The sequence below is a fragment of the Bradyrhizobium algeriense genome (assembly GCF_003062295.1).
GTDB classification, from domain to species: Bacteria; Pseudomonadota; Alphaproteobacteria; order Rhizobiales; family Xanthobacteraceae; genus Bradyrhizobium; species Bradyrhizobium algeriense.
In genome coordinates this window covers 1-228,899 of record NZ_PYCN01000008.1, presented here as the reverse complement: position 1 = coordinate 228,899, position 228,899 = coordinate 1, and the positions used below count along the sequence as shown (strand labels likewise).

Here is a 228,899-nt window from a genome sequence, read left to right as displayed (position 1 = left end):
TATCCATATCGGCACGGCAGCCAAGCCCGCGGAGGACCGTCCGCGCCCGGCGCTGTCGGATATCGTGACGCGGTTTTGAAGCCGACGCGCCGTTGCCGGACATGACGATGCCGCGCGGCGGCGCGTGACGGCGGACCATCTCGTGCCCGGACGCAAGCGGTGCGCGTGCTCAGAGCCGGCACATTCTACTTTGCATGGGGTTGTTTTCGCAATTTTTGTGTCCGGCTCCTGCGGCGTACCCGCTGCGTCCGGGAGCCGCGGCTAGCGTGCGACGACCTCGACCTCGGCGTCGACGCCGTTGACGACGTTGAAGGGACGCTCGAACACCTTGCCTTCGTTCTTGGCGATCGCCCGGTATTCGCCCTCGGACAACACGACGCGCGGAAATGCGCCGATCGATTCCTTGATGACGTCGCCGCCCGGCGTGATCACCGACCACGCGGTGTTGGCGAGCGCCTCGCCGCCCCGGTCGCTGACGAGCTTAAGCGTGATCACCGCCGCGCGGTGGCTGACCGTCACGTCCGTCAGCTTGCCGGCCTGGACGCGGATGTCGGAGCGCACGACGGAGTTGGCGTCGCCATAGTTGGAGATGATGTAGTAGGTCCCCTCCGGCAGCAGCGCGACGTCGCCTGCGGCCACGTTGGGCACCAGCGACTGGCGTTCGGCGCCGGCGCCACCTTCGAACTGGCTGCCCTTGTAGAGCGCGAACGAAATCTGGTTCGGCGGAATCTTGCTAGAGCCGACGCGGCCTTCGATGCGCAGTCCGCCGGCCGGAAGCACGAAGGCCACGCGATCGGTCTCCGCCTTCAGGCTCACCGCCCGCACCGCGCTGACCAGGCCGAGCGCGACGTGGACGACGTAACTGCCGGGCGGCAGCACGATGTTCGGCGTCGCGCCGCGCTCCTCGCGGATCAGCTTGAACGTGCCGGTGTCGTCGGGCTTGTCGGCGAACACCCGCCACACCAGCCCGCCGTTGATGACCGGCAGATCCTTGCCGTAGCGCGCCGTCAGCGACAGCACCCCCTGATTTGGAGCTGCGGGCCCCGGTGAAGGCGCCGCCGGCGAGATCGTCGCGATCGACGGGGGCACAATGGTGGGCTGGTTCAGCGGCGCCGGAAGCGGCGGGATCGTTCCCGTCCCCGACGGTGGGGCCAGATTCATGGCGGGCGCGGTCTGGACATCCGGAACGGCGGCTGGCGGCACCGGTGGCGGGCGGTCCGAGAACATCTGAGCCGAGGCCGGGGCCGGAAGCAGTGCAGCCAGCACCAAGGCAATCGTCAAGGCAATCGTCGAGGCACGCATCAAGGCAAGCGCCAGCGCCGGAAAAGGCCATCCGCCCCGCCCGTTTCCAACGATACCGTGACCGTCCGAAATCATGGCCATGCTTTTCACTGAAAACGCGGCAAATTCAAGCCTCCGTCGCGCAAGTTCGGCCGGCGGCGCTGGCGGAACCGGCTCCGGCACCCAATGTTAATGCTGCGGTCGCGGTCCAGTCACATTCCCCGCCTAGGCCCGCTTTGCAGGACATAAACCATGCAGGCGGATCGGAATGGACTGTTCTGGCGCGGCCGCGCCGCGGCGAATATCGTTGAAGCCGCAGGAGAGTTTACGTGTTGGATAGCTGGATGGGCCGCGGCCAAAAGGGCTCCGATGCCCAAGAAAAGGCCCAGGACAAGGTAGGGCTCGGCAGTATCCGCCGGCCGGTAATCGGGCTCGCGCTGGGCGGCGGCGCCGCTCGCGGCTTTGCCCATATCGGCATCGTCCGGACGCTGGTGGCCCACGGAATCATTCCCAACGTCGTGGTCGGAACGTCAATCGGCGCCGTGGTCGGCGGCGCCTATGCCGCCGGACATCTCGACACGCTGGAAGAATGGGCGCGCAGCTTGCAGCCGCGAAGCGTCCTCTCCTATCTCGACATCCGCCTGAACGGTTCGGGCCTGATCGGCGGCGCCAAGCTTGCGGCCGAACTCGAGGCCGCGGTCGGCCAAAGCCTGATCGAGGACCTGCCGGTGAAATTCGCCACCGTTGCGACCGAAGTCCGCACCGGCCACGAGATCTGGCTGACCCATGGCCCGATGGTGGACGCGATGCGCGCCTCCTATGCCCTGCCCGGAATATTCTCGCCGGTGCTGATCGGCGACCGCTGGCTGGTCGACGGCGCCATGGTCAATCCGGTGCCGGTGTCGGCGGCGCGCGCGCTCGGCGCGGAGATCGTCATAGCCGCCAATCTCTCCAGCGACGTATTCTCGCATTCCACGACGATCTATTCCCACGGCCCCACGGCCGGCGTTTCGGTTTCGGTGATGCCGGAAGCGCTGCCCGAACCCGAGCCGCGCAAACGCGGTATCGGAAAATTCTTCTCCGCCGAGCGCACCATGAAGCGTGAGTTCTTCGGCGGCGGCGGGCGGCCCGGCATCTCCTCGGTCATGGTCGATGCCTTCAACATCATGCAGGACCGCATCACCCGCGCACGGCTGGCCGGCGATCCGCCCGATCTCCTGATCTCGCCCCGCGTCGGCAAGATCGGCTGGTTCGATTTTCACCGCGCCGACGACCTGATCGCGCACGGCGTGCGCGCCGCCGAGCGCGCGATCGAATCGATCCAGGAGGCGATCCACATTCTGGCGCCGCCGCAGGCAGGCGACGCCGCGCCGGCGGTGGAAAAGGCCGAAAAGGAATAGGGAGACGGAGTTTACTGCGGGTTTGCACCTGGCTTCCGGCCGGGGGATCGGCGCTCGGTTGGACAAACCTGAGTGGCGCCTTCGTAGGTGCAGTTGGTGGTCAAGGGCTCTCCACAGACCTTCTTCAATTGGCTATGCGAGACACAATGATTATCCCTGTCGCGCCAACCTGGACCGCCTTTGCAGCCGCATCCTTGGCACACGCAGGCAAGCGCCGGCTGGCTAGCCTGAACGAGAGTCAGAATTGAAAACAAGGCGGCGCCGGAAATGAAGGCCTCGGTCCTCATTTCAACGAACGCATCGTCAGGCCGTCTTGATATAGTCGCGTAGCGCTTCCTGCTCGGTCTCGAATTCATGGACCCGTCGCTTGACGATGTCGCCGATCGAAATCAGGCCCACCACCTTGCCGTCCTCGATCACGGGCAAATGGCGGAACTTGCCGAGCGTCATCATTTCCATGATGCCGGCAACGGTGTCGGACTCGCGGCAGCTCACGACCTTGCGCGTCATGACCGCGCTGACCGGTTCCTCGAGCACCCTGGCGCCGCGCTCGCCCAGCACCCGGACGATATCGCGCTCCGAAAGGATGCCCTCAAGGTGCCCCTGGTTCATCACCAGCACGGCGCCAATCTTGCGTTCGCCAAGGACCTTGATCGCAGCCGAAAGCTTGACGTCCGGCTCGACGCTCTGGATCTGATGGCCCTTGGTATCGAGAATTGAACGTACCGTCATTGTCGCCTCCCTGAATCCGTTCGCGCCCTCTGGGGCCCGACTTGTTCGCGAGTCTTCAATCAACAGTTCCGCGCCGGTTTCATTCGGGGCACGGTTTACAAGCGCGGCTGTCGTGCACGGCAGCGGCATAGGCTTGCGTTACAACTTTATGTGGATGATGAATGAAATCGTCCTTCGCCGCAAGCGACGATCAGACGCGGCCGGGCTCATCCGGCGATGAGGCCTCGGCGGCATGATGCATCGCACGCGGCACCGGGTCGAACAGCGAAAACAACATCAGGCCGGCGAGAAATCCGCCGATATGCGCCTGCCAGGCGACACTGGCGCCCTCGGAGCCGATCGAAATCGACCCGAGGCCGAAGATGATGTTGACGCCGAACCACACCGCCAGAAATCCGAGCACGCGCGGGTTGCGCAACGCCCGGGCAAGCGACAGCGCTGGAACCTTCGCCGCGGCATCCGCATCCCCCCGGTGGAACGAAAGAAAACTTCCCCGCACGAAGGCGAAGCGGATGGCGGCGGCCATGGCGCCGGACACCGAGGCCGAGGCGCCGATCATCGGCGCGATCGCGTGCTCATGGGTGACGAGATGCGCCAGTGCGCCCGCCGCGGCCGTCACCGCCATGAAAACGAAGAACCTGACAGGACCGAACCGGCGGGCCAGCGCGCTGCCGAACGGCAACAGCCAAAGCACGTTGAAGCCGATATGGCTGAGATTGGCATGCAGCAGGGAATAAGTGACGAAGGTCCAGACCTTGGCGCCGGCCCCGCCGGGGAAAGTGATGTTGAGCAGCGTGGAATCGTAGCGCTTCGGAATGAAGCCGAACACGTCGATGGTCCAGTTCTCCAGTTCCACCGGCAGCAGCACGCGCAAATGAATCGCTGCGATCAGCGCGACATAGGCCGTCAGCGCGCCCGGCAGCGTCAGGATCGGCTCGTGCGGGGCGTCCGGCGGCTCGAGCTGGGATGAGTAAGACTGGGAATCCAAAGGCCAGGACCTTGCAAGGCGGCTTCGAGGGGTATTGGTCCAGATAGGCGGCTTTGCCCGCCCTGTGCAAGTGCACAATCGACAATTCGGGGCCAGGGCGGATTTCTGCAGGTACATGGACCCCGGCGCTGCGCCGGCGTCCGGGACATGATGTCGCTGCCAAAAGAACAAAAAGAAAAAGGGAGGATGCTGAGAACATCCTCCCTTGTCTTGCTGATCTTCTCGCGCCCCTGGAGCCGGGATTACATCCCCACCCCTCCCCGCGCGATGACCAAACTGTTTGACGCTGCCTGTGTACCAACTGCGCCGAGAACCCAGAGATAAGCCGGCGCCGTCTGATGTGTTCCACACTACGCACGCCGCCCCGCCTTCGCCAACCTCATAGTTAATTTAACGTTAACAACGCAAAGCCGTGACTCGCGCGGCCAAATCGCCTTCCCGGCATGGACGCTGCAAAGCCTGTCCTGCACAACACAGAAGGGAAGGCGTGTTGCGCAAAAGCGGGACAGAAGTGTCTCGCTCAAGGCAACCCGGGGCGAGGATTAGTTATGAAACACCCATCGAGCCGTAAGTTCTTCGCCTATTGGGATGCGAAGCGCGGCGATGCGCGGGCGCCGGACCGCAGCGAGATCGAACCCGGCGCGGTACGCGAACTGCTCGGCGACATCTTCGTGCTGAACTACGACAACGATGCCGGCTACCCGTTTCGCGTCGCCGGAACCCGGGTCTGCGCCCTGCTCGGTCGCGATCTGAAGGACACCAGCTTCTCCGCGCTGTTCACGGCGGACAGCCGCCGCGAGATCGAGGACATCGTCAGCTACGTCGCGGAAGAAATGCTGGCGGCGATTGCCGGCATCACCGCGACTTCGGACGACGGCACGACGGCGCATCTGGAGTTGCTGCTGCTGCCGTTCAACAACCGCGCGCATGCGCCGATCAGCCTGACCGGAGTGCTGGCGCCGTTCGAAGGCGACCTCGGCACGATCAGGGATTTCAAGGTGACATCGTGGCGCTATCTGCACCGGCCGCAAAAGCTCGTTCCGCGCGCCTTGCGCAAGCTCGCCATCGCGCGCGGCTTCATGGTGTATGAAGGCCTGCGGTAATCACGAACCGACGGGTTCAACGAACGCCGCAGCACAACGCATGGTCGCGTCACCATGCTCGAAAACGACCCACAAAAAGCCTCCAAAAAATGCAACGCGAAGCATTGCCTAAATGCGAGGCGTCAGGCAGGGTCGAATCGCGACGTGGAGCCGGGCCACATCAGCCGAAATACGCACCGAGAGGAATCTCGGAGGCGGTGAATTGGCGTAACCTCGGAGATATTAGAATGCCCTTCAAGAAACTGTTGCTTGCCGCTGCACTTGTCACTGCCGCGGTGGCGACGCAGGCCCATGCCGACGCGCTCGACTCCATCATGAAGTCGAAGGTGATCAAGATCGCGGTGCCGCAGGATTTTGCGCCGTTCGGCTCAGCCGGCCTCGATCTCAAGCCGCAGGGCTACGACATCGACATGGCCAATCTGATCGGCAAGGAACTCGGGGTGAAGACCGAGATCATCCCGGTGACCAGCGCCAACCGCATTCCCTATTTGCAGACCAACAAGGCCGACCTCGTGATCTCAAGCCTCGGCAAGAACGAGGAGCGCGAAAAGGTCATCGACTTCTCGATCGCCTATGCGCCGTTCTTCTCCGGCGTGTTCGGCACCAAGGCGATTACGGTTGCGAGCGCAGCCGATCTCAAGGGCAAGACCATCGGCGCCACGCGCGGTGCGATCGAAGAACAGGCGTTGACCGCCTCGGCGCCACCGGACGCGACCGTCAAGCGTTTCGAGGACAACAACGCCACCATCGCCGCCTTTGTGTCCGGCCAGGTCGACTTGATCGCTACCGGCAACACGGTGGCGGCCGCGATCGCCGAAAAGGTCCCGGCGCGCGCGCCGGCGCTGAAATTCGTGATCAAGGACAGCCCCTGCTATGTCGGGCTCAACAAGAACGAGCCCGCGCTGCTCGCCAAGGTCAACGAGATCATCACCAAGGCAAAGGCTTCGGGTGATATCGCAAAACTTTCGGAGAAGTGGCTGAAAGCGCCCTTGCCGCCCGGCTTCTAAACGCCAACGCCGGGGCACCCGCGTGTCTTACAAACTGCAATTCGCCGAACTGCTGCCCTATTGGAGCGTGCTGCTGCAGGGGCTGATCTTCACGATCGTGCTGACGGTCGTGTCGACAGTGGCCGGCATCGCGGTCGGCACCGCCGGCGCCTCGGCGCGCACCTTCGGACCCGTTTGGCTCGGCCGCGTCGTTGCGGTCTATGTCGAACTGATCCGCAACACGCCGTTCATCGTGCAGCTGTTCTTCATCTTCTTCGGCCTGCCGGCGATGGGGCTGAAGCTCAGCGAGACCACGGCCGCCTTCCTCGCCATGGTGATCAATCTCGGCGCCTACTCGACCGAGATCATCCGCGCCGGCATCGAGGCCGTGCCCAAAGGCCATATCGAAGCCGGCCTCAGCCTCGCCATGACCAAATGGGAGGTGCTGCGCCGTATCGTGTTCAACCAGGCATTCCGCAAGATCTATCCGGCGCTGTCGTCGCAGATCATCATCGTGATGCTGGGTTCGGCGGTGGTATCGCAGATCTCGGCGGAAGACCTCACCTATGCCGCGAACTTCGTGGCGTCGAGGAACTTCCGAAACTTCGAAGTCTATTTGCTGGCGGCGCTGGCCTATCTCGTGCTGGCGATGCTGACGCGTTCGCTGCTGCGGGCGCTCGGCCGCGTCATCTTCAAGGCGAGGTGAACCATGCTGCAGTTCAGCTTCTGGGACATCCTCTCCAACCTGCTGATCGCCACGCAATGGACGATCGTGCTGTCGCTGATCGCGTTTGTCTGCGGCGGCATCGTAGGCCTGGTCCTGTTGTTCATGCGCACCTCAGGGATCGCGCCGCTGGAATGGTTCACCAAGACCTACATCGAGTTCTTCCAGGGCACGCCGCTCCTGATGCAGCTCTTTCTGTTTTTCTTCGGCATCGCGCTGTTCGGCGTCGAGGTGTCGCCATGGACAGCGGCGACGCTGGCGCTGACGTTCTGGACCAGCGCGTTCCTGACCGAGATCTGGCGCGGCTGCGTCGAATCGATACCGAAGGGCCAGTGGGAGGCGTCATCCAGCCTCGCGCTGAGCTACATCGAGCAGATGCGCTACGTCATCCTGCCGCAGGCCTCGCGCATCGCGGTCGCGCCGACCGTCGGCTTCTCCGTGCAGGTCATCAAGGGCACCGCGCTCGCTTCCATTATCGGCTTCGTCGAACTGACCAAGGCCGGCACCATGCTCAACAATGCGACCTTCCGGCCGTTCCTGGTCTACTCGCTGGTCGCGTTGATCTATTTCTGCCTGTGTTTCCCGCTGTCCTGGTGGGCGAAAAAAATCGAGGGCCGCCTCAATGTCGCTCGTTAGCATTCGTGACGTCAGGAAGAGCTTTGGTGCGAACGAGGTGCTGAAAGGCGTCTCGCTCGACATCGCCAAGGGCGACGTGGTCGCTATCATCGGCCGCTCCGGCTCGGGCAAGAGCACCCTGCTGCGTTGTATCAACGGCTTGGAGACCTATCAGTCCGGCACCATCACCGCCGACGGCATCGAGGTCGGCGGTCTGGCCACCAATCTGCGCGAGTTGCGCCGCCATGTCGGCATGGTGTTCCAGCAGTTCAACCTGTTTCCGCATCTGACGGCGGCCGAGAACGTCATGCTGGCGCCCACCGTCGTCAACAAGGTGTCGAAGGCGGAAGCGCGCGCCACCGCCGCCGAGGTGCTGGCCAAGGTGGGATTGTCGGAAAAGATGGACGCCTATCCGAGCGAACTCTCCGGCGGCCAGCAGCAGCGCGTCGCCATTGCCCGGTCGCTGGCGATGCGGCCGAAGGTATTGCTATGCGACGAAATCACCTCGGCGCTCGACCCGGAACTGGTGAATGAAGTGCTGCGCGTGGTCGAGCAGTTGGCGCGCGAGGGCATGACGCTCATTCTGGTAACGCACGAAATGCGCTTCGCGCGCGACGTCGGCACCAAGCTCGTCTTCATGCACCACGGCAAAGTGCATGAGGAAGGTGTTCCGAAGGAGGTGTTCGCCGCGCCGCGAACGCCGGAATTGCAGCAGTTCGTGGGCCAGGTCGGCTGACCCAGGCCTTGAACCCATAAATCTACCGAGCGGACGGCTTGCCAGGTCCGCTATGCGACGATACTGGACGAAATTCCTCATCCATCGCACCGACCCGTGCACCGCAGCAAATAGCACAATTATTCGCTTAGTCCGTTGGCGCGTCGATCCGTGTTACGGATCGATGAGCACTCCCGGGTTGAGCATGCCTTGTGGATCGAGTTCTCTTTTTGCCGCCCGAAGCGCGGTCGCGAAAAGACCCGGGCGTTGGCGATCGTACCAAGGCCGATGATCACGGCCAACAGCGTGATGATGCGTAATCGTACCACCCGCCTCAATCAGCGCGTCGCTGGCCGAATTCTTGATCGCCTGCCACTGCTCCAGAAGCGCACCGTGGCGACCGAGTGCGTGGAAAGAAAAATAGGGCGCGGGCCCGTCCGGATAGACATGGGTGAAGCGGCATGTGACCTCGCCTTTCAGGCCAGTCGCTTCGAGGATCGCACGCTCCGTCGCCGCCTTCACTTTGTCGTGGAAACTTTCGAACCGATCCCAGGTGATGGCGGTCTCAAACGTGTCGTTGATGAGACCGGCGGGTGTCAAAAACTCGCGCGCATAAGGCATGCGAATAAAAGCGTTCCGCCAGATTCCTGCTGCGCCTTCGAGATGTGCGTCGCTGCCTTTTGCGGCTTCCGGCGTCCCGCCATGGTCGGCGCAGCATTCGAGCGCTCGTGCCATCCAGGCATCCGGCGAATGGTCGCCGGATTCAAAGCCGAGCACCATGATCGCGGCACTGCCGTCGGCCGCACCGGTGTTGAACGCCTCTTGCGCGTCAAGGATGCGACAGTTCGATGGATAGAGGCCGGCCTGTGCGATGGCGCGCAATGCGCGTGCCGCACCGAAGAACGAATGAAAACGAACCGATGTGCCGGCGCGGAATTTCGGACGTGGCTGCAATCGCATCCAGGCGCGCGAAATCACGCCGAGCGTGCCTTCCGAGCCTATGAACATGCGGTCGGGGCTCGGTCCAGCACCCGATCCCGGCAATCGACGCGTTTCGAGTATGCCGCGCGGCGTCACGACGCGCAGGCTTTCGACGAAATCATCTATATGCGTGTAGAGACTGGCGAAATGACCACCCGATCGCGTCGCGATCCAGCCGCCAAGGGTTGAATATTCGAAACTCTGCGGAAAATGCCGCAACGTCACGCCGTGCGGTTTAAGCTGGTTCTCCAGTGATGGACCAAAGGCACCGCCTTCGATCAGTGCGGCGCGCGATATCTGATCTACCTCGACAACCTTGCCAAGATTGCGCAGGTCAAGTGTGACGGCCGCCTTGTAGCGAAGCCCATCTATTCGCGGCTCGACGCCACCGCAGACGCTCGACCCGCCCCCGAACGGCGTCAGCGAGGCGCTGACACCACCGGCCCAGTCCATCACAGCGGAAATTTCTGCTTCGTTTCGCGGATATGCGACCACATCGGGCGCGCTATCGTAGTCGCCGAGCATGGCTCGCACGTAGTCTGGATAGGATTTTCCGTAGGTATGCGCGACCCGGTCGTAGCGTTCGCTCGTACAGAAAGCTGCAAGTGAGCTCGGCAATGCAACGCGCGGCGCGCGCAGTGCCAGGTCCTCGACACGCGGCACGGCTTTTGTCTCAAACGCATCGCGCGCGAATTTCGCGTGGTAACGGCCGAGCACGAAAGCCTGCTCCTCGGCGGTCATGCCTTCGTCTTCGCGGCCCCAGCCGTAATGTTTTAGCCTTGCACCGCTCATGGCATCCTCCCTGCTTTTTTTCAGTTTGTGATTTCCGAGATCGCCGCGGTATCCAGCGCGCCGCTGCAGTTCTGAGCGTTACCTCAACACGCGTTGAAGGTGAGGCCGGCGCGCTCCTTCAGACGCTTGCGCAACGCCGGACCCATCAGCGCGCCCGGCGTCCAGATGCCGCCATCGCCCTGCACGTCGCGCGCAAGGCAGAGAGCGCTCTCGGCGATCATCTTGCTGGCCGAGCCGTAGCCCGGATCGCGGTCGCCCGTGACTACCGCCTCGACCCGTCCGCCATCCGGCAGCTCGCCCAGGAAGAGGATGTCGTAGAAGCCCTTCTCGCGCTCTTCCCTGGAAGGGCCTGCGCCGCGCTTGAGACCGCCGGTCCCGAGCAAGGAAACCATCGTGGCGAACGTCTCCGTCGCCACACCAGCGATTTCCCCAAATCCCGGCGCGACCATCATCTCGTCGTAAACGAAGTCCGTGCCGTAGGGATGACCCAACAGGAAATTCGTGCGGTGCACATTCTTGGTGTTGATAGGCGCCATTGGGAACGGGACAAGCAACACGTTCAGGCTCGGGTCGTATTCGGGAATAAGGCCCGACGGCTGAGACGGTCCGGTGAACCCCGGCGTCAACGCGAAGGGATCGGTCAGCAGCCGGATCAGGGCCGGGTCGCGTGCGGCGGCGGCCAATGTCGCCTGAGCACTCGCCGCGGTGCCGCCAGACATGCCGCCTTTCACCTTGCGCAGGCGGGCCTTGACCCGTCGCGCCGGGCGTCCGAATTTCTCGCGCGCCTTCTCCTGCAACGTAAGTACGCCGAGATCGAACGGGATGGAATCGAAGCCGCAGGAGAAGACGATGCGCGCGCCGGTCCGTTTCGCCTCTTCGTGATGGGCGTCGATCATGCGCCGCATCCAGGCCGGTTCGCCGCACAGATCAACATAGGCCGTACCCGTGGCCGCGCAGGCCGCCAAAAGCTCGGGGCCGTGGAGCTGATAAGGCCCGACCGCCGTGATGATCACGGCCGCACGCTCGCACATCGAACGCAGGCTGGCCGGTTCGGCGGCATCCGCGATAACCAAAGGCAAATCGTCTGGTGCGCCGATGTCGGCACGCACCTTCTGGAGCTTGTCGGTCGAGCGCCCCGCGATCGCCCAGGACGGAGCATCGTCGCCGCGACAGGACGTCGCCAGATACTCGGCGATGAGACGACCAGTGTAACCCGTTGCGCCATAGACGATGAGGTCGAAGTCCGGCTTCACGACTTGGTCCTCCTCTATATCCGGGAGAGTTAGCTTCAGATCCGTGTGCAATCGCAGGACACGAGGACGCTCAGCACGAGCAGCAAGAACCATTTGAGGGGCCGCCGCTTCACTGAACCGTCCCATCGCGTTTGACGGAGGATACCACAGTTCCTGCGTTGGGCGCGGACTCATTACGCAGGCAGCACGGCGGCCCAAGTTTGGTTGAACCAGTGCGGAAACTCAGGACAGCGTCACGTTATCGAGGAACGGCTTCCAGGAGAGCGCCTCACTGTTGGCCCTGTCAAATTGTCCCTCCTCTAAAAGCTTACCGACACAGCTGAAGTATTCACAAAGGAATGACGCATCCGGCAATCGATACACGTGCTCATCCGGGACCCACAGATGAAATTTCCTGGCGGAGCCAAATGCAGACATCATTGCTGGTTTGAGATCGCGCACATTGTCCGGCCATCCTGACGACGTGCTCCGAATTTTGATGCTATCTGAAAGACTGCGAAATTTAGAGCCGAGGCTGCGGAGCTCGGAAGCCTTCTTCTCATCCGTCTTCCGGTTCAACCATTCCAATGAGACGCCAAGTACGACCCCGGTCAAAAAGACCAACGCAAATTTAAACCAGCGCTGTTGGCCCAGTGCGAGAAGGTTATCAAAAGCAGGCGTAGCCACAGCGTTACGAAAAACCGTCGTAGCCACATCGTTAGGATCGGAGAAGACGTTTTCCTCCAACCATTTTTTCAGGATAGGCGTGATCAGCGGGATCAGCAGAAGACCCCAAATTCCAAACAGAAACTGTTTAAGCCATATGGACATGGAGCCTTATTGTCTATCACACTGAACAGCCGTCCAGCCGAAGCAAAGGTTGCACCCGATCACACCGCCTAGCGCGACAGCAAATTGGTCTTGGCCACGTCGATCACCTCGTCGCCGCGGCCGCTTATCACGGCGCGAAGCACCCAGAGGCTGAAACCCTTGATCTGCTCTGCCGTGATCGTCGGCGGCATCGACAATTCCTGCGTCGCGGTGACGACATCGAGGACGGCCGGACCGTCATAGGCCAGCACGTCGCGGATCGCGTTTGAGAGTTCGCCCGGGTCCTCCACCCGCACCGCGTGAATGCCCATGGCGCGGGCCATCGCCGCGAAATCGGGATTCTTGAGATCGACGCCGGTCTCGATGAAGCCGGAGGCCTTCATCTCCATCGCCACGAAACCCAGCACGCCATTGTTGAAGATCACGACCTTCACCGGCAGCTTCATCTGCGTCAGCGTGATCAGGTCGCCCATCAACATGGCAAACCCGCCATCGCCCGACATCGAGATCACCTGCCGCCCCTTCTGCGAAGCCTGGGCGCCGATGGCGTGCGCCATGGCGTTGGCCATCGAGCCGTGAACCCAGGAACCGATGAGGCGCCGGCGGCCGTTCATGGCGAGATAGCGCGCCGCCCAGATTGTCGGCGTGCCGACATCGGCGGTGAACACCGCGTCCCCTGACGCCTGCTCGCTGAGGAGGCGCGCCAGAAATTGCGGGTGGATCGGCTTTTGCCCCGGCGTACCCTGCGCGAGTTCGTCGAGCCCGGCGCGTGCCTTCTTGTAGTGGGCCAGGCTGTCGTCGAGATGCCTGCGATCGGTCTTCGCCTTCAGTTTCGGCAAGAGCGCACCGATCGTGGCGCCGACGTCGCCGACAATGCCGAGGTCGAGCTTGCAGCGGCGGCCGAGATTCTCGGGGCGGATATCGACCTGGGCGATCTTCGCGTCCGTCGGCAGGAACTGCTTGTAGGGGAAATCAGTGCCGAGCATCAACAGCACGTCGCACGCATGCATCGCCGCATAGCCGGACGAGAAGCCGATGAAGCCGGTCATGCCGACGTCGTAGGGATTATCGTATTCGACATGCTCCTTGCCACCGAGCGCATGCACGATCGGGCTCTTGAGCGTCTCGGCAAGCCGCATCAGAGCGTCGTGCGCGCCGGCACAACCGCGGCCACAGAACAGCGTGACGCGCCTGGCGCCGTTGAGAAGTTTGGCGAGCGCCTCCAGTTCGGGTTCGGCAGGCTGGACGATTGGCGCTGCCGGCAGCAGCCCCGCATTCGGCGAGATGCCGCGCTTTGGCGCCGATCGCAACGCGACGTCGCCGGGAATGACGATGACGGCAACGCCGCGTTTCCCCACGGCCGCGCGAATGGCGTTTTCCAGGACGTAAGGCAATTGCGCCGGATCGGAAACCAGTTCGCAGTAGTGACTGCATTCCCGGAACAGGTCCTGCGGGTGTGTCTCCTGAAAATAGCCGCCGCCGATTTCGGCCGACGGAATCTGCGCGGCGATGGCGAGCACCGGCGTTCGGCTGCGGTGCGCATCGAACAGGCCATTGATGAGATGCAGATTGCCCGGCCCGCACGAACCGGCGCAGACGGCAAGCTCACCCGTGATCTGCGCTTCGCCCGCGGCGGCAAAGGCTGCGACCTCTTCATGCCGGACGTGAATCCAGTCGACCGCCTTTCGTTTACGCAGCGCGTCGGTGAGGCCGTTCAGGCTGTCGCCGACTACGCCGAAGATACGCTTGACGCCTGCCTGGGCCAGGGTCTCTGCGATGAGGTCGGCAACATTCTCGCTTCCCATGATGGCATGATCCTTTCTCAGCGTCCGGTGAACACCGCCGCACGTTTCTCGAGGAACGCGTTGCGCCCTTCCACCGCATCGGCACTCAGGCGGATCTGCGCCTGCGTTTCGATCTCGCGGCGGAACTGGTCGGCATAGCTGGCGTGCTCGCTTTCGTCGATCAGGCGGCGCGTCGCGACGAGAGCGCGCGTCGGCCCGCTTGCCAGTTTGCGCGCCAGCGAAAGCGCGCCGTTGCGAAGCGCGGCATCGTCAAAGACTTCGCGGACCAATCCCCACTCCCTGGCCTGATCGGCCATGAGCGGCTCGTTGGTCATCATCAGCTCGAGCGCGCGCTGCCGGCCGACAAGGCGCGGCAATAGCCAGGTCGAACCGAGATCGGGGACCAGCGCGATGCGGCTGAACACCTGAATGAAGCGTGCCGAACGCGCGGCAACGATCATGTCGCCCGCCATCGCAAGGCTGAACCCGCCGCCGGCCGCCACGCCGTTGACCGCCACCACGACCGGCACGCGGCACTCGCGCAACGCCTTGAACGCTGGCCAGTAATACTTCATCACGCCGGCGGCGATGTCGTCGCCCAGGATCTGCGCGGCCTTGAGGTTCTGGCCCGAGCAAAAACCACGGCCGGCGCCGGTCAGCACCAGCGCCCTCACCTGCGGATCGTCGGTCATCTCGGCAATGGCGATCGCGAGATCGCCCAACAGATCGGGCGTCATCGCGTTCAGGGTCTCAGGCTCGTCCAGTGTCAGCACGCCGACGCTGTCGTCGCGTTCCCGCTTAACTCCCGGCATTCGGTTCCTCCGTCCGCTGGTATTTTCGGCCGGGCCCGGCCGGACGCGAGAGTAACCTAATGCCACCGTGCGCAACAATCGCCTCTCGCGGACTTGACCAAAATCGCCGTTCCCAGAGATACTTGGCCGATTGGACGCGGGTCTACCCGGCGAGGAACGAGCATTGAGCAATCGCTGGGGCATTCTGGCCGCTCTGTTCACCGTGCGGCTCACCATGGCGTTCCAGTTTCAGAGCGTCGCTGCGGTCGCGCCGCTACTCGGGGCCAAATTCGATGCCAGCCTTGCCGATATCGGACTCCTGATCGGCCTCTATTTCACGCCGGGCGTCGCGTTGTCGTTGCCCGGTGGTGCGATCGGAAAAAGGTTTGGCGACAAGCCCACCGTGTCAGGTGCGCTGCTGCTGATGTTGATCGGCCAACTCGTCATGGTGGCCTCGGATTCCTGGGGCTGGCAAATTGCAGGACGGCTAATCGCGGGCGGTGGCGGCGTCTTGCTCAATGTCCTGATGTCGAAAATGGTCACCGACTGGTTTGCCGGCAGGGAAATCGCGACCGCGATGGCGATCTTCATCAATTCGTGGCCGGCCGGCGTCGCCATCTCGCTGTTGACCTTACCGGCGATCGGCACCGCCTATGGCGTCAGCGTGGTCTATCTTTCGATTGCCGCGCTGGTCGGCCTCGCCATCCTGCTTCTTGTTGTGGCCTATCGATCGCCGTCAACTGCAATAGCCACGCCTTCAACCGCCTCACGGCTCGACCGCAACACCTTGTTCGCCGTGATCATCGCGGGCCTGATCTGGGGCCTCTTCAACATCGGCTTCGCGATGATTTTCAGTTTTGGCCCCACGCTGCTGGTCGAACGTGGCTGGTCGAACGTGGCTGGTCGATCACGGCGGCGGGCTCGGCCATCAGCATCGTACTGTGGCTCGCGGCGCTCGGCGGAACGTCCGGCGGATTTCTGGCCGATTGGACCAGGCGGCCGCAGTCGGTCCTTGTCGTTGGATGCATCATGTTCGCGCTATTGATGATGGCGCTACCTCGCAGCACGGCGGTGATCCCCCTCGTCATCACGATTGGCTTGATCAGCGCCCTTCCCTCGGGGCCGATCATGAGCCTCCCAGCGCGCGTATTGCAGCCCGAGACGCGCGCCATCGGGATGGGCATCTTCTACACCGTCTACTACGCCGCGATGATGCTAGGTCCGGCGGTTGCGGGCGCCATTGCGAAATCGACAGGCAGTGCGGCGGCCGCCTTCGATTTCGGGACGGCGGCCCTGCTTGCCTGTCCAGTATTGTTATGGGGATACAACCGGATTGTTGCGCCGCGACCGCAGGCCGCGTGAAGGCTTGCACTTCACGCAACCGCCGCTAACACATCGTTAACCCTGTCGGCCTTAGGGTCTTTCTGACGCCGAAGGACCGGCTGTCGGGTAGCGAAATGTCGTTTGCGCAAAAGAAAACAACCACCGTACCGTCTGCCGAGGAGCGACGGCGCTTTCAGCGCGTCAAAGTCCACCTGCTTGGCCGCTACATGCTGCCGGACCGCCGCGAATTTCCTTGCCAGATTATTAACATGTCGCCGGGCGGACTGGCCCTGCTGGCGCCCGGCATCGGCAATGTCGGCGACCGCGTGATCGCCTATCTCGACCATATCGGCCGGGTCGAGGGCAAAATCACCCGCATCATCGACAACGGCTTTGCCATGACGGTCGGCGCCACCGCGCGCAAGCGCGACAAGCTCGCCGCCCAGCTCACCTGGCTTGCCAACCGTGACATCCTCAATCTGCCGGAAGACCGCCGCCACGACCGTATCATTCCGCGCAACCCGATCGCGCTGCTCACGCTCGAGGACGGCAGCAAGATGACCTGCCGCATCATCGACCTGTCGCTGTCGGGCGCCGCCATCGCCGCAGAGAACCGCCCGCCGCTGAAATCGCTGGTCATGCTGGGCAAGGTGCAGTCCCGCGTGGTGCGAAATCTCGAGGAAGGCTTCGCGCTCGAGTTCGTCCACGAGCAAGTCGGCGAGGCGCTCGAAGAAGCGGTTACCGCGCGGTAAAGCGCCGGCCGACAAAAATCCCTGATTTTTCAGTCTCAAAGGCGGTATCCGCGTTGCCGGATGCCGCCTTTTCCTGTCCGGGCACCGGCCGAAGTCGGTTAACGGAGGGCGCTTTTGAGGGCCCATCTGCTGCTATCGCAGCGTAGAGCCCTTAATGCATCCAATTTGAGTCAATTGCAGTTGTTTCAAATTTTAGTCGAATTCGATTCAAGTATAGATCGAATTAGCCGCAGCTTTTACTTGTATTCACGTCAAATGTACTTGCCTGACTTAGCAGCGGCGCAAATCCTTTGTGCGAAACATGGTCCCAACAAGAAACGGGGGCCACAATGTTGTTCAGGGGACAGGGGAAGGGACTGGCGGTCATCGCCGTCCTGTTGGGGTTAAACGCTTCAATGGGCGTCTCGGCGAAAGCCGGCGAGGCTCTCTATGCCAGCCTTGGCGAGACCGCGCGTTCGCCGATCGGCTGGGTCGAATTCTGCGCCGAGAACGCGAGCGATTGCCGTGGCGGCGCATCACAGCCGCGCGACATCGTGATGTCGCAGACGGCGTGGCGGGATTTGCTGCGGGTCAACAAGTGGGTCAACGAGACCGTCAAGCCGATCACCGACATGGATCATTGGGGTGTGATCGAGAAATGGTCGTTGCCGACGGACGGTTACGGTGACTGCGAGGACTATGTGCTTCTGAAGCGCAAGATGCTGATCGACGCCGGATGGCCGCGCGAAGCGCTGCTGATCACGGTGGTGCGCGACAAGAAGGGCGAAGGCCACGCGGTGCTGACCGTGAAGACCGACAAGGGCGAGTTCGTTCTCGACAACCAGAACGAAACCGTCCTGGCCTGGACCGATACCGGCTACCGCTTCGTCAAGCGTCAGTCGCAGAGCGATCCCAATGTGTGGGTCTCGCTCGGTGACAGCCGCCCGGCGGTCGCCACCGCCTCGTCACGCGATCGATAACGACAGAAGGATTTTACGAACCCGCGACCCGGTCACATCCCCACCCCTCCCCGTCCCAGACCGGTTCGCGCGCGGCCACCCTTCCCCCAAAGGGTGGCCGCACCTTTTTTGGATACCGGCAGCGCGGAGCCTAAGCCGCCAGCGCCACGCGCGACGTGGATTTTTGCCGCATCGGCTTGCCGCCGGGCGGTCCCGACGGTTTGTGGTCGAGCATCGAAAGCGCCTCGAGAACCTCATCGATCGTCACGATGCGTCTTGTGCCCGCCAACTCGCGCAGCGCGGGATTCGAAGTCACCGCCGCCGCATCCGAGGCCCATGACGCCAGGATCGCACGCTTTTCGGCGAGCGAAAGCGTAGCGTCCGCGACCACGTCGCGCGGGTGATCGAACACGGTCGCCGGATGCAGCACGGCATTCAGATCAAACACGTTGTCGGTCCGGTCGATCATCGGTTTGTCCTCCCCAAAGGTGGAAAACGCTTCCTGCCCGCAATGTTCGGGCGGGAGCCTTTCGGTTCCTTCGCAAGGCGTGACGGGCTTAAGCCGCCTTCGCCTCGATCTGCTTGACGTTGCCAGGCGCCGCGCCGTTGATCGCGATGCGGCGCGGCTTCATCGCCTCCGGGACTTCCCGGAATAGTTCGATCCGCAGCAGGCCATCCTCGAACGAGGCGCTCTTCACCTGCACATGGTCGGCAAGGCTGAACTGGCGCTTGAAGGGGCGCGCAGAGATACCCTGATAGAGATATTCGCGCTGGCCCTTCTCGGCCTTGCGGCCTTCGATCGTCACCGTGTTTTGCTCGGCGGTAACGGCAATCTCGTCGGCCGAGAAGCCGGCAACGGCAAGCGAAATCTGATAGCGGTCTTCGTCCAGCCGCTCGATATTGTAGGGAGGGTAGTTACCCTCGCCGACGCGTTGCGCGGTTTCGACGAAGTCGAAAAGGCGGTCGAAGCCGATGGACGAGCGCCAGAGGGGTGTGAAGTCGTATGTGCGCATAGCCAAATCCTCCAAAAGAGCAAGTTGGTTACGAGCGGCACCGGACACGACCGGTGCCCGTCTCCCGACCAGGCCCATCAGGCGCCCGGACCGCCCAGCGGCGGCAGCAAAAAAATTAGAAAACCGCCATTTGGTTTCAAGAGCACCGTAAAAATTTTTGGCTCCCTCCCGGCTCGTCTCCGTTACGATTTTTGCGCTGCATGAACGATGTGCCATGATGGACGACCTCATCGGGAGAAGCTGCCGTGGCGCACAGCGAGATCGATGCCATCCGCACATTGCTGGGCTCGAAGCCGCGGCCGGTCGGCTGGTCGGAGCGACGGCAACGCATCAATGAGGTCGGATCGACCTGGCCGGTGGCGTCCGATGTGACATGCGAGGCCGTCGATTGCGACGGCGTCGCCGGCGAGTGGTCGATCGTCCCGGGCAGCGAGCCTTCGCGTGTACTGCTGTATTTCCACGGCGGCGGATACTGCTCCGGTTCGATTGTCAGTCACCGCCGCCTGGTCACGGAAGCCGGGCGCGCGGCAGGCACACGCACGCTTGCGATCGACTATCGGCTGGCCCCCGAACATCCCTACCCCGCCGCCCATGAGGATGCGCTCACCGCGTGGCACTTTCTGCGCCGGCAAGGCATTGCGGCCAAGAATATCGCCGTCGGCGGCGACAGCGCCGGCGGCAACCTGACGCTCGGGCTGATCAGCCGTTTGCGCGCGGCGGGGGAGCCGCTGCCCGCCTGCGCCTGGCTGGTCTCGCCCTGGACCGACCTCACGATGTCAGGCAGCACGCTCGCGACCAAGGACGCCGTCGATCCGCTGATTCACAAGGCCTATCTCGACGAACTCGCGGATGCTTACACACCGCCCTCCATCGATTGGAGGGATCCGCTGATCTCGCCGCTGTTCGCCGACCTCAAGGCCTTTCCGCCGATCCTGATTCAGGTCGGATCGGCCGAGACCTTGCTCGCGGACGCGGCGCGGCTTGCCGAGGCCGCAGGCGCAGCCGATGTCGATGTGACGCTGCAAATCTGGCCGCACATGATCCATGCATGGCCGGTCTGGAATGCGAAGCTCCAGGACGGCCGGCGCGCGCTGGCGTACGCCGGCCAGTTCATCCAGGCGCATCTCCGTTAGCCCCAAGGGCCATTCCTGCCGCCCGAAACCCTGATCTTGCGGGATTTTGCCCGATATTCCCCGGCCTCCCGTCAAATCCCGGGTTTTAGCGTCGTCCGGCCTGTGCTATTTTGGAACTTTAGAATCACGTCCGGATTTGGAGTCGCATGATCGAACTCGCGCCCCGGAGTGCCAGCCCCATCGCGCGTTTCGGTGGACAGCCGATTGCGATCGCCGCTGCGGCCCTCGTCATTGTTGTGGTTGGCGCAACCTCTATCACCCTCTGGCGTGCCTATACCGGCAGCGCCCCCGAGACCGAACGCGTGGCCGCGACCCGGCAGTTGCAGGCGCGCACCGCACAGGCGTCCGAACAACTGGTCGAGAAGACCAAGGGTCTGGAAGCGACGCAGCAGGAATCGATCGATCAGTTGCAGGTGGTGCAGGATCAACTGCAGACCGTGCGCCGCCTGCTCGCCGCGCAGCAGACCGACACCAGGAAGCTTTCCGAGCAGGTCGGAACGCTCACCGAAGCAATCGATGGCCTGCGGCAATCCTTTGCCAGCGCACAAGCAGCCGAACCCGCCGCGGCTCCCTCGCCGCGCACGCGGTCGGCCAAGGCAAAGCCCCGCTCAAACCGGAGCGCGAACCGGAGCCGCGCCAAGGCGCGCGGCTGACCCTATAGCCGCCTCACAACAACCGTCATTGCAGCTACCTTGGGAGGCGGTCCGATTCGGGCCACTGCACCAGGCTGCGGACGGCGGGATATTTTCCACCGCTACGGCACGCCTTGTCGGAACTTTTTTCCGCCTTTGTGAACTGGTTCACATATCCCCGTGAGAATCCCGGGCATCCTGAAATTCACCGGATGGCGTGAGCCGATTTCAATATCCGGGGCTGGCAAGGTCGTTGACGGTATACTGCGTCGACGGCCTTGTTTTTTGTACCCGATTTTTGGGCCGTTGCGCCGTGCGCCTCCCACTAACCGGCTGGTTGAGCTAGACCAGCGCAGTGCCTCTTCGGCGGCACGCAAAGCCCAGACACAAAATCGCGAAAACAACCCCATGCAAAGTAGAAGGGGCCGGCTCGCCGCACTCGTGCTGCTTGCGTCCGGGCAGGAGAAAGAAAAATGGTCCGTTGTCACGTTAGCGCTCAATAGCTTGCTGACGCCTGCAGCGACACGCGCCAGGAGCCGACCGGGGTGTGCAGCCCGTCGGTCATTGCCCTCGCCGCCAGCAGTTTGGAATTGAAGTTCGACCCGGCCGCAAAGTCTAGTCCGCCCCCGACCGACGACAGCGTCGAGTCGCGCCGGAAATACAGGTCCCGCCCCCACCCGACGTCGGCCAGCAGGAACGGCGCCAGCGTGCCCGTCATCCAGGCGGGCATGCTGGGCATCGCGACGTAGAGCGAGTTGCGCAGGATCAGGGCCTGGTCGACCGCACCGTCCTCGGTCACATAACCGCGCACGGCGTGGATCCCGCCGAGCCCGATGCGTTCGGTGTCCGGAAGCGGCTTGGAGGATGCCAGCGCGGATACTTCCGATTTCAGCGACAGGCCCTTCGGCAGCGGCGTCACGCGGCCAAACTCGAGGGTGACGAGATTGGTCTGCACGTCGGTGACACGTCCGTTGGTGAAGGCGCTCCAGGCACCCGAATTGTTGCCGGACAGGATGCCGCCGGGGTTGGACTTGAAACGGACGTCGAGGGTGCTGGCGCCCAGATTGTCCGACCAGCGCCCGTTCCATCCAACCACCAACTGGGCAACATCGGCGCTGCCCTCCGCGACAGGCGTACCATCGAAGATGGTCGTGCGTAGCTGGTGCTTGAGTTCGACGCCGCCAAGGAGATCGCCGGCCGCAGGCGGCAGCAGACCGGACAGCGCGGTCCGAACGATTGCCGATGCCTGGCTGGTTTGAGTCTTGATCCGGAACAGATCGTTGGGGCGCTCATTGGTCAGCACATGATCGCCCACGACTTCAAGACTCGTGCGTAATCCGAGCGGCGTGAGCAGCCGCCCCGCCTGACTGACATATTTGGCGTCGTCGGGCCGGCTGAACAGTCCGTCGTCCATCCAGAAATTGCTGCTGCCGGTGAGTTGATAGGACGCGAAGATATCGGCGGACGGCGCCCCGCTGGCGCCGACATAATAGCGATTGCGGTCGGTCAGGAGCGTGCCGCTGTTGGCATAGCCGGCGTACACCTGCCACGGCTTGCGGTCCGTCACCTGGATGTTGACGTCGGTCAGGCCGAGATCCTTGCCGGGGCCGAACACCGCTTCGACCTGCCGAAACGGATTGCGGTTGGCCCAATCGAGATCGGTCTCGAGTTTGCGGGCATCGATTTCCTGTCCAGGGACCAGGCGGATGCGGCTTTGCGGATAGCTCTCGGCTGCGGCTCCCGTCACCTTGACGCCGGCGACCTTGAAGACGATCACGCGTAACTGGAGCACGCCGGACGATACTTCCTGCGGCGGCAGCGTGACCGATACGAATGGTCGCCCGGCCTCGCGGTAAGCCGCGGCCACCGCCGCCTGCACTTCGGCAATCAGCTTGCGGCTGAGCGGCCGATCGACGAATGGCGTGAGTTGCTCGCGAAGCGCGGCGCCGTCGATTCCGCTGACCTGACTTACATCGACACCCTTCACGCCGCCGACCGACGTCGCGCCGGCGTTTGCTCCAATCAGAACGATGGCTTGAACATTTACGCCAAGCGGCGTTGCGTCATCGCTCTTGAGCAGATCGTTGGTATCGATCTTGATCGCCGACGCGCGACGCGGCGGCTCCGGCGGCAGATTGCGCTCCACCACTTGCGCCTGCGCAATGCCATCAGGCGCGATCGCAACCGTGCAGGCCATGATCAGCGCGCAACAGGTGCCGATTCCGCTTCCATGATGCGCGGATGTTCGCACCCGTTGCGTCATGCGCGATCCGAAATGTCCTGAAAGCGACGCCATCATGACAACCGGAGCCTGCCGGGGCTTCGGGATATCGACGCGTGAGTCTGCATGTGCTGCACGTTTCCGACGTTCTGTCGCGCACGGCGAACAATGAATAAGTCAACCAATATGGTTTATGGATTAAGAACGGTTTAAGGTTGAGTTCCACCTGTGACAAAATTGCTGCGCGAGTGGTTGAAATGCATCCGCTTACACCAACTTATGCGTGTATCGACAGATTCGAATGTGTGTGGCCGCTTGCGGTGGCCTCACGCACGCACTCAACATCAATTGTCGACAAAGGCTGGCAGCCGATTGCGATCGATCATCGTGTCGACGAATCTGGCGCGTTCGCCAATCCGCCGATTGTGCGGATGAGGAAGCTCAAGGCATTGCCTGGATTTGCAGATGATCACCGGAGACGATTGCTCGATGCTCACGGGCTCGCGCATCTGCTCGGGCGGCTGCGGCGCGGGCAAAGCCATCCGCGACTTCACGTAAGCTCCGAGTTCTGCGGTCGGTACGCGAGGGGCCGCCGCTGGCGTAACCGTGAGGTTCGCTCCAACGAAGGCGAAGGCGTAATTCAATGAGGCCCCGAGCGTTCCCTGCGTAATGCCGTAGACGCCGGCATCGCTGGAAATTGTCGCCGATGTCGCGAGCGCGCCTGACAGTGTGTCGCCATTGACCAGACCCGAGCCGCCGACTTGATAGGTCAGCGCAGGATTGGCTTCGCCATAGGCGCGGCTCTTCGCATCGGCAATCACCGTGATCGCGCGCGGCGTGATCGTCAGGCTGGCGCCGGTAAAAGACGACATCGTATAGTTCGGCGAGCCGAGCGTGCCCTGCGTAATGCCGTAGATGCCGACATTGCCGGTTGTCGTCGCTGACGTTGCCAGCGCGCCCGACAGCGTGTCAGCATTGACGAGGCCGGAGCCGCCGACCTGATAGGTGAACGCCGGATTGGTATCGCCATAGACGCGGCTCTGGGCGTCGGCCGTTACGGTGATCGAACGCGGCGTGACGGCCAATGTGCCGGGTGCATCGATGAAGCGATAGGCTTGGCCGGAGGCACTAACGGCACCGGCGGCCGTGGCGGTGATCGCGTAGCTGCCGACATTCGATACCGTCGTTGCCGCCGTAGATACCGAGACGCCGGTGATGATCCCGGCCGTATCGCCGGCATGGAGGCCGTAGATCGAATAGGTGAACGCGGGGTTGGCTTCACCATAGACACGCGATGCACTGTCCGGCGCGACCCGCAGCACGTAATTGACGCCGTAGAGCTGCGGATAGTAACCGATGCTCGGCGCCGACCAGACGGTGGAGAAATCCCAGCCCGCATAGGTCGACGCATAGTTTGCCGGATTCTGCATCTGGCTGGTGGTGAGACCCGCAATGCCGGTGCTGGCGCCGCTGCCGACGGCGTTTGTCCGCCCGGACGTATCGGTGTCCCAGTATGACGACGTGATGGTGCCGGTGGCCGATCCGATCAGGCCGCCGGCCACTGCGGTGCCGGAAGGCGAGGCACTCGTCGCAACACCGGTCGCGTAGGTCTGTGTGACCGTGCCCGTGCTGCTGTGGCTGCCGATCAGTCCGCCCGCCATTGCTGTCCCGGCCGCGGCGGTGGCGGTGGCCGCACCGGTCGAGTAGGACTGCATCACGCCGGCTCCGGTGACGTTCCTGCCGATCAATCCACCCGCAATTGACGTGCCGGAAACCGTGATCACGCTGACCACGGCACCGGTTGCGTAGGACTGTGTGACCGTGCCCGTGCCGGAGCTGGTGCCGATCAACCCGCCGGCCGCTACCGTTGTAGCCACGAGCGCGGACGTGGCGTTGACGGCCCCGGTCGCATAGGACTGAGTGACGGCTCCGGAGTTGCTGCCGATCAGTCCCCCGGCTGTCGATGCGGTGGCGGTCGCCGTGGCAGTGACCGCTCCAGTCGCATAGGACTTGCTGACGGAAGCTCCCACGGAATTGATGCCGACCAGTCCGCCCGCGAAAGCTGTGGCGGTCACTGCTCCGGTTGCATAGGAATCGACGATGGTTGCGGCCGGCGTGGTACTGCTGTTGTAGCCGACCAGGCCGCCGACTCCCTGGCTGCCACCGCTGACTGCCCCAGTGGCATAGCTCCTGAGGATGCTGCCGTTGTTGTTACCGGCGAGGCCGCCGGCGCGCGTATTCCCGGTGCCGGCCGTCACGTTGCCGGTCGCGTAGCTGTCCTGGATGGTGCCGCCGGTGTTGTTCCATCCGACGAGGCCGCCCATGGACGAACTGGTGGTGGTTGTTCCGGCGACCGTGACGGCCGCCCAGCTACTGGCAACGCTACCCAAGGATTCGCCTGCCAGTCCGCCGCCATAACTACCGGCCGTGACCGTGCCGGTCGCAGAGGCATTGCTGATGGTCGCCCTCGACAGGCCGACCAGGATGCCGACGCGCGCCGCCCCAGCAACAGTTGCGGCTTGCAAGCTGACATTGCTCAGCGCAGCTCCGGCTCCGGCATATCCGAAAAGTCCGACATGGTTAGTCGACGGCAGGTCGATCGCCAGGTTCGAGATCACACGGCCTTGGCCGTCGAAGCTTCCCGCGAAGTGGTTGGAATAATCGCCGATCGGCGAGAAGCCGCTCGCCGACCACATGCCGGGATACTTGCCTCCCACGGCAAGGCCGCTCGAAAAATCGATATTGGATGTGAGCGTGTAGCTCGCACCGAGGTCCATCGCCATAAGCTGAAGCTGATGTGCGTTCGCGATATTGGTCGAATATTCCCACTGGCCGAACGGGCGGGTCCGGCCATCGATCGAGAACCAGCCGGTGGAGGTATTGCCGGCGGTAAAATCGAAATCGCTATAGGCGAACTGCTTGAAGGCGTAGTTGGCCGCGGCTGATAGTGCCGGGTCACTGGTCACGGCCGTCACGCTGCCCGAACCGCTGCCGATGCCGGACGCCTGCCCGCTCGTGTAGCTGTCCCAGTAGGATTGCGTGATGGAGTTGCCGTTGAAGCCGACCAGCCCGCCGATAGCGCTCGGGCTGGCGCCCGTGCCGGTAACGGCGCCCGTCGCGTAGACCTGTGAGATCGAGCCTGCGGTGAAGATGCCGCCGCCGAGACTGGCGATATTGTTCAGCCCGACAGCGCCGCCAACGTAGAGCGGTCCGCTCACAGTGCTGTTCGAATAGGCATTCGACACGGTCTGAAAGTTGTAGCCGACGAGACCGCCGGCGCCGGCATTGGTGGCGGTGACCGATCCGCTCGAATAGACATTCGTGACCGCCCCGTAGTTCGAGCCGACGATCGCGCCGACAGCAGTCCCGCCGGTTACGGTCGCACCGATGACGCCGACGTTGCTCACCGCGGCGCCGGTGCCGAGGTGGCTGATCAGCCCGACATTTTGGCTACCCGGCCGATTGATGAAGAGGCCGGAGATCGTGTGGCCCTGGCCGTTCAAGTTTCCGGTGAAGCTGATCCCGGCGCCGATCGGCTCGAACCCGGCGCCGCTGTTCCAGCCGGACGTGATGCCGGCATCGATGTCGCGGCCGAGCGCATAGGTGCCGGCCAGGCTGTTCTTCATGTTCTGCAGGTCATAGACGGTGTTGACCAGCATGTGCGTCTTGAGCGTGGCGCCGCCCGTGACGTTGCCGCTGAAATTCGTCTGTGTCCCCGCCGAGTACTTGGTGGCATTGACGGTCGAACTGCTGCCGGTCGGGTTGTAGAAAATCGAGACCGTTCCCGCCGTCAAGATCTGCCCTCCGCCGAACGTCACGGTGCCTGTCCCCGTGCCGGCGTTGTCGGCGGCCAGCACGACACCGCCGCCGCCAGTGCTGGCGATGTTGGCGTTGACCGCGATGTTGCGATAGGCGCTGAGCGTCAGCGTCGCACTGGTCGACCAGTTGATGCCGCTTGCCACCGTGATGTCACCATTGCCGCCGCTGCCGGTCGCGGTCGTCTGCTGGGTGACATTGCTGCCCGCGTCGAGCGCGGTAGCGATGGTGCCGGCGAGCGTCGCATCGATTGTCAGATCCACGGGATCGAGCAGCCATGCGCCGCCTTTGCCGGCATTGACGCTGCCACCGGTGAAGTTGAACACATGCCCCGAGGTCTCGATGAAGCCGCCGCGCGCACCCTGCGTGCTGATGGCGCCGGCAAACGAGGTCGTGCCGTCGGACCACACCACCACATTGCCGCCGGCGCCCGACGTGCCGTCGGCCGTGATCGTCGCACCCGCCTCGATCGTCGTGGTCTGCGCATTGGCGATGGTCTGCGGCAGAAACTTGAGCGCGGCGTCCGATCCACCGGCCCGGTCGCCGCCAATCAGCACGGTGCCGCCCGATGTCCCGCTGGCATCGATCGTAGCGCCCGAAGTCAGGGTGATGTCCGTGCCCGTCACCACGACAGTGCCGCCGGCGCCGCCGTCGCCCTTCGCCTTGATCGTGCCGCCGACCACGACCTTGTTGCCGCTGACGACGACGTCGCCGCCGCTGAACGAGCCCCGCGCCGCGTTAGCTTGCACGCGCCGCGCCACGACTTTCTGCGTCACATTGACCGAACCGCCCTCGGCCGTGAGAAAAATTCGTCCGCCTCTGCTGGCGACGCCGGTTGCCGTGATGGCCCGCCCGGTGTTGCCGGCGAGCGCATAGATGTTGCCGCCATTGGCGCGCAGTTCCACTTCGGCGGCGCGGATGGCGCCGCTGTTGCGGATCGCGCCATCCTGCGCCGGACGCCGCACCAGCACCTTGCCATTGCCGAGCGAGCCGTCGCTCAGCACCACCTCGCTGCCGGAGGCCATCGCGGCGGTGCCGTTGCGCGCCGTCAGCGAGCCGTCGTTGCGGACCTGGCGCGCGATCAGGACGACGTCGCCGTTCGACGCGCCAATCTTGCCGAGATTCACCACCGAGGCGTTGCTGTTGCCGCTGAAGGTCAGCGATCCTCCGGTGCGGAACTCCGCATCCTTCACATCGAGCGTCGAGGCCACGAAGCTGCCGCCGGTATTGATCACGCCGCTCGGCCCCACGACCACTCCCGACGGATTGACGAGGTAGACCGAGCCGGTCGCCGACAGGACGCCGTTGATCGACGACGGCACATTGCCGGTCACGCGGTTGAGCGTCGCGCCGCTGCCGTTATTGAACTGAACCTGGTGGCCTTGCCCGATTGAAAAGCTCGACCAGTTGACGATGCCGGTGCGGCTCGATTGGCTGATCGTGAGGCTGGTCGGCGAAGTCGAACCGATCGCAACGTTTCCGCTCGCCACCGTTCCGCCGGTCGGCAGCGATTGCGCCATCGCTGGCTGCGCGCAACCCAGGCCCCACAACAGCGCGATCAAGCTGACGGAAGTTCGAAACTCTCGTGAGCACGATTTGAGGGCCGACGAGAGACCTGACGTGGATGAGACGATCAATCGAGCCACCATCCGCGACAGGTCGCGGCACTACAAGTTTCCCGCCTCCACAAATTCTTTGCCAGACATGCGAAGGTTCGATGCGCGGGCGGCAAAGTTCCATGCGATCATCTAAGGATGCATCAACTAATAGTCGCAATTTTTCGGAAAATTGCGAATGATGGCAGGTGACGGCAAACGCCAAGCATCGCGCGCAGTACGCGATAGCGCACGACGCTGTCGCGACCGCCTATCCGACGTGATCGCTCTTGCGGTATGGCTTGGGCACCCGATGCGGCCTGGACATTCTCTGCTCGATTTCCCAGAACATCCAGACGAAGGCCGCACCCAGACAAATCACGATAATCAGAAATAGCAACGTCATTGCCGGGGCTGTGAGCATGTTCAACATCCCTGATCAGATGCAAACGGCGCATCAGCAAACGGAATAAAAACCACGGCCTCGGTGATGAAAACACCGAGGTCGCGCTATTCATGCCGCTGTGATCTCGCCCTCGAAGTGCTCGACGCTTTCGGGCGTCGGATCCTCGCAGATCCCGGGTAAAGTCTAGAACGAGTTCTCGGAGTTGACTTTGCCTATTTTGCTCCCGTCATGCGACCGGACGTCCCAGGTCAGCCGCATACCTGAACGGGCCGAATGCGCCAGCCATATGGAGTAAGCACACTCCGGCGAACGATGTAGCAGCCGTTATCGCCGTAATAATAGGAATCGTCATAGTAGCCGTAATCATAGTCGTTGTAGTAGCCGTAGGGTCCGTAGAGCCCGTAGCCCAGGCCAAGGCCGACCGCTACCACCGGAAATCTGCGATGCCGGAATCCGGGATGGAAGCCGCCGCGGAAGCGGTTGACGGCGAAGTCGCCGCCGCGAAATCCGGCTGCTGGCAAAGCGGCCGAACGGAAACCGCCGCCAATCGCGGCAGCACGGAAGCCAGGTCCTCCGATCGCGGCAGTGCGGAAGCCAGCTCCGCCCACTCCAATCCCGCCACCGCGGAAGCCCGCGCCACCTATTCCGACCCCGCCACCGCGGAAGCCGCCGCCACCGATTCCGATCGCGCCGCCGCGGAAACCGCCGCCACCCATTCCCATCCCGCCGCCGCGGAAACCGCCGCCACCCATTCCCATCCCGCCGCCACGGAAACCGCCACCGCCACCGCCACCGCCACCAAAACGGGCCGAAGCTGTATCCGGGGCCAGCATGGCGACTGAGGCGGTCACGAAAAAGGCGACCATCATTTTGCGCAACATGACACATCCTCCGTGATCTTGAGTTCGAAGGCTCAACGCTCTCGGCGTCGGATCCTCACAGATCCCGCACCAACCTTAGGACGGGTTCTCTGAGACGGCTGGGCAATTTTGCTCACATCTGCGCGACCCGCGCTCCGGAAGATCAGCAGCCGCGACAAATGCTCTTCACCTTGCGATCGATCATCTTGTTCTCTTCGGAGATTGCGGTGTCGACGTCCTTTTCCGATCTTCCCGATCCCGTGGTTACGCCGCTGCCAGTGTTGGCGCCGCCGCCAGACGACTGCGCCGTGCCGGCGGTGTTGGTCCCAGGCGGAGGTGGAGACGCGCGCCTGGACGTGTTCGCCGCGCCGCTTGGATCTTCACCGGCATTGTTAAGGCCTCCGGGTGCGGCGGGCCCGGGAGGAACGCCGCTGATGCCTTGCGAACCGGCACCGGCAGAGCCCGCGCTCGGCGAGCCGGCGGCGCTACCGCTGCTGCTCCCGGCGGACGATCCGCCCGCGGATCCGCCTGTGCTCTGGGCAAACGAAGCCAGCGGGGATATCAGGATTGTGATTACCGCAACTGAGGCGGCTGCAGATACCAGCTTCATCGGAAATCTCCTTTTTCGGAGCAACGACGGCCCCCGGCCCTTGTTCCTGCCGGAACGATTCCGCCGCCCGATCATTCATTCACATCCGCTCGATGCCCGGAGTGGTCACGCTTGCGCAAATTGATCGCCTTCGACGACGACACGCTCGACAAGCTCACCCAGCTTGCACGCGATCGAATGGGGACGTTTCAGGAACTGGCCGACGAAGCCTTTGCCGACCTGCTCAAGAAGCACGGCATTCCCATCGATCTCAAGGATGCGCTACGAAAGAGTGCGAGGCTTTCCAAGGACGCGACGCCGAAGACGACAAGATCGAAAACCGGAAAGGCGCCATCATGAATTCCGACCCGGACCCTTTCGAGCAAGGCCAGAACGCCGCACGCCAGAAACTCCCGGCGGAAGCCAATCCGTATCAGGATGGCAGCGACGAGCATGCGCTCTGGGCCGCCGGCCATGAAAAAGTCGCCGGCGCCCGCGCGGCAAAGGAAGGCGAAGGCACCTGAACCGGAAAGCAGGCCGGCGTCGTCAGCCGATTTTCTTCAATCCGTTTTTGAAGCGCGGACCGTTGAGCGCGTAGAATTTCGCAGCACTTCCCATCGCCGTCACCTGCTCCGGCGTCAACGTGCGGACCACGCGCGCGGGCGAGCCGATGATCAGGGAATATTCGGGATATTCCTTGCCTTCGGTGATGACCGATCCCGCGCCGACAATGCTGCCGCGACGGATGCGAGCGCCGTTCATCACGATCGAGCCCATCCCGACCAGCGCGTCGTCCTCGAGCGTGCAGCCGTGCAGGATGACATTGTGGCCGACGGTGCAGTTCTTGCCGATCGTCAGTGGAAAGCCGCGGTCGGTGTGGCAGGTGGAATTGTCCTGCACGTTGGAGCCTTCGCCGATCTCGATCCACTCATTGTCGCCGCGCAGCACCGCGCCGAACCACACGCTGGCCGAATTCAGAAGGCGCACCTTGCCGATCACGACGGCGGTATCTGCGATGAAATAGTTTCCGTCTCCAGGGAGTTCAGGCCCCTGTCCGTCGAGTTCGTAGATCGCCATAGCAAAAAGGTCTCCGTCAGAGCGTTTTCGAGCGAAGTGGCTCCCGGTTCGCGTGAAGAAAACGCGTCAAAACAAAAGGCTAGAGCTCCGTTCTGATTCAATCAGAACGGAAATGGCTCTAGCGGAGACCTTGGCACAGCCGCTGGCGCGGGATCAAGCGAGCGGGCCTGAAGCCTCAGGCCAGCACGCCGGTGGCACGCAGCGTCATCAGGAAAAACGTGCCGGACATCAAGCTCCAGAAGCCTGAAAGCACGGTCGCCATCATCACGAATTCGAAGCGGCGGCGCTCGATCTTCGCACCGCGCAACGTGTTGCGCATGATGATGAAGGGTGCGGCGAAAACCAGAAACGGCACGGCCGCAAAGGTCTTCGGCGCCACGCCTTCGCCAAGCAGCCCGAATCCCGCCGGCCGCGCCGCCATCGCCTGATAGCCGCTGGTGAGCGCGCCCGCGAACGCGAAGCCGATGAAAAGGGAGAACAGGGAATTCAACGCATCGGGCGACATGGTGGCAACTTCCCCTACTCGAAAACCGCGCCCTGCTTTCGCAAAATTGGGCGGCGGCCGCCACAGCATCCTTAAGGAAAGGTTAACAACGAACCGCAGGGACCTCGTTTGCGCATGGCTGTCGGGGGCCGGACTCCCGCGAAATCATGAGGAAATCACTCGCTCCATGGCATATTCGCGGGATGATTCGCCTGGCTCTTCCTCGACCTATGCTTCGTTCATGACCTTGCTTTCGACGGCCCAGCACATTGCCCGCGACACCCGCAGGGACCCGCGCTCGCACATGATCCTGATCATGGTCGCGGTAACCATTGCTGCGAGCGCCGTTGCGCTGGTCGCCTATTTGCTGTGGCCGACCTGGGTGGCGCGCCCTGCCAGCGCCCCCGGTCGGTTGCCGGTCAGCGTCGGCGCCACGCTCTTCAACGTGCCGACAGCGGCGATCCGCCGGAAGATCCAGCGCCACTCCGGGCCGCAGGAGCGGGTCGATCTCAGTTTCGTCTTCCCGTCGCTGGAACCGCCGGATGCGCCGAAGCACGTCAGCGCCGATACGATCGAAGAAAAGGTACAGCCGATCGACCGGATCTTCCTGTCGATATCGGCCCACCACGATACGCTGGCGCCGGACGCGCGGGTCCGCACGATCTATCCGCGCTATCTCGAGCAGGCTTCCACGCTGGTGGAAGACGGATTGACGATGCGCACTTTTCGCGACGGCTCGCCTTACGCCAATGAGGACCTGTTCTCCGCCGCTACGCCGAGCCTCAATGCGCGCTGCTCGCGCGACGGCCAGACGCCCGGCATGTGCCTGAGCGAGCGCCGCGTCGACGGCGCCGATCTGACGTTCCGCTTTCCGCGCAGCTGGCTGCCGCAATGGCGCGACGTTGCAAATGCGATGGAGCGGCTGACGGCGCAGATGCAGGGACCGAAGGGCTAGCCGCGGACTCGTAGGGTGGGCAAAGGAGCGTTAGCGACGTGCCCACCATCTATCACCGATCGCGCTTCGAAATGGTGGGCACGCTACGCTTTGCCCACGTTGAGGCGCGAATGCGCGCTCTATCCGACGTCGGCCAGATCTTCCTCGAGGATCGCCATCTGAAACTGGAACGAGCGATCATCGTCCTCGTCATCGACGAACAGCACGCCGATGAACTCCTCGCCGATATAGACTTCGGCAGAGTCGTCCTTTTTCGGCCGCGGCACGACGCGGATCTTGGGATTGCCGAATACGCGCTTGAGATAGGCGTCGAGCTTCCTGACTTCCTGAACGTCCACGGCGGTCTCCAATCGGATTCTTTGAATTTCCGGGAGGTTTTTAGGACGAGACGGCGCAGACTACCAGCCGTAACTTCACAAATACGGCTGCGAGAAAGTGTGGAAAATCAAAGCCCGATCGCGCCGAGCATCTGATCCATGGTGCGCGACGGCTCCGCACAGCCGGCCTCGCCGACGATCTTGGCGGGGACACCGGCCACCGTGACGTTGTGTGGCACCGGCTTGACCACCACCGAGCCCGCGGCGATGCGCGCGCAATGACCGATCTCGATATTTCCGAGAATCTTCGCGCCCGCCCCGATCAGCACGCCGCGCCTGATCTTCGGATGACGGTCCTCGTTCTCCTTGCCGGTACCGCCGAGCGTGACGCCGTGCAGGATCGAAACGTCGTCGTCGATCACGGCAGTCTCGCCGCAGACGAAGCCGGTCGCGTGATCGAGGAAAATACCGCGGCCGATTCTTGCGGCGGGGTTGATGTCGGTCTGAAACACCGCCGACGAGCGGCTCTGCAGATAGTAGGCGAAATCCTTGCGGCCCTTTTGATAGAGCCAGTGCGCCAGCCTGTGTGTCTGCAGCGCGTGAAAACCCTTGAAGTAGAGCAACGGATCGATGAAGCGCGAGGTTGCGGGATCGCGGTCGTAGACTGCGACCAGGTCGGCGCGGAACGCGTTGCCGATATCGGGTTCGTCGCGCAGCGCCTCGTCAAAGGTCTGGCGGATCAAGTCGCCCGACAGCGCCGAATGATCGAGCCGCTCGGCGAGGCGATGCACCACCGAATCTTCCAGGCGCTCGTGATGCAGCACGGTCGAATAGATGAAGGACGCCAGTTCGGGCTCGCGGCGGACGATGTCCTCCGCCTCGCCCCGGACGCGATCCCAGATCGGATCGAGCGCGGCGAGCTTCGATGATTGCGGATTGACCTGATGCACTGCCATGATTGCTCTCGCAAATTCACTGGTTTGGTTGCTATTATAGCACGGCGGGCGGACTTCTGTCCCCGGCAGGCTTCGGCAAAGTAAACCCCCGCCGAATGCCCCCTGGGGTCAGTTCAAGGTGGTCAGCGATTTCGGGAAATCAAGCCGGCCGGCGTCCGACTATTGGTGAATTTCGGCGGACCCGTCATTCGGCAGATGCTGCCCTGATGGGGGAAAGCCACACCAGCACGCAGATATTGCGGGCGCGGACCGCTGCGGATTCGCGGTCGGCCTGGATCGCCGCCATCGCCATCCCGTTGATGTTGCTGGCCCCCGCCCTGTGGAATGGCTATCCCCTGCTCCAGTGGGATACCGGCGGCTACCTGGCGCGGTGGTATGAAGGCTATCTGGTGCCAAGCCGCTCCACGACGTTCGGCCTCTATCTCCATTTCGGCGAGGATTCGAGCTTCTGGATCAACCTCGGGTTCAACGCGCTGGCGACGTTGTGGATCCTGCAGTTGACGCTGCGCGTGCTCGGCCAGTCCCAGCCGTTGCGGCTGCTGGCCATGAGCCTCGTGCTGGTCCTGACCACCTCGCTGCCGTGGCTCGCCAGCACGCTGCTGACCGACATTTTCGCCGGCCTGTCGGTGCTGGCGCTCTTCATGCTGGTAGCGCATGGCGAGCGGACATCGATCCCGGAAAAATGCCTGCTGTTCGGTCTCACCGCTTTCGCCGCCGCGACGCACAGTGCAACGCTCGCGGTGCTGCTGGGCCTGTGCTGCCTCGGCTGGATCGCGCGTCCCTTTCTGCGCGGGCGGATTTCCGTTTCCGGATTGACGCAGGGCAGCCTCACCATCGTCGCTGGAGCTGCGTTATTACTGTCGACCAATTTCGCATTTTCCGGAAAGCTGGCGTGGACGCCCGGCGGTTACGGCGTCGCCTTCGGACGGATGCTGCAGGATGGGATCGTCGCTCAGTACTTGCGCGATCATTGTCCGAAGCAGAATTTCAAGCTCTGCCCCTATCGCGATCAACTGCCCGCCACCGCCGACCAGTTCCTATGGGGCAGCAGCATGTTCAACACGCTCGGCCGCTTTCAGGGACTGAACGACGAGATGAGCTTTATCGTGTTGCATTCGCTCGCGGAGTATCCAGCCTGGCAGGCCAAGGCGGCGCTGACGGCCACGGTGCAGCAACTGGTCCAGGCAGGAACCGGCGAAGGCACCAATGGCTGGCTCGGCCATACCTACGGCATCGTCGAGCGCTTTCTTCCCGCGCAGGTGAAGCCGATGCGCGCGGCGCAGCAGCAGCGCTGGCATTTCGATTTCACCGCAATCAACCGGATTCACGTTCCCGTCGCGCTGGCCTCGATGCTGCTGGCCGCGATCCTGTTCGGCCACGGCGTGCTGCGCCGGCCGCTCGACGATCTCACCTTGCTCGCCGGAACGGTCACGCTCGCCGTGCTCGGCAACGCGTTCATCTGTGCCGTGATATCAGGCCCGCACGATCGTTACGGCGTGCGCATGGCATGGCTTGCGACCACGGTGGTTCTGATCGCGGCGATCCGGCATTTCACCGGTGACGCGCGCGAGCGCTCATTGCCGCCGCGACAGGAAGTCGGTGACGCCGACCTTGTAGACCTTGTCGCCGACGGCGCGCATGTGATCGCGGTTCGGAATGTCGAGCACCTCGGCGCCCGGAATGATTTTCCTGAGCGCCGCGGCTGAGCCCGCGATCTCGTCCCTGGTGCCGACCGCGATCAGGACCGGCACGCCGATCCCGGCGGCCTCCTCCGATGTCATCAGCCGCCGCGAACCGCGCAGGCAGGCCGCAAGCGCGCGGCGGTCGGAGCGGGTCTGGTCGGCGAAAGCGCGAAACGTCCGCCCGACCGGGTCGGTGACGTCCTCCAGCGACGGCGCCTCCAGCGCTATGGCCACGTTCTCACCGGGGCCGCCGCCCTCGATCAGCCCGATCCCGATGCCGCCGAGGATCGCCGAGCGCAGCCGCTGCGGCTGCTCGCGCGCCAGGATCGCCGTCATTCGCGATCCCAGCGAATAGCCCATGATGTCGGCGCGTTCGATTCCCAGATGATCCAGCAGCGCGACGACGTCGCTTGCCATGATCGCAATTTCGTAATCAGCGGAATCGTACAGCTTTTCGGAATCGCCGTGGCCGCGATTGTCGAGCGCGATCACGCGGCGGCCGTCTTTCCTCAGATCGGAAACCCAGGTCGGATAGACCCAATTGACGTTCTTGCTGGAGGCGAAGCCATGCACGAGAACGATCGGATCGCCCTCGCCTTCGTCGAGATAGGCAATTTCGACAGCGCCGTTGTGAAAACTCGGCATCATCAGTTCCATGTTTTGGGGATCGGAATGGGCGATCTTGCAATGACTGCAAGTCTAGCCTTCGAAGTCTAGCCTTGCGCGACAGCGCCCGCCAGAGCCGGGCCGGACGGCGAGCATGCTGCCGCCGCCTGCCGTCTCAATCGCCGCGCCTTCTTGCGACGCAGCCACGCTTCGGTGGCCCGCTCGGTGGTCGCCTTGATCGACGACAGAAAACCGAACAGCGCCAACAGCGCACCGAACAGCCACATCGTCAGATTGAAGGCGCCGGTCGCCAGCAGCAGCGCGCCGCGGCCGAGCACTTTCAGAATCGCGCGGGTCTGGCCGCCCTTGGATTCGGCAAGCCGTGCGGCACGCGCGACGTCTTTCGGCCCTTGCGCGATGCGCAGCGTATCGAGCGCCCCGCGCGTGCCGATCTTTTCGCCGACGCGTCCGACGTCTTTCGCCAGCCGCACCAGCGCACCGGCCTTCTCGGCACGGAACGCCGCCTTGATCGCGGTAATGGTCTCGCCCGGCCGCAGCACCGAGCCCTTCGCGACCGCCTGTTGCAGGACGGGCGCATCGACGACCTCGCGCACCGAACGCCCGGCCCATTGCGTCAGCCCCTCGCCCAGCCGTCCGACCTTGCGGGCTCCCTTGACCATGCTGAGGCCGGCGCGCACCGGGCCGACGCCGCCGACAGACACGTAGGTCGCGGCGGTCACTGCGAGCCCTACCGTCGCCAGGCCCAGCACCAGCCGGTCCACGTCCTCGCCCGTCGCCAGATGCTTGCCCTCGCGCACGACGTCCCTGATATCGCCGTACACGAAGAGATCGCCGGCGACCGTGCCCGACAGGCTCGCGACGTCGTCGGTCCTACCGGTCACCAGACCGGTGGCAAAGCGCTTGGCAAAATGCGAAGCCGAACCCGCGTCGGTAACGGCGTCGCTGACGCGCTTCGACAGTTTGTCGCTGACGAGAATGCCCTTGTCGCGGGCGAGTTCGACGAAACTGTTGGCGAGATCGGAATCACCCTCCGCGAGCGCCGCCTCGATATGGTCGGCGACCAACGACTGATTGCTCCGCAGGGCCGAATTGATGTGGATATCGGACAGCACCGCAGGGTCGTCCTGCGCCGCCAGAATGGCTGTGGCCTCTCGGGCGTGCGGCCACAGCGCCGCGCACACCGCCACGCTGAGCGCCATGCGCCCTAACGCCCCTGCCAGCGTCGAACCGACCCGCAACCGCCTCATCCCAAAAAGCCCAATGTTTTCGTCTTTCTCAAGATGGTATGCCGTTTTTAAGACACAACTGCCCCGACGAAAGAAGGGCTTTTCTCCCACGACAAGATTGTGTCGAATTTGCATGAGCAGATGTGCGGCGGGACCTCCCGAATCGGCTCCAAGAATCGGCTCTAGGAATCATCGGCACCCGCCATTATGGATGGTGCGCGGCATTCGAAATTGCCGCGTCGCGTTGATTGCGTGCGCCCGTCGTTGCTATCCAAGGTGAAACTGATGTCCGACCATGTCGTTCCGCATTTCCATAACGACGCCGGAGTCTCGGTGATCGAAATCGGCTCGCAGGAATTCATGTGCGTGGGCGCCAACCCGCCGTTCGACCATCCGCACGTGTTCCTCGACCTCGGCAACGATAACGAGATCATCTGCCCCTATTGCTCGACGCTGTACCGCTTTGCCGCCGACCTCGCCGCGGGTGAGGCCCGCCCGCCGGAATGCGTCCTGAAGGACAAGGTCGCCTGACCTTTCGGTGGCTGCCGCGCGCACCATCATCGTTGCTGGTGCCGGGATCGGGGGACTGACGGCAGCGCTTTCGCTCGCCGCGAAAGGCTTCCGCGTCATCATTCTGGAGAAGGCCGAACGGCTGGAGGAAGCCGGTGCCGGGCTGCAGCTTTCGCCCAACGCCAGCCGCATCCTGGTCGACCTCGGCCTGCGGTCGCGGCTTGCGCCGCGTGCCGTGACGCCCGAGGCCATCAACATCATGAGTGCGCGGGCGGGTGGCGAGATCGCCCGCCTGCCGCTCGGCGAAGCCGCCAGCCTTCGCGCCGGCGCGCCCTATTGGGTGATGCACCGCGCCGATCTGCAAGGCGCCCTTCAGGCGGAGGTCAACGACCATCCGGACATCGATCTGCGGCTCGGCTGCCAGTTCGAGGACGTGACCTCGCACGCCAAGGGGCTGACCGTGGTCCAGCGCCGCGGCAATGCACGCCAACAGGAACTGGCCGTGGCGCTGATCGGCGCCGATGGCATCTGGTCGGCGGTACGGAACCATTTGTTCCCGGCGGTGCAACCGCAGTTTTCCGGCCTGATCGCCTGGCGCGGAACCCTCGATGCGACGACGCTGCCGCGCGAATATACCGCGCCGCGGGTGCAGCTCTGGATGGGGCCGGACGCGCATCTGGTTGCCTACCCGATCTCGGCGGCGCGGCAGATCAACGTGGTGGCGATCGTGCCGGGAACCTGGAACAGGCCGGGCTGGAGCGCACCCGGCGATGCCAACGAACTCAAGAGCGCGTTCGCCTCGCAGCGCTGGCCCGCGACCGCGCGGATGCTGATCGGCGCCGTCGACGGGTGGCGGCGATGGGCGCTGTTCACCCTGCCCGACATCGGCGAATGGACGGACGGTGCGATCGCGCTGCTCGGCGACGCCGCGCATGCAATGCTGCCGTTTGCCGCGCAGGGCGCGGGAATGGCGATCGAGGACGCCGCCGTGCTCGCCAAATCCTTAAGCGAAAGCCCGGGCGGCAATATCGCGGGCATCCCGGCGACTCTGAAGCATTATGCCCGGCTGCGGCGCGGCCGCGTGCTGCGCGTGCAGCGCGCCGCACGGCAACAGGGGCGCATCTATCATCTCACCGGACCGCTGGCGCTGGCGCGCGACGTCGCCATCAAGGCGATGGGCCCGCAGCGCATGCTGGCGCGGCAGGACTGGATCTATGACTGGCGGGTGTGAATCCGCGGGCTCTACGGCCTCCGGATTACGCTTCGCTCCATCCGGGCTACGATACCTTAATTCGCGCTACGGCTAGCCTTCGAACGGCTGCCCTTGGCAGCGGGAGCCGCGATCGATGGCGGCACCGGCGCTGGCCTGGCTTCCGGTTTCGGTTCCTGGCACCTGTTCTTCTGCCAGGCTTCATCGGCCAGCTTCGACTGTCCGCGCAGCGCAATGTAGTCATTGCGATAGGCCATCTCCGCCACCACGGAGCCGGCAACGCCGGTTTCGGCCTTTGTCATCAGCCCCTGCACCTCCGCGGTGCGGGCGGCAAGGCTCTTGCGCTCGGGCTCGAGCTGTTTGCAATCGTAGAGATCGTACTTGGCGGGGTCGGCGAAGGCCGGGGAAATGGTGTCGCTCATCCCGGCGCAGCCGGACAGGCCGGCCCCGAGCGCAACCAGCGCCAGCGCGGCAAGGCTGTGCGAGAATAACCGGCGATGGGACAGCGAGTTGGGCATCGGACCTTCGTTAAGTGGATTATGTTGAGATTGCCTAAAGCTCGCCGCAGGTAAACACCCCAAGTGTCCGCATTGAGGCTTTGCTTTGGCGGCGCGCTCACTTAAAGGTGGGGGGCGTTTTGGCCAGAGACCATCCCAATTCCACTTCTCCGGAAAACGCGCTAAGTATCTGATCTTCTGAGACTAAGCGGACGTGGCGGAACTGGTAGACGCAAGGGACTTAAAATCCCTCGATGGCAACGTCGTGTGGGTTCGAGTCCCACCGCCCGCACCAGCCTTCGCTCGCAAAGCGAGTGAAGGCTGCCGCGCCGAAGCCGACAGGCGAAGGCGGGCTTTGCCTCCGCGAGCTACGGCTTGGCAAGCCACGCCCTGACGGGCTACGCGTGGCGCAGCCACGCGACGACCGGAAGGTCGGATCCGGCATAGCCTGAGTGAAGCGAAGGCGACGACGGACTGGTGACGTACGGGGGCATATGCCGCAAATCGGTCTTTTCGAAATGCGCCGGCTGGAGATGCTGAGCAACACCATCTTTGGCGTTGCCATGACACTGCTCGCCTATGATTTGCCAAAGGCCTCCAGCTTCAAGCAGGCGCCCGACTGGCACGACCTGATGCGCGTTTATGCGCAACCGGTCATCGCACTGATGATCAGCTTCATCGTCGCCGGCATGTTCTGGTTCAGCCATCACCGCCGGCTCGCGGTTGCGCCGGAAGGCGGCCGAGGCGTGGTGTTTCTCAATCTGTTTTTTCTGCTCTCGATCATCATCCTGCCGGTGACGAACGGACTCTACGGCGCCTACCGGCTCGATGGCGTGCTGGCTGTTCTCTACGGGTTTCACCTGACCATCATCGCCGTGCTGAACGCGGTGCTATGGGTTCTTGCGCTCAGGGGCCGCAGCGATCCGCATTTGCTCACGACAGCGCTGTTTCCGGTGTTCGTGTTCGTCCTCGGGACCGCCGTGGCGTTGGTAGCTCCGCCAATTGCGCAGTTCGTCTGGTGCCTGGCTTTCCTGGCACCGCTGGCGGGCTGGATCGCCGGACGTCGTGCTGGCTAAGCGATGTGGTCTCATCGCGTCGGGGGCCGACGCGAAACCTTCGCCTCGCTGACCGTGAGCAGGCGGCTCGCCTCCTCGGCAATCATCCGCTCCATGTTTTCCTGAAATTCCTTGCGCGGCAAGCCCGGCGCGATCGGCGGCAGAAACGACAGTGTGATGATGCCTGAGTGCATCGTCAGCTTCTTCTTGTCCCAGAACAGGCCGGAATTGCACGCGGCTGGCACGACGGGGACGTCGAGATTGGTGTAGAGCGCAGAGATGCCGGCAGACTGGAACTTCACAGGCTCGTCGATCGCCTGACGCGTGCCTTGCGGAAACAACAGCACCTTGCGCCCCTCGCCGACCGCGCGCCTGGCTTCATCGACCATCTGGCGCAGCGCCTGGCGGCCAGCCGAGCGATCGACCAGGATCATCGGATAGCGCTCCAGAAACCAACCAACGAGCGGGAGCTTCCTCAACTCCTTCTTGGCGACGATGCTGGCGTCCGGAAAGATCACGCAGAGCGCGGCTGTTTCCCACAGCGATTGATGATTGCAGGCGATGATGCAGGGTCCATCGGGAACGTGCTCCCACCCTTCGATGCGATAATCCAGCCCCACCACGTACTTCATCAGAAACAGGATGCCGTTGGCCCATACCTGGGAGACCGCACGCACGGTCGCGCTGCTCGCGTTGAACAGCGACATCAACGGCACCGATAGCGAAACGACGACCGTCAGGATCACTACGGCGGCATCGAATAGTATAGACCTCAGATAATGCAAACGTCCGTCCCTCGGGCCTCTATGCGGCTTCCAATACAGCACTTTTCCCGGGTTGCACAATTCCGGCCACCCCACTGAAATATGTCTCACCACGGATCGGCCCGATTGCCCGTCCAGGATCGCCTCATGCCGGCATCAGAACAAATCGCCATCGCGCCGCATCTCGTCTTCGATGCCATCACCGCCGGCACATCAGGGGCGCCGCTGGTCCTGCTGCTGCACGGCTTTGCGGAATCGATGCATTGCTGGCGCGCCCAGGTCACGGCGCTCGGCGACATGGGCTATCGCGCCATTGCGCCGAGCCAGCGCGGCTATTCACCGGGCGCCCGGCCGGATCCGCGCGAGTTTTCGCGCTATTTGATCGACCGCCTGATGGACGACGCGATGGCGATCGTGGCGGCCGCGGGCTATGGCGAGGCCCGCTTTCATCTCGTGGGCCACGACTGGGGCGGCAGCATCGCCTGGGGCATCGCCGACCGCCACCACGCGCGGCTGGCCTCGCTTACCATTCTCTCGCGGCCGCATCCGAACGCATTCAATCGCGCGCTGACGGCTGACAGCGAGCAGGCCCAACGCTCAAAGCACCACAAGGCGTTTCTGGAACCGGACGCCGCCGATGTCGTGCTGGCCGACGACGCCAAATGGCTGCGCGATCGTCTGACCGCCAATGGCGTCCCTGCCGACGCGATCGAGATGCATCTCGCCGTGCTCGGCAACAAGGAGGCGATGGAAGCGGCGCTCGCGTGGTATCGCGCCCGCGGCGCGATACGCGGGCCACTCGGCCCGATTCGCGTGCCGACGCTTTATATCTGGGGCGACGCCGACGACACCGTCGGCCGCAACGCCGCCGAAGGCACGGTCGATTTCATCGCCGCCCCCTATCGTTTCGAGGTGCTTCCGGGCGTCGGGCATTTTGCGGCGGATCAGGCGCCGGAACGTGTATGCGAATTAATGCTGGAACATCTCGCCGCGCATCCGGCGTAAGCGGAACGCAACACCCGCAAAAATGTTGTCATGCACAAAAAGGAGTATGACGACATGGCCAGCGAACAACCCTCGGACAAGCCTGCCGCAACCGGGCGCAAATCGCCCCCGGATCGGCGGCCCTCCCAGCCACAGCAACCGCAAATCCCCCCGCCGCTGGCGAATGATGGCCCGGAACTGGTGCGGGATAGCCACTGCTGATGTCCACGTTATCACCAGCGTAAGCCGCGACTTGTCCGGCGCAGCCCAACCTGCGGCGGACAACGTCGCTTCGTTCGCATTGACGAGAGAGTGGGTTTGAGAAACCCATCACGCGCTGGCAGCGAATTCCTGATGCCTGCCGGGCGCGGCGTCGAACAATGCCTTGGTGTATTCGTGCTGGGGCGCGGCAAAAACGTCTGCCGTGGCGCCCTGCTCGACAATCACCCCGCGCTGCATGACCGCGATCCGGTCACAGACCTGGGCGGCCACCCTCAAATCATGGGTGATGAACAGCACCGCCAGATTGAACTTGCGGCGCACCTCGTCCAACAGTTTCAGCACCTGATCCTGCACCGAGACGTCGAGTGCTGACACAGGCTCGTCGCCGATCAGCAATTCAGGCTCCATCGCCAGCGCCCGCGCGATGCAGATCCGCTGACGCTGGCCGCCGGAGAACTGATGCGGGAAGCGATCGATCGCAGCCGGCGGCAGATGCACCACGGCCATCAGGTCGCGTGCGCGCTGCAGCGCCTCCTTGCGGCTGAGGCCAAAATTCATCGGCCCCTCGATGATCGCCTCGCCGACCGTCCGGCGCGGATTGAGCGATCGATACGGGTCCTGGAAGATGAACTGAATGCGCCGGCGCATCGGGCGGAATTTTGCTTCCCGCATCGCCGCGATATCGACGCCGTCGATCTTGATGCCGCCGGCTGACGTATCGACCAACCGCGCGACGCAGCGCGCCACCGTCGATTTGCCGGAGCCGGACTCGCCGACGATGCCCAGCGTTTCGCCGCGCCGGATCGTCAGCGAGACGTCCTTGACCGCGGCGACCACGCGCGCCTTCGGCTGGAACAGCGAGCGCTTGCCATAGGTCTTGAAAAGATTTTCGGTCTGCAGAACCACCGGTCCGGTCACCGGCGACCGCTTCGGCGGCGTCATGCTCGGGACCGCGGCCAGCAGCATTCTGGTATAGTCCTCGCGCGGATTCCGCAGCACCTCCTCGCAGGGGCCCTGCTCCACGATCCGGCCCATCTGCATCACCACGACGCGGTCGGCGATCTCGGAGACGACGCCGAAATCATGGGTGATGAACAGCACGCCGGTTTTGGTGCGGCCCTGCATTTCCCGCACGAGCTTGAGTATCTGCGCCTGCGTGGTGACGTCGAGCGCGGTGGTCGGCTCGTCGGCAATCAGCAGCGCGGGGTCGAGCACCAGCGCCGCCGCGATCATGATCCGCTGGCGCTGACCGCCGGAGAGTTGGTGCGGATAGGCATCGATCATCTGTTCGGGTTCGGGCAGATGCACCGCGCGCATGATCTCGAGCACGCGCGCGCGCTGCTCCTTCTGGTCGAGGCTGGTGTGGATCTCCAGCACTTCGCGGATCTGGTCGCCGACCCGCTCGACCGGATTGAGCGCCGTCATCGGCTCCTGGAACACCATGGCCATGCGGGTGCCGCGGATCGCGCGCAATTCGGCGTCGGATTTGGTGAGCAGTTGATCGCCCTGCAGCCGGATCGATCCGCTTTCGACCCGCATCGCCCCCTTCGGCAGCAGGCCCATGACGGCCTGTGCCGTCACCGACTTGCCGGAGCCGGATTCGCCCACCACGCAGACGATCTCGTCGGTACCGACGGTCAGGTTGATGCCCTGCACCGCATGCGTCCTGTCGCCTCCGTTGATGGCGACGGAAAGATTCGAGACTTCGAGGACAGTGTTGCTCACATCACACCCGCTTCGCCATTTTGGGATCGAGCGTATCGCGCAAGCCGTCGCCGAGAACGTTGACGGCAAGGATCGTGAACGCAAGGCACACGCCGGGATAGATGATGTTGTGCGGATACAGGCTGAAGACCTGCCGGCCCTCGGCCATGATGTTGCCCCAGGTCGGCACCTCCGGCGGCACGCCGATGCCGAGGAACGACAGGATGGCCTCGATGAGAATGGCCGAGGCGCAGATGAAGGTGCCCTGCACGATCATGGGCGCAATCGTGTTGGGCAAAACATGCCGCCACAACAATTTCGGAACCGAAGTCCCGAGCGTGACCGCGGCCTCGACATAGGGCTCCTCGCGCACGCTGAGCACGATCGAGCGCACCAGCCGCACGACGCCGGGAATCTGGGGAACGGTGATGGCGATGATGACGGTCAGCACGCTGGAGCGGAACAGCGACACCATGGCAATCGCCAGCAGGATCGCCGGGATCGCCATCAGCCCGTCCATGATCCGCATGATGACGGCGTCGAGAATGCGGAAGAAGCCGGCGAGCAGACCGATGAACAGGCCACAGGCGACGCTGATCAGCGCCACCGTGATGCCGACGAAGAGCGAGACGCGCGCGCCATAGACCACCCGGCTGTAGACGTCACGTCCCAGGCTGTCCGTGCCTAACTTGGCGATCATCTTGATGCGTTCGCCAGTATCCGTCCGCATCGTGATTTCCGCGCCGGGAACCTTGTTTCGTGCGATGGGGCTGATCGCCGTCGGATCGATGGTTCCGACCCAGGGCGCCAATAGTCCCATCAGCAATACGATCGCAAGGACGGCGGTGCCGAACATCACGCCCGGGTTACGCAGCAATTTGCGGTACGCAGCCGGCTTGCCCGGACTGGCCGGCAGTACGGGTTCGAGGATCGTCGTGTCGGCCATCAGTAGCGGATCCTCGGATCGAGCACGGTATAGATCATGTCAACCGCCAGGTTGATCATGACGTAGACGAATGAAAACAGCAGGATGACGGCCTGGATCGTCGGATAGTCGCGCGCCAGCACCGCGTCGACTGTCAGTCGGCCAAGGCCCGGAATCGTGAACACGCTCTCGGTCACGACGACGCCACCAATCAGAAGCGCCACGCCGAGGCCTATCACCGTGACGATCGGCACCGCCGCATTGCGCAGCGCATGACGGAACAACACCTTTTGCTCGGACTGTCCCTTGGCGCGCGCAGTGCGGATGTAATCCTCGGAGAGCACCTCAAGCACGCTGGTACGGGTCATGCGCGCAATCAGCGCGATATAAATCACCGACAAGGTTACGGACGGCAGGATCAGCCGCTGCACCCAGCCGCCAACCCCCTCCGAGATCCGCTGATAGCCCTGCACCGGCAGCCAGTTCAAATAGACCGCGAACAGGTAGATCAGGAGGTAGCCGATCACGAACACGGGCACGGAAAAGCCGAGCACCGAAAAGCCCATCACGATGCGGTCGATCCACGAACCATGCCGGTGCGCCGCCAGCACGCCGAGCGGAACAGCGACAAACACCGCAATCAGGATCGTGAACAGGGCGAGCGACAGGGTCGGCTCGATGCGTTCGCCGATCAGCGCGGCCACGGTCTTCTTGAAGAAGAAACTCTCGCCGAAATCGCCGGTCAGCACCCTGGCGGACCAGATGAAGAATTGCTCGATCATCGGCCGGTCGAGACCGAGTTGGCTGCGGATCTGCGCCACCTGTTCGGTGGTGGCATTGTCGCCAGCGATGACTGCCGCCGGGTCGGACGGGGTCAGCCGCAGCATAAGGAAGATGAAGACCGCGACCACCAGTATCACGGGGACCGTGCCGAGCAATCGCCGGAAGAAGTAGCCATACATAGGTCGATCCCCGAAACGAAACGGGCGGCTGGAAGCCGCCCGCTTCCTTCACATCACTTCGTGACTTCGATGTTCCAATGCACCGGGACCGGCGCCATCAAGAGCCCCTTGACGTTCTTGCGAACAGCAATCGGTGTAATGTACTCGCCGACCGGGATCATGGCCGTGATCTCGATATTGCGCTTCTGGACCGCTTCCGCGATCTCCTTTTGCTTCGCCAGATCGGTTGAGCGCGCAAATTCGTCGCGCAGCTTCTCCATCTCCGGGTCGCATGGCCATCCGAACGATGCCTTGTCGCACCCTGAATTCACATAGGCGGCGGAAACCGGGTTCATCACGTCGGCCGTGATCCAGGCCGTCAGGAAGGCATTCCAGCCACCGGCGCTCGGTGGATCCTTCTTGGCACGGCGCGCAACCAGGGTCTGCCAGTCCATCGACTGCATGTCGACCTTGAAGCCGGCCTTTTCCATCAGTGATTTCGCCACCGGCGCGAGGTTGGTCAGAACCTTCAGGTCGGTGGAGTGCATCAGCAGCACGGGCGTGCCGTCATAGCCCGCTTCCTTCAGGAGTTCCTGCGCCTTCTTGGCGTTCGAGGTGAGAATGGCATCCGTTCCCTTGGTCGTCCCGAACGGGGAGTCGCAGACGAACAGCGCCTTGCACGCCTTGATGTAATTCTCGTCACCGATGGTCGCCATCAGGAAGTCTTCCTGATTGAAGGCGTACCACAGCGCCTGGCGGACCTTCGGGTTGTCGAACGGCTTGTGCAGGTGGTTCGGACGGAAGACGTACTGCGCCTTGATTTGCGGCACCTCGACGATTGAGATGTTGGTATCCTTCTTCAAGGTGCCCAGGAGATCGTGGCTGGGCTGCTCGATGTAGTCGATCTCGCCCTTTTGCAGCGCGTTGACCGCTTGCTGCGCGTCGGAAATGGCGCGCCACTCGATGCGATCCACCTTAGCGACCTTGCCGCCGGCAAGACCCGAGGCCGGCTCGGCGCGCGGCTTGTACTTGTCGAACTTGACGTAGACGGTCTTGTCGCCCGGTTTCCACTCATCCTTGACGAAGACGAAGGGTCCCGATCCTGTAAAATCCTCGATCTGCTTGTTGGGATCGGTTTCCGCGACGCGCTTCGGCATCATGAAGGGCACGTTCGACGAGGGTTTCGACAGGCCGAGCAGTACGAGGCCTGTCGGCTCCTTGAGCTTGATGGTGAAAGTCTTGGCATCGACCGCATCGATGGAGTCAACGAAGCTCATCATCTTCTGACCGAGCGAGTCCTTGACCGCCCAACGCTTGATCGAGGCGATGCAGTCTTCCGACGTAACCGGCTTGCCGTCATGCCACAGCAGGCCGTCGCGGAGCGTGAAGGTGTAGCCCTTGCCGTCAGCCGCGGCTTCGTACTTCTCCACCATCTGCGGCTTGACCGCGCCCTTTTCATCCTGCGCGAGCAGCGTGTCGTAGATCATGTAGCCGTGGTTGCGGACGATGTAGGCCGTGGTCCAGATCGGATCCAGGATCTTCAGATCCGAGTGCATGACGGCGCGCAACGTGGTCTGTGCCAGCGCAGGCGCTGCCGCAACAACCATCAGGCTGCCGACGCACGTCGCAGCAAGAATTACTTTTCTGAACGCATTCATTCCTTCGTCTCCGTTGTCGTCTTAACGCCCGAACGCCTATTGTTCAGGCCCCTGCCCAATTTCTCACCGGACTATAGGGTCGATATTCAGCTTCACAACACCCTTTTGACCCCGACGACACTGGTGACGCCGGCGCTCAGGCAGAAATCAGGACAGCCCTCCGGACAGGTTCTTTCGCGGCCGGATTACGCCTGCCACCGGATAGATTGCAGTCCCGGTTCAGCTTCGCCAACGCGCCTCCCCAAAAGTCTACAATCAAGAATGATGCCAGAATTACCGTTGCCCCTGCCTCGCGCCGGGAAGGTCCGAACGTGCCATGTTTTCCCTTTACAAATCCGCCGCCGATCCTTCTCGTAAAGGGCCCACACCGAAACCAAACATTCCGGCCTAACCGGGAGGACCCATCATGAATCCTGCCAACCTTCCCTTCGATTCCGAGACCATGCTGCAGGGTTTGCGGGCCTGGGTAGAATGCGAAAGCCCCACCTGGGATTCGCGTGCGGTCGATCGCATGCTCGATCTTGCGGCGCGCGAAATGGCCATCATGGGTGCGACCATCGAACGCATCGCCGGACGGCAGGGTTTTGCCGGCTGCGTCCGCGCGCGCTTCCCTCACCCGAAGCAGGGCGAGCCCGGTATTCTGATCGCCGGCCATCTCGATACCGTCCATCCCGTCGGCACGCTGGAAAAGCTGGCGTGGCGGCGCGAAGGCAACAAATGCTACGGCCCGGGCATCTTCGACATGAAGGGCGGCAACTACCTCACCCTCGAAGCCATCCGGCAACTGGCCCGCGCCGCGTTCACGACGCCGCTGCCGATCACCGTGCTGTTCACGCCGGACGAAGAGGTCGGCACGCCGTCGACCCGTGACCTCATCGAGGCCGAAGCCGCCCGCAACAAATATGTGCTGGTGCCGGAGCCCGGCCGCACCAACAACGGCGTGGTGACCGGACGATACGCCATTGCCCGCTTCAATCTCGAAGCCGTCGGCAAGCCGAGCCATGCCGGCGCCACGCTCTCCGCCGGCCGTTCCGCGATCCGCGAAATGGCACGCCAGATTATCACTATCGACGGCATGACGACCGAAGATTGCACCTTCTCGGTCGGCATCGTGCACGGCGGCCAATGGGTCAATTGCGTTGCCACTACCTGCACCGGCGAGGCGCTCAGCATGGCCAAGCGACAGGCCGACCTCGATCGCGGCGTCGAACGGATGCTCGCGCTTTCCGGGAGCAGCAATGATGTCACGTTCAAGGTCACCCGTGGTGTGACCCGGCCGGTGTGGGAACCGGATGCCGGCACGATGGCGCTCTACGAGCAGGCCCGCAACGTGGCCCGGCAAATGGGCGTCGAACTCCCGCATGGCAGCGCCGGTGGCGGCTCCGACGGTAATTTTACGGGCGCGATGGGCATCCCCACCCTCGATGGCTTGGGTGTTCGCGGCGCCGACGCTCACACGCTTAACGAACATATCGAGGTCGACAGCCTCGCCGAGCGTGGCCGTTTGATGGCCGGATTGCTGGCGACGCTGACGTGATCTAACGCACCGCCGGTGTTGTCATTCCGGGGCGCGAAGCGAACCTCAGATGCGCAATTGCGCATCGGGGAATCTCGAGATTCTCAGGGGCGCAAGGGGCGCCCCTTAGTTCGATGCTTCGCATCGCCCCGGAATGACGGAGCAAGCTTCGTCGCCTCGCTCATCACAGCGACAGGGCCTAGACAATTACTAACGCCCACGCGGCATGCAAAACGGAATTGCTTCGCAGCTTGCGCTTGCCACGATGTCACGCTTAACGTCCTCCCAACGAAAAGCATTGACCGAGAGACTTAATGACCCGCATCGCCGTTGGCGCCTTTCTGCACGAGACCAACACCTTCGCGCCGACCAAGGCGACCTATGAGGATTTCGTCCATGGCGGGGGCTGGCCGTCGATGGCGCACGGCGTCGACGTGCTCAAGGTCATGCGCAACATCAATGTCGGCCTGGCCGGCTTCGTCGAGGCGGCCGAGGCCAATGGCTGGGAGCTGGTCCCGACGATCTCGGCGGCTGCGGTCCCATCGGCGCATGTCACCAACGATGCCTTCGAACGCATCATGAAGGAGATGGTCGACGGCATCGCTGCGGCAGGATCCATCGATGCCGTCTATCTCGATCTGCACGGCGCCATGGTAACCGAACATTACGACGACGGTGAAGGCGAAACGCTTGCCCGCGTGCGCAAGGTGATCGGCAAGGACCTGCCGCTGGTCGTGAGCCTCGACCTCCATGCCAACGTCTCGCCCGAGATGATGGAGCATGCCGATGCACTCATTGCCTACCGCACCTATCCCCACATCGACATGGCCGACACCGGCCGCGCCTGTGCAAGACACCTCGCGCTGATGCTGAAGACGAAAGCACGTTTTGCAAAAGCGTTCCGGCAATTGCCGTTCCTGATCCCGATCTCCTGGCAATGCACCAACGACCAGCCGACCAAGGGCATCTATCAGAATCTTGCGGCCCTGGAGAGTGACGCAGTGCCGACCCTGTCGTTCGCGCCGGGCTTCCCGGCGGCGGACTTCAGGGATTGCGGGCCGAGCGTGTTTGCCTACGGCCGGACGCAGGCCGATGCGGATGCCGCAGCCGACAAACTGGTGGCGCTGGTCGAGAGCCACGAGGACGATTTCGACGGCCGCATCTATTCACCCGACGATGGCGTGCGCCTCGCGATGGAACTGGCGAAATCGGCAAGCAAGCCGATCGTCATCGCCGACACCCAGGACAATCCCGGCGCCGGCGGTGATTCCGACACCACGGGCATGCTGCGCGCGCTGGTACGCAACAAGGCCTCCGGCGCCACCGGCGTAATCTACGATCCGGAGTCGGCTATCGCTGCGCATGCGGTCGGCGTCGGCGCCACGGTTACGCTGGATCTCGGCGGCAAGTCCGGCATTCCCGGCGACGCGCCGTACAGGGAAACTTTCGTCGTCGAAAAACTGTCCGACGGCAAATTCGTGGCGTCCGGCCCCTATTATCGCGGACGCGACATGGATATGGGACTGTCCGCCTGCCTGCGCATCGGTGACGTCCGCGTGGTCGTCGGCTCCCACAAGGCGCAGCTCGCGGACCAGTCGATGTACCGCTATGTCGGCATCGAGCCGACCGAACAGAAAATCCTGGTCAACAAGAGCTCGGTGCATTTCCGCGCCGATTTCGAACCGATCGCCGAAAAGCTTTTAATCTGCGCCGCGCCCGGCGCGATGCCGGCCGATACGGCGACATTACCCTGGACGCGGCTGCGTCCGGGCATCCGCATCAAGCCGAACGGCCCCGCCTTCACCCCATCCGTTCAATCTCGCTCAACATCTCCAGTCACGGGATAACAGACATGCCCACCATCGACCGCATCGACGGCTATGCCGAAGAACTCACCGCCATCAGACGCGATCTGCACGCCCATCCCGAGGTCGGCTTCGAGGAAGTGCGCACGTCCGGCATCGTCGCGGAGAAGCTGAAGGGATGGGGCATCGAGGTGCATCGCGGCCTCGGCGGCACCGGCGTGATCGGCGTGCTCAAGGGCAATGGCAATGGCGGCAAGCGCATCGGCTTGCGCGCCGACATGGACGCACTGCCGATGGAAGAGAATACCAACCTGAAATGGCGTTCGACGATTCCCGGCCGCTTCCACGGCTGCGGCCATGACGGCCACACCACGATGCTGCTCGGCACCGCGCGCTATTTGGCCGAGACCAAAAATTTCGACGGCACCGTGCACTTTATCTTCCAGCCCGCCGAGGAAGGCTTGGGCGGCGCGCGCGCCATGATCAAGGACGGGCTGTTCCAGAAATTTCCCTGCGACGAGGTCTACGGCCTGCACAACGCGCCGGACCTGAACCACGGCGAGATCGCGATCCTGCCGGGACCGGCGATGGCCGGCGCCGACTTCTTCGACATCAACATCCAGGGCTACGGCGCGCATGGCGCGATGCCGGAACGCTCCAAGGACGCGGTGGTGATCGCGACGACGCTGGCGCAGGCGCTGCAGACCATCGTCAGCCGCAACGTCGATCCCTTGAAGGCGGCGGTGCTGTCGATCACCCAGATTCACGCGGGTTCCGCCTATAACGTAATCCCCGGCGACGCCAAGCTGTGCGGCACGGTGCGTGCGTTCGACGACGGCGTGCGCGCGCTGATCCGTGAACGCATGCGCGCGATCAGCGCCGGCATTGCCGCGACCTTCCAGTGCGAAATATCCGTCGATATCCGCGATGGTTTCAGCGTCCTCGTCAACGAGGAAGAGCAGTCCAGGGTGGTCGAGGCCGTGGCGAAGACCGTGGTCGATCCGGCCAATGTGTTGACGCGCTCGACGCCGAAGATGGGAAGCGAGGATTTCGCCGACATGATGCAGCTGGTGCCCGGCGCCTATTTCTGGATCGGCCATGACGGCTCGGTGCCGGTGCACAATCCCGGCTACGTCCTCGACGACAAGATTCTGCCGATCGGCGCCAGCATGTTCGCCCGCATCATCGAAACCCGTCTCCCGGTAGGTTCGCATGCATAAAACCATCAATGAAGAACAAGAAGTCACCTCGCTGCATGATCTTTCCGCCACCGACCTGATCGCGGGCTATCGCGCCAAGCAGTTCACGCCATCGGAAGTGCTGGAAGAAGTGATTGAGCATGTCGCGGCGTGGGAGCCGCACATCAAGGCGCTCTATCTGTTCGATCCCGAGGGCGCGCGCGCTGCCGCGAAGGCCTCGACCGACCGCTGGCAGAGGGGCGAGCCCGCGGGCACGCTCGACGGCATTCCGGTCACCATCAAGGACAATATCGCTACCAAGGGCCAGCCGATCCCGCTGGGTGCTGCCAGTGTCAAGCTTATACCGGCAGAGAAAGATGCGCCGCCCGCCGCGCGGTTGCGTGAGTCCGGCGCCATCATCTTCGCCAAGACCACGATGCCTGATTATGGCATGCTGTCGTCGGGCCTTTCCAGTTTCCATCCCCTCACCCGCAATCCCTGGGACCTCAGCAAGAATCCCGGCGGCTCCTCCTCCGGCGCGGGCGCGGCGGGCGCGGCCGGTTACGGCCCGCTGCATCTGGGCACCGACATCGGCGGCTCGGTCCGGCTGCCGGCCTCGTGGTGCGGGCTGGTCGCGCTGAAGCCGAGTTTTGGGCGCGTTCCGTACGACCCGCCCTATGTCGGCCGCGTCGCCGGGCCGATGACCCGCACCGTCGACGATGCGGCGCTGATGATGTGCGTATTGTCGAAGCCGGACCGCCGCGACGGCATGAGCCTGCCGGCCGACAGCAGCATTCACTGGAAGACACTCGACAAGTCACCGCGCAAGCTGCGCATCGGCCTGATGCTCGATGCCGGCACCGGCCAGGCGCTGGAAGGCGACGTGCGAAGCGTTGCCGTCAAGGCGGCAAAAGCGTTCGAATCCGCCGGCGCCGTCGTCACCGAAGTCGACGGCATCCTGACGCGCGAGATGCTCGATGGAATCGACAATTTCTTTCGGGCGCGAATGTGGGACGATCTCTCAAAACTTTCGCCCGAGGAACGCCGCAAGGTGCTGCCTTACATCCACAAATGGGCGGAAGCCGGCGCAAGACTCTCCGGCGTCGACGTCGTCAGGGGCTTCAACGCCACGATGGCGATCCGCGCTGCGGCTGCAAAACTATTCTGCGATCTCGATTACGTGATTTCACCGGTGTCGCCGGTGGTGAACTTCCCGGCTGAGTTCGCCGCCCCGATCAACGATCCGGACAAGCCGTTCGAGCACATTGCCTTTACCGTGCCGTGGAATATGTCTGAAAATCCCGCAATCTCGCTCAATGGCGGTTACGACGCCAAGGGTTTTCCGATTGGCGTGCAGATCGTCGGCCGCCGCTTCGACGATCTCGGCGTGCTCGGCATGGCCAAGGCGTTCGAAGGCCTGCGCGGCCCGCAGCGGCCGTGGCCGTCGCCGCCGAAGAAGTAGATTCCGAGATACTTCCGTCATGGCCGGGCTTGTCCCGGCCATCCACGTCTTCTTTTCTTTCAGCTAGATTGTAGGATGGGTAGAGCGAAGCGAAACCCATCACGTAAAGCCCGTATCTGGTCGATGGGTTTCGCTTCGCTCTACCCATCCTACGAAACAAGAAAATAGAAGGAAACGCGCACCCATGGCGTATGAGACCATCAAGTATGAGGTCGACGATCAGATTCTCACCATCACGCTGAACCGGCCCGACAAGCTCAACGCCTTCAACGGCACGATGCAGCAGGAACTGATCGACGCGTTCGACGCGGCCGACAAGGACGACAATGTCCGCACCATCATCGTCACCGGCGCGGGGCGCGGCTTCTGCGCCGGCGCCGACCTCTCGTCCGGCGCCAACACTTTTGACCGCGACGCGCGGCGCGGGCCGGTGAAGCGGCTGGCCAGCGGCACGGTCGACTACAGCGATCCCATGGTGCGCGACGGCGGCGGCCAGGTGACGCTGCGCATCTTCAAATGCCTGAAGCCGGTGATCGCCGCGGTGAACGGCCCTGCCGTCGGTATCGGCGTCACCATGCAGCTCGCAATGGATATCCGCATCGCCTCGGAAGCCGCCCGCTTCGGCTTCGTGTTCTCCCAGCGCGGCATCGTGCCCGAGGCCGCTTCGAGCTGGTTCCTGCCGCGCATCGTCGGTATCTCGCAGGCGCTGGAATGGTGTTATTCGGGCCGTGTCTTCCCGGCGCAGGAGGCGCTGACCGGCCGCCTCGTCAGCAAGGTGGTGCCGCCAGACGATCTGCTGCCGACGGCGCGTGCGCTCGCCAAGGAATTCGCGGCCAAGACCGCGCCGGTATCGGTGGCGCTGATCCGGCAGATGATGTGGCGCATGATGGGCGCCGACGATCCGATGGAAGCCCACAAGGTCGACAGCCGCGGCATCTACGCCCGCGGACGTTCGGAGGATGTGAAAGAAGGCGTGGTATCGTTTTTGGAAAAGCGCCCGGCCGAATTCAAGAACAAGGTTTCCAGCGACATGCCCGACTATTTCCCGTGGTGGCAGGAGCGCGAGTATAAGTGAGCGGCCGGCCCGCATCGGCCAACGCGACGCAAGACGGCGTCGTCCTGCTGCATGGCATCAGCAGAACGGCGCGATCGTTTCGAAAGATGCAGACGGCGCTGGAAGGCTGTGGCTTCGCCACCCTCAACCAGGATTATGCGAGCCGCCGCAAGGCGCTCGAAGCGCTGGCGGAGGACATCCATCCCTCCATCCAGCGCTTTGCCGATGGCATCGATGGCTCCGTCCATTTTGTCGGCCATTCCATGGGCGGATTATTGGCGCGGGTCTACATTGCCAGATATCGGCCAAAGCGCCTGGGCCGCGTCGTCATGCTCGGCACGCCGAACAGTGGCAGCGAAATCGCCGACCGCCTGAAGAATGTTGGAACCTACCGCGCCTTCTTCGGACCGGCGGGACAGCAGCTCGGCACGCAGCGCGGTGCCGCGATCGAAGCGCTGCTTCCGCCGGTCGATTATTGCGTCGGCATCATCGCCGGAGACCGGTCGATCTATCCGATCACATCGGCATTCCTGCCGAAGCCGCATGATGGACGGGTGTCGGTGGCGAACACCAGGCTCGACGGGATGTCGGATCACATCGTGATCCGCACCTCGCACCCGTGGTTGGTGCGCAATAGCGCAGCGATCGTGCAGACGCTTGCGTTTTTGAAGGATGGGAAGTTTAGCACACAGCCCTAACCACCGTCATTGCGAGGAGCGAAGCGACGAAGCAATCCATACTCCCTTTGTGGCCCAATGGATTGCTTTGCTTCGCTTCGCTCGCAATGACGGCGGAGCGCCTACCCCATCGTCAGCGCCACCCGCCCGATCGCTTTGCGTTCGATCAACAGCCGCATCGCCTTGGCATAATCTTCCAGCGGCAGCCGGTGCGAGACATTGGGCCGGATCTTGCCGGCTTCCGCCAATTCCGTCAGCGCCTTGATCCGGACTTCGCCGAGCGCGGGATTTCTCCGCACCGCTTCGCCGGCGCGGACGCCGAGCACGCTGGCGCCCTTGATCATCAGCAGATTGGTCTTCGCAAGCCCGATGCCGCCGGTGAATCCGATGACCAGCAGCCGTGCGCCCCAGTTGATGCAGCGCATCGAGTTCTCGAACACCTCGCCGCCGACGGGATCGAACACCACGTCCGCGCCCTGCCCGTCGGTGATGCGCTTGACGGCATCACGGAACGGCTCCTGGTCGTAGCGAATGAGATGATCGGCGCCCCTCGCTTTCGCAATCGCAAGTTTTTCGTCGCTCGAAGCGGTCGCGATCACGGTGGCGCCTAGCATCTTGCCGATTTCGACGGCGGCGAGCCCGACACCGCCGCCCGCGCCATGCACCAGCAACACCTCGCCCGGCTGAAGCCGGCCGCGATCGATCAGCGCGTGATAGGCTGTGCCGTGGCCGGCCAGGAACGTCGCGCCCTCGGCATAATCGAAGTTCGACGGCAGGCGCACGAGCTGCGACGGCGTGGCGACGGCTTCATCGGAGTAGGCGCCGTGCCGCATCTTGACGATCACGCGATCACCCACGGCGACGCCTTCGGCCGCGTTGATCTCGACCACATCGCCGGCCGCTTCCATGCCCGGCGTAAACGGCAGCGGCGGCTTGAGCTGATACTGGCCGGCCGCCATCAGAACGTCCGGGAAATTCAACCCGGCGGCGCGGATAGCGACACGCACTTGCCCTGGCGCCAGCGGCACAGCGTCAAACGTTTCCAGGCGCAGGCTCTCGGGCGGACCAAGCTCGCGGCAGACGACAGCTTTCGGCATCAGGCGGCCCGCGCTTTCAGGCGCTGCAGCGCTTCGCGGATCAGCGGCATGCGGTCGTTGCCGAAATACATATCCGTCTTGTCGACAAAGATCGTCGGCGAACCAAAACCGCCGCGCGCCATCACCTCGTCGGTATTGGCCTTGAGCTGATCCTTGACCGCCTGCTGGCCGATGCCCTCGAAAAATTTGACGTGATCGACGCCGGCCTTCTTGCAGACCTCCGTCAGCACCGAGTCCTGCGAGATGTCCTTGTCGCCACCCCAATAGGTCTCGAACACCGCGGTGGCAAACGGCACCATGCGTTCGCCAAATTCTTGGCCCAGCCAGATGCAGCCGCGCATCGCCTTGACGCTGTTTACGGGAAACACCGTCGGCGGCATCTTGATCGCAAGGCCAGCGGAGCGCGCCCAGTCGGCGAGATCCTTCTTCATGTAGCGCGCCTTCAACGGCACCGGCGTCTCGCGCTGCGCATAGACGCTCGGGTTCACGGTATTGAAGATGCCGCCGACCAGGATCGGCCGCCAACTGATCTCGACGCCGAGTTCATTCGCCAGCGGCTGGATGTTGTGGAAGGCGAGATAGGTCCAGGGACTGGAGCAGTCGAAGAAGAATTCGAGCATGGGGTTTCCTTTGTGTTTGCTGTTGGCTCATCCTCGTCATTCCGGGATGCGCCGCAAGGCGCAGACCCGGAATCCATGTTTCCGCGCAGGCATGGATTCTCTGATGTGCAATTGCACATCAAAGCTCGCCGCTCCGCGGCGCCCCGGAATGACGGCTAGTCATCTTTTCCCCATATCCTTCGCGCGGGCACCGAACATGTTCCGCCGCGCCTCCTCGTCGAACGGCTCCTTCACGAACTTGCCGATCGCGAGCCCCGCCTGCACCTGCGGCCGCGCGCGCACGTCAGCGTACCAGCGCTTGACGTTCGGGTAATCGTCAAGCGTAAAGCCCTGCGCCTTGTGGGTCATGGTCCAGGGGAAGCATGCAATGTCGGCGATCGAGTAATCGCCGGCGACATAGGCGCCGGTCTTGCCCAGTTGAGTATCGAGCACGCAATAGAGCCGCGCCGCCTCGTCGCGGTAGCGCTCGATCGCGTAGGGAATCTTCTCCGCAGCATAGAGCGCGAAATGGCCGTGCTGGCCGAGCATGGGCCCCAGCCCACTCATCTGCCACATCAGCCATTCCATGACGCGGGAGCGCGCCCGCGTTTCCTTCGGAAGAAAGCGCCCGGTCTTGTCAGCCAGATAGATCAGGATCGCGCCGGTCTCGAACACCGGCACCGCCTCGCCACCATCGGCCGGCGCACGGTCGACGATGGCCGGAATGCGGTTATTCGGGCTGATCGCCAGAAATTCCGGCCTGAACTGCTCGCCGGCGCGGATGTTGACGGGAATGACCTGATAGGGAAGCCCGAGTTCCTCCAGCATGATCGAGATTTTCCAGCCGTTGGGCGTCGGCGCGAAGTGCAGGTCGATCATGGCTCCCCTTGCCTCGCCCCTTCCTTGCGCCCCTGTCTGGATTTTGCTTGAAGACGCGCTTGGCGCTTTTGGGCGACTTTCGTTGTTCTGTACCTCGATCATAAGACATGGCAGACAGGCGCTCAATCAGAACTGACCGGGAGGCTCCCATGCTGTTTCCAACCACGATCGCAGGCTCTTTGCCCAAGCCGGAATGGCTGGCCGAGCCGAACACGCTCTGGGCACCCTGGAAGTCGAAAGGTGATGAGCTCGCCCGCGCCAAGCGCGACGCCACCATGCTGGCGGTGAAGCTGCAGGAGGATGCCGGCGTCGATATCGTCACCGAGGGCGAGCAGGCCCGCCAGCATTTCGTCCACGGCTTTCTGGAGAAGGTCGAGGGCATCGATTTCGCCCACAAGGTCGAGATGGGCATCCGCAAAGACCGCTACAAGGCGATGGTGCCGCAGGTGATAGCACCCTTGACGCTGAAGGGCCGCGTCCATGCCGATGAAGCCCGCGTTGCCCGCACCCACACCACCCGCAAGCTGAAATTCACCCTGCCCGGCCCGATGACCATCGCCGACACCGTCGCGGACAAATATTACGGCGACAAGGTCAAGATGGCGTTCGCCTTTGCTGAGTTGCTCAACAACGAGGCCAAGGCACTGCAGGCCGACGGCGTCGACGTCATCCAGTTCGACGAACCTGCCTTCAACGTCTTCATGGATGAAGTCTCCGACTGGGGCATCAAGGCGCTGGAGCGCGCCGCCGAAGGCCTGACCTGCACCACCGCCGTCCACATCTGCTACGGTTACGGCATCAAGGCCAACACCGACTGGAAGCAGACGCTCGGCAGCGAGTGGCGGCAATACGAGGATATTTTTCCGGCGATCGCGAAAAGCCCGATCCAGCAGGTCGCGATCGAGTGCCGCAACTCGAAAGTGCCGCTGGATCTGCTGGCGCTGCTCCCGGGCAAGGTCGTCCAGGCCGGCGTGATCGACGTCGCGAGCGACACGGTGGAGACGGCGGAGGATGTCGTGAAGGTCATCGAGGCCGTGTCAAAATTCGTGCCGCTTGGCAACATCGTCGCGACCACCAATTGCGGCATGGCCCCGATGCGGCGCGATATCGCGGAAGCGAAGCTGGCGGCGCTGGGTGCGGGGGCGAAGCTGGCGCGACAGAAGTTGGGGTGATGTTCCGTTCCCTCTCCCGCTTGCGGGGGAGGGTCAGGGTGGGGGCTCTCTCCACGGGCGCGAATCGCGGAGAGACCCCCACTCCAGCTCTCCCCCGCAAGCGGGAGAGAGGGCAGACCGCGCAAGCGGCACTACCTTTGCCAACTACACGCACTCGGATGCAGCACAGGTCGATAACCTGCGCCCAGCGCGCGCAGCGTTGAGGGCGGCGTCAGCAGCATCGCGTCACCGATGCCGCTGTCTGCGTCGCAATAGCCGACCACCGACCATCGCAGCGCCCTCCCCTGCAGGATCAGAAAACTTGCCTCGCCCGCCTGCACCATCGCGCCATCGGGCAATTGCTTCACGGGCATCGGCAACGGATGCAATCGCTTCTTGCTGCGCTCCAGCCGCTCGCTGTGCAATACGGCGTCGATCTCGCGCGCCAGAATGCTTTTCACGCCATTGCCCGCTTCCCACGCCGCCCGAAACCGGTTGGCGTCGTCGCGGCGACAAAAGAAACAGGGACGATGGCCGGCCGCGAACGCGGTCGCCTCGTCGAGAAAGAACAGTTCGGTCCAGCTCCGCCCGCCCATCACCTTGCGCCGCCAGCCCCGGAATTCACAGACGCAGGTGATCCACGCCGGGCTCGACCAGCGCTTTTTCAGCAAGGTTTTTGTCGCGGGATCGTGGATGATGCCGCGATTGCCGGTGAACATCCCGCGATGCGGGGTGGCGATGATGTCGCCCGTGGGTGTGACGCGGTTTTGGAGGGGCATGGGGCTGGCTCGATCGCGCTAGCCGCTGCCGTCATTCCGGGATGGTGCGTTAGCACCAGACCCGGAATCCAGAAGTTGTTGCGCGAGATTCCGGGTTCGCGCTTTCGCGCGCCCCGGAATGACGGAGGATATCACCCCCGCCGTCACGGACGGATCGGCGGCTGGAACGACAGCGCAGTATCCCAGGGAAAGTGGATCCAGGTGTCCTGCGACACTTCGGTAATGAACGTATCGACCAGCGGCTTGCCCTGCGGCTTGGCATAGACGGCCGCGAAATGCGCGTCCGGCATCATCGAACGCACCAGCCGCCCGGTCTTGCCGGTGTCGACGAGATCGTCGACGATCAACAGCCCCTTGCCGGTGCCGCCGCCGAGTTTTGCCACCTCAGTCGAAACGCCCTTGAGCACGTTCAGGTCGCCCTGCCGGGTGTGGTCGTAGCTGGCAATGCAGACGGTATCGATGATGCGAATGCCGAGCTCGCGCGCCACGATGGCCGCCGGCACCAGCCCACCGCGGGTAATCGCGATGATGGCATGAAACGGCCCGACCTCGTTGAGCCGCCAGGTCAACGCCCGGCAATCCCGGTGAAACTGGTCCCAAGAGACCGGAAAGGCTTTCTCCGGCGGCGCTGTCATGAGCCCGCTCCAGAACGATCTGTCACTTTGTTCTCCGTATTGCGAAACTTCGAAATTGGAGCACCCGCCGCCGCTACCGGGCGGCGATGTTCAGGTTCGCCAGCATCTCCTTCACCGCGGCCATCGCAGCGCTGAGCTTTTCGGGATCGCGGGAGCGGACGACGAGGTTGGTGTTCGGCTTCTTGTCCTCATCCTGGAACGGATAGCTGCCGATGATGGTGTCGGGATGGGCGTTGGCGATCTCGCGCAGCGGCCCGCCGATGTCGCCTTCCCGGGCATTGGCGCGGACCGAGTCCGAGAGCATCCGCACGCCCGATTTCAGCTTGGGCGCGACGATATCCATCATCGCCTGCATGATCGAGGGGATGCCGGCCATCACGATGACATTGCCGAGCTTGAAGCCGGGCGCCAGGATGGTCGCGCTCTGGATCAGTTCGGCGCCGTCGGGAACGCGCGCCATGCGCAGCCGCGCCTCGTTCAAATCCTGCTCGCTCCAGCGCTCGCGGAACCGCGCGACGACCTCCGGGTGATGGTCGATGCCGACACCGAATGCCTTGGCGACGCTGTCGGCGGTAATGTCGTCATGGGTCGGTCCGATGCCGCCGGTGGTAAAGACGTAGGTATATCGATTCCGCAGTGCATTAAGGGCATCGACGATGTCGGTCTCCTCGTCGGCGACGACGCGGACCTCCTTGAGGTCGATCCCGATATTGGTCAGGTATTCGGCGATGAAGCCGATGTTCTTGTCCTTGGTCCGGCCGGACAGGATCTCGTCGCCAATGACCAGAATACCCGCCGTGACGATCTCGCTCATGACTTCTCCCCACCTGTCCCCGTACTTTTGCGCAAGCAACGCATTGAAGTCACGGGGGTTTGCTGCCGAAATAAGCACCCGGCAGCCTTTTTTTAGGGCAGCGCGGCTGGGCTACCCATACCAAATGCCGCAAGCCAATGCATATCGCGCTGGCCCGAGCCTTGCTACCATCCCTTCAGGTCATGCACTGTGTCGAATGACTTGGGGGATAGTCAGGATTTATGGCAGTAGCGTTCGATGAGATGAATGGCCCCGGCGGCGACCTCCGCCCGGCCTATCGGGAGCTCTCCCGCTGGCTGAAGGAGACGCCTCCCGACGCCCTCGAATATCGCCGCCAGGAAGCGGAACTGCTGTTCCGCCGGATCGGCATCACCTTCGCCGTCTATGGCGACGCCGAAGCCCAGGAACGGCTGATCCCCTTCGACGTGATCCCGCGGATCATATCGTCCAAGGAATGGACGCTGCTGGAAAAGGGCCTGAAGCAGCGGGTCCGCGCGCTCAACATGTTCCTGCGCGACATCTATCATGGCCGCGACATCCTGCGCGCCAACATCATTCCCGATGACCTGATCTTCCAGAACCCGGTGTTCCGACCCGAGATGAACGGCCAGAGCGTGCCGCACGACGTCTACGTGCACATCGCCGGAATCGACATCGTCCGGGTCGACGCCGACAATTTCATCGTGCTGGAAGACAACGCGCGGACGCCTTCGGGCGTGTCCTACATGCTGGAAAACCGCGAAATCATGATGCGGCTGTTTCCGGACCTGTTCGCCCGCCACCGCGTCGCACCGGTGGAACGATATCCCGACGAACTGCTGTCGGCGTTGCGCTCGGTGGCGCCGCTCTCGGCCTCGGCGGAGCCGACGGTCGCGCTGATGACACCCGGCGTCTACAATTCCGCCTATTACGAACACTCCTTCCTCGCCGACAAATTGGGGATCGAGCTGGTCGAGGGCCGCGACCTCGTCGTCAAGAACGATGAGGTGTTCATGCGCACCACCGAGGGGCTGAAGCGCGTCGACGTGATCTACCGCCGCGTCGACGACGATTTCCTCGACCCCCTCACCTTTCGCCCGGATTCGGCGCTCGGCGTGCCCGGCCTGATGTCGGCCTATGCCGCCGGCAACATCACGCTGGCCAACGCGGTCGGCACCGGCATCGCCGACGACAAGGCGATCTATTCCTACATGCCGGAGGTCGTAAAATTCTATCTCGGCGAAGAGCCGATCCTGAAGAATGTGCAGACCTGGCGCTGCCGCGAGCCGAAGGACCTGGCCTACGTGCTCGACAATCTCGGTGACCTCGTCGTGAAGGAAGTCCACGGCTCCGGCGGCTACGGCATGCTGATCGGCCCCGCCGCGACCAAAGCGACGATCGAGGCGTTCCGTGACAAGCTCAAGCGCGAGCCCGAAGGCTTTATCGCCCAGCCGACGCTGGCGCTGTCGACCTGCCCGACCTGCACGGCGTCGGGGCTCGCGCCGCGCCATGTCGATCTCAGGCCGTTCGTGCTGACGGGGAGCCAGCACGTCACCATCGTGCCGGGCGGCCTGACGCGGGTGGCGCTGAAGGAGGGCTCGCTGGTGGTCAATTCGAGCCAGGGCGGCGGCACCAAGGACACCTGGATACTGGACGAATAGAGAGCGAAATTTTCGTATGCTGTCGCGCACTGCCGAAAACCTGTACTGGCTGGCCCGCTACGTCGAGCGGGCGGAATATATCGCGCGCACCATCGATGCGACCTTGCGCGTCACAGCCCTGCCCGCCGCCTATATCGGCAAAACCAATGAGTGGGAATCGGCGCTGCTGACCGCCGGCGTCAGTGCGAGTTTCTACGAGACCTATCAGGAAGCCACCGAGCAGAACGTCGTCGAATATCTGGCGTTCTCGCCAGCCAATCCCTCCTCGATCAAGAACTGCATCGAGGCGGCGCGGCTGAATTCGCGCTCGGTGCGAACCGCGCTGACGTCGGAGATGTGGGACACCATCAACTCCGCCTGGATCGAATTGCAGGAGGTCTGGGGCAAAGGCACGTCGAGCCGTGAGGAGCTGGCGAGGTTCCTCCGTTTCGTGCAAGAGACTTCATTGCGGTTCGATGGTTCGGCCTACCGGACCATGCTGCGCAACGACGCCTACTGGTTCTCGCGCCTCGGCCTGCATCTGGAGCGCGCCGACAACACCGCCCGCATTCTCGACGTGAAGTATCACGTGCTGCTGCCGGAGGAGGAACATGTCGGCGGTCCTCTGGATTACTACCAGTGGACCTCGATCCTGCGCTCGGTGTCGGCACTGACAGCCTATCACTGGGTCTATCGCGAGACGCTGAAACCCTGGCTGATCGCCGACCTGCTGATCCTCAACGACACGCTGCCGCGCTCGCTCGCGAGCTGCTACAGCAATCTGGTGCGCAACCTCGACCAGATCGGCGTCGCCTATGGCCGCCAGGGCGCCTCCCAGCGCCACGCCCGCGGCGTCCGCAACCGGCTTGAACACAGCCATATGGACGATATCTTCCAGCACGGCGTCCATGAGTTCATCCAGGAATTCATTTCGGATAATGCGCGGCTCGGTGAAATCATCACCAGGCAGTATTTGATTTAGAGATTTTGGATGCGCGCAACAAAACACCGTCATGGCCGGGCTTGTCCCGGCCATCCACGTTTTGCTATGCCAACCGGAGGACGTGGATGGCCGGGACGAGCCCGGGCATGACGATCCGAACCTGGGTCCGCCATGCGCCTGCGAATTGCCCATTCCACCAGCTATCGCTACGAGCCGCCCGCTTCGGGCGTGATCCAGATCTTGCGCATGACGCCCGGCAGCCATGACGGGCAGTATGTCGCCGAATGGCAGATCGACGTCTCCACCGACTCCCGCCTCGACATGCATCAGGACGCGTTCGGCAACGTCACGCATGTCTTGACGCACGGGCCGATCGCCGACCTCACCATCCGTGTCGAGGGGCTGGTCGAGACCCACGACACCGGCGGCGTGCTGCGCGGCACCGACGAGCGTTTTCCCCCGGGCCTGTTCCTGCGCCAGACCTCGCTGACCGAAGTCAATCCGGCGATGGCGACGTTTGCCCGCGAGATGCGCTCGGAGTCCGATGGCGACGTGCTCGGCTTCCTGCATGCGCTGATGGTGCAGATCAACGAGCACATGACGTTCGACGAGGACCCGACCAATTCAGGCACCTCGGCGGCGGAAGCTTTCGCGCTCAAGCGCGGCGTCTGCCAGGACTACGCCCACATCTTCATCGCCTGCGCGCGCTCCGGCGGCGTTCCGGCGCGCTTCGTCTCCGGTCACTTCCTGCGCTCCGACGGAACGGTCAACCAGCAGGCTGGCCATGCCTGGGCAGAAGCCTACGTGCCTGACCTCGGCTGGATCGGCTTCGATGCCGCCAACGGCCTCTGCACCACCGACGCCCATGCCCGTGTCGCGATCGGGCTCGACTACCTCGGCGCCGCACCGGTGCGCGGCACCCGCTATGGCGGCGGCGCGGAAACGCTGACGGTCGCGGTCAAGGTCGAACAGGCCGGGCGGCCGGGCCAGTGGCAGAGCCAGTCGCAGTAGGATTTATTCACAGGCCTATCACCGTCATTGCCTGCGACAAACGCAAAGCGTTTGCGCAAGGGAGCGTAGCGACGAAGCGCGTGGCGCCATGGATTGCTTCGCTTCGCTCGCAATGACGGCGATAGAGCGCGCCTATATCGCCATCACCGATCCAACCACACATCCTCGAACCGCAGATTGTTGTACTGGCTGTTGTCGTGCGGCCGGAAGCTCTTCACATGGGGCTGCCAACAGTTGGCGGCCGAACTGTGCAGGATGATCGGCCGCGCGGCATCCTCGACCAGCAGCCGCTCGATGTCCCAGACCATTTTCCTGCGTTTTTCCCTGTCGAGCTCACTCGATTGCGCGGCCAGCAACCGGTCGACCTCGGCGTTGCAATACTGGGTGTAGTTGCGCTCCGACTTGCAGGAATAGTTCTCGACGATATTGCCGTCGGGGTCGTCGACGCTGACGCCGGTCACGTTCAGTCCGATCGTGTAATCCTTCTTTGCCAGCCGAGCGTACCAGCGGGGCGTGTCGAGAATGTCGAGTTCGCCGACAATGTAGATCTTCTTGAGCTGGTCGGTCAGGATCACGGCGGGATCGCGATAGGTCGGCAGGTTGCGGGTCTGGATCTTGATCTGCAGCGGTTTTGCATCGCTGTAGCCGAGCTTCTGCATGATCGCCTGCGCCTCGGCGATGTTCTTCTCGGTATCCGGACCGTAGCCGGTCAGCGAAGTCACCATTTCCGGCGGCATGCCCCACTCGCCTTCGGGCTTGGCCAGCATCGCCCCGCCCATCCGCGCCATCCCCTCCATCAGGATGGTGTTGAAGGGTTTGCGGTCCAGCGTCAGCGACATGGCTTTTCGAATGTCCGGGTTGTCGAACGGCGGATTGACGCGATTGACCATCAAATTGATCTGCGTTCCCGTGGCCGTCGTCTCGCAGATCGCGTTCGGCGCGCGTGCCTTGATGTCCTTCATCAAGGGAATGCTGACGTCGGAAGGAAAGGTGATGTCGTAGTCGCCGGTGGCGAACGCCAGCATGCGCGTGGCGCGGCTGTCGATCATCCGGAAGGTGATCTCGTCCAGATAAGGCCGATCCTTCTTCCAGTAATCGGGATTACGCACGAGGCGAACCTGTTCGCCGCGCTTGAATTCGACGAATTTGAACGGCCCCGTGCCAACAGGCTTGGTGCGCATCACCTGCTGCGGCACATGGCAGGGATAGACCGGCGAAAACGCGCTCGCGAGCAACACCGGCAGGCTCGGCTGCGGCTCGCTCAGCTCAAAAATCGCCTCGTAATCGCCGTTGACGCTGACGTCCTGCAGCTTCGTGTACCAGACTTTTCGCGGATTGCGCTTGAAGTCCTGGGTCTCGGTCTTGCCGATCAGCATCCGCCAGGTGCACTGCACGTCCTTGGCCGTGAGCGGCTGGCCGTCGTGCCATTTCACCCCCTGCCGAAGCTTGAAGGTCAATTTTGTATTGGTGGAATCCCACGACCAGCTTTCGGCCAGATCGGGGATGACGGTATCGATGCTTTCGTGGACCTTTGCGGGATCGAACACCACGAGATTGTTGAAGATCGCGGCAAACGGCGTCACCGAGGCAATCGTCGCTTCCTCGTGCAGCGACGTCGAAGGCGGATTGTCGTTGTGATAGAGCCGGAGCGTGCCGCCTTTTTTCTGCGCGGCAGCTGGGAACGCGGCCACCATTGCAACGCAAAGGAGCGCGATGGACGCGGCTGGTTTGAATGACGACCGCATGGCGCGCATGGTGGCCTCCCAATCTTTTTGTTCTTGTCGAACAGCCAGACTGCCGGAGGCCGCCAGCTTAATCAATACTCGCAGTATCGGTAGTTCGAAGCCTCGCAGGCCAGCGCCATCTGCGAGGCCTGCGACATTTCGGCGGGCGTCATTTTCCTGGAGACGTCACGGAGAACAGCCTTCGCCTTGGCATCTCCGCGCTTGGCGGCGACACTGAACCACATGAAGGCGCGGGTCGGGCTGGACGTCACGCCCTCGCCCCTGCGGTACATCGTTCCAATCTGGGTTTGCGCCTTCGGATTGCCCGCTTCCGCCAGCGGACGGAACAGCCGGATCGCTGGCACATAGTCGCCGCGGTTATAGGCCACCATGCCGTCTTCCCAGGGGCCTGCCATCGCATTGGCGCTGCCCAGGAACAACGCGGCCACGATCGTGCCGATCAGAGCGGACTTCTGCATGCCCTTCCCCCACCCTCCCTGCGGTTTTACCCGCCCGGCGCATGCCGCGTCACGGGAATTGGGGTTGGATGCCCCATCGAAATTGGCTACTAGAGCCTCGTCGGTTCTGATTGCGTCAGAACCGGGCTCTAGTGTCTTGTTTGACGCGTTTTCTTCATGCGAACCGGTGCCCACTTCGCTCGAAAACGCTATGGTTTGGGCCGAAAAATCAGTCGCGTTCGAGGACTTGGAATGACCTATTGTTGCGGAATTCTGGTGCGGGACGGTCTCGTGATGATCGCGGATACCCGAACCAATGCCGGCCTCGACAACGTCTCGACCTTCCGCAAGCTGCATATTTTCAGCACGCCCGGCGAGCGCATCATGGCGATTGCCAGCGCCGGCAATCTGGCGATCAGCCAGTCGGTGCTGTCGACATTGACGGAAGGGGTCGAAGACCCCGACACCGGTGAGGTCGAGACGCTGATGAACGCGCCGACCATGTTCCAGGCGGCGCAGCGCATCGGGCGGGCGATCCGCCTGGTCCACGCCACCGAAGGCCCGGCGCTGCGATCCGAAGACGTCTCCTTCGACGTTTCCTTCCTGTTCGGCGGACAGATCAAGGGCTCGCGGATGCGGCTGTTCATGGTCTACACCGCCGGCAATTTCATCGAATGCACCACCGACACGCCGTACTTGCAGATCGGCGAGCACAAATACGGCAAGCCGGTGCTGGACCGCGCGATGCATTATGACGTCGAACTGTATGAGGCGCTGAAGACCGGCCTGATCTCGATGGATTCGACCATGCGGTCCAATCTCGGCGTCGGCCTGCCGATCGACGTGCTGGTGGTGCGCACGGATGCCTGCGCGGCCGATCTCAACCACCGCATCGAGGCGGGCGAGCCCTATTTCCACGACCTGCGCTCGCGCTGGTCGGCGGCCCTGCGCGCGGCGCACCAGAATATTCCGAGACCACCCTACAAATCCGAAACAGAAAAAAACTGAAGGCGAGGAAACAATGGCCGACGCAACAAACAAAATCGCAATCGTCACCGGTGCCGGCACCGGCGTCGGGCGCGCCGCATCGCTGGCGCTGATGAATGCCGGCTTCACCGTGGTGCTCGCCGGACGCCGCATGGAGATGCTGGAAGAAACCAAAAAGCTCGGCGACAATGTCGGCAAGAGCCTGTGCGTGTCCGCCGACATGACCAACCCCGGCTCGATCGCAGCCCTGTTCGCCAAGGTGATGGATACTTATGGCCGGCTCGACGTTCTCTTCAACAATGCCGGCATGGGCGCGCCGCCGGTGAATTTCGAGGATCTCAGCCTCGAACAATGGCAGGCGGTGGTGAACACCAACCTCACCGGCCCCTTCCTGTGCACCCAGCACGCCTTCCGCATCATGAAGGACCAGAACCCGCGCGGCGGCCGCATCATCAACAACGGCTCGATCTCGGCGCACGCGCCGCGGCCGTTCTCTGCCGCCTACACCTCGACCAAGCACGCGATCACCGGTCTCACCAAGGCCTCCAATCTCGACGGCCGCATGTACGATATCGCGGTCGGCCAGGTCGACATCGGCAACGCGGCGACGCCGATGACGGATCGCATGGTCGCCGGCCCCGGCGTGATGCAGCCCGATGGCACGATGAAACACGAGCCGCGCATGGACGCGAAGGCCGTCGGCGATGCCGTGGCCTACATGGCCGGCCTGCCGCTCGACGCCAACGTGCTGTTCATGACGGTCATGGCGAGCAAGATGCCGTTTGTGGGCCGGGGGTAGACAAACCCTCCGCCGTCGTCCCCGCGAACGCGGGGACCCATACTCCGCGGCGCCGATTGGGTTACGAGACGTCTGCCGATCATGTTCACATGCGAGATCACGCGGTATGGGTCCCTGCGTTCGCAGGGACGACATGCTGAGGCATCGTAGCACAACCACCCCTACTCCAGCCGCTCCACCTTCCGCAGCGACGGAAACAGCTTCATCCACAGCAGCGCGATCGCGATCGTGCCGACGCCACCGAGTACGGCGGCCGGCACGACGCCGAACAGCGCCGCGGTGACGCCGCTCTCGAACTGGCCGAGCTGGTTGGAGGCATTGATGAACAGGAAATTGACCGCGCCGACCCGGCCGCGCATCTCGTCGGGCGTCGAAAGCTGCACCAGCGAGAAGCGGATCACCACGCTGATCGTATCGGCCGCGCCCAGCATCGCCAGCGCCAGCACCGACAGCCACATCCACTGCGAGAGGGCGAATATCACCGTCGCCGCGCCAAACACGATCACGGCCTGAAACATCCGCAATCCGATATGTCGGTTGATAACGTAGCGCGCCAGCACGATCGTCATCAGCAGCGCCCCGACCGCGGGCGCGGCGCGCAGGATGCCGAGACCCAGCGGGCCCGTTTCGAGAATGTCACGCGCATAGATCGGCAGCAGCGCCGTGACGCCGCCGAGCAGCACGGCGAACAGGTCGAGCGAGATGGTGCCGAGGATTGCCGGGTTGTTGCGGATGAAACGGACGCCGGCGAAGATGTCGTCTGCAACCACACTCTCCGCTTTCGAAGGCTCCTGCTTCGCGATGTGGATAAAGCCGGTCAGGACCGCGCCCACCAGCCAGAATACGACAATGACGAAATACGGCAGGCTCGGCGTCAGCACGTAGGCCAAACCGCCGAGCGCAGGTCCCGTGATGGTCGCGACCTGGGCGGCGCCGGAGGAGATCGCGGTCGCGCGCTGCAGCGAGCCCTTTGGCGTTATCAGCGGTAGCAGCGCGGCCGTGGCGGGGCTTTCGAAGGCGCCGGCAATCCCGATCACGAAGGTGGCGATGAATATCTGCGTCACGGTGAGCCAGCCGGCAAAGGTGCTGACGGCCAGAAACAGCGCCGTCGCCGCTTCCGCGAGCTGGCAAAGCTGCACCACGCGCTTGCGCTCAAACCGGTCGGCGGCGTGGCCGGCGACGAAAACAAGCAGCGCCGTGGGCAGGAATTGCACCAGCCCGACCATGCCGAGATCGAAGGCGCTGCCGGTGATGTCGTAGATCTGCCAGCCGATCGCCACCGCCGCGATCTGGCTGGCGAAGCGCGACAGGCTGCGCGACAACAGGAAGAACAGGAACGGGGCGTACCTGAGCAGATCGCGGGCGCCTACCGGCATCGTCGAGGACATGGGCAAGAGCGGTGGCCGAGCGCGGTGCCGATGTCAACGGGCGGGCCCGCAACACGGCATTGCGCGGCCGCGCGGCGCTGGCATAATCGTTCCCGGGGTTGGCGGGGGATTCATGCTGCAACTGCAATCGGCGTTTGGCGTGCTGGCGTTGCTGGCGATCGCATGGTCGCTCAGTGAAAGCCGCCGCGCGGTCTCGTTGCGGCAAATGGCGGTTGGCCTGGCCGTCACCGTCGTCACCGCGCTGGTGCTGCTCAAGCTGCCACTGGTGGCAAGGGCGTTCGGCGCCATCAACGATGCCGTCAACACGATCTCGGCGGCGACGCGCGCCGGCACTTCCTTCGTATTCGGCTATCTCGGCGGCGGCGCACTTCCGTTCGACCTCAAGGCGCCGGGCGCGGATTTCATTTTGGCATTTCAAGCGCTGCCGATTGTGCTGGTCATGAGCGTTCTGACGACGCTCTTGTTCTACTGGCGCATCCTGCCGCCGATCGTGCGCGGGATGGCGTGGCTCCTGGAGCGCACGCTCGGCGTCGGCGGCGCGGTGGGACTGTCGGCCGCAGCCAATATCTTCCTCGGCATGGTCGAGGCGCCGCTGTTCATCCGCCCCTATCTGGCGCAGCTCACGCGCAGCGAATTGTTCCTGGTCATGACCGGCGGCATGGCCGGCATCGCCGGCACCGTGCTGGTGCTCTACGCCACCTTCCTCGCGCCGCTGATCCCGGATGCGGCGGCGCATTTTGTCATTGCATCGGTGCTGGGCGCCCCGGCGGCGATCCTGGTCAGCCTGATCATGGTGCCGGAGACTTCGGACAAGCGCACCGGCGGATCTTTGGAAGATCCCGATATGCACGCGTCCTCGACCATGGACGCCATCGCCAAGGGTACCGCGGCCGGGCTAGAATTGCTGCTCAACATCATCGCGATGCTCCTGGTGCTGGTTGCACTGGTCTATCTCGTCAACGCGATCCTCGGGTTGTTGCCCGAGATCGGCGACGCCAAAATTTCGCTGCAGCGCCTGCTCGGCTATCTGATGGCCCCGGTGTGCTGGCTGATGGGCCTGCCATGGCCGCAGGCGATCACGGCGGGCAGCCTGATGGGCACCAAGACCGTGCTCAACGAATTGATCGCCTATCTCGAACTTTCAAAACTCGGCACGGATGCGCTCGACCCGCGCTCGCGGCTGATCATGCTCTATGCGATGTGCGGTTTTGCCAATTTCGCCAGCCTCGGCATCATGATCGGCGGCCTCGGCACCATGGCGCCGGAAAGGCGCGACGAGATCAATGCGCTGGGATTGAAGTCGATTGTGTCAGGCACGCTGACGACGTGTTTGATGGGGGCGGTGGTGGGGGTGATGACGTAACGCTCTCTCCGTCGTTCCGGGGCGGCGCGTCAGCGTCGAACTATGGTGCGCAATTGCGCACCTGAGAACCTCGAGATTCTCCGATGTGCAATTGCACATCGTAGTTCGCTTCGCGCGCCGGAATGACGGCGAGAATTACGACGCCAATTCCACCGTCTTGAACTCCGCCGGCAAAATCACTTCCAGCAGTTCAACGTCGTCGGAATAATCCATGATCAGGTGCTTGATGCGCGGCGGCTGGGTCCAGGCGCTGCCTTCCTTCATCAGCGTCTCGCCCTGCCCTTCCATGTAGGTCTTCACCCAGCCCTTGAGCACGTAGACCATCTGGAATTCGACGTCGTGGTAGTGCAGCTTTGAAACTTCCGCCGGATTGCACGGGCCGATCAGGCGGATCACATGCGCCTGCGCCAGGCCGTGGGTCGCGTCCGCAATGCCGAGGTCGCGGTAATGCGCGTAAGCGCGCAGGCCGTCGGCCTTGAAATCCTCCTCGCGGTGATGGCTGATCGCGATGCGCTGCTTCGGCCGCGCCTTGGACTTGACCGCTTTGGGCTTCGCGGCGGACACGCCCCTCGCCTTCTTGATGGTTTTGCGGGCTGAGGATTTGGCTGCCGTCTTGTGGCCCGACCATTTCTTCTTTACGGCGGGCTGCGCCGCGGCGCGCGACGCGACTTTCTTCTTGGCCATGGGTGCCTCCCTTTTTGTTTGTGGCGGGAGGCTAACACAAATCGGATTTCGTAGGGTGGGCAAAGGCGCGCGCTTGCGCCGTGCCCACCATCAAGGCGTGATCGACGTTGGCATGGTGGGCATGCTTCGCTTTGCCCACCCTTCTACGGCGCCAGCGTCGGCGTCAATGCAGCCTGAACACGCCATCGACCGCGCGCAGCTCGGCCGGCTTGATCAGCTTGGAATGCGCGACCGTCACCGAAAACAGCGGGCCATCAAGCTTTTCCTGCCAGAAGGCGAGGAAATCCTTCAGCGCCGGGAATTTCGGAAACAGATCGTAATTCTGCCAGACATAGGTCTGCAGCAATGCGGGATGATCCGGCATCCGATACAGGATTTGCGCCGTCGTCAGCCCGTAACCCAGCACCTGCTTCCGGAAATCGTCCGAAGCAACTCCAACCCGCGAGACCATGCCAAACCTCCATTGCTGGAAGCGCATTTCACGTGGTGGCCACACACCGAGCCACCCCGGCGGAGATGCGCTCACATGAGAGAAATGTGACGCACGCGACCCTCCCATCACAAGCCTAAATGTTTAATGAATTGTTGAAAATTCACGCGTTAGCAGCAGCTTACCGCACGTGCTAATACCGGGTCCTGGGGTCCGGCCGCCCCGGTTAATCATGATTAATGAAATTGGCAGGTGTCATATTTGAGTGCCAATTTTTCTGCTAGAAGCCCTTGTCCCCCGAACAAGTCTGGCCTAAATCAGCCGCAGCCGAGTTGGCACTCGCTGGCTCGGACTGCCAAAATTCCAGAATCTGATAACATCTTCAGAAACTTAGGAGGACTGCATGAAATTCCGTCCGCTTCACGACCGCGTCGTGGTCAAGCGCATCGACGCCGAAGAGAAGACCGCTGGCGGCATTATCATTCCGGACAGTGCCAAGGAAAAGCCCTCACAGGGCGAAATCGTCGCCGTAGGCCCGGGTGGCCGCGACGAAGCCGGCAAGCTGATCCCGATCGACCTCAAGGTCGGCGACCGCGTGCTGTTCGGCAAGTGGTCGGGCACCGAAGTCAAGATCGACGGTGAAGATCTCCTGATCATGAAGGAGTCCGACGTCATGGGCGTGCTCGACGTCCCCGCCACCAAGAAGAAGGCTGCCTAAGCGCTTCGCCTGCAACGCTCACCCTGAGGAGCGCCCGCAAGGCGCCTCCCCGACAGGGTGAGAAACAAAGATCAACTCAGGGAAACCAAATATGTCAGCTAAAGAAGTCAAATTCGGCGTCGATGCCCGCGACCGCATGCTGCGCGGCGTGGACATTCTCGCCAACGCCGTCAAGGTGACGCTCGGCCCCAAGGGCCGCAACGTCGTGCTCGACAAGTCGTTCGGCGCTCCCCGCATCACCAAGGACGGCGTCACCGTCGCCAAGGAGATCGAGCTCGAGGACAAGTTCGAGAACATGGGCGCGCAGATGGTGCGCGAAGTCGCCTCCAAGTCCGCTGACGCGGCCGGCGACGGCACCACCACCGCGACCGTTCTCGCGGCTGCGATCGTCCGTGAAGGCGCCAAGTCGGTTGCCGCCGGCATGAACCCGATGGACCTGAAGCGTGGTATCGACCTGGCGGTGGAAGCCGTGGTCGCCGACCTCGTCAAGAACTCCAAGAAGGTCACCTCGAACGAGGAAATCGCCCAGGTCGGCACCATCTCCGCCAACGGCGACGCCGAAATCGGCAAGTTCCTCGCGGATGCCATGAAGAAGGTCGGCAACGAAGGCGTCATCACGGTTGAGGAAGCCAAGTCGCTCGAGACCGAACTCGACGTCGTCGAGGGCATGCAGTTCGACCGCGGCTACATCTCGCCCTACTTCGTCACCAACGCCGACAAGATGCGCGTTGAAATGGACGATGCCTACATCCTGATCAACGAGAAGAAGCTCTCCTCGCTGAACGAGCTGCTGCCGCTGCTCGAAGCCGTGGTGCAGACCGGCAAGCCGCTGGTCATCGTCGCGGAAGACGTCGAAGGCGAGGCCCTGGCCACGCTTGTCGTGAACCGTCTGCGTGGTGGCCTCAAGGTTGCGGCCGTCAAGGCTCCGGGCTTCGGCGATCGCCGCAAGGCCATGCTGCAGGACATCGCCGTTCTGACCGGTGGTCAGGCGATCTCGGAAGATCTCGGCATCAAGCTCGAGAACGTCACCCTGCAGATGCTCGGCCGCGCCAAGAAGGTGATGATCGACAAGGAAAACACCACCATCGTCAACGGCGCCGGCAAGAAGGCCGACATCGAAGCGCGCGTGGCCCAGATCAAGGCGCAGATCGAGGAAACCACCTCGGACTACGACCGTGAGAAGCTGCAGGAGCGTCTGGCCAAGCTCGCGGGCGGCGTCGCGGTGATCCGCGTCGGTGGCGCGACCGAAGTCGAGGTGAAGGAGCGCAAGGATCGCGTGGATGACGCGATGCATGCGACCCGTGCGGCGGTTGAAGAAGGCATCGTGCCGGGCGGCGGCGTCGCCCTGCTCCGCGCCTCCGAGCAACTCAAGCGCATCAAGACCCAGAACGACGACCAGAAGACCGGTGTCGAGATCGTGCGCAAGGCGCTCTCCGCGCCGGCCCGCCAGATCGCGATCAACGCCGGTGAAGACGGTTCCGTCATCGTCGGCAAGATACTCGAGAAGGAGCAGTACAATTACGGCTTCGACTCGCAGACCGGCGAATACGGCAACCTGGTCTCCAAGGGCATCATCGACCCGACCAAGGTGGTTCGTGCGGCGATCCAGAACGCGGCCTCCGTCGCGGCTCTCCTGATCACCACCGAAGCCATGATCGCCGAACTGCCGAAGAAGAACCAGGGCGCCGGCGCCGGCATGCCTCCGGGCGGCGGCATGGGCGGCATGGACTTCTAAGCGACGAAGTCGTCCCGGACGCGGTGCAGCGCGAAGCGGTGCACCGCAGAGCCGGGATCTCGCTCCACAAATGCAAAACCCCGGCAGCGATGCCGGGGTTTTTGTTTGGACGGACGATGGAAATGCCCGCCGGGACGCGGCGAACGCCGACGTTCCCCTTGCAACGCTACGCTGAAGAAAAGGCTTCCTGCTCCCTGAGATATCCCTCTTATGCACAGGGATCCGTAGATATACGATCGTATGCGTTGACAATCTCAAAAAAAATTTTTGTGAGAGTCGCAATTCGAACCGACGCTCCGCCTCTCTTGACGCAAAGTCGTATCGGGTCGGGGCTAAATCAAAGCTCATCCAAAATCTGATCGAACACGGAGCGTGAGCTCTCGTGACGCAAGCGAGCGTTGCGGAGAATGCTTTCGCTTGAGAGGAGTAATGTTGCGTGAGTGAAAGCGAAATGAAAGTGACAGCCAACGGAACCAATGTCTTCGGGATGCCGCTGCCGGACTTCTCGAAGTTCGCCTTGCCTGGCATCGGCGGCAACGAGCAGGCCCTTGCCCGCACCCGGGAAGGCCTCGAGAAGATCAAGGCCGCGTCGGAGGAGATGACGGAAGCGCTGCGCGAGACCTATTCGGGCAACGCCAGAAGCGCGACCGACTACGGGCTGAAGGTGCTTGAAATCTCAAACGCCAATGCCGCCTCAGCGCTCGATTTCTTGATCCATCTCTGCGGTAGCAAGTCAGCGACCGAGGTCTTCACCTTGTCGGCGGCGCAAACGCGCAAGGCGTTCGAAACCGCTTCCGGCCAGAACAGGGAATTGTGGGCGCTTGCCCAGAAGCTTGCGACCGAAACGGGTGAGCCGATCAGGAAGCACATCACCAAGGTTATCCACCAAGCAGGCTAAAAGAGCCCGCTCAGTTCACGTCTAGGAATTTGTTCTGAGGAGGGATCCGGCCGGTTGGAACAAGCCAAGCAGCGAGCATGCAGCCCCCACTGGCCAATGCTCGCGCTGAACAAGGTGCGCGATGCCCCCCAAGTAACCCGCACCGACAACAGGCGCATTCCAACCGGCCGGTGCTTTCTTTCAAAATACAGCAAGCCAATCGCAAGGGAGGGCGACATGGGTATGGTCATGGTCAAATGTCCGCAAACCGGACTGGCGATTCCCACCGGAATCAAGACTGATCGCGAAAGCTTTGGGCGCAGCGCGGTGTTTTTCTCGCGCACGCGTTGCGTGATCTGCCACACCGATCACGCGTGGTTTGCGCGCGAAGCCTGGGTTGACGAGCCGAGCATCCGGGTGCGGCGTCGCAGGGCGGCCTCCCCGGCCTAATCGTCGACACAGATCGAACGACGATCGCGATGGAGGACACCATGGCGCGCATGCAAATCTCATCTGAAACTTCAACCTGGCTGCTGCAGGCCAAGGCCTTTCTCGACGAAGCGCGACGGCAGAAGCCGGGCCCCGAACGCAACGAGCTGCGCGAGACGGCAAAGGTGCTGCGCGAGCTTGCGAAACTCGAGGCGGCGTCCGAGCAAGCCCTCGAACGTGATTGGCGGCAGAGAACCTGACCGAGCGGAGGATCCGCTCGTTGATGGGCTTTTCCCGGAACGCCGCAGCAGCACGTCGCGACGTGGAAAGTTCAAGCGGTCGCGCGAAACGCGCTTACCTGACACCGCCCGATTTGATTTCGGGGATGCGCCCGGCTTCGAGCAGACCTCTCGCGCGGGATTGGTCCGAATTCGCTGAGAGAATCTCCTCAACTTCGAGGCGCATGGCTCGATGGCATTCGCACGCGGCCGCCGCGAGCCGCGCCCGGTCGATCTCGATCAGACCTCGTCGATCGGACCTGATCGCTCCGCGCGCACGCAGATTACGCATCAGGAGCGTCACCGTCGTGCGTCGCACACCGAGTATTTGCGATAGCGCCTGCTGGGTGAGCGGGAGCACGTCATGGTCAACGCGGTCGCGAAGCTGGAGCATCCAGCGAGCCATGCGGGCTTCGACCGGGTGCAACGCATTGCAGGCCGAGCCGAGCTGGAACTGCATCAGCATCGACCTGACGTGATTCTGGACCGCATGGCGGATCGCGGGACTCCGGCCGAAGGCGGCGTGAAATCGCGATGCAGGGATCCGGGCGGCCGTGCCGGCCGCGCGAACGACCGCGGTATTGGCCGAAGGTGACGGCCCAAGCACCGAAAGCGTGCCGACTGCCCCCTCACGCCCAATAACGGCGGTGGCGACCGTGTGTCCGTCCGCCATGTCGATCATCAGTGAGATCGCTCCGCTATGAGGGAAGAAGACGTACTCGATATCGTCACCCGCCCGCGAAAGGACCGCGTCCTGATCGAGCGCGATCATCTCAAGCTCGGGCCGCAGCAGGTCAAGGTCCGATGCCGGCAGTGCTGCAAGAAGGCGATTACTCATTCCCGCGGGAGGCGTCACTGCGGGGAACCCGCGGTGAGACGTCGGCGATCATCGCCACGTGGAGCGTCCCGGAACGGTGATCTAAGCATCAATTTAAATCTACTTTCTCTACGCACACTCACTCAAACAAGCTCTCAACTCTAACGACAAACTCCAAACGCTCGGACGCGAGGTGGACTGCTCGCGCGATCTTGGGAAGTTAGATGCAAATGAGCCTCTGGACGCAACCGTAAAATACGCATGGGTAACACCGTAAGCTTACGGGACCGTGCGGTTCCAATTCCGGCGCATGGCATGCCGACAAGCGTTTGCGGCCTTTGCTTCTCAATGGCGGCGTAGCCACGACGAGAGCCGCGTCGCGCGTTGCGGTAATACAGCCACTAGTGTCACGCTATTGCACTACCGTCTCGATCCGCTCGTAACGAATAGCAGGCGGCGTGCCATTGCCGCCGGCATCGAGCGAAAAGAAAATCATGCCCACGCGACCGACGACATTCTCCAGTGGAATGTATCCTACCGCCGACCGGCGGGCATGAAAATGAAGGGCCGGCCGTGGGCGACCCTTCCTGTCACGCATTCTCCGTGGGCTTGAAGCGGACCAGCTTGGTGAGCAGCGCGTCGAGGCCCTGCCCGTCACCCGCCGCACCTAACCAACCACTGCTAAACAGGCACGGAGGATGCAAAATGGACGCCGAAACAGAAGCCGCTTTCGTGGCTCACGTTAAAGACCTTGAACGGCTCGCGATCGATGGAGATCACCATGCGGTGAAATCCCTGGCTTGCATGGCCCTGTTAGTCGAGGGCTGGCGACCGACCGATCCAGGTGGTGGCGGCGAGATCATAGACCTAATGCCGTATCTGAAATTGGCAGCCTGATCTTAAGCGAACATCATTCAACCCTTGGAGATTTGCAATGACGAAGGACAAAGGCGAGACGACAACCCTCACCATCCACCATGACCGCTGCGACCCGAGCAAATGGTCTCTGACGCAATGGCAACTTTTGCAGGATTTTATCCGCGAGCCCCTTCTGCAGCGTGCGGCAGCGCTGTCAAAGCTTGGCATCCAACTTGTGCTTTCGGAGACCCATGTACCGGCCGGCGGCTCCTTGGAGGAGTTTGGATGGGCCGACGAGCGCGAGATGCCGAGCCCGGACAGAATCAGCGATGACTTGGAAGACATCACCCAAGGCGACGACATCACCCCTGTTGTGCAAGTTTACCGAGGCCCGACGCGGTACGCGGTGCGCTTTGCTATCGACGACGGCCACGGCGAGTTCGGCGGCTACGAGTATGAGATCAAAGAATCGGAAGCCGAGGCCGAGGAGTTCCTGAAATCGCTTCATGAGACCGAGCCGGCCTGACGATCTTGGCCAAGCAGCGGGGTAGCAAACTTACTCAATAGCCGCGCCACCGCCGCACTACCTCGGTGGCCCTGAGGCAGCTTGCAGGCGGGGGCAACGTGGGGTAGCGTGGCGCTTTTGGAGATATTGCCATGCACGGAATGATTGGGCGAAACGCCATTACGCCAGCTATTGACGATGGTGCAGGATGGGAGCCCTACATTCCTTGGTTCTTTGAACGCAGGAAGATCAGGAATCTGATCGGACTGTTCACGCTGTATGTCATGCGACGGGAGCGAGAAGGCTTAACCGAGTTTCGGGCATGCACTGCCAGAGAGTTATCCTCAATAGAGGCGCGCGACGTGGCCTCTATGCAGAAGTAGTTTATTTGCAGCGTCCAATCTGAGTTGGATATGAAAGCGACCAGAATGGAGCACTACGTCAGCAGAATTACGCCAAATCGATTTTTGCTGAACTCACTTCTGGTCTCCCGACATTTTAGGCGCCAGTTCGGAAGATCGCAGCGCCACATTTGCGATCCGTCAGCAAACTATCACGACTTCATTGTTGACAGGATGACCCGCAACGAGTCATGGCGGCCCATCCATTTGCGTGCTGTGGATAAAGAAACGGCCAAAGAAACAGCACGGGCGATTTGCCCCCAAGTCCGCACGCCAGAAACGAGTGAGGTCATCCAGACGCCACGCGGCATCTCAATCGATTATCTGAGATCAAAACTCGCACCCTACATCGGACGGACGCTGGTAGCCAAGCCCACGCATGGAACGGGCAACATCTTCTTCCTGGAATCGTTTGACGAGCCCGAACTGCTCTCCCTGTTTCAATACACCCGATACAACCATTTTTTTAGCTTTCGAGAGACCCAATATTATCCCTTGACCAGCAAGGTCCTTATTGAGGAGAGCCTTGGAAACGTTCGTGACTACAAGTTCTTTTGTGCGCGTGGGCAGCCGTTGCTGCTTCAGGTCGATTGCGACCGTCACATTAATCACAAAAGAGTCCTGCTCGATTTGCCATCTTACCAGGCACTGCCCATCCGACTTGGCGAATTTGAGCGACCCGTGACCTTTGCACTGCCGGACAACATCGAACACCTATGCCATATCGCTGCAGAACTTTCGGCTCCATTCGATTTCGTTCGGGTCGATCTGTACGAGAAGAATGGCATAGTGTTCTTCAGCGAATTTACATTCACGCCAGGCGCTGGGTTGGAGCCATTTTCGGACCCATCCTTCAGCCAGCTTCTTTTTAAGCGAATTAAAGAAACATTGAGCAGTTAATCAGCACGTTGTGCCCGTGCTGAAATCACAGAAGCCGTAATAGTAAGGGCGAGGCGCGGGGGCCACGTAACTGTTATTCCCGTTCAGCCCGTAAACGCCACCATTTTGTAGAACCAGTTGCGATGGGCCGAAATTGTTCAGCACCGCTCCTGTGCTCAACACGCCGGGGGCAGTCCCGACATAGGATTCGTAGTAGTATTTATACGTTGCCCGAGCGAGGGCGCTGGCCTTCCACGCATCGAAGGCCGTGTTGATCGTGGTGCATTCGCCTGCACTAAGCCCGATAGCTGTGCATTGGGCGCTGCTTGGGGTAGTCGGCTCCAATGCCCCTTCATACTGCCGCGACACGAGCGTTCCGGTTGCAGGTGCCGGGCTAAAGCCGTTCGCCGCAACGTCGTTCCATTTCGTGGTGGTTGTGCTGAGTTGCCCGAAAATGGTGTAGGGCGAATTGATCGCGCCGCCTTGAGCATCACCCAGCGCGAACATGCTCATCGTGCCGGTGGCCGCAACCCCACACGATACGGCAGACGACTGCGCCCCCTTGTCAACCTTGTTGATCGTCATGGTATTGCTGGTTGGCACTGAGGCCACGCGGTAGATGTTCAGAAGGCTGATATTGCCGCAAGCATCGCCGCCCGAAACGGTGATCCTGATGACATTTCCGGCCGTTAGATTATGCGCGAGCGGCGTCTGCCAACGTGAATTCCCGGCGTCCCAGGTGATAGTCTGTCCTCGTGTCCCGGCGTCGCCGCGAATAACGGCGTCGATTAGCGCAATGGCACCAGCGGTATCCGCGCCAGTCCAAAGCGTTATGATTTGATCATAGACCGCGAAGATCGCGATCAATGCACAAGCATGCCTATGCGTTCGGTCCGCACGATCGAAGGGGCTCCGCCGGCACGGGGCGCCCGTGAAAAATAGATGAGACCTGCGCGGCCGACGATATTTTCCAGCGGTATATAGCCGACCGCCGAAAGCACGCGGCTGTCGGTGGAATTGTCGCGGTTATCGCCCAGCACGAAGATGTGGCCATCCGGGACCTGGTAAACCTTCGTATTGTCGTAGAAGCCGTTGTCGACGCAATCGAGCGTCTCATAGCTCACGCCGTTCATCAGCGTTTCGCGCCAGCGCTTGGTTCGATTGCCATCACCTATCCCGCACGGCTCGTCAACGGCGATATCGGACAGCCTCTGCCGCACGACTGGTACGCCGTTGATGAAGAGCAGCCCTTGCCGCATTTGAATAGTGTCGCCGGGCAATCCCACGACGCGCTTGATGTAATCGACCGAGTCGTCTTTTGGAATCCGAAACACAACGACGTCGCCGCGCTCCGGCACCGAGCCGAATATGCGTCCCGGAAACAGACGCGGTGAAAACGGCAGGGAATAGCGGCTGTAGCCGTAGGCATATTTCGAGACGAACAAACTATCGCCTACCAGCAACGTCGGCATCATCGAGCCAGCCGGAATATAGAACGGATGGAACAGGAACGCGCGGAGGACGATCGGCGAGAATAGCGGGATCGCCAAAATAACGGCTACGACAATAAGAGCGATCTTGCCCCATCGCAGTGGGGATCGGCCTGTGTCCCGAACCAATGTCATATTTGCCCAGCCCTGATCGCTCGCGACCAAAAATAGCCGAGATGACGTCAAGTGCAACCATAAATTGTTTCCAGGCCCGCCGTCGTCGAAACGGCCTCGCAATGGCGGCCACAGTCGTCATCGTCCGCCTTGTGCGCAATTGCGCACTGGGGCGGACGATCCAGCATTCCAGAGACGCCAATGATTGAATCGAGAAGCCGCAGCGTACTGGATACCCGCCTTCGCGGGTATGACGAGTTCATCCAATCTGATTGCGAGCCGAGCGACGACCTCGGTGGGCTGTTTGAAATTCGAATCTGAATTGAGACGGCTTAGACCCGCCTACTGGATCTTCGCCAGCACCGCGAGGCGGCGGATGCCCTTGTTCTTGTAGGCGTCGAGGAACGCGTAGTAGTCCTTGAACGAGACGCAGCCGTTGGACTGGCCGCTCGGCCCGAGCATGTAGGTGTGCGCGAGCAGCCCGTCGCGGCCGTGGATTTTTTCCTCGCCGCCGATCGGCGTCAGCCGCAGCGCCGGCACGCCGTGAAACAGCGCCTCGCGCGGCTTCAGTTCGTAAATGTGCGGCGGCGTCACGCCCTGCATACGCACATGCGAATAGCGCACGTCATCCATCTTGGAGCCGAGCCCCGAATGCGCTTCAAGCCTGGTGCCGTCGGGCAGATACACCGTCTTGGCGGCGATATCGTAGACCGCGGTCTGGCGGTCATAGGGCGGCGCGCCGCCCATCATCGGATTTTGGCTTCGCGTATCGATGATACTGCCGGTGACGCTGGCGTCGGCAGATGCATAGGCCAGGAACCCTCCAGCTGCCGGCTGCTTGCCCCACAGCTTTTCGACCATGGTCTGTTTGTCGTTGGAAGCAATCGACATCACGGCCGCCTTGGCGCGCTGCGCCATGTCGCGAACGGTGGAGCCGGATGCCTTCGCCTCCGCAGCCTTGGCTTCCGAAGTCTTCGCTTCCGAAGTCTTGGCTTCGGTCTCCTTCGGCGCCGTGGCCGGAACGTTCAAGGCGAGCTTGGTAGCCGGCGTGGAAACTTTCGGCTTCGGCGTCTCCGCGGGCTTCGACGCCTGAACGGCCTTCGGCGCTTCGGCCGGCGGCGAAGCTTCCGCCAGCCTGGTCGTTTCGACGGGTTGGGAATCGACAGCTCTGGATGGCTGGCCTTGCGCAGCCGCTGCGGCGAACCGTTCGGTGAACATCAGCGAACTCGCGACGTTCTCCGGCGCGGGGATCACCAGGGACTGTTGCGGCAGCGACGCGAATATTTCGTTGAAAGCCGGTCGCACCGGAGGGGCAGCGACCACGGTCGGGTTCTTGACGGCGGGCGCCTCGAAGGCGGCGCTGTTCACGGATGGATAGACGCTGGCGCCGAACACGTTGGTGTAAACGGTCCAGGCGCAGCCCAGCACCAGGCCCGCGACCGCGACACTGCCGAGGAAATATTGGGGAACGCCCTTACGGGAAGGTTTCCTGCGGTTGTGCACCGCAGGGCCGAACGCACGCATACGCTTACTCATTCACACAACGCCCAGAACAACAATTCCACCAAGTCCCCCGTTTGATGCCGCGTCCGGATAGGTCCCCGTCAGCATCTCGCAGAGGCACAGAGCGTCATTAAGGCGACTTTTAGTTAAATCCGGATTAAACCCGGGCGGATCTAAGGCGTGGCTCAACTACATGGAACTATTGGAGAAATTATCCCGGTAGTGATGCAGGGATTCCGCCACAATCAGGGACATCCGGCGTTTCTGCCCACCGGATGTCCCATATCGGGCCAAGTTAAGGCATTAATCCTTGAACGGGTCGAACTCGTTCTCGCCGGCCATGGCGACCGCGAACGGGCGCAGCGTGTGCTGCACCTTGATCGAGCGAGCGTGCTCGGCCAGCACCTCCGGCAGCCGGCGATAGGCCATCGGGCTTTCATCGAGGTCGGCGCCTACCAGCGTCACGCCACGCGATTGCAGCCAGGCGTCCATCTCGGCCCGCGTGAACCGCCGCTTGGCCTCCTTGCGGCCAAACAGTCGGCCTGCGCCGTGCACCGTCGAGTAGAGCGAAGCCTTCGCCTCCTCGCTGTCGACGCCCTCGACGATGACAGCATCGTCACCCATCGATCCGCCGATGAAGCCACGCTGGCCGGGAAATGCCGGAGTTGCGCCCTTGCGAACCACCCACAAATCCTTGCCGCCATGGCTCTCCCGCCACGCGTAATTGTGGTGGTTGTGAACCATGTCGGTGACCTCGCCGCCGATGATCCTGCGCACGCGCTCGATCACCCATTCGCGGCCGGCATAGGAGTAGCGCCCGGCGAGTTGCATCGCCGCGATGTAGCGCCGCCCGATCTCGCTGTCCTCGTCGATCACAGCCGGCGGCACGTTCATGCCGTCCTTGCCGCCCGCGGCCTTGAGGTAGCGGGTCGCGCTGGTGTGACCGAGGCCGCGGCTGCCGAAGTGCACGCCGATCCAGACAAAGCCCGCTTCGTCGCGCAACAGGTCGACATAGTGGTTGCCCGATCCGACGGTGCCGAGTTGGGTGACCGCCTTCTGCCGGTAGGCGCCCATGTCGGACTCGCGCCACGCATCGGCGTCGTCGAACAGTTCATGTTCGACACGCTCGTCGTTGGTGCGTCCGACGCCGAACGAAATCACGTTGTGCACGTCCTTGATGATTGTGCCGACGTTGCCTTCGATCTGGCTGAACGGCGTGTCGAGGCGCACGGCCATGTTGCCGCAGCCGATGTCGAAGCCGACACCGGAGATGCTGATTTGCTTCTCATAGGCGATCACACCGCCGACCGGCTGCGCATAGCCGAGATGGCCGTCAGCGCAGATCACACCGGCTACGGCGTTTCCGACCGACATGCAATTGCGCATCTGCGCGATGGTCGCCTCGTCATGCTTGCCGAAAACCTTGAGCGGGCTGTTCTGGTATTGCGCCGCCTGCGGCTTGAGCGCGATATCGGCCGCAACGACCTCGGCGTCGCGCGCAAGCTTCTCCTTGCGCGCAGCGTCGCGAAACAGGCACCACGTCGGCATCGGCCGCTGGCCGGGCCGGTCGATCTTCGCATCGGGGTCGAGCCCGGCCTCAACGGCCAAGGCCCTGGCCCGCTCCTGGTAGGGATCGGATCGCATTTGATCCTCCTTCACTGCAATATACCTCGTTCCGAAGGCCCTTCGGGACTCCGGTAGAATCCCATGTCAGTCGCGACACGGGCCGGTTCGGTTTGCAGGCAGGGAGTCAGGGGGTGCATTTAGCCGCGAGGGGCATCGTGCGGATCATTTCTCTCTGCCTGGACGGCAGAGGGATGACCCGCCGCCGTCTTACGCTGCTGGTTCGCTTTGCGAAATCGGTGCATTCGCTGGATACACACCAACCGCACACGCCAAAGCGCGACCACGCCGGACGACCGGCTGGCCTGCATAACGTGAAGCATTGGCGTCTATACGAAGCATCGTCTTTCCAAGAGATCGGCGAGAAGCGCGCGATCAGATACAGCAATTCCAGGATTTGTAAATAGGGCCGGCAACGTCCACTTGTGCCGGCGCTAGTAACTCAGGCGAGGATACCAATCCTTGCCGCGCCCTTCGGGCGTGGTGTCGAGGATCGTCCACAGCGGATCGATGTCGGGCGCGCCGCGCGGGTCCTGTCCGGGATCGGCGGTCGATGGTCCCATTTCGCCGGACCAGAAATGACGAATGTTGCCGTCGCGGCGGGTGAATACGTTGTAGCCGGGCGCATCCGCATCCGCGGCGCTGACGTAGTCGCGGGTGTAGTCGCCCGATGCATCCGAGTAGATCCGGTGCCGCGTCCAGCCGCGCGCCTTCTTGGCCTCGATCAGCCGCGCGATCGGCGAGCGCGCCACGAACACGAACGCGATGCGCTGTTCGACATCGGGCAGCTTCGCTTCCCAGGTGCTCATGAAGGACGTGCACATCGGACACGGCAGCTCGCGCTGCGGTCCGAACATGTAGCTGTAGATCACGAGCGTCTGCTTGTTGCCGAACAGATCCGCCAAGGTTGCCTTGCCGCCCTCGCCTTCGAATTCATAGTTCTTCGTCACTGCGCCGCCCGGCGGCAGAGCGCGGCGCAATTCGGCGACGCGCTCGATGTGACGGCGCAGCTCGATCTCCTCCGCCAGCAATTGCGCGCGGGCGCGGCGATACTCGACGCTCTCGTTGGGAAAGTGCACGCCGTTGCCGCGTGCGAGTTCTGTTGCGGGTTTCAGGGCGGAACCGGACATGGCAATGACCTCCGTTTGGTTGACCTGTTACAAGACGTTTCGGGCCCCTCCGGTCCGACACGTCAGCGGAAAGGTGCACCCTCGAAATCTCCCTTTTGGCGCGGGGCCGTGGGGTGGCCGCAACCGGAACGGGTCCATTCAACGTCTTCTAATTTCTGCCATTTCAGCGCTGTACACCGCCATTTACGACGCCTTTTCGGTCGCGTTGCACGATCGGAGTTTTTGCCGAACCTTATGGCTCGCCGGCAGACACATTATCTGCGCACCTCTTTTGCTTTGCACGCGGGGGCGCCATCATGATACGGTACCGTATCATCCAATTTTCTCCCGTGCCCGAAGGGGAAGCTGCCATGACAATGCTGGCACGCGCCGGATGGATCGCTTTTTCAAGCCTGCTGCTGCTCGCCGGTGACGCGGCAGCCCAGCCGGCGAAATTCGGTTGCAATGCCCAACAGACGGCGCAAGCGACGCAGACGCTCCAGTGCCCGACGGCGATCACGATCGTGGCCGAAAGCGGCGCGAAGTTCGAGCTCAGGGATCGCAATCGCGACGGCCATGTCGATTCCGTCGAACTCAGCAACAAGGCCCTGCTGCTCGAAGTGCCGAAGAAGCCGGGCCGCGCCAGGTTCGACGTGGTGACGCCGCAGGCGATTGCGGCGGTGCGCGGCACCAAATGGGCCGTGGACGCCGAAGGTGCAAAGACATCGGTCTTCGTCGTCGACGGCCGCGTCAGCGTGGCGCGCCCCGCCGGCCGCGGCAGCGTCGTACTCGGCGCCGGTGACGGCGTCGATGTCGAGCCGTCGGGCGACCTGATCGTCAAGCGCTGGCCGCCTGCGCGCGTTACGGCCCTGATGGCAAGATTGGGACAATAGAAGACACGCAAATGAGCCGTCGACGTCCTCATATTCTGGTTGCGCTGCTCTGCACGGGATTGTGGGCAGGCGCGATATGGCTCGGCCATAGCAGCGGCCATCTGCGGTTTCTCGACCGGCTCGAGTCGGCATTGACCGATGTGCGAACGCTTGCGCGCGGCGTAAAGGCGCCGCCGGACCTCGTCACGATCGTCGCGATCGACGACACCATCGTCAAACTCGGCGGCACCTATCCGCTGCCGCGCGCAGAGATAGCCAGGATCGTCGAGGCGATCGCGCGGCTGGAGCCGAAGGTCATCGCGATCGATCTTCTCCTGGTCGACAAGGGCCCCGCCGATGGCGATGCGGCGCTCGCAAAATCGCTCGCGGCGAGTCCGACCGTGCTGGCGGCGGCGGCGGTATTTTCGAACATCCTTCAACCTTCCGCGGAGGACGACGGGCCGCTGGCCCGCCTGCCGAAGGCCGACCGCTTCCTGCTGCCGCTCCCGGCATTGGCCGACCACGCGGAAGTCGGCATCGCCAATGTCACGACGCGCCAGACCGGCACGCCGCTCTCGGTCCCAATGCTGTTCCGGACGCGCGACAGAATCGAATTGTCGTTTCCGCTTCGCGTCGCGTCGATCGCGATCGGCCAGAAGCTGACGATCGAGCCCGACCGCCTGCTGTTCGGCGACCGGCCGATCGCGACCGCTTCCGATTATGCGCTGCCGATTGCCTATTACGGCCCGCGCCGCACCATTCGCACCGTCAGCGCCGCAAATCTGTTCGACGGCCAGATCGACAAGGAAGCCATTCAGGGCCGGATTGTCGTCCTCGGCGCGACGGCAACCGGCGCCGGCGACTTCTTTCCGACGCCGTTCGATTCACTGATGCCGGGGGTGGAAATCATTTCCACCGCGATCACGCACCTGGTCGCAGGAGACGGCGTCGTGCGCGACCGGCCGGTTCGTATCGTCGAGGCCGTCACGACGATCCTGCTCCCGGTACTGCTGGTCGGTTTGCTGGCGTGGCGGCGAAACGCAGTCGGTCTCCTCACGGTCAGCGCGGTGATGCTGGCATGGGCGACTGCCAATTCGGTTGCTTTCGCGCACGGCATATGGCTCGACGCCGCGACGACAATGGCCGCGGCAGTGCCGCCGGTGGTCCTGTTCGGTACGTTACAACTATGGTCGGACCGGCGCAGCGCAGAGCATCTCGCCGTCCAAAACAAGCTGCTCGAACAATTCCAGACGCCGGGCCTGCAGCAATGGCTGACGCGCGATCCGGATTTCCTGCTGGCGCCGGTCAGACAGAATGCCGCCGTCGTGTTCGTCGATCTGTCCGGATTTACCTCGCTCAGCGAAACCCTCGATCCGGATGCCACGCGGGGGCTATTGAAGGAGTTTCACGCCCTGGTCGACAAGGAAGTGACGCGGTGCGGCGGCATGATCACGAGCTTCCTCGGCGATGGCGCCATGATCCTGTTCGGCCTGCCGGAGGCGGCTCTGGATGACGCGGCGCGCGCGGCGCAATGTTCGATCGCGCTCTGCGTCAAGACCGAACGCTGGATCGAGGCCTTGCCGCCGCCGATCGGATTGCGCATAGGCTTCAAGATCGGCGCGCATTTCGGACCGATCGTCGCCTCCCGGCTCGGCGGCCGCAACCATCAGCACATCACGGCAACCGGCGACACCGTGAACGTGGCGAGCCGCCTGATGGAAGTGGCAGCCCGCCACGATGTCCGATTGGCGCTGAGCGATACGTTGCGCATCGCAGCGGAGCGCACCGGTGCACAGCTGAAGACCGGCAGCCTTGCCGGCCCCGTCGAGACGCAGATTCGCGGCCGATCAGGCTCGCTCACGGTCTGGCTGTGGCGGAGCGAACAACCCACGGTGGATCAACGCACGCACCCCGACGCCGCGGAGTGACCGGCCGCGCGCCCTACTGCAGTTCCGGCGGCGGCGTGCGGTCGAATACCTCGCCCTTCGGCCCTTCCAGCAGATGCAGCGCATAGGTCTCGATCACGAGCGGGCGGCGCCTGCGCTCGACCTCGCCGACCTTCTCGACGCGGGCGAACATGTCCTTCAAGGGAGCTTCGCCGGGCCAGACCTCGCGGACGTAGAGCAACGGCCCGGCTAGCTGCGCCGCATCGGGCTCGGGCATGTTGACCCAGCGGATACGCTGGTTCTGCTGCGCAACGCAGGTCCCCTTCGGCAGATGGAAGGCAAGCCAGCCGGTGGTGCCGTAGTCCGAGGCCAGTACGCATGTGGCTCCCGTTCGCGCCCTCGCCGCTTCGATCGCGCCGGCCGTTTCACGCCAGCCGATACCGACGCTGCGCACAGTGGCATCGCGGCGATAGCCCGACAGCACGCCGGTGTCGGCCTGCACGACCAATAGCACGAACATCAGGACACCGCCCGGCGCTGCCCAGCGCCGGCAGAAATCGACCAGCCGTTGCCGGCGCGGCTCCCAATCGACCAGATGCGCGGCGACGGCGGCGGCGATTACGAATGCCGGGTAGACCGGCGCAAACCAGTTGGCCTCGACGCGGGCATGCAGCGAATGCCAGACGAAATAGGCGACGATGACCCAGAACATCGAATTGACGAGCGCACGCGCCGGCAACGTTCCAGCGCGGCGCCGGTAGATCGCGTACAGCCCCATCGCGCCGAGCATCCACACCAGCGGCGTCGCGAATGCGATCTGCGTCGGGATCAGTTCGGCGATGAAGACCGGGCGGAAATCCTCGATCCTCGCCCGCCCCATCTGCTTGATGAAGGAGACCCAGTGGTGCCCGGCGTTCCAGAGAATGACCGGCGCAAACAGAACTAGCGCCACGAGCCCGCCGAGATAAAGCCAGGGCGAGATCAGCCAGTGCCGCAGTTTGGGAACGGCAACCAGCCAGATCAGGATCGCCGGCCCGAAGAACAGCGCGGTGTATTTCGACAGCAACGCGCAACCGGCGGCGGCGCCGACCGCCAGCCACCACACGCCGCGGCCGGTATGCAGCACCTTGGCGAGCGCAAATACCAGAAGACTGGAAGCCACCAGGAGCGGCGCGTCCGGCGTGACGATCATGGTGCCGACCGCGGCCATCAGCGTGATGTTCAGAAGGATCGCCGATGAGGCGGCTACGCGCCGGCTGCCGAACAGCATGGCCGCGGCCTGATAGATCACCCAGCTCATCGGCAGCGCCAGCAGAATCGAGACCAGCCGCACGCCGAACTCGGTATCGCCTGCGATCATCGTGCCGAGCCGGATCACCACCGCGACCATCGGCGGATGATCGTAATAGCCGCCGGCGAGATGCTTCGACCACATCCAGTAATAGGCTTCGTCGAAGGTGATCGGCGTGACCGCCGCGGCAATCAGGCGTAGCGCCACCAGCCCCAGGATCGCCAGACCCGTATTGAGGGCAACCCGCGCCTCGTTCGGATTCATTTTGGTGCCCTTTTGGTTCTGATCAAATCAGAACCAGGCTCCACTTTATCGTTTTGATACGTTTTCATCACGCGAGCCGGCATCCACTTCGCTCGAAAACGCTGTCGCGTCACCGCTTGCGCCAGACGAACAGTCCCGACATCGCGTAGTTCCAGACCACGCCCATCAGCGCGCCGGCGGCGCCTGCCAGCCACCAGATCGGTTCCTGGTCGAAGACCGCGAACGCGACGCCGACATTGGCGAGCAGCCCGACGCCGCAGACGAGATAGAACAGCAGCAGGCCGCGCAGGATCGCAAATCCCTTCAGCCGCTGGTCGCGATAGGTGAGAAAATTGTTGAGGATGAAGTTGCTGGTCATCGCAATCAGCGCGCCGGTGGCCTGCGCCTCCGCAAACGGCATCTGGAAGATTTCGTGCGCGATGAACAGCGCCGTGAGGTGCACGACAAGGCCAGTGCCCCCGACCATTGCGAACAGCAGGAAGCGCAGCGAGACCACGTCGTTGGTCAGCTTGGCCAGCACCAGGCCGAGGAAGTCCAGCGCCACCATGGAATCGAGCTTGCTCTCGCCGTGCTGGCGCGAACCGAAAGTGTAGGGAATTTCGATGGCGCGCAGCTTGCCCTGCGCGGTGGCGATGACATCGAGCAGTATCTTGAAGCCCTGGATGGAGAGCTGCGGCGCCAGTTGCTCGAAGCAGTCGCGGCGGATCATGAAGAAGCCGCTCATGGGATCGGCGACCTCGACCTTCAGCACGCGCCTGGCGACCTCGGTTGCAAGCTGGCTGGCCCCTGCCCGCTGCTGGTTGAAACTGTCGGCGCTACCGCCCTCGATATAGCGGCTGCCGACCACGAGTTCCGCCTCGCCGCTCCGCAGCAGCGCGACCATCTTCGGCAGTTGCGTTTCGTCATGCTGCAGATCGGCGTCGATGACAGCCGCATAGGGGCCGCTCGAGGCCAAAATGCCCTCGATGCATGCACCCGACAGTCCGCGGCGCCCGATCCGGCGGACACAGCGGACGCGGGAGTCCTTCCGCGCCAGCCCCCGCACCACTTCCCAGGTCCCGTCAGGGGAATTGTCATCGACAAAGATCACTTCCCAGGAAATGCCTGATAGCGTGGCCTCCAGCCGCCGGTACAGCACGGTGACGTTGTCGCGCTCGTTGAAGGTCGGCACGACGACCGAAAGCTCAGGCAAACCGGCCTGCGACGGGGTTTCGGGGCCCGGTTTGATGGCGTCATTCATGATCGCCAGCGTATATCCGCCACCGCCCGACATGCCAAGGCGAGCTTGGGGAACGAGGTGACTGGACGGTGAAGACGGGGTTGAAATCGACCTGGCGTCTGTCCGGCGTGGGCAAATCGACAGCCGCCACCGGATCGGGGGCCAGCTTCGCTTGAAAATGCTCTGAAAATGCCAACGACCACGAACAGAGGGCGCGCGTACATCCGGCGCAGCCAAACTATTCATGGTCGTTCCAGCGCCGGAGCTTTGAAGCGTCAACGTCGCCGTTAAAGGCTAGATAGGAATGCCCAGGGCATTCCGCTAGGTGCGACTCCTTCCCTAATTCGGCACTTCCCGAATCACCGGCCCGCGCGGGGCTGGCGCCGCAGGAACCGACTGAGCCGGCGCGGGCTGCTGGAGGCTCGCCGGCTTGGGGGGCTTTCCGAACTGGCCGATCGGCCCGTAGGCGATTGCAACCACCATCACGATCGATGCGACGATGGCTCCCAAAAGACCGGCGAATGACTGCGAATTCATGCTCAACGATCTCCTACGCCTGACCGGGAACTGATATCACGGAAAAAGCTTGTGGAGGAATAGTCCCGGCCTCAGCCATCGACAAATCGGGCGGCCTGCGCCGCCCTCCAAAATCTCACCACGCGAGCGCCGCGTAACGGACAAGCAAGAACCGCGATTCCATCGCAAACAAGGCAGAGTCTAGACCTTTGGGTTGACAGGGATTAGGGGAAGAAGATGTCGAATACAGATCAGGGCAAACCGGCCGGGAAATCCGGACGGCGCAACCGGAAGGGCGAGCGGGGCAAAAAAGCCGCTCCCCAGGAAAGCCCGGCCGTGAGCCCGGCGCCGGTTGAATTGCAAAGCCCGGATCAGGATCAGCCACCGCGACCGGAACCGGTTCACGCGGAGAGCCCGAAGGTGGATCAGCCGGCCGTCGACGAACCAGTCGAGGCCGTTGCCGGGCCGCAGCCGGCCGCGACGCCCTCGCCGGCCGAGCCCGCACCAGTCGAGGCCGCGCTCGCCGAGGCCGCGTCGATCGAGCCCGCACCAGTCGAGGCTGCGCCCGCCGAGGCCGCGTCGATCCAGCCCGCACCAGTCGAGTCCGCGGCGGAGCCTGCGCCGGTGAGCCTGCAGACCATCGCAAATGCGTATCGGGACTACACCAGGAAATCGATCGAGGAGTTCGGATCGTTTGTCGAACAGCTCAGCGGCGTTCGCTCGCTCGACAAGGCAATGACGGTTCAGAGCGAATTCGTGAAGCGGGCTTATGAAACTTCGGTCGCCGAATCCCAGAAGATCTGCGAACTCCACAACCGCCTTGCCAAGCAAACCCTCGACCCGTTCAAAGGGTTGACGAGCAAGTCGCCGGCATCGCACGGCAAGCCCTGAGGTTCATTCGGGACCGGCTCGACGCAAATTGATGGAAGCAAGAGGCTCCGGTTTTCCGGAGCCTTTTTTGTTGAGGGATCATGCCTTTGACCCGGCGCCTGGCAAAACTGGCCAATCAGTGCCGACTTGGGTAACATGCACTAGCTCCCTCCCCCATTTTCCGACGAGCCCTCCCGTGAGCAAGCCTTCGAAATCGACCGCGAAAAACAGCGGCAACATCTATATCGGCATCGGCGGCTGGACCTTCGAACCGTGGCGCGGGGTGTTTTATCCCGAGAAGCTGACGCAGGCGAAGGAGCTGTCCTACGCCGCCTCGAAGCTGACCTCGATCGAAATCAACGGTACGTATTACGGCTCGCAGAAGCCGGAGAGTTTTCGCAAATGGGCGCGCGAGGTGCCGGACGGATTCGTGTTTTCGTTGAAGGGGCCGCGCTTCGCAACCAATCGCCGTGTGCTGGCGGAGGCCGGCGATTCCGTAAAACGCTTCTATGATTCCGGCGTGCTGGAACTCGGCGACCGGCTCGGTCCCGTGCTGTGGCAGTTCGCACCGACCAAAAAATTCGACGAAGCCGATTTCGGCAAGTTCCTCGAACTGCTGCCGCGCAAACTCGAAGGGCGCGCGCTACGCCACGTCGTCGAGGTGCGGCATGACAGTTTCTGCGTGCCCGACTTCATCGCGTTGCTGCGCAAGTTCGAGACGCCCGTCGTATTCGCCGAGCACGGCAAATATCCGGCGATTGCCGACGTCGTCAGCGACTTCGTCTATGCGCGGCTGCAGAAGGGCAATGACGAGCTCAAGACCTGCTATCCGCCGAAGCAGCTCGACGCCTGGGCCAAGCGCTTTCAGGCCTGGGCCGGCGGCGGCGAGCCCGACGATCTGCCGCGCGTCGACAAGGCCAAGTCCGCCAAGACGCCGCGCGACGTGTTCGCTTACGTCATCCACGAGGGCAAGGTGCGCGCGCCGGCGGGCGCGATGGAGCTGATCGAACGCGTCAAATAATTTCGCGGTCAATCGAGCTTGATACCGGCCTCGCGGATCAGTTTTGTCCAGTTGTCGTATTCGGAGGCGACGAAGGCGTCGAGCTTGTCATCCGGCAGATCCCACACCTCTCCGCCGCTCTTCTCGAAACGCTCCTTGAGTTCGGGCAGCGAGGCGCGGATTTCCTTCCGCAGTTTTGCGATCGCATCCGGCGGCGTCTTTGCGGGTGCGAATATCCCGAGCCAGGAATCGACATCGAGGCCGGGCACGCCGGCTTCCGACATCGTCGGCACGTCGGGCGCCAGCGGGCTGCGCTTCGACGCCAGCACCGCAATGCCCTTCGCCTGACCTGACTGCACGTAAGGCAGCCCAGCAGCGTTCGAATCGAAGAACAGGTCGATACGGCCGGCGAGCAGGTCGGTGAAGGCCGGCGGCGAACCCTTGTAGGGTATCTCCTGAAATTTTACGCCGGCCGCCTTCATGAACGCGGCCGCCACCAGATGCTGGCCGGTGCCGACGCCGGCGGTCGCCACCGAAATCGAGCCCGGGTTGGCCTTTGCGGCGGCGACGATGTCCGCCAGCTTGCCATGCGGCAAATCCTTGCGGCCGACCATCACGTAACCGAACTTGTAGATCAGCGCGACCGGTACGAAATCCTTGCGCGGATCGTAAGCGAGCTTCGAATACAGCGCCGAATTGAACGCCATGTTGGAAAGCCCGCCGACCACCAGCGTGTAGCCATCCGGCTCGCTCTGGCTTGCTGCCTGCGTGCCGACGACGGTTCCGGCGCCCGGCTTGTTCTCGACGACGAAGGCCTGCCCCATCCGCTTCGACAGCGCATCCGCAAGCTGCCGCCCGACCAGATCGTAACTGCCGCCGGGACCGATCGGGACGATGATTTTCACCGGACGATCGGGATAGCCGGTCTGGGCGTGCGCTGCGGCAACGCCGCAAACGAGAAGCGCGAGTGTCCACAATGAGCGGCTAATTCGGTTCATCTTGTTTCCCCCAGCGAGAATGGCCATCGACCGGCTCTTTCGCAGGACTATGCGACACGCCACCTCCGGCCACAACGCGGATGTAGCAATCGATCGACCATTACCGTAGCCTTGCGCCAGCGACATAATGTCTGGATCGACATGGCCCGCAAGATCAAACGCCTCCTCTTCACGATCGGTTACGAGCAGACGCCTTCGAAGGCGGTGCTCGACGAATTGGAGGGCGCCGGCGTGAAGCTTTTGGTTGACGTGCGTGCGGTCGCGTCCTCGCGGCGGCCGGGCTTTTCCAAGAATCAACTCGCCGCAGGTCTCGACGAGCGCGGCATTTCCTATCTGCACCTCAAGGGCCTCGGGACGCCGAAGAGCGGCCGCGAGGCCGCGCGCAGCGGGAAATTCGGCCTGTTGCACAAGATCTATTCGGCGCATCTGAAGACGGCCCAGGCCCGGGAGCAACTCGACGAGTTGTCGGCGCTGGTGAAGCAATCGGGTCCGGTGTGCATTCTCTGTTATGAGCGCGACCACACCCATTGTCACCGGCAATGGATCGCGGAGATCATCGAGGAGCGCGACGGCGTGAAGGTGGAGAATCTGGTCGCGCCGCGGGTGTAAAACGTGGCCGGTAGCCCGGATGGAGCGCAGCGCAATCCGGGAACGGTGCAGCAGGCGGATCGACCTGCCCCGGATTACGCGGAGCCTGTCATCGGGCGCGCATTCGCGCGACCCGTTGGCTCCATCCGGGCTACAAGATACCCTCAAGCCGGAACGTTCCCTCCATGATCTTCACGCAGCCGCCGCCGACGTGAATGGAAGCAACCGCGCCATCTTTCTTGCGGACGCGCGTCAGCAGCAGGCTGGGCCGGCCCATGTCGACGCCCTGCCCGATCTTCAATCGCAATTCCCCGTCCTTGATGTCATCGAGATCGGAAAGCAGCGCCGCACAGGCCGCCGTCGCGCTGCCGGTGGCCGGGTCTTCGGAGAGCCCGCTGGCACCGGGGTGAACCATTCGCGCCTGCAGATCGCACGGCTTTTCGTCGGCCGGCACATCGCGCGTGTAGAAATAGACGGCGTCGCTGCCGTCGCACGGGAAGGTTTTTGCGAACGCCGTCGCGTCAGGTCTCGCCCGTCGCAGCGCCTCGCGCGAGGCAAGTTCAACCGCGACGAATGATAGTCCCACCGAGATGACCTGCGGCGGATGCCGGTCGGCCCTCACATCGCTCGCCGACAGTGAAAGCAGAGCTGCGGCCTGCTCGGCGCTGAGATGCGACATCCGCTTCAGCGGCTGCGGCGCGGTGAATTCGGTGCTGACGACCTTGCCCCGCTCGGTCACGATCTCAACCGGCACGAGTCCCGCTCCCTCCTCGAACAACAGCCGCGCCGGCGGCTTTTCCGCCAGCGTCGCCAGCACGAAGCCGGTGCCGACATTCGGGTGACCTGCAAACGGCAGCTCCCGGTTCACCGTGAAGATGCGCACCTGCGCGTCGTTGGCGCTATCGCGCGGCGGCAGCACGAAGGTCGTCTCCGAATAGTTGAACTCGGTGGCGATTGCCTGCATCTGTTCAGTCGACATCCCGCCGGCGTCGAGCACGACGGCAAGCGGATTGCCACCGAAGGCGCGGTCGGTGAAAACGTCCACAGTAATGTAGCGACGCTGCATTTCGATACTCCCTTATCCCAACCGCCACACGGCCATCGGCTGCTCATAGCCTCTGACCTCGACCTCGCCGAGCGAGACGGCGTCGTCGCAGGCTTCGCCGAGCGCGTCGCGAACCGCTTCCGAAATCAGGAACTGCGAATTGAAGTCCTTGTTGAGCGCTTCGAGCCGTGAGGCAAAATTCACGGTGTCGCCGATCACGGTGTATTCCTTGCGCCGCGGCGAGCCGATATTGCCGGCGACCACTTCGCCGATGTGGATGCCAATGCCGATGCGCAGCGGCCAGCTCGTCTCCTCATTGATCCTTGAATTGGCTTCCAGCATCTCGCGCGCCGCGGCAACGGCTCTGTGCGCGGGGTCCGGCGCATGGAGGGGTGCGCCGAACAACGCCAGGAATCCGTCGCCCAGGAATTTGTTCACGATGCCGCCGTGGCGGTCGAGAATTTCGACCAGCACGGCGAAGGCACCATCGAGCCGGTCGACCACTTCCTGCGGCGTGCGCGTGCGCGCGCCGGCGGTGAAGCTGCGGAAATCGACGAACATGACGGCGACGCGGCGGATGTCGCTGTCGGCTGTGGTGCCCTCGGCCATAAGGCGTTCGACCACCTGCGGCGAGACGTGCTGGCCGAACAAATTGGTGATGCGGTCGCGCGCGGTCGCCGCCTTGATGCTGGCCTCGAACTGCCGCCGCAATTGATGTCCGACCGCGCCGGCGAGCACGCCGCAGATCAGAATAATCAGGCTGCGCGCGGCGTGATAATAGAGGGGTTCGGCCTGGTCGCCGACCGCCGGATGATAGAACATCGCCATGCAAAACAATTGAACGGCGGCGACGGCGCCGGTGAAGGTGGAGAGCCAGAAATCCAGCCGCAGCGTGGAGAGGATGATGAAGATGAAATAGATCATCGGCGTCACGAAACCGAGTGCGGCCACCGATCCCATGCTGTTGATGTGCAGCGCCAGCGCGACCGTCGGCATCGAGGTCTCGATCAGCGCGCCGAGATAGCGCCGGATCACCGGGAGGTCGCGGCCCTGCCGCATATGGCGGGTGATCTGGCTATGCACCCACAGCTCGAACAGGATGAACGGGACGATGATCGAATAGAGATATTCCGGCTTGAGATTGCCGTGCCAGACGCGGCTCACCGCCTCGGCTGCGAAGAAGTAGACGGTGCACAGGATGATGGCGAGCAGCGCGGTGGTTGCGATCAGGGCCTTGATGCGCAACAGCTCGGTCGTCATCACTTCCTGCATCAGCGCGCGCTGGAAGTCGGCCGACACGCCTGTGTCTTTATCGTTCTTCGCTTTGCCCCAGAACCCTGCCATCCCCTCACCTGTCATTCCGGAGCACGCGCAGCGTGAACTATGGCGCGCAATTGCGCACCTGAGAATCTCGAGATTCCGGGTTCGATGCTCCGCATCGCCCCGGAATGACGTCGATCAACTGACATCGACTATATGCCTCAATCGAGCGTGCGACGGAAGCGTGTTACGGCGATCGTCATCGCGATCAGCATCAGTGCAATGAGTGCAATCGTATCGTATTGCAGGTTGGAAGGCGCGGCGCCCTTCAGCATGATGGCGCGGACGATGCGGATGTAGTGGGTCAGCGGCAGAGCCTCGCCGAGATACTGCGCCCAGACCGGCATGCCTGCGAACGGAAACATAAATCCGGACAACAGAATGCTGGGCAGGAAGAACATCATCGACATCTGCATCGCCTGCAACTGGTTCTGCACGATGGTGGAGAAGGTGTAGCCGATCGACAGGTTGGTGGTGATGAACAGCGTCGTCAGCGCCGCGAGTAGTGTAACACTGCCGAGGATCGGCACCCCGAACAGCAGGACCCCGATGCTGACAATCAGTGTTGCCTGGATGAAGCCGACGATCACGTAGGGAATGATCTTGCCGAACATCACCTCCACCGGCTTGATCGGCATCGACAGCAGGCTTTCCATGGTGCCGCGTTCGATTTCGCGCGTCACCGACAGCGCGGTGAAGATCAGCATGGTCATGGTCAGGATGGTGCCGACGAGGCCCGGCACGATATTGAGGCGCGATTCCGCGGCCGGATTATAGCGGGCATGCGCCCTGATCTCGAAAGGCATCGCGGGCGGATCGCCGATGTGGAGGTCGTGCGCGAGCGCGGTCTGCACGACGACGCCGAGCGTTCCGAGCGCCGTGCCGGATGCGACCGGATCGGTCGCATCCGCCGCAACCAGCAGCGCCGGCTTGTCGCCGCGCCGCACCGCACGTTCGAAGCCGCGCGGGATCTCCACGCCAAACAGCACCTTGCCGGACTGCAGCAGGTCGTCGAATTCGGCGACGCTGTGCACTTCGCGGGTGAAGCGGAAGTAGCTGGTATTCTCCATCGCCTTCAGCACCGAGCGCGCCAGATCGCTGTCCTCCTGGATCAATACCGCTGTCGGCAGATGGCGCGGCGTGGTGTTGATGGCATAGCCGAACAGCAATAGCTGCATCACTGGGATCATCACGATCATCGCGAACGAGACGCGGTCGCGGCGGAGCTGGATGAATTCCTTCACCAGCATCGCATAGCTGCGGCGCCAGAAGCCGAAGGCCGGCTCCCTCGCCTCGTCCACGGGATGAACAGCTTCGGTCGCACTCATTGGAAATTGTCCTTTGAGCGGGTCATGAGATCGATGAACACGTCTTCGAGCGACGGCTCGCTATCCTGCCAGTGCCATCCACTCGTATTGCGATAGGGAGCGATGGTCGCCTCAAGCGCGGATTTGTCACGCCCCGAGACGTGCAGGCTGGTGCCGAACGGCGCCACCATGTCGACGCCCGGCTTTCCGGCAAGCTCTGTCGCAAGCCCGTTGAGGTCGTCGCCGGAAACCGTCCAGGTCGACAGCGCCGATTTCGCGATCACCTCGTCCACGGTGCCGTGCGCCAGCAAATGGCCATAGGCGATATAGGCGATCTCGTGACAGCGCTCGGCTTCGTCCATGTAATGGGTCGAGACCAAGACCGTCAGCCCGTCGGCTGCGAGCGCGTGGATCTCGTTCCAGAAATCGCGCCGCGCCTTGGGATCGACGCCGGCGGTCGGCTCGTCCAGCAGCAGCAATCGCGGATTGGGCAGCGTGCAGGCGCCGAGCGCCAGCCGTTGCTTCCAGCCGCCGGAAAGCTCGCCGGCCAGTTGCTCCTCCCGGCCGTTCAGTCCGATCCGCTGGATCATGTCGCGTGCGGCCCCCCGCGCGTCGCGCATGCCGTAGAGCCGCGCGACGAATTCGAGGTTCTCGCGCACCGAGAGATCCTGATACAGGCTGAAGCGCTGCGTCATGTAGCCGACCTGGCGCTTGATCTTGTCGGCGTCGCGGCGAATGTCGTAGCCGAGGCAGGTGCCCTCGCCGGCATCCGGCGTCAGCAGGCCGCACAGCATGCGGATGGTGGTGGTCTTGCCGGAGCCGTTGGGCCCAAGGAAGCCGTAGATCGAGCCGCGCTTCACCTGCATCGAAAGGTCATGCACGACCTCGCGGCCGCCGAATGATTTTGACAGGCCCTCGACGTTGATGGCGATGTCGGGGCCTGATGCGGGAGCCGGACTCATCGCTTGTCCGCCATTGGCGTTCGAGGGTTGAGAAACACGCTGATCGGCTGGCCGACGCGCAGCACATCAGGCCGGCTCGGCCGCGCCTGGATCAGGTAGACCAGCTTGTTGCGCTCATCGAGGCTGTAGATGACCGGCGGGGTGTACTCGGCGGTCGTCGCGATGAAATAGATCTTTGCCGTGAGATCGGCCGCGCAATTGTCGCAGGTCACCTTCACTTCGTCGCCGATCGACAGCTTTGGCAATTCCGCTTCCGGCACGAAGAAGCGCAGCTTCATGTTGCCGGGCGGCATGATCGACAAGACCGGCCGCCGCTCCGGCACCATTTCGCCTTCGCGGAAATAGATCTGCTGGATGGTGCCGCCGACCGGCGCAAAGCCGCTGCGCCGCGCCAGCCGGGTCTGCGAGGTGTTGACGCGGGCTTCCGCCACCCGCAACGCCGAGGTCGCCGAATCCAGGTTGGCCTGCGTGCCGGAGCCGGTCTTGCTCAACGACGACGCGCGATCGTAGGTCTGCTGCGCGTTGGCGAGCGTGGCCTTGTTCTGATTGAGGTCGGCCTGCTGCAGATCGTCGTCGACCGAATAGAGCTGCATGCCCGGCTTCACCTCGTCGCCCTCGCGCACGTTGAGCCTGGTCACGCGCCCGCTTTCATCCGGGCTGACGAAGATCATGTCGGCCTCGACCCAGCCCTGAAATCCCGGGTCCTTGCGCTCCGTGCAGCCGGTGAGCACGGCGGCGAGCGCCAGCGCGGCCAGGATCGTTATCGTTCGCGACGAAGTCATGTCGTCCTCCGTTCGCCAAAAATCAGATCGAGATGCACCCGAAACATTTCGAGGGCGTCCAGTGGCGCATGTCTGCTGAACAGGCTCTGCCAGATCACGGCGATGAGCGCGGGCGCCACCATGATTTGCGGAAACCGCGCCAGGTTTTTCTGTTTGATCTCGCCGCGCGCGATGCCGAGCTCGATCAGCGCGCGCATGCCGCCGAGGCCTCGCGACACCACTTCGCGGTAGTAGAAGTCGGCCACTTCAGGAAATCGCGGGCCTTCGGCCACGATCAGCCGCACGAGGTCGCCGCGGCGCGTGGTCGCCACCTCCTCGATGAAGGTTTTGGCAAAGCCCTCCACCATGTCGCGTACCGACGCCCCGGGCTGCGGTGGCGTGCTCCAGAGGCGGTTGATCATCGGCACGATGGCGGTGCGGATCAGCTCCTCGAACATCGATTCCTTGTCCTTGAAGTGCAGATAGATCGTGCCCTTGGCGACACCGGCCCGCTTGGCGACGTCGTCCAGCCGCGTCGCGGCAAACCCGCGCGCGATGAATTCGTCCATCGCCGCCTCGATGATCGCCCCGCGCCGCTCGGCCGCGCGTTCGGCGCGGTTGGAGGCGGGCTTGGGCGGCGCCGGAGCGGCCGATGCCGTCTCCCCGACCCGGCGATTGGCGGGTTTCGGGCCGGTTTTCCTGGGCGTCTTGTTGCTCGTTTCCGTCATATTCAAAATATGACTGACTGGTCAGTCATTGTCAATCCGAGATGAAAAAGCAGGCTTCACATGGCCGTGACCGACGCCGGTGAAACTCGCTCGCGCTGCCCGCCTTGAGGATTTTGCGTGTCGCCAACGGATCGTCATATCCCACACATGCGGGGTATCCGGCATGCGACGGCCCATCCACGTAGCCCGGATGGAGCGCAGCGCAATCCTGGATTCCTTGACCGCATCGACACTGCCCCTGGATTTCGCTGCGCTCCATCCGGGCTACAAGATTCCTGGTTCAGTCGTCATTGAGATACACGTTCGCATTCTCGCGGCTCGCGTCCACCGCATCCCGCCTCGCGTTCGTGACGATCGCGATACGCCCCTCTTGTCGAGGCGGGACAGCGCGGAAATAGCCACTGATTTGGGGCGACAGGGAATCTGTTCAGCAAATTAGATTTTACGCGCAGCGCTTTTCCAGCGCGGCTGCCCGCGCTGGTGAGCGCACTCACAGCCAATACGTTGCCCGAGGCCTCGCCCCAAAGCGTTGCCCGCGCCAGGATGACGTGATTGACTAAGTTATGAAGCGTTAGCCTGCCGAAATAGAGGTGTGTTGAAGTCGAGCGAGGCGCAGATGGATATTCGAGCCAGGCTAATAGAGATCTGTGACGCGTTTAACGCACACGATCTGGATCGGATCATGAGTTTCTTTGCTGATGATTGCGTTCTGGAGATGCCAAGGGGGAATAAGCCGTATGGCTCCCGGTTTGAGGGCAAGCAGAATGTGCGGCAAGGGCTGGCCGCGCGTTTTGAAGGACTGCCCGACGTCCATTACGGGAACGCCGAGCATTTCGTGGATTCGGAATCTCAAACCGGCATTTCGAAATGGTGCCTCACCGGCACCGGTCGGGATGGCAAGAAGCTGGAAGTCCAAGGTTGCGACTTCTACACCTTCCGCGCCGGCAAAGTGGTTCGAAAAGACTCATATTGGAAACTCGTCGAGTGAGCCCGGGATAGCCGGTTGATTCGACGTCCCGGCAAATGTCTGCTGGTGCGATCTAGCCGTCGCCGGATGACCATGTCGGAAGCCGCCCAACGCCGTACGTCTGGCGCTGGCGTCAATTTGCCGCTCGACACGGCCCGTAAATCTTGCGAAAATTTCCGGCGATACAACCGTCTATCGGTGCATCACCCGATATCTGACATGTGAATGTAGGGAACCAGCGAGGGGACCTGCCATGGCTAGTATCGAAGAAGCTCCGGGCAAGCTCGTCTTGAAAGCAGGCTCAACGACGCTTACGCTCGACAAGGATTCCGGCAAGGCCACGCTGCAGCAAAAAATACTGCTGTGGAACAGAAAGCCCGTCGAATTCCCGCTCTCCAATATCGACGACATCGCGGTGAAGTCGAACGTCGACGGCCTTTCAGGCGCGGCCATCCATCACAGCGTCTTGCACGAGCGTACTGGCGAGATCATCGTCCTGACGACCGAGGAAGCCGAGGACGCCGCTGAAACGGTCAAAAAGCTGCGTGGATTTATTGGAATGTAGGGTTCATCGCCGGCCGCTCCGAATTTATCGGTCCACGCGCCGGCTGTGAAACTTCAGCAGGTAGCCGGATGAGCCAACGGCCCGTGCATTCGCGCAACCCGCTGGCTCATCCGGGCTACATTTGCTGGACATCTGAAAGGCCGCCGAGCCAGCACGAAAATGCTTGAAAGTTTTCATGCATTCAGAAACTCGGCGGAAAAACGCGAATGCTCTCAAACTTCTCAAGGTTGATTTTTTTCGAGCCGTTCAGCGGAAATTCATAGTGAAAGCCGAGGTGGTCGGAGCCGGTCACGTATAGATTAAGTTCCACTGGGCAGTCTTTTGGCGAATCGATATTTAGCGCGAATGGAATAGGAAAAGTCGTCTTGGTATTCGGGAATCCGAACGACTGAAAGTTCTTCTCCACCCTGCGGCCGTTCTCTTGCACCATCTCACCGAGCCAAAAAGATAGCCACTTCTGAGGAACGACGGGAAAGAGTCGCTTTGGATCATCATACGCCACGAGTTCTCCGTGCAGCGTCGTCTTGCAAGCCCCAAGCGCGGCCGTCGATATCAACGTCACGACACATGCCGCCACCAGAGCGAATATGGCGGCCACCGAAACGCGCGGCATGTTGTTCACGGTGGCCCCCGGCGATCGGACATCGATGACGCGCGCTTCAGCCCTTGCGCATTTTGCTGAGCAGGAAGTTGTCGTAATAGTTTTCCGCGATCTGCGTGTAGAACAGCACTTCCTTCATATACGCGTCGTGGCTCTCCTTGGTCTTCTTGAAGAGCGCGCCCTTCTCGGCAATTTCGTTCAGATGGTCTTGCGTTGCCTTGTAGCAGGCCTCCATGACCGGTTGCGGGAACGCGCGCAGCTCCGCCCCGCCGGCGACAAGCCGCTTCAGGGCGGCAGGATTTACGCTGTCGTATTTTTCGGTCATCCACGCGCCGGCGGCCGAACCGGCCTGGTTGAGGACCGCCTGGTACTGCCTGGGAAGCGCATGCCACTTCTCTTCGTTGACGATCATGTGCAACATGGCGCCGCCTTCCCACCAGCCGGGGAAGTAGTAGTACTTCGCCACCTTGTAGAAGCCGAGCTTCTCATCATCATAGGGACCGACGAACTCCGCGGCATCGATCGATCCCTTCTCGAGCGCCGAATAGACCTCACCGCCCGCGATCTGCTGCGGCACGATGCCCAATTTGGCGAGTACATGGCCGCCCATGCCGGCGATGCGGAACTTGAGGCCGGTGAGATCATCTGGTGTCTTGATCTCTTTGCGGAACCAGCCGCCCATTTGCGTACCGGAGTTGCCGCACAGGATCGCATGCGTCTTGAAAGGTTTCAGCGCCTCGTTGCAGAGCTCAGCACCGCCGCCGAACGTCCACCAGGAATGCTGATGGCGATGGTTCATGCCGAATGGCGCGCCGGTCGCATAGGTGAGCGCCGGCTCCTTGCCGATGTAGAAATAGAGCGGCGTTTGCGCCATCTCGACGGTCGCCGAGCTCACGGCATCGAGCGCCTGCAGGCCGGGCACGATCTCGCCCGCCGCAAAGGTCTGGATCTGAAACTTGTTGTCGGTGGCGTCAGCCACGTATTTCGCAAAGGTCTGCGCGGTGCCGAAAATGGTATCGAGCGACTTTGGAAAGCTCGAGGTCAGGCGCCATTTGATCTCGGGCGCTGCTTGCGCGATCGCAGGCGCCGCAATCAGCGTCGTCGCGCCGGCCACGGCGCCGCCTGTGAGGAATGTACGGCGTTTCATGATGGGCTCACTCCCTTGAATTGCGGGTCCATTGGCCGGGGCAAAGCCCTTCCGGGACCATTCGGACCTCATCATAACGAACTTCGAGACGTGCGTGGAAGCGCGAAACTGACCAATTAGTGCACTGCAGCCTTGCGACCTGCTGCCATTGCGCGATGCAACCCTCGATGGCACATCGTCTCAGGCACGTGATCGGACTTGAAACCGCCTGTATAAGACCCGCATTATTTGCCCCGGGGTGCCGTCTCAGAGCGCCTCACTTGGGAGGATACAGATGAAAGCATTCACATTGGGTGCGGCGATCGCGCTTGCGTTTTCCGCCGCCGCCTACGCGCAAGCGCCGACCTGGACCGTTCCGGAGGAAAGCCAGCGCTGTCCGTCGAAATGGGGCGCGGCCGACGAGCGCGGTTCGGGCAATCACCAGAAGCCCGCGGCCGTGATGAACGCCGCCAAGCTGATCAAGACCGGCGAGGTGATCGAACTCGCGCATGTGCTCGGCCCCAGCATGGCGTTCTTCGGAACGCGGCGCTTCGACGTGCACGCCAAGCGCACGTTCATGAACGAGTTCTCCAACATGCGCGGCTCGAACGAGGAGATCATCATCACCGAGCTCGGCCAGGTCGGCACCCAGTTCGACGGTTTTGCGCACCAGACCCATCTCAACAGCTGGTACAATTGCCAGAAGGTCGCCGAGAACGTCGATCGCACCGGCTTCAAGAAGTTCGGTATCCACAATGTCGGCGCGCTGTTCACGCGCGGCGTCCTGATCGACGTCGCGGGCTTCAAGGGCGTCGAGATGCTTGGCGACAATTACGAAATCACCGTGGACGATCTGGAGGGCGCCCTGAAGAAGCAAAACCTGACGCTGCAGCCCGGCGACGCCGTCATCATCCACACCGGCTGGGGCAAGCTCTACGGCAAGGACAATCCTCGCTACGTGAAATCCTGCCCGGGCATCGGCGTGCCGGCCGCGCTCTGGCTTGCCGCAAAGGACCCGATGCTGCTCGGCGCCGACAACTGGCCGGTCGAGGTCGCGCCCAACCCCGACAAGCAATTGTCGCTTCCGGTGCACCAGGTCGCGCTCGTGGTGAACGGCATCCATTTGCTGGAGAACCTCAAGCTCGACGAGCTCGCGCAGAAGGGCGTCGGCGAGTTCGCCTTCGTGATGCAGCCGCTCAAGATTCAGGGCGGCTCGGGCTCGACGGTGTCGCCGATCGCGGTGCGGTAGCGGCGGTTCTTCGATTTCGGCAAGGCTTGGTGCTGTCTGATATCGCAGACCACGATCACGCCCAGGCGCAGCGTGACGTCCGCTCTGGAAACGAGCGGACGTCGCGTGACCGTTGCGCGTGTCCGTTCCAGAGCCGAAGTGGACTTCACATCATGTGGCCCTCGCCCATCATAACTAAGTCGTCGGAACTCGGATGAGGGCATGGAGTTGGCTCACAGTCGGATCAAATGCCACAGCGGAGGCGGTGAACCCAGATTGCCCCGCTGACATTCCAACGGAGCTTCGCCATGCCAAACACCGAAATGAAGGATCACGTTTACAAGATCCTGGACCTCGTCGGATCCTCCGAGAAAAGCATCGAAGATGCCATTCAGAACGCCATAACCCGCGCATCAAAGACCGTTCGCTCCATGAAATGGTTCGAAGTGGTACAAACGAGAGGCCACATCGAGGATGGATCCGTGCGCCATTACCAGGTCACCCTGCGGGTTGGATTTACCCTGGAGGGGTAATTCCTGGCAACTCAGCAGGACGAACAGAGTGAGGACGAGCAGAGTGCGTCAAGAAACCGACGCACGTTTCGGTACGGACTTGCGTGCCCGCGCATCAAATAGCTGACATTGAGAGCGCTGAAAAATAGATGTCCGCTATTGCGTCGTCAGCGACCTGTCGGGGCCCGCGGCGCCAACCCGGTCCCTCAACTGATCGAACTCGCCGGGCTGATAGGTGGCCCCATCGGGCGTTACGATTTCGACGTTCCAGCAGCCGTCCGATATCAGTTCCGCGGCTTTCTTCAACGCAGCCGGAACCGACCCCCGGTTGAGGGTCACGTTTCCCGCCGTATCCTGCGCAGTAATCAAAAACCTCATATGACCGCCTCCCGGCGCAAGCTGCCAGCCATTCTGGCCTGGCGCGCGGCTGCGTCAAGAGCATAGCCAGATATCCGGGCATTCACTTCGCAAATGGGTTCACCCAGCCTCCCCGGCCCGCCGGCGCGCGCGGCGGATAGGCCGTCTCGAGATAGGTCAGCACCCTTTCGCGGTCCTTGTCGTCGAGCGGCGGCATGTTGTGGCGGCGGATCATCAGGTTGATCGAATCCTCCCACTGCGCGCGCGTCATGCCCTGCTGCGCCACCAGCCGAAAACCGTGGCAGGCGGTACAGGCGTAGAAGGTCTCGTCGCGACCGGCGCCCGCGGCGAACTCCTCCGGGCTTTCGTCGCGCGGCGTGAAACCCGTTTGCGCCATGGCCGGCACTATCAAGAGCATGCCGGCCAAAGCGAGCCACGCAAAACGCCGCATCATCCGACCAGCACGGCGATGCGGTGCATGGCGTTGCCGCCATAGCCTTGCGGATTCCAGAAGCCGGCCTGATGCGGCTGCATCGCGCCCCTGGAATCGGTGGCGCGCGCCCAGATCTCGAAATAGCCGTCGCTCGGCAGCTTGATGGTCGCGGTCCAGCGCTGCCAGTCATATTTGTTCTTCGGCTTTTCCAGCGTGGTGCGCTGCCAGTTCGCGCCGAAATCGGTCGAGACATCCACCTGCCTGACGGTGAGATCGCCGGCCCAGGAGGCGCCGCGCAGTTTCAGCTCCTTGGTGCCGGCGGCGAACTTGGCGCCATTCGCGGGATTGGTGATGATGGAGCGCACCGGCATCGACTCAAGAATGCGGAAATTCGCCGGATCGGCCTTGCCGCCGGGCACCATCGGCTTGATCGCGAGCCGATAGGAAAACTCCGTCATGCCGGGGCCGTCGTGCTCCTTGTCGCGGATGGTGATGCGCGTCAGCCATTTTTGCGAGGCCGAACCCGCCCAGCCCGGCACAACCAAACGCACCGGCCCGCCATGAATGTTCGGCAGCGGCTTGCCGTTCATGGCCCATACGATCAACGTGTTCGGGTCCATCGCCTTCTCCAGCCGCACGCCGCGCGAGATGGTCGGCTTGCTGGCGTCGCCCGACAGATGCAGGTCGGCCGCATAATGCGCGGTGTATTTCGCTGATGGCTTGAGGCCGGCCTTCTTGAGCAGGTCGGCGAGCGGCACGCCGGTCCATTCCGCGCAGCCTGCCCCGCCATTGGTCCACTGGTTGCCGCGCGCCGGCGGCGAGAATCCCGCGCGGCCGTTGCCGCCGCATTCCAGCACCATGCGCCGCGTCACGGCCTTGTATTTCGATTTCAGTTCGCCGAGCGTGATCTCGATCTTGTTGTTGACCTCGCCGTCGATGGTAATCTTCCAGGCGTCGGGATCCTTGGTCTCCTCGGGGATCTGCCCGTTGTTGCGGATATAGAATTTTTCGATCGGCGTGGTGTCGTCGTCGAGCAGGCTTTCCGGCGTCTCGGCGACCAGCGGCTTTTCGCCGAGCACGACGAGGCCTTCGTGCTTGCCGGGGAATTTCAGATATTGCGGTCCCTTGGCCGCGGCCGGCGCGGCGGCCTGCGCGTGGGCCTCCGGAATGCCTATGCCGTTGCGCGACAGCGGCAGGCCGCCGCCGATTGCCGCGCCCAGCGCCACAAGACCTGAACTGCCCAAAAATCTGCGCCGGCTGGTATCGAAGCCATTGCCATCAGCCGCACTGCCGCCGGTTTCCCGCGCCATGACGTCTTCTCCCTTGTTGCCCGCCCCCGGGCTTTCTTGGCCGAACTCCCCTCCGGGAATCCAACTAGGGGGAGTATTTGCGTTTTGCAGCCGTGCCGCAAGATGGCGAGTTCGTAGCCCGCGCCGTCGCAGGTCAGTCAACGGGATGCCGAAGGTTCGTTCTCATCACATGGTTTTCGTAAGCCTGATCGCCGATCACAAAATCCGTGGAGCCGATCCTGGTAAAACCATGCCGGAGATAGAAGCCGATGGCCCGGCGGTTTTTGGCTTCGACCTTCAGCCAGGCGTTTTCGCCGCCCATGTTCCGGCAGTGGTCCAGGGCATGACGCAACAGCGCGCCGCCCCTTCCGCCCGCCTGGTGCCTCGGTTGAACATACAGGGTGGTGATTTCCAGCGGCGAACAATCGGCCTGCGGCGGCGCGGCCGTCGAACAAACAGTCACGAAACCATCAATTCCCGTCCGGTTCTCCGATACCCAGATCGCCAGATCGGGATCGCCGATCGCGTTACGAAACTTCTGCGCCGTGAATTCCGAAAGCACATAGTCCGCGAATAACGGACTGACGCCATCCCGGAGATACGTGTTCACCCAGACTTCGATGCTCACCGCAGCCAGACTGGACGCGTCTCGTTCCTCAGCCCTCCTGATCATCCCTGCTCACATCCCTGCACGAGGCCTTCAAAGCCGCGTCGGCCGGCCGTTTTGAATTTATCGGCCCCACGCGCTAGCTGTGAAACTTCAGCCCGTCGACGATCTTGTCAATCACCTTGCGCCCGGCGCGCATGGCGAGGCCTACCAGATTGAGCCGGGCACGGTCGGCAGGCGCTGTATGGCAGCAACGCTGGGGTGGACGCCATTTGTAGTGACACCTCCGGAAACAGGGCGTAATTTTCAATGCGCTGATCAAGCAGGTGCAATGGGGGCCTCGAAGAGGAGGAACTTCCATGGGACTTCGCACAAATTTGTTTCTCGCGGCCGCTCTTGCCATCGCCGCCGTCCCGGTTGCTCCGACGCGGATCGCGGCGGCTGAGCCCGCCGGCCAGATCACAATCCTCTACGACGCTTTCGGCACCGATACGGCGATGAAAAAGGATTGGGGCTTCTCAGCGCTCGTGGAAATCTCCGGCAAACGAATCCTGTTCGACACAGGCAACGACTCCGACATCTTCGCAGCGAACATCAAGGCGAAGAACATCGACCTCACCAGCATCGACTTCGTGGTGCTGTCACACCGCCACTCCGATCACATGGCTGGCCTGAACCATGTTCTGAGCGTGAATCCGACGGTGAAGATCTACGCACCCAGGGAAGGATTCGGAATTTATGGCTCGTCGCTGCCATCGAGCTTCTACCGAAAGGACGAATCCTTGCCGCCGGAGATGCGCTACTACGACGGCAAGCCGCCGGAAGTCATGAAATTCGGCACCGCCTGGCAGCGAGCCAATATCGAGCCGATCGACAAGACAACGGAAATCGCCCCAGGCATCACGTTAATAGCACTTGTGTCGGATGCCCCCGGCACAAAGGAACTGAAGGAGCTGTCCCTCGCCGTCAACACGGCGGACGGCGTCGTGCTCGTGGTCGGCTGCGCGCACCCCGGGATCGAAAAGATCGTCGAGGCCGCGACATCAATCAATCCCAGAATTCGCTTGATCGCCGGCGGCTTCCACCTCGTCGTTGCATCAGACGAGGTCATTGCCAAAGCCGTGTCAGCGCTCAAGGACACGTTCAAGGTAGAGAACATCGCCCCGGGCCACTGCACCGGTGAGCCGACCTTCTCGGCGTTGAAGCGGGCTTACGGTGACCGATACCTTTATGCGGGTGCTGGCACCTCGCTGTCGTTGGGACCACGCGTGGGCTCTGTTGGGCGACGTGGCGAGGGACCGGCGCTCCAGGAAGATGATCTGGCCACCTATCGGAAGCTGGCCCAACGGGAAGACCCGTTCGGCATCCTTCGCGCGCGGCAACCACGCACGAGGCTTTCGCACCTATGAACGCGACCACCTGAGCAACGGTCGATACACGTGACGATCCCCCGATATTGCTCGGTGTAAAACTTCAGCCGTCCACGATCTTGTCGATCACCTTGCGCTCGGCGCGCATCGCGATCCCGACGAGATTGAGCTCGGCGCGAATCACGCCCTTGACCATCTCGCGGTTGGCGGCGTCATGGGTGATCTCGACTATCGTGGGTCGGGTCGCAGTTCATCAGGCGCCGCGCCCGGCTCAGGCCAGCCGCATTCGTATTCTCAGCGTGTATCGACTCTGTAAGCCACAACAGTGCCCTCCATCATCATCGGGATCATGACAATCCCGTCCGGTCCCATCCCGAGGTCGGCGCTCCCCTTCGCGAGTGGAAGAAGGCGCGTCGCTGTGCCATTGCTCGCGATGCGGAACAGCCCGCCGGTCATCCAATCGGTGGCAAGATAGCCGCCCTTGCCATCGGGTTCGACGCCGTCGAGATTGCCGACTGGTGTCGAGCTACCCAGATCGGACACTTTCTTCGTCGCCAGATCGACCGCCTTCATGCGGCCGGGAACCTTCGTTGAGAAGTCCGGCGCCATCTTGCCCCATGACGCAACCACAAGCCGGCCGTCCTCGACGAGGAGCCCGTTCGGATTTTCGAGCGTGTCATCCTGCGTCAGCAGAGACAGCTTGCCGCCGTCGAGCACCCAAATGCTGTTTGACACCATATCGGAAGCGTAAATCCGTCCACTCTTGTCAGCCGCGAGGTCGTTCAAGAACTTGGATCCGGGTGCCTCGAACCGGTTCAGGACTTCGCCCTTGGCGAGGTCGATTTCCGCAATCCGGTCCACATCTGCGACGTACAGCCTGCCATTGCCGAGCGCGAGCCCCGTCGGACTATCGAGTCCCTTGACCCACTCGATTGTTACGACCTTTCCATCCGAACCGAGCTTTGAAACAAAGCCGTTGCCATCCTTTTTCATCGGATCGCCGTTGACGTTCGACACATAGATGGCCCCCGCAGCCCGGTCGAATACTGCCGATTCGGGGTTCTTGAAGCCACTCGCCTCCCACAGCTTCTGAGGTTCCGCGGCGCCAGCGCTGAAGGTAAGAACAGCTAACATTAATGCGGAGAGCTGAGGTGTCCTCATGGTAGCCTCCTCGTGCTGCCCCGACGAACGAACAAGCCTGTCACGGCAAGTGTTCCTCGGTTTTTCTCTTAAATTGCAGCGCCGGGTTGGGCGGGCAGATCAGCGTCTTGCGATGAGCTCGACTGTTTGGCGCGGCGAGCACTGCACCAACGATGTCCGGTCCGACGATTGATTTTACCAAGTCAACTCAGCAGTTAGCGCGGCGGCTGCTTTGAGGTCCCCCTTCAACGAGGCCGCCATGGCACAATGTCGGACCAACAGCTCAGGCTTGCTCCACCCGCTAGCTGTGAAACTTCAGCCCGTCGACGATCTTGTCGATCACCTTGCGCTCGGCGCGCATCGCGAGGCCTACCAGGTTGAGCTCGGCGCGGATCACCGCCCTGACCACCTCGCGGTTGGCGGCGTCATGCGTGGTCTTGAACATGTCCTCGGTATAGACCGCGGGCGTGACGTTTCGCGCCAGCGCCCGTTCGAGCGCGCGGGTGAGTGCCGGCCGGTCGGCGCCGTAGATCAGGATCGGCTGGCCGATCAGCGACAGATATTTCGTGCCGGAGCCGTCGCCATAGGGCTCGCCGATAGATTCGGGAAAGGCTGCGGCAATGCCGCCGGCCAGGAACGAAGCGACGTTGAGTTTTTGCCAGGCTTCAAGGTCGGTCCGGATGATGACCGCGATCTTGGTGTCGAATTGCATGATTGATTTGCGCCGATGACGGGATTGGGACTGTTCGCGCCAAGCGTAGCTTGAATATTTCCGCAGCGGAAGTCGCACCTCTCCCCAGGGGAGAGGTCGACGCGTACGCGCCAGTTTTGACGATGCTCGCCGCCAGACGCATATTAGTGTAAACTGTTGTGACGTTCCGAGCGGGAGGGCGAGCATGGAGTGCCCGAGCTGCGGAAGCGCCAATCAGGATGGCAGCCGGTTCTGCGGGAACTGTGGATCGCCGCTGCAACAGTGTTGTGGCGCCTGCGGCCGCGAGAATCCGAGTGGCAATAGTTACTGCAGCAACTGTGGCGCTCCTTTGATCGGTGCTGCTTTTCAGGAACGATCGTCAGCGGTCGGCACGCCCGCCAGGCCGACGTCCCAAGGTGCCGAGCGTCGGCAACTCACGGTCATGTTCTGCGACCTTGTCGGCTCAACCGCGCTCGCGTCACGACTCGATCCGGAAGACCTGCGCGAGGTGATCGGCGACTACCACAAAGACGTTGAGACGGTTGTGGACCGTTTCGATGGCTTCGTCGCCAAGTATATGGGCGATGGTGTCTTGGCCTACTTCGGCTACCCGCAGGCACATGAGGACGACGCGGAGCGGGCGATTCGCGCGGGTCTGGAAATTGTGACGACCGCGCGGCCGGTGCCGGTTGCGCCGGGCGGGAGACTTCAGGTGCGGGTGGGCATCGCCACAGGCCTCGTCGTTGTGGGGGATCTTGTCGGTGCGGGCGAAGCCCAGGAGCGCGGCGTCGTGGGTGAGACACCCAACCTCGCGGCGCGCCTGCAAGCCCTGGCGGAACCAGGCAGCGTCGTAATCGCCGCAAGCACGCGCAAGCTGACAGGCGAGATCTTTGAGTACGAGGAACTCGGCGAGGTGGAGCTAAAAGGCTTCGTCGCGCCAGTGGCCGCGTGGCGCGTGCGAGGCGAAGGCGCAGTCGAAAGCAGGTTCGAGGCTTTGCATTCGGCCGCCGCGCTCGCCCCGCTCGTCGGACGCGAGGAGGAGATTCAGCGGCTGCTCCGGCACTGGACACAGGCGAAGCAAGGTGAAGGGCAGGTCGTGTTGCTGACGGGCGAGCCAGGCATTGGAAAGTCGCGCCTGAGCGTTGCGCTTGAAGAGCACCTGTTCGATGAGCCGCACATGCGATTGCGCTACTTCTGCTCGCCATACCACCAAAACAGCGCTCTCCATCCGACAATCGTGCAGCTCGAACGAGCCGCCGGGTTTGAGCGGGAAGACACACCCGGGGCCAGGCTCCACAAGCTGGAGGCGCTGCTCTTACAGAGTTTGACGCCAATCGCGGACGTGATCCTCCTTGCCGAATTGCTGAACATTCCCAGCGACGATCTGTACGCCCCATGCGAACTCAATCCGCAGCGAAAGAAGGAGGAGACGTTCGAGGCGCTGCTCCGGCAACTCGTAGCCTTGACCCAGCACCAGCCGGTCTTGATCATTTACGAGGATATGCACTGGATCGACCCCAGTTCGCGTGAGTTGCTGGATCGTGTAATAGATCGCGTGGCAAGCCTGCCGGTGCTCCAGTTGATCACCTTCCGCCCTGAGTTTTCGCCGCCTTGGAGCGGACGATCGCACGTGACGATGATCGCACTCAGCCGGCTGGACCGGCGCCAGGGTGCGCTGCTGGTACAGCGGGTCGCTGGCAACAAGGCTCTGCCCACTGATACGGTGGAACAGATCGTCACGCGCACCGACGGCGTGCCGCTCTTTGTCGAAGAGTTGACGAAAGCCGCTTTGGAGGCCCGCGCTGGCGGAGGCAACGCAGAAGGCGCACTCATAGGGGCATCCACATCAGCGCTCGCCCTGCCCGCGACACTGCACGCGTCGCTCCTGGCGCGGCTCGATCGGCTCGGGCCAGCTGCCAAACAGGTAGCGCAGACCGGAGCTGCCATCGGGCGCGAGTTTTCCTACGAGCTGCTCGGCGCCGTCGCCACCCAAAACGAGCGGGAGCTGCAAAACGAACTGGCTCGGCTCGTCGCTTCTGAACTGGTGTTTCAACACGAAGCGCCGCCGGAGTCCGTTTACACCTTCAAGCACGCTCTGGTGCAGGATGCCGCCTACAGCACACTTCTGCGCAGCGATCGGCAGCAGCTACATGCGCGCATCGCCGAAGTCGTGGAGCGGCGCTTTCCCGAGCGGGTCGCGCGTGAGCCTGAACTCCTGGCGCATCATTTGACGGAAGCTCGCAAGACCGAGCGTGCCATCGGCTATTGGCTGAAAGCGGGCGAGCGAGCTGCCGAACGCTCGGCCAATCTCGAAGCCATCCGGCATCTGACCCGGGGATTGGAAGCATTGAAGGTGCTTCCGGAAAGCCCCGAACGGGATCGGAAGGAACTCGAATTTCAGATCGCGATCGGCACCCCCCTGATCGCCGTGCACGGCTATTCCGCAGCGCAAACGGGCGCAGCCTACAGCCGGGCACGCGTTCTCTGCGAGCGCCTCGGCGAGGCGGAGCCTCTCGTCGCGACGCTAAGCGGCGAGTTCGTCTATTACTTCGTACGCGGCGACCATCGAACGATGCGGCGACTGACCGATGAGGCTCGGCATGTATCCGAACGCCTGCCGAATCCGCTGGTTCGCCTTGCCAGCCACCGCTTGGCCGGGATCACGGCCATGCACTCCGGTGCGTTTCTCAAGGCACGGTCCGAGTTCGAGGCGATCCTGCAGCTATACGACGCGCGCCAGCACCGATCGCAGCCGGTGCACTACGTTCATGACCCGAAGGTCTCGGCCCTCACCTATCTTGCGCTGGTCCTCTGGATCCTGGGATTACCCGATCAGGCGCGCCGTTCGAGTAATGAGGCGTTCCGCTGCGCGGCCGAGTTGGATCAGGCGAACCTCACTGCGCACGTCCACAACTTCGCAGGGGCCGGCCTGGATGAACTGCTCGGCGATGTCCCGGGCGTCCGAACCCATGCAGAAGCGATCGTTGGGCTGGCCGATCGGCACAACCTGGGTTACTGGCGCGTCAATGGCCTGATTCTTCGCGGCTGGGCGATGGTGCAAGAAGGCGCCACCGAGGCCGGTATCGCGCTCATGCGCCAGAATGCAGCCGATCGCGCAGCGCTCGGCGTCGGGTGGTATCAAGCCCGGTATCTCTGCATGCTCGCTGCGGCCTATGCGCGAGCTGGGCAGGCCGAATTGGGGCTGCGCGTCATAGCCGAGGCGAAGGCCCTCGTCGCGGCCAACGACGAACACATGTGGGAGGGCGAGCTCGACCGCATCGAGGGGGAGCTCAAGCAGGTGCAAGGTGCATCGGCCGCTGAGATCGAAGCCTGCTTTGCGCGGGCCATAGCGATAACCCGCGCACAAGGGGCCAGATCGCTCGAACTCCGCGCCACCCGCGACCTGGCGCGCCTCTGGCATGATCAGGGGCGACACGGTGATGCCTGCGCGCTACTCACGCCCGCTTTCGGCGCCTTCACTGAGGGCTTCGAAACCGCCGATCTAAGAGCCACAAGGGCATTGCTCGACGAACTGACCTGAGGGGCATGGCTTGATTTTCGCCGCGCTTGCCAAGCTCACCCCTTGGCGTCGCAGGCCCAGGCGCGGATGACGCATTCCTTGCCGCCGAATTCGTAGCACTTCTTTGTCGCGGCGTTGAGCGAGCTCGAAATTTTGGGTTTTACGGCATAGCCGTGGGGACCGCACGGATTGGTCATGTCGACCGCGAGCGCGGCGCAGGCCCGATTCATGGTGAGCGCGGTGCAGTTGCCCTTGCACTGTTTCAGCGCCGCGGCACGCGCGGCGGCCTCGGCCGGATAGTCATAGGCCTGGCCGTAGGCGCCGCATTTGCCGACGGCGAAGGCGCCGGCCGCCCATGCCCTGGTGATGAAGCCCGAGATGCCCAGTATCAGCGTCAGCGCAAGGATAAAGAGCGCGCGGCGCTGTGCCGCCACGGTCGAAACGATCAAATGCCCCTCCCCCGAGGTAACGGGGAAGAATCTAGCCGCGGGGAGTTTCAACTTGGTGAACGGAAGCTTCGTAGGGTGGGCAAAGCGAAGCGTGCCCACCGCTTCTTCGCGATCGTGAAAGGATGGTGGGCACGCTGCGCTTTGCCCACCCTACAAATCAACCCCGCCGCGCGGCTTCCAGCGCCTGCGGCGTGTCGATATCGAGAAACGCGCTCTGACCATCGACCGGGACTTCGGCGACGGCCTCAGTGTGCTTGGCGATCAGATGGCGGGCGCCGACGTCGCCGTCCAGCGTCATCAATTCTTTAAAGAAGCGCCGCGACCACAACACGGGATTGCCGCGGCGGCCGTCGCTGACGGGCACCGCGATCAGATGGCCGCGGTCCGGCGCGAAGGTTTCGATCAACTGGTCGATCAGTTTTGCGGAGATCAGCGGCATGTCGCCGAGACAGACGACGGCGCCGTCGGCATTTTCCGGCACCGCTGATATGCCGGCCTTGACCGAGGACGCCAGGCCACCGGCGAAATCCGGATTGCGGACGAACTTTACGTTGAGGCCCGCCAGCGCTTGCTCGACGAGATCGGCCTGATGGCCGGTGACGACGATGATTTCGGTCGCCTTCGACGCCAGCGCCTGCTCGGCCACGATCCGCACCAGCTTCTTGCCGTCGATTTCGGCCAGCAATTTGTTGGGACCGCCCATCCGCGTCGAGCGACCGGCGGCGAGCACGATTGCCGTGACGTTGCGGTTGGCTTCGAGGTCAGCAACGGTGCGCGGCTGCGGCCGCGTGACGATTTCCATCAACAAGCCGCCGACGCCCATGCCAGTCAGTTCCGCGCGCGTGACTTTCAAGCCGGCGAGAAGCCGCATCAGCACCCAGTCGAAGCCGTTTTCGACCGGCGAGCGCGCGCAGCCCGGCGCGCCCAATACCGGCACGCCGCCAGCGCTGCCGATCAGCAGCAAATTGCCGGGATCGACCGGCATGCCGAAATGCTCGATCGCGCCGCCGACTTCGGTGATTGCGGCCGGGATCACGTCGCGGCGGTCGGCGATCGCGGAGGCGCCGAACACGATCACCAGCTCAGCGCCGAGGCCTAGCAATTCCTTGATCGATGCCGCGAGATCAGCCTCATCGTGCGGCACGCGGCGCTCGGCAATGATGCTGGCACCGGCGGGCGCCAGCCGCTCCGCCGTCACCCGCAGGGTCTTGTCGATCACCTTTGGCGAAAGCCCCGGCAACAGGGTCGAAACCACGCCGACCTTCTTGATGACATAAGGCGCAATCCGCAGTGTGCCCTTTCCCGCGACATCAACGGCGGCATCGCGCAGTTTCGCTTCGACGCCGAACGGAATGAGTTTGACCGTTGCGATCATCTCGCCTTCGACCACCGGCTTGAAAGCCGCGAGCGTTGCAAAGGTGATGGCTTCGTCGACACCGTTGATGCGGTCGACCGCGGCGCGATCGACCACCAGCACGCCAGCCTGTGCGGCGAACAGATTGGAGCGGCCGGTAAAGGCGCGCTCGACATTGACGCCCTCGCCGGCAACGGCCTGCGCAATGCTGGCCGCGGCTTCGTCTTCGGAGACGTCGCCCGCCTCCAGCCGCACCACGACGATTTCCTTGACGCCGGCCTTGTTGAGCGCCTCAACCTCAGTGGGGCCGATCGTGGTGCCTTTTTTGAGCACCAGCGACCCCTGCCGCAGCGTATGCACGGTGACGCCGCCAATCGCGTCTTCCGGACTGGCGGGACCGAACTTCATGCTGCCTGTACCTTCGCGGTTTCCTTCGGCAACCGCAGCTCGGCGGTGATCTCGGCCATGATCGCGACCGCGATCTCCGACGGCGATACCGCGCCGATCGAAAGCCCGATCGGCGCATGGATGCGCGCGATATCGGCGTCCGATGCGCCCTGCGCCTTCAGCCGCTCGGCGCGCTTGGCATGGGTCTTTCGCGAACCCAGCGCACCAATATAGAAACAGTCGCGTTCAAAGGCATGCAGCAGCGCCGGATCGTCGATCTTGGGATCGTGCGTCAGCGCGACGAACGCCGTGTAATGATCGATATTGAGCGGCGGCAGCGCCACGTCGGGCCACTCCGCGATCAGCGGCACGTCGGGAAAACGCTCGGGGCTCGCGAAGGCCGTGCGCGGATCGACCACCGTCACGTCATAGTCGAGCGAACGTGCCAGCGGCGCCAAGGCTTGGCTGATATGAACCGCGCCGACGATGACGAGGCGTGCGGTCGGCGCGTAGACGTTGAGGAAGAGCTTCTTGCCGCCGCTCTCGATCATGCCGCTCTTGCCCATGCGGAGCTGCTTGGCAAGTTCAGCGCCCAGCGGATCGACGGCGATGTCCTTGGCCTTCACCAGCCGCTGCTCGCCATTGGCGGTATCGGTGACCACGATGACCGGCCGGCGCGCGGCGCGCTCGGCATTGACCTCTGTCAGGGTTTCGAGTTTCACGACTGGCCCACCTTCTCGACGAAAACGCGGATGGTGCCGCCGCAGGACAGGCCGACATTCCAGGCGGTCTCGTCGGCGACGCCGAATTCCAGCATTTTTGGCTTGCCGCTGGCGATCACGTCCAGCGCCTCGGTGACGACCGCGCCCTCGACGCAGCCGCCGGAGACGGAGCCCAGAAACGTGCCGTCATCGTTGATGACGAGGCTGGAGCCGGCCGGCCGGGGCGCCGAGCCCCAGGTCTCGACCACGGTCGCCAGCGCCACGCCGTGGCCCGCCTTCTGCCAGTTCTCGGCGGCCTGCAGAATGTCTTCGTCGCGGTTGAGCATGTGGGGCCCTTTCAAGCTGCTGAACGGATGCGGCTCATGTGGTGCGGCGGGGGCGGCGCCGAAAGCGCCGCGATCAGCCCTTCCATGGAGGTCAAGTTATGCACCGGGCGGAATTCGTCAACGTGCGGCAGCATCATTTTGATGCCCTGGGCCTTGGCCTCGAAGGCGCTGTAACGCAGCAGCGGGTTGAGCCAGATCAGGCGGCGGCAGGACCTATGCAGCCGGTCCATCTCGAACGCGAGCTTGGCGTCGGCCTCGCGCTCCAGCCCGTCTGATATCAAGAGCACGATGGCGCCCTGGCCGAGCACCCGCCGGCCCCACAATTTGTTGAAGCTGTGCAGCGAGGTGGCGATCCTTGTGCCGCCGGCCCAGTCCTCCACCGAGGACGAACAGCTCGCCAGCGCGTCATCCGGATCGCGCGCCCGCAGCGAGCGCGTCACATTGGTCAGCCTTGTGCCGAACAGGAACACGGAGACGCGCTTGCGGGCGTCGGTGATGGCATGGAGGAAGTGCAGGAACAGCCGGGTATATTCGCTCATCGACCCTGATATATCGAGCAGCGCCACGATCGGCGCCGGCTTCTCGATCAGGCCGAGCTTTCTGATGTCGATGATCTCGCCGCCGGTGCGCAGACTGCTGCGCAGGGTTCGCCGCATGTCGAGCTTGAGGCCCTTGGCGTCCGGCTGGTAGCGGCGGGTGCGCAACTCGGCCTGCGGCAGCTTCATATTGGCGATGGCGCGGGTGACCTCGGCGATCTCCGCCGCGCTCATCTGCGCAAAATCCTTCTTCTGCAGGATCTCCTTGTCGGAGACCGACAGCCGCAGCTCCTGCTCCTGCACCTGCTCGGCCTCGTCGCGCATCGACGGCTGCGCCAGCGCCTCCTGCACGCGGCGCGAGGCCGGCGGTGGCTTCTTTTTGGCGTGATCGGGCAATGGCACCGAATCCAGCATGTGCTTCCAGTCTTCGGCGGCGCGGAAGAACAGGTCGAACGCCTGGGCAAAGATCAGCATATGCTCATGCCGCTTGACGAAGATCGCCTCCAGCGTGGCGTAGACATCGGCGCGGTGGCCGATCTCGATCGCCTGCAGCGCATTGAGCGCGTCGATAACGGCGCCGGGGCCGACGGGAATCCCTGCCGCGCGCAGCGCGCGGGCGAAGCCGACGACATTGTCGGCCATGTGGCCGGTCGGCGGATTGAGGTGATCGATGGTGGTCATGGTCGAACCCGGCTTCCACTCTCTCGTCATTCCGGGGCGATGCGTCAGCATCGAACCCGGAATCTCGAGATTCTCAGGTGCGCAATTGCGCACCATAGTTCACGCTTCGCGTGCCCCGGAATGACGACCTAATCGCTCGTCGCTTCCTTCAAAACCTTTTGCAGCGTGTCGCCCTGCATGCGCGCGATGTCGTCCTGGTATTTCAACAGCGCGCCCAGCGTATCGCCGACCATTTGCGGCGTCAGCGAGCGGGCGTCGAGTTCGGTCAGCGCGGTGGCCCAGTCGATGGTCTCGGCCACCCCCGGCGACTTGTAGAAATCCTGGTCGCGCAGCGCCTGCACGAAACGGACGACCTGCTGCGACAGCTTTGCGGAAATATCAGGCACGCGCGACTTGACGATCGCAAGCTCGCGCTCGGCCTCGGGATAGTCGACCCAGTGATAGAGACAGCGGCGCTTCAGCGCGTCATGGATCTCGCGGGTGCGGTTGGAAGTAATGATGACGATCGGCGGATGCGGCGCCTTGATGGTGCCGAATTCGGGGATCGTGACCTGGAAGTCGCTGAGGATCTCCAGAAGATACGCCTCGAACGCCTCGTCGGCACGGTCGAGTTCGTCGATCAAAAGCACCGGCGCGCCGGCGACGTCAGGCTCCAGCGCCTGCAACAGCGGACGCTTGATCAGAAAGCGCTCGGCGAAAATATCCGAGGACAATTGCTCGCGGTCGGTGTCGCCGGCGGCTTCCGCCAGCCGGATCGCGATCATCTGCGCCGCGCTGCTCCACTCGTAGACGGCGGAGGCGACGTCGAGCCCCTCGTAGCATTGCAGGCGGATCAGTTTTCGCCCGAGCGCGGCGGACAAAACCTTTGCGATTTCGGTCTTGCCGACGCCGGCCTCGCCTTCGAGAAACAGCGGCCGGCCCATGCGCAGCGACAGATAGGCCACCGTCGCCAGCGACCGCTCGGCCAGATAGCCGCGCGAGGTCAACAGCTCGAGCATGCCATCGACGGATTTGGGCAGCGCCGATGCACTCATGGGAAAACCAATCTCGATACGCCGGTAATCGGCAAACTTACTTCGCCGTCGCGGCTTCGACGGCGCGGCGCGTCAAGACGCCGATCAGGTGCGCGCGATATTCGGCGCTGCCGTGCAGATCGCTGTTCAGCCCTTCCGACGACACCGAGATGCCGTCGAGCACCTTGTGCGAAAAACGCTTCTTCAGCGCCTCTTCAAACTGGGTGGCGCGGAACACGCCGTCCGAGCCCGCGCCGGTGACGGCGACGCGCACATCCGACGGCCGCTTGGCGACGAACACGCCGACCAGCGCGTAACGCGAAGCCTGGTTGCGGAATTTGACGTAGGCCGCCTTCTTCGCCAGCGGGAACATCACCTTGGTGATGATCTCGTCGCTCTCGAGCGCCGTCGTGAACAGCCCCTGGAAGAACTCTTCCGCCTTGAGGCGGCGCTTGTTGGTGACGATAGTGGCGCCGAGCGCGAGCACCGCTGCAGGATAATCCGCGGTCGGGTCGTTGTTGGCGAGCGAGCCACCGATGGTGCCCTTGTGGCGCACCGCGGGATCGCCGATTCCGCCAGCGAGTTCGGCCAGCGCCGGGATGGCTTCGGCGACGATCGACGAGGTCGCGACTTCGGCATGCCTCGCGGTCGCGCCGATCACCAGCGAACGGCCCTTCATCTCGATGGCGTCGAGCCCTTCGATATGGGAGAGGTCGACCAGGTGCGGCGGGCTGGCGAGGCGCTGCTTCATGACCGGCACCAGCGTATGGCCGCCGGCGATCACCTTGGCGTCTTCGTTCTTCACCAGCAGATTGGCGGCCTGCCGCACGGTCGCCGGACGATGATATTTGAATTCGTACATTGAGAACTTCCTGATCGCGGTCGCGATGAAATCAATTAAGCGAGATCGGCCTCAAGCAAGATCAGATTTGGCCATCGCCTTGGCGCCGGCGGCGATCGAGGCAACGATGTTCTGGTAGCCGGTGCAGCGGCACAGATTGCCTTCGAGCTCCTCGCGAATGACGTGGTCCGAAAGATCGTGGCCCTTGCGATGCACCAGATCGACCGCCGTCATGATCATGCCGGGGGTGCAGAAGCCGCATTGCAGGCCATGATGCTCGCGAAAAGCTTCCTGCATCGGATGCAGCGGCGCGCCGTCGGCGGCCAGGCCCTCGATGGTGCGGACCTCGTGGCCGTCGGCCATGACAGCGAGCGTGGTGCAGGACTTCACCGCCTTGCCGTCGAGATGCACGACGCAGGCGCCGCATTGCGAGGTGTCGCAGCCGACATGGGTGCCCGTCAGCCGCAGATTTTCCCGCAGCAACTGGACCAGGAGGGTACGGGGATCGATATTGGCGTTTACGGGGTTACCGTTCACGATCAGGGAAATCTTGGCCATCACCACTCTCTTGAGCTGCACCGCCGGATATGCCGGCAAAGCAGGCGTTTATAGTCATTTCAAGGCCCATAATATGGGCCATCCCGGTAATGAGCAACCTCAGGAGCCCCTCGCCTGGGGCATGGCCTGAGTGACTTGACGCCTGCTCGACCGGGTTCGGCCCACGCAGAATCAGCCTTGGTCAGCCTTGATCATCCTTGCACGGCCTTGGCGAAATTGGCGAAGAACTCGTCGGCCAGTTTCTTGGCCGCGCCGTTGATCAGGCGCTGGCCGAGCTGGGCGAGCTTGCCGCCGATCTGGGCCTCGACCGTATAGCTCAGCAGGGTACCACCATCCTTTTCGGCGAGCGCCACAGTGGCGCCCCCCTTGGCAAAGCCGGCGACGCCGCCCTCGCCTTCGCCCGAGATCTTGTAGCCATTGGGCGGATCGAGATCGCTCAAATTGACCTTGCCCTTGAAGCGGGCGGAGACCGGCCCGACCTTCATCTTGGCGGTGGCGCGGAAGCCGTTGTCCTCGGTCTTTTCCAGCTCCTCGCAGCCGGGGATGCAGACCTTCAGCACTTCCGGATCGTTCAGCTTGGCCCACACGGCCTCGCGCGACGCCGCAAGCTGGACTTCGCCGTTCATCGTCATGGCCATGGGAGTGCCTCCTGGATCGCTTCAGCCTGATATCCCCAAGTAAAGCACGCCCGGGCCAAAAGGAAGGGCGATAAGCGATGCATATTCGCAAGTGCAGCAGAGCCAAACCGATAAGGGCATTGGCAGCGACAGGCCGGGATGGTTAGGTCGCGAGCAGATGAGCACCGCAGTCTCCCCATTGCTTGCCCCGATGCTGTCGAGCGCCGCCATGCGCGCGATCTGCGACGATGTGGCGGCCTTGCAAAACATGCTGGATTTCGAGGCTGCGCTGGCGCGCGCTGAAGCCGCGCTGGGGGTCATTCCGGCAAGCGCGGCGGGACCGATCACGAATGCGTGCAGGGCCGAATCATTCGACCTCGTCGCGCTGGCCGACGCCGCCACCCGCTCCGGTAACCTCGCCATCCCGCTGGTCAAGGCGCTGACGGCCAATGTCGCCAAGGTGGATGCCGAGGCGGCGCGTTATGTCCATTGGGGCGCGACCAGTCAGGACGTCATCGATACCGGCGCCATGCTCGGCCTTCGCGCCGGCATCGACGCGCTGCTCGCCGACATCAGCCGCGCGATCGCAGGCTTTGCCGGATTGGCGCGTCGACACCGCCATACCCCGGTAGTCGCCCGCACCTGGCTGCAGCATGCGCTGCCGATGCCGTTCGGGCTGAAGCTCGCCGAATATGCCGCGGCGCTGCACCGCTCGAAGCTGCGGCTGCAGCGCTTGCGCAGCGAGACGCTGGCGCTGCAATTCGGCGGCGCGGCCGGCACGCTCGCGGCGCTGGGCGACAACGGACTAAAGGTCGCAGAAGGACTGGCAGCGGAGCTCAAGCTCCCGCTGCCGGATGCGCCCTGGCACACCCACCGCGACCGCATCGCGGAAGCGGCCTCCGTGCTCGCCATCATCGCCGGCACTTGCGGCAAGATCGCTCGCGACGTTTCGCTGATGATGCAGACCGATGTCGGCGAAGCGTTCGAGCCCTCGGGCGAAGGCCGCGGCGGCTCCTCCACCATGCCGCACAAGCGCAATCCGGTGGCGGCCGCCAGTGCGCTTGCCGCAGCCACCATGGCGCCCGGTCTCGCGGCGACGATTTTTGCGGCGCAGGTGCAGGACCACGAGCGTAGCGCCGGCCCCTGGCACGCCGAATGGCCGACGCTGCCGACGCTGATGCTGGTCACCTCGGGCGGGCTGGCGGCCATTGTGGATATCGCCGAGGGGCTGGAAGTCGACGCCGCGCGCATGCGCAGCAATCTCGACACGACGGACGGACTGATCATGGCCGAAGCGGTGACAATGGCGCTGGCCGAAAAGATCGGCAAGAGCGACGCGCATCATCTGATCGAAGCGGCGAGCAAGAAGGCGGTCGCGGACAAGAAGCATCTGCGCGATGTCTTGACGAACGACCTGAAAGTTGCAGCGCAGCTCGGCGCCGAAAAAATCGCAACACTGTTCGAGCCGATGGCCTATCAGGGCGCCTCGCAGGCCCTGATCGACCGCCTGCTCGCTTCGCTGGACGACAAGTGACCGGAGAATCCCTATGCCGATGATCGACGCCGACGGGTGCCTGCTCAACGTATCCGTCGAAGGCCGCGACGGCGGACCGACGCTGATGCTGTCGAATTCGCTGGGCTCAACGATGCAGATGTGGGAGCCGCAGATGAAGGCGCTGACGCAGGTGTTCCGCGTCATCCGCTATGACCGGCGCGGCCATGGCAAATCGAACGTACCACCCGGGCCCTATTCATTGGAACGTTTCGGCCGCGACGTGCTGGCGATCCTCGACGACCTCAACATCGCGAGAACGCATTGGTGCGGCCTGTCGATGGGCGGCATGGTCGGGCAATGGCTGGGGGCTAACGCATCAGACAGATTCGGCAAGATCGTGCTGGCCAACACCACCTGCCACTACCCGGACCCGACACGCTGGCACGACCGCATCAAGGCGGTAAAGGAAGGCGGCATCGCCGCGGTCGCCGACGCCGTGATGGCGGGCTGGCTGACGGCGGATTTTCGCGAGCGCGAGCCGCAGATCGCGGCCAACATGAAGGCGATGATGCTGACCACGCCGGTCGAGGGCTACATCGCCTGCTGCGAGGCGCTGTCGACGCTCGACCAGCGCGAGCTGCTGCCGAAAATCAAAAGCCCGACGCTGATCATCGCCGGGCGCCACGACATGTCGACGACGATCGCGGACGCCGAATTCATGCGCAGCCGAATTCCGGGCGCGAGCATGACCATCCTCGATGCGGCGCATATTTCCAACGTCGAGCAGCCGCACGCCTTCACCGATGCGGTGATCGGCTTTCTGACGCAACGCTGACTCGAACGACGTCATTGCCTGCGACAAACGCGAAGCGTTTGCGCAAGGGAGCGAAGCGACAACGGAGACGCTGTCATTCCGGGATGGTGCGCCAGCACCAGACCCGGAATCTCGAGATTCTCAGGTGCGCAATTGCGCACCGTAGTTCGATGCTTCGCATCGCCCCGGAATGACGACGATGGAGGAGACCACTGATGGACGACAATCAACGCCGCGACGACGGCATGGCCCAGCGCCGAAAAGTTCTCGGCGATGAATGGGTCGACAAGTCGATCAAGAACCGCAACGCGTTCAATACCGACTTCCAGGACCTGATCACCTGCTACGCCTGGGGCGACATCTGGACCCGGCCGCATTTCGACCACCGCACCCGCCGCGTGCTCGTGATCGGCACCATGGTCGCACTGGGACAGTGGGACGAATTCCGCCTGCATGTGCGCGCAGCACTCACTGAGGGCGGCTTCACGCCCGACGACATCAAGGAAATCCTGCTGCAGCAGGCTATCTATTGCGGCGTGCCGGCGGCCAACCACGCGGTCAAGGAAGCGAACGCGATCATCGCGGAATTAGGTTTGCTGAAGGGTTAGCTGGGAAGGCGCCCGCTCCGACAGCACCGGCAGCGATGTCACGAGCGATCTGATGCGATCGGCGTCTGAACTCGTGGCGGGGTTATAGACGATCATGCCGAGGTCCGGCCGGCCATCCACACCAAACGCGGAATACTCCATCGTGATCTGCCCGAGGATCGGATGCCGAAGGCGTTTGACGCCCTCGCCGTGAACATGAACGTTGTTGTCACGCCATAGCGCTGCGAATTCGGGGCTGCGCTTGCAAAGCTCGTCCACGAGCTCGCCGACTTCGGACACGGCGCCGGCGCGCGCCGCATCTGCCCTGAATGCTCCGACCACGAAGCGGGCGACGCTTTCCCAATCATATTGCGCGGCCCGGACGCGGGGATCGCAGAAGATGAGGCGAAGGATGTTGCGCTGGCCCGGAGGGAGCGCGCCATAGTCGGTCAGCACCGCTGCGGCAGCGCGATTCCATGCGACGACATCCCAGGTGGCGGTCTTGATCAGGGCCGGACTGACGTCAAGCGCATCGAGCAGCCGTTGCAAACGGGGCGTGACGCCCGCGGCGGCCCTGTAGCGGACCTCGGGTGGACGGCCGAGCCCGAGCAGGAAGACATGTTCGCGCTCGACGTCGGTCAGCATCAGCGCCGCAGCGATCCGGTTCAACACGTCCGCCGAGGGAGCGCCGCCGCGCCCCTGCTCCAGCCATGTGTACCAGGTCGGGCTGATGTTGGCGCGCTGGGCGACTTCCTCCCGCCGCAATCCCGGCGTCCGCCTGCGCCCCACCGCAAAACCGAAGGCAGCCGGATCAAGCCGAGCGCGGCGATCCCTGAGATAGGTCCCCAGCGGATTGTTGGTTTCGACCGGCACGTTGATCCTGTTAGCGACTATACCACGATAACATCACTACTTTAACATGATGACAGCGCGGGCGATATCAGTCTCCAACATCCTTGGAGACTTTCGCATGCGCATCTTCGTTACCGGCGCGACCGGCTTTGTCGGCTCCGCCATCGTCCGCGAACTCGTCACGTCGGGCCATCAGGTACTTGGTCTCACCCGCTCCGATGCGAGTGCCGCGTCGCTCGCGGCCATGGGCGCCGAGATCCATCGCGGCTCGCTCGAAGATCTGGAAAGCCTCCGCGACGGCGCGCGCAAGGCGGACGCTGTCATCCACACCGCCTTCAACCATGACTTCTCGAGATTTCTGGAGAACTGCGCGGAAGACCGGCGTGCCATCGAAGCGATGGGCGCGGTGCTGGAGGGATCCGGGCGGCCCATGCTGGTGACATCAGGGTTTGGGTCGCTGGCTCCGGGCCGGATCGCGACCGAGGCCGACATGCCCGCTCCCGATTCTCCGCGCGCCTCCGAGGCGGCGGCCGCTACCATCGCGGCGCGCGGCGTGCGCGTATCAGCGGTGCGCCTGGCGGCATCGACCCATGGCGACGGCGACCACGGTTTCGTCCCGCGCCTGATCGATATCGCACGCGAGAAAGGCGTCGCGGCCTATGTCGGTGATGGAGCGAACCGCTGGCCTGGCGTGCATCGGCGCGATGCCGCCCGCCTCTATCGGCTTGCGCTCGAACAGGGCGTCGAGGGCGGCCCCTATCACGCGGTCGCCGACGAAGGCGTGCCGTTCAAAAAGATCGCTGAAGTGATCGGCCGCAGGCTCGGCGTGCCCGTCATTTCCAAAACGCGTGACGAGGCACCTGCGCATTTCGGCTGGATCGCGAGATTCGCCGCGATGGACATGCCGGCCTCGAGCGCGCGGACCAGATCGGCGCTGGGATGGAAGCCGGAGCAGCCGGGGCTCATCGCCGATCTCGATCAGGACAACTATTTCGCCTGAGCACGCCCAAGTGTCTTGAGCGCCGAAGCACGAGCGTGTATCGGCGCGAGCAAAATGCCGGCCCGGCAGCATTGCAGCGCCGAGCCGGTGAAGTCCTGCCCAGGTGATATCTTGAACTCCGAACCTTCGACGAAACCCGTGGCGGCTTCCGGCTCGTTCGCGGCCATGAAGTCCGCGCCCTATCGCGCCCAGTTCATCGCCTATGTGCTGGCCATGATGGCCGACAATATCGAGCACGTGATCAGCTATTGGGTGGTCTTTCAGAAATTCCACTCGCCTGCGCTGGCCGGCTTCGCGGTGCTGTCGCACTGGCTTCCATTCCTGCTGTTTTCGGTCGCCGTAGGCTCGCTGGCGGACCGGTTCGATCCGCGCCGTATCATCCAGTGCGGGATGCTGCTGTTCATCGTGGCCTCGGCGGGATGGGGATTTTTCTTCATCACCGACACGCTTGAGATGTGGCACGCGATGCTGCTGCTGGTCATCCATGGCTGCGCCGGCGTGCTGTGGCAGACGCCGAACCAGTTGCTGCTCTACGACATCGTGGGCCCGGCCAATCTGCCGAGCGCGGTGCGGCTGAACGCGACGGCGCGCTATCTTGGCATCCTGGTCGGTCCGGCCGTGGGCGGCGTCATCATGCTGGCGCTCGGCCCATCCCACGGCATCATTTTCAACACGCTGTTCTATCTGCCGATGCTGCTCTGGCTGTTCTGGGCGCCCACGAGAGCCAAGGACGCCGCCCCCCGACGCATCCCCGTCCGCGGCCTTGCCGACATCGTGCAGACCATCCGCGACATCGGCACGCAGCGTGTCCTGACCTCGATGACGCTGCTCGCCGGGCTGACCTCCTTCATGATCGGCAACGCCTACCACGCCCAGATGCCGGGCTTTGCCGGCGACCTCGGGCATGGCGACCCCGGCGTGTCCTACAGCGTGCTGCTGGCCGCCGACGCGGCCGGCGCGCTGCTCGCGGGCATCGGCCTCGAAGCGTGGGGACGGCTGAAGCCTGATCCCCGGATAGCCATCGTGCTCGCCATTCTGTGGAGCCTGTCCCTGCTCGCGTTCGCGTCCGTTGGAATCTATACGCTGGCGATCGCGCTGCTGTTCGCCGCCGGTTTCTTCGAGCTGTCGTTCAACACGATGGCGCAGGCGCTGGTGCAGATAAATGCCCCCGCCGACATCCGCGGCCGCGTTGTCGGCCTGTTCAACATGGCCGGCCTCGGCATGCGGGCCTTCAGCGGCATCACCGTGGGCCTCGCCGGCGCAGCGATCGGCATTCACTGGTCGCTCGGCCTGTCGGCTGTCGTGCTGTTGGCGTCTCTGTTCGTCCTGTATCGCCGCGCTGCAAAGAGCGGCTCGCCGCCGAACTAGCTTCGCTGAAGGGATAGCCCGGTGGGCGCAGCGCCGGCCTGCTGCGGCGGCGCGGGCCGCTCGATCAGCATGACAATGACCGTGCCGAGCATCATCATGAGCTCGGCCGCATGCAGCCGAAGCGCTGAAGTCTCGCCGGCCTGCGAGGCCATCAGCACGCCGGCAAAACTCATTACGCTACCGATCAACAGTGCCATGCCGAGCGCTTCCTCGCAGCCGCCGCTCCGGCGGGCCGACGCGCGGGTGATGAAAACCAGAAAGGCCGCAAGGAACGCCACCACGGTCATCCGGCCGAGCGCCAGCAGCCAGGCGACGCGAACGGTGGCCAATCCACTGAGCTGCAGGTGGTCGCTGACGAACAGCGCCAGCGAAATGTTCGGCCGCTCATAGAGACCGTGGATCGGCGACACGACGATCTTGAAGGCTGTGATGGTCCACGCCGGAATGAAATAGGCCGCCAGCAGCGCGCCGTTGAATGTGCTGATCCGCCAGTATCCGATCATGCCGCCTCCCCCAGCCCCCAACGGGGCGACGGCGACCTAACGCCCGCAAAATCCGGGCGGCAATTTAAACCATTTGTTTACCATTTGCCCCCGTCTTGACCCGAGGGTTCATCACACGAGTTCGGCCATGACGGTGGCGGGCCGAGCGCCACAAAAGAAAAGCCCCGCCTTTCGGCAGGGCCTTCTTCACTCACTCACCCGTCCGGCTAGCTGTCCTGATCAGGCATCTGCTTCCCCTGACGGTTGGGATTCGGCTTCTCACGGCCCGGATCCTGCTGCTGCTGGCCCGGCTTCTGGCCGCCACCCTGCTGCTGCTGACCGGGCTTCTGACCCGGGTTCTGGTTCTGCTGACCCGGGTTGTTCTGATTGGTCATTGGGGGATCTCCGTTGTTGACCATAGCCGGGTGAACGGAAAGGCATGACATTCGTTGCAAGGGAACGCCGGTTCCGCTGCGATCATTGCGCGGCAAAGGCGTGGCAGCACTGTGAAGCGGGAACCCGTGCTGAAAAACTAGCTCTGTACAAGCCAAATAAGCCGCAGCCGGCGCTGTTGCCGCCCCCGGTTCCCACCTGTTAGAAAACGACACGACGCGTCGCATCGGGCTGCCGGAGCTCTCGCCGCGTCGCGGCTCTAACTACGGCAGCGCATGGATTATTTCGCCCAGCAACTGATCAACGGCCTCGTGCTCGGCTCGATCTACGGCCTGATCGCCATCGGCTACACCATGGTCTACGGCATCGTCGGCATGATCAATTTCGCCCATGGCGATATTTTCATGATCGGCGGCTTCATCGCCCTGATCACCTTCCTGATCCTGGTCTCGTTCGGCCTGACCGCCATCCCCCTGATCCTGCTGGTGGTACTGCTGGTGTCGATGGCGATCACGGCGCTTTATGGCTGGACGGTGGAACGCATCGCCTACCGGCCGCTGCGGCACTCGTTCCGCCTGGCGCCGATGCTCTCCGCAATCGGTATGTCATTCGTGCTGACCAATTATTCCCAGGTGGCGCAGGGCGCGCGCGTCAAACCGGTGCCGCCGATCATCACGGGCGGCTATACCCTGCACGAGGGCGCCGAAGGCTTCGTGGTGCAGCTTTCCAACGTCCAGATCATCGTCGTCATCACCACCGTGGTGCTGCTGGCGCTGTTCACCTGGCTGGTATCGCGCACCCGGCTCGGGCGCGACATGCGCGCCTGCGAGCAGGACCAGACCATGGCCTCGCTGCTCGGCGTCGACGTCGACCGCACCATCTCCATGACCTTCGTGATCGGGGCCGCGCTCGCCGCCGTCGCCGGCATGATGTACCTGCTCTATTACGGGCTGGTCGATTTCTTCATGGGCTTTGTCGCCGGCATCAAGGCGTTCACCGCCGCGGTCCTCGGCGGCATCGGCTCATTGCCCGGCGCGATGCTGGGCGGGCTTCTGATCGGGCTGATCGAGACGCTGTGGTCGGCCTATTTCTCGGTCGAATACAAGGACGTCGCCGCGTTCTCGATCCTGATCGTGGTTCTGGTCTTCCTTCCGACCGGCCTGCTCGGCCGGCCCGAAGTCGAAAAAGTTTGACGGGCCGCCGCGTGAGCGCACCCCCCGCCGCCCAAACCTCGCGCGCACCTGGCGCCGCCTTCATCTTCAAGAAAGCGCTGATCAGTGCGCTGGTCGCGCTGGTGCTGTTTTCGCTGATGATCGGCGTACGCACCGAAGCGGGATCAGACGGACAACTGACCTACTGGACGCGCTTCGGCGACCTCGCCGCCATGGTCGCGGCCGTGTTCGGCGGCAGCATCCTCGTCGAGCTGCTGCGGCAATGGTGGGGACCGGTCGAGACCGTCAGGGTTGTCCCCGCTTCAGTGAAGTCAGCGCTTTCATTCGCCGGACGCATGGTCGCGCCGGTGCTGCTGGTGTTCACGTTTCTGGTGCCGGTCCTGTTCTACGACGAGCGCTACATTCTCGACCTCGCCATCCTCGTGCTCACTTACGTGATGCTCGGATGGGGGCTCAACGTGGTGGTCGGCCTCGCCGGCCTGCTCGATCTCGGCTATGTCGCGTTCTACGCCGTCGGCGCCTATTCCTATGCGCTGCTGGCGACCAATTTCGGATTGTCGTTCTGGGTATGCCTGCCGCTCGCCGGCATCCTCGCTGCCTTCTGGGGCGTGTTGCTCGGCTTTCCCGTGCTGCGGCTGCGCGGCGATTATCTCGCTATCGTCACGCTGGCCTTCGGCGAGATCATCCGCCTCGTCATCATCAACTGGCAGAGCCTGACCGGCGGGCCGAACGGCGTCACCGGCATTCCCCGCCCCACCCTGTTCGGCATCCCGCTCACGCCCGGCGACGACGGGCTTGCGGCCAGGCTCGGCATCGAATTTTCGCCGACGCACCGCATCGTGTTCCTGTTCTATTTGATCCTGGCGCTGGCGCTGCTCACCAACTGGGTCACGATCCGGCTGCGGCGGCTGCCGATTGGACGCGCCTGGGAGGCACTGCGCGAGGACGAAGTCGCCTGCCGCGCGCTCGGCATCAACACCACCACGACCAAGCTGACCGCGTTTGCGACAGGCGCAATGTTCGGCGGTTTCGCCGGCGCGTTCTTCGCGACCAGACAAGGTTTCATCAGCCCGGAATCCTTCACCTTCCATGAATCGGCGCTGGTGCTGGCGATCGTGGTGCTGGGCGGCATGGGCTCGCAACTCGGCGTCGCGCTCGCAGCACTTGCCATGATCGGCGGCTTCGAGCTGTTTCGAGGGCTCGACCAGTATCGCATGCTGGTGTTCGGCATGGCGATGGTGCTGTTGATGATCTGGCGGCCGCGCGGCCTGATCGGCCATCGCGCGCCGACCGTGTTCCTCGAGCGCAATCAGGCGATCTCGTCCGACCTCGTCAAGGAGGGACACGGATGAGCGGCGACCAGATCCTGTCCGTCGATAGCCTGTCGATGCGCTTCGGCGGCATCGTCGCCGTCAACGAACTCTCCTTCAATGCCGAGCGGCGCAAGATCACCGCGCTGATCGGGCCGAACGGCGCCGGCAAGACCACCGTCTTCAACTGCATCACCGGCTTCTACAAGCCAACGTCAGGCGCGATGCGGCTCGCGCATGATAATGGCCACGCCATCCAGCTCGAACGGCTGAACGATTTCCGGATTTCCAAGCTGGCCAAGGTCGCACGCACCTTCCAGAACATCCGGCTGTTTCCCGGCATGACGGCGCTGGAGAACCTGATGGTGGCGCAGCACAATGCGCTGATGCGCGCCTCCGGGCTGACGTTTCTCGGGCTGATCGGCGTGCCGTCCTGGCGCAAGGCCGAGGAGGCCGCGATCGATCTGGCGCGGACCTGGCTCGACCGCATCGGGCTCCTGGACCGCGCCGACGATGCCGCCGGCAATTTGCCCTATGGCGACCAGCGGCGTCTGGAGATCGCGCGTGCGATGTGCACCCAGCCCGCGCTGCTCTGCCTCGACGAGCCGGCGGCCGGCCTCAACGCGCGCGAAAGCGCCGCTTTAAGCGAACTGCTGCTCTCGATCCGCGCCGATCAAGGCACCTCGATCCTGCTCATCGAGCACGACATGAGCGTGGTGATGGAAATCTCCGACCACGTCGTCGTGATGGATCACGGCGTCAAGATCGCCGAAGGCACGCCGCGGCATATCCGCGACGATCCCAAGGTGATCGCGGCCTATCTCGGCACGGATGAGGAAGAAGCCATCGCCGTGATGGAGAGCGGAACGTGACCGCGCCATCGAAGATACCCCTGCTCGCGATCCGCTCGCTGCGCGCGGCTTACGGCAAGATCGAGGCGCTGAAGGGCGTCGATCTCGACATCAACGCCGGCGAAATTGTCGCCCTGATCGGGTCCAACGGGGCCGGCAAGTCGACCCTGATGATGACGATCTTCGGCCGGCCCCGCGCCCGCGCAGGGAGGATCGAGTTCGACGGCCACGACATTACGGACGTGCCGACGCATGAGATCGCGCGGTTGCGCATCGCCCAATCCCCCGAGGGCCGCCGCATCTTCCCGCGCATGAGCGTGGCGGAAAACCTGCAGATGGGCGCTGACGCGACCGATAGCAGCGAGGCCGATCGGGCGAGCGGCCTGGAACGCGTCTTCGCGCTGTTCCCGCGGCTCAAGGAACGCATGACCCAGCGCGGCGGCACGCTGTCCGGCGGCGAGCAGCAGATGCTGGCGATCGGCCGCGCCCTGATGAGCCGGCCGCGCCTGTTGATGCTGGACGAGCCGTCGCTGGGGCTGGCTCCCTTGATCGCACGGCAGATTTTCGATGCGATCCGGACCCTGAACCGGCAGGACGGCCTGACCGTTCTGATCGTCGAACAGAACGCCAACCATGCGCTGAAACTGGCCCATCGCGGCTATGTCATGGTCAACGGCCTGATCACCCTGTCAGGAACCGGCAGCGAATTGCTGCAGCGCCCGGAAATCCGTGCCGCCTATCTGGAGGGCGGCCGGCGGGAGTAGTCACATTTCCACCTGCCTCCCACCTACCCAGGCGCGTGCTGCGGCAAGATGCTGCGAACCGACCGTGGATTTGCCTGAAAATTGCCGATGACTTCGCCGTAAAATCAGCCGACAATGGGCGTGATTTTCGTACCCGGCCCGCCGGGTGCTTCCTGAAATCGACTGACCTGCGAGGATATCTCATGAAATCACTGAAACTCATCGGCCTGGCATTGGGCGCATCGTTGGCGCTGTCGACAACCGCGCTGGCGCAGGACATCTCCATCGCCGTGGCGGGCCCGATGACGGGCGGCGAATCCGCATTCGGCCGGCAGATGAAGAACGGCGCCGAACAGGCGGTGGCCGACATCAACGCCGCCGGCGGCGTGCTCGGCAAGAAGCTGGCGCTGCAGGTCGGCGACGATGCCTGCGATCCCAAGCAGGCGCGCTCGGTGGCGGAAAAGTTCGCCAGCGCCAAAATCCCGTTCGTTGCCGGTCACTTCTGCTCCTCGTCGTCGATCCCGGCGTCGGAAGCTTACGCCGACGGCAACGTGCTGCAGATTACGCCGGCCTCGACCAACCCGCTGTTCACCGAGCGCAAGCTGTGGAACGTGGCGCGCGTCTGCGGCCGCGACGACCAGCAGGGCCTGGTTGCCGCCGACTACATCGTCAAGAACTACAAGGGCAAGAACGTCGCCATCCTCAACGACAAGTCCACCTACGGCAAAGGCCTCGCCGACGAAACCAAGAAGGCGCTCAACAAGGCTGGCTTTACCGAGAAGATGTACGAGTCCTACAACAAGGGCGACAAGGACTTTAACGCGATCGTGTCGCGGCTGAAGCGCGACAATATCGATCTGGTCTATGTCGGCGGCTACCATCAGGAAGCCGGCCTGATCCTGCGCCAGATGCGCGACCAGGGCCTCAAGACGGTGTTGATGGCGGGCGACGCCCTGAACGACAAGGAATTCGCCTCGATCACGGGGCCGGCCGGCGAAGGCACGCTGTTCACCTTCGGTCCCGACCCGCGCAACAAGGCGACTGCGAAAGCGATCGTCGAGAAGTTCAAGGGCAAGAACATCGATCCCGAAGGCTACACCCTCTACACCTACGCCGCGATGCAGGTCTGGACGCAGGCGGTGACAAAGGCGAAGACCACCGATCCGAAGAAGGTCATGGAGACCATCAAGGCCGGCGAATGGGACACCGTGCTCGGCAAGCTGGGCTTCGACGCCAAGGGCGACATCAAGGTCATCGACTACGTCGTCTACAAGTGGGACGCCAAGGGCAACTACACCGAGATCAATCCGAAGGGGTCATAGGCCCCTCGTCGATCAGAACCTCAAACGCCCCGGCTTGCCGGGGCGTTTTCATTTTGGGTTCCAGATAATTTTCCGATCGCGGGAACAATTGGGTTCCCGCCGCATTGTGCAAGCTGGGCTTGAGTTCCATGTCATTGATTTCTCGACCTTAACCGTTATTCCAACTTGATCTGCCGGTGGGGCAGCGGTTCTATCTGTGAAATCGCATTTCAGCCTAAGTGATTTGCGCGCGAACTGGCCGAGGAAACACCATGAGTGACCTTTCCCCTGGGGCATCACCCTCCGTTCGCCGGGTCACCAAATCCCAACCAGCCACCACCAACGGCACGTCCGATCCGATGCAGGATCTGCTGCACGCCTTGCAGGCAATGCGCGCGGGTGATTTCTCGGTGCGGATGACCGGCGATCACCTCGGCATCGAGGGCAAGATCGCCGACACCTTCAACGAAATCGTCGCCGCCAACCAGCGAATGGCGCAGCAACTGGAGCACGTCGGCCAGGTGGTCGGGCGCGAAGGCAAGACGCGGCAGCGCGTCAAGTTCGACCTGTCGAGCGGATCGTGGGCGGACATGGAGGGATCCGTCAACACGCTGATAGATGACCTGCTGTGGCCGACCCGCGAAGTCACGCGCGCGGTCGCCGCCGTTGCCCAAGGCAATCTACTACAGACCGTGCAGCTCGACGTCGACGGCCGCCCACTTGGCGGCGAATTCTTGCAGTCGGCCAACATCGTCAACACGATGATCAAGCAGCTTTCCGTGTTCACCTCGGAAGTGACGCGCGTGGCGCGCGAGGTCGGCACCGAGGGCAAGCTCGGCGGCCAGGCCCAGGTCCCGGAAGTGACGGGCGTCTGGAAAGACCTGACCGAGAGCGTCAACTCGATGGCCAACAATTTGACCGGCCAGGTCCGCAACATCGCCGAGGTCACCATCGCGGTCGCCAATGGCGACCTGTCGAAGAAGATCACGGTGGACGTCCGCGGCGAGATCCTGCAGCTCAAGGAAGCCATCAACACGATGGTGGATCAACTTCGATCCTTCGCTTCCGAAGTGACCCGCGTGGCGCGCGAAGTCGGCACCGACGGCAAGCTCGGCGGCCAGGCGATCGTCCCCGGCGTCGCCGGCACCTGGAAGGATCTGACCGACTCCGTCAATGCGATGTGCGGCAACCTCACCGCGCAGGTACGCAACATCGCCAACGTTACCACGGCGGTGGCCCGCGGCGACCTCTCGCGCAAGATCACGGTCGACGTCCGCGGCGAAATCCTGGAGCTGAAGGACACCATCAATACGATGGTCGACCAGCTCAACTCGTTCGCCTCGGAAGTGACGCGCGTCGCCCGCGAGGTCGGCACCGAAGGCAAGCTCGGCGGTCAGGCCCAGGTCCCCGGCGTCGCCGGCACCTGGAAGGACCTCACCGACAACGTCAACTTCATGGCCTCCAACCTGACGGCGCAGGTCCGCAACATCGCCGACGTCGCGACCGCCATCGCCGGCGGCGACCTTTCCAAGAAGATCACCGTGAACGTGTCGGGCGAAATCCTTCAGTTGAAGGAAACGCTCAACACGATGGTCGACCAGCTCAACGCCTTTGCCGGCGAAGTGACGCGCGTCGCCCGCGAAGTCGGCACCGAGGGACGGCTCGGCGGCCAGGCCAACGTGCGCGGCGTCGCCGGCACCTGGAAGGATCTCACCGAGAGCGTCAACTCGATGGCTTCCAACCTGACGGCGCAGGTCCGCAACATCGCCGAAGTGACGACCGCAGTCGCCAATGGCGACCTGTCGAAGAAGATCACGGTGGACGTCCGCGGCGAAATTTTGGAGCTGAAAGACACCATCAATACGATGGTCGACCAGCTCAACGCCTTTGCCGGCGAAGTGACGCGTGTGGCGCGCGAAGTCGGCACCGAAGGCAAGCTCGGCGGCCAGGCCAACGTGCGCGGCGTCGCCGGCACCTGGAAGGACCTCACCGACAACGTCAATTCGATGGCCGGCAACCTCACCGCTCAGGTCCGCAACATCGCCGACGTCGCGACCGCGGTGGCCAAGGGCGACCTGTCGAAGAAGATCACGGTCAACGTCTCGGGCGAAATCCTTCAGCTGAAGGAAACGCTCAATACGATGGTGGACCAGCTCAACGCCTTTGCGAGCGAAGTGACCCGCGTCGCGCGCGAAGTCGGCACCGACGGCAAGCTCGGCGGCCAGGCCCAGGTGACCGGCGTCGCCGGCACCTGGAAAGATTTGACCGACTCCGTGAACTCGATGGCGGGCAACCTCACCGCTCAGGTGCGCAACATCGCGGAAGTGGCGACCGCGATTGCTGGCGGCGACCTCTCGCGAAAAATCACGGTCGACGTGCGCGGCGAGATCCTGCAGCTCAAGGAAACGCTGAACACGATGGTCGACCAGCTCAATCGCTTCGCCGGCGAAGTGACGCGCGTGGCGCGCGAGGTCGGCACCGAGGGACGATTGGGTGGTCAAGCCAACGTGCCCGGCGTCGCCGGCACCTGGAAGGACCTGACGGATAACGTCAACTCGATGGCCGGCAACCTGACCGGCCAGGTCCGCAACATCGCCGAAGTGACCACGGCGGTGGCCAAGGGCGACCTTTCGAAGAAGATCACCGTCGACGTCAAGGGCGAGATTCTGGAACTGAAGAACACCGTCAACACGATGGTGGACCAGCTCAACGCCTTTGCCTCCGAAGTTACCCGCGTGGCGCGCGAGGTCGGCACCGAGGGCAAGCTCGGCGGCCAGGCGCAGGTGCCTGAAGTGGCCGGCACCTGGAAGGACCTCACCGACAACGTCAACTTCATGGCTTCGAACCTGACCGCGCAGGTCCGCAACATTGCCGAGGTCGCCACGGCAATCGCCGGTGGCGACCTGTCGAAGAAGATCACGGTCGACGTTCGCGGCGAGATCCTGCTGCTGAAAGACACCCTCAATACGATGGTCGAGCAGCTTCGCTCGTTTGCCGCCGAAGTGACGCGCGTGGCGCGCGAGGTCGGCACCGAGGGACGATTGGGCGGACAGGCCGTGGTGCCCGGCGTTGGCGGCACCTGGAAGGATCTGACCGACAACGTCAACCTGCTGGCGGCCAACCTCACCACGCAGGTCCGCAATATCGCCGAAGTCACCACCGCTGTGGCCCGCGGCGACCTGTCGCGCAAGATCACGGTCGACGTGAAAGGCGAAATCCTTGAACTGAAGAACACCATCAACACGATGGTCGACCAGCTCAACGCCTTTGCCGGCGAAGTGACGCGCGTGGCGCGCGAAGTCGGCACCGAGGGCAAGCTCGGCGGTCAGGCGCAGGTCCCGGGCGTCGCCGGCACCTGGAAGGACCTCACCGACACCGTGAACTTCATGGCCGCCAACCTGACCGAACAGGTGCGCGGCATCGTCAAGGTGGTGACCGCGGTTGCCGACGGCGACCTGAAGCAGAACCTGACCGTGAAATCGAAGGGCGAAGTCGCAGCGCTCGCCGACACCATCAACAACATGACCGAGACGCTCGCGACCTTCGCCGATCAGGTCACCAGCGTGGCGCGCGAAGTCGGCGTCGAGGGACGGCTCGGCGGCCAGGCCAACGTGCCCGGCGCCGCCGGCACCTGGAAGGACCTCACCGGCAACGTCAACCTGCTCGCCGCCAACTTGACCTCGCAGGTGCGCGCCATCGCCGAGGTGGCGACCGCCGTGACCAAGGGCGACCTGACCCGCTCGATCCAGGTCGACGCCCGCGGCGAAGTGGCCGAACTCAAGGACAATATCAACACCATGATCGGCAACCTTCGCCTGACGACGCAGGTCAATACCGAGCAGGACTGGCTGAAGACCAACCTCGCCAGCTTCACCAACATGCTGCAGGGGCAGCGCGACCTCACGACCGTCGGCCGGTTGCTGCTGACCGAACTGGCGCCGCTGGTCAACGCGCATATGGGCGCGATCTATCAGACCGAGAATGCCGATAGCCCGCAATTGCGCCTGCTCTCCGCCTATGCGGGCGATAGCGCCAATCCCCACCCGCTGGTCGTTCAATTCGGCGAAGGGCTGATCGGCCAGTGCGCGATGGACAAGCGCCAGCGGCTGGTGTCGGACATCCCGACCGATACGGCGCCGATCAATTCGGCGCTGCTGCGCGTCATTCCGAAGAATCTCGTCGTGCTTCCGGTATTGTTCGAAAACCAGGTCAAGGCGGTGATCGAACTGTCTTCGATCAGTTCGTTCACGACCTCGCAGATGACCTTCCTCGAACAGCTCACCGACTCTATCGGCATCGTGCTCAACTCCATCGAGGCCACGATGCAGACCGAGGGCCTGCTGAAACAGTCCCAACAGCTCGCCGGCGAATTGCAGACCCAGCAGAAGGAACTGCAGCAGACCAACGAACAGCTCGAACAGAAGGCCCAGCAGCTTGCCGAGCGCAACGTCGAGGTGGAAAGAAAGAACCAGGAAATCGAACAGGCCCGCCGCGCGCTCGAAGAAAAGGCGACCGAGCTGTCGCTGACCTCGAAGTACAAGTCCGAATTTCTCGCCAACATGTCGCATGAGCTGCGCACGCCACTCAACAGCATCCTGATCCTCGGCCAGCAGCTCACCGAAAATCCGGACGGCAATTTGTCGGCAAAACAGGTCGAATTCGCCCGCACCATCCACGGCGCCGGCACCGACCTGCTCAACCTGATCAGCGACATTCTCGATCTGTCGAAGATCGAATCCGGCACCGTGACGGTCGATGCCGAGGAGATCCTGACGTCGAGCCTTCTGGAGACCGTCGGCCGCCCGTTCCGCCACGAAGCCGAGAACCGCCAGCTTTCGTTCAGCGTCGAGGTCGACGAGAATCTCGCCCGCAGCATGGTGACCGACTCGAAACGTCTGCAGCAGGTTTTGAAAAACCTGCTGTCGAACGCGTTCAAGTTCACCGCGGAGGGCGGCGTCAAGATGACCGTATCGGCCGCCGTCGGCGGCTGGAGCGCCGAGCACCCTATCCTCAATCACGCACCCGCCGTCGTCGCCTTCGAGGTGACCGACACCGGCATCGGCATCCCCCTGGAGAAACAGAAACTGATCTTCGAGGCGTTCCAGCAGGCGGACGCCGGCACCAGCCGCAAATACGGCGGCACCGGCCTCGGCCTTGCCATCAGCCGCGAACTCGCGAGCCTGCTCGGCGGCGAAATTCATCTGCGCAGCGCCCCAGGCAAAGGCAGCACCTTCGTGCTCTATCTGCCGCTGACATATTCCGGCCCCACGGTCGCGCCCCGGGCCCCTGCCTCGTCGCCGTTCGCTGGTGCGCCGGCGCTGCAGGTCGCAGCACAGGAGCGGGTCATCGAACAATTGCCGGATGACCGGCTCAACCTCGAACCAGGAGATACCATCCTGCTGATCGTCGAAGACGATCTGCATTATGCGCGGGTGCTGATCGATCTGGCGCGCGACAAGGGCTTCAAGGTGCTGGTCGCCAGCCGCGGTGCGGAAGCGCTCGAACTCGCCAAGCAGTTCCAGCCCACCGCGGTTTCGCTCGACGTGTTCCTGCCGGACATGCTGGGCTGGACCGTGCTGAGCCAGCTCAAGCACAATCCGCTGACGCGGCACATTCCGGTGCAGATCATCACGCTCGACGAAGACCGCCAGCATGCGCTGGCGCGCGGCGCGTTCTCCTTCGTCAACAAGCCGACGACGACGGAGGGCGTCAGCGCGGCGCTGTCGCAAATCAGGGAATACGCAAAACCTCGCCGCAAGCGCCTTCTGATCGTGGAAGACAATGCCGCCGAACAGATGAGCATCACCGAACTGCTCGGTCACGACGACATCGAGATTCTCACCGCCGACACCGGCGCCGATGCGCTCTCGACAATGCGGAACCAGCCGTGCGACTGCGTCGTGCTGGATCTGCGGCTGCCCGACATGAGCGGCTTCGAGGTGCTCGACCGGCTTCGCAACGACGACGCGCTATCGAACGTGCCCGTCGTGGTGTTCACGGGGCGGGAACTTTCAGCCGAGGAGGATGCGGAACTTCACACCATGGCGAGGAGCATCGTGGTGAAAGGCGTCGAATCGCCGGAACGCCTGCTCGACGAAACGTCGCTGTTTTTGCACCGTGTGATCACGGAATTGCCAGCCGAGAAGCAGAGAATGCTCGAAAAGCTCAATAGCTCCGATGAGGATCTCGTTGGCAAAACCGCACTTCTGGTGGACGATGACGCCCGGAACATCTTTGCGCTGTCGAGCGTATTAGAACGGCGCGGCATGAAGGTGCTGACAGCTACGACCGGCAATGAAGCCATTGCGCTGGTCGAGTCCAATCCGAATATCGCAATCGTGCTGATGGATATCATGATGCCGCAGATGGACGGATATCAGACCATTGGCGTTATCCGGCAAAACCCGTCCTTTGGCCGCCTTCCGATCATTGCCTTGACCGCCAAGGCGATGAAGGGCGACCGCGAGAAATGTCTCGAAGCCGGCGCTTCGGACTATCTCGCAAAACCCGTCAATACCGAGCAGTTGCTGCTCGCCATTCGAATGTGGCTACACCGCTGACCGGCGTATGCAGATGATGGACCAAGACAAGGTAAACATTCTTCTGGTGGACGACCAGCCAGCGAAGCTGCTCGCCTATGAGGTCATCCTGAAGGAACTCGGCGAGAACCTGGTCAAGGCTTCGTCCGGACGCGAAGCGCTCGAGTTCCTGCTCAAGAACGACGTCGCCATCATCCTGGTCGATGTCTGCATGCCGGAACTGGACGGGTTCGAACTCGCCGCGATGATCCGCGAACATCCCCGCTTCCAGAAGACGGCGATGATATTCATCTCCGCGATACAGGTCAGCGACATCGACCGGCTGCGCGGCTACGAAATGGGTGCGGTCGACTATGTTCCGGTGCCCGTCGTACCGGAGGTGCTGCGCGCCAAGATCAAGGTGTTTGCGGAGCTCTATCGCAAGACGCGCCAGCTCGAGCGCCTCAACGTCGAGCTCGAAGATCGCGTTCGCGCCCGCACCGCCGAACTGGAGGAATCGCACGCGAGGCTTTTGGAAAGCGAGCAGCGCCGCAGTCTCGCGATAGCCGCCGGGAAGATGGGATCCTGGGACTGGGACTGGGTCAATGGCGACTGGATGTGGGATGAAGGCCAGTATCAGATCCTTGGCATCGATCCCCACAAGTTCGAACTGACGCCGGCCAATATCCAGGCGCTGTTTCACCCCGACGACGTTCATGAACTGCACGAGGCGTGGGCGAGCTTCGCCCGAGGCGCGAAATCATACGAAGCGGAATTCCGCATCATCCGGCCGAATGGCGAGATGCGCTGGTGCGCGGGCACGGCGGCGGCAACCACCGACAAGGGCGGCCGTGTTATCCGCGTCAGCGGCGTCACCGTCGATATCACCGAGCGCAAACAGGCCGAGGAGCGGCAGAACCTGCTGGCGCGGGAGGTCGACCACCGTGCCAAGAACGCGCTGGCGCTGGCGCAATCCATCGTCCGGCTGACGCGCGGCGAGAACGTGAAGACCTATATCCGTTCGGTCGAAGGGCGGATCAACGCGCTGGCGCGGGTGCACACCGTGCTCTCGTTGTCGAGCTGGCAAGGCGCCGAAATAAGAAAACTGATCGACGAGGAGCTGGCGCCCTATTCCACCGGCGAACAGATCGACTTGTCCGGTCCGGAGGTCCAGCTCGAGCCGGCGACGGCCCAGACCGTCGCGCTGGCGCTGCACGAACTCGTCACCAATTCGGCGAAGTACGGCGCCCTGTCGGCGCTGTTGGGCCGGCTGTCGGTGAGCTGGGAAGACCAGGCGGGCCTTCTCAAGATCATATGGGTGGAGACCGGCGGGCCGCCGGTCGAGAAGCCGGTATCGCGAGGGTTCGGAACCAGGAGCGTGATCGCCAGCATCGAGTCGCAGCTCGGTGGCCATGCCGAATTCGACTGGCGCCGGGAGGGCCTCGTTTGTTGCCTCTCGGTCCCCTTGCCGCATCGGCAGTTTACCGCCGATCCGGTTTCGCTGATCGAGGCTACCGCCGACGGCAATGGCCTGCGACGCGCGGGGCGGTAACCGCAGCGCGTGGCGGCCCGGCAGCAAAGCCGTTGCGCTGATCTAGCGCGCCGCGGCGGCCCCGGCCGAGTTCCTCTCCAGGCATCGTCCGGTAATATGAACCTTGAGTTGATTCCCGCGGGGGCGTCGCTAGCGTAGCCTCTGGAGGTGCGATTCCAGCGGCCTTCAGGAATCGGCCGGATGTCCGACCGCGCCGGATGCATTGTTTTCGCGCGTTGGAAGCTATTGCCATGGCGCGTTCGTTGCCAGTTTGCTGGAGACGACAATGGGTAACGAGCGCAACATCTTTCTTTCGACCATGCCGGCGACGCGCCGCGATCGTGTGGCCGCGCTCGCCGTGGTCGGCGTCTCGGCGGTGCTGTTCGCCTGCGCCGTGCCATTTGCCGGCGTGCCGCTCACCCCGATCCCGGCATTCGTTGCGAGCTATCAGTCCGCGCTCGCCATCAACGACCTGATCACCGCCATCCTGCTGTTTTCGCAGTTTTCGATTTCCCGTTCGCGGGCGATGCTGTTGCTCGCCAGCGGATATTTGTTCACCGCGCTGGCAGCCATCGCCCACGCGCTGACCTTTCCCGGACTGTTCGCGCCCGGCGGCCTGCTCGGCGCGGGAACGCAGACCACCGTCTGGCTCTGCATGATCTGGCACGGCGGTTTTCCGTTGCTCGTCCTCGGCTATGCCTTGCTGAAGGCAAAGGACAACGAGCCGAAGGTACAGGGCTCGACCGGCGCGGCCGTCGTTGCGAGCATCGTTGCGGTCAGTGCCGCGATGGCCGCATTCACCTGGCTCGTCACCGCCCAGCACGACCGTCTGCCGATCCTGCTGAGCGGCGGCCATTACACGCCCATCATGCTCGGAGTGGTCTCGACCGTATGGTGCCTCAGCCTGGCTGCATTGGTGGTATTGTGGCTCCGCAGGCCGCACTTCGTCCTCGACGTCTGGCTGATGGTGGTGATGTGCGCCTGGCTGTTCGACATCGCCCTGTCGGCGATCCTGAACGTGGCGCGATTCGACGTCAGCTTCTATCTCGGCCGCATCTATGGCCTTTCTGCCGCGAGCTTCGTGCTCGCCGTCCTGCTCGTCGACAATGTCGGCCTGCAGGCGAAGCTCGCCCGCCTGCTCGGATCATTGCGTTTGCAAGCCGCCTCTGAAAGAGACCTTCGCACCGAGCGCGACAGCCTTTTTAGCGCTGTCGTGGAATCGTCCAACGACGCCATCATCACCAAACTGCTGGACGGCACCATCACGAGTTGGAACGGAGCCGCTGAACGCCTGTTCGGCTACACGGCCGCGGAGGCGATCGGCAGGCACATTAGTCTCATTGTTCCGCCGGACCGGCGCGACGAGATACGCAATATTATTGAACGGATCGGCCGAGGCGAGCCGATTGCACATTACGAGACGTCGCGCATGCGCAAGGATGGCAGCACCGTCGACGTTTCGCTGAGCATTTCTCCCATCCGCACCACGTCCGGCAAGATTGTCGGCGTTTCCAAAGCTGCGCACGACATCACCGAGAGCAAGCGGACCCAGCAGGCGCTCAGCCAGGAAATCGAGGAGCGGCGGCGCATCTTCGAGTCATCGAACGACCTGATCTTCGTGACCGATTCCGCGGGGAATTTCATCCAGGTCAGCCCGAGCGTCACCGCCATCCTCGGCTATCATCCCTCCGACATGGTCGGACGCAGCGCGATCGAATTCATCCACCCCGACGATCTCGAACACACCCGCAGGGAGATGCGGGCGGGGCGACGGGGGCAAAGCAAGCGCAATTTCGAGACGCGCTATGTCAGCAAGGAGGGCAAGGCGGTCGCGCTGAACTGGACCGGAAACTGGTCGGAGCCGGTCCGCCGCCATTTCTTCATCGGCCGCGACCTGACGGAAAAGCAGGCCGCGGAAGCCCAGTTGCGGCATGCGCAGAAGATGGATGCGGTCGGCCAGCTCACGGGTGGCGTCGCGCACGACTTCAACAACATCCTGACCGTGATCACGGGCACCATCGGCATCCTGGAAGAAGCCGTCGCCGATCAGCCCCAGCTCGCCGCCATCGCCAAGCTGATCGACGAAGCCGCCGAACGCGGGGCCAACCTGACCAAGCACCTGCTGGCCTTTGCCCGCAAGCAGCCGCTGCAGCCGGTTGAAGTCGACGTCAATGCGCTGGTGCTGGAGTCGGCAAAGCTGCTGCACCCGACGCTTGGCGAAAACATCGAAATCACGCCGCTATTGGCGGAAGATGCATGGACCGCGCTGGCCGATCCAAACCTGCTGACGACGGCCGTTCTCAATCTGGCAATAAATGCGCGCGATGCCATGCCCAACGGCGGCAAGCTCGCGCTCGAGACCAGCAACGTCTTCCTCGACGACAACTACGCGAGCATGCACGACGAGGTCACGACCGGAAATTACGTGATGATTGCGGTCAGCGACACCGGCTCCGGAATCTCGCCCGCACTGCTCGAACGGGTATTCGAACCGTTTTTCACGACCAAGGAGGTCGGCCGGGGCACCGGCCTTGGCCTCAGCATGGTGTTCGGCTTCGTCAAGCAGTCGGGCGGTCACGTCAAGATCTACAGCGAGGAAGGCCACGGCACCTCCGTCAAGATCTACCTGCCGCGGGCGACGGGATTGCAGCAGACCACGGCGGAAGCGCTGGTCTCGGCGCATGTCGAGGGCGGCAACGAAACGGTCCTCGTCGTCGAGGACGATACGCTGGTGCGGCGCTACGTGATGACGCAGATCGAGAGCCTGGGCTACACCACGCTGGAGGCCTCCAACGCTTCCGACGCCCTGCGCTTCATCGACGAGGTCCCCGCCATCGACCTGCTTTTCACCGACGTGATCATGCCCGGCATCATGAACGGCCGTCAGCTCGTCGACGAAGCGCTGAAGCGGCGGCCGGACCTCAAGACCCTGTTCACATCGGGATATACCGAGAACGCCATCGTCCATCATGGCCGCCTGGATTCCGGCGTGCTGCTGCTGGCAAAACCCTATCGCAAATCCGAGCTTGCCCGGATGATCCGGCTCGCGCTTGCCAGTTGAAGCATTCCCGGCGGCTGATATATCCGTGGATGGAACTCCAGACGGCTGCAGCCCCCACGGACCGACGCCTTGAAAAACCTGCTCACCGATATTTCCGGCGTTCGCGTCGGCCACGCCCACGACGCGGCCATCGCCTCCGGCGTCACCGCGATCATTTTCGATACTCCCGCGGTCGCCTCGATCGACGTGCGCGGCGGCGGCCCGGGCACCCGTGATGACGCGATGCTCAAGCCCGAAAGTACGGTCGAGGCGATCGACGCCATCGCGCTTTCCGGCGGCTCGGCGCTCGGACTGGATGCCGCGGGCGGCATACAGGCATGGCTCGCCGAACAGGGCCGCGGTTTAAGAATCCGCGAGGCGGTCATTCCGATCGTTCCGGGCGCGATCTGCTTCGATCTGCTCAACGGCGGCAACAAGGCATGGGGACGCTTCCCGCCCTATCGCGATCTCGGCTACGCCGCGGCGTGTGCCGCAGGCGGCGATTTCGCGCTGGGCAGCGTCGGCGCCGGCCTCGGCGCGACGACAGCCAATTTCAAGGGCGGCCTCGGCTCGGCTTCCGCGCAGACCGAAAGCGGCGTCACCGTCGCGGCGCTTGCCGTCGTCAACGCCGTCGGCAGCGTCACTGTCGGCGACGGGCCATGGTTCTGGGCGGCGCCGTTCGAAACCGCCAACGAATTTGGCGGGCGCGGACTGCCGCCGGCATTCACGCCTGATATGCTGAGCGCGCGGCTCAAGGGCGGCGCGGCTGCGGCGTCTTCGGAAAACACCACGCTGGTGGTCGTGGTCACGGACGCCATACTGACAAAAGCGCAGGCCAAACGGCTCGCGATGATCGCGCACACCGGCATGGCGCGCGCCATCTATCCCGTCCATGCCACGACGGATGGCGACGTGGTGTATGCCGCAGCGACCGGCAAGAAACCGATCGATCCGCGGTTCGGCCTCACCGAACTCGGCATGGTGGCCGCCAACACGGTTGCGCGCGCGATCGCGCGCGGCGTCCATAGTGCGACCGCGCTACCCTTTCTGGGTGCGCTACCGGCGTGGGGCGATCGCTTCGGTTAGATCGCAGTCCGAAGGAATCTCTCCGGGTCTCGTGTTCAGACGCTCACCGAGAGCGATGAAGTGGCGGCCGATGCAATCTGCTGGGCCTGCCGCTGGATCATCTGCTCGATGAAATTGTAGGACGAAGCCGCTGAAGTGGATGAGCTTTTGCCTGCGGCCGACGTCATCGTTACCTTGGATCCGTCCGCATAGGTGAGCGACGTCGTCACTGAACCGTCGCTGTTGGTGACGGATGTGGTGGAAGCGCCTTGCAGCGCCTGCGAGAGCGGATCGGAATTCGATCCGTCGGACTCGCTGGCGGCATGGAGATGCTTCTTGCCGCCCTTCAGCGCCGATGCCAGCTCCTTGAGGCTGACCGAACCGTCGCCGTCCTTGTCGAGCTTGCCGAACACGCTGTCGGCGTTCGCGAGGTTGGTGCCGCCGGCGCCGAGCGCAGTTTCGAATTCTTCCTTGCTGATCTTGCCGTCGCCGTCGCCATCGATCTGCGCGAACAGATCCTTCAGCGCGGCGGAGCGGCTCTTGGAAGCCGTGGTCGTCGACCCCGTCGAGGACTGGCTCTGCGCGTCGAGCAGCGCGCTCATGGTCTGCGGCGATATCTGCGAACCGCCGCCGCCGGATCCGGAACCCGTGCCCGAGCCGACCGAAGCCGACGAACCCGAGGACATCAGATCGAACAGGCTCTTGGCGTCCTGGCTGCGGCCGGTGGATTGCGCGGACGACGACTTCGACGACGTCAGCGCCTTGAGGGCATCGATCGCCGACGACGCGGCGCCCAAAGCAAGGAACATGGCAAAACTCCAACAACGCCGCGCCGGTCGCGGCCGATAGGTCGTGCATGTTCCTCAGCAAGCGCCGTGCCATGCAGAAAATCCCAATAAAACCGGGCTTTCCCGCATCCGTTCCGATCCGTAAACCCGGCAATAGCTGCCCGCTCCGGCAGATTTTTCCCGCCCACAGGACGCCTTGGCGGTCGCATTGCCCCCGGCCGCCCTGCATGTTACGCGGAGCCATCCTGCCCCTCGAAGAGTTTTGGGAAAGCGCACATGTCTCAGCAATTTGCGTCGCGTCCCCTTGTCATCGCGCCGTCGATCCTGGCGGCGGATTTCGCCAAGCTGGGCGAGGAAGTCCGCGCTGTCGATGCGGCCGGCGCCGACTGGATCCATCTCGACGTGATGGACGGGCATTTCGTGCCCAACATTTCCTACGGCCCTGATGTGATCAAGGCGATGCGCCCGCACACCAAGAAGATCTTTGACGCCCATCTGATGATCTCGCCCTGCGACCCTTATCTGGAGGCGTTTGCAAAAGCCGGCTGCGATCACATCACCGTCCATGCCGAGGCCGGCCCGCATCTGCATCGCTCGCTGCAGGCGATCCGCGCGCTCGGCAAGAAGGCCGGCGTCTCACTCAACCCGGGCACGCCGGCGAGCGCGATCGAATATGTCATTGACCTGATCGATCTGGTGCTGGTCATGTCGGTCAATCCCGGATTCGGTGGCCAGGCCTTCATCAAGTCGGCGCTCGGCAAGGTCAGCGACATCAGGGCGATGACCGCGGGACGCCCGATCGACATCGAGGTCGATGGCGGCGTAGGCCCAGATGTCGCCGGACAGTTGGCCGCTGCCGGCGCCAATGCGCTGGTCGCAGGCTCGGCGGTATTCAAGGGCGGCACATTGGATGCCTACAAGACCAATATTTCCGCGATCCGTCACGCGGCGGCGTTGGCGCGCGGCGAAGCGGTCTGACGCGGACAAGTCTCTCGCGCCAACCGGCGCGCGCTGATCGTGCGAACGGCCTGGGGCAAACGGAGCGTGACGGCGACGCGCTTTGAAGACATGGACGCGGCATTCGAGATATCGGACATCGGCCGCGGCGCCGGCCATCTGAATTTCGCGTCGGGGCGCTCGACCCGCTCTCCCGATACGGATTACACCGGCCGCTACGGGTTCCGCTGCATTCGAAATCCGTCAGGGGTTCGCGACATTCTGGAGCGCGCACGTCACCGAAAAACATAGCGAGCCGGCAGGAAAGCCACAGCAGGCGCGCGGCGAGCCATGGAACCTGGAAAGTCCATGCTCCGGCCACAAAGCGTCACGCATCTCGCCATAAAGGCGGATCAGCATTGCGGCCTTTCATGGATGGGACGCGAATATGATCAAGGCCTACACGACAGCCGCAATTCTCCTGCTCCTCGCACCCTCCGCCGCGCTCGCGCAACGCGCGGGCGACACCGCACTGGGCGCGCTAGCCGGCGCCGTCGTGCTGGGCCCGGTCGGCGCCGTCGCCGGCGCCTTCGTCGGTTATACGGCCGGGCCTTCGATATCGCGGTCGTGGGGACTGGAAGGCTCGCGCTCGTCGCGGCACCGCAGGCAGTCTTCAAGGGACAGCGTGCGCGGCGCCAGGGCCGAAGCCGTAGGCGCCGCACCCAGTTCCGCCGGTCAGACCGAACGGGCCGGCCGCGCCACCAGTTATCCGGTGCCGAATCCGCCGCGCGCCGCCAAAACAACGCTGCCGCCCGTCCAGAGCCTCGACTGACCGTCTGATCCGACGCTAAGGCTGATTACGCCGGCACAGACGCCGACGGTGGCGGCCGCACCACCGTCACGGTGCAGGCAGCCTCGGCGGCGACCTTGGCTGACACGCTGCCGAGCAGCGTGCGCAGCATCGAATTCTGCCGCGCGCCGATCACGATGTGATCGACATGATTGATCCTGGTGAACTCCAGGATCGCGGCGGCGGGATCGACCGCCTCCAGCACATGCACCGTGAGCCGGCTTTCATCCAGCTCCAGCGGCTGCGCCCAGTGCCGCAGCGCGACCAGGCGGTCGATATGCTTGTTGTTGCCCTGTTCGTCGAGCGTCCGGTCGATGGTGACGCGGCCGAGCCTGAGCACGTTCAGGCAGGCGAGCCGCGCCGACGGCGATGTCGAGAGAAGCTGGGCGGCGGTGCGGCGCAGGCATTCGTTGAGCGGTCCCGACCCCTCCTCGGTATCGAGCGCAACGACTACGATCGGTCCAGAAGCGAGCTGAGCTGCGACATCGGATTTCGGCCGCGGCAGCGTCAGGCCGCGATTGAAGCGACGGCGCCACACCGTGGAGAGCGGATCGCGCTTCATCCGCTCCGACCGCGCGGTCAGCTTGACCTGTTCGGGATGGGCCAGTTCGAACGCCAGTTGCGAAGCCGTCGGATGCCGCCATACCGGCTCGATCTCGAGGCACCGCAGCACGATTTCCTGCAGCCATGGCGGATAGTCCGGCTGAAGCTTGCGCGGTGGATAGGGATCGCGCCACAGCCTTCGCCGCATGCCGCGCAGCGTTTCACTCTCGCCGAACGGCCGCTCGCCGGTGGTGAAGAAATACAACAGCACACCCAGCGAAAACAGGTCGCTGCGCGGATCGTCGCGAACACCGAGCAAACGCTCCGGCGCCATATAGGGTGCGGTGCCGTAGGGCAGACGGAATTCTTCCTGCAACAGGTCCGGCAACTGGTTGTGATGCGACAGGCCGAAATCGATCAGCACGCATTCGCCGGAGGGGCGAAACATGATGCTGGACGGCTTGATGTCGTGGTGAATGACGTTCTGCCGGTGCAGATCGGCCAGCGCGGTGGCGATCTTTCCCCCGATCGCCCTCGCCTCTTCGTAAGGAATCGGCAATTGGTCGATCCGGCCATACAGCGTCTTGCCGGGGATGCGCTCCATGACGACGTAGGGCTGCCGGTCGAAATCGCCGGTGCCGAAGCAGCCCGGCACGTGCGGGCCCGCCAGCCGCGGCAGGATCATCTGCTCCATCTCGAAGCTGACGATGGCTGCCGGGTCCTCGCCCTCGGCAACCCGCGGGACCTTCATCAACAGTGGAACGTTGATGCCGGGATGCGTCACCGTCCACAGCGTCGCCATGCCGCCCTGGTGGACGCGCTCGCCGATGGTGAAGCCGTCAAGTTGCGCGCCCTGCTCGATCAAAGGCTTCACCACTCCCTCATTTCCCCACGAGCAGGCGATCGGCCAGCCAGTGCGGCAAGCCGTTGGCGCGGATCCGGTCCGCCGCCGCCTCGACATCGTAAGGTACGCGACAATAGGTGATCTCGCGCGACGTCGTATCGAGCATCGCGAACGAAGCCGCCGGGTCGCCGTCCCGCGGCTGCCCGACCGAGCCGAGTACGGCGAGCCAGCGCCGGCCGCCGAGCAATTGCACCGGCACATCGCATGTGGGGATGAAGCACGTCATCTTCGCCGCCGATGACATCGAATAGAGCGCCGGCCGGTGGATGTGGCCGCAGAAGGTGACATGGGCATCGGTGGCCGCGATGCTGCGCGCGGCGTCCGGCGTATCGCGCACATAGCGCCATTGCGACGGGTGTGAGGCTTCGGAATGCACATAGAGGCGATCGTCTTCGCGCCGGGTCAGCGGCAACGCGGCGAGAAAACGCCGCTGCGCCACGCTCAGCCTGCCGCGCGTCCACTCGATCGCGGCTTGCGCCGCGGCGTTCATGGTCTCCGATGGGGTGCTGATGGCGTGATCGTGGTTGCCGATCACGGCGATGGCGCCGTCTTCGACCAGACCCATCACGGTATCGACCGCCCATTCCGGATCGGCGCCATAGCCGACGACGTCGCCGAGGCAGACGATGCGTTCCGCGCCGCGGGCGCGCGCGAATTCGAGGCACGCGCTGAACGCCTGCCGGTTGGCATGAATATCCGCAAAGATGGCAAGCCGCACGTTTTCCCTCCGCATCCATCATCGCGCCCGTGCTTGCGCGTGTCTTGAGGGATACCAAACAACAGGCCGCTTGTGAGGTGCAATCAGGCTGGGGGCGCCGGAAGGCCATTAGGCTGATCAGATCCAGCCGGCGGCGCGATACAAATGAGTGGGTAGTCCCCTCGCTATCCTGAGCTGAGGGCTGGCACCCGCGGCAATAACCGGCAAGCAGAATACCAATCTCTCCCACTTCAATATGTAGCGCGTAAGGGGCTTGCTTCAAGACCCCGGCCTTCCCGTAGAAACGCCCACCGAAGCCAGTTGCTACGGAGGGACGAAATGGGTGCGGCAAAGACCAGGCATGCGGTGGTAATCGTCGGCGGAGGTCCGACAGGACTGATGTTGGCAGGCGAGTTAGCGTTGGCGGGCATCGACGTCGCCATTGTCGAGCGGCGCGCCAATCAGGAACTCGCCGGCTCTCGCGCAGGCGGTCTGCACGCACGCGCCATCGAGATGCTCGACCAGCGCGGGATCGCCGATCGGTTCCTGTCGCAGGGACAGACCCATGAGGTCGTGCATTTCCACATGATCACGTTGGACATCAGCGACTTTCCCACCCGGCACAACTACCTTCTCGGGCTGTGGCAGAACCACATCGAGCGCATCCTGGCCGAGTGGATCGGCGAACTGAAGGTGCCGATCTATCGCGGACGTGAGGTGACCGATATCGCGCAGGACGACACCGGCGTCGACGTCGCGCTCTCCGACGGCCAGTCGCTCCGGGCGGAATATCTCGTCGGGTGCGACGGCGGCCGCAGCGTGATTCGCAAGGCAGCCGGCATCGCGTTTCCCGGGTGGGATCCGACGACGAGCTGGCTGATCGCCGAAGTCGAGACGACCGAAGAGCCGAAATGGGGGTTTCACCAGGACGCGTTCGGCACCCATGGCATCGGCAGGACGGAGAATGGAGGGGCGCGGGTCGTATTGACCGAGCGGGACGTCGGATCCACCAGCGAACCCACGATGCGCGATGTCAGCGAGGCGCTGATCGCCGTCTACGGGACCGACTACGGCATCCACAGTCCGACCTGGATCTCCCGCTTCACCGATATGACGCGGCAAGCCGCGGCGTATCGCGAGAGGCGCGTCCTGCTGGCCGGCGACGCCGCGCATGTGCATCCCCCGATGGGTGGACAGGGCCTCAACACCGGTGTGCAGGATGCGGTGAACCTGGGATGGAAGCTGGCCCAGGTGGTCAAGCTGATATCACCGGAAAGCCTTCTCGATAGCTATCACGCCGAGCGCTTTCCCGTAACCGCCCGCGTCTTGCGCAACACGATGGCGCAGGTCGCGCTTCGTCGTAGGGACGAGCGCAGCAAAGCCCTGGGCGACACCGTTTCCGAACTCCTCGGCATGGACGAGCCTCGCAGGCGGCTCGCCGGGGAGATATCCGGTCTGGACATTCACTACGACCTCGGCGAGGGACACAAGCTGCTCGGACGCCGCATGCCCGATCTCGACCTGGTCACCGCCAACGGTCCGCTGCGGGTTTTCACCCTGCTCCACGGTGCCCGGCCGGTGCTGCTCAACCTCGGTGCACCCGGCGGCCTCGACATCACGCCATGGGCGGATCGGGTTCAGTTCGTTGCGGCTGAGTACGATGGTCCGTGGGAGCTTCCGGTGCTTGGCGCGGTCACGGCTCCCGATGCCGTATTAATTCGGCCCGACGGATATGTGGCCTGGGTCGGCGACCTGACCCAACCGGGGCTCGCTGATGTCCTAACCACCTGGTTCGGACCGCCTGCCGCGGCGTAGCCGCACTTTGAGTTGCATTTAGCTTCCGAACCGCGCGGTTTAGTGCAACACATGTTTTGCGATACGAGAGCTATCCTTTGCGCCGCCCATCGCTCTCGCCAAGCTGAAAAGGGACGCCCGGATGAAGCGCCTGCATCGCCTTCTCGCGGCTTTGTCGATCCCCTGTCTCGTCACTCTCGGCCTTGCTACCGCCGCCCGCGCCTACGCCGTCGCGCCGGCGGGCGGCCCGGAAGCACTCGGTTTCTCGTCATCGCGGTTGGCGCGGATCGCGGCCTGGCAACAGTCGCAGGTCGATGCCGGCGCCTTCTCGGGCGCGGTTGCAGCGATCGCGCGCAATGGCAAGGTCGCGTATCTGCGAGCTGTAGGCTTTCGCGACCGGGCCAAGACGATCCCGCTACAGCCCGATGCGATCTTCTGGATCGCCTCGATGACCAAACCGGTCACCAGCGTTGCCGCCATGATGCTGGTCGAAGAAGGAAAGCTCGACCTCACCGCCCCGGTCCATCGCTATCTTCCCGAACTCAAGGACATGATGGTCGGCGTCGAGACGAAAGACCCGGCGAGCGGCAAGACAGATCTCATGTACGAGCCGCAGAAGCGCCCGATGACAGTTGAGGACCTGCTGCGCCATACCGCCGGGCTGGTCTACGGTGTGGGTGGCACGAAGGTGGACCAACTGTACAGAAGCCTCTATGGCATGACCGGCGTGTACCGCCGGGACAAAACGCTTGCCGATTTCGTCTCCGGTCTGGCCAAACTTCCACTTGCTCACCAGCCGGGCGAGGTCTGGGACTACGGTCTCTCCGTCGATGTACTCGCGCGTGTCATCGAGGTGGCTTCCGGTCAACCGTTCGACCAATTCCTGGAGGCACGGCTGTTCAGACCGCTGGAGATGGTCGACACCGGCTTTCACGTGCCCGAAGCCAAGCTTTCCCGCCTGGTTGATCCGCCCGCCATCAGCGGGCCGCCGGACAGCGTGATGGCTGACGTCACCAAGCCGACCAAACTGTTCTCGGGCGGTGGTGGACTGGTGTCGACGGCCGCCGATTATCTGCGGTTTTGCCAGATGCTGCTCAACCGCGGCGAACTCGACGGAGTCCGCATCCTTTCGCCCGCAACCGTGAAGCTGATGACCACGAACGCGCTACCATCAGACATCCGCTTCGCCGGCAGCGGCATCGTCGGGCCCCAGGGTGGCTCGACCTGGGGACTTGGCTTTGCGGTCCGCAGCGATGCCGCGTGGAGCATGGTGCCTGGATCGGTTGGCAGCTTCAACTGGATGGGCACCTCGGGCACCTATTTCTGGATCGACCCGGCGGAGCAACTGATCGCCTTGCAGTTGATCCAGGTTGCACCAAGTATGGGCGGTCCATTCAACCGTCCGTTTCGCAATCTCACCTATGGAGCCTTCCGCGTTCCTGACCAGGGCGTCCCGGACGCCGCCGCGGCCCCGGTGAGGATCGACTCGGACACGCTCGCGGCTTATGCGGGAACCTATCGGCTCGGATCGCCCAGCTCACGCGACATGCAGGTGCCCCGCGAGTTCGGCGGCCTCGGCGTCGACGTCGCCACAGAGAATGGCCAGCTCAAGGTAGTGTCTCCGATCCGGGGCATGCCCGCCGCCAAGGCCGGCATCATGGCAGGTGACATCATCACACATCTCGACGACGCGGCGATCCAAGGCATTTCCCTCAATCAGGCGATCGAGAAGATGCGCGGACCGGTCAACACCAAGGTCCGCCTGAGGATCATACGGAAGGGACAGGACGGGCCGATCGAGGTGTCGCTCGTCCGCGCCCGGATCCGACTGCAAGGAGCAGCCGATCTTCAAGTCGTCAACAAGGATGGCCACCTCCTGATCGAGGCAAGCGGAGACCTGCCGGTCCTCGATTTTGAGAAAGGTGCAGCGATCACGGTCGTCCCGATGTCGAGCAACGAGTTCTTCGTGGATGGCGGCGACCACACCCGCCTTGCCTTCCTGCGCGACGGGGCCGGCCCGATGCGCCTGGTGCTCAATCCGGGACCCTGGCAGATCACGGGTCAGCGGATCAACTGACGGGATACGAAAGAGGAGACGCGGAGGACAACTCGCGGCTCTCGGGAAGAAGGGTTTGACCCTACAGCCCGGATACAGAACGATCGTCACCGCCTGCGCGGCGTTTCCAAACCCTTGAGCAGCAGCGCGAGCAACGCGTCGATCCGCGCCGGGGCACTCGGCTCGTTCCATTCCTCCGCATGCGCGGGATGGTGGAAGCGGCTGGTGGCATCGAAAATCGCGCGCGCCGTCACCTTGACGTCGGCAACTTCGAACGCGCCCTGCTTCACGCCGTCGGACAGGATCAGGGCGATCTGGTCGACCAAGCAGTCCTTGTGGCAGTTCACCGACTGGCAGGCCTCGCGGGCCAGCGCCAGGTAGGTCGCAAACATCTCGGGATCGTCGCCAAGCCGCTTGTGCTTGATCGAAAACATCGTGCGCAGCCACTTCTCCAGCCGTGCGGGCGCCGGGCCGGAAGTTTCTGCGATCTTCAGGAGCGGCGCGCTGAGACGGTCGAGCCATCGCTTGGCCACCGCTTCGCGCAGCGAGGCCTTGCTGGGGAAATGGCGATAGACGCTGCCGTGGCTGACATCCAGCGCCCGGGCAACATCCACCACGGTGGCCTTGGCCAGCCCGTAGCGGCGCAGAACGTCCTCGGTTACCTCCAGAATCCGTTCGGGGGTCAGAACCACGACTTCGTTCATGCGCGCACCTGCGAAACGATGGGACGGGTGGTCATCTTATCCCCTTAGGCAATCACCTTGGCGGGTTAATGTTTCGTCGCCGGTTCCAGCCGCTCGGCCTGGGCGGCCAGATGACGGGCAACGCTCTGGTTGAGCCAGCGCTGGATTTGGGCAGTCAGTTGAATGAGATGGGTCGTCATAGCGTAGTCCTTTGCAAGTACCCGGGCTCAAACCATCGAGCCGGGTGACGCCTGATCTTGGCGTCGGCAATGGATATAGCATGTCTCGCTGACAGATTTCAATATCTGTCAGTCAATAATCTGTGATTGTCGGGGACCATCGCCGGAAGCCTATGGCTCGTCCTTCGGCGGCATTCGCGGCGGCAGTAGTGGCGTAAACGACACCTCGTCGCCATCGCGGGGCGTCGCAAGCAATCCCCCGCCCGTCGAGGGATCGCCGCCCGACGTGTCCAGGATCATGCTGGGCGTGATGTACTCGCGGGCGGCTTGGAGCAGCCCGCCGCCGCCATCGCCAAAATCGGCGGCGCGGCCGCCCTGTGCACGGCCAGCGGCGATCTCGCTCGCCGCCTTGTCGGTCTTTTCCGCAAGCCTGTCGCTGTAGGGAATGCGGTACGCCCGCGGGACGCCGCTCGGCCGATTGCCGTCGTCGAGCGTCTCGACCCAGAGATAGATCGAGCCCGGATCGCCGTCCAGCGAGTGCGGCTCGACGATACGGGCCTGCAGCAATTTGAAGGCGACAGGAAGCCTGTCGACGCTGGCCCAACCCAGCAGTCCGCGCACCCCGACAAAGCTCGCAATGTAAAACGCGCTCGTTATCACCACGGCGATCGCCTTGGCCGACCAGGGCACACGCGCATAGACGAGGACAATCAGCAACAGCGCGCCGATCAGCGCGTAGCTGAGAGAGAGCGTCAGGATGACGGATTGAAGGCTATTCACGGCGCGGCATCCTCACGCCGGTTTTCGGATCGAGATCCGCGCCGTTGGAGCGAACGTTGCGGAACGTCTCCATCAACGACTTCTGCCGCTGCTGGACGTCGACCACCTTGCCTGCGGCGTCGAGCCAGAACCGCACCGCCGTCTTCTCGTCGCCGGTGTGGTCGAGCGTCAGCTTGTTGTCGAAGATCACCTGCGCGGTTGGATTGAGTTTCTGAACCTTGACGCTCACCGCGACGGGCTGCCCGGTGATGGCCTGAAAGTGCGAGACGTTGACGGTGTATTCGCCGGGGACGATGCCGCGCACCGTGACGATCTCCTCCCGGATCGGCGACAGGATCTTCTTGCCGGCGACGACGATGAAGTCGTTGGCGCCGCCGCGATCATCGCGGTCGAGGGTGAGGAAACCGGCTTCGCGACGGCGATACCAGGCGATGTTGCCGGCAGGGTCCTGCACGAACAGATCGAAGTCGTCAGGATGATTGTCCGGCCAATCCATCGTGATGAGGAATTCGGCCTTGGAATCGATCTTGCCATCCTTCGCGTCCGGCGAGATCGCAAGCAAAGCCAGGAAGAACAGGAAGGCGATCACCTGCAGCGCCTTGAACAGCATCACGCCGAGCGGGTCGAACGGCTCCTCGCGCGGATAGAGACCGAAGTCATCCATCATGGCGGCGTTCCAAGACGGCTTTCCAATACAAGGCGGCTTTCCAATACCGGGGTGACGTGGGTCTCGGTCAGCATGACGGCATCGGAAAACACCCGCTGGGTCGCGGCATCGAGCATGTAATATTGGATGCGGACCAGGATGGAGCCGATCAAGCCCGCCAGCGTCGTGTACATGGCCACCGCCATGCCGTCGCTCATCAGGCCCATCGATGTTTTCATCGCGGCCTTGTCGGCCGCGTCCAGCGTGGCGATCGGCGCCAGCATGATGATAAAGCCGACGATCGTGCCGAGCAGTCCGAGCTTCATCAGCGTGTCGGAAACGAATGCACCAAACCCGTTGGAGCCCCTCAACCGGTCGGCCAGCGTCCGCAACAGCAGCGTCTGGTCGATGCGGCCGGCGGCTTGCGCCCTGGCCTTCGTCACCAGGCTGCGGATGTGATCGCTGACCAACCCGCCCGGCAGGCCGCGCGCATCGGCGCCGAGCGCCTTCGCGCCATCAGGCGCCGACAGCACGGCGCGACAGCCTCTTGCGACCTCGCCTTCCCGCGCGATCGCGCGCGTTCGCCAGAAGCAATGGCCGCAGGTGATGAGGTAGAGAACGGCGATCAGGCTCGAAATATAGGTGCGGTCGGAGGCGACCATGAGATGGATCAACCCGTACCGCCACAGCAGGAAGACGGCAAAGACCGAAAGCCCGGTAAAGATCATCCAGAGCAGCAGGACGCCGCGTTCCGGCGTGGCCGTGCCTGATAATGCGGTCTCGGCACCAATGGCACTCATGCTGCGTTAGCTCCCTTGAGGGCTGCTGCGCCGAAGCCCACCCGCCAAAAGGCCCCCTCGCCACTCGTTAGATCAGAGGCCGCAGGCGCGGTCCAAAGACATATGCCCGCGGGTTGCCGGGAAAATTTCCCAATCTGCGCGGCACCACCGGCTTGCAATTGGAACGAAATAGCGGTGCTGTTACCGTCATCGACAAGCCGTGGAGTGATCGCATGCGCCTCGTGCTTCAACTCGTCGCCCGCCTGCTCGTCGTCGTCGCCTTGTGTCTGGGGGCTGCGACCATCTGGGCCACCATCGACGCCTATCGCAGCGTCGATCGAGCCACGGCCTCATCCGCAGAACGGGTCTCCCAGGCGCTGGAAGCGCTGTACTGGCGCGAGTTGCTGTTGCGCAGCAACCGAACGCGCGAACATCTCATGCCGGTGTCCGACTGGCGCACCATCGAGACGATGAAGCTGATTTCGCCGGGAATTTGCGTCCGGTTCGAGCCGGTGGGCGCGTTCGAGAATCCGCTCTGCGGCCAGAGCAAGGGGATCGGCCAGCCGCCGCCGCTCTGGTTCGCCGCGGCCGTGCAGACCTTGTTTGGCACCCACGCGGCGGTGGCCCGGTCAATCAGCACGCGTAACGTTACCGCAGGCACCGTCTCGGCCATCGCCGATCCGGACGCCGCGATATCGCTGGCCTGGCAACACATCGTGGATAACATCCACGTCGCACTGCTGATGGCCCTGGCCATCGCCTTCTTCGCATCGCTCGCCATCGCGCATACGCTGGCGCCGGCGCAGCAGATTGTCGCGGCATTGCAACGCATGGCGCACGGACAATACCGGACATCGCTGCCGCGTTTCCGGTCGATGGAACTCGCCATGATCGGGCAAGCCGTCGGCGATCTCGGAGAGCGCCTCGCGCAGGCCACGGAAGAACGCGCCGTCCTGACCCGGCGCCTGCTTGAAATCCGCAACGACGAGCGGCGGGCGCTTGCCCGCGAGTTGCACGATGAGTTCGGACAGAACCTTTCTGCCATTCTCGCCTTCGCCAGCATCATCGAAGCGACCGGCGCGCGGGAACAGGCCAAGAGCAACGTCGCGAGCGATGTCGCGCAGGATGCGCGGATGATCTCGCAAGCCACCCACCGCATCATGGCCTGCCTGCGGGATACCTTGAATCGTTTGCGCCATCCACCCGCCGAGGAACTCGGACTGGAAGCCTGCCTCGTCAGCCTGGTCGACAGCTGGCGGTCACAGAATGCGACGCAGCCGATGATCCAGCTCGACCTGCAGGGCGACCTCGCCGACGTGCGCGGCACCGTTGCCGCGACCGCCTACCGCGTCGCCCAGGAATGCCTGACCAATTCGTTGCGCCACAGCGCCGCGCGCGAAATCGTGCTCCGGATCGAGCGGCGGACAGGGACGGAAAATGCGCTGCTGATCCGCGTCGAGGACGACGGCGGCGGGGATGCGGCCAAGGTGGCACAGTCCACAGGCTTCGGCCTGACCGGAATCCGTGAGAGAGTGACAGCGCTTGGCGGCTCGCTTTCGATCGCGCGCGCGCGGCGTGGCGTAAGCGTGGCCGCCACTATACCGCTCGCCGCTTGACGCCAGAGCATGATCGATCCTGATTCAACCAGACAGGCCAAGGGCATTTCGATCCTGCTGGTCGACGACCATCCTGTCGTCCGGCAGGGCTACCGGCGTGTATTGGAGCACCAAAGCGACTTCCGCGTGGTCGCCGAGGCCGACAACGCCGTCAACGCTTACCGTGCGTTCAAGACCCATGCCCCCGACATCGTGGTCATGGACATATCGATGCCCGGGGCCAGCGGCCTCGAGGCCATCCGGAACATCCGGTTGAGGCACTCCGGCTCACGCATCCTGGTCTTCAGCATGCATAGCGAGGCGGCGCTGGTGAAGGCCGCCTTCAGTGCCGGGGCGAGCGGCTATGTGACCAAGAGCAGCGAACCGGCCGCGCTCATCAAGGCGATCCGTGCCGTGGCGCGCGGCGAACACGCGATGAGCGACGACATCGCGCACGTCCTGGCGATGGAAAGCCTCTCCCCGTCAGGATCGGTGCTCGACCAGTTGGGAGAAAGGGAGATCGAGATCCTCAGGCAATTGGCTGCCGGCGCGACGGCGGAGCAGATCGCCTCCAACCTCAATCTCAGCATCAAGACCGTTCAAAACTATCACTATCTGATCAAGACCAAGACGGGCATGCGAACCGACGCGCAACTCGTCCGCCTGGCCGTCGAGTGCGGGCTGGCCAGCCTTTAGCAGCGGCCTGCCGGCGGGTCGGAGCCCGACAGTTTTCCCCCGGCCAGGCCCACACGGGTGGTTTCCCGGCACCCGATCTGCTAAAGCGCGGCGTAAAAACAATTCGGCCGGGATCCGCCTTGCGACCCCGCACACTGCCTGGAGTCCTTGATGATCCCCCGCTACACCCGCCCGGAAATGGCCTCCATCTGGGAGCCCCAGACCCGCTTCAAGATCTGGTTCGAGATCGAGGCGCATGCGGCTGATGCGCTGGCGGAAATCGGCACAATCCCCAAGGAAGCAGCCAAGACGATCTGGGCCAAGGCCAAAGATGCCACCTTCGACGTGGCGCGGATCGACGAGATCGAGCGCGAGACCAAGCACGACGTCATCGCCTTCCTGACCCATCTGGCCGAAATCGTCGGCCCCGAGGCCCGCTTCGTCCACCAGGGCATGACCTCTTCCGACGTGCTCGACACCTGCCTCAACGTGCAGCTCACCCGCGCCGCGGACCTGTTGATATCGGATATCGACAAGGTTCTGGCGGCGCTGAAGAAGCGTGCCTTCGAGCACAAGATGACCCCGACCATCGGGCGCTCCCACGGCATCCATGCCGAGCCGGTGACGTTCGGGCTCAAGCTCGCCTATGCCTACGCGGAATTTTCCCGCGCCCGCGAGCGCCTGGTCGCCGCCCGCAAGGAGGTCGCCACCTGCGCAATTTCAGGCGCCGTCGGCACTTTTGCCCAGATCGACCCGCGCGTCGAAGAACATGTTGCGAAAGCAATGGGGCTGGTGCCCGAGCCGATCTCGACCCAGGTAATCCCGCGCGACCGCCACGCGATGTATTTTGCGACGCTCGGCGTGATCGCCTCCTCGGTCGAGCGGCTCTCGATCGAAATCCGCCATCTGCAGCGCACCGAGGTGCTGGAAGCCGAGGAGTTCTTCTCCGAGGGCCAGAAGGGTTCGTCGGCGATGCCGCACAAGCGCAACCCGGTGCTGTCGGAAAACCTCACCGGGCTCTCCCGCATGGTGCGCGCCTATGCGATGCCGGCGATGGAAAACGTAGCGCTTTGGCACGAGCGCGATATCTCGCACTCCTCGGCCGAACGCATGATCGGGCCGGACGCCACCGTGACGCTCGACTTCGCGCTGATGCGCCTCGCCGGGCTGATCGAGAAGCTCTTGATCTATCCCGCCAACATGCAGAAGAACCTCGACCGCCTCGGGGGGCTGGTGCATTCGCAACGGCTGCTGATCGCGCTGACGCAAAAGGGCGCGAGCCGCGAGGACGCCTACAAATACGTCCAGCGCAACGCCATGCCGGTCTGGCGCGGTGAAGGCGATTTTCAGACACTGCTCAAGAAAGATCCTGACGTGACGAAGCATCTGAGCGATGCCGAGATCGAAGAGCAGTTCGACCTCGGCTATCACTTCAAGCACGTCGACACGATTTTCAAGCGCGTGTTCGGCGAGAGCTGATCGTTCCGCCGGCGCGAAGGGAAAAACGCCGTTGCAAGTTGGAGAATTTCCAACCGGTGCAACCGCTTGGCGGGACTTCCTTCGCACATCGGACGAGCCTGCCCGTGGGTTCCTTGAATTGTCCTCGGCGCCGGCCCAGCAGTTTACCGGCCTTGCCAAGCCGATTTAAATGGTTCCAAATTGTCCCATCCGCCGCCGACAACCTCCGTGGCCAGGCCGGCACCCCATAAAGCAACCCAACGGTAACCGCAGATCGGCTAAGGTCGCAGCGTGTCAGCCCCGCCCACCATCCTCGTCTTCGACTCCGGCCTTGGCGGCCTCACGGTCCTGCGCGAGATCGTCCGCGCCCGGCCCGACGCGCACTACGTCTATGTCGCCGACGATGCGTTCTTTCCCTATGGCCATCACGGCGAGGAAGAGATCATCGCCCGCGTGGTGCCGCTGGTCGGCGAGTTGATCGCGCGGCACTCCCCCGCTTTGGTGGCGATTGCCTGCAACACCGCTTCGACGCTCGTGATGTCGCATCTGCGCAGCGCCTATAGCGTGCCGTTCGTCGGCACCGTGCCTGCGATCAAGCCGGCCTGCGCCAGCTCGAGGACCAAACGCGTCTCGGTGCTCGGCACCAGGGGCACCGTCAAGCGTGAATACACCCGCCGCCTGATCGATGATTTCGCGCAAGGCTGCGAAGTGACGCTGGTGGGATCGGCGGAGCTCGCCTCGCTCGCCGAATCCGCCCTCAGCGGCAACGACGTCCGCGACGAGGATATCGCAGCCGAGCTTGCCCCCTGCTTTGTCGGAAATGGCGATGATCGCACCGACACCGTCGTGCTGGCCTGTACCCACTATCCGCTGCTGCTCGACCGCCTGACAAGGCTCGCGCCATGGCCGGTCGACTGGATCGATCCGGCACCCGCCATCGCCCGGCGCGTGTCCGACCTGCTCGGATCTCCAGGCCGGAAAAGCGATCAGGCCGGGGCCGAGATGATCTTCACCTCCCAGCGGCCACACAGGCTGAGCCAGGCACTGATGCCGTTTTTCGGCGGCCGCGTCCTGGCATAAAGGCGCCTGTGGGCGTGTATTCAAAAAAGAAGAGTCGAGAAGGCACCGCTGAAGCAGAGAAAGCACCGGCGATGGTCTCGATTATTGTCGCGGCATATCAAAAGTTCCTCCACACGAAACTGCAAGACCCACTGGTAGGCGACACCGGGCCACCTTTCCGGATGAGCCCCGCCGGACCGTGCCACTCAGGCAATCTATGCCGGATGCCATATTCAGGCTGGCTGCGACTCTTGGCAGAATTTCGCGCATGCGACTCGAGCAGACGATTACCCTTGGGCAAATGCGGCAGTCCGGCCCTCGCCGACTGCATGTGTTCTGCGGCGATTACAAGTGCTCGCATTCGGTTGTGATGGATGCTGACTGCTGGCCCGAGAGCCTGCGGCTGTCCGATCTGGAGACCCTATTCGTCTGCTCGGCTTGCGGCCATCGCGGCGCCGACGTGCGGCCGGATAAGCAGGGAGCAGAACGTCGGCTCGCCAGCGTCGACCGGTGAGAACATCTGCCGAGACCTGGGGTCTTGGTAGAACTACGCGGACAATTTAGGAACGAACTCTCACGCCAGCCTACTACGGCCGCCTCCGCTCCTTCTTCCCAGACACCCCAGCCCGGAGGCAGGTCTGCCAGCCCCGGTGTTTGAGCACCACCAGGAGGCCGCGGCTTGGCTGGCCAGCGTGAGCGGGCTTCGATAAGCTGCCTACGAACGGTCGCCGTCGGGTCTAGGCTTTGTCTCTCGGCCGGCCACAGCTCTCAGTTCCGTAGCAGGGTGCAGGCCCAGCGATGATAGCCACTTGCTTATGTGAGCACGGACCAACTTGATGAACTTGGTCGGAAACCCGCCCTACTGCTATCCATGTCGACTGACAGCTGTCCGGGGCGGCGCCGTGAAGAAGAGGCCGAAACGTGGGCGGCCTTAATCCTCCTCCAATCGGTGAAGCTGAGCCAGTAACTCTGCCTCTAATTCCCGAAGGTGAGTTGCCGTTGGTTCACCAACGTACTGTTTGGCAAGCTGTTTACAGCGCGCCAACTTTTCATGGACTGCCAATTCTTCCCGCTCGCGATCCATAAACATAAGAATACGGACAAAGCGAGAAATGTTCAATACCGGTGCACTGTGACCAAGCTTGCCAGATGCAACTGCGACATGCACAATCAGTCATATTCGCGTCTAGTTCAATCAAGTTAGAACTCGGGCTTGCGGTGAGATACAAAAAAGGTTCATTCTGAACGCACAATATTTGAGAGTTCTAAGTGGATTGGACGCATCTCGCGGCGCACCAAGACGCAAACTGATGGCAGCTTTTTCGCCTTCCCTTTGCGGAATGAGTTTTCCGGTTCGGAGATTGCGGCGGGTAGCCCGGGCTGCCGGCGCCAGACAATTTAGACTTGGCGTTGGGGTAGCAAGAGGATTAAGGCACCGCGCTGGGCAGGCGAGGCCAAGCCTATGTTAGATGTGTCCCTGGACCAAGAAACATTCACACGCTGCATCCGGCTGGTGATCGCAGATCGACAACCAATCGTTCTGCAGGGATTGATGTCGGTATTCGCGGCACAGGACGACTTCGAGATTGTTGCGTCGTGTAGCCGCGGAACAAGCTGCCTCGATGCAATTCGGAATTTGGCACCCGACGTTGCGCTCGTTGCTAACACGTTGCCTGACCTGACGGTATCCGAGATCCTCGCCATTGCGAAAGCCGAGAATCTTCCCACTCGGCTGGTGTTCTTTGCCGAACCCGGAGACGACGATCTCACCGCGGCAATCGCGGCCGGCGCTTGCAGTGCAATTTCGAGCTACGCAAACCCCGACACCATTCTGCGTTCCCTGAGGCTGATGACGGAGCGCACCAGTGCGCGACCGAAACCGTCCCCAGACCTCGCGCCAAACGGGAAGGAAGTAGACGGCGCCAAAATCGAAAAAATGCTGAGGGTGCTCACGCCCCGCGAGCGCGAAATCATACGACTGGTGGCCGAAGGTTTGTCGAACAAGGAGATTGCGCGCCAGCTGAACGTTTCCCCAGGCACAGTCAAAGTACACCTCTACAACGTATTTCAGAAACTTGAGGTCAGTAATAGGACCGTGCTCGCCACGATCGCGTTGTTACAACGATCCACCGGCTTCGGCACGCTCTCGCTTGCCGCCTTGGCGTTCGCAATTTCGAGCGACCTCAAGGCGTCGGACGCGAACGCCTTCCTGGATGAGGACAGCACCGCCGACAAGGATCTTGAGCACTCCGTATTTGAGCTCTGGAAGAAAGCGATCCTCCGGCACGTCATCGTTGCAGATCCCGGCGAGACGGTCGCGCTCACCCAGAGAGACTCCCCGATTAAGGTGAACCAAGTCACGCACTCGGCAGCGAGAATGGAAGAGCTGCACGCGGCTGAGCAAGCCGCCCTCTCCAACTTCGGGAGAGGTTACGGCCCGATAGGATCCGGCACGCCCTGTCTTTTCATTTCGCCGCTGCTGCAAGCGATTAACCAGACCGGCAGCCCCACGGCGCAGCAGCAGTTCCCGCCGCTGGAGTTTGCCTCGAATTCGATAAAGAGTCGTGGAGGCCATGGCGCCTTCAGCATGACGGCCGCCGGCGTGGGGATCTACACGCTCAACAACTCCCATGCCGCAGTGCAGGTGCTCGACCCGGGCGAAACGCTGGTCGACACATCCACGGTCGCCACCATGGATGGCACCACACAAGTGGCGACGATCACCATTCATGGCGCCGGCCATGTAGACCCCAACGATGTCGACAACCTGGCTTCGGGACCAGTTGTCCACGATTCCAGTCTGCCGCTCGCGTTTGGACAGGACAGCGTCACAGGAGAAGGTAACGCGGGCCAAATAATCCATGGCGTCGCCGATGACGAGACCCTCAATGGCACCGGCTTAGTGGATGTTATCTACGGAGGCTCGGGGAACGATACGATTAGGGGTACCGATGGAGACGACACGATCTATGGAGGATCCGGCAGCGACACCATCAACGGCAACGATACCATCATCGGCGGAGATGACGGTGACCGGCTGACGGGCAGCAAGGACGATGACATCTTTGTCTATCTTTCAGCGATCGATTCCAACTCTACCCGGTTCGACACCATCATCGATTTCACATCGGGGGAGGACAAGATCAACCTGGCGGCTTTCGGCGCGCTGGCGTTCCTGCACCTGACGTCAGCAAGCAAGTCCGTGCCGCCGCATACCCTCGCCTGGATCTACAACCCTGCGAGCAATGAAACGATCGTCTATGTGAATCCGACGGATCGCAGCCTTGATATCGGCGATCCGGCCCTGCTCGAAATCCATTTGCAGGGAGTTGTGTCCGTTGCCGAGCTGGATTTCGTCTACGAGCAGGAAGCGGCGGCTGTCGCGGCGGCTTTGGAAGGAATCGATCCTGCGCTGCTGGCGGCGGCTGCGAGCGATGGGACCGTTGTCACGGCGGATACCGCCCTGGCTACCATTGAAGCGGATGCGAGCGAGAGCGCGCTCGTAACGGCTGGTATCTGGACCATGCCTGCCGACGACGGCTTGAGGTTCCATTTCGGGCGAGATCGGGTCGGTTCCAACGTTTCGAGCAGGATCACCAATTTTGGCGACGATCCAACCTATGCAACCGAGGAGAGCGACGATCGTGCGGTTACTGTGCCGGTGCACGTATCAATAATCGAGCTTGCTCCTAGCCAAGCGACGGTCCTGACCGAGGAAAACTTCACTTTCAAGAACGAGCCGGTTCACGCGAACACGGGGGCTATGGCAACCGGGAATGGCAAGGCGCCCGCGACCGCCGGGTTTGAAATTCTCGAGCTTGGGATACAAAGCGCCGCCCCGGTCGCAGTCGCCGGCCCGGTCGAACCTGGCGTCGCACCGGGCAATAGTGGCGGCCATGGCAACTCGCCGCCCCCTTCGCACCCGGCCTCTGCAAAGACATTGGCGGCCGGCGAACTAACCGAGCCGGGCGTCACATCGGGCAACGGCGTCGGCCACAACAACGCGCACTCTTCACACCCGGCCTCTGCAAAGGCACTGGCGGCCGGCGAACTAACCGAACCAGGTGTCACATCGGGCAACGGCGTCGGCCACAACAACGCGCACTCTTCACACCCGGCATCCGCAAGCACTGTGGAAGCGGCCGAGCCGGTCGAACCTGGCGTCGCACCGGGTAATAGTGGCGGCCATGGCAACTCGCCGCACCATTCACACTCGGCCTCTGAAAAGGCACTGGCGGCCGGCGAACTAACCGAACCAGGCGTCACATCGGGCAACGGCGTCGGCCACAACAACGCGCACTCTTCACACCCGATATCCGCAAGCACTATGGACGCGGCCGAGCCGGTCGAACCTGACGTCGCACCGGGTAATAGTGGCGGCCATGGCAACCCGCCGCACCATTCACACTCGGCCTCTGCAAAGGCACTGGCGGCCGGCGAACTAAACGAACCAGGCGTCACATCGGGCAACGGCGTCGGCCACAACAATTCGCACTCTTCACACCCGATATCCGCAAGCACTATGGAAGCGGCCGAACCGGTCGAACCTGACGTCGCACCGGGTAATAGTGGTGGCGGCCATGGCAACCCGCCGCACCCGTCACACTCGGCCTCTGCAAAGGCATCGGCGGCCGGCGAACTAAACGAACCAGGCGTCACATCGGGCAACGGCGTCGGCCACAACAACGCGCACTCTTCACACCCGATATCCGCAAGCACTATGGACGCGGCCGAGCCGGTCGAACCTGACGTCGCACCGGGTAATAGTGGTGGCGGCCATGGCAACCCGCCGCACCCTTCACACTCGGCCTCTGCAAAGGCACTGGCGGCCGGCGAACTAACCGAGCCGGGCGTCACATCGGGCAACGGCGTCGGCCACAACAACGCGCACTCTTCACACCCGGCATCCGCAAGCACTATGGACGCGGCCGAGCCGGTCGAACCTGACGTCGCACCGGGTAATAGTGGCGGCGGCCATGGCAACCCGCCGCACCCGTCACACTCGGCCTCTGCAAAGGCATCGGCGGCCGGCGAACTAACCGAGCCGGGCGTCACATCGGGCAACGGCGTCGGCCACAACAACGCGCACTCTTCACACCCGATATCCGCAAGCACTATGGACGCGGCCGAGCCGGTCGAACCTGACGTCGCACCGGGTAATAGTGGCGGCCATGGCAACCCGCCGCACCATTCACACTCGGCCTCTGCAAAGGCATCGGCGGCCGGCGAACTAAACGAACCAGGCGTCACATCGGGCAACGGCGTCGGCCACAACAATTCGCACTCTTCACACCCGATATCCGCAAGCATTATGGAAGCGGCCGAGCCGGTCGAACCTGACGTCGCATCGGGTAATAGTGGCAGCGGCCATGGCAACCCGCCGCACCCTTCACATTCGGCCTCTGCAAAGGCATCAACGGCCACCCCCCAGCCGGCCGAACCCGCGTTCGGGACCAGCGGCGCTGGCCACGAATCGACATTCCACTTCAAAGATCAGGCTCCCCCTTCCACCCCCACCGCGCCCGTTGAGCTAGAAGAGCTTAACGATACGCCCGTTCTTCACGGCGCCAAGCTGGCGGCAATCCTTGAGATGGGCTCAGCCGCTATGGAGGAACACGCGACCAGTCACGACAATAACGGTCAGCACCATTCCATAGCACATTCGCCCCACGAACTGCTCACGTGAAAAATGTTGGCAGCGGAGTCCCCTACGATCGCAGCGAGCTGCCCTAGGCGGCTTGGTTCCCACGGAGGCTGACGGCCCCGCCTAATCCTGCTTGTTCTAAGATTCGCTTGGTCCAGCGGCCCGCACAACGTCTACGGCTTCTTACCACGTCTCCGAACTCCGTCGTCGGACCGACCCATCCCAAAGCGATGCCAGTCGTACTGGTGACCGATATGAGGAGCGAAATGTTTGGATGCGTGCCCGTGGAATGAGGCCGAGGCGCTGCAGCGGCCGCTGCCCGACGATGCGCTCAAAATCGTGATGCGCGGACGAAGGCGCGGCTCGGCTACAGCAGAACCGTGCCGACGCCTGAAGCAGGATGCAATTTCCTAGGTAGTCCCGAGGCCGGCCTTGGCGCATTGCTCGTCCTGGTCGCCGGTGACGCCGCTCACTCCCACGCCGCCAGTGACTTTGCCGTCGACCATGATCGGCAATCCGCCCGGCGAGGCGAAGACACCGGGAAGCGTGGCCGTGGCCGGCGCGCCTTTGTTGATCGCCTCCATGAAAACGCGTGTCGGGCGCCGATAGGTCGCCGCGGACCTCGCCTTACCGATGGCGATGTCCATGCTGCCCGTCTGCGTGTTGTCCATGCGTTCGAAATACACCAGGAATCCGTGATTATCGACCACAGCGACCGCCACATTCCATCCGTTCTTCTGGCATTCGGCGACGACGCCGGCTGCGATCTTCTTCGCGCCCGCGGCATTGACTGCGGTGCCGTAATCGGGGCGCTTGTCCTGAGCAGATGCGCCGACGGTAAGGGCGGCAAGTGCGGCAGCGACCAGTATTGTCCTCATCTACGTCTCCTCCCCTAGGTTTATTGTGCAGGGATTATACCGGGACGAAACGCCGATGTGCGGTCAATGATGTCGCAAGCCCTGTGGTTAGGGCCGGCCAAGCGATCGACATGCGGGCACGCCTAGCCCAATTGCCGGCCTGGTCGGCATAAAGCCGACCCGGCATTGCAAGCTTTCTACCGCCCAGCGGTGACAAGCTGATAGGCGCCGCGCTCGAACGCGTCGTAGGTGGCCAGCGCCTTGGCGTCGGCGAATGGCAGGTACTGCATCATGATCACGCCGGCGATGCCGCGCGCGGGATCGATCCAGAAGAACGTATTGTTGATGCCGCCCCAGCTCAGGCTGCCGGGAGCGCGCTTGCCGGCTGCCTGATCGGCCGTGATGAGGAAGCCCAGCCCCCACTTGTCTCGACCGTCAGCGATGAAGGTGAAATCGGCGCTCCGCGGCAGCGCGCTTTTGAGTGCGGGGACCGAGACCGCGCCGATGTGGTTCTGGCCCATCAGCGCCACCGTCTCGGCCTTGAGCACACGCGCCCCGTCAAGCGCGCCGCCGTTGAGCAGCATCCGCACGAAGCGCCCGTAGTCATCAGCGGTCGATGCGAGGCCGCCGCCACCGATCGGCGCCGCGATGGTGAGCCCGAGCTGCGGCTTTTGCAATTCTATAGCGCCGTCCATGCGCTGGCCGGCGCGCTGCTGTTGAGCAACGAGGCGTGCCCCCTTTGCCTCCGGCACGTTGTAGGACGTGTCATCCATCTTGAGCAGGGCAAAGATGTGCTGGCGGAAATAATCCTCGAGCTTCTGGCCGGACACCACCTCGACCAGTCTGCCGACGACATCAGTGCTGGTGCTGTAGTGCCAGCGCTCGCCCGGATCGAACAGCAGCGGTCCGCCGAACGGATATTTTTCGCCGTCGCGCGGCTTGAAATCGCGCCAGATCGGGCTGGTGAACGGATAAGCCAATCCGGACGTGTGCGTCAGGAAGTGTTTGACGGTCGCCGGTCTTGACGCCGGGCGGAGCACGTAGGCTCCGGTAGTGGCGTCGAACGATTCAAAGACTTTCAGTCCCGCAAGCTCAGGCAGGTATTTCTCGGCCGGGTCATCGAGACCGAGGCGGCCCTGCTCGACGAGTTGCATCAATGCCACCGAAGTGACCGGCTTAGTCATCGAGGCGATACGAAATAGCGCGTCGGCCGTGAGCGGCCGCCCGGTCACGACATCGGCTACGCCGAATGCGCCCTGATAAAGCACCCGTTCGCGATCAGTGACCAGCGCGACCACGCCCGGGACGTCCTTGCGCTCGACCGCGCCGCGCAGGCTTGTGTCGAGAGCGACACTTGCTGGTGAATTTTGTGCACTCGCGGTGCCGGCCAACGCAGCAATTCCAACGCCCATCATGAAGACAATTCCCGCAGCCTTTCGATTCATGGAAGCCTCCCTGTTGCGCAAGAAGCCCGGGTATCCCGCGCTCCTCTCCCGAGGCTATTTTTTGTTCGATGACGGCGAAGGACATGGCGCCGCCTCGGCCTCTCGCCTGCCGACATTAGCACTCGCTATTCGTCGAGTCCCGAACTCCCTCGCCCACGGGTTGCGCAGGCGAGATGCCACGGCGGGCAGGTGTGTGGGCACTAGCCCAATTGCCGGCCTGCCATCCGTCCGATTTCGGCGAAGACGGATTCGAATTGCCGCGGGGTCGGCGAACCGCCCTGCGTATAGGCGCAAACCAGCACCGGGCCGCCGGCCGCGGGCCAGGCGATCGCAATGTCGCCGGAGGCGTCCTTGCCGTTGTTGCCGGTCTTGTCGCCGATCTTCCATTCCTTGGGCAGGCCGCCACGCAAGCGATTGTTGCCGGTCTTGCAGCCCACAAGCCATTCCGTGAGATGTTCACGTGAGCCCATAGACAGCACATCGCCAAGCAAAAAGCGGCGCAGATTTCCGGCCATCGCGGCGGGCGTGGTGGTGTCGTGGGGATCGCCGGGCGGCGAGCGGTTCAGCTCCGGCTCGGAGTGATCCAGCCGCGAGACCGTATCGCCCGTCGCGCGCCAGAACGCGGTCAGCGCGGCCGGGCCGCCGGACCGCGCCAGCAACAGATTGGCGCAGGTATTGTCGCTGAGCTCGACGATGGCCTTGCACATGTCCGAGACCGACATGGCGCCCGCGGCAAGGTTCGCTTTGGCAACCGGCGCATAGTCGAGAAGATCGGCCGCGCCATAGGCGACCATGTCCTCAACACGGTCCTCGCCGCGGTCGACCCGTGCCAGCACGAAGGCGGCCAGCGAGGCCTTGACGAAACGCTCCTCGGCGCGCCAGACGATCTTCGCGCCGCTTGCGAGATTTTCGGCGTAAAGGCCGATCCGTCCACCGGTTTCGCGCTCATACGCTGCAAGCACCAGCGGCGCCTCCTCCGCGAGCGCCGGCGAGAGCACGAAGCCAGATGCCGCGGCCAGGAATGTACGTCGATTGATCGTCATGAAAGCATCCTTTGCACCAAATCCTCGCGTTGCGTTGCTTGCCGCTTGCGCCGGAATCATGGCGAGCCAAATGCGATGCGTTAAAAACAATGTGGCTCGATAGGCCACGGATTTATCCTTATGATGCCAGCCACCCATTTTTGAATCGGCCGTTTGATTTAAGGAGTTTCCACCTTGACCTCTGCAAAACCTGCGCCGCTCAACCGCCTGCGCCAGCTATGGCGGGAGGGACGCCCGACCTTCGGCGCGATCGCGACCATTCCCTCGATCCAGACGGTGCAGATCATGGCGCGCTCCGGGATCGACTGGATCATCGTCGATCTCGAGCATGGGCCGATCGATCTCGGTTCGGCGCATGCGATGATCACGGCCACCTCGGGTACGCCCTGCGTGCCGATGGTGCGGATCGCCGCCAACGAGCCCTGGCTTGCGAAAGCGCCGATGGACCTCGGCGCGCTCGGCATCAATTTTCCGATGATCTGCAGCCGCGCGGATGCCGAAAAGGCCGTGCGGAGCGTGCGCTACCCGCCAAAGGGCGACCGGCTGTGGGGCCCGTTCCACGCGCCGTTCCGCTGGGGCGTATCGATGGCGGATTATATGGCGACCGCTGATGACGACATGATCTGCGTGATCACCATCGAGCATGTCGAGGCGGTCGAGCGCATCGACGAGATCATGGCGACACCAGGCATCGACCTCGCGGTGATCGGGCCCGGCGACCTCGCCACATCGATCGACAAGCGCGGCCTGCCCGACGATCCCGAGGTGCTGGCGCTGATGGCGCGCGCCGAGGCCGGCATCCTGAGGAGCGGCGTGCCGATCGGCGGCGTCGCCCGCACCGCCGAGCGGGCCAACCGGATGATCGAACGCGGCTATGTCGCGCTGGCGCTGGGCTTCGACTGGTCGCTGTTCCAGCGCGGCATCGCGGCGAGCTTTGACGGGATCAAGCGATAGGTGCCGAGACGGCGGCAAACCCTTCAAAGTCCTTGGGGTTTACATCGCCCTCGGAGGGCCCGGCCGCCGGCCATCCGGGCGAATCCGGATACGAACCTTCTGGCGTCAAAACGCCTTGTTCGTGCTAGATGAGGTGCTGGCAGGCAGCCTAGGCGGCCTGCCAGTCTTCTGATTGATCTATTGCGGAAACCCTGAGCGGAGCGATGCGCGGAACGGTTCGAAAAATCACACTGCCGCGCCGCCTGGTCGCCGACCTCATGCACGCCTCGATCGGCGTGCCTTTTGTTTCGCTCACACGTCCGCTTCATATCCGCTCCTTGCAGGAAGCTCGTGCGCAGGCCGCCCATCGGCCAGGCTGGGCCGCGATCTTCGTCAAGGCCTTCGCGCTGGTGGCGAAGGAACAGCCGGTGCTGCGCACGCTCTACGTCAAATGGCCAATGCCTGCCTTTTACGAACTGCCGCGCAGCGTCGCGATGGTGGCGATCGCCCGGGTCGAGGACGGCCAGGATTGCGTGCTGCCGCAAAAGGTCACAGCGCCGGATGAAATGCCGCTTGCCGAGGTCGATGCCCTGATCCGGCACGCCAAGGAGGCGCCGATCGACGAGGTGCCGGCGTTCCGGAAGATCCTGCGCACCACCCGGCTGCCGCTGCCGCTGCGGCGGCTATTCTGGGCGATCGGGCTGAATTTCGGCCGCCAGCGGGCCAATTATTTCGGCAGTTTTGGCGTGACCTCGGTGGCCGCCTATGGCGCCGGCCAGCTCCACGCCATCAGCCCCGGACCGTTTGTCCTGAGCTATGGGGTGGAAAAGCCCGATCAGACCATCGATGTCGTGCTGCGCTGGGATCACCGGGTTACCGACGCCGCTCCGATGGCCAAGGCGCTGAACCGGCTGGAACAGGTGCTGAACGGTGAAATCGCCGCCGAATTGCGCTCCAATCGGCAGCAAAGCGACCCCAAACCGGTCCGGGCGGTCGCGACCTGACCACCTCCTGGCTGTCATTCCGGGATGGTCCGCAGGACCAGACCCGGAATCTCGAGATTCCGGGTTCGATGCTAACGCATCGCCCCGGAATGACATCACTTTCGTTGACAGAACGGCGGTTTCTCCTTAAGAACCCGCTTGCTCGCGGGCCGGTTTCGGCCCGCGATGCGTTTCGCGACCCGTGGTCTTCCCCGAGCTTTCGAGGCGGACCTGTCGGCCCCGGCCCTGCCGGTGCACAGGAGGGCGCGTTTCCTCAATACTCAAACCTAATGCAGAGGACGCGATGACAAAGCGCAGTGAGGCGAAATACAAGATCGATCGGCGTATGGGCCAAAATATCTGGGGCCGCCCGAAGAGCCCCGTGAACCGCCGTGAATACGGCCCCGGCCAGCACGGCCAGCGCCGCAAGGGCAAGTTGTCCGACTTCGGCGTGCAGCTACGCGCCAAGCAGAAGCTCAAGGGCTACTACGCCAACATTTCCGAGCGCCAGTTCCACGGCATCTACGTCGAGGCCGGCCGGATGAAGGGCGACACCGGTGAAAACCTGATCGGCCTCCTCGAGCGCCGTCTCGACACGGTGGTCTATCGCGCCAAGTTCGTGGCGACGATGTTCGCCGCCCGCCAATTCATCAACCACGGCCACATCAAGGTGAACGGCCGCCGCGTCAACATTTCGAGCTACAAGCTCAAGCCCGGCGACCTCGTCGAGATCAAGGAATCCTCCAAGCAGCTCACCCCGGTCCTGGAAGCAAGCCAGCTCGGCGAGCGCGACGTGCCCGACTTCATCGAAGCCGATCACGGCAAGATGACCGCGAAGTTCACCCGCATCCCCGCGCTGTCGGACGTCCCGTTCGCGGTCCAGATGGAGCCGCATCTGATCGTCGAATTCTATTCGCGCTGATCGGTTTTTGGTTCCGAGATATCAAAGCCCCGGTTTTCCGGGGCTTTTTTCTGTCCGCAGTTTGCAACTGCGCATGGTTCAAACACCGGCTTGCAAGTAGGATTCAGCCCAAGGTTCAGCCAAGGGGGAGCCATGGATTGAACCGGTGCCGGGGGACAACATGCGTTTGAGCGACTGCTACAACTTCCATGATTTCCGCAAGCTGGCGCAACGACGGTTGCCCGGCCCGATCTTCAACTACATCGACGGCGCCGCCGACGACGAGGCAACCCTTCGCCAGAATACTGCGAGCTTCGAGCGCTGCGATCTGGTGCCCAACGTCCTGCGCGGCGTCGAAGCCATCGACATGTCAGTGACCGTCATGGGCCAGAAACTGGCGATGCCGATCTATTGCTCCCCGACCGCGCTGCAGCGCCTGTTCCACCATACCGGCGAACGCGCGGTGGCCGCCGCGGCCGCGAAATACGGCACCATGTTCGGCGTATCCTCGCTCGGCACCGTAAGCCTCGAGGAATTGCGCAGGGCGTACGATACGCCGCAGGTCTATCAGTTCTATTTTCACCGGGATCGCGGGCTCAACCGCGCCATGATGCAGCGGGCGAAGGAAGCCGGCGTCAACGTCATGATGCTGACCGTGGACAGCATCACCGGCGGCAACCGCGAACGCGACCTGCGCACCGGGTTTTCGATTCCCTTCAAGCTGACGCTTGCCGGCATGGCCCAGTTTGCGGTCAAACCGATGTGGGGCATCAACTACCTCGCCCATGAGAGCTTCAAACTGCCTCAGCTCGACGAGCACGTTGACATGAGCGGCGGCGCGATGTCGATCGGCCGCTACTTCACCGAAATGCTCGACCCCGCCATGACCTGGGACGACGTCGCTGAAATGGTGAAGTCATGGAACGGGCAATTCTGTCTGAAGGGCATCATGTCGGTGGCCGACGCGAAACGCGCCGTTGAGATCGGCTGCACCGGTATCGTGCTTTCCAACCATGGCGGCCGGCAGCTCGACGGCTCGCGGGCGGCGTTCGATCAATTGGCTGAAATCGTGGATGCCGTCGGCGACCAGATCGACGTGATCATGGACGGCGGGGTCCAGCGCGGAACCCACGTCCTGAAAGCGCTGTCGCTGGGAGCCAAGGCTGTTGGCGTTGGACGCTTCTATCTTTATCCTCTCGCCGCGGCCGGCCAGGCTGGCGTTGAACGCGCCCTCGGCCTGATGCGGGCCGAGATCGAGCGAGGAATGAAGCTGATGGGGTGCAGATCGATCGACCAGCTCTCACGCGAAAATCTGCGCTTCAGATAATTCCTCCTCCCCTCTCACGTTTGCAAATGTCGAGAATCCCCCATGCACTACACCCCTGCCCCGCGCGATCCCAAGGCCGATCCCATCCGCATCAACCTGCTGTCGGACACGCAGACGCGCCCCACACAAGCGATGCGCGAGGCGATGGCGCGGGCTGAGGTCGGCGACGAACAGATCGGCGACGACCCGACGGTGAACCTGCTGTGCGAGCGTGTGGCCGACCTGCTCGGCAAGGAAGCGGCCGTATTCATGCCGTCGGGCACCATGTGCAATGTCGCGGCGACGCTGGCCCATTGCCGGCCGGGCGATGAAATTCTCGCCCATGCCAGTGCCCATATCATTGCGCGCGAAGGCGGCGCGCATGCAGCGCTTGGCGGATTCCAGATCATGCCGCTGCCGGGCGACGACGGGCAGTTCACGCCGGAGGTCTTTCGCGCGGCCCTTCATCCGCGCTCGCGCTACCAGCCGCCGCAGACCGTCGTCAGCGTCGAGCAGACCGCCAATATCGGCGGCGGCACCATCTGGAAGAAAGCCGCGCTCGACGAAGTCGTAGCGATTGCCAAGACGCACGGGCTCATCACCCACATGGACGGCGCCCGGCTGTTGAACGCCTGCATAGCTACCGGGATATCGGCGAAGGACATGGCCGCGGGATGGGATTCGGCCTGGATCGATTTCTCAAAAGGCCTCGGCGCGCCGATCGGCGGCGTGATTGCGGGGTCGCGCGCCTTCATCGATGACGTCTGGCGCTGGAAGCAACGTCTCGGCGGATCGATGCGGCAGGCCGGCATTTGCGCAGCCGCCTGCGTCTACGCGCTCGACCATCACGTCGACCGCCTCGCCGACGATCACGCCAATGCACGGGCGCTGGCGCGGGGGCTGTCCCAGATCAACGGCATTGAGGTGCAGCAGCCCGAGACCAATCTGGTGTTCTTCAGGCCTGACGGCGCCGGCCTCGCCGGCGACAAAATGGTCGAGGCCTTGCGCAAGCGCGGCGTGCTGCTCGCCATGATGGACGGCCGCATTCGCGCCTGCACGCATCTCGACGTCAGCGCTGCGATGATCGAGGAGACGGTCGGCATCGTGCGCGAGATCGTGCGCGGGGCGTAGGCCCACAAATCTACGGAACGCGCTTGGCCACGCGATCAATCCCGTTTTGATGAAGGACCAACTGCGTCGCGCCGGTCGGACCGTCGGCATCGAAGGTCAGAACGGCGTCGACAATTGTGTAGAAGAAATCCCGTTCGCTCTCGGGGAAGACTTCGTAGCGTTCCTGTCTCGTTGCCTGCGCAAACAGGCGATCCCCTTCCCTGGAGACGCGTATCTGGAATGTCGGCGTGATCTCGTAGGTCCCGACCAGTCGCTCCAGGCCCTCAGCGCTGACGTTGATCCGTTGCTTCACCTTGGGCTGGCCGGCAGGCCACCGATATTCGGTCGCGATGCTGCGCATGATCTCGTTCGCCAGCGGACCACCCCGCGCGCCATTGGTCATGATGACGGCGCCCTCGCCGTTTTCGAACGCCATCATCACGTTCACAAAGCCGTCGTTGACACCCCCATGCAGGAAGCGCCGGTTCGGAGGCGATTCCTTGACAATCAGGCTCAGCCCGTAGTCGCCGAGCCCCGGCGTCAACATTTGAGCCGTCATCGATTGGGACAACACTAGATTTTTTCGGCCGGCCCATGCCTCCTGCAGCGCCTGTGCAAAGCGCGCCAGATCGGTCGGCGTCGTCCATAGTCCGGCGGCGGCAAGCTCCGGATAGGTATGCGGCCCGCCCGGCACGGGCGCTCCGGTCCCGCGATAAGGGGTCGCGGCCGCCTGCGCCTCCTTTGGCGACAGCGGCTGGACAAAACTGCTGTCGGTCATTCCGAATGGCTTGAGGACGATGTCCTGAACGAGACCGGGAAACGGTTTGCCCGTTACGTCCATGAGCAGTTGCTGCATGATCGTGTAGCCGCCACCCGAATACTGGAATCGAGTCCCGGGCGCATATTCAACGATGATGGGGGCGGTGTTGGCCGGCAGCGTTCCGTTGAGGACGTCGATGAGCGAAGGTACCGGCTTGTCCGCCGCATAGCCAGGAAAACCGTGCACTGATATTCCCGCCGAATGACTTAGCAGTCTTCGAAGCGTGACTTTGGATTCCCCGCTGTACGAATTGGCCGGAATTTTCCAGCTCTTGAGGACAGAATTGACGTCGGCATCAAGATCAAGTTGGCCGGCCTGAACCAGTGCGAGCGCTGCAACCGCCGAAACGGGCTTGCTGATCGAGCCCGCCTGGAACAGCGTTTCGGGCGTCACGGGTGGACCGCCGGTGGAGACAGACCCGAAGCCGCGGGCCCATTCGATCGTGCCGCCATGAAGCACGGCGACGCTGACGCCGGGGACCTTGAGCTCGGCCATCCGGGCCGAAAGTGCCATCGGAGACTGACCGGCCATCACGATGGCAGGGAGCAAGCCATCGGCGACGCGCTGGATGCGCTGCTCGATCTCATCCTTGCCGGCGGTGGCCTTGTCTTCCGCCGACGAAGGAGAGGCGATCATCACGCCGGCTAATTGGACGGCAAGTAGTACCCGGCAACCGAAATTGAATTTCGTTGGTGTCATGGGAATCCAGCCTGCCCCCGGGGACGACATGCCAGGATTTCCCCGCGCTCCCCTCACCGCTCCATCGCCAGTCTAAATCTGTTCGGGCTGCGACAACAAGTTCGACCTCCAGGCATCAACTCGAATTCCGGCGGACCGGTCCGAACTCAGGCAACAGCAGCAGTGCGCGCCCGCCATAGCGCACTGCCGAGCAGGACATACACCGCCGCAGTCCACATCGCCTGCCAGTTCTCGAACCCTTCGTTGAAGACAACGTAGACCGCCGCCATGGCGAACAGCCCGGCAAACACGGCTTCCGAGAGCGGCCGCTCGCCGGATTTCGAACCGTTGAGGAATGCCAAGGTCCAGAACGGCACCACGGCCATGGTCAGGGCGGCGAACGGGAAATCGCGCCAGCGCGCGTCGAATATCAGGCTGAGCGCGGATTGCGTGGCGATGAGCGTCGTCACGATCAGCGTGATGCCGAGCATATTGGCCATGAAGAATGGGGTCAGGTCCTTGGGCGGCCCCAACACTTCAAGAAACGACGGAAGCCCGCGCCCCGAGATCAGCGCGTAGGTGGACAGCAGCGGCGCAGCCACCGCCGCCGCCAGCAGGAAACCCTGAACCAGCCAACCGCCGGCCCCGTAACTCTCGTGGAGCATCTTGTCCACGCTCACGCCCAGCAGGATTCCGCCAGTGGTGGCGGACACCGCGACCGCAAGCCACGATGCCAATGGCATCGGCGACGGCCGCCGCTTCAGCGTGACCAGGGCTACGGCGAATACGCCGATGCAAAGAAACAGCCCGCATGCCATCTGCAGCTTCCAGAGCGGGTAATTGCTGATGGCCACCCCTGCCGGATATTTCAGCTTGCGCTCGATCCCGTCGAACAGCCCCCAATAGCCACCCACCGTTCCTTCCCAGCGTCGCTTCCACGGCTCGTCATAGGCCTCGAAAAAATTGACGCGAAAATTATCCTGTCGCGCCCGCTCGAGAATCTGGGAAATGAAACGCGCCTGATTGACGCGGGAAGCCAGCGCGCCGTCGCGCATCCGCCCATGGCTCGGCCAGCCGGTTTCCCCGATCAGGATCTCCTTGCCGGGAAACGCTGCCACGACCTGCTTGCGAATGTCATCGACATGCGCGGCCGCATCTTCGGCGCGCGGCGGAACGTCCTCCCAATAAGGCAGGAAATGGGCGGTGACGAAATCGACATCCTCGCCCACTTCGCGGTAGCGCAGCCAGAATTCCCAGACATCGGCATAGGTCACCGGCACGTCCACGCGCGGCTTGACCGAACGGATCGTTTGGCGAAGGTCGTCCACCGTCATGTCGCCGCGCAGCAGCACTTCGCTGCCGACGATGATCGCCGCGACCACGCCGGGATGATCCTTCACCAGCGAGACCGCGGTGCTGATCAGGAGCGCGTTCTTGGCGCGATCGCGTCCGATCCAGACGCCGAGCAGAACCTTCAATCCGACCTTCGACGCAAGTTCGGGCACCTTGTCGAGCCCGTTATCGATGGAATAGGTGCGGATGCATTTGGAGACCTTGGCCAGTTCGCGTAAGTCCTCCGCGATCTGCGCCGGACTGACGATCAGCGTTGGATCATGCGGCGTCTGATCGCCCCTGAACGGCGCGTAGGAAACGCACTCCAGCTTCGCGGCATCATCGATCGGCGCGCGCGTCAGCGCCACCGGTGTGGCGAGCCACCACCACACCGCGGCGATCATGCCCAGCGATACAATGAAAAGCGCCAGCGGCGTGCGCAAGCTGATCGTCCTGCTCCTCAAATCGGTGAATATATCAGCCTGTTTAGCGGTGCGCGGCGGCCCTGTCGACCCGCGGATTCAGCCGCTTGCACAATTGCACCGGGACACCGAAGCAGTGATATTAGACCTGCTTCGAACACGAAGCATCAAGAGTGAGCCTTGTTTTGCTCAAGATTGATTGATCCCGGCGCGGCGAGTGAAGCGATGCCATTCAAGAGATTTTCCCGGCGGCAATTTGGCAGAATTGCGGGCTGGTCGGCACTTGGCATGTCGATGCTGCCAGCCGGGTCCGGACGAGCCCAATCGGATGCGGATAGCGGAACACGAAATCGAACAACCTCTTCCGGTTTTCCGAGCGGTTTCCTGTGGGGCACGGCGACCTCGGCCTATCAGATCGAGGGAGCCGTGAACGAAGACGGCCGCGGTCCGTCGATCTGGGACCGTTTCTCCCACACGAGCGGCACCATCTCCGATCACAGCAATGGGGATACCGCGACCGACCATTATCGTCTGTACAAGGAAGACATCCAGTTGATGAAGGCGCTCGGCGCAAAGGCCTATCGATTCTCGATCGCATGGCCACGCGTCTTCCCGGACGGAGCCGGCGCGCCAAATCCAAAAGGCCTCGATTTCTACAACCGCCTTGTCGACGAGTTGCTGGCGAACGGTATTCAGCCGTTTGCGACGCTGTATCATTGGGACCTGCCGCAGGCGCTGCAGGATCGCTTCGGCGGCTGGACCTCGCGCGACACCTCAAAGGCCTTTGCGGATTACGCAGGCCATGTCGCGGGGCGCCTAAGCGATCGCGTGAAGCACTTCTTCACCATCAACGAATGCTCCAGGTTCGTCCATCTCGGCCATGAGTTTGGCGCTGATGCGCCGGGGCTCAAACTATCCCCATCGGACGTGAAGCAGGTCCGGCACAACGTCGCGCTGGGGCACGGTCTCGCGGTTCAGGCGATCCGGGCCAATGGACAGGCCGGAATCAGGGTCGGTCCGGCGGAGAATGCCGTGAGCTGCATCCCGGCCATCGAAACGCCTGCGAACATCCGCGCAGCCGAGATCGCGACGCGCGAGCTCAATGCCGGCTATTTGACCGTGATGCTCGAGGGAAAATACACCGATGCATATCTCGCGCAGGCCGGCAAAGATGCTCCAAAATACACCGCCGAAGATCTGCGCATTATCTCCTCCCCGATCGATTTTGTCGGGCTGAATGTTTACATGCCTGATCATTACGTCGTTGCTGCCGACAACGAACGCGGCTTCACTCTGGCGCCATTTCCCAAATCGTTCCCGCACATGAAGGCGACCTGGCTCAGGCCCGGCCCCGAAACAATGTACTGGGTACCACGCCATGTGGCCAAGCTGTGGAACGTGAAATCGATCTACATCACCGAGAACGGAACGTCGGGGAGCGACCAGCCGGCCGCGGACGGTACGATCTACGACGTGGATCGCATCATGTACTTACGCAATTATCTGACGCAGTTGCAGCGCGCGACATCAGAGGGCGTGCCCGTGCTTGGATATTTTCTGTGGAGCCTGATGGACAATTTCGAATGGTCGGACGGGTATGAACAGCGCTTCGGCCTCTATCACGTCGACTTCGATACCAAGCGCCGGACGCCAAAACTGAGCGCGTCATTCTATCGCGAGACGATCGCGCGCAACGCGGTCGCGTAGTCAGGCGATCGTCAATCCTCTATCAATCCTTGCGCAGGCCCTTGCCCAGCGCCTCAAACATCATCGTCTTCAGCGCCAGTTGGATTCGCCCACCTTGCGTCGGGGCCTGCACCATGCAGACAACGAGCATATCGTCCTCGGGATCGACAAAATAGAAACTGCCGCCCGCACCGTCCCAGCGGTATTCGCCGAGCGGCCATGTCGTATTCGGCGGCGGTGAGGTGCGCACGGCAAAGCCGAGACCAAAGCCAGAGCTCGGGCCCGGGAAATAGAAGGGATCGTGAATGATCCTGGTCTCTGGCCCGATCTGATCCGACGTCATCAGTGCGACTGTCTCGGGCTTGAGGTACCGCTTGCCGTCCAGTTCGCCTCCGTTCAGCAGCATTTGCAGGAAGCGGGCGTAGTCCCCGGCCGTCGAGACCAGGCCCGCTCCGCCGGATTCCCAGCGCCGCGGCAATGCCGGGTCCCTGATTCCGGCCACCCGAAAACGATCGACGGGAAATGCCTGGGCAATGCGCGACCACTTCGATGCATCAGCGACATAATATGCGGTCTCGGACATGCCGAGAGGATCGAACAATCTTTGCTTTTCGAATTGAAACAGCGTCTGCCCCGACGCCACCTCGACGACGCGGCCAAGCACGTCGGTTGAATGGCTGTAATTCCAACGCACCGCGGGCTGATCGGCTAGCGGCAGTGTCGCGATCCGGTCGGCGAATTCGGCGTTATCGAAATCGCCGGCGTACAGTTTGGGATTGGCGTAGAGTTTCTGCACCGCGGTTTCGCCGAAGAAGCCGTAAGTGATACCCGAGGTGTGCCGCAGCAGATCCCTGATCGTGATCGGGCGCTTCAACGGCTCGAGCTTGAGCGGATACTGTCCTGCTTCATCGGAAAGATCGACGCCGACTTTTGCATCCGCAAAGGAACGAATGTATTTCGATACGGGATCGTCGAGAGCCAGCTTGCCGTCGTCGACCAGCATCATCGCGGCAACCGAGGTAACGGCTTTCGACATCGAATAGATCTGGAAAATCGTGTCCGGCGTCATCGGCTGGCCGGTCGCCGGGTCCCGCACGCCGAAACTTTGCAAATAGACCGGCTTGCCGTGCTGCTGGATCAGCAGGACAGCGCCGGGAATCTTGCCGGTCGTGATTTCGTTGCGAACGTAATCGGCGATCTGTTCAAGGGCCGCGCGTGAGAAAGTTGGTGCATTCGGCGCTTTCGGCTCGGCTCGCACCGCGTGCAGCCATCCGGCGGCCAGGAGAATGGCCAGCGCCGCTACAACGAGGGTGCGCCCTGCGGCGCCGCTAGTTCTCCAGCGCTTCATAGACCAACTGCTTCAGCGTCCGCTGGACGCGCTGGCGCTCCGTCGGCGTCTGCTCCAGCACCACGAAGAACATGTCCTGCTTGCGGTCGACCACCATGTAGCAGCCGGCAGCGCCGTCCCATTTCAGTTCGCCCAGCGATCCCGGCGGCGGCGGCTTGGCGTTGCCGGCGTCGGTGCGCACGGCAAGCCCAAGCCCCATGCCGAAGCCGTCACCGGGAAAATAGTAATGATCCCGCGCAACGCCGGAGTCCTTGCCGGCGTGGTCTGATGTCATCAGTTCGAACGTCTTCGGGCTGAGATAGGTCTTGCCCTCGAACGTACCGCCATTGGCCAGCATCTGCGCAAACTTCGAAAAATCCGACATGGTCGAAACCATGCCGCCGCTGGCGGATTCCCACTTCTGGCGAACCTCGGTCCTGTAGAGGCGGCCGACCCGGAAATCGCTGTCGTTCGGCAATGGTTGGGCAAGCCGCTGCAGCCGCTCCGGTTCGGTAACGAAGAAGCCGGTGTCGGTCATGCCGAGCGGATCGAGCAGCTTTTCCTTTTCAATATCGAGCAATGATTTGCCGGACACGATCTCCATGATCCGCGCCAGGATGTCGGTGGAATGGCCGTACTGCCAGAGCGCGCCCGGCTGGTTGTGCAGCGGCAGCCTGGCGATCCGCTCGGCGAATTCGGCAAGGTCGAATTCGCCCGCATAGAGGTTCGCCTCCTTGTAGGCCTTGCGCACCAGGCTGTCGCCATAGAAGCCATAGGTGATGCCGGAGGTATGACGCATCAGGTCGAGAATGGTGATAGGCCGGGTCAGCGGCACCAGTTCGAGCGTCCTGGTACCGTCCTCGGCCTTTTTCTCCTCACCGACCTTCATGTTGGCGAAGGAGGGAATGTACTTCGAGACGGGATCGTCGAGCTTGATCTTGCCGTCCTGGATCAACTGCATCGCCACGACCGAGGTGATCGCCTTGGTCAGCGACGACAGGCGGAAGATGGTCTTGTCGGTGATCGGCGCCTTGGACACCACGTCCTGCACGCCGAAGGTTTCGTGATAGACCGGCTTGCCGTGCTGCTGGATCAGGACGTTGGCGCCGGCGATCTTGCCGGTCGACACCTCGTTCCTGAAGAACTCGGTGATCTTCCCAAGCTTGTCCTTGTTGAAATGCGCGCCGGCGGGAATATCGAAAGTGCCTTCCGCGCGGGCGGACGACAGCGTGGCAAGCATCAGCGCGCCGAAGCCCAGCGCGCGCAGCATTCCTGATGAATTCATTGGACCCTACCCCTCTCCTTGGAATTCACCGGAGAGTGTAGCGGCGGCTTGTCAGTCGGCACAAGGGCTGCCGAAGGTATCCAATGCCGCCTGATGCAACTGGGCGCTGGCATCGGAGAAGCAGCAGAAGACCACTTGCACGACTGTGGGTGCAGCCGCGAGCGTATCGACGACGGTCTGTACTGCGATGCCGGCCGCGCGATCGGCGGGGAAGCGATAGATGCCCGTTGAGATCGCGGGAAAGGCGACTGAAACAAGGCCGTGCTTCTCGCACAATTCGATCGAGCGACGATAGCAAGAGGCAAGCAGATCGTCCTCGCCAAGCGTGCCGCCATTCCACACCGGCCCAACCGTGTGGATCACGTACTTGGCCGGCAGGCGATAGCCCTTGGTGATCTTGGCGTCGCCGGTCTCGCAGCCGTGGAGCATCCGGCATTCAGCCACCAGCTCAGGCCCCGCAGCACGATGGATCGCGCCATCGACGCCGCCCCCGCCAAGGAGCGACGAATTGGCCGCGTTGACGATGGCGTCAACGCGCAAGCTGGTGATGTCGGCAACAATGACTTCGAGCCGCGCCTGGCCGATCTGGCGCGCGCGACCGCTCAGGCCGAGGCCGCCGCGCTGACGGTGACGCCCTTGTCGGCGAACAGCTGCTGCAATTCACCGGCCTGGAACATCTCGCGGATGATGTCGCAGCCGCCGATGAACTCGCCCTTGACGTAGAGCTGCGGGATCGTCGGCCAGTTCGAATATTCCTTGATGCCGTTGCGAAGTTCGGCGGATTCCAGGACGTTCAGGCCCTTGTAGCCGACGCCGACGTGGTCGAGGATCTGCACCACCTGGCCGGAAAAACCGCACTGCGGAAACTGCGGCGTGCCCTTCATGAACAGCACAACGTCGTTCGACTTCACTTCATTGGCGATGAATTGTTCGATGCTCATATTCGCTTCCTTTTGCGGCTCAGCCCCCTGCGGCTTCGCCTGACGGGCCGGCTCGTCCATCTAACCCGGTTACTTGCCCTATATGTAGCCCAAACCGTTGGGCATCCATAGTAAAATGGCGAGTAGGTGGCATGCGCCGGTCCGGCTCGGGCCCCCGGCGGCCGCGGCCCCATAGTCTGACGGCATCAATATCATAACGGGGGAAGGCTTTTTTCCTGGAGGGGAACCCCTATCTAGGACGGACCGCCCGTCGGGAACCAGTTTGCCGGACTAAAGTTTCTCTCCCTTAACCGGAGACACCTGTGACGAAATCAGTATCTGCAGCGTCCCTTGCCAGCCCCACTCCGTCACTTTTCTCCGATTCAGGCACCCTCGCCCAGAATTTGGTGGAAGCCTATCTGGCCGTCCGCGGCGAGACCGAGCGCCGCGCCGCCCCCCTGAGCCCCGAAGACCAGCTGATCCAGTCGATGCCGGACGCCAGCCCGGCCAAATGGCACCGCGCCCATACCGCCTGGTTCTTCGAGCAATTCCTGCTTGGCGAACACTGCGAGGGTTACCAGCCCTTCCACCCCGACTACGCGTTTCTATTCAATTCCTACTATGTCAGCGCAGGTCCCCGGCACGCCCGTCACCAGCGCGGCCACCTCACCCGCCCGAGCGCGGACGAGGTCACCGCCTATCGCCGGCATGTCGATGCCGCCGTGGTCAAGTTCTTCCAGACCGCCGGCGAGGAGCGCCTCGCCAAGCTCGCCCCCCTGGTCGAGGTCGGCCTCAACCACGAGCAGCAGCATCAGGAATTGATGCTGACCGATATCCTGCACGCCTTTGCGCAGAACCCGATCCCGCCGGCCTACGATCCGTCCTGGCGCTTCCCGGCGCCGCATCGTTCGGCGGAGGAATGGGTCACCCTCAACGAGGGCATCCACACCGTCGGCCACAGCGACGACAGCTTCCATTTCGACAATGAAAAACCCGCGCACCGGGCGCTGGTCGGCCCGGTCAGGCTCGCCCGCAACCTCGTCACCAATGCCGAATGGCTGGCCTTCATGAAGGACGGCGGCTACGGCACGGCCACGCTGTGGCTGATGGACGGCTTTGCCGCCGCGACCAACGAGGGCTGGCAGGCGCCGGGCCACTGGCGCCAGATCGACGGCGACTGGCGGATCATGACGCTCGGCGGGCTGCAGCCGATCGACCCTTCAGGCCCGGTCAGCCATGTCAGCTATTACGAGGCGGACGCGTTCGCGCGCTGGGCCGGCCGCCATCTGCCGACCGAAATGGAATGGGAGGTCGCCGCCCGCGCCGGCCAGCTCAACGACGCCTTCGGCATCGTCTGGCAGTGGACCCGCAGCTCCTACTCACCTTATCCCGGCTACCGCGCCATCGAGGGTGCGCTGGGCGAATATAACGGCAAGTTCATGGTCAATCAGCTGGTGCTGCGCGGCTCCTCGCTTGCAACCCCGGCCGGCCACAGCCGTATCACCTATCGCAACTTCTTCTATCCCTACCACCGCTGGCAATTCACGGGGTTACGCCTCGCCGATTACGCCTGACCCGCTCAACAGGATCATAGCGCGCCGGAAAGCGCGTTCGGGAGAGTATCATGAATTTGCACGCCGCCGCTTTGGCCCAAAGCTACCCGTTCGATGAGCAGACCTCCGCCTTTGCCGGCGACGTGATCGGCGACCTGTCGCAATTTCCCAAGCGCCTGTCGCCGAAATATTTCTACGACGCCGCAGGTTCGGAGCTATTCGAGCAGATCACGGTCCTGCCGGAATATTATCCGACCCGCACCGAGCTCGGCATTCTGCGCAGCCGCGGCGACGAGATCGCTTCCATCGTTCCCAGGGGTGCCGCGCTGGTGGAATTCGGCGCCGGCGCCACCACCAAGGTCCGCCTGCTGCTGGAGCGCTGCGATTTCGGCGCCTATGTCCCGGTCGACATTTCCGGCGACTTCCTGACCGCGCAGGCCGGCGGCTTGCGCAAGGATTTTCCCGAGCTCGGCGTTTATCCGGTTGCCGCCGATTTCACCGCGCCGTTCGCCCTGCCCGCCGAGATCGAAGGGATGCCCAAGGTCGGCTTCTTTCCGGGATCGACACTCGGCAATTTCGAGCCGCACGAAGCGCGCGCCTTCCTGCGCAGCGCGCGCGAGATTCTGGGCGAAGGCGCGCAGATGATCATCGGCGTCGATCTCGAAAAGAACGAGCGCGTGCTCTACGATGCCTATAACGATGCAGCCGGCGTCACCGCGCGCTTCAATCTCAACGTTCTGGTCCGCATCAACCGCGAGCTCGGCGGCAATTTCGACGTTTCCGCCTTCATGCACCGCTCGGTCTATAACCGCGAGCGGCATCGCATCGAGATGCACCTGATCGCCAAGAAGGCGCAGACCGTGCGCATCCTTGGACGGAATTTTTCATTCCGCCCGGGTGAGAGCATCCACACCGAGTCGAGCTACAAATACAGCTTCGACCGCTTCACCGATCTGGCGCGCGACTCCGGCTGGTCGGTACGGGAATCCTGGACCGACCGCGACCGAATGTTTTCGGTTCACGCGCTGGCGGCGTCAGCCTGAGGAGTGGTCCCGAGCATTGCAGTTCGGGTTTTTGCAGTTCAGGTCTCTGCAGTTCAAGTCTTGCAGTCAGATCTCCTGCGCTCTGGTCGCATCCTGCGTGTTGGAGCGATCCGGGGCGCGGCGGATATCCAGTCATCGAATAGTCGATCTGCACCCAGCAACCACGCGTGAATGATCCGCCACTTGTCCTGCCCGCGAGACTGGAAATCCAATAGCGCCGATCCGGCGTCCTGCAGTTCGTGGAAGAACTTCAACGAATCTTTTCCAGTGGGTCCGTCCTGCTCGATCGCCTGCGTCACGATCCAGCGATCCCACTCCTGAATGATGCGTACTCTTGCTTCACTTTGTTTCATAGGCGCGTATTCCCACCACGGCAGCCCCGTGGGCACTGAGTGAATCGCGCTGGTCTAGGTCTGATGGAAAGGTGCTACGCCGCCGCGCGTCCCCGCACCTTTCCGTTCGCACTATAACCAAACTTCTTAACAAATCTTCATCTTTATCGGCCCGCCCGCAAAACGCTCCATCTGCGCTCTCGTTTGCCCTTCGAAACGTCCAACTTTTGACGCGGACTCAGTCGAATTTCTGCGTCAGGCTCGGCTAGGGGTGAGTTCGTGCCAGGGGATGTCAGTTATGGGCAACGCATATCCAGCGTCCGGCAATCGGAAGGAAGATTCCAGCTCGTCCTCCGTTCGCGAGGACCAGGCTTGGGATCAAGAGACGGACGCCGAACGGGTGTCCCTCATCGAGGAAAATGCCAGGCTGCGGGCGCTCGTCGTGCAATTGTCAAATCTCGTTCTTCGAAACGTCGTCGATCAGCACAGCACGTCGCCATTTCTGCCGGTCAGGCGATCGCTGCCTGATTAGAGCGCTTTCAGGTTAGAGCGTTTCCAGGCGAACCACGCCCTCGGACCTGATCCGGGGGTGGATTCGGTTTGCGTAAAGAAAACGCATCCAAACGAAAGACGAGAGCCCGGTTCTGATTCAATCAGCACCGATGAGGCTCTAACGGTACTATTCTCTCGGACCCGATTGCAGCGAGACCGATTCCCACACCGCGACCACGATCATGATCGCGGTGGTCAGGATCGACAGCATCAGCGGCGACAGCTCGCTTGCGAACCAGGCGAGCACGCAGAGTGCGATGATACCGACCCCGTGCGAGAGCTGAAGGAAGCCGCGAAAGCTGTGCTTGAACAGGATGGTCCCGAACAGAAACAGCAACGGACCGCCGATTGCGCTTATCACCGTCTTGAGATCGGAGTGCCCGCCCGGGTGCTTCAGCACCAGTTCGTCGGCCACCGCCGAGACGATGATGCCGGCCACGATCGGCATGTGCAGATAGGTATAGGCGAGCCGCGCCAGCCTTCCCGGCTCGCTCGATCTTGATATCTGCTCGGAGCCGGCTTCGGCGCCGATGTGGAAATAGATCCACCACATGGCGATGCTGCCGGCCAGCACCGCGACGAAGGCGATCAGGTTTTCGGCCGACCAGGCCAGTTCGGCAAATGTTGCGCCGGTCACGATGACGGATTCACCCAGCGCGATGATGACGAAGAGCGCGCAGCGTTCGGCCATGTGGCCGCCTTCGATCACCCAGTCCGCGACGGAAGACGCGCCATATCGGGGTATCCAGAACCGCACCGCCGGCGAGACATACTCGATGACAAGCGCGATCGCCCAAAGCACGAGCCGCAACTCGCCTTGCGCCAATCCGCCCGCGATCCAGAAGATCGCCGACATCGACAACCATGCAGTAATGCGGATGGCATTCATCCGCGCCAGCGGTCGCGATCGTGGGGTTGAAATCCAGAGAAAGACCGTCTTGCCGACCTGCATCGCCGCATAGGCAATGGCAAACCACAAGCCGCGCCCGTCAAACGCCGCCGGAATCGAGGTCGACAGCACGAGCCCACCCAGCATCATCGCAAACAGCAGGAGCCGAACCGGGGTCTTTTCGGGATTGAGCCAGTTGGTGATCCAGGAGGTGTAGACCCACACCCACCACACCGCGAGGAACAGCAGCGTGACCTGCAACACGCCTAGTGGCGTAAAGTGCGCCAGCAGCGTGTGAGAGATCTGCGTAACCGCAAAGACGAACACGAGATCGAAGAAAAGCTCGGCGTAAGTGACGCGGCTATGCTGGTGCGGCACGATAGCGCGAAACAGCGCGCCGTGCGGATTGTCCGTCATCGGTGCCCCCGCGTGGCCCGTCGGGGCCTAGGCCTCCGGCACTCCAGGTCCGCTAGGTACCCCGGTCTGCAGCGCCAGCGCATGCAGCAAGCCGCCCATCTGCCCCTTGAGCGACTGGTAGACGATCTGGTGCTGCTGCACGCGCGACTTGCCGCGGAAGGATTCCGAGATCACGGTCGCGGCGTAGTGGTCGCCATCGCCTGCGAGATCGCGGATCGTCACCTCGGCATCGGGGATAGCTGCCTTGATCATCGATTCGATATCGTGGGCATCCATCGGCATTCCAGCATGTCTCCGTCAGGTGTTTCGAATCACGGCCGGCTCGCGCGACCGTGACGGCCGAACCTAGCGCGTAGGCTCTTCTAGGTCACGCCTGGCGGCACTATATTCCGCCTTCGACCGTTTGACACCGTGAGATCCGGTCGCGCCCGATCATTTGGGCTGACCGAAAAAGAGGCTGAAAATCATGAAATTGCCCGGTCCCGACCATCCGATCACGATTACGGCAAACCCCAAGCGCGTCCGCGTCTCGGTGGGCGGCGTGATCATCGCCGACACCACCCATGCGCTGACCCTGAAGGAAGCCAGTTATCCGGCGGTGCAATATGTGCCGCGCGAGGATGCCAATATGTCGCTGCTGGCCCGCACCGAGCGGACAACCCACTGCCCCTACAAGGGGGATGCGAACTATTTCAGCATCAACGCCAACGGCAAGAGCATCGAAAATTCGATCTGGACCTATGAGACGCCCTTCCCGGCCATGGCCGAGATATCAGGCCATCTGGCGTTCTATCCGGACAAGGTGACGATCGAGGAAATGGCGTAGGCCGTCTCCCGTCTGTCATCGCCGGGCATAAGAGTCTGCAGAGCCTGTGCTGCGCAGAAATAGGTCGACTTGTCTGTACTACTGGCCATTCCGTCGCAAACGGCAGCGAACATTGGGCCTTGCTGAATCGGGTTCCCGGCTGCAACATTCGGCACAAACAGCCTGGCTGGGAGGCGCGCATGACATCGATTTCCGCCGTGGGGCATGCCGAATTGGGCGCAGTGCCAAAGGCCAAGACGCGAAACCTTTCGCTTGATCGCGCCCGCACCTTCCTGACGCTGGTGGTGCTCCTCCACCATGCGGTCATCCCCTATACCTATTTCGGCCACACCGATCCGAAGTACTTCTTCGGCTTCGACATGATCGTGCTCGCCACTGACAGCTTCTTCATGGCGATGTTCTTTTTCCTGTCGGGACTGTTCGCCTGGTCTGGTATCGCCCGGAAGGGAGCGCTGAGCTATTTGCAAGATCGCCTGCTTCGGCTTGGCCTGCCGTTCGTGATCTGCGCGTTCACGGTCATTCCGCTCGCCTATTACGCGATCTCCCTGCGGCACCATCCCGAAATCGGCTTTTCGGATTACTGGTGGAACATGGTGACGAAGGGTCCATGGCCGAGCGGGCCGATCTGGTTTCTCTGGGTCTTGTTCGCCTTCGACGTGGTTGCCTGCCTGCTGCACCGGCTCTCGCCCAACATGCTCGATCCGATCAACCGCCTCTCGCTGCACGGCCGTCGCCGACCCGCAGTGTTCTTCGCGGTCATGCTAGCTGTCACCGCCGCGTTCTACGTCCCCGGGCTGGTTCACTACGGACCAAGCAGCTGGTTCGAGTTCGGGCCGTTCTCGGTGCAGCACGGGCGCGTGATGCTCTACGCGACCTACTTCTTTTTCGGCGCCGGCATAGGCGTTGCGCAAATGGATCGCGGGCTGCTCGCTGCAGATGGCCGGATGGCGAAGGTCAGCTGGGACTGGATGGTGCTGGCGATCGTTCCGTATTGCCTGTTGTGGATGCTGATCTTCATCAAGCGCGAAATACTGGGCAACCCGTCGCCGTTGCCGGACTGGTATGAAGCCCTCTATGCCATCTGCTTCACCGTCTTCAGCGTGGCCATCATGTTTCTGATCCTGGCCTTTTTCCAGAGGTTCAGGCAATCAGGCACAGCCAAGCTACTCGATCCGATGCAGGCCGACGCCTACGGCATGTTCCTGGTGCACTACCCGATCGCGCTGTGGCTGCAATACTGGCTGTTCGACTACGACCTGCCGGCGATCGTCAAGGCGACGATCGGATTCGTGCTGACGGTCGCGTTCAGTTGGGCATTGACGCGGGCGTTGCGGCAGATTCCGGGCGCGACGAGGGTGCTGTGACCTCCACGGCGGTCATTCCGGGGCGATGCGCAGCATCGAACCCGGAATCTCGAGATTCCGGGTCTGGTCCTTCGGACCATCCCGGAATGACGACGGGCGGTTAAGACGCCTTGCCGCTCATATAGGCCGGCAGCCAGTGCTCGAACGCCGACTTGAGCGCGTTCACCGCCAGCGGCGCCTCACCCGCAACCGCAATCGCATCGCCGCCCGTGGTGCCGATCCGCGCACACGGCACGCCCGCGCCTTTCATCTTGGCCAGCACCAGGCCGGCATCCGCCGCCGATACCGTCACGATGTAGCGCGCCTGATCCTCGCCGAACCAGTAGGCGTGCGGCACGATCGAGGCCGGCGCGGCCAATAGCTGCGCGCCGGTGCCGCTGGCCATCGCCATCTCGGCGAGCGCAATCAATAAGCCGCCGTCGGAGATGTCATGCACCGCAGTTGCGGTGCCGGCGTGGATCATGCCGCGCACCACGTCGCCATTGCGCTTTTCGGCCGCGAGATCGACCGGCGGCGGCGCGCCCTCTTCGCGGCCGCAGATATCGCGCAGGTACACCGACTGCCCGAGCCAGCCTTGTGTGTCGCCGATCAGCAGGATCGCTTCACCGGAGGCCTTGAACGCCAGCGTGGCGGATTTCGTGAAATCGTCGAGCAGACCGACGCCGCCGATCGAGGGCGTCGGCAGAATGCCGCGGCCGTTGGTCTCGTTGTAGAGCGACACGTTGCCGGACACGACCGGGAAGTCGAGCGCGCTGCAGGCTTCCGAAATACCCTTCAGGCAGCCGACGAACTGGCCCATGATTTCAGGGCGTTCCGGATTGCCGAAATTCAGATTGTCGGTAATCGCCAGCGGACGGCCGCCGACCGCTGTGATGTTGCGCCAGGCTTCGGCGACAGCCTGCTTGCCGCCTTCGAACGGATCGGCCTCGCAATAGCGCGGCGTCACGTCGACGGTGAGCGCGAGCCCCTTCGGCCCGTCCTGCACGCGGACCACGGCGGCATCGCCGCCCGGACGCTGCACGGTATTGCCGAGAATGACGTGATCATATTGCTCCCACACCCAGCGCTTCGAGCACAGTTCGGGCGTTGCGATCAGCTTTTCCAGCGCCGCGGAAATGCCGAGCGGCGGGTTTACCTCGCGCGCCTGCACCACCGGCAACGCCACGGACGGGACATGCGGGCGGTCATAGAGCGGCGCCTCGTCGCCCAGTTCCTTGATCGGCAGATCGGCCATGACGTCGCCGCCATGCTTGACCACGAAGCGCTTGCTCGGCGTGGTGTAGCCGACGACGGCAAAGTCGAGCCCCCACTTCTTGAAGATCGCTTCGGCCTCTTTTTCTTTCTCGGGCTTCAGCACCATGAGCATGCGCTCCTGGCTTTCCGAGAGCATCATCTCATAGGCGCTCATGCCGGTTTCGCGCGTCGGCACCGCATCGAGATTGAGATCGACGCCGAGATCGCCCTTGGCGCCCATCTCGACCGCCGAGCAGGTCAGGCCCGCCGCGCCCATGTCCTGGATCGCGATCACGCAATCAGCTTCCATGATTTCGAGGCAGGCTTCCAGCAAGAGCTTTTCCGCAAAGGGATCGCCGACCTGCACCGTCGGCCGCTTCTCGGCCGAATCGTCATCGAACTCGGCCGATGCCATCGAGGCGCCGTGAATGCCGTCGCGCCCGGTCTTGGAGCCGAGATAGACGATCGGCATGTTCACGCCTGACGCCGCCGCATAGAAAATCTTGTCGGTGTCGGCCAGCCCAACCGCCATCGCATTGACCAGGATGTTGCCGTCATAGCGGGTGTGGAAACGCACCTGGCCACCGACCGTCGGCACGCCGAACGAATTGCCATAGCCGCCGACGCCGGCGACCACGCCCGACACCAGATGGCGCGTCTTGGGGTGTTCCGGCGCGCCAAACGAGAGCGCATTGAGGCAGGCGATGGGGCGCGCGCCCATCGTGAACACGTCACGCAAAATGCCGCCGACGCCCGTGGTCGCGCCCTGATAGGGCTCGATATAGCTCGGGTGGTTGTGGCTCTCCATCTTGAAGACCACCGCCTGCCCGTCGCCGATGTCGATGACGCCGGCGTTCTCGCCCGGGCCCTGGATCACCCACGGCGCCTTGGTCGGCAGCCCCCGCAGATGGAGGCGCGAGGACTTGTACGAGCAATGCTCGTTCCACATCGCCGAGAAAATCCCCAGTTCAGTGAAACTCGGCACCCGCCCGATCAGCTTGAGGATGCGCTCATACTCGTCGGGTTTCAGGCCATGGCTGGCGACGAGTTCGGGGGTGATCTGGGGCTCGTTCATGGGTCTCTTCTTAGGAAGATCGAGGGGGTGCGAAAAGGCCTTTTATGGCGCATTTCCGCCCTGTCCAGAGCTTTACGGGGGGAGCCTTGCAGGATCGGCGTTTGCACATCGTTCCCGGATCGGATTTAAGGGCGGAAACACCTGATTGAAGGGCCATTTTTAGTGAACGAACTCCCCAAAAATGCATTTCACCAGCGCCCCGACCTGCATGTCGAAACCGAGGGCGAATTTGCGGGCTGGCGGACCTGGACCCGCGACAGTTTTGAGACCCATAACGGCCCGTTTTGGCACCGGATGGACGAAAACGGCCGCGTGCAATGCGCGTTCCGGGTCGAGAAGAAGCACCTCAACGGCATGCGCAACGTCCATGGCGGCTGCTTCATGTCGTTCGCCGATTACTGCCTGTTCGCGATCGCCTCCTCCGTGCTGGAGGGGCCGGGCGTCACGGTTTCGTTCGCCTGCGAGTTTCTCGACGCCGCGCGCGAGGGCGAACTGGTCGAATGCGAGGGCGAAATCACCCGCGCCGGCGGCTCGCTGATCTTCCTGCGCGGTCTGCTGAAATCCGGCGAGCGGTCGCTGTTTACCTTCTCAGGCACCATCAAGCGGGTGAAATGGAAGAAGCCCTCGGGCACCAGCGCCGTTGCTACCTGACGCGCCAAAGGCCCGTCGCGGCTGGCGCGACTATGCGTTGCTGCTCGCGCTGGCGTGCTGCTGGAGTTCGACCTATCCGCTGACCAAGATCGGCCTCGGCTCGATCCCACCGATCACCTTCATTTCCGCCCGCTCGCTGATCGCGGCCGCCTTCCTGCTCGTGGTCCTGCGCGTCCGCGGGATACCGATGCCGACGGAAGCGAAGGCCTGGAAGCTGTTCGCCCAGCAGCAGACCATCAATTCGACGTTTCCGTTCCTGCTGATCACCTGGGCGCAGCAATATGTGCCGGCCTCAAATACGGTGGTGCTGGCCTCCACGACGCCGATCTTCGCCTTTCTCATCACCTGGGCCATTACGCGGCACGAACCGGCCACGCTGCTCAAGCTTGCCGGCGCCATTCTGGGGCTTGTCGGAACGGCCGTGATCATCGGCCTTGATGCGCTCTCTACATTCGATGCCAATATATTTGCCGAGATCGTCATCCTGATCGCCACCATCTCGTTCGCCTGCGCCACGATCTTCGGTCTGAGGCTGACAGATTACGACCCGATGGTGGTGGCCGCCGGCTCGCTGTTGTTCGGCGGACTCATACTGCTGCCGGTGTCACTGGTCGTCGATCATCCCTGGACCTTGCGGCCGACGGCCGAGGCACTGGTCGCCACGGTTGCGATGGGAATATTCTCCAGCGCATTTGGCCTGATGCTGTTCTACATGTGCCTGACGCGGCTCGGCACGCTCACCACCAACGCACAAGGTTACCTGCGCATCCCGATCGGCGTCGGCCTGTCGGTGGTTCTGCTCGGTGAATCCGTGCCGTCAAACCTGGCGCTTGGCCTGATCCTGGTCATGACCGGTGTCGCCGCCATGACGATCCCGAAAGACGCCTACCGGCAATGGCGCGATCGGCGTCGCGGCGGCTGAGCACCACGCGCCTAGAGCATGATCCGGAAAAGTGGGTACCGGTTTTTCCGAAGAGATCATGCTCAAATTAAAGAGATAGAGCGGGATGACGTTCGAAGAAAAGTCATCCCGCTCTATTGCACGCTCACCAGCGTCAGATCGACGAACCACGATTGCGGCGAAACAAAACCCTTGACCTTCGGGCTCATCGCGCGGGGATTGAGATCGTGGACGATGTAGAGCCAGGGCGGATTGTCGACGAGCCGCTCATGCGCCTTGCGGTAGGCGGTCGAGATCGCCTTCGAATCGGTCGATTCCGAAATCGTCTTCAGCGCGTCTTCGAATTCGTCGTCTTTCCACTGCTCGAAATTGAAACCGTTCGGCGAGAAATTGGCAGTCAGAAAATAGCGCGCCATGACGCCGGCATCCGACGACGGCGAGCTGATATTGAGCGCCATGGCGCCGCGCAGATTCGGGCTGTCAGGCGTGGCGCGCGCCGCTGTCAGCAGCACCTGCCATTCGATCACGTCGAATTCCACGTTGACGCCGCAGGCCTCTTTCAGATTCTGCTGCAAGTACTCGTTCATCGGCAACGGCAGCATCTGCCCCGAGCCGGAATTCGAGATCAGCGCCTTGAACGAGAGCGGCTTCGCCGGCGTGTAGCCTGCTTCCGCGAGCAGCGCCTTGCCCTTGGCGGGCTCGAACTTGTAGCGATTGACCGGCGCGCCGAAATCGGGATCGCTGGCCTTGAGCCACCCGACCGACGGCTCCGCGGTGCCGTTGAGCAGCGAGACCAGCCCTTCCCGATCGATGCAATAGTTCAGCGCCTGGCGAACTCTGACATCCCTAAACGGGCTGTTGGCCGCGCCGATGTTGAAGAACCACGGCCAGACATGCGGATAGGAGCCGGTGGTGATGGTGAAGCCCGCGGATTTCAGCGAGGCGATGCCGTCAGGCGGCGGCACTTCAATCCAGTCAACCTGGCCGGAGCGCAACGCGGCCAATCGCGAATTCGCCTCGGGGATCGGCATCAGCACAACATTGTCGACTTTTGCCATCCTGCCCGGGTCCCAATATTTGTCCCAGCGCGCCAGATCGGCTTCCTGCCGCGGCACCACTTTGGTGATCCGGAACGGCCCGGTGCCAGCCGCCGGCAAGGTCGCGACCTTCGCCCATTCCTTTCCCGCCTTCTCGAACGATGTCGGCGAGGTGAACAGCAGATAGACCGCCATATGGGGAAAATAGGAGGCCGGCTTCGTGGTGGTGATGGCGACGGTTGCGTCGTCGATCTTCTTGTAGCTGCCCATCACGGGAACGCGCGCCCGCGACATCGCTGAACTCGGCGGCTCAAATTGCGGGCTCTCGCTGTTGAAATAGCGGTCAAGATTCCAGATCACGGCGTCGGCATTGAAATCGGTGCCGTCGTGGAATTTGACGCCCTGGCGCAGATGGAAAATCCAGGTCTTGTTGTCGCTGGGGTCCTGTTCCCATTTCTCCGCGAGCCCGGGACGCAAGGTCGCCAGCCGGTCGGTCTTGGTCAAATCCCAAAGCACCAATCCTTCGAAGATCGGATAGCCGAGGAAGCGCATTCCCTCGAAACCGTTGTTCGGCAGCCCGGTTGCAGTGGGGATATCGGACGCTGTCATGGCGATGCGCAACGTGGATTCAGCCATCGCCGAATGGGACGACAGGAGCGCGGTCAGCAGCGCAACCGTGCAGGAAGCCTTAACCGTGCGGGAAGCCTTGCGAATGGGCATGATCTATCTCCGTCCGACGATCGGAAAATCCACGTTTGGGATCAGGAGATACGAGCAAGTTTCAGGCCAGCCACTTGCCGCAATTGAACAAAGATTCCGCAGTTGAACAAAGGCAGTTGAACAAAGAATGTCTTCGGCCGCTGCTGCTCAGCCCAACAACTGCTTTTCAGCGATCGAAAGCCATTCGGCCTGCGCCTCGCGCAGATATTTGGGCGCGCGTTTCATCTGCAGCAGCAGTTCGTTGAATACGACTCTGGCTTCAGCGTTGCGACCGGCTATGCGCAGCAGCATGCCGTAACGGACCCGCGCCTCCGCGCCGGGGAAGTAGGCCACGAGCGCGTGGTACTCTTCGAGCGCCTCGCCGATCCGCCCGACCTCTGCCAACGCACGCGCATAGAGCAAATGCCCCTCCGCCGATTCAAAATCCGGCCAGCGCTTTTGCAGATCGTCCAACGTGGCGAGTGCCTCGGCCGGACGGTTACGACCGAATTCGGCCTGCGCCCTGCCCAGCGCATAGGCCGGCTCGCCACCGAGCGGCAGCATCAGGATGTGATCGTAGTGACGCACCGCTTCGTCGAATCTCGCCAGCCTGAGGCACTCCGCTGCCAGCGCGGCACGATTGGCAACAGTGTCTGTGTTGGCGAGCCGATCGGATAGCTCGCGATAGAGCTTTTCCGGGTCGAGTTTGCCGGCGATGCGCTTGCGTGCCTGCTGGGCACCGGGACTTCCAAACCATTCCGGCACCAGTTCGACGACGATGTAGGCGAGCGCGCCGACCAGCGGGATCATCAGGATGATGAAGGCCCAAGGCTGCAGGCGGCCCGTCTTCGATGCGTGATAGATCAGCGTGATATCGAGCAGCAAGACGACGAGAGCAACGGGCATGGCGCATTCCAGGCAAACGGGACGGACGATCCTTGGTGGCCTTGATAGCGCGGCAAGTTCAATCAGACAATCTTCAGTTGTGATTGAATGCGAAATATCGGCTGGCGATTCCACAGAAGCAACACTGCGCTTCCACATTTGTGGCCAGTGGAAGTCTTCATGGGAACAGCAACGAACTGTGATCGGCAGGCGGGAACGCAGCGCTGACGGACCTCGTTGGCCGTTACGCAAGCCAAGAAAAGGAGCAATCATGAAACTCGCAACATTGGGATTGGCGACAGCGCTGGCACTCACGGGCACTTACGCGCTGGCGCAGTCCACCGGCGGCTCCACAGGCGGAAGTTCGGCCACGGGTGGTGCGGCAACGGGCGGCACGACGACGGGATCTTCCACCAATGGAACGACATCAGGCGGAACGACTACCGGCAATGCGACGGGCAGCCCCGCTGACACCGGCATGACCAACAACGCCGGCAGCGCCGCGGCGGGCCGAAACAGTGCAGCGAACCCGTCCGGCAACACCCACATCAACCCCTCGCCCAGCGGTTCGACACTGGCTCCGGCGGGGCCCGGCTCGCCTGCTGGCCGATAGCAAAAAGCCCCGCGCAGCGGGGCTTTTTCATTCGCGTGGCACCTTCATCACGTGGCTGCCGATTCTACTTCTTCTCTTCCAGCAGCTTGCGATATTTCGTGACGTCGCGCGTCACCAATTGCCCGAGCACTTCGCTCGCGAGCTCGTTGGCGTCGGGCGCGACGGTGGAGAGATCGTGAAAGCGCTTCTTCACCGCCTCGCTTTCGACGGCGGCCTTGGCTGCGGCGTTCAGCTTCGCGATGATCGCAGGCGGCGTGCCCTTCGGCGCGAACAGGCCGTTCCAGCCTTGCGCTTCGAATTCGGGCAGACCTGCTTCCGACGACATCGGCAGATCGGGCAAGGTTGAAAGCCGCACCGTCGAACCCACGAGGAGGCCCTTCACCAATTTGTCGTCGATCGCCTGCGACACCGAGGCAGCCGAGTCGCAGACGCCGTCGATCTGGCCGCCGATCGCGTCCGTCAGCGCAGGCGCCGCGCCGCGATAGCCGACCAGTGTGACCTCGATGCCGGCCGCGTGTTCAAAGCTCTTGCAGATCAAGAAATTCGAGGAGCCGACGCCGGCATGGCCGAGATTGACCTTGCCGGGATTCTTCTTCGCATAGGCGATGAAATCCTGCAGGTTCTTCGCCGGAAAATCCTTGCGTAACGCCACGATGCCGAACGTCTTCGCGACCACCGCAATCGGCACAAAGGATTCCGGCGTGAACGGCAGTTTCGGATAGATCGTGTAAGCCGCCGCACTGGTGCCGGCATTGCCGATCGCGATGGTATAGCCGTCGGCTTCCGCGCGCGCCGCACGCGTCAGTGCGGTCGAGCCACCGGCGCCCGCGACATTCTCGATTACGATCGGCTGCCCGAGCGACCTGGTCATCTCCTCGGCCACCACGCGCGCGATCACGTCGGAAGTGCCGCCGGCCGCGAACGGCACGATCATGGTGATGGGACGCTTGGGATAGTCCTGCGCGTGAGCGGCGGCGGTAAGCGAGAAGGCCGCCGCGGCAACGGCCAGGCGCATCATGAAAGATTTCACGCCGCTTTTTCCAGATGCGCGACGAGGCCGGCGAACAGGCCGCGGCCGTCGGTGCAGCCCATGATGTCTTCGACGTGGTTCTCCGGATGCGGCATCATGCCGAGCACATTGCCGCGCTCGTTGACGATGCCGGCGATCGAATCTGCGGCGCCGTTGATGTTGGATTCCTCGTCGACCACACCATCGGCGGAGCAGTAGCGGTAGAGCACCCGCCCCTCGCCTTCCAGCCGCTTCACCGTCTCCTCGTCGGCTTCGTAATTGCCTTCGCCATGCGCGACCGGCACGCGAATGACCTGGCCGGCATTGTAGCCTCGCGTGAACGGCGTATCCGAGCGTTCGACCCGCAGATGCACGTCCTTGCAGATGAATTTCAGCCGTGAATTGCGCATCAGAACGCCGGGCAGCAGGCCCGCTTCGCACAGGATCTGAAAGCCGTTGCAGACGCCCAGTACGAGCCCGCCATCGGCGGTAAACTTGCGCACCGCGTCCATGACAGGCGCGCGGGCGGCAATCGCGCCGCAGCGCAGGTAATCGCCATAGGAAAAGCCGCCGGGCACGACGACGAGATCGGTCCCCTTCGGTAGCTCGGTCTCGGCGTGCCACACCATCGCCGCCTCCTGGCCGGAGGCGAGCTTCAGCGCCCGCGCCATGTCGCGCTCGCGGTTGATTCCGGGAAAGACGAGGACGGCTGATTTCATGGGAGGCGCGCCTAGAGAAGTTCGACTCTGTAATTCTCGATCACGGTATTCGCCAGCAGCTTGTCGGCGGCATCCTTCAATGCCGCCTCGGCCTTGGCTTTGTCGGCGCCCGACAGTTCGATGTCGAACACCTTGCCCTGGCGGACGCTGGCAATGCCATCGACGCCGAGCGATTTCAGCGCGCCTTCGATGGCCTTGCCCTGCGGATCGAGAATGCCGGACTTCAACGTAACGGTAACGCGTGCCTTCACGATCTCAACCTCAGCTCTTCACCAGCACCGGACCGGTACCGGCCGGACGCTCGTTCTCCATCAGAATGCCCAGCCGCTTTGCCACTTCGGTATAGGCTTCCAGCAGCCCACCGAGATCCCTGCGGAAACGATCCTTGTCGAGCTTCTCGTTCGACTTGATATCCCACAGCCGGCATGAGTCGGGCGAGATTTCGTCGGCGACGATGATCCGCATCATCTCGTTTTCGAACAGGCGTCCGCATTCCATCTTGAAATCGACCAGACGGATGCCGATGCCCAGGAACAGCCCGGTCAGGAAGTCGTTGACGCGGATGGCGAGTGCCATGATGTCGTCGATTTCCTGCGGCGTCGCCCAGCCGAACGCGGTGATGTGCTCTTCCGATACCATGGGGTCGTTGAGCTGGTCGTTCTTGTAATAGAACTCGATGATCGAGCGCGGTAGCTGGGTGCCCTCCTCGATGCCGAGGCGCTGCGACAGCGAACCGGCGGCGACGTTCCGCACCACCACCTCCAGCGGCACGATCTCGACCTCGCGAATCAACTGCTCGCGCATGTTGAGGCGGCGGATGAAATGGGTCGGCACCCCGATGTCGTTGAGGTGCTGAAACAGGTACTCCGAAATCCGGTTGTTGAGGACGCCCTTGCCCTCGATCACCTGGTGTTTCTTGGCATTGAACGCGGTCGCATCATCCTTGAAGTGCTGGATCAGGGTTCCCGGCTCCGGGCCTTCATACAGGACCTTGGCCTTGCCTTCATAAATACGGCGTCGACGGCTCATTGGGATGTACCGTGTTTTGTTGAAATCCATGAAATTGGTGTGCTCCGGATGACAAGGGTTTACGACCACGACGGAGCTGCCGTGAAGGCGAAAGTCCCGAACAAAGCGACCGGAAACAGAACAAGAACCTCGCCTGATGGCAACCTATCCGATTGGCCCATCCAGCACAATCGACCCGGCCCAATTGGGGCCAACTTATCCCGATTGCCTGCGGCCTAACGGCCCGTTGTTTTACCGATTCGCCCCCTCTATCTAGGTAGGCGATCGGGCCGCGACAACGCGGCCCTGCTTACCATTTCCGGGGATTGGAACCGAAGAATGAGCACTTTCGACAAGCGCGAGGAAGGTTTTGAGAAGAAATTCGCCCTCGACGAGGAGCAGAAGTTCAAGGCCGAGGTGCGCCGTAACAAGCTGCTCGGTCTTTGGGCAGCGGAGAAGCTCGGCATGTCCGGCGACGACGCCAATGCCTACGCCAAGGAAGTGGTTTCGGCCGATTTCGAGGAGGCCGGCGACCAGGACGTCCAGAACAAGGTTGTCAAGGATTTGACCGCCAAGGGCGTCGCCATCACCGCTGCCGAGGTGCGCGTCAAGATGGACGAGCTGATGGCGGCGGCCGCCGCCCAGGTGAAGGCGGGGACCTGACAAGCGAATAGGGAGTGGCGAATAGCGAATAGCTCCAGTTGCTACTCGCCGTTCGCCATTCGCGCCTTTTTATATTCCCCACGCACGATCTCCAGCAATCGCCGCGCCGCCGCGCTGAGAAAGCCGCCGCGGCGCGTTACTGTTACCACGTCGTGGCTCGCCTTGAGATCGCGGACGGCGATGGTCGAAATCGTGCCGTGTCGCAGTTCCTCAGCAGCGTTGCTCTCCGACAGAAGCGCCACGCCGAGGCCTGCTTCGACCAGGCGCTTCTGCGCGGTCAGGCTGTCGACCGGCGTCCAGTCGACGTCACCCAGCCCGTGGGTCTGAAATAGCGCAAAGACGTGTGCAGCCGTGATCTCGCGCCGTCCCGGCACGACAGGGAACGCGATCCAGCGCTCGCCGCGCAGCTCTGCAAGTTTTGCGACACGGCGCCCTGCACGCGGATGATCCAGAGCACACACCACCAGCAGTCGTTCGGACAACAGCAATTCGCAGTCGAGATCACGCGAACGGTCGCGGTCATAGCGCAGCCCGATGGTCGCCTCGCCGCGCCGGATCATGTCGCTGACCTCAGCGCTGGTCGCGGTGCGTAAACTCAATTCGACCCCAGGGTGCTCGGCCGCGAAGCGCTTTAAGATCGCCGACAGCCGCCCGCCGGCCAGCGTGCCGACCACCGCGAGCGCAATCGGCCCTGAATTCGGCCGCGCCAGCGCGCGAACCGCATTCTCCGCGTCCTGCGCGGCTGCGACCGCGCGCTCGGCATACGGCACCATCACCCGCCCCGCATCGCTCAGCATCGTGCGTCCCGCGATCCGCTCGAACAGCGGCACGCCGAGCTCCTGCTCCAGCAATGCAATGCGCCGCGAGATCGCCGGCTGCGAACGGTGCAGCGCCTTCGCCGCGCTCGAAATACCGCCGCGGCGGTGAACGGTCAGGAACGTGAGAAGCGCATCGCTGTCCATGCTTCCTCCATGCAAAAAGCTGATGATGCATAGAGAAATAACAAATTTGGCTGATGGGCGATAGCCCGCTAGTTTCGCTGCCAGCCTGAACCGGCCAACAAACCAAGCGGAGATTGCCGATGCGAACCCAGATGGAAAAAGCCGAAGCGTTTCGCGCCCTGCATGCGCGCCCGGGCGCCTTCATCATTCCCAATCCCTGGGACGCCGGCACGGCAAAACTGCTCGCCGCGATGGGGTTCGAGGCGCTGGCGACCACGAGCCTCGGCGTTGCCAATACGCTCGGCAGCGCCACCGTCAGCCTCGATGCCATCCTCGAGAACTGCCGGGTGATCGCTGATGCCACTGGCCTGCCCGTCAACGCCGATTTGGAGAATTGCGGCGCGGACGATCCGAAGACCGCGGCGAAAGCGATCGCGCGTGCGGCAGAGGCCGGCGTCGTCGGCGGCTCGATCGAAGATTTTACCGGCGATCCGAAGAAGCCGATCTACGATTTTTCGCTTGCGGTCGAGCGGGTGCAGGCGGCGGTCGAGGCCGCACGTGCGCTGCCCTTCCCGTTCACGTTGACGGCGCGGGCAGAGAATTTCCTGCACGGCCGCAAGGATGTCGACGACACCATCAAGCGGCTGCAGGCATTCGAGGCGGCTGGAGCGGACGTCCTGTATTCGCCCGGCCTGTATGACATCGGCACGATCCGCACTGTGGTGTCATCGGTCGGCAAGCCGTTCAACCATGTGATGGGCTTTGCCGACCCCACGCTGACGGTCGATCAACTCTCAGCCGCAGGCGTCAAGCGCATCAGCGTCGGCGGCGCGATGGAGCGCTACGCGCTTGCAGCGTTCTTAAAATGCGCCCGCGAGATGAAGGAGCGGGGCGCGTTCACCTATGTGCGCGAGATGGCACCGATCGGGGAAGTCAGGGCTGCGTTCAGGTGATCCGCCTCGGGCCGTCATTCCGGGGCGTGCGAAGCACGAACCCGGAATCTCGAGATTCCGGATCGCCGCTTCGCGTCGTCCGGAATGACGTTACCGTCGCGACGCGACGTTAACGTCACCCCTCCTTGAACCCATACTCCGGCACATTCCCGCTGGCGCCGTAATATTTGTACGGCAGGAATTTTCCGGACATCGTGATCTTGACGCGGTCGCCCTTGGGATTGGGCAGGCGCTCCATCACCATGTCGAAGTCGATCGCCGACATGATGCCGTCGCCATATTCTTCCTCGATCAGCGCCTTCCACGCCGGGCCGTTGACCATCACCAGTTCGTAGAAACGGTAGATCAAGGGATCGGTCGGCGGCATCGGCGTTCCGGTGCCGCGCATCGGCACCTCGTTGAGCATGGCGATTTCCGATTTCGACAGCCCGAACAACTCACCGGCATTGGCGGCCTGCGGCTTTGTCAGTTTCATCTGGCCGAGAACGGCGCCTGTTATCAGCACCTCCGAATAACCGCCGATCTTTTCGCAGATATGTTTCCAGCTCCAGCCCTTCTCGCGCTTGATGTCGAGCAGCTTTTCGGTGAGGTCTTCGCGTTTCATGGATGGTCTCTCCTTTGGTTCAATCAGGCCCGGGCAAAAGCGCGAAGCGCGTCTTCACTCAAATGTCCCGGGCATCCACGTCTTGCTTGCTGTCAGGAAGACGTGGATGGCCGGGACAAGCCCGGCCATGACGCCTGTATTGAATCCTCTGCCTCGGCGGCAATTACCAATTCCGGCTTGCCCGGCCGCACCACCGGCACGTTGCGCGGATCGTGATTGGCCACATCAGCCGCAAATGTCTTGCTGCGGCTGACCAGGAAGTCGACGATGTGATTGCGCAGCGCGTAGTAGTAGGGATGGCGGTGCAGATCGATGCGGCCGCGATCCTTCGGCAGCGGATTTTCCACGATCTCGGCCAGCACAGCGCCGGGCCCGTTGGTCATCAGGAAAATCTTGTCGGCGAGATAGATCGCCTCATCGACGTCATGGGTGATCATGAAGGCGGTTTGTCCGGTTTCGAGACAGATGCGGCGCACCTCGTCCTGCAGCGTGCCGCGCGTCAGCGCATCGAGTGCCGAGAACGGCTCGTCCATCAGCATGATTTTCGGCGTGATCGAAAGTGCCCGCGCAATGCCGACGCGCTGCTTCATGCCGCCGGAGAGTTCCGACGGACGCTTGTGCTCGGAACCGGTCAGCCCGACCAGATCGATGAACTTCTGCGCATGCGCCTTCACCTTGGCGCGATCCCATTTGCGCCATTTCGAGGTCACTGCATAGGCGACGTTGCCGAGCACGGTGCGCCACGGCAGCAGCGCGTGGCTCTGGAAGATCACCGCGCGGTCGAGGCTGGTGCCTTCAATGGCCTGTCCGTCGACGATGACCGCGCCCTCGCTCGGCTCGTCGAGGCCGGCCAGGATGTTCAAGACCGTGGTCTTGCCGCAGCCGGAATGCCCGATCACGCAGCCGAACTCGCCGCGGTTCATCGACAGCCAGAGATCTTCGAACACGGCGGTCTGATCGCCATCCGCGCCGGGATAGCGCCGCGCGATGCCTTCGATGGAAATGAATTTGTCGGTCATCACAGCTATTCCGGGAACGTGACCATGCGCGTGAAGCGCGCCAGAATCTGGTCGAGCAGCATGCCGACGATCCCGATCAGGAGGATCGCGATGATGACATTGGTGATCGAGAGGTTGTTCCACTCGTTCCAGACGAAGTAGCCAATGCCGGTGCCGCCGACCAGCATCTCGGCCGCGACGATGACGAGCCAGGCGATGCCGATCGAAATCCGCATACCGGTGAGAATCGTCGGTGCGGCCGCCGGCAGGATCACCGTGAAGGCGCGCCTGATGGTGCCGACCTCCAGCGTGCGCGCGACGTTGATCCATTCCTTGCGCACCGCGGCGACGCCGAACGAGGTGTTGAGCAGCATCGGCCACACCGAGCAGATGAAAATGACAAAAATCGCCGAGATCGAGGAATCCTTGATGGTGTAGAGCGCAAGAGGCATCCAGGCGAGCGGCGAGATCGGCTTCAGCACCTGGATGAACGGGTCGAGTGCCTTGCTGATCAAGGGCGACATGCCGATCAGGAAGCCCAGCGGGATGGCGACGAGCACCGCCAGCAGATAGCCGAGGCCGACGCGGCCGATGGAATAGCCGAGCTGGATACCGAGGCCCTTGTCGTTCGGCCCCTTGTCGTAAAACGGCTGCTTGAGATGCTCCCACAATTTCGCGCCGACATCGAGCGGACCCGGCATCGCCGACTTGCCTTGCGTCGCCGTCAGCCCCATCAGCTTGGCGTATTCCGGCGTCATGGTGGTGGTCGCGGCCGTCGAGCGCGTGGCGAGATGCCAGATGCCGAGAAACGCGGCGAACAGCACGATCGAGACCACGGCTGCGCGGAAGCGAAGGGAGAAGGTCATCGGGGATAGTCCCTCAGCACGTCGTCCCTGCGAACGCAGGGATCCATACGCCGCGGCGCTAGTAATGAAGGAAGGCCTCTGACATCATGCCTGAAAGAGACGGCACGGCGCCGCGACGAGCGCAATTTGCGCTCGCGCTGGGATCCCGGCGTTCGCCGGGACGACAGCCGAAAATGTAGTTGCGTCCCGCCCCTCACGACGCCTTCCTGATCTTGAAGCTGGCGAGATAATCGTCCGGCTTCGCCGGATCGAACGTCTTGCCCATCACCGCGAACGATTTGTACGACGTCGTCGGCGGTGTCAGTCCCATCTCCTTCATGACCTTGCCGGTGTCGGTCGCGAGATAAACCTGTTCCGCCACCGCCTTGTAATCGACGTCGCCCTTGATCTGGCCCCAGCGCTTCATCTGGGTCAGCATCCACACCGCAAAGGACTGCCAGGGGAATGGATCGAAATCGACACGCTTGGCATCCGTCTTCACACCGCCCAGGCCGTCCGCATAGGTGCCGGTCAACACCTGCTCCAGCACGGTGACGGGCGCGTTGATGTAGTTCGCCGGCGCGATCGCTTCCGCGATCTGCTTGCGGTTTTCGGCTTTCGACGCATAGGCGGTTGCGTCCACGATCGCGCGCGTCAGCGCCGCAAAGCTGTTCGGCGAGCTGGTAATGAATTCCTTGCTGGCGGCAAAGCTGCAGCAGGGATGACCGTCCCAGATCTCCTTCGACAGGATGTGCATGAAGCCGACGCCGTCATAGATCGCACGCTGGCAGATGTTGTCGGGCGCGAGGAAGCCGTCGATGTTGTCGGCGCGGAGGTTGGCGACCATTTCCGGCGGCGGCACCGAGCGCAATTGCACGTCGGTATCGGGATCGAGGCCGTGTTCGGCGAGGTAATAGCGCAGCAAATAGTTGTGCATCGAATAGTCGAACGGAATGGCGAACTTCATGCCCTTCCAGTCCTTCGGATCGCGCTTGTCCTTGTGCTTCATGGCGAGCGTGATGCCCTGCCCGTTGATGTTCTCGATCGCCGGCACCGTGAACGGGATCGCATTGGCGCCCAGCCCCAGCGAGATCGCGATCGGCATCGGCGCCAGCATGTGGGCTGCGTCGTATTCCTTGTTGATGGTCTTGTCGCGGATCACCGCCCAGCCGGCGGTCTTCACCACTTCGACGTTGAGGCCGTGCTTGGAATAGAAGCCGAGCGGGGCTGCCATGATGATCGGCGTCGCGCAGGTGATCGGAATGAAGCCGACCTTGAGGTCCTTCTTCTCGGGCGCCCCGCCTTGCGCAAAAACCTCGGTCGCGGTCTGAAGCGGAAAGAATTGCGAGATCGCGGCCAGCGCGGTCGAGGCGCCGACCGATTTCAGGAACGCGCGCCGTGCGGCATCCCTGGGAAACATCGCCCGCATCACGGCGGAGGCGACGACGCCCTCGTAGCGCTTGTCCTCGCTCGGCGCGGGCTCGCAGCGCAGCGCCGAGGCCGCATGTTCATGTTCGGCCTCGCTGACATGCTGGCCGCAACTGCAGCCACCGGCACGAAGACGGCGATCGGGATCGAATGGATTGTCGAAGGTAGACATGAGACCTCCTGCACGGGCGTTGCCCCCTAATTAAGCAAGGCACATGCCAGCCCTCTTCTTCGGCAATTACGTTGATGTCGCAGGGATTTGCGGCTTCGTTGGTGATTACGAAAATTCGTGATAAACGAAATATCGTAGCTGGATTACGAATTTTCGGAGTCGATCAAATGGATCTGGCCTTGGGTTCCACGGCCGCGCCGCAAGACGCCAGCCTTCACACCGCCGCGTTCGAGTTCGCGGTCGAGCCAGCGCTGCTGCTCGATCCCCGTGCCGACCTGATCCTCGACGCCAATCCGGCCGCCTGCGCCCTGCTCGGCTACGACCGCGCGCTGTTGCGGCAAACCAAAGTCAGCACGCTGCATGCAGGCCAACTCCCCGCGCTGATCGTGTTCACCCAGGCCGTGCTCGACAAGGGCGCGTTCTGGACCAATGCGCTGACGCCGCGCCACGCCACCGGGCAAACGCTCAGGCTCGAATATGCCGGCTCGCTCGTGCCGGGTGACGGCCGCGCGCTGGTGCTGCTCACCATGAGCGACCTCGATGCACGCCGCCGCCGCTATGTCGATGCCGCGGCCGAGGACCACATGCGCGGCGGGATCGCGACCTGGCAACGGGTCGAGCGCGTGTTCCAGGACATCGAGCGCGAAAACCAGTTGATCCTGCGCGCCGCCGGCGAAGGCATTTACGGCGTCAACGCCGAGGGCAAGACCACCTTCGTCAATCCGGCGGCCGAGCGCATGCTGGGCTGGGCGGCGGAAGAGCTGGTCGGCAAGGAAATCCACCCGATCGTTCATCACACCCATCATGACGGGCGGCACTATCCCGATCATGACTGCCCGATCTACGCGGCGTTTCGCGATGGCGCCGTGCACCAGGTCGAGGGCGAGGTGTTCTGGCGCAAGGACGCCACGCCGGTCTGGGTCGAATACACTTCGACGCCGATCCGCGACCGCGGCGTCGTCGTCGGCGCGGTCATCGTATTCCGCGACGTCAGCCAGCGCCGCGAGGCCGATGAAAAACTGCACGCGGCACTCGCCGAGGTCGATCGCCTGCGCGAGCGGCTGGAGCTGGAAAACGCTTACCTGCAGGAAGAAATCCGCATCGAGACCAATCCGCGCGGCATCATCGGCCAGAGCGAGGCGATCCAGAAGACGCTGCGCCAGGTCAAGCTGGTGGCGCCGACATCGGCGGCCGTGATGATCACGGGCGAATCCGGCACCGGCAAGGAACTGATCGCGCGCGCCATCCACGAGGCAAGCAGCCGCCGCGACCGGCCGCTGATCCGGGTCAATTGCGCGGCGATCCCACGCGAACTGTTCGAAAGCGAGTTCTTCGGTCACGTCCGCGGCGCCTTCACCGGCGCGATGCGCGACCGCATCGGGCGATTCGAGCTCGCCGACGGCGGCACGCTGTTTCTCGACGAGGTCGGCGAAATTCCGCTCGAACTCCAAGGCAAGCTGTTGCGCGTGCTGCAGGAAGGCAATTTCGAACGCGTCGGCGAAGAGCGCACCCGTGCGGTCGACGTCCGCCTGATCGCCGCCACCAACCGCGATCTCAAGCAGGAAGTGCAGCGCGGCCGGTTTCGCGAAGATCTCTACTTCCGCCTCAACGTGTTTCCGGTGGAATCAGTCCCGCTGCGCGAGCGGCGCGAGGACATTCCGCTGTTGGCGCAGCATTTTTTGACGCGCGAGAGCAAGGCGCTGAAATCCGAGCTGCGCCTGTCCGAAGGCGATGCGCGCCGGCTTTCGCGCTACGATTGGCCCGGCAACGTCCGCGAACTGCAGAACGTGATCGAGCGCGCGGCGATCCTCGCGCAGAACGGCCGGCTGCGCATCGATCTGCCAGATACATCCGGCGTTCAGCCCTCCCCCGGCTCGGCACGCGTGAAAGCCGATGCCCGCCCGGTCGTCATGACCGCATCCGAAATGCGCGCGCACGAGCGCGCCAATATTCTTGCCGCGCTTCAGGCCTGTTCCGGCAAGGTCTTCGGCCCCGGCGGTGCAGCGGAAATGCTGGATATCAAGCCGACCACGCTGGCCTCGCGCATCAAGGCGCTGGGGATTACGAATGCGCGCGGCTTGGCTGGTTAGTTGGCGCGTGTACTCAAAAACGTCGGCTTCCCACGGAAAAGCCACCCGGCTTGACCATGATCAGTGGCTTGTGACCCGAACAACTCGCTCCTTGTTACGGCTGTGATAGGAAATCTCAACCGGAGCCGAGCGATATATGAAGAGATTTGATCTCAATCCTGACTTCTCAGCGGACTGCACAATCGCGGACAAATCTCGATCGGGCGAGGTTTATCACGTGCGTCGCAACGCCTCGGATAGCGGAAAGACGTTGACTCCGGTCGCGCGCTATTTCGCTTGGCAGCCTGATTTTATCGAGGGTTTCAATCGCCATTGGCGCGTGGATTGCTTTGTGACGCGCCATCCCCTGGTCCTTTGCGATCCAATTTTGCTGGGTCAAGCGCTAGTAGCTGCTTTGATACGTGAAAATCTCTGCGACGAGCCAATTTGGTTGTCCTCACATCGGAGCGATGACGAAAAAGGCCAAGCATACGGAAATGTCTTTGAGGACGAGTGAAGTGAAGTGCAGGTTCGGTTGGACGCTCTGCCGAAGTCCGGCATTTGGGTCCAAAGGCGACATGCATCAATGTCGGCTTGATAATCGCCTTCCGAGAGCAAAGCGGGCCTGACTTAATTACGGGCACATGCCCTAATAGCGCCGCCCGCCGATGGCGAACGGTGAGGCTCCAGGCAGCGAGTTGAACTCGCTGTCGATCCGGCCCGACTGCTGGACGTAGCCGACCCCGAGCGACAGGCTGAGATTCGACGTCGCCTGGAATTCGACGCCGGCATTCACGCTGGAGATCGGCAGCGTGCCGGACTTGGAATCGAACGGCGCGAACGGGCCGCCGATGCCGGTATTGTATTTCAGCGTGTCGAAACCGGCATAGAAGGTGACGGGCAAGCCGCTGTTCTTCAAGCTGTAGCCGAACTGCACGCCTTCGCTATAGAGCGAACCGAAACTACCGAACGCACTCTGGCTGATGCCGCTGAGGCCCATGCTGCTGCGCTGGCTGCCGACAAAAAAGCCATTCGAAAAATTGTACCGCGCATAGGAAGAGACGTTTCCGACGTCGCGGAAATCGAAGCTCGGAAAGCTGCCGTAAGCGTTCGGGCTCTCGCCTGCGTCGCCGCTGAAACCCATCGGCCAGCCCGGTATCCAGTAGTTCACCGGCGAGGCCTGGGCGTGGGCCGCTTGCCCGCCGAGACAGAGCATCGCGAAGGCGAGTGCGAGACCTAAGCTGCGTGTGAAATTAGACATTCGCGGGACCACCAAGTGCGCCGCGATTATACGCATTGGAGGCCGGGAACGCCAGAGCGACGCGGTGGCGCGGTTCCACCACATGGCGATGTTGCGTCGATCTCGACGCCGCGGGTTGCAGCCTGATCCGCTCGAATCAGGCTGCAAACATCCAACGCGCCCTTACGCCGCCTTGGTGGTGAGCTTGGCCTCCGTCGGCAGCCCCTCCTCGATCGGCAGCGACGGATCGCGCGACCATTCGTTCCAGGAACCGAAATACATCCGGACATCCTTCACGCCGGCGTTCTTCAAGGCGAGGAACGTGTTGGAGGCGCGCGCCCCCTTGAAGCAGTAGAGATAAACCGGCGTATTCTCGGTGATGCCGACGGTGGCGCATTCCGCCAGGATCTCGTTCTTCGACTTGAAGCGCGGCCCTTCCGCGGTCGGCTTCATCATGCGGTACCACTCGAGCCAGACGGCGCCGGGGATGCGTCCCTTGCGCGGGCAAAAATCCTTCCCATAAGGCGACGAGCTTTCGCCGATCCACTCGTCGATGTCGCGCACGTCGAGCAGCGCGATGCCAGGCTTGCCGACGGCGGCGAGCATGGTCTTGGCGTCGATCAGGATGTCGCCCGCTTCAGGTACGACCGTGAACGACGCCTTTACCGGCGACGGCACGTCCGTGGTCACCGGCAGGCCCGCTGCCGCCCAGGCATCGTAGCCACCATGCAACACCTTGATCTTGGGATAGCCGAGCATGGTCAGCAGGTAATAGCCGCGGCAGGACTGGCCGAAACCGGAATTCATCGACTGTTCGTAGATGACGGCGGTTTCCTTGCCGGACAATCCGGCAGCGCCGAACGCGTCGGCGAATTTCGTCTTCAGTTCGTGAATGCCTTCCGGCGTCGAGGTCGCCAGATAAGTGAAGATTTCATGGACATTGACGGCGCCGGCGAGATGCCCCGCGCCGTAGGCTTCGGGATTGCGGGTGTCGATGATGACACACGGCTCTTTCGTGAGGAATTCCGCGAGTTCGCCGGCAGTAATCAGAACGTCCGTCATGGCAGGCCTCTCCTGTTTGTGGTTGCTGGTTGGGTCGGTCGGAAATCCTTTAGTGCTCGTCGCCAGCCAGCATCTTGCGAAGCTGCTTGGTGGCGGGGGTGACGATGGCAACGAAATAGGCCTCGCGAAGCCGGCGCTGGGCGCGGTGGCTCTTCAGGTAGCCGCGCGCGCCGCAATGGAGCATCGCCGCGTGGGCGGCCGCGACACTGGCGTCGCCAAGGCGCAGCCGCAGCGCCACGACACGGCGCCAATAGCTGTCGTCGGTGTTGTAGGGATCGTGCGCGAGCGCCATCGTCTCCTTCTCGAACTCGGCATGGAGTTCGCGGAACTGCAGTGGTTGCTGCGGCAGATAGCGGTTGACGTGGCCGAGCGGCGCCGCGAGCTCGTCCATGATCTGGATGCAATCCTTGATCAGGCCGAGCGCCATGCCGGCCTGCAGCAGAATGAAGCCGGCGCGGATTTTTTTGACAAAGGGTCCTGCCGGCTCGGCCAGAATCAATTCGTCCGGCACGAAGACATCGCGAAACTGCACGCCGTAGGTGCCGGTGCCGTCCATCGCGAGGAACGGCTTGCACGGCTGCAGCGTGATCGCTGGATTGGAGCAATCGGCAAGGAACATCACGATGCCGCCGGGCCCATCCTCGCGCTCGAAGATGGTGCCGAAGAAATGCTCGGCGCCCAGATTTGACACCCAGGGCAGCGCGCCGCGCACGACGTAACCGCCCTCGACCTTGCGTCCTTTCAGTTTCAGCTTCTCGATGCCGAAAAAACTCTTCATCGGGTTGGACAGCCCGGTGCCGCCGAGAATTTCGCCGCTGGCGAACTTATCGGCGAATTTGGCGACGAGTTTTGGATTGCCCGAATTCGAGGCGTACCAGACCAGCGTGTTCTGGCACCACGCCATGAAGGCGGTGGCGCCGCAGACTTCGCCAAGCGCTGCGATCGATTGAATGGCGCAGCGCAGATCGGCCGCGCCATTCACCGGTTGGTGGCTGCCCCAGGCGCCGGCTTCGCCGAGCCGCCGGAGCAAGGCATCGGGGTAGAGTGTGCCCTCGTCGATCGCCAGCGCCTGGGGTGCGAGTTCTTTGCGCGCAATCACTGCTACCTGATCGGCGATCGACGCCGATGGCAGAGTTGCGTCAATCGCGAGCCGGGATACCGCCAGTGAACCCATCAACCCCTCCACACCTCATTGGCCTGCCGTGGCCGCCTACGCGCTGACTTCGAGATTGACCGGGCGGGTAAAGGTGTTGGCGACCGGCGACCACTGCTTGACGTGAGCCACCAGCGCGTCGATCTCGGCCTTCGGAATGCCCTCGCATTCCATGTCGACCTTGACCCGCACGTCGGTGAAGCCGACCGGCTTCTCGCTGACGTCACCGGTGCCCCACACCGCCGTGATGTTGAGATCGCCCTCGAGTTCGAGTTCGAGCTTGTTGACGATCCAGCCGCGGTGAACGGCGTTGGCGTGCAGGCCGACCGCAAGGCAGGAGCCGAGCGCGGCGAGTGATGCTTCCGACGGATTGGGCGCGGTGTCGTCGCCGAGCAGGCCCGGCGGCTCGTCGACGATATAGGGCGCGAGGTTGCGGATGTAGTTGGCGTGGCGGAACTTGCCTTCCGCCACCGTCTTGCACTTCAAGGTCTTGATGACCTTCGGATTGGCCTTGCCGTTGGCGATGAGCTGTTCCAGCCCGTTTTTGTCGATCGGCGCCAGGCAGCCTGTAAGCACCGTTTTTTGAGCGACCGCGGTCATCATTTCTCTCCCTAGGGTAGGATACCGAACGTTCTGTTTCCTGCATTAAGCGTGCCAGATCGGTTCAAAACCAAAAGGCGAAGCCCTCCCGCCGCTTAGCGATCGCTGCACGGAAATTGGTCAGCGCCGCGCTGCACAGGCACGAAGCAACTGCCGCGTGCCTGCGATTAATTTCGGCGCAAAGATGCGACTTGATGATTGCGCGGCGCTCCGATTAACTGCGGCGCATGGGCAAATCGGTTTCAAAGAGGAAATCTGTCGCGGCACGCGGCGCAGGCGATGAGGAATCCGCGCGCGGACGCCTGCTTAGCGCGGCGACGCATCTGTTCTGCAAGAATGGCATCAACGCCACCGGCATCGATGCCATCATCGACGAGGCCGGCACCGCCAAGACCACGCTCTACAAATTGTTCGGATCGAAGACCAACCTCGTCAACGCCGTGCTGGAGAGCGAAGGCAAGGCGTGGCGCGAATGGTTCATCGGCGCGATGGAAGATGGCGGCGGCGACGCGCAGGCGAAATTGACGCGGATCTTTCCGGCGCTGAAGTGCTGGTTCGCCGAGGAGCGCTTCTACGGCTGCCCCTTCATCAACGCGGTCGCCGAGCACGACAAGGACGCCAAGCAGTTCCGCAATATCGCACTGCGCCACAAGAAAGTGGTGCTGGCCCATATCGAAAATCTCGCCGGCGAGATGGGGGCGGCCGAACCGCAAATGCTGGCCCATCAACTTGCATTGTTGATCGACGGCGCCATCGTCGCCGCCATGGTCTCGCGCGATCCCGACGTCGCCGATACCGCCGGCCTTGCCGCGGGCAGTCTGTTCGGGCCTTCGAAGGTGAAGAAGGCCAAACGCGCCAGCAGCGCGGCCGGGCAGCTCGTCGCGGTGTAGCCAGGCGTCTTAGTTGTCACGCTGTCTGGTGGGCGAGCAACTCGTCGCGGTTCAGCCGATCAGGACCGCGTAGCGCGCAGGCAGCGCCTTCAGTGAGCGTGACACAAGGGGGCGATGCGGTCCAGCATATCGGTCAAATGACCTGGCCGCCGGAGACTTCGATCCGCTGGGCGTTGATCCAGCGGTTGTCGTCGGTCAGCAGGCTCGCGATCATCGGGCCGATGTCATCAGGCACACCGGCACGACCAAGGGCAGTCATGCCCGCGAAGGTGTTGTTGAGATCCGGCGTGTCGCGGACGGCCCCTCCGAGGAAGTCTGTCTCGATCGCGCCCGGCGCCACGGTATTGACCGCGATGCCGCGACTGCCGAGTTCCTTCGCCATGTAAACGCTGAGCACCTCGACCGCACCCTTCACAGCCGAATAGACGGAGAAGCCGGGGAAGGAGATGCGGGTTAGGCCGGAGGACAGGTTCACGATCCGGCCGCCGTCCGTGATCAGCGGCAACAGTGCCTGAGTGAGGAAAAACACGCCCTTGAAATGGACGTCAACCAGCTTGTCGAACTGCGTTTCGGTCGTCTCCGCGATCAACGCCATGTCACCATGGCCGGCGTTGTTGACAAGGTGATCGAACGTATCGCGCTGCCAGGTCTTCCGCAGCGCAGTCCGCAGCCGGTCAGCGAAAGGCTTGAACGCAGAGATATCGCTAACATCGAGCTGGAGTGCGATCGCCTCGCGACCCGTCGCCACGATCTCGGCGACGACGGCTCGAGCGTCTTCCTCGCGGCTCTGATAAGTGATGATGACGTCGCTACCCTTGCGGGCGATGTTGAGCGCAGTGTTCCGGCCAAGCCCGCGGCTTGCTCCGGTGATGAGAGCGATCTTGTTCATGGCTAGGCTCCTGTTGCTTGGGTGGCGACGCTGATATGCAGCCCGGGAGCCTGTCTTTGTTGCCGGAACCTCGACAATCCTTGCCTATTCCTACAGATCGAATTTACGCATCGGTTCAAGCGCAGTAGGATCGCCGCATGACCGATACTCTCCTCAAGGTTGTTCGCCGATACGCGGAGGCCTTTGCCGATCCGGCCGGGGTTGCTCGAACCCCAATTCCTGGCCTGACGACCATTCGTGCGACCGCACCTAGCGGCCTGGACTACGCGATCTCCCGACCGCTCGTCTGCCTCGTGCTGCAGGGAACCAAGCATGTGACGATGGGCAATCGGGCTTTCACGTTCAGCGCCGGCGACTCTCTGCTGATCACGGCTGACGTGCCAACGGTGAGCCAGGTCACGCGGGCCGGCATCGCAGCGCCCTACTTCTCGCTTGTATTGGACCTGGATCCGGCCCTGATCGCAGACCTCGGCGTGGAGATGGAGGCCGTGCCGGTCGCCGAGGGCGCGCCGGTGCGCCACCAGCCGACCGATGCCGAGGTCACCGACGCGGCGCTTCGGCTGATGCGCCTGATTGAGCGCCCGGCATCGGTGCCAGTGCTGCGCGCACAGTTGGTGCGTGAGATGCACTACTGGCTCCTGGCCGGACGGCACGGGGCGACGATCCGACATCTTGGCTGGCCGGACGGCCATGTGCAGCGTGTGGCGCGCGCGGTCGCGGTGCTTCGAGCCCAGTTCGCTCAGCCATTGCGGGTTGAGCACCTGGCGGCTGTTGCCGGGATGAGCCCAGCGTCCTTCCACCAGCACTTTCGCACCGTGACGTCGCTTTCTCCGCTGCAGTTCCAGAAACAATTGCGTCTGATCGAGGCGAGACGGCTGATGTTGTCGGATGGCGTGACCGCGAGCAGCGCGGCATTCGCGGTCGGCTACCAGAGCGTCTCTCAGTTCACCCGGGAATACGGACGCATGTTCGGCTTGCCGCCCGTTCGAGAGACGAAGACGGCAAGGGGCAATGGCCAGGCTGCCTAGTCCGATGACGATCGTGTTGCGGCCAATCAAGCATCGAGCGCCGCGGTGTCCGAGACGAGCTACAAGGACGCGGTGGCACCGAAACTGTGCACCAGCACCGCGCCGCCGGCCACAATCAGCCCCACGCCTACGGCGCGGCTGAGCCATGGGCTGCGCGGCAGCAATTTCTCCAACCCGACATAGATCGCGACCGCCGCGACCCAGGCCAGGTTCATGACGCCGACCACGAACAGCAGCGCCATCAGGAACCAGCAGCAGCCGACGCAATAGCCGCCGTGGCGGAAGCCCATGCGCAGCGCCCCGATGGCGCCCGGTTGCCAGTGTCGGCTCAGGAAGAACACCGGGCTCTGGCAGTAGCGCAGACAGGCGCGCTTGATCGGGGTGAACTGGTAGAGCCCGGCCGCAAGCAGGATGATCCCGGCGAGCAAATTGCTGGTGCTCGCCATCATGCCGGACAGCAATCCAGACTGTTCAAGTGCCCACTGCACCGAGACAGCGACGAGACTAAAGCCTGCCCAGATCACGAGATAGCCGGCGAGAAACAGCCAGCTTGAGATGACGGGACTGTCCGCGGTCGCCTGCCTGCGCTTGATGGCGGCGAACAGCAGGATCATGGGGGCTGCGCTGGGCACCATCATCGCGACCATCATCACCCACCACATCGCGAACATGAGCCATGCCTGGGCCGGCGACCACGGCTCAGGGTCCATCGACATGTCGGCCATGCTCATGTCGATGCCTGCGCCGGCAATCAGATAGCCCCAGGAGAACGCAACGACGACGGCTATTCCGATGGCCACGATCAGGCGATCGTGCCGCAGGGTCTGCTCGAGCGCCGAGGTCGCCATCATAAACCCACCCGCTACTGGGCGTGTAGAGATTAGGGCGCAGCGCTAGGCCGCAACGCCCTCCGGCGTCTGGACGACATTGGCAAGCGAACTATGGGTGCCCTTGGTGTCGAACTTGATGGCGCCGGTCGAGCGGATGTTGGCCGAAGCAACCTCGGCCGCCCTGTGCTCGAAGCCCTCGGGCATCACGACCTGGATGCGGTGAGGTTCTCCCGTCACCGGATTCTTGATCGGCTCGACCTCGGTCTCCAGCACGCCCTTGGCCACCATACGCGCAACGCGCCCATCCTTGTCGAATGAGAACTCGATCGGCACGAACAACGGTTCATGCATCTTGGTCACGATCAGGCTGAGAATCTGGAATAGCGTGCCTTCGGCGGAGTTCTGACCCGACATGATATTGAAAAGTGCTTCGCGTTGTTCCGGCGTGGCGCGCTCGTCGATGATCGGCTGCAACTGGCCATTGCCCTCATGCAGCGCGCCGGGAAAATGAACGGTCGCCGCGAAAACCAGGCCGTCGAGTTTGGTCTTCTCGAAATGTCCCTTGGTGATCCGCATGCCGACCGTGCCCTTGCAATAGCCCTGGGTCGGCAGCGCATTGAAATCGCACGGGCAGCCAAATGCGCAATTGCAGTTCTTGATCCATTCGCCTTCGAGACGCCAGTCAGATGTAGCCATCGCACACCTCCGTTTGCGTATTCGATTGGACTGCCGAAGTGAGCTTATCCCGTTTGCGCGCCCGGGGACAGGGAGCGCCGGCCAGCTTGCCGGATAGGCCCGCCTAGCTGCGCTCGAGCAGCTTCGCCTCGAGCCGAGCGAGTTCCGCGACCAGATCGCGCTCGACTTCGGCGACCTTCATCTCGATCACACGGTAATCGCGTGCTTCCAGCCACGTCTTGCGGCCGGCGCGGTCGGCGACAATGGCCTCCGACTCGTTCGGATTGACCAGCTCGATCGCGAGCCGGTGCACGAAGGAGACGAAATCCGGAATGTGGCGCCCCACAGGGGTCTGGCGCTTGAACTGGCCGGCAAAACGGCGGTCGCGGGTCAGCGCCTGCCACAGGACCCGCTCGGCGTCGGTCGGGTTCCGCCGCAGCAGCCGGGCCAGCCCGCGCACGGTAGAACTGTCGCCGGGCACCGCCGGCCCCTGCCCGTGCTCGGCCAGCAAAGCGCGCAGCCGCGTCGCCTGCTCGCCGTCGAGCACGCCACCTTTGGCCGGTCCTTTGCGGCCTTCGGCGATCGCCATCACCACGCCGTGCAAAGTGTGCATGTCCTGCTTGGTCGGGTCCATCCGGGTAAAGATGTTGCGCAGGTTCACCAGCATGGTCTCGCGCTTCTCGCGCGGGCGCAGGAATTCGACCTTGTCGAGTTCCCGGACCAGATTGTCGAAGAAGGCCTGCATCTGGTGCTGCGAAGCCGGCTCGGAGCGCTCCGGCATCGCGAACGGCAGGGCGCCGCCCGTCGACAGCTTGAACCACTCATAGCCGATCAAGAGCACTGCCTGCGCCAGATTGAGCGAAGCGAAACCCGGGTTGACCGGGAAGGTGATGATCCGGTTGGCGAGCGCCACTTCTTCGTTCTGCAGGCCGTAACGCTCCCGGCCGAACATGATGCCGGCCCCGCCGCCGGCGTCGACATGGGCCACGATCTCGGCTGCTGCTTCCACCGGCGCGACCACCGGCTTGGCTTGGTCGTGGGCGCGGGCGGTGGTGGCAAACAGCAGCGTCAGATCAGCGACCGCCTGCTCGACGGTGTCGAACAGTTGGGCCTGTTCCAGAATCTGGTCGGCGCCGGCCGCCGCCCGTTGCGCGGCGATGTTCGGCCAGCCATCGCGCGGGTTGACGATTCTTAGACGGGAAAGCGCGAAATTGCCCATCGCCCGCGCGGCCATGCCGATATTCTCGCCGAGCTGCGGCTCGACGAGGATCACAACGGGTCCGGCTAAGTCCCAACCGGACTTGGTTTTATCGGTGCCCGAACCGGACATTCGTTACTTCACTTTCTGGTTCAACTTCCGGAGTTGATTCAACCTCTGAAGAGTTTGAACGGCCGCGCGTTTTTGGATGGCGGAATTCGAGAAGCCTGCTGCGCGGCTTAGTAACCTCTCCGAACGCTCGATCAAAGCCTCAAGGAAGCTTGATTCCCGCCCCGCCGCTTGCGCGCGTTCGACTTTCGGATAGGCTAACAACCACAATCAAAGCGAAGCTGCAAACAATCCCGAACGCCGGTTCAACGGCGAAGGGCACACGGGGAGGCGTCCATGCGCGGCAGGTGGTCGTTGGCAATTCTGGGCGTGATCCTGATCCTGGCGGGCGGGCTGCTCGCCCATCTGACGCAGACTGCAGGCGGCATCAAGATCCAGGATGTCAGGTTCAAGGGCGCCAAGGGCAACACCATGAGCGCCCTGCTCTACATCCCAGCGAATGCCACGCCGCAGATTCCGGCCCCCGGAATCCTCGCGGTCCACGGCTACATCAATTCGCGCGAGACCCAGGACGGCTTTGCCATCGAATTCGCCCGCCGCGGCTATGTGGTCTTAGCCCTCGACCAGACCGGCCATGGCTATAGCGACCCGCCGGCCTTCGCCAACGGCTTCGGCGGCCCCGATGGCCTCGCCTACCTGCGCAACCTCGAAATCGTTGACAAGAACAATATCGGGCTCGAGGGGCACTCGATGGGCGGCTGGACCGTGCTGGCGGCGGCCACTGCCGCGCCCAACGACTACAAGTCGATCGTGCTGGAGGGCTCGTCGACCGGCAAGCCGTTCGCCGCCGAAGGGACCCCAAGCTGGCCGCGAAACGTGGCGCTGGTGTTCGCCCAATATGAAGAGTTCTCGACCCTGATGTGGGGCGTCGACAAGGCCCGCGACGTCACCCAGAGTCCGAAGCTGTGGGCGCTGTTCGGCACGCAAGGGCCGGTGGAACCCGGCAAGGTCTATGGCGACATCGCGCAAGGCACGGCGCGGGTGCTCTACACCCCCGCCATCACCCATCCCGCCGAGCACATCTCCCACGAGGCCATCGGCCACAGCCTCGACTGGTTCGCAAAGACCCTGCAGGGCGGCACGCCCCGCCCGGTTGATGACCAGATCTGGCTCGCTAAGGAGATCGGCACGCTAATCGCGCTGCTCGGTTTTGTGGCGCTTTTGATCGGCGCCTTCGATGCGCTGCTGGAAGCGCCGATGTATTCCCGGCTGCGGCTGCCGAAGATTGCCGACGGCACCATGCCCGAGCACACCGCAGCGAGCGGCCGGCGCTGGACCGCGGCCTTCATCCTGTCCGCCTTCATCCCGGCGCTGACTTATTATCCGGCGTTTGCGCTGGGCGGCACGTTCCTAACACCCTCCGCCTTCCTGCCGCAGGGCATCACCAACCAGATCCTGGTCTGGGCGGTCATCAACGGCCTGATCACGCTCGCTTTGATGCGGTTCTCACCCAAACGCGCCAGCCGGAGCGGCATCGTCCTGCAGTCGGTCGTGATCGCCGTCGCGTCCGTCGCGATCGGCTATGCGGCACTATGGCTGGCCGACCTCGCCTTCAAGATCGACTTCCGGTTCTGGATCGTCGCGCTGAAGCTGATGAGCGCGAAGCAGTTTTTGATCTTCCTGATCTATCTCGTGCCGTTCACGGCGTTTTTCGTGATCGCGCTGCATGTCCTGCACCGCAATTTCTCGACCATGGCCGCGCCCCGCGGGGCGCTTTATTTGACCAATATCCTGGCGCTGACGCTGGGCTTTATCGTGCTCGTGGGCGGGCAATACGCCATTCTCTGGCTCACCGGAAAACTGTTCAACCCGCTGCCCGACCCCGGCTTCGTGCCGCTGTCGACCATCGTCGCCATCCAGTTCGTGCCGCTGCTGGCGATCTGCGCCGTCATTGCGACCTTCACCTGGCGACGAACCGGCTCCAGCCTGCCCGGCGCCCTGATCTGCGGCCTGTTCGTGACCTGGTACGTGGTCGCGGGGACGGCGACCCAGGCAGCAATCTAATCTAAAGGATGGGCAGAAAGTGCATAACGGCTCGGCTTTCGCCCGCCGGTTTGCGGTGCTATAGGCCCCGTATAATCATCCACCCCGCCCAAATGCGCGGTTTTCCGAGAAAAGGCCCCCTCCATCATGGCAAAAATCAAGGTGACCAACCCCGTCGTCGAACTCGATGGCGACGAGATGACCCGGATCATCTGGCAGTACATCAAGGACAAGCTGATCACCCCCTTCCTCGATGTCGAGCTTTTGTATTTTGACCTCGGAATGGAGTACCGCGACCAGACCAACGACCAGGTCACGATCGACGCCGCCAACGCCATCAAGAAGGTCGGCGTCGGCGTCAAATGCGCCACCATCACCCCCGACGAGGCCCGGGTGAAGGAATTCGGCCTGAAGGAAATGTGGAAGTCGCCGAACGGCACCATCCGCAACATCCTCGGCGGCGTGATCTTCCGCGAGCCGATCATCTGCAAGAACGTGCCGCGCCTGGTCCCGGGCTGGACCAAGCCGATCATCATCGGCCGCCATGCCTATGGCGACCAGTACCGCGCCACCGACTTCAAGTTCCCCGGCGCAGGCACCCTGTCGATGAAGTTCGTCGGCGCAGACGGCACCGTGATCGAGAGGGAAGTGTTCAAGTCCCCCGACGCCGGCGTCGCAATGGGAATGTACAACCTCGACGATTCCATCATCGATTTCGCCCGCGCCTCGCTGAACTACGGCCTCTTGCGCGGCTATCCGGTCTATCTCTCGACCAAGAACACGATTCTCAAGGTCTATGACGGCCGCTTCAAGGACATCTTCCAGGACATCTACGACCGCGAATTCAAGAAGGAATTCGAGGCCAAGCGGCTCACTTACGAACACCGCCTGATCGACGACATGGTCGCTTCCGCGCTGAAATGGTCCGGCGGCTATGTCTGGGCCTGCAAGAACTACGACGGCGACGTGCAGTCGGATACGGTGGCCCAAGGCTACGGCTCGCTCGGCCTGATGACCTCGGTGCTGCTGACGCCCGACGGCAAGACGGTGGAAGCCGAAGCCGCCCACGGCACGGTGACCCGGCACTACCGCGAGCACCAGAAGGGCAAGGAGACCTCGACCAATTCGATCGCGTCGATCTTCGCCTGGACCCGCGGCCTCTCCCACCGCGCCAAGCTCGACAACAACCCGGAACTCGCGAAATTCGCCGACACGCTGGAAAAGGTCTGCGTCGCGACCGTCGAGGAAGGCTACATGACCAAGGACCTCGCGCTCCTGGTCGGCGCCGACCAGCGCTGGCTGTCCACCACCGGTTTCCTCGACAAGGTCTCGGACAACCTCGCCAAGGCGATGGCGGCGTAAACCGCCTTATCCGCAAGTCCCTCCCCGTCATTGCGAGGGGCAGAGCGACGAACAATCCATGCCTCCGCTTGGGTACGATGGATTGCTCGGAGCCTGTCGTCGGTCGCGCATTCGCGCGGCCCGTTGGCTCGCAGTGATAGAAAACCAACGACGGAGCAATACCGTGTCGTTCCCTAAGAACGCCGTACTCACTGCCATCTTTCTCACCGGGTCGCTCGTCAGCGCATCCGCCCAGAAATCGCTTCCCGAGGCCATCGCGGCACCGGGTGAAACCGCGATGCTCACGCTGCATGCCGAAGGCGCGCAGGTTTACGAATGCAAGACCGGCGCCGACGGCGCACTCGCCTGGGTGTTTCGCGAGCCGATCGCGACGCTTTTCCTGGACGGCAAGACGGTCGGCCGGCACTATGCCGGACCGAACTGGGAGTACAGCGACGGCAGCGCGGTGGTCGGCCAGGTCGTCGGCACCGCCCCAGGGCAGGTCGCGATGGACATTCCCTGGCTGAAGCTCGGAGTGGCTTCCCGGCGCGGCAGCGGTGTTCTCAGTCCGGTGACGACAGTGCAACGGATCAACACGTCGGGTGGAAAGCTCAATGGCGCCTGCTACAAGGCAGGCGCCTATGAAAGCGTCCCCTACTCGGCCGATTACGTGTTCCTGCGCAAGGGCTGACACGACGCTGCCGTCGAGGAAGGCTACATGACCAAGGACCTCGCGCTCCTGGTCGGCGCCGACCAGCGCTGGCTGTCCACGACCGGCTTCCTCGACAAGGTTTCGGACAACCTCGCCAAGCCGATGGCATAATTGGCTGATAATGGTGTTGGTCCTTCGGGCCAACACCATGGATTCATGATGCCAATTGTCCGGAATACCGCACTCGCTCTGCTTCTATCGTCGGCGTCAATTTTGAACGCCTCCGCCCAGACGCCGCTTCCCGACGCCATCGCCGCGCCCGGCGAAGCGATCGTGCTCACCCTTCACGCGGAAGGCGCGCAGGTCTACGAGTGCAAGGCTGCCAGCGGCGGCAAGCTGGCCTGGGCATTCCGCGAGCCGACCGCAACCCTGCTGCTCGACGGCAAGACCGTCGGCCGGCACTATGCAGGGCCGAACTGGGAACACATCGACTCCAGCGCCGTCGTCGGCAAGGCGGTCGGCAATGCGCCCGGTGCTACGCCGAACGATATTCCCTGGCTGAAACTGACCGTGACCTCCGGGCGCGGCACCGGCATCCTCTCCGGCGTCACGACGGTGCAGCGGATCAACACGGCGGGCGGCAAACTCGAGGGCGAGTGCGAAAAGCCCGGCAGCTATCGCAACGCGCCCTACTCCGCAGACTACATTTTCCTGCGCAAGGGCTGACGTCCCGCCCCATCCGGAGTTGCCGATGCTGTTCATGGTGATCGAGCGCTTCAAGAACCAGGACCCGGTCCCGGTCTACCGGCGCGTCCGCGATCCCGGCATCAAATTCCCGGATGGACTGAAATATGTCGGGAGCTGGATCGAGCCGAATTTCGACCGCTGCTTCCAGCTCATGGAATGCGATGATTTGCGGCTGCTGCAGGAATGGGTGCTGGCCAACAACCGCGATCTCGGCATGACGTTCGAGATTGTCCCGGTGGTGCCGAGCAAGGAGACGCGGGAAGTCGTCGCGCCGTTCCTCGACGAAAAGTAGCCGAGACCAGCGCGGATCGCGCTCATCGAGCGCGACCCGACTGATCCCCTACTACCAACACCAGGAATGAGCGACCTTTAAAACCGACCTCTACAAGTCTCGCGATACCTGCGGCAGTTTCCTTCGCCTCGTTCGCCCAACTCGTCCTTGTTGAGGCAGGCATATCTCAATTCGGCGCACACATCCCTCCGAACTGGCCTTTGGCAGGTCTCACGATATCTGCGGCAATTTCCTTCGCCCCGCTCCCCCAGCGCGTCCTTGTTTTCGCAGGCACGCCGCAATTGCTCGCATTGTCCCCCTCGACCGTCGTACACTCGGACGCCTCCCGGTCCAACCTCAATGGATTGGGAAAAAGCCGAGATCGGAATTACAAAAAGAGCAGCCGCCGCTGCGGCACCGAACGCATAGTTGCGCATTGCTTTCAACATTTCCTGGTCCTCCAGTTGCTATGTGCCCGTGAATAGAGAGGCCGCTTCGGCGGCCTCACTCTTGTCGATGGGAACGGACGGAGCTGGCGTTATTGCTTCTCGCCATCGCCAACTTTAGTGCGCGCAGACCTTGATGGTCTTCATCCCGGTTTCAGCTGCGGTGCGCGTCTTGAACACCTTGCCGTCGCCAACAACCACAGTGGTGGTCGTGGTCGGCTTCTTGTCCACGACGGTGCATTTCTTCGTGGAGGTGTCTTGCACTACATAAAATTCCGTCTGAGCGTAGGCAGCGCCGGTCATGATTGCTGCGGCTGCCGCCGAAACAAGAAACTTCTTCATGATGTCTCCTCCATTGGATAACTGAGCGGCGTAGAGTCGGTTCCACGGCTGGAACTCCGTCTACGGGTACCGGCTTTCAGTTCCTGGATGGAGACTCTAAAAGGGTTGACGTGAACGCTGGTCGAACGAGCAGTTCAGAGACTGTTTATTTCGAGCTTACTTTCGCCTTCACGAGCGCGACTTCTGCTAATGGAATGGTCCGGCCGTGCTCCGGCCCTGCCAGTACGAGAAACTGGCAAGGGGCGCTCAGAGGAGCACGCCATGTCTCAGAAACTCAACGCAGCGATCGCCGTGATCGGCATCGATATCGGCAAGAACTCGTTCCACCTCGTGGGTCATGATGACCGCGGCGCCATCGTGCTGCGGCAGAGGTGGT

At 63.0% G+C, this 228,899-nt stretch carries 216 protein-coding genes, 1 tRNA gene and 5 pseudogenes (1 of these 222 running past the window's edge); 107 read left to right on the top strand and 115 right to left on the bottom strand.

The window, feature by feature from the left end:
- On the top strand, positions 1-79 hold the end of the coding sequence (locus C7G61_RS18395) for a nitroreductase family protein (protein ID WP_108516785.1). 485 nt of this gene lie to the left of the window's left edge; the window shows 79 of its 564 coding nt (coding positions 486-564); its start codon lies beyond the left edge, outside the window; it ends in the stop codon at positions 77-79.
- 182 nt (positions 80-261) lie between these two features.
- On the opposite strand, the gene C7G61_RS18390 is transcribed toward C7G61_RS18395, so the two are convergent.
- On the bottom strand, positions 262-1,377 hold the full coding sequence (locus C7G61_RS18390; protein ID WP_420836772.1) for a hypothetical protein: 1,116 nt from the start codon (positions 1,375-1,377) through the stop codon (positions 262-264).
- Positions 1,378-1,610: 233 nt separating this feature from the next.
- Between C7G61_RS18390 and C7G61_RS18385 the strand changes: the two genes are divergently transcribed.
- Positions 1,611-2,681: a patatin-like phospholipase family protein gene (locus C7G61_RS18385; RefSeq protein WP_190241871.1), complete on the top strand. Its 1,071-nt coding sequence runs from the start codon at positions 1,611-1,613 to the stop codon at positions 2,679-2,681.
- 303 nt (positions 2,682-2,984) lie between these two features.
- Here the strand turns inward: C7G61_RS18385 and C7G61_RS18380 are convergent, their stop codons facing one another.
- Positions 2,985-3,413 carry a CBS domain-containing protein gene (locus C7G61_RS18380; RefSeq protein WP_108516781.1) on the bottom strand — a complete coding sequence of 143 codons (429 nt, stop codon included), beginning with the start codon at positions 3,411-3,413 and terminating at the stop codon, positions 2,985-2,987.
- Between the two features lie 190 nt (positions 3,414-3,603).
- Positions 3,604-4,401, bottom strand: a complete 798-nt coding sequence (locus tag C7G61_RS18375; protein WP_244608344.1) for a rhomboid family intramembrane serine protease — start codon at positions 4,399-4,401, stop codon at positions 3,604-3,606.
- Positions 4,402-4,949: 548 nt separating this feature from the next.
- On the opposite strand from C7G61_RS18375, the gene C7G61_RS18370 reads away from it, so the two are divergent.
- From C7G61_RS18370 to C7G61_RS18350, 5 genes are all read left to right on the top strand, one after another.
- Positions 4,950-5,504 carry a PAS domain-containing protein gene (locus tag C7G61_RS18370; RefSeq protein WP_108516776.1) on the top strand — a complete coding sequence of 185 codons (555 nt, stop codon included), beginning with the start codon at positions 4,950-4,952 and terminating at the stop codon, positions 5,502-5,504.
- Between the two features lie 227 nt (positions 5,505-5,731).
- Complete coding sequence (locus C7G61_RS18365; RefSeq protein WP_108516774.1) at positions 5,732-6,511, top strand: transporter substrate-binding domain-containing protein; 780 nt, start codon at positions 5,732-5,734, stop codon at positions 6,509-6,511.
- Between the two features lie 22 nt (positions 6,512-6,533).
- A complete protein-coding gene (locus C7G61_RS18360; protein ID WP_108516772.1) occupies positions 6,534-7,196 on the top strand; it encodes an amino acid ABC transporter permease in 663 nt (220 codons plus the stop codon).
- 3 nt (positions 7,197-7,199) lie between these two features.
- Positions 7,200-7,850, top strand: coding sequence for an amino acid ABC transporter permease (locus tag C7G61_RS18355; RefSeq protein WP_108516769.1), 651 nt, complete (start codon positions 7,200-7,202; stop codon positions 7,848-7,850).
- Positions 7,837-8,565 carry an amino acid ABC transporter ATP-binding protein gene (locus tag C7G61_RS18350; protein ID WP_108516767.1) on the top strand — a complete coding sequence of 243 codons (729 nt, stop codon included), beginning with the start codon at positions 7,837-7,839 and terminating at the stop codon, positions 8,563-8,565. The genes C7G61_RS18355 and C7G61_RS18350 overlap by 14 nt, the downstream gene beginning before the upstream one ends.
- Before the next feature lie 153 nt (positions 8,566-8,718).
- Here the strand turns inward: C7G61_RS18350 and C7G61_RS18345 are convergent, their stop codons facing one another.
- The 5 genes from C7G61_RS18345 to C7G61_RS18325 all read right to left on the bottom strand — a co-directional run bounded on the left by C7G61_RS18345 (position 8,719) and on the right by C7G61_RS18325 (position 14,976).
- Entirely contained in the window at positions 8,719-10,317 is a 1,599-nt protein-coding gene (locus C7G61_RS18345; protein ID WP_108516764.1) for an FAD-binding oxidoreductase, read from the bottom strand.
- A gap of 83 nt (positions 10,318-10,400) precedes the next feature.
- Positions 10,401-11,570 carry a saccharopine dehydrogenase family protein gene (locus tag C7G61_RS18340; RefSeq protein WP_108516760.1) on the bottom strand — a complete coding sequence of 390 codons (1,170 nt, stop codon included), beginning with the start codon at positions 11,568-11,570 and terminating at the stop codon, positions 10,401-10,403.
- Positions 11,571-11,792: 222 nt separating this feature from the next.
- Positions 11,793-12,380 (bottom strand): hypothetical protein, encoded by a 588-nt coding sequence (locus tag C7G61_RS18335; protein WP_108516758.1) that lies wholly within the window; start codon positions 12,378-12,380, stop codon positions 11,793-11,795.
- Positions 12,381-12,448: 68 nt separating this feature from the next.
- Positions 12,449-14,185 carry a ubiquinone-dependent pyruvate dehydrogenase gene (gene poxB / locus C7G61_RS18330; protein ID WP_108516756.1) on the bottom strand — a complete coding sequence of 579 codons (1,737 nt, stop codon included), beginning with the start codon at positions 14,183-14,185 and terminating at the stop codon, positions 12,449-12,451.
- Between the two features lie 17 nt (positions 14,186-14,202).
- Positions 14,203-14,976 (bottom strand): enoyl-CoA hydratase-related protein, encoded by a 774-nt coding sequence (locus tag C7G61_RS18325; RefSeq protein WP_108516753.1) that lies wholly within the window; start codon positions 14,974-14,976, stop codon positions 14,203-14,205.
- A 163-nt stretch (positions 14,977-15,139) separates the two neighbouring features.
- Here C7G61_RS18325 and C7G61_RS18320 point away from each other — a divergent pair, with 163 nt between their 5' ends.
- The 4 genes from C7G61_RS18320 to C7G61_RS18310 all read left to right on the top strand — a co-directional run bounded on the left by C7G61_RS18320 (position 15,140) and on the right by C7G61_RS18310 (position 17,989).
- Positions 15,140-16,000: an MFS transporter gene (locus tag C7G61_RS18320; protein WP_244608343.1), complete on the top strand. Its 861-nt coding sequence runs from the start codon at positions 15,140-15,142 to the stop codon at positions 15,998-16,000.
- Positions 15,883-16,317 (top strand): MFS transporter, encoded by a 435-nt coding sequence (locus C7G61_RS46065; RefSeq protein WP_244608350.1) that lies wholly within the window; start codon positions 15,883-15,885, stop codon positions 16,315-16,317. Before C7G61_RS18320 ends, C7G61_RS46065 begins: the two co-directional genes overlap by 118 nt.
- Before the next feature lie 95 nt (positions 16,318-16,412).
- Positions 16,413-17,030: a PilZ domain-containing protein gene (locus C7G61_RS18315; protein ID WP_108516750.1), complete on the top strand. Its 618-nt coding sequence runs from the start codon at positions 16,413-16,415 to the stop codon at positions 17,028-17,030.
- 329 nt (positions 17,031-17,359) lie between these two features.
- Positions 17,360-17,989 carry a transglutaminase-like cysteine peptidase gene (locus C7G61_RS18310; protein WP_108516747.1) on the top strand — a complete coding sequence of 210 codons (630 nt, stop codon included), beginning with the start codon at positions 17,360-17,362 and terminating at the stop codon, positions 17,987-17,989.
- A 130-nt stretch (positions 17,990-18,119) separates the two neighbouring features.
- Here the strand turns inward: C7G61_RS18310 and C7G61_RS18305 are convergent, their stop codons facing one another.
- Positions 18,120-18,437, bottom strand: coding sequence for a hypothetical protein (locus tag C7G61_RS18305; protein ID WP_108516744.1), 318 nt, complete (start codon positions 18,435-18,437; stop codon positions 18,120-18,122).
- Positions 18,438-18,525: 88 nt separating this feature from the next.
- The gene (locus C7G61_RS18300) at positions 18,526-18,981 is read right to left on the bottom strand and encodes an Hsp20 family protein (RefSeq protein WP_108516741.1); all 456 of its coding nucleotides are present in this window, start codon (positions 18,979-18,981) and stop codon (positions 18,526-18,528) included.
- A gap of 245 nt (positions 18,982-19,226) precedes the next feature.
- Here C7G61_RS18300 and C7G61_RS18295 point away from each other — a divergent pair, with 245 nt between their 5' ends.
- A complete protein-coding gene (locus C7G61_RS18295) occupies positions 19,227-20,114 on the top strand; it encodes an alpha/beta hydrolase (RefSeq protein WP_108516739.1) in 888 nt (295 codons plus the stop codon).
- Positions 20,115-20,260: 146 nt separating this feature from the next.
- Complete coding sequence (locus tag C7G61_RS18290; protein ID WP_108516737.1) at positions 20,261-20,767, top strand: hypothetical protein; 507 nt, start codon at positions 20,261-20,263, stop codon at positions 20,765-20,767.
- A 475-nt stretch (positions 20,768-21,242) separates the two neighbouring features.
- Here C7G61_RS18290 and C7G61_RS18285 read toward each other — a convergent pair whose 3' ends face one another.
- The 4 genes from C7G61_RS18285 to C7G61_RS47235 all read right to left on the bottom strand — a co-directional run bounded on the left by C7G61_RS18285 (position 21,243) and on the right by C7G61_RS47235 (position 29,215).
- Positions 21,243-22,943, bottom strand: a complete 1,701-nt coding sequence (locus C7G61_RS18285; protein WP_190241870.1) for a ShlB/FhaC/HecB family hemolysin secretion/activation protein — start codon at positions 22,941-22,943, stop codon at positions 21,243-21,245.
- Between the two features lie 368 nt (positions 22,944-23,311).
- Complete coding sequence (locus C7G61_RS18280) at positions 23,312-28,303, bottom strand: beta strand repeat-containing protein (RefSeq protein ID WP_190241869.1); 4,992 nt, start codon at positions 28,301-28,303, stop codon at positions 23,312-23,314.
- A gap of 239 nt (positions 28,304-28,542) precedes the next feature.
- Positions 28,543-28,896, bottom strand: a complete 354-nt coding sequence (locus C7G61_RS44705; RefSeq protein ID WP_190241868.1) for a hypothetical protein — start codon at positions 28,894-28,896, stop codon at positions 28,543-28,545.
- Positions 28,897-29,032: 136 nt separating this feature from the next.
- Positions 29,033-29,215, bottom strand: a complete 183-nt coding sequence (locus tag C7G61_RS47235; protein WP_338026091.1) for a hypothetical protein — start codon at positions 29,213-29,215, stop codon at positions 29,033-29,035.
- A 12-nt stretch (positions 29,216-29,227) separates the two neighbouring features.
- On the opposite strand from C7G61_RS47235, the gene C7G61_RS47230 reads away from it, so the two are divergent.
- From C7G61_RS47230 to C7G61_RS44695, 4 genes are all read left to right on the top strand, one after another.
- The gene (locus C7G61_RS47230; protein WP_338026090.1) at positions 29,228-29,626 is read left to right on the top strand and encodes a prolipoprotein diacylglyceryl transferase; all 399 of its coding nucleotides are present in this window, start codon (positions 29,228-29,230) and stop codon (positions 29,624-29,626) included.
- Between the two features lie 197 nt (positions 29,627-29,823).
- A complete protein-coding gene (locus C7G61_RS44700; protein WP_190241866.1) occupies positions 29,824-30,378 on the top strand; it encodes a hypothetical protein in 555 nt (184 codons plus the stop codon).
- Positions 30,366-30,593, top strand: coding sequence for a hypothetical protein (locus C7G61_RS18265; protein WP_108516731.1), 228 nt, complete (start codon positions 30,366-30,368; stop codon positions 30,591-30,593). Before C7G61_RS44700 ends, C7G61_RS18265 begins: the two co-directional genes overlap by 13 nt.
- Positions 30,590-30,757 carry a hypothetical protein gene (locus tag C7G61_RS44695; RefSeq protein WP_190241865.1) on the top strand — a complete coding sequence of 56 codons (168 nt, stop codon included), beginning with the start codon at positions 30,590-30,592 and terminating at the stop codon, positions 30,755-30,757. Before C7G61_RS18265 ends, C7G61_RS44695 begins: the two co-directional genes overlap by 4 nt.
- A gap of 22 nt (positions 30,758-30,779) precedes the next feature.
- Here the strand turns inward: C7G61_RS44695 and C7G61_RS18260 are convergent, their stop codons facing one another.
- Positions 30,780-31,310, bottom strand: a complete 531-nt coding sequence (locus C7G61_RS18260) for a gamma carbonic anhydrase family protein (protein WP_108516728.1) — start codon at positions 31,308-31,310, stop codon at positions 30,780-30,782.
- Between the two features lie 175 nt (positions 31,311-31,485).
- Positions 31,486-31,815, bottom strand: a complete 330-nt coding sequence (locus tag C7G61_RS18255; RefSeq protein ID WP_108516726.1) for a DUF6949 family protein — start codon at positions 31,813-31,815, stop codon at positions 31,486-31,488.
- A 166-nt stretch (positions 31,816-31,981) separates the two neighbouring features.
- Here C7G61_RS18255 and C7G61_RS18250 point away from each other — a divergent pair, with 166 nt between their 5' ends.
- Complete coding sequence (locus C7G61_RS18250) at positions 31,982-32,749, top strand: hypothetical protein (protein WP_420836769.1); 768 nt, start codon at positions 31,982-31,984, stop codon at positions 32,747-32,749.
- Positions 32,750-32,868: 119 nt separating this feature from the next.
- On the opposite strand, the gene C7G61_RS18245 is transcribed toward C7G61_RS18250, so the two are convergent.
- The gene (locus C7G61_RS18245; RefSeq protein WP_025590201.1) at positions 32,869-33,087 is read right to left on the bottom strand and encodes a DUF3126 family protein; all 219 of its coding nucleotides are present in this window, start codon (positions 33,085-33,087) and stop codon (positions 32,869-32,871) included.
- Positions 33,088-33,194: 107 nt separating this feature from the next.
- A complete protein-coding gene (cysE, locus tag C7G61_RS18240) occupies positions 33,195-34,022 on the bottom strand; it encodes a serine O-acetyltransferase (RefSeq protein WP_108516723.1) in 828 nt (275 codons plus the stop codon).
- Positions 34,023-34,228: 206 nt separating this feature from the next.
- On the opposite strand from cysE, the pseudogene C7G61_RS18235 reads away from it, so the two are divergent.
- Positions 34,229-35,584, top strand: a pseudogene (locus C7G61_RS18235) (hypothetical protein); the annotation flags it as partial.
- 12 nt (positions 35,585-35,596) lie between these two features.
- On the opposite strand, the gene C7G61_RS18230 reads toward C7G61_RS18235, so the two are convergent.
- Positions 35,597-36,349, bottom strand: coding sequence for an alpha/beta fold hydrolase (locus tag C7G61_RS18230; RefSeq protein ID WP_108516935.1), 753 nt, complete (start codon positions 36,347-36,349; stop codon positions 35,597-35,599).
- Positions 36,350-36,417: 68 nt separating this feature from the next.
- Positions 36,418-37,578 carry a hypothetical protein gene (locus C7G61_RS18225; protein WP_108516720.1) on the bottom strand — a complete coding sequence of 387 codons (1,161 nt, stop codon included), beginning with the start codon at positions 37,576-37,578 and terminating at the stop codon, positions 36,418-36,420.
- Positions 37,579-37,842: 264 nt separating this feature from the next.
- On the opposite strand from C7G61_RS18225, the gene C7G61_RS18220 reads away from it, so the two are divergent.
- Together C7G61_RS18220 and C7G61_RS18215 are read left to right on the top strand one after the other, a co-directional pair.
- Complete coding sequence (locus tag C7G61_RS18220; protein WP_025590194.1) at positions 37,843-38,088, top strand: zinc-finger domain-containing protein; 246 nt, start codon at positions 37,843-37,845, stop codon at positions 38,086-38,088.
- Positions 38,089-38,095: 7 nt separating this feature from the next.
- Positions 38,096-39,298 (top strand): FAD-dependent monooxygenase, encoded by a 1,203-nt coding sequence (locus C7G61_RS18215; protein ID WP_108516717.1) that lies wholly within the window; start codon positions 38,096-38,098, stop codon positions 39,296-39,298.
- Positions 39,299-39,354: 56 nt separating this feature from the next.
- On the opposite strand, the gene C7G61_RS18210 is transcribed toward C7G61_RS18215, so the two are convergent.
- Positions 39,355-39,795: a twin-arginine translocation pathway signal gene (locus tag C7G61_RS18210; protein WP_244608341.1), complete on the bottom strand. Its 441-nt coding sequence runs from the start codon at positions 39,793-39,795 to the stop codon at positions 39,355-39,357.
- A gap of 187 nt (positions 39,796-39,982) precedes the next feature.
- On the opposite strand from C7G61_RS18210, the gene C7G61_RS18205 reads away from it, so the two are divergent.
- Positions 39,983-40,069 (top strand) — tRNA-Leu (locus C7G61_RS18205).
- A 199-nt stretch (positions 40,070-40,268) separates the two neighbouring features.
- Complete coding sequence (locus C7G61_RS18200) at positions 40,269-40,850, top strand: TMEM175 family protein (protein ID WP_108516714.1); 582 nt, start codon at positions 40,269-40,271, stop codon at positions 40,848-40,850.
- Between the two features lie 11 nt (positions 40,851-40,861).
- Here C7G61_RS18200 and C7G61_RS18195 read toward each other — a convergent pair whose 3' ends face one another.
- Entirely contained in the window at positions 40,862-41,614 is a 753-nt protein-coding gene (locus C7G61_RS18195; protein ID WP_145963642.1) for a lysophospholipid acyltransferase family protein, read from the bottom strand.
- Positions 41,615-41,740: 126 nt separating this feature from the next.
- Between C7G61_RS18195 and C7G61_RS18190 the strand changes: the two genes are divergently transcribed.
- Positions 41,741-42,598, top strand: coding sequence for an alpha/beta fold hydrolase (locus C7G61_RS18190; protein ID WP_190241864.1), 858 nt, complete (start codon positions 41,741-41,743; stop codon positions 42,596-42,598).
- Positions 42,599-42,907: 309 nt separating this feature from the next.
- Here C7G61_RS18190 and C7G61_RS18185 read toward each other — a convergent pair whose 3' ends face one another.
- The 4 genes from C7G61_RS18185 to C7G61_RS18170 are packed head-to-tail and all read right to left on the bottom strand — an operon-like array spanning position 42,908 to position 48,027.
- Positions 42,908-44,524, bottom strand: coding sequence for an ABC transporter ATP-binding protein (locus C7G61_RS18185; RefSeq protein ID WP_108516708.1), 1,617 nt, complete (start codon positions 44,522-44,524; stop codon positions 42,908-42,910).
- Position 44,525: 1 nt separating this feature from the next.
- Entirely contained in the window at positions 44,526-45,449 is a 924-nt protein-coding gene (locus C7G61_RS18180) for an ABC transporter permease (RefSeq protein WP_108516706.1), read from the bottom strand.
- The gene (locus C7G61_RS18175) at positions 45,449-46,390 is read right to left on the bottom strand and encodes an ABC transporter permease (RefSeq protein WP_108516703.1); all 942 of its coding nucleotides are present in this window, start codon (positions 46,388-46,390) and stop codon (positions 45,449-45,451) included. The genes C7G61_RS18180 and C7G61_RS18175 overlap by 1 nt, the downstream gene beginning before the upstream one ends.
- Before the next feature lie 53 nt (positions 46,391-46,443).
- Positions 46,444-48,027 (bottom strand): ABC transporter substrate-binding protein, encoded by a 1,584-nt coding sequence (locus tag C7G61_RS18170; protein WP_108516701.1) that lies wholly within the window; start codon positions 48,025-48,027, stop codon positions 46,444-46,446.
- A gap of 406 nt (positions 48,028-48,433) precedes the next feature.
- On the opposite strand from C7G61_RS18170, the gene C7G61_RS18165 reads away from it, so the two are divergent.
- The 6 genes from C7G61_RS18165 (at position 48,434) to C7G61_RS18140 (ending at position 55,740) form a co-directional block, all read left to right on the top strand.
- Entirely contained in the window at positions 48,434-49,564 is a 1,131-nt protein-coding gene (locus C7G61_RS18165) for a M20/M25/M40 family metallo-hydrolase (protein ID WP_108516698.1), read from the top strand.
- Positions 49,565-49,857: 293 nt separating this feature from the next.
- On the top strand, positions 49,858-51,390 hold the full coding sequence (locus C7G61_RS18160) for a M81 family metallopeptidase (RefSeq protein ID WP_108516696.1): 1,533 nt from the start codon (positions 49,858-49,860) through the stop codon (positions 51,388-51,390).
- A 5-nt stretch (positions 51,391-51,395) separates the two neighbouring features.
- Positions 51,396-52,568, top strand: coding sequence for a M20 aminoacylase family protein (locus C7G61_RS18155; RefSeq protein WP_108516694.1), 1,173 nt, complete (start codon positions 51,396-51,398; stop codon positions 52,566-52,568).
- A complete protein-coding gene (locus C7G61_RS18150) occupies positions 52,561-53,988 on the top strand; it encodes an amidase (RefSeq protein WP_108516691.1) in 1,428 nt (475 codons plus the stop codon). Before C7G61_RS18155 ends, C7G61_RS18150 begins: the two co-directional genes overlap by 8 nt.
- Before the next feature lie 184 nt (positions 53,989-54,172).
- Positions 54,173-55,063, top strand: a complete 891-nt coding sequence (locus C7G61_RS18145) for a crotonase/enoyl-CoA hydratase family protein (protein WP_108516688.1) — start codon at positions 54,173-54,175, stop codon at positions 55,061-55,063.
- Positions 55,060-55,740, top strand: coding sequence for an alpha/beta hydrolase (locus C7G61_RS18140; RefSeq protein WP_108516686.1), 681 nt, complete (start codon positions 55,060-55,062; stop codon positions 55,738-55,740). The genes C7G61_RS18145 and C7G61_RS18140 overlap by 4 nt, the downstream gene beginning before the upstream one ends.
- 101 nt (positions 55,741-55,841) lie before the next feature.
- Here the strand turns inward: C7G61_RS18140 and C7G61_RS18135 are convergent, their stop codons facing one another.
- From C7G61_RS18135 to C7G61_RS18125, 3 genes are all read right to left on the bottom strand, one after another.
- A complete protein-coding gene (locus C7G61_RS18135; protein ID WP_108516683.1) occupies positions 55,842-56,816 on the bottom strand; it encodes an NADPH:quinone oxidoreductase family protein in 975 nt (324 codons plus the stop codon).
- Positions 56,816-57,436, bottom strand: a complete 621-nt coding sequence (locus tag C7G61_RS18130) for a 2-hydroxychromene-2-carboxylate isomerase (protein WP_108516681.1) — start codon at positions 57,434-57,436, stop codon at positions 56,816-56,818. Before C7G61_RS18130 ends, C7G61_RS18135 begins: the two co-directional genes overlap by 1 nt.
- Positions 57,437-57,595: 159 nt before the next feature.
- Positions 57,596-58,294: a glutathione S-transferase N-terminal domain-containing protein gene (locus tag C7G61_RS18125; protein ID WP_108516679.1), complete on the bottom strand. Its 699-nt coding sequence runs from the start codon at positions 58,292-58,294 to the stop codon at positions 57,596-57,598.
- 149 nt (positions 58,295-58,443) lie between these two features.
- On the opposite strand from C7G61_RS18125, the gene C7G61_RS18120 reads away from it, so the two are divergent.
- Complete coding sequence (locus tag C7G61_RS18120) at positions 58,444-59,466, top strand: methionine synthase (protein ID WP_108516677.1); 1,023 nt, start codon at positions 58,444-58,446, stop codon at positions 59,464-59,466.
- A gap of 131 nt (positions 59,467-59,597) precedes the next feature.
- Here the strand turns inward: C7G61_RS18120 and C7G61_RS18115 are convergent, their stop codons facing one another.
- The 3 genes from C7G61_RS18115 to C7G61_RS18105 all read right to left on the bottom strand — a co-directional run bounded on the left by C7G61_RS18115 (position 59,598) and on the right by C7G61_RS18105 (position 61,673).
- Positions 59,598-60,224, bottom strand: a complete 627-nt coding sequence (locus tag C7G61_RS18115; protein WP_108516675.1) for a hypothetical protein — start codon at positions 60,222-60,224, stop codon at positions 59,598-59,600.
- Between the two features lie 143 nt (positions 60,225-60,367).
- The gene (gene gpt, locus C7G61_RS18110; protein ID WP_108516673.1) at positions 60,368-60,859 is read right to left on the bottom strand and encodes a xanthine phosphoribosyltransferase; all 492 of its coding nucleotides are present in this window, start codon (positions 60,857-60,859) and stop codon (positions 60,368-60,370) included.
- 73 nt (positions 60,860-60,932) lie between these two features.
- Positions 60,933-61,673: a competence/damage-inducible protein A gene (locus C7G61_RS18105; protein ID WP_108516671.1), complete on the bottom strand. Its 741-nt coding sequence runs from the start codon at positions 61,671-61,673 to the stop codon at positions 60,933-60,935.
- Between the two features lie 221 nt (positions 61,674-61,894).
- Here C7G61_RS18105 and C7G61_RS18100 point away from each other — a divergent pair, with 221 nt between their 5' ends.
- The 3 genes from C7G61_RS18100 to C7G61_RS18090 all read left to right on the top strand — a co-directional run bounded on the left by C7G61_RS18100 (position 61,895) and on the right by C7G61_RS18090 (position 65,246).
- Complete coding sequence (locus C7G61_RS18100; protein WP_108516666.1) at positions 61,895-63,313, top strand: circularly permuted type 2 ATP-grasp protein; 1,419 nt, start codon at positions 61,895-61,897, stop codon at positions 63,311-63,313.
- A 16-nt stretch (positions 63,314-63,329) separates the two neighbouring features.
- On the top strand, positions 63,330-64,274 hold the full coding sequence (locus C7G61_RS18095) for an alpha-E domain-containing protein (RefSeq protein WP_108516664.1): 945 nt from the start codon (positions 63,330-63,332) through the stop codon (positions 64,272-64,274).
- A 132-nt stretch (positions 64,275-64,406) separates the two neighbouring features.
- Positions 64,407-65,246 carry a transglutaminase family protein gene (locus C7G61_RS18090; RefSeq protein WP_108516662.1) on the top strand — a complete coding sequence of 280 codons (840 nt, stop codon included), beginning with the start codon at positions 64,407-64,409 and terminating at the stop codon, positions 65,244-65,246.
- Between the two features lie 143 nt (positions 65,247-65,389).
- Here the strand turns inward: C7G61_RS18090 and C7G61_RS18085 are convergent, their stop codons facing one another.
- Together C7G61_RS18085 and C7G61_RS18080 are read right to left on the bottom strand one after the other, a co-directional pair.
- A complete protein-coding gene (locus C7G61_RS18085) occupies positions 65,390-67,000 on the bottom strand; it encodes an ABC transporter substrate-binding protein (RefSeq protein WP_338026089.1) in 1,611 nt (536 codons plus the stop codon).
- Between the two features lie 62 nt (positions 67,001-67,062).
- Entirely contained in the window at positions 67,063-67,449 is a 387-nt protein-coding gene (locus C7G61_RS18080) for a tetratricopeptide repeat protein (RefSeq protein ID WP_108516660.1), read from the bottom strand.
- Positions 67,450-67,680: 231 nt separating this feature from the next.
- On the opposite strand from C7G61_RS18080, the gene C7G61_RS18075 reads away from it, so the two are divergent.
- Positions 67,681-68,436, top strand: a complete 756-nt coding sequence (locus C7G61_RS18075) for a proteasome-type protease (protein WP_108516658.1) — start codon at positions 67,681-67,683, stop codon at positions 68,434-68,436.
- Positions 68,437-68,449: 13 nt separating this feature from the next.
- A complete protein-coding gene (locus tag C7G61_RS18070) occupies positions 68,450-69,214 on the top strand; it encodes an SDR family oxidoreductase (RefSeq protein WP_108516656.1) in 765 nt (254 codons plus the stop codon).
- A 161-nt stretch (positions 69,215-69,375) separates the two neighbouring features.
- Here C7G61_RS18070 and C7G61_RS18065 read toward each other — a convergent pair whose 3' ends face one another.
- Positions 69,376-70,602, bottom strand: a complete 1,227-nt coding sequence (locus C7G61_RS18065) for an MFS transporter (protein ID WP_108516654.1) — start codon at positions 70,600-70,602, stop codon at positions 69,376-69,378.
- Positions 70,603-70,714: 112 nt separating this feature from the next.
- Between C7G61_RS18065 and C7G61_RS18060 the strand changes: the two genes are divergently transcribed.
- A complete protein-coding gene (locus C7G61_RS18060; protein WP_108516652.1) occupies positions 70,715-71,965 on the top strand; it encodes a NupC/NupG family nucleoside CNT transporter in 1,251 nt (416 codons plus the stop codon).
- Positions 71,966-72,100: 135 nt separating this feature from the next.
- Here C7G61_RS18060 and C7G61_RS18050 read toward each other — a convergent pair whose 3' ends face one another.
- A complete protein-coding gene (locus C7G61_RS18050; RefSeq protein ID WP_108516650.1) occupies positions 72,101-72,649 on the bottom strand; it encodes a cupin domain-containing protein in 549 nt (182 codons plus the stop codon).
- Between the two features lie 163 nt (positions 72,650-72,812).
- Positions 72,813-73,100 carry an usg protein gene (locus C7G61_RS18045; RefSeq protein WP_108516647.1) on the bottom strand — a complete coding sequence of 96 codons (288 nt, stop codon included), beginning with the start codon at positions 73,098-73,100 and terminating at the stop codon, positions 72,813-72,815.
- A gap of 382 nt (positions 73,101-73,482) precedes the next feature.
- Here C7G61_RS18045 and C7G61_RS18040 point away from each other — a divergent pair, with 382 nt between their 5' ends.
- The 5 genes from C7G61_RS18040 (at position 73,483) to C7G61_RS18020 (ending at position 77,098) form a co-directional block, all read left to right on the top strand.
- Complete coding sequence (locus C7G61_RS18040; protein WP_108516645.1) at positions 73,483-73,797, top strand: co-chaperone GroES; 315 nt, start codon at positions 73,483-73,485, stop codon at positions 73,795-73,797.
- Positions 73,798-73,888: 91 nt separating this feature from the next.
- The gene (gene groL, locus C7G61_RS18035) at positions 73,889-75,532 is read left to right on the top strand and encodes a chaperonin GroEL (protein ID WP_108516642.1); all 1,644 of its coding nucleotides are present in this window, start codon (positions 73,889-73,891) and stop codon (positions 75,530-75,532) included.
- 436 nt (positions 75,533-75,968) lie between these two features.
- Positions 75,969-76,430, top strand: a complete 462-nt coding sequence (locus C7G61_RS18030; protein WP_244608340.1) for a phasin family protein — start codon at positions 75,969-75,971, stop codon at positions 76,428-76,430.
- Positions 76,431-76,646: 216 nt separating this feature from the next.
- Positions 76,647-76,859, top strand: coding sequence for a hypothetical protein (locus tag C7G61_RS18025; protein ID WP_108516927.1), 213 nt, complete (start codon positions 76,647-76,649; stop codon positions 76,857-76,859).
- A gap of 29 nt (positions 76,860-76,888) precedes the next feature.
- Positions 76,889-77,098, top strand: coding sequence for a hypothetical protein (locus C7G61_RS18020; RefSeq protein ID WP_145963641.1), 210 nt, complete (start codon positions 76,889-76,891; stop codon positions 77,096-77,098).
- 94 nt (positions 77,099-77,192) lie between these two features.
- On the opposite strand, the gene C7G61_RS18015 is transcribed toward C7G61_RS18020, so the two are convergent.
- A complete protein-coding gene (locus tag C7G61_RS18015; RefSeq protein ID WP_108516637.1) occupies positions 77,193-77,972 on the bottom strand; it encodes a Crp/Fnr family transcriptional regulator in 780 nt (259 codons plus the stop codon).
- Positions 77,973-78,638: 666 nt separating this feature from the next.
- Here C7G61_RS18015 and C7G61_RS18010 point away from each other — a divergent pair.
- From C7G61_RS18010 to C7G61_RS17995, 3 genes are all read left to right on the top strand, one after another.
- Complete coding sequence (locus C7G61_RS18010) at positions 78,639-78,830, top strand: hypothetical protein (RefSeq protein ID WP_108516635.1); 192 nt, start codon at positions 78,639-78,641, stop codon at positions 78,828-78,830.
- Positions 78,831-78,867: 37 nt separating this feature from the next.
- A complete protein-coding gene (locus tag C7G61_RS18005) occupies positions 78,868-79,317 on the top strand; it encodes a hypothetical protein (protein WP_108516633.1) in 450 nt (149 codons plus the stop codon).
- Positions 79,318-79,709: 392 nt separating this feature from the next.
- Positions 79,710-80,597: an ATP-grasp fold amidoligase family protein gene (locus C7G61_RS17995; RefSeq protein WP_108516627.1), complete on the top strand. Its 888-nt coding sequence runs from the start codon at positions 79,710-79,712 to the stop codon at positions 80,595-80,597.
- On the opposite strand, the gene C7G61_RS17990 is transcribed toward C7G61_RS17995, so the two are convergent.
- From C7G61_RS17990 to C7G61_RS17970, 5 genes are all read right to left on the bottom strand, one after another.
- Entirely contained in the window at positions 80,598-81,443 is an 846-nt protein-coding gene (locus C7G61_RS17990; protein ID WP_108516625.1) for a hypothetical protein, read from the bottom strand. It abuts the gene before it with no gap.
- Complete coding sequence (gene lepB / locus C7G61_RS17985; RefSeq protein WP_108516925.1) at positions 81,440-82,201, bottom strand: signal peptidase I; 762 nt, start codon at positions 82,199-82,201, stop codon at positions 81,440-81,442. Before lepB ends, C7G61_RS17990 begins: the two co-directional genes overlap by 4 nt.
- 321 nt (positions 82,202-82,522) lie before the next feature.
- The gene (locus C7G61_RS17980) at positions 82,523-83,716 is read right to left on the bottom strand and encodes a tlde1 domain-containing protein (RefSeq protein ID WP_244608339.1); all 1,194 of its coding nucleotides are present in this window, start codon (positions 83,714-83,716) and stop codon (positions 82,523-82,525) included.
- 270 nt (positions 83,717-83,986) lie between these two features.
- Entirely contained in the window at positions 83,987-85,327 is a 1,341-nt protein-coding gene (locus C7G61_RS17975) for an RtcB family protein (RefSeq protein ID WP_108516620.1), read from the bottom strand.
- Positions 85,328-85,740: 413 nt separating this feature from the next.
- Complete coding sequence (locus C7G61_RS17970) at positions 85,741-86,436, bottom strand: DUF899 family protein (RefSeq protein WP_108516618.1); 696 nt, start codon at positions 86,434-86,436, stop codon at positions 85,741-85,743.
- 350 nt (positions 86,437-86,786) lie between these two features.
- Between C7G61_RS17970 and C7G61_RS17965 the strand changes: the two genes are divergently transcribed.
- On the top strand, positions 86,787-87,308 hold the full coding sequence (locus C7G61_RS17965) for a FecR domain-containing protein (RefSeq protein ID WP_108516616.1): 522 nt from the start codon (positions 86,787-86,789) through the stop codon (positions 87,306-87,308).
- Positions 87,309-87,319: 11 nt separating this feature from the next.
- On the top strand, positions 87,320-89,215 hold the full coding sequence (locus C7G61_RS17960) for a CHASE2 domain-containing protein (protein WP_108516614.1): 1,896 nt from the start codon (positions 87,320-87,322) through the stop codon (positions 89,213-89,215).
- Between the two features lie 13 nt (positions 89,216-89,228).
- Here the strand turns inward: C7G61_RS17960 and C7G61_RS17955 are convergent, their stop codons facing one another.
- The 3 genes from C7G61_RS17955 to C7G61_RS17945 all read right to left on the bottom strand — a co-directional run bounded on the left by C7G61_RS17955 (position 89,229) and on the right by C7G61_RS17945 (position 92,484).
- A complete protein-coding gene (locus tag C7G61_RS17955) occupies positions 89,229-90,728 on the bottom strand; it encodes a glycosyltransferase family 39 protein (RefSeq protein WP_108516612.1) in 1,500 nt (499 codons plus the stop codon).
- Between the two features lie 109 nt (positions 90,729-90,837).
- Positions 90,838-91,968 (bottom strand): glycosyltransferase, encoded by a 1,131-nt coding sequence (locus C7G61_RS17950; protein WP_108516610.1) that lies wholly within the window; start codon positions 91,966-91,968, stop codon positions 90,838-90,840.
- A gap of 318 nt (positions 91,969-92,286) precedes the next feature.
- Entirely contained in the window at positions 92,287-92,484 is a 198-nt protein-coding gene (locus C7G61_RS17945) for a hypothetical protein (RefSeq protein ID WP_108516608.1), read from the bottom strand.
- A 216-nt stretch (positions 92,485-92,700) separates the two neighbouring features.
- Here C7G61_RS17945 and C7G61_RS17940 point away from each other — a divergent pair, with 216 nt between their 5' ends.
- Positions 92,701-93,354, top strand: a complete 654-nt coding sequence (locus C7G61_RS17940; protein WP_108516606.1) for a phasin family protein — start codon at positions 92,701-92,703, stop codon at positions 93,352-93,354.
- Between the two features lie 175 nt (positions 93,355-93,529).
- Positions 93,530-94,354, top strand: a complete 825-nt coding sequence (locus C7G61_RS17935) for a DUF72 domain-containing protein (RefSeq protein WP_108516604.1) — start codon at positions 93,530-93,532, stop codon at positions 94,352-94,354.
- An 8-nt stretch (positions 94,355-94,362) separates the two neighbouring features.
- Here C7G61_RS17935 and C7G61_RS17930 read toward each other — a convergent pair whose 3' ends face one another.
- Complete coding sequence (locus tag C7G61_RS17930) at positions 94,363-95,331, bottom strand: Bug family tripartite tricarboxylate transporter substrate binding protein (RefSeq protein WP_190241863.1); 969 nt, start codon at positions 95,329-95,331, stop codon at positions 94,363-94,365.
- A 141-nt stretch (positions 95,332-95,472) separates the two neighbouring features.
- Between C7G61_RS17930 and C7G61_RS17925 the strand changes: the two genes are divergently transcribed.
- Positions 95,473-95,940: a DUF488 domain-containing protein gene (locus tag C7G61_RS17925; protein ID WP_108516599.1), complete on the top strand. Its 468-nt coding sequence runs from the start codon at positions 95,473-95,475 to the stop codon at positions 95,938-95,940.
- A 130-nt stretch (positions 95,941-96,070) separates the two neighbouring features.
- Here the strand turns inward: C7G61_RS17925 and C7G61_RS17920 are convergent, their stop codons facing one another.
- The 6 genes from C7G61_RS17920 to C7G61_RS17895 all read right to left on the bottom strand — a co-directional run bounded on the left by C7G61_RS17920 (position 96,071) and on the right by C7G61_RS17895 (position 102,042).
- A complete protein-coding gene (locus C7G61_RS17920; RefSeq protein WP_108516597.1) occupies positions 96,071-96,985 on the bottom strand; it encodes a PhzF family phenazine biosynthesis protein in 915 nt (304 codons plus the stop codon).
- A 12-nt stretch (positions 96,986-96,997) separates the two neighbouring features.
- Entirely contained in the window at positions 96,998-98,308 is a 1,311-nt protein-coding gene (locus tag C7G61_RS17915) for an adenylate/guanylate cyclase domain-containing protein (protein ID WP_108516594.1), read from the bottom strand.
- 137 nt (positions 98,309-98,445) lie between these two features.
- Complete coding sequence (locus tag C7G61_RS17910; RefSeq protein WP_108516592.1) at positions 98,446-99,612, bottom strand: ABC transporter permease; 1,167 nt, start codon at positions 99,610-99,612, stop codon at positions 98,446-98,448.
- Complete coding sequence (locus tag C7G61_RS17905; RefSeq protein ID WP_108516590.1) at positions 99,609-100,553, bottom strand: ABC transporter ATP-binding protein; 945 nt, start codon at positions 100,551-100,553, stop codon at positions 99,609-99,611. The genes C7G61_RS17910 and C7G61_RS17905 overlap by 4 nt, the downstream gene beginning before the upstream one ends.
- Positions 100,550-101,335, bottom strand: coding sequence for an HlyD family secretion protein (locus C7G61_RS17900; RefSeq protein ID WP_108516587.1), 786 nt, complete (start codon positions 101,333-101,335; stop codon positions 100,550-100,552). Before C7G61_RS17900 ends, C7G61_RS17905 begins: the two co-directional genes overlap by 4 nt.
- Positions 101,332-102,042, bottom strand: coding sequence for a TetR/AcrR family transcriptional regulator (locus C7G61_RS17895; RefSeq protein WP_108516585.1), 711 nt, complete (start codon positions 102,040-102,042; stop codon positions 101,332-101,334). The genes C7G61_RS17900 and C7G61_RS17895 overlap by 4 nt, the downstream gene beginning before the upstream one ends.
- A gap of 616 nt (positions 102,043-102,658) precedes the next feature.
- Between C7G61_RS17895 and C7G61_RS17890 the strand changes: the two genes are divergently transcribed.
- Together C7G61_RS17890 and C7G61_RS17885 are read left to right on the top strand one after the other, a co-directional pair.
- Positions 102,659-103,030, top strand: a complete 372-nt coding sequence (locus C7G61_RS17890) for a nuclear transport factor 2 family protein (RefSeq protein ID WP_108516923.1) — start codon at positions 102,659-102,661, stop codon at positions 103,028-103,030.
- A gap of 232 nt (positions 103,031-103,262) precedes the next feature.
- Positions 103,263-103,574 (top strand): hypothetical protein, encoded by a 312-nt coding sequence (locus C7G61_RS17885; RefSeq protein ID WP_108516583.1) that lies wholly within the window; start codon positions 103,263-103,265, stop codon positions 103,572-103,574.
- A 181-nt stretch (positions 103,575-103,755) separates the two neighbouring features.
- Here C7G61_RS17885 and C7G61_RS17880 read toward each other — a convergent pair whose 3' ends face one another.
- A complete protein-coding gene (locus tag C7G61_RS17880; RefSeq protein ID WP_145963640.1) occupies positions 103,756-104,196 on the bottom strand; it encodes a hypothetical protein in 441 nt (146 codons plus the stop codon).
- A 37-nt stretch (positions 104,197-104,233) separates the two neighbouring features.
- Positions 104,234-105,322: a TRAP transporter substrate-binding protein gene (locus C7G61_RS17875; RefSeq protein ID WP_108516578.1), complete on the bottom strand. Its 1,089-nt coding sequence runs from the start codon at positions 105,320-105,322 to the stop codon at positions 104,234-104,236.
- A 274-nt stretch (positions 105,323-105,596) separates the two neighbouring features.
- Here C7G61_RS17875 and C7G61_RS17870 point away from each other — a divergent pair, with 274 nt between their 5' ends.
- Positions 105,597-106,550: a cyclase family protein gene (locus tag C7G61_RS17870; protein ID WP_108516576.1), complete on the top strand. Its 954-nt coding sequence runs from the start codon at positions 105,597-105,599 to the stop codon at positions 106,548-106,550.
- Positions 106,551-106,837: 287 nt separating this feature from the next.
- Complete coding sequence (locus C7G61_RS17860) at positions 106,838-107,062, top strand: dodecin (protein ID WP_108516571.1); 225 nt, start codon at positions 106,838-106,840, stop codon at positions 107,060-107,062.
- 135 nt (positions 107,063-107,197) lie between these two features.
- Here the strand turns inward: C7G61_RS17860 and C7G61_RS17855 are convergent, their stop codons facing one another.
- From C7G61_RS17855 to C7G61_RS47445, 5 genes and pseudogenes are all read right to left on the bottom strand, one after another.
- Complete coding sequence (locus tag C7G61_RS17855) at positions 107,198-107,419, bottom strand: hypothetical protein (protein WP_108516569.1); 222 nt, start codon at positions 107,417-107,419, stop codon at positions 107,198-107,200.
- An 82-nt stretch (positions 107,420-107,501) separates the two neighbouring features.
- Positions 107,502-107,816, bottom strand: coding sequence for a hypothetical protein (locus C7G61_RS17850; RefSeq protein WP_244608349.1), 315 nt, complete (start codon positions 107,814-107,816; stop codon positions 107,502-107,504).
- Between the two features lie 32 nt (positions 107,817-107,848).
- Complete coding sequence (locus C7G61_RS17845) at positions 107,849-109,141, bottom strand: sulfite oxidase (RefSeq protein WP_108516564.1); 1,293 nt, start codon at positions 109,139-109,141, stop codon at positions 107,849-107,851.
- 133 nt (positions 109,142-109,274) lie between these two features.
- Positions 109,275-109,748, bottom strand: coding sequence for a GNAT family N-acetyltransferase (locus tag C7G61_RS17840; protein WP_244608338.1), 474 nt, complete (start codon positions 109,746-109,748; stop codon positions 109,275-109,277).
- 118 nt (positions 109,749-109,866) lie between these two features.
- Positions 109,867-109,956, bottom strand: a pseudogene (locus C7G61_RS47445) (DUF2000 domain-containing protein); the annotation flags it as partial.
- A 130-nt stretch (positions 109,957-110,086) separates the two neighbouring features.
- Between C7G61_RS47445 and C7G61_RS17830 the strand changes: the two are divergent.
- Positions 110,087-111,136 (top strand): MBL fold metallo-hydrolase, encoded by a 1,050-nt coding sequence (locus C7G61_RS17830; RefSeq protein ID WP_108516556.1) that lies wholly within the window; start codon positions 110,087-110,089, stop codon positions 111,134-111,136.
- Positions 111,137-111,200: 64 nt separating this feature from the next.
- Here the strand turns inward: C7G61_RS17830 and C7G61_RS17825 are convergent.
- From C7G61_RS17825 to C7G61_RS17815, 3 genes and pseudogenes are all read right to left on the bottom strand, one after another.
- Positions 111,201-111,317: pseudogene (locus C7G61_RS17825) on the bottom strand (DUF2000 domain-containing protein); the annotation flags it as partial.
- Between the two features lie 74 nt (positions 111,318-111,391).
- Complete coding sequence (locus C7G61_RS17820) at positions 111,392-112,258, bottom strand: SMP-30/gluconolactonase/LRE family protein (protein ID WP_108516554.1); 867 nt, start codon at positions 112,256-112,258, stop codon at positions 111,392-111,394.
- A 280-nt stretch (positions 112,259-112,538) separates the two neighbouring features.
- A complete protein-coding gene (locus C7G61_RS17815; protein ID WP_108516552.1) occupies positions 112,539-112,949 on the bottom strand; it encodes a DUF2000 family protein in 411 nt (136 codons plus the stop codon).
- 184 nt (positions 112,950-113,133) lie between these two features.
- Between C7G61_RS17815 and C7G61_RS17810 the strand changes: the two genes are divergently transcribed.
- Positions 113,134-116,469 carry an adenylate/guanylate cyclase domain-containing protein gene (locus C7G61_RS17810; RefSeq protein WP_108516550.1) on the top strand — a complete coding sequence of 1,112 codons (3,336 nt, stop codon included), beginning with the start codon at positions 113,134-113,136 and terminating at the stop codon, positions 116,467-116,469.
- 35 nt (positions 116,470-116,504) lie between these two features.
- Here C7G61_RS17810 and C7G61_RS17805 read toward each other — a convergent pair whose 3' ends face one another.
- From C7G61_RS17805 to C7G61_RS17765, 9 genes are all read right to left on the bottom strand, one after another.
- Positions 116,505-116,894, bottom strand: coding sequence for a DUF4189 domain-containing protein (locus C7G61_RS17805; protein ID WP_190241877.1), 390 nt, complete (start codon positions 116,892-116,894; stop codon positions 116,505-116,507).
- Between the two features lie 160 nt (positions 116,895-117,054).
- Positions 117,055-118,659: an NTP transferase domain-containing protein gene (locus tag C7G61_RS17800; RefSeq protein WP_108516546.1), complete on the bottom strand. Its 1,605-nt coding sequence runs from the start codon at positions 118,657-118,659 to the stop codon at positions 117,055-117,057.
- Positions 118,656-119,360, bottom strand: a complete 705-nt coding sequence (locus tag C7G61_RS17795) for an XdhC family protein (RefSeq protein ID WP_108516544.1) — start codon at positions 119,358-119,360, stop codon at positions 118,656-118,658. Before C7G61_RS17795 ends, C7G61_RS17800 begins: the two co-directional genes overlap by 4 nt.
- Positions 119,357-119,686, bottom strand: a complete 330-nt coding sequence (locus C7G61_RS17790) for an XdhC family protein (RefSeq protein WP_025589337.1) — start codon at positions 119,684-119,686, stop codon at positions 119,357-119,359. Before C7G61_RS17790 ends, C7G61_RS17795 begins: the two co-directional genes overlap by 4 nt.
- 11 nt (positions 119,687-119,697) lie before the next feature.
- The gene (locus C7G61_RS17785) at positions 119,698-120,954 is read right to left on the bottom strand and encodes a vWA domain-containing protein (RefSeq protein WP_108516921.1); all 1,257 of its coding nucleotides are present in this window, start codon (positions 120,952-120,954) and stop codon (positions 119,698-119,700) included.
- Positions 120,955-121,031: 77 nt separating this feature from the next.
- Positions 121,032-121,937 (bottom strand): AAA family ATPase, encoded by a 906-nt coding sequence (locus C7G61_RS17780; RefSeq protein WP_108516542.1) that lies wholly within the window; start codon positions 121,935-121,937, stop codon positions 121,032-121,034.
- 37 nt (positions 121,938-121,974) lie between these two features.
- Positions 121,975-122,778, bottom strand: a complete 804-nt coding sequence (locus tag C7G61_RS17775; RefSeq protein ID WP_108516540.1) for an FAD binding domain-containing protein — start codon at positions 122,776-122,778, stop codon at positions 121,975-121,977.
- A gap of 51 nt (positions 122,779-122,829) precedes the next feature.
- Positions 122,830-123,315, bottom strand: a complete 486-nt coding sequence (locus C7G61_RS17770) for a (2Fe-2S)-binding protein (RefSeq protein ID WP_108516919.1) — start codon at positions 123,313-123,315, stop codon at positions 122,830-122,832.
- A gap of 191 nt (positions 123,316-123,506) precedes the next feature.
- Complete coding sequence (locus tag C7G61_RS17765; protein WP_108516537.1) at positions 123,507-123,953, bottom strand: SRPBCC family protein; 447 nt, start codon at positions 123,951-123,953, stop codon at positions 123,507-123,509.
- 157 nt (positions 123,954-124,110) lie between these two features.
- Between C7G61_RS17765 and C7G61_RS17760 the strand changes: the two genes are divergently transcribed.
- From C7G61_RS17760 to C7G61_RS17745, 3 genes are all read left to right on the top strand, one after another.
- Complete coding sequence (locus C7G61_RS17760) at positions 124,111-125,466, top strand: 3-carboxy-cis,cis-muconate cycloisomerase (protein ID WP_108516534.1); 1,356 nt, start codon at positions 124,111-124,113, stop codon at positions 125,464-125,466.
- 13 nt (positions 125,467-125,479) lie between these two features.
- Positions 125,480-126,262, top strand: a complete 783-nt coding sequence (gene pcaD, locus C7G61_RS17755; protein ID WP_108516531.1) for a 3-oxoadipate enol-lactonase — start codon at positions 125,480-125,482, stop codon at positions 126,260-126,262.
- A 194-nt stretch (positions 126,263-126,456) separates the two neighbouring features.
- Positions 126,457-126,849, top strand: coding sequence for a carboxymuconolactone decarboxylase family protein (locus C7G61_RS17745; protein WP_108516529.1), 393 nt, complete (start codon positions 126,457-126,459; stop codon positions 126,847-126,849).
- Here the strand turns inward: C7G61_RS17745 and C7G61_RS17740 are convergent.
- The gene (locus C7G61_RS17740) at positions 126,829-127,707 is read right to left on the bottom strand and encodes a helix-turn-helix transcriptional regulator (RefSeq protein WP_108516527.1); all 879 of its coding nucleotides are present in this window, start codon (positions 127,705-127,707) and stop codon (positions 126,829-126,831) included. The two genes, C7G61_RS17745 and C7G61_RS17740, sit on opposite strands and share 21 nt — an antisense overlap.
- A gap of 91 nt (positions 127,708-127,798) precedes the next feature.
- Between C7G61_RS17740 and C7G61_RS17735 the strand changes: the two genes are divergently transcribed.
- Positions 127,799-128,680, top strand: a complete 882-nt coding sequence (locus tag C7G61_RS17735) for an SDR family oxidoreductase (protein ID WP_108516524.1) — start codon at positions 127,799-127,801, stop codon at positions 128,678-128,680.
- Positions 128,681-128,791: 111 nt separating this feature from the next.
- Entirely contained in the window at positions 128,792-130,048 is a 1,257-nt protein-coding gene (locus C7G61_RS17725; protein ID WP_420836768.1) for an MFS transporter, read from the top strand.
- On the opposite strand, the gene C7G61_RS17720 is transcribed toward C7G61_RS17725, so the two are convergent.
- Both C7G61_RS17720 and C7G61_RS44685 read right to left on the bottom strand, forming a co-directional pair.
- Positions 130,045-130,551 (bottom strand): hypothetical protein, encoded by a 507-nt coding sequence (locus tag C7G61_RS17720; RefSeq protein ID WP_108516517.1) that lies wholly within the window; start codon positions 130,549-130,551, stop codon positions 130,045-130,047. The two genes, C7G61_RS17725 and C7G61_RS17720, sit on opposite strands and share 4 nt — an antisense overlap.
- Before the next feature lie 206 nt (positions 130,552-130,757).
- Positions 130,758-130,925, bottom strand: a complete 168-nt coding sequence (locus C7G61_RS44685; protein WP_190241861.1) for a hypothetical protein — start codon at positions 130,923-130,925, stop codon at positions 130,758-130,760.
- A 273-nt stretch (positions 130,926-131,198) separates the two neighbouring features.
- Between C7G61_RS44685 and C7G61_RS17715 the strand changes: the two genes are divergently transcribed.
- From C7G61_RS17715 to C7G61_RS17675, 9 genes are all read left to right on the top strand, one after another.
- On the top strand, positions 131,199-132,116 hold the full coding sequence (locus tag C7G61_RS17715; protein WP_108516515.1) for an ABC transporter permease subunit: 918 nt from the start codon (positions 131,199-131,201) through the stop codon (positions 132,114-132,116).
- 11 nt (positions 132,117-132,127) lie between these two features.
- Entirely contained in the window at positions 132,128-133,447 is a 1,320-nt protein-coding gene (gene livM, locus C7G61_RS17710) for a high-affinity branched-chain amino acid ABC transporter permease LivM (RefSeq protein ID WP_108516917.1), read from the top strand.
- Positions 133,444-134,277: an ABC transporter ATP-binding protein gene (locus C7G61_RS17705; protein ID WP_108516512.1), complete on the top strand. Its 834-nt coding sequence runs from the start codon at positions 133,444-133,446 to the stop codon at positions 134,275-134,277. Before livM ends, C7G61_RS17705 begins: the two co-directional genes overlap by 4 nt.
- A complete protein-coding gene (locus C7G61_RS17700) occupies positions 134,274-135,020 on the top strand; it encodes an ABC transporter ATP-binding protein (protein WP_108516510.1) in 747 nt (248 codons plus the stop codon). Before C7G61_RS17705 ends, C7G61_RS17700 begins: the two co-directional genes overlap by 4 nt.
- 182 nt (positions 135,021-135,202) lie before the next feature.
- Positions 135,203-136,321, top strand: coding sequence for a branched-chain amino acid ABC transporter substrate-binding protein (locus tag C7G61_RS17695; RefSeq protein ID WP_108516507.1), 1,119 nt, complete (start codon positions 135,203-135,205; stop codon positions 136,319-136,321).
- Positions 136,322-136,572: 251 nt separating this feature from the next.
- A complete protein-coding gene (locus C7G61_RS17690) occupies positions 136,573-142,860 on the top strand; it encodes a HAMP domain-containing protein (protein WP_108516505.1) in 6,288 nt (2,095 codons plus the stop codon).
- Positions 142,861-142,876: 16 nt separating this feature from the next.
- On the top strand, positions 142,877-144,370 hold the full coding sequence (locus tag C7G61_RS17685; RefSeq protein ID WP_108516915.1) for an HWE histidine kinase domain-containing protein: 1,494 nt from the start codon (positions 142,877-142,879) through the stop codon (positions 144,368-144,370).
- Between the two features lie 265 nt (positions 144,371-144,635).
- Entirely contained in the window at positions 144,636-147,410 is a 2,775-nt protein-coding gene (locus C7G61_RS17680; RefSeq protein ID WP_108516502.1) for a PAS domain S-box protein, read from the top strand.
- A gap of 69 nt (positions 147,411-147,479) precedes the next feature.
- Positions 147,480-148,475, top strand: coding sequence for a P1 family peptidase (locus tag C7G61_RS17675; protein WP_108516500.1), 996 nt, complete (start codon positions 147,480-147,482; stop codon positions 148,473-148,475).
- A gap of 35 nt (positions 148,476-148,510) precedes the next feature.
- Here C7G61_RS17675 and C7G61_RS17670 read toward each other — a convergent pair whose 3' ends face one another.
- Positions 148,511-149,263, bottom strand: a complete 753-nt coding sequence (locus C7G61_RS17670) for an EF-hand domain-containing protein (RefSeq protein WP_108516498.1) — start codon at positions 149,261-149,263, stop codon at positions 148,511-148,513.
- Between the two features lie 255 nt (positions 149,264-149,518).
- On the opposite strand from C7G61_RS17670, the gene rpe reads away from it, so the two are divergent.
- The 3 genes from rpe to C7G61_RS17655 all read left to right on the top strand — a co-directional run bounded on the left by rpe (position 149,519) and on the right by C7G61_RS17655 (position 151,010).
- Complete coding sequence (gene rpe / locus C7G61_RS17665) at positions 149,519-150,220, top strand: ribulose-phosphate 3-epimerase (protein WP_108516496.1); 702 nt, start codon at positions 149,519-149,521, stop codon at positions 150,218-150,220.
- 66 nt (positions 150,221-150,286) lie between these two features.
- On the top strand, positions 150,287-150,490 hold the full coding sequence (locus C7G61_RS17660; protein WP_244608336.1) for a hypothetical protein: 204 nt from the start codon (positions 150,287-150,289) through the stop codon (positions 150,488-150,490).
- Positions 150,491-150,626: 136 nt separating this feature from the next.
- The gene (locus tag C7G61_RS17655; protein WP_108516493.1) at positions 150,627-151,010 is read left to right on the top strand and encodes a DNA-directed RNA polymerase subunit N; all 384 of its coding nucleotides are present in this window, start codon (positions 150,627-150,629) and stop codon (positions 151,008-151,010) included.
- Between the two features lie 25 nt (positions 151,011-151,035).
- Here the strand turns inward: C7G61_RS17655 and C7G61_RS17650 are convergent, their stop codons facing one another.
- The gene (locus tag C7G61_RS17650; RefSeq protein WP_108516491.1) at positions 151,036-152,448 is read right to left on the bottom strand and encodes a bifunctional serine/threonine-protein kinase/universal stress protein; all 1,413 of its coding nucleotides are present in this window, start codon (positions 152,446-152,448) and stop codon (positions 151,036-151,038) included.
- Positions 152,449-152,452: 4 nt separating this feature from the next.
- Positions 152,453-153,193, bottom strand: a complete 741-nt coding sequence (locus C7G61_RS17645) for a metallophosphoesterase family protein (protein WP_108516912.1) — start codon at positions 153,191-153,193, stop codon at positions 152,453-152,455.
- Positions 153,194-153,511: 318 nt separating this feature from the next.
- Between C7G61_RS17645 and C7G61_RS17640 the strand changes: the two genes are divergently transcribed.
- Together C7G61_RS17640 and C7G61_RS17635 are read left to right on the top strand one after the other, a co-directional pair.
- Complete coding sequence (locus C7G61_RS17640; RefSeq protein ID WP_108516489.1) at positions 153,512-154,987, top strand: FAD-dependent monooxygenase; 1,476 nt, start codon at positions 153,512-153,514, stop codon at positions 154,985-154,987.
- Between the two features lie 121 nt (positions 154,988-155,108).
- Positions 155,109-157,043, top strand: a complete 1,935-nt coding sequence (locus tag C7G61_RS17635) for a serine hydrolase (RefSeq protein WP_108516487.1) — start codon at positions 155,109-155,111, stop codon at positions 157,041-157,043.
- A gap of 86 nt (positions 157,044-157,129) precedes the next feature.
- On the opposite strand, the gene C7G61_RS17630 is transcribed toward C7G61_RS17635, so the two are convergent.
- The 4 genes from C7G61_RS17630 to C7G61_RS17615 form a co-directional block, all read right to left on the bottom strand.
- Positions 157,130-157,726 (bottom strand): TetR/AcrR family transcriptional regulator, encoded by a 597-nt coding sequence (locus tag C7G61_RS17630; RefSeq protein WP_108516485.1) that lies wholly within the window; start codon positions 157,724-157,726, stop codon positions 157,130-157,132.
- A 329-nt stretch (positions 157,727-158,055) separates the two neighbouring features.
- Positions 158,056-158,664, bottom strand: a complete 609-nt coding sequence (locus tag C7G61_RS17625) for a hypothetical protein (protein ID WP_108516483.1) — start codon at positions 158,662-158,664, stop codon at positions 158,056-158,058.
- On the bottom strand, positions 158,657-159,331 hold the full coding sequence (locus C7G61_RS17620; RefSeq protein WP_108516481.1) for a hypothetical protein: 675 nt from the start codon (positions 159,329-159,331) through the stop codon (positions 158,657-158,659). The genes C7G61_RS17625 and C7G61_RS17620 overlap by 8 nt, the downstream gene beginning before the upstream one ends.
- Positions 159,328-160,110: a MotA/TolQ/ExbB proton channel family protein gene (locus tag C7G61_RS17615; protein WP_108516478.1), complete on the bottom strand. Its 783-nt coding sequence runs from the start codon at positions 160,108-160,110 to the stop codon at positions 159,328-159,330. Before C7G61_RS17615 ends, C7G61_RS17620 begins: the two co-directional genes overlap by 4 nt.
- Positions 160,111-160,322: 212 nt before the next feature.
- Between C7G61_RS17615 and C7G61_RS17610 the strand changes: the two genes are divergently transcribed.
- From C7G61_RS17610 to C7G61_RS47440, 7 genes and pseudogenes are all read left to right on the top strand, one after another.
- Positions 160,323-161,705 carry a sensor histidine kinase gene (locus C7G61_RS17610; RefSeq protein WP_108516476.1) on the top strand — a complete coding sequence of 461 codons (1,383 nt, stop codon included), beginning with the start codon at positions 160,323-160,325 and terminating at the stop codon, positions 161,703-161,705.
- A gap of 9 nt (positions 161,706-161,714) precedes the next feature.
- Positions 161,715-162,380, top strand: a complete 666-nt coding sequence (locus C7G61_RS17605; protein WP_108516473.1) for a response regulator — start codon at positions 161,715-161,717, stop codon at positions 162,378-162,380.
- Positions 162,381-162,530: 150 nt separating this feature from the next.
- Entirely contained in the window at positions 162,531-163,838 is a 1,308-nt protein-coding gene (purB, locus tag C7G61_RS17600; protein ID WP_108516470.1) for an adenylosuccinate lyase, read from the top strand.
- A 270-nt stretch (positions 163,839-164,108) separates the two neighbouring features.
- A complete protein-coding gene (gene murI / locus C7G61_RS17595; protein ID WP_108516468.1) occupies positions 164,109-164,897 on the top strand; it encodes a glutamate racemase in 789 nt (262 codons plus the stop codon).
- Positions 164,898-165,144: 247 nt separating this feature from the next.
- Positions 165,145-165,390: a hypothetical protein gene (locus C7G61_RS17590; RefSeq protein ID WP_108516910.1), complete on the top strand. Its 246-nt coding sequence runs from the start codon at positions 165,145-165,147 to the stop codon at positions 165,388-165,390.
- A 948-nt stretch (positions 165,391-166,338) separates the two neighbouring features.
- A complete protein-coding gene (locus C7G61_RS17585) occupies positions 166,339-170,562 on the top strand; it encodes a LuxR C-terminal-related transcriptional regulator (protein ID WP_108516465.1) in 4,224 nt (1,407 codons plus the stop codon).
- Positions 170,563-170,679: 117 nt separating this feature from the next.
- Positions 170,680-170,934, top strand: a pseudogene (locus tag C7G61_RS47440) (hypothetical protein); the annotation flags it as partial.
- On the opposite strand, the gene C7G61_RS17575 reads toward C7G61_RS47440, so the two are convergent.
- From C7G61_RS17575 to bla, 3 genes are all read right to left on the bottom strand, one after another.
- Positions 170,931-171,398 carry a GlcG/HbpS family heme-binding protein gene (locus C7G61_RS17575; RefSeq protein ID WP_108516463.1) on the bottom strand — a complete coding sequence of 156 codons (468 nt, stop codon included), beginning with the start codon at positions 171,396-171,398 and terminating at the stop codon, positions 170,931-170,933. The pseudogene C7G61_RS47440 and the gene C7G61_RS17575 overlap by 4 nt on opposite strands.
- A gap of 176 nt (positions 171,399-171,574) precedes the next feature.
- Complete coding sequence (locus C7G61_RS17570; RefSeq protein ID WP_108516461.1) at positions 171,575-172,822, bottom strand: serine hydrolase domain-containing protein; 1,248 nt, start codon at positions 172,820-172,822, stop codon at positions 171,575-171,577.
- A gap of 200 nt (positions 172,823-173,022) precedes the next feature.
- Complete coding sequence (gene bla, locus C7G61_RS17565; RefSeq protein ID WP_108516908.1) at positions 173,023-173,865, bottom strand: class A beta-lactamase; 843 nt, start codon at positions 173,863-173,865, stop codon at positions 173,023-173,025.
- Positions 173,866-174,039: 174 nt separating this feature from the next.
- On the opposite strand from bla, the gene C7G61_RS17560 reads away from it, so the two are divergent.
- The 5 genes from C7G61_RS17560 to C7G61_RS17540 all read left to right on the top strand — a co-directional run bounded on the left by C7G61_RS17560 (position 174,040) and on the right by C7G61_RS17540 (position 179,119).
- Complete coding sequence (locus C7G61_RS17560) at positions 174,040-174,819, top strand: HpcH/HpaI aldolase family protein (RefSeq protein ID WP_108516458.1); 780 nt, start codon at positions 174,040-174,042, stop codon at positions 174,817-174,819.
- 203 nt (positions 174,820-175,022) lie between these two features.
- The gene (locus tag C7G61_RS17555; protein ID WP_108516456.1) at positions 175,023-175,802 is read left to right on the top strand and encodes an acyltransferase; all 780 of its coding nucleotides are present in this window, start codon (positions 175,023-175,025) and stop codon (positions 175,800-175,802) included.
- Between the two features lie 283 nt (positions 175,803-176,085).
- A complete protein-coding gene (gene rpsD, locus C7G61_RS17550; RefSeq protein WP_108516453.1) occupies positions 176,086-176,703 on the top strand; it encodes a 30S ribosomal protein S4 in 618 nt (205 codons plus the stop codon).
- A 160-nt stretch (positions 176,704-176,863) separates the two neighbouring features.
- Positions 176,864-178,009: an alpha-hydroxy acid oxidase gene (locus C7G61_RS17545; protein ID WP_108516450.1), complete on the top strand. Its 1,146-nt coding sequence runs from the start codon at positions 176,864-176,866 to the stop codon at positions 178,007-178,009.
- Between the two features lie 42 nt (positions 178,010-178,051).
- Positions 178,052-179,119 (top strand): threonine aldolase family protein, encoded by a 1,068-nt coding sequence (locus tag C7G61_RS17540; protein ID WP_108516448.1) that lies wholly within the window; start codon positions 178,052-178,054, stop codon positions 179,117-179,119.
- Positions 179,120-179,129: 10 nt separating this feature from the next.
- Here the strand turns inward: C7G61_RS17540 and C7G61_RS17535 are convergent, their stop codons facing one another.
- Both C7G61_RS17535 and C7G61_RS17530 read right to left on the bottom strand, forming a co-directional pair.
- Complete coding sequence (locus C7G61_RS17535; RefSeq protein WP_190241860.1) at positions 179,130-180,617, bottom strand: serine hydrolase; 1,488 nt, start codon at positions 180,615-180,617, stop codon at positions 179,130-179,132.
- A gap of 146 nt (positions 180,618-180,763) precedes the next feature.
- Positions 180,764-182,332 (bottom strand): glycoside hydrolase family 17 protein, encoded by a 1,569-nt coding sequence (locus C7G61_RS17530; protein ID WP_338026092.1) that lies wholly within the window; start codon positions 182,330-182,332, stop codon positions 180,764-180,766.
- 243 nt (positions 182,333-182,575) lie between these two features.
- Between C7G61_RS17530 and C7G61_RS17525 the strand changes: the two genes are divergently transcribed.
- On the top strand, positions 182,576-184,057 hold the full coding sequence (locus tag C7G61_RS17525) for a GH1 family beta-glucosidase (protein WP_108516441.1): 1,482 nt from the start codon (positions 182,576-182,578) through the stop codon (positions 184,055-184,057).
- A gap of 22 nt (positions 184,058-184,079) precedes the next feature.
- Here the strand turns inward: C7G61_RS17525 and C7G61_RS17520 are convergent, their stop codons facing one another.
- Genes C7G61_RS17520 through grxD form a run of 4 tightly spaced genes read right to left on the bottom strand, consistent with a single transcriptional unit; the run spans position 184,080 to position 187,589 of the window.
- Entirely contained in the window at positions 184,080-185,384 is a 1,305-nt protein-coding gene (locus C7G61_RS17520) for a serine hydrolase domain-containing protein (RefSeq protein WP_108516439.1), read from the bottom strand.
- The gene (locus tag C7G61_RS17515) at positions 185,365-186,648 is read right to left on the bottom strand and encodes a serine hydrolase domain-containing protein (RefSeq protein ID WP_108516437.1); all 1,284 of its coding nucleotides are present in this window, start codon (positions 186,646-186,648) and stop codon (positions 185,365-185,367) included. Before C7G61_RS17515 ends, C7G61_RS17520 begins: the two co-directional genes overlap by 20 nt.
- Before the next feature lie 51 nt (positions 186,649-186,699).
- Positions 186,700-187,254 (bottom strand): O-acetyl-ADP-ribose deacetylase, encoded by a 555-nt coding sequence (locus tag C7G61_RS17510; protein ID WP_108516435.1) that lies wholly within the window; start codon positions 187,252-187,254, stop codon positions 186,700-186,702.
- Positions 187,251-187,589, bottom strand: coding sequence for a Grx4 family monothiol glutaredoxin (gene grxD / locus C7G61_RS17505; protein ID WP_108516906.1), 339 nt, complete (start codon positions 187,587-187,589; stop codon positions 187,251-187,253). Before grxD ends, C7G61_RS17510 begins: the two co-directional genes overlap by 4 nt.
- 302 nt (positions 187,590-187,891) lie before the next feature.
- On the opposite strand from grxD, the gene egtB reads away from it, so the two are divergent.
- A complete protein-coding gene (gene egtB, locus C7G61_RS17500; RefSeq protein WP_108516432.1) occupies positions 187,892-189,142 on the top strand; it encodes an ergothioneine biosynthesis protein EgtB in 1,251 nt (416 codons plus the stop codon).
- 50 nt (positions 189,143-189,192) lie between these two features.
- Positions 189,193-190,164 (top strand): L-histidine N(alpha)-methyltransferase, encoded by a 972-nt coding sequence (gene egtD, locus C7G61_RS17495; RefSeq protein ID WP_108516430.1) that lies wholly within the window; start codon positions 189,193-189,195, stop codon positions 190,162-190,164.
- A 53-nt stretch (positions 190,165-190,217) separates the two neighbouring features.
- Here the strand turns inward: egtD and C7G61_RS17490 are convergent, their stop codons facing one another.
- From C7G61_RS17490 to C7G61_RS17475, 3 genes are all read right to left on the bottom strand, one after another.
- The gene (locus C7G61_RS17490) at positions 190,218-190,517 is read right to left on the bottom strand and encodes a hypothetical protein (RefSeq protein ID WP_108516428.1); all 300 of its coding nucleotides are present in this window, start codon (positions 190,515-190,517) and stop codon (positions 190,218-190,220) included.
- Positions 190,518-191,175: 658 nt separating this feature from the next.
- Positions 191,176-192,354 carry a low temperature requirement protein A gene (locus tag C7G61_RS17480; RefSeq protein WP_108516424.1) on the bottom strand — a complete coding sequence of 393 codons (1,179 nt, stop codon included), beginning with the start codon at positions 192,352-192,354 and terminating at the stop codon, positions 191,176-191,178.
- A 27-nt stretch (positions 192,355-192,381) separates the two neighbouring features.
- Positions 192,382-192,636: a BolA family protein gene (locus tag C7G61_RS17475; protein WP_108516421.1), complete on the bottom strand. Its 255-nt coding sequence runs from the start codon at positions 192,634-192,636 to the stop codon at positions 192,382-192,384.
- A gap of 184 nt (positions 192,637-192,820) precedes the next feature.
- Here C7G61_RS17475 and C7G61_RS17470 point away from each other — a divergent pair, with 184 nt between their 5' ends.
- Entirely contained in the window at positions 192,821-193,180 is a 360-nt protein-coding gene (locus C7G61_RS17470) for a DUF427 domain-containing protein (protein WP_108516419.1), read from the top strand.
- A gap of 179 nt (positions 193,181-193,359) precedes the next feature.
- Positions 193,360-194,544 carry an acyltransferase family protein gene (locus tag C7G61_RS17465; RefSeq protein WP_108516417.1) on the top strand — a complete coding sequence of 395 codons (1,185 nt, stop codon included), beginning with the start codon at positions 193,360-193,362 and terminating at the stop codon, positions 194,542-194,544.
- 100 nt (positions 194,545-194,644) lie between these two features.
- On the opposite strand, the gene purL is transcribed toward C7G61_RS17465, so the two are convergent.
- A complete protein-coding gene (gene purL / locus C7G61_RS17455) occupies positions 194,645-196,852 on the bottom strand; it encodes a phosphoribosylformylglycinamidine synthase subunit PurL (RefSeq protein WP_108516415.1) in 2,208 nt (735 codons plus the stop codon).
- A gap of 162 nt (positions 196,853-197,014) precedes the next feature.
- On the opposite strand from purL, the gene C7G61_RS17450 reads away from it, so the two are divergent.
- Together C7G61_RS17450 and C7G61_RS17445 are read left to right on the top strand one after the other, a co-directional pair.
- On the top strand, positions 197,015-197,503 hold the full coding sequence (locus C7G61_RS17450) for a PaaI family thioesterase (RefSeq protein WP_108516413.1): 489 nt from the start codon (positions 197,015-197,017) through the stop codon (positions 197,501-197,503).
- Positions 197,493-198,425 carry a DMT family transporter gene (locus C7G61_RS17445; protein ID WP_108516411.1) on the top strand — a complete coding sequence of 311 codons (933 nt, stop codon included), beginning with the start codon at positions 197,493-197,495 and terminating at the stop codon, positions 198,423-198,425. Before C7G61_RS17450 ends, C7G61_RS17445 begins: the two co-directional genes overlap by 11 nt.
- A 113-nt stretch (positions 198,426-198,538) precedes the next feature.
- Here C7G61_RS17445 and C7G61_RS17440 read toward each other — a convergent pair whose 3' ends face one another.
- Positions 198,539-200,161, bottom strand: coding sequence for an ABC transporter substrate-binding protein (locus tag C7G61_RS17440; protein ID WP_108516409.1), 1,623 nt, complete (start codon positions 200,159-200,161; stop codon positions 198,539-198,541).
- Positions 200,162-200,308: 147 nt separating this feature from the next.
- Positions 200,309-201,298 (bottom strand): tetratricopeptide repeat protein, encoded by a 990-nt coding sequence (locus C7G61_RS17435; protein WP_244608335.1) that lies wholly within the window; start codon positions 201,296-201,298, stop codon positions 200,309-200,311.
- Between C7G61_RS17435 and C7G61_RS43945 the strand changes: the two genes are divergently transcribed.
- Positions 201,297-201,638 carry a hypothetical protein gene (locus tag C7G61_RS43945; RefSeq protein ID WP_145963638.1) on the top strand — a complete coding sequence of 114 codons (342 nt, stop codon included), beginning with the start codon at positions 201,297-201,299 and terminating at the stop codon, positions 201,636-201,638. The two genes, C7G61_RS17435 and C7G61_RS43945, sit on opposite strands and share 2 nt — an antisense overlap.
- 64 nt (positions 201,639-201,702) lie before the next feature.
- Here C7G61_RS43945 and C7G61_RS17425 read toward each other — a convergent pair whose 3' ends face one another.
- Genes C7G61_RS17425 through purC form a run of 4 tightly spaced genes read right to left on the bottom strand, consistent with a single transcriptional unit; the run spans position 201,703 to position 204,395 of the window.
- The gene (locus C7G61_RS17425; RefSeq protein ID WP_108516904.1) at positions 201,703-202,656 is read right to left on the bottom strand and encodes a tripartite tricarboxylate transporter substrate-binding protein; all 954 of its coding nucleotides are present in this window, start codon (positions 202,654-202,656) and stop codon (positions 201,703-201,705) included.
- An 8-nt stretch (positions 202,657-202,664) separates the two neighbouring features.
- Positions 202,665-203,366, bottom strand: coding sequence for a phosphoribosylformylglycinamidine synthase subunit PurQ (gene purQ / locus C7G61_RS17420; protein ID WP_108516403.1), 702 nt, complete (start codon positions 203,364-203,366; stop codon positions 202,665-202,667).
- Positions 203,367-203,377: 11 nt separating this feature from the next.
- Positions 203,378-203,617, bottom strand: a complete 240-nt coding sequence (gene purS / locus C7G61_RS17415) for a phosphoribosylformylglycinamidine synthase subunit PurS (protein ID WP_108516401.1) — start codon at positions 203,615-203,617, stop codon at positions 203,378-203,380.
- A gap of 10 nt (positions 203,618-203,627) precedes the next feature.
- Complete coding sequence (purC, locus tag C7G61_RS17410; protein WP_171708996.1) at positions 203,628-204,395, bottom strand: phosphoribosylaminoimidazolesuccinocarboxamide synthase; 768 nt, start codon at positions 204,393-204,395, stop codon at positions 203,628-203,630.
- A 318-nt stretch (positions 204,396-204,713) separates the two neighbouring features.
- Here purC and C7G61_RS17405 point away from each other — a divergent pair, with 318 nt between their 5' ends.
- Positions 204,714-205,037, top strand: a complete 324-nt coding sequence (locus tag C7G61_RS17405) for a DUF1476 domain-containing protein (RefSeq protein WP_108516398.1) — start codon at positions 204,714-204,716, stop codon at positions 205,035-205,037.
- Between the two features lie 41 nt (positions 205,038-205,078).
- Here C7G61_RS17405 and C7G61_RS17400 read toward each other — a convergent pair whose 3' ends face one another.
- On the bottom strand, positions 205,079-205,999 hold the full coding sequence (locus C7G61_RS17400) for a LysR family transcriptional regulator (RefSeq protein ID WP_108516396.1): 921 nt from the start codon (positions 205,997-205,999) through the stop codon (positions 205,079-205,081).
- A 119-nt stretch (positions 206,000-206,118) separates the two neighbouring features.
- Here C7G61_RS17400 and C7G61_RS17395 point away from each other — a divergent pair, with 119 nt between their 5' ends.
- Positions 206,119-206,931, top strand: coding sequence for an isocitrate lyase/PEP mutase family protein (locus C7G61_RS17395; protein WP_108516394.1), 813 nt, complete (start codon positions 206,119-206,121; stop codon positions 206,929-206,931).
- Positions 206,932-207,046: 115 nt separating this feature from the next.
- Here C7G61_RS17395 and cynS read toward each other — a convergent pair whose 3' ends face one another.
- The 4 genes from cynS to C7G61_RS17375 form a co-directional block, all read right to left on the bottom strand.
- Positions 207,047-207,535, bottom strand: coding sequence for a cyanase (cynS, locus tag C7G61_RS17390; protein ID WP_108516392.1), 489 nt, complete (start codon positions 207,533-207,535; stop codon positions 207,047-207,049).
- Positions 207,536-207,627: 92 nt separating this feature from the next.
- On the bottom strand, positions 207,628-208,554 hold the full coding sequence (locus C7G61_RS17385; RefSeq protein ID WP_108516389.1) for an ABC transporter ATP-binding protein: 927 nt from the start codon (positions 208,552-208,554) through the stop codon (positions 207,628-207,630).
- Positions 208,555-208,559: 5 nt separating this feature from the next.
- Positions 208,560-209,399: a nitrate ABC transporter permease gene (gene ntrB / locus C7G61_RS17380; RefSeq protein ID WP_108516387.1), complete on the bottom strand. Its 840-nt coding sequence runs from the start codon at positions 209,397-209,399 to the stop codon at positions 208,560-208,562.
- Between the two features lie 193 nt (positions 209,400-209,592).
- The gene (locus tag C7G61_RS17375) at positions 209,593-210,978 is read right to left on the bottom strand and encodes a CmpA/NrtA family ABC transporter substrate-binding protein (protein ID WP_108516385.1); all 1,386 of its coding nucleotides are present in this window, start codon (positions 210,976-210,978) and stop codon (positions 209,593-209,595) included.
- 167 nt (positions 210,979-211,145) lie between these two features.
- Between C7G61_RS17375 and C7G61_RS17370 the strand changes: the two genes are divergently transcribed.
- Positions 211,146-213,068, top strand: coding sequence for a sigma 54-interacting transcriptional regulator (locus tag C7G61_RS17370; protein WP_108516383.1), 1,923 nt, complete (start codon positions 211,146-211,148; stop codon positions 213,066-213,068).
- A gap of 136 nt (positions 213,069-213,204) precedes the next feature.
- On the top strand, positions 213,205-213,564 hold the full coding sequence (locus C7G61_RS17365) for a hypothetical protein (RefSeq protein WP_108516381.1): 360 nt from the start codon (positions 213,205-213,207) through the stop codon (positions 213,562-213,564).
- Between the two features lie 132 nt (positions 213,565-213,696).
- Here C7G61_RS17365 and C7G61_RS17360 read toward each other — a convergent pair whose 3' ends face one another.
- The 4 genes from C7G61_RS17360 to C7G61_RS17345 all read right to left on the bottom strand — a co-directional run bounded on the left by C7G61_RS17360 (position 213,697) and on the right by C7G61_RS17345 (position 217,102).
- A complete protein-coding gene (locus C7G61_RS17360; protein ID WP_108516379.1) occupies positions 213,697-214,308 on the bottom strand; it encodes a hypothetical protein in 612 nt (203 codons plus the stop codon).
- Between the two features lie 162 nt (positions 214,309-214,470).
- Positions 214,471-215,349 carry a sulfurtransferase gene (locus tag C7G61_RS17355; RefSeq protein WP_108516377.1) on the bottom strand — a complete coding sequence of 293 codons (879 nt, stop codon included), beginning with the start codon at positions 215,347-215,349 and terminating at the stop codon, positions 214,471-214,473.
- 49 nt (positions 215,350-215,398) lie between these two features.
- The gene (locus C7G61_RS17350; RefSeq protein WP_108516375.1) at positions 215,399-216,523 is read right to left on the bottom strand and encodes an acyl-CoA dehydrogenase family protein; all 1,125 of its coding nucleotides are present in this window, start codon (positions 216,521-216,523) and stop codon (positions 215,399-215,401) included.
- A 36-nt stretch (positions 216,524-216,559) separates the two neighbouring features.
- Positions 216,560-217,102 (bottom strand): OsmC family protein, encoded by a 543-nt coding sequence (locus C7G61_RS17345; protein WP_108516901.1) that lies wholly within the window; start codon positions 217,100-217,102, stop codon positions 216,560-216,562.
- A 227-nt stretch (positions 217,103-217,329) separates the two neighbouring features.
- Here C7G61_RS17345 and C7G61_RS17340 point away from each other — a divergent pair, with 227 nt between their 5' ends.
- Positions 217,330-217,992: a TetR/AcrR family transcriptional regulator gene (locus C7G61_RS17340; RefSeq protein ID WP_108516373.1), complete on the top strand. Its 663-nt coding sequence runs from the start codon at positions 217,330-217,332 to the stop codon at positions 217,990-217,992.
- Positions 217,993-218,125: 133 nt separating this feature from the next.
- Here the strand turns inward: C7G61_RS17340 and C7G61_RS17335 are convergent, their stop codons facing one another.
- The gene (locus C7G61_RS17335; protein WP_108516371.1) at positions 218,126-218,881 is read right to left on the bottom strand and encodes an SDR family oxidoreductase; all 756 of its coding nucleotides are present in this window, start codon (positions 218,879-218,881) and stop codon (positions 218,126-218,128) included.
- Between the two features lie 137 nt (positions 218,882-219,018).
- Between C7G61_RS17335 and C7G61_RS17330 the strand changes: the two genes are divergently transcribed.
- The gene (locus C7G61_RS17330) at positions 219,019-219,909 is read left to right on the top strand and encodes an AraC family transcriptional regulator (protein ID WP_108516369.1); all 891 of its coding nucleotides are present in this window, start codon (positions 219,019-219,021) and stop codon (positions 219,907-219,909) included.
- 59 nt (positions 219,910-219,968) lie between these two features.
- Here C7G61_RS17330 and C7G61_RS17325 read toward each other — a convergent pair whose 3' ends face one another.
- From C7G61_RS17325 to C7G61_RS17315, 3 genes are all read right to left on the bottom strand, one after another.
- Positions 219,969-220,757, bottom strand: coding sequence for a DUF2182 domain-containing protein (locus C7G61_RS17325; RefSeq protein WP_108516899.1), 789 nt, complete (start codon positions 220,755-220,757; stop codon positions 219,969-219,971).
- 45 nt (positions 220,758-220,802) lie between these two features.
- The gene (locus C7G61_RS17320) at positions 220,803-221,435 is read right to left on the bottom strand and encodes a DUF1326 domain-containing protein (protein WP_108516367.1); all 633 of its coding nucleotides are present in this window, start codon (positions 221,433-221,435) and stop codon (positions 220,803-220,805) included.
- Between the two features lie 103 nt (positions 221,436-221,538).
- Entirely contained in the window at positions 221,539-222,744 is a 1,206-nt protein-coding gene (locus C7G61_RS17315; RefSeq protein WP_108516365.1) for a TrmJ/YjtD family RNA methyltransferase, read from the bottom strand.
- Between the two features lie 273 nt (positions 222,745-223,017).
- Here C7G61_RS17315 and C7G61_RS17310 point away from each other — a divergent pair, with 273 nt between their 5' ends.
- The 5 genes from C7G61_RS17310 to C7G61_RS17290 all read left to right on the top strand — a co-directional run bounded on the left by C7G61_RS17310 (position 223,018) and on the right by C7G61_RS17290 (position 227,756).
- The gene (locus tag C7G61_RS17310; protein ID WP_244608334.1) at positions 223,018-224,745 is read left to right on the top strand and encodes an alpha/beta hydrolase family protein; all 1,728 of its coding nucleotides are present in this window, start codon (positions 223,018-223,020) and stop codon (positions 224,743-224,745) included.
- A 126-nt stretch (positions 224,746-224,871) separates the two neighbouring features.
- Positions 224,872-226,086 (top strand): NADP-dependent isocitrate dehydrogenase, encoded by a 1,215-nt coding sequence (locus tag C7G61_RS17305; RefSeq protein ID WP_108516363.1) that lies wholly within the window; start codon positions 224,872-224,874, stop codon positions 226,084-226,086.
- A gap of 196 nt (positions 226,087-226,282) precedes the next feature.
- A complete protein-coding gene (locus tag C7G61_RS17300) occupies positions 226,283-226,756 on the top strand; it encodes a DUF3455 domain-containing protein (RefSeq protein WP_244608348.1) in 474 nt (157 codons plus the stop codon).
- A gap of 180 nt (positions 226,757-226,936) precedes the next feature.
- The gene (locus tag C7G61_RS17295; RefSeq protein ID WP_108516895.1) at positions 226,937-227,443 is read left to right on the top strand and encodes a DUF3455 domain-containing protein; all 507 of its coding nucleotides are present in this window, start codon (positions 226,937-226,939) and stop codon (positions 227,441-227,443) included.
- Positions 227,444-227,468: 25 nt separating this feature from the next.
- Positions 227,469-227,756, top strand: a complete 288-nt coding sequence (locus tag C7G61_RS17290) for a DUF3303 domain-containing protein (protein WP_108516359.1) — start codon at positions 227,469-227,471, stop codon at positions 227,754-227,756.
- A 542-nt stretch (positions 227,757-228,298) separates the two neighbouring features.
- Here C7G61_RS17290 and C7G61_RS17280 read toward each other — a convergent pair.
- A complete protein-coding gene (locus C7G61_RS17280; protein ID WP_108516357.1) occupies positions 228,299-228,523 on the bottom strand; it encodes a hypothetical protein in 225 nt (74 codons plus the stop codon).
- A 261-nt stretch (positions 228,524-228,784) separates the two neighbouring features.
- Here C7G61_RS17280 and C7G61_RS17275 point away from each other — a divergent pair.
- Positions 228,785-228,899 (top strand): annotated as a pseudogene (locus tag C7G61_RS17275) (IS110 family transposase); the annotation flags it as partial.

Coding starts and splice junctions, on each gene's coding strand:
- C7G61_RS17930 (WP_190241863.1), bottom strand. CDS start 95,331: ATGAACCGAATTAGCCGCTCATTGTGGACACTCGCGCTTCTCGTTTGC.
- C7G61_RS17790 (WP_025589337.1), bottom strand. CDS start 119,686: ATGCTCAACCGCGACGAAGACATTCTGCAGGCCGCCGAGAACTGGCAG.
- C7G61_RS17325 (WP_108516899.1), bottom strand. CDS start 220,757: ATGGCGACCTCGGCGCTCGAGCAGACCCTGCGGCACGATCGCCTGATC.
- C7G61_RS18285 (WP_190241870.1), bottom strand. CDS start 22,943: ATGGCCTGCACGGTTGCGATCGCGCCTGATGGCATTGCGCAGGCGCAA.
- C7G61_RS47230 (WP_338026090.1), top strand. CDS start 29,228: ATGCCGGAATCCGGGATGGAAGCCGCCGCGGAAGCGGTTGACGGCGAA.
- C7G61_RS17555 (WP_108516456.1), top strand. CDS start 175,023: ATGCGCGGAACGGTTCGAAAAATCACACTGCCGCGCCGCCTGGTCGCC.
- C7G61_RS18325 (WP_108516753.1), bottom strand. CDS start 14,976: ATGCCGGGAGTTAAGCGGGAACGCGACGACAGCGTCGGCGTGCTGACA.
- C7G61_RS18370 (WP_108516776.1), top strand. CDS start 4,950: ATGAAACACCCATCGAGCCGTAAGTTCTTCGCCTATTGGGATGCGAAG.
- C7G61_RS17330 (WP_108516369.1), top strand. CDS start 219,019: ATGACCGATACTCTCCTCAAGGTTGTTCGCCGATACGCGGAGGCCTTT.
- C7G61_RS17365 (WP_108516381.1), top strand. CDS start 213,205: ATGAAGAGATTTGATCTCAATCCTGACTTCTCAGCGGACTGCACAATC.
- C7G61_RS17385 (WP_108516389.1), bottom strand. CDS start 208,554: ATGACCGACAAATTCATTTCCATCGAAGGCATCGCGCGGCGCTATCCC.
- egtD (WP_108516430.1), top strand. CDS start 189,193: ATGAATTTGCACGCCGCCGCTTTGGCCCAAAGCTACCCGTTCGATGAG.
- C7G61_RS17900 (WP_108516587.1), bottom strand. CDS start 101,335: ATGACTTCGTCGCGAACGATAACGATCCTGGCCGCGCTGGCGCTCGCC.
- C7G61_RS18105 (WP_108516671.1), bottom strand. CDS start 61,673: ATGAGCGAGATCGTCACGGCGGGTATTCTGGTCATTGGCGACGAGATC.
- C7G61_RS17860 (WP_108516571.1), top strand. CDS start 106,838: ATGCCAAACACCGAAATGAAGGATCACGTTTACAAGATCCTGGACCTC.
- C7G61_RS17670 (WP_108516498.1), bottom strand. CDS start 149,263: ATGTTCCTTGCTTTGGGCGCCGCGTCGTCGGCGATCGATGCCCTCAAG.
- C7G61_RS17785 (WP_108516921.1), bottom strand. CDS start 120,954: ATGCTGACGCATCGCCCCGGAATGACGAGAGAGTGGAAGCCGGGTTCG.
- C7G61_RS18135 (WP_108516683.1), bottom strand. CDS start 56,816: ATGCCGAAAGCTGTCGTCTGCCGCGAGCTTGGTCCGCCCGAGAGCCTG.
- C7G61_RS17800 (WP_108516546.1), bottom strand. CDS start 118,659: ATGAAGTTCGGTCCCGCCAGTCCGGAAGACGCGATTGGCGGCGTCACC.
- C7G61_RS44695 (WP_190241865.1), top strand. CDS start 30,590: ATGAATTCCGACCCGGACCCTTTCGAGCAAGGCCAGAACGCCGCACGC.
- C7G61_RS17440 (WP_108516409.1), bottom strand. CDS start 200,161: ATGCCCATTCGCAAGGCTTCCCGCACGGTTAAGGCTTCCTGCACGGTT.
- C7G61_RS17810 (WP_108516550.1), top strand. CDS start 113,134: ATGGAGTGCCCGAGCTGCGGAAGCGCCAATCAGGATGGCAGCCGGTTC.
- purB (WP_108516470.1), top strand. CDS start 162,531: ATGATCCCCCGCTACACCCGCCCGGAAATGGCCTCCATCTGGGAGCCC.
- C7G61_RS17960 (WP_108516614.1), top strand. CDS start 87,320: ATGAGCCGTCGACGTCCTCATATTCTGGTTGCGCTGCTCTGCACGGGA.
- C7G61_RS18190 (WP_190241864.1), top strand. CDS start 41,741: ATGCCGGCATCAGAACAAATCGCCATCGCGCCGCATCTCGTCTTCGAT.
- C7G61_RS18080 (WP_108516660.1), bottom strand. CDS start 67,449: ATGCAGAAGTCCGCTCTGATCGGCACGATCGTGGCCGCGTTGTTCCTG.
- C7G61_RS17905 (WP_108516590.1), bottom strand. CDS start 100,553: ATGAGTCCGGCTCCCGCATCAGGCCCCGACATCGCCATCAACGTCGAG.
- purC (WP_171708996.1), bottom strand. CDS start 204,395: ATGAGCCGTCGACGCCGTATTTATGAAGGCAAGGCCAAGGTCCTGTAT.
- C7G61_RS17760 (WP_108516534.1), top strand. CDS start 124,111: ATGAGCACCGCAGTCTCCCCATTGCTTGCCCCGATGCTGTCGAGCGCC.
- C7G61_RS18160 (WP_108516696.1), top strand. CDS start 49,858: ATGACCCGCATCGCCGTTGGCGCCTTTCTGCACGAGACCAACACCTTC.
- lepB (WP_108516925.1), bottom strand. CDS start 82,201: ATGACATTGGTTCGGGACACAGGCCGATCCCCACTGCGATGGGGCAAG.
- C7G61_RS17910 (WP_108516592.1), bottom strand. CDS start 99,612: ATGAGTGCGACCGAAGCTGTTCATCCCGTGGACGAGGCGAGGGAGCCG.
- C7G61_RS18025 (WP_108516927.1), top strand. CDS start 76,647: ATGGGTATGGTCATGGTCAAATGTCCGCAAACCGGACTGGCGATTCCC.
- C7G61_RS17570 (WP_108516461.1), bottom strand. CDS start 172,822: ATGAATCGAAAGGCTGCGGGAATTGTCTTCATGATGGGCGTTGGAATT.
- C7G61_RS18290 (WP_108516737.1), top strand. CDS start 20,261: ATGATCGAACTCGCGCCCCGGAGTGCCAGCCCCATCGCGCGTTTCGGT.
- bla (WP_108516908.1), bottom strand. CDS start 173,865: ATGACGATCAATCGACGTACATTCCTGGCCGCGGCATCTGGCTTCGTG.
- C7G61_RS17945 (WP_108516608.1), bottom strand. CDS start 92,484: ATGAATTCGCAGTCATTCGCCGGTCTTTTGGGAGCCATCGTCGCATCG.
- C7G61_RS17515 (WP_108516437.1), bottom strand. CDS start 186,648: ATGAATTCATCAGGAATGCTGCGCGCGCTGGGCTTCGGCGCGCTGATG.
- C7G61_RS18095 (WP_108516664.1), top strand. CDS start 63,330: ATGCTGTCGCGCACTGCCGAAAACCTGTACTGGCTGGCCCGCTACGTC.
- C7G61_RS17635 (WP_108516487.1), top strand. CDS start 155,109: ATGAAGCGCCTGCATCGCCTTCTCGCGGCTTTGTCGATCCCCTGTCTC.
- C7G61_RS17400 (WP_108516396.1), bottom strand. CDS start 205,999: ATGGACAGCGATGCGCTTCTCACGTTCCTGACCGTTCACCGCCGCGGC.
- C7G61_RS17770 (WP_108516919.1), bottom strand. CDS start 123,315: ATGGCCAAGATTTCCCTGATCGTGAACGGTAACCCCGTAAACGCCAAT.
- purL (WP_108516415.1), bottom strand. CDS start 196,852: ATGAACGAGCCCCAGATCACCCCCGAACTCGTCGCCAGCCATGGCCTG.
- C7G61_RS17915 (WP_108516594.1), bottom strand. CDS start 98,308: ATGGCAGGGTTCTGGGGCAAAGCGAAGAACGATAAAGACACAGGCGTG.
- C7G61_RS18100 (WP_108516666.1), top strand. CDS start 61,895: ATGGCAGTAGCGTTCGATGAGATGAATGGCCCCGGCGGCGACCTCCGC.
- C7G61_RS17350 (WP_108516375.1), bottom strand. CDS start 216,523: ATGGGTTCACTGGCGGTATCCCGGCTCGCGATTGACGCAACTCTGCCA.
- C7G61_RS17575 (WP_108516463.1), bottom strand. CDS start 171,398: ATGAGGACAATACTGGTCGCTGCCGCACTTGCCGCCCTTACCGTCGGC.
- C7G61_RS18220 (WP_025590194.1), top strand. CDS start 37,843: ATGTCCGACCATGTCGTTCCGCATTTCCATAACGACGCCGGAGTCTCG.
- rpe (WP_108516496.1), top strand. CDS start 149,519: ATGTCTCAGCAATTTGCGTCGCGTCCCCTTGTCATCGCGCCGTCGATC.
- C7G61_RS17885 (WP_108516583.1), top strand. CDS start 103,263: ATGGCTAGTATCGAAGAAGCTCCGGGCAAGCTCGTCTTGAAAGCAGGC.
- C7G61_RS17540 (WP_108516448.1), top strand. CDS start 178,052: ATGCACTACACCCCTGCCCCGCGCGATCCCAAGGCCGATCCCATCCGC.
- C7G61_RS18090 (WP_108516662.1), top strand. CDS start 64,407: ATGCGCCTGCGAATTGCCCATTCCACCAGCTATCGCTACGAGCCGCCC.
- C7G61_RS17895 (WP_108516585.1), bottom strand. CDS start 102,042: ATGACGGAAACGAGCAACAAGACGCCCAGGAAAACCGGCCCGAAACCC.
- C7G61_RS18020 (WP_145963641.1), top strand. CDS start 76,889: ATGGAGGACACCATGGCGCGCATGCAAATCTCATCTGAAACTTCAACC.
- C7G61_RS18380 (WP_108516781.1), bottom strand. CDS start 3,413: ATGACGGTACGTTCAATTCTCGATACCAAGGGCCATCAGATCCAGAGC.
- C7G61_RS18280 (WP_190241869.1), bottom strand. CDS start 28,303: ATGGCGCAATCGCTGCCGACCGGCGGAACGGTGGCGAGCGGAAACGTT.
- C7G61_RS17695 (WP_108516507.1), top strand. CDS start 135,203: ATGAAATCACTGAAACTCATCGGCCTGGCATTGGGCGCATCGTTGGCG.
- C7G61_RS18335 (WP_108516758.1), bottom strand. CDS start 12,380: ATGTCCATATGGCTTAAACAGTTTCTGTTTGGAATTTGGGGTCTTCTG.
- C7G61_RS17870 (WP_108516576.1), top strand. CDS start 105,597: ATGAAAGCATTCACATTGGGTGCGGCGATCGCGCTTGCGTTTTCCGCC.
- C7G61_RS17970 (WP_108516618.1), bottom strand. CDS start 86,436: ATGTCCGGTTCCGCCCTGAAACCCGCAACAGAACTCGCACGCGGCAAC.
- C7G61_RS17820 (WP_108516554.1), bottom strand. CDS start 112,258: ATGAGGACACCTCAGCTCTCCGCATTAATGTTAGCTGTTCTTACCTTC.
- C7G61_RS17605 (WP_108516473.1), top strand. CDS start 161,715: ATGATCGATCCTGATTCAACCAGACAGGCCAAGGGCATTTCGATCCTG.
- C7G61_RS18175 (WP_108516703.1), bottom strand. CDS start 46,390: ATGTATGGCTACTTCTTCCGGCGATTGCTCGGCACGGTCCCCGTGATA.
- C7G61_RS18315 (WP_108516750.1), top strand. CDS start 16,413: ATGTCGTTTGCGCAAAAGAAAACAACCACCGTACCGTCTGCCGAGGAG.
- C7G61_RS17370 (WP_108516383.1), top strand. CDS start 211,146: ATGGATCTGGCCTTGGGTTCCACGGCCGCGCCGCAAGACGCCAGCCTT.
- C7G61_RS18300 (WP_108516741.1), bottom strand. CDS start 18,981: ATGCGCACATACGACTTCACACCCCTCTGGCGCTCGTCCATCGGCTTC.
- C7G61_RS17980 (WP_244608339.1), bottom strand. CDS start 83,716: ATGAGTAAGCGTATGCGTGCGTTCGGCCCTGCGGTGCACAACCGCAGG.
- C7G61_RS18345 (WP_108516764.1), bottom strand. CDS start 10,317: ATGAGCGGTGCAAGGCTAAAACATTACGGCTGGGGCCGCGAAGACGAA.
- C7G61_RS18120 (WP_108516677.1), top strand. CDS start 58,444: ATGCTGTTTCCAACCACGATCGCAGGCTCTTTGCCCAAGCCGGAATGG.
- C7G61_RS17290 (WP_108516359.1), top strand. CDS start 227,469: ATGCTGTTCATGGTGATCGAGCGCTTCAAGAACCAGGACCCGGTCCCG.
- C7G61_RS17715 (WP_108516515.1), top strand. CDS start 131,199: ATGGATTATTTCGCCCAGCAACTGATCAACGGCCTCGTGCTCGGCTCG.
- C7G61_RS18050 (WP_108516650.1), bottom strand. CDS start 72,649: ATGGCCAAGAAGAAAGTCGCGTCGCGCGCCGCGGCGCAGCCCGCCGTA.
- C7G61_RS17525 (WP_108516441.1), top strand. CDS start 182,576: ATGCCATTCAAGAGATTTTCCCGGCGGCAATTTGGCAGAATTGCGGGC.
- C7G61_RS17955 (WP_108516612.1), bottom strand. CDS start 90,728: ATGAATCCGAACGAGGCGCGGGTTGCCCTCAATACGGGTCTGGCGATC.
- C7G61_RS17850 (WP_244608349.1), bottom strand. CDS start 107,816: ATGCTCTTGATAGTGCCGGCCATGGCGCAAACGGGTTTCACGCCGCGC.
- C7G61_RS18125 (WP_108516679.1), bottom strand. CDS start 58,294: ATGATCGACCTGCACTTCGCGCCGACGCCCAACGGCTGGAAAATCTCG.
- C7G61_RS17585 (WP_108516465.1), top strand. CDS start 166,339: ATGTTAGATGTGTCCCTGGACCAAGAAACATTCACACGCTGCATCCGG.
- C7G61_RS17815 (WP_108516552.1), bottom strand. CDS start 112,949: ATGCAATTCGACACCAAGATCGCGGTCATCATCCGGACCGACCTTGAA.
- C7G61_RS18230 (WP_108516935.1), bottom strand. CDS start 36,349: ATGCCGAGTTTTCACAACGGCGCTGTCGAAATTGCCTATCTCGACGAA.
- C7G61_RS18350 (WP_108516767.1), top strand. CDS start 7,837: ATGTCGCTCGTTAGCATTCGTGACGTCAGGAAGAGCTTTGGTGCGAAC.
- C7G61_RS17470 (WP_108516419.1), top strand. CDS start 192,821: ATGAAATTGCCCGGTCCCGACCATCCGATCACGATTACGGCAAACCCC.
- purQ (WP_108516403.1), bottom strand. CDS start 203,366: ATGAAATCAGCCGTCCTCGTCTTTCCCGGAATCAACCGCGAGCGCGAC.
- C7G61_RS17530 (WP_338026092.1), bottom strand. CDS start 182,332: ATGATCGCCGCGGTGTGGTGGTGGCTCGCCACACCGGTGGCGCTGACG.
- C7G61_RS17610 (WP_108516476.1), top strand. CDS start 160,323: ATGCGCCTCGTGCTTCAACTCGTCGCCCGCCTGCTCGTCGTCGTCGCC.
- C7G61_RS18390 (WP_420836772.1), bottom strand. CDS start 1,377: ATGATTTCGGACGGTCACGGTATCGTTGGAAACGGGCGGGGCGGATGG.
- C7G61_RS17925 (WP_108516599.1), top strand. CDS start 95,473: ATGGCCCGCAAGATCAAACGCCTCCTCTTCACGATCGGTTACGAGCAG.
- C7G61_RS17765 (WP_108516537.1), bottom strand. CDS start 123,953: ATGGCCATGACGATGAACGGCGAAGTCCAGCTTGCGGCGTCGCGCGAG.
- C7G61_RS17680 (WP_108516502.1), top strand. CDS start 144,636: ATGGGTAACGAGCGCAACATCTTTCTTTCGACCATGCCGGCGACGCGC.
- C7G61_RS17590 (WP_108516910.1), top strand. CDS start 165,145: ATGCGACTCGAGCAGACGATTACCCTTGGGCAAATGCGGCAGTCCGGC.
- C7G61_RS17360 (WP_108516379.1), bottom strand. CDS start 214,308: ATGTCTAATTTCACACGCAGCTTAGGTCTCGCACTCGCCTTCGCGATG.
- C7G61_RS17975 (WP_108516620.1), bottom strand. CDS start 85,327: ATGCGATCCGATCCCTACCAGGAGCGGGCCAGGGCCTTGGCCGTTGAG.
- C7G61_RS18145 (WP_108516688.1), top strand. CDS start 54,173: ATGGCGTATGAGACCATCAAGTATGAGGTCGACGATCAGATTCTCACC.
- C7G61_RS17535 (WP_190241860.1), bottom strand. CDS start 180,617: ATGACACCAACGAAATTCAATTTCGGTTGCCGGGTACTACTTGCCGTC.
- C7G61_RS17775 (WP_108516540.1), bottom strand. CDS start 122,778: ATGTACGAATTCAAATATCATCGTCCGGCGACCGTGCGGCAGGCCGCC.
- C7G61_RS17615 (WP_108516478.1), bottom strand. CDS start 160,110: ATGAGTGCCATTGGTGCCGAGACCGCATTATCAGGCACGGCCACGCCG.
- grxD (WP_108516906.1), bottom strand. CDS start 187,589: ATGAGCATCGAACAATTCATCGCCAATGAAGTGAAGTCGAACGACGTT.
- C7G61_RS18070 (WP_108516656.1), top strand. CDS start 68,450: ATGGCCGACGCAACAAACAAAATCGCAATCGTCACCGGTGCCGGCACC.
- C7G61_RS18045 (WP_108516647.1), bottom strand. CDS start 73,100: ATGGTCTCGCGGGTTGGAGTTGCTTCGGACGATTTCCGGAAGCAGGTG.
- C7G61_RS17295 (WP_108516895.1), top strand. CDS start 226,937: ATGCCAATTGTCCGGAATACCGCACTCGCTCTGCTTCTATCGTCGGCG.
- C7G61_RS18210 (WP_244608341.1), bottom strand. CDS start 39,795: ATGCCCAACTCGCTGTCCCATCGCCGGTTATTCTCGCACAGCCTTGCC.
- C7G61_RS17475 (WP_108516421.1), bottom strand. CDS start 192,636: ATGCCGATGGATGCCCACGATATCGAATCGATGATCAAGGCAGCTATC.
- C7G61_RS17340 (WP_108516373.1), top strand. CDS start 217,330: ATGGGCAAATCGGTTTCAAAGAGGAAATCTGTCGCGGCACGCGGCGCA.
- C7G61_RS17280 (WP_108516357.1), bottom strand. CDS start 228,523: ATGAAGAAGTTTCTTGTTTCGGCGGCAGCCGCAGCAATCATGACCGGC.
- C7G61_RS18130 (WP_108516681.1), bottom strand. CDS start 57,436: ATGCTCGAATTCTTCTTCGACTGCTCCAGTCCCTGGACCTATCTCGCC.
- C7G61_RS17690 (WP_108516505.1), top strand. CDS start 136,573: ATGAGTGACCTTTCCCCTGGGGCATCACCCTCCGTTCGCCGGGTCACC.
- C7G61_RS18365 (WP_108516774.1), top strand. CDS start 5,732: ATGCCCTTCAAGAAACTGTTGCTTGCCGCTGCACTTGTCACTGCCGCG.
- C7G61_RS17845 (WP_108516564.1), bottom strand. CDS start 109,141: ATGGCGCGGGAAACCGGCGGCAGTGCGGCTGATGGCAATGGCTTCGAT.
- C7G61_RS17435 (WP_244608335.1), bottom strand. CDS start 201,298: ATGATTGCTCCTTTTCTTGGCTTGCGTAACGGCCAACGAGGTCCGTCA.
- C7G61_RS17375 (WP_108516385.1), bottom strand. CDS start 210,978: ATGTCTACCTTCGACAATCCATTCGATCCCGATCGCCGTCTTCGTGCC.
- C7G61_RS18065 (WP_108516654.1), bottom strand. CDS start 70,602: ATGTCCTCGACGATGCCGGTAGGCGCCCGCGATCTGCTCAGGTACGCC.
- pcaD (WP_108516531.1), top strand. CDS start 125,480: ATGCCGATGATCGACGCCGACGGGTGCCTGCTCAACGTATCCGTCGAA.
- C7G61_RS17830 (WP_108516556.1), top strand. CDS start 110,087: ATGGGACTTCGCACAAATTTGTTTCTCGCGGCCGCTCTTGCCATCGCC.
- groL (WP_108516642.1), top strand. CDS start 73,889: ATGTCAGCTAAAGAAGTCAAATTCGGCGTCGATGCCCGCGACCGCATG.
- C7G61_RS18225 (WP_108516720.1), bottom strand. CDS start 37,578: ATGAGGCGGTTGCGGGTCGGTTCGACGCTGGCAGGGGCGTTAGGGCGC.
- C7G61_RS18170 (WP_108516701.1), bottom strand. CDS start 48,027: ATGAATGCGTTCAGAAAAGTAATTCTTGCTGCGACGTGCGTCGGCAGC.
- C7G61_RS18075 (WP_108516658.1), top strand. CDS start 67,681: ATGACCTATTGTTGCGGAATTCTGGTGCGGGACGGTCTCGTGATGATC.
- C7G61_RS17890 (WP_108516923.1), top strand. CDS start 102,659: ATGGATATTCGAGCCAGGCTAATAGAGATCTGTGACGCGTTTAACGCA.
- C7G61_RS18310 (WP_108516747.1), top strand. CDS start 17,360: ATGTTGTTCAGGGGACAGGGGAAGGGACTGGCGGTCATCGCCGTCCTG.
- C7G61_RS44685 (WP_190241861.1), bottom strand. CDS start 130,925: ATGACCAATCAGAACAACCCGGGTCAGCAGAACCAGAACCCGGGTCAG.
- C7G61_RS17855 (WP_108516569.1), bottom strand. CDS start 107,419: ATGAGGTTTTTGATTACTGCGCAGGATACGGCGGGAAACGTGACCCTC.
- C7G61_RS17315 (WP_108516365.1), bottom strand. CDS start 222,744: ATGTCCGGTTCGGGCACCGATAAAACCAAGTCCGGTTGGGACTTAGCC.
- C7G61_RS17465 (WP_108516417.1), top strand. CDS start 193,360: ATGACATCGATTTCCGCCGTGGGGCATGCCGAATTGGGCGCAGTGCCA.
- C7G61_RS18165 (WP_108516698.1), top strand. CDS start 48,434: ATGAATCCTGCCAACCTTCCCTTCGATTCCGAGACCATGCTGCAGGGT.
- C7G61_RS43945 (WP_145963638.1), top strand. CDS start 201,297: ATGAAACTCGCAACATTGGGATTGGCGACAGCGCTGGCACTCACGGGC.
- C7G61_RS18060 (WP_108516652.1), top strand. CDS start 70,715: ATGCTGCAACTGCAATCGGCGTTTGGCGTGCTGGCGTTGCTGGCGATC.
- C7G61_RS18200 (WP_108516714.1), top strand. CDS start 40,269: ATGCCGCAAATCGGTCTTTTCGAAATGCGCCGGCTGGAGATGCTGAGC.
- poxB (WP_108516756.1), bottom strand. CDS start 14,185: ATGGGAAGCGAGAATGTTGCCGACCTCATCGCAGAGACCCTGGCCCAG.
- C7G61_RS18155 (WP_108516694.1), top strand. CDS start 51,396: ATGCCCACCATCGACCGCATCGACGGCTATGCCGAAGAACTCACCGCC.
- C7G61_RS17345 (WP_108516901.1), bottom strand. CDS start 217,102: ATGACCGCGGTCGCTCAAAAAACGGTGCTTACAGGCTGCCTGGCGCCG.
- ntrB (WP_108516387.1), bottom strand. CDS start 209,399: ATGACCTTCTCCCTTCGCTTCCGCGCAGCCGTGGTCTCGATCGTGCTG.
- C7G61_RS17405 (WP_108516398.1), top strand. CDS start 204,714: ATGAGCACTTTCGACAAGCGCGAGGAAGGTTTTGAGAAGAAATTCGCC.
- C7G61_RS17480 (WP_108516424.1), bottom strand. CDS start 192,354: ATGACGGACAATCCGCACGGCGCGCTGTTTCGCGCTATCGTGCCGCAC.
- C7G61_RS17780 (WP_108516542.1), bottom strand. CDS start 121,937: ATGAGTGCATCGGCGCTGCCCAAATCCGTCGATGGCATGCTCGAGCTG.
- C7G61_RS17940 (WP_108516606.1), top strand. CDS start 92,701: ATGTCGAATACAGATCAGGGCAAACCGGCCGGGAAATCCGGACGGCGC.
- C7G61_RS17950 (WP_108516610.1), bottom strand. CDS start 91,968: ATGAATGACGCCATCAAACCGGGCCCCGAAACCCCGTCGCAGGCCGGT.
- C7G61_RS17305 (WP_108516363.1), top strand. CDS start 224,872: ATGGCAAAAATCAAGGTGACCAACCCCGTCGTCGAACTCGATGGCGAC.
- C7G61_RS18005 (WP_108516633.1), top strand. CDS start 78,868: ATGACGAAGGACAAAGGCGAGACGACAACCCTCACCATCCACCATGAC.
- rpsD (WP_108516453.1), top strand. CDS start 176,086: ATGACAAAGCGCAGTGAGGCGAAATACAAGATCGATCGGCGTATGGGC.
- C7G61_RS17745 (WP_108516529.1), top strand. CDS start 126,457: ATGGACGACAATCAACGCCGCGACGACGGCATGGCCCAGCGCCGAAAA.
- C7G61_RS17965 (WP_108516616.1), top strand. CDS start 86,787: ATGACAATGCTGGCACGCGCCGGATGGATCGCTTTTTCAAGCCTGCTG.
- C7G61_RS17720 (WP_108516517.1), bottom strand. CDS start 130,551: ATGATCGGATACTGGCGGATCAGCACATTCAACGGCGCGCTGCTGGCG.
- C7G61_RS17335 (WP_108516371.1), bottom strand. CDS start 218,881: ATGAACAAGATCGCTCTCATCACCGGAGCAAGCCGCGGGCTTGGCCGG.
- C7G61_RS17425 (WP_108516904.1), bottom strand. CDS start 202,656: ATGATGCGCCTGGCCGTTGCCGCGGCGGCCTTCTCGCTTACCGCCGCC.
- C7G61_RS17735 (WP_108516524.1), top strand. CDS start 127,799: ATGCGCATCTTCGTTACCGGCGCGACCGGCTTTGTCGGCTCCGCCATC.
- C7G61_RS17545 (WP_108516450.1), top strand. CDS start 176,864: ATGCGTTTGAGCGACTGCTACAACTTCCATGATTTCCGCAAGCTGGCG.
- C7G61_RS17705 (WP_108516512.1), top strand. CDS start 133,444: ATGAGCGGCGACCAGATCCTGTCCGTCGATAGCCTGTCGATGCGCTTC.
- C7G61_RS17310 (WP_244608334.1), top strand. CDS start 223,018: ATGCGCGGCAGGTGGTCGTTGGCAATTCTGGGCGTGATCCTGATCCTG.
- C7G61_RS18150 (WP_108516691.1), top strand. CDS start 52,561: ATGCATAAAACCATCAATGAAGAACAAGAAGTCACCTCGCTGCATGAT.
- C7G61_RS44700 (WP_190241866.1), top strand. CDS start 29,824: ATGCTCTTCACCTTGCGATCGATCATCTTGTTCTCTTCGGAGATTGCG.
- C7G61_RS18260 (WP_108516728.1), bottom strand. CDS start 31,310: ATGGCGATCTACGAACTCGACGGACAGGGGCCTGAACTCCCTGGAGAC.
- C7G61_RS17875 (WP_108516578.1), bottom strand. CDS start 105,322: ATGAAACGCCGTACATTCCTCACAGGCGGCGCCGTGGCCGGCGCGACG.
- C7G61_RS18115 (WP_108516675.1), bottom strand. CDS start 60,224: ATGCCCCTCCAAAACCGCGTCACACCCACGGGCGACATCATCGCCACC.
- C7G61_RS17655 (WP_108516493.1), top strand. CDS start 150,627: ATGATCAAGGCCTACACGACAGCCGCAATTCTCCTGCTCCTCGCACCC.
- C7G61_RS17685 (WP_108516915.1), top strand. CDS start 142,877: ATGGACCAAGACAAGGTAAACATTCTTCTGGTGGACGACCAGCCAGCG.
- C7G61_RS17630 (WP_108516485.1), bottom strand. CDS start 157,726: ATGAACGAAGTCGTGGTTCTGACCCCCGAACGGATTCTGGAGGTAACC.
- C7G61_RS17490 (WP_108516428.1), bottom strand. CDS start 190,517: ATGAAACAAAGTGAAGCAAGAGTACGCATCATTCAGGAGTGGGATCGC.
- C7G61_RS18305 (WP_108516744.1), bottom strand. CDS start 18,437: ATGATCGACCGGACCGACAACGTGTTTGATCTGAATGCCGTGCTGCAT.
- C7G61_RS17920 (WP_108516597.1), bottom strand. CDS start 96,985: ATGCAGCGTCGCTACATTACTGTGGACGTTTTCACCGACCGCGCCTTC.
- gpt (WP_108516673.1), bottom strand. CDS start 60,859: ATGACAGCGCCGCCGGAGAAAGCCTTTCCGGTCTCTTGGGACCAGTTT.
- C7G61_RS17995 (WP_108516627.1), top strand. CDS start 79,710: ATGAAAGCGACCAGAATGGAGCACTACGTCAGCAGAATTACGCCAAAT.
- C7G61_RS17355 (WP_108516377.1), bottom strand. CDS start 215,349: ATGACGGACGTTCTGATTACTGCCGGCGAACTCGCGGAATTCCTCACG.
- C7G61_RS44705 (WP_190241868.1), bottom strand. CDS start 28,896: ATGAATAGCGCGACCTCGGTGTTTTCATCACCGAGGCCGTGGTTTTTA.
- C7G61_RS17320 (WP_108516367.1), bottom strand. CDS start 221,435: ATGGCTACATCTGACTGGCGTCTCGAAGGCGAATGGATCAAGAACTGC.
- cysE (WP_108516723.1), bottom strand. CDS start 34,022: ATGGCAGTGCATCAGGTCAATCCGCAATCATCGAAGCTCGCCGCGCTC.
- C7G61_RS18010 (WP_108516635.1), top strand. CDS start 78,639: ATGGACGCCGAAACAGAAGCCGCTTTCGTGGCTCACGTTAAAGACCTT.
- C7G61_RS17620 (WP_108516481.1), bottom strand. CDS start 159,331: ATGATGGATGACTTCGGTCTCTATCCGCGCGAGGAGCCGTTCGACCCG.
- C7G61_RS18255 (WP_108516726.1), bottom strand. CDS start 31,815: ATGTCGCCCGATGCGTTGAATTCCCTGTTCTCCCTTTTCATCGGCTTC.
- C7G61_RS17640 (WP_108516489.1), top strand. CDS start 153,512: ATGGGTGCGGCAAAGACCAGGCATGCGGTGGTAATCGTCGGCGGAGGT.
- cynS (WP_108516392.1), bottom strand. CDS start 207,535: ATGAAACGCGAAGACCTCACCGAAAAGCTGCTCGACATCAAGCGCGAG.
- C7G61_RS18355 (WP_108516769.1), top strand. CDS start 7,200: ATGCTGCAGTTCAGCTTCTGGGACATCCTCTCCAACCTGCTGATCGCC.
- C7G61_RS17395 (WP_108516394.1), top strand. CDS start 206,119: ATGCGAACCCAGATGGAAAAAGCCGAAGCGTTTCGCGCCCTGCATGCG.
- C7G61_RS17520 (WP_108516439.1), bottom strand. CDS start 185,384: ATGAAGCGCTGGAGAACTAGCGGCGCCGCAGGGCGCACCCTCGTTGTA.
- C7G61_RS18040 (WP_108516645.1), top strand. CDS start 73,483: ATGAAATTCCGTCCGCTTCACGACCGCGTCGTGGTCAAGCGCATCGAC.
- C7G61_RS18085 (WP_338026089.1), bottom strand. CDS start 67,000: ATGCGCGCCATGCGGTCGTCATTCAAACCAGCCGCGTCCATCGCGCTC.
- C7G61_RS18250 (WP_420836769.1), top strand. CDS start 31,982: ATGGCATATTCGCGGGATGATTCGCCTGGCTCTTCCTCGACCTATGCT.
- C7G61_RS18180 (WP_108516706.1), bottom strand. CDS start 45,449: ATGGCCGACACGACGATCCTCGAACCCGTACTGCCGGCCAGTCCGGGC.